A 230,686-nucleotide genomic window follows, 5' to 3' on the forward strand; every position below is an offset into this window, starting at 1 on the left:
TGACGACGTCGTATTACACGACAGCTCGCCGGTAGACACGGTCAATATCAATTTCCAGCTATCCGGCAACCTGGATACGACGTTCGAAGGGCTGGGGCGCGACCTGAATATGAGGCCGGGACGGCATAACCTCGTGTTTTCGCCGGAAGGAGGCGATACCAATCGCGTTGCTGCCGGGGACCGGCTCGAAATGTTCCATATCAGTCTCGACAAGGCTTATTTTTCACACATCCTCGGCTGTGACGACCGTTGGAGCGAACGTGTGCAGGAGAATTTGCTGTTTAACAGGCCATTTGCCGGAATGCCCGGTACCGGTCCCAACACGGCGCAAATGCAGGCGCTGATCCGGGAAGTGAAGCAATGCCAATTCACCGGATCGATGCGTAACCTGATCGTCCAGTCCAAAGTGCTGGAATTACTCGCCTTGCAGATCGGTCAGTTCAGGGGTGTGGAAGAGAAGGTAACGGCGGTTTCGACCGGCGATGCCGATAAGCTGCATCATTTGAAACATTTCCTCGACGCGCATTTCCTCGAAGAACATTCGCTCGCGGAGCTGTCGCGCATTTGTCTGCTGAATGAGTTTAAAGTTAAAAAAGGCTTCAAAGAGCTGTTCGGCACGACGGTGTTCGGCTACCTGCGCGGGTTGCGTATGCGTTATGCGGAGCAGCTTTTGCTCGATTCGTCGCGTTCGATCGAGGAAGTCTCCGAGCTGCTTGGCTATGAGCACGCGCAGCATTTCTCTATCGCATTCAAAAAGTTTCGAGGGGTCAACCCATCGTCAATCCGCGCATCCCGCATGTCGGCATAAGCATTAAAATGACAATGAGAAAGTATTTAACAATGATCAGTTTACTGATAATGAGTTCATTCTGTTTTGTGCTCATGATGGAGTGGCGCATTGCAGAAGGTTATCAAATCCGGTTCGACGGCAAATATGCTCATGGGACGTTTGGCAAAATGGAAGGCAAAATCCGCTTCGATCCAGCCTATCCCGAAGAATCACGCTTCGAGGTATCGGTAGATGTGGCATCGATCGATACGGGGATCGAACTCAAAAACAAGCACGCCAGAAGCGAGAAATGGTTCGACGCTGAAAAGTACCCCCATATTACCTTCTCATCGAAATCGGTGAACCGGGCGGACACCGGTTTTGTCGTACGAGGCGACCTGGCGCTGCATGGCATTGTGAAGGAAATCGCTATTCCATTCGCATTCCGCAAAGCGGACGGCAAGCACTCATTCTACGGCAAATTCAAGGTCAACCGCGGAGATTTCGGCATCGGGAAGGTGAATGGCAAGGAATCGGATTCCACCGCCGTAGAGGTGACAGTGCCGGTGCTCGGTTTGGAATAAAATCAATCTTTCTGCATTTGTTCCAGCTGCCGCAGCAGCTCGCGCAGGTCGTCCTCCGCCGTTCTGAGCGCCTGCATGTCGGCACTATCCACGACATTCCGCGCAGGGTCGTCGAAATTTTTCGTTTCTTCCATCACTTCCGGGTTCTCGCGGTTCTCCGGCGAGAAAGCGATCGTCTCTTCCAGGTTTGTCCTTTCAAACTCGATCTGCTGGCGTTTGGCCAGGATCTTATCTTCGAGTTGCTGTTTTCTTTCGTCGGTAGGCATGGGAATCAGATTTTTAAAATTACCTTACAATAACTGAGCCAGGTATTTTAATCATTTGGTAACCGGTAGCTTTTCCGGATTGACTACTTTGCTTTTCTTTGAAAAACTCAATTTTGAATAGAAAACTCAAATCAGGACTATGGATTATGTAAATGCTTCATCCGATTACCTGAGCGCAAACCCCAGCTGGCACATCGAAGACTCGCCGTGGAAGACGACTCAGGTGATTAAAATGCTGAAAAAGAATAACCTGCATCCCAAATCCATTGTCGAAATCGGCTGTGGTGCGGGTGAAATCCTGAATCAGTTGCACGAACGTTGGGAAGACAAAAACGTGCAGCTTTACGGCTATGACATTTCTCCGGATGCCTATGAGTTTTGCAAGCAGCGGGAAAAACCGCGCCTGCATTTTTTTAACGAGGACCTTTTGCAAACTAACGAGAAGTTCGACCTCATGCTCATGATTGACGTTTTTGAGCACGTGGAAGATTATTTCGGGTTTATCCGCGAGAGCGCGAAACATGCCGAATACAAGATTTACCACATTCCGCTCGACTTTTCCGCACTGGCCGCATTCACCGGGCATTTAATGAAACTGCGTCAGTCGGTAGGCCACATCCACCATTTCACCCGCGAAATGGCCATCAATACGTTAAAAGACTGCGGCCTGGAAGTGGTCGACTGGTTTTACACCCTTTCCGAACTCGAACTGAACTACGGAAGGCATAATTTCAATGGTAAAATGGTCAATTCGTTCCGGAAGGTGCTGTACACCGTCAATCCGGAGCTGGCCGTCAAAGCGGTAGGAGGGTTTTCGCTCCTTGTTCTGGCAAAATAATTTTGGAAGTATAGATGAATGCAAAAGCGCAATCCGCATCGGATTGCGCTTTTTTACTTATACAGGCGCGAAGCGCCGTTATTTCATATTGATTGCCCTTTTCAAAAATCCGCCGAGGAAACTCGCCGCGAAAGTGAGGACCATCGCGCCGTACAAGCTGAAATTTTCCAGCTCCTGCCGGGCGCCGTCTTCCGGTGGCGAAGTGAACAAAAAATAGCCCGCCAACATTAAAATACATTGCATAACGGCCAGCAGCCAGCCTTTGTACGGCTCCACGAAGCCGATTGAAATGGCGGCAACAACCGCCACAAGATACGGCAAATGAATGCTTTCCGCATTTTTGATCACGTACACGAGCAGCGCGCTCGTCATGATGATCATCCCCATATTGATTGCCAGCCTCTTATCGAAGAATGGCGTTTTCGCCGCCGAACGCGGTGAAGGATTGGCTTTCAAAAGCTCCCTAAGTACTTTTTCATGTTGCAGATCGCGCTGTGCTTCCGTTTCGCGGCCCAGTAGCGAGAGCGCTCTCGCCCGCCATTCGTAGGGCGCTGCGCTTTGCTCTTCCGAAATGCTCACCGCCCGGTCGAATGCGGCCAATGCGTTTTCCGTTTTGCCCTGCTCCATCATAATTTTGCCGAGTTCGAGATGAAGAGTATATACCTGATCGTCATAGCTGAGGCCGGTGCGGATATCGTGCAATGCGGCTTCGGCGTTACCCATGCTTTTTTGACATAGTCCGCGGTAGAGGTAAGCAATGCCTGATTTGGGTTTCAGCCGGATTCTGGCGTCGAAATATTCCAGGGCTTGCTGTATTTCCCCGCTATTGTACAATGCGATGCCGTCGGCGAGGGCGGCTGCTTCTTTTTCGCTGGGTGTGCGAAGGTCTGCGTAGTTGCGGAGGTAGAAAATATAGCCCGCCAGGGCGATTACGACAAGAAATTCCATATAGTTTGCAAAATGCGGCATTTTAATGATGCCAAAATTCGCTACCGCGGCTTGCAAATCAAAAGAGTAATGCGTGTTTGATCCAAAAACCTGTGTGAATGGTGGGAGCACCGTCACACCAGGACTACGATGTTCGGTTCCGTGCCGTTTTCGTTATTGGGTACGGAATAGGCCAGCGCAATGCGCTTACCCGTATTTTCCGCCAGTTCAAGCAGTTTGAAGATTTTTTCTTCCCCTTCGATCCGCAGCGCCTGGTACAGGACATTGCCGTAATTGAACTCATGCGAACCAAGTCCGTTTTTGAGCGCAGCCAGCTGGTACCGGTCGAATATTTCCTTTCCTGACATGAAGTGCAACATTTGGGTGAAGATATTGCAGGTGAATTTTGCCCGAAAGATGCTCAAACCGGTCCCAGGGTTGCACGCGGTTACCTCAAATGTTGCGGCAGCGCGATATTTCTGCTCGTTTCGTCGGCCAGAGGCTCCCCGCGCCGGGTTTGCAAAGGGATCAGTCCCGACCAGATCGGTAATTCGAGGTCTTCCGGCTCGTCTTTCGGCATGCCGTCACGCATTTTGGCGGAAGCCTCGTCGAACGAGAAGGCGAGGGCCGTGGTTTTACGCACTTCGCTGTCCGTCATCGGGCGCAGGTATTCCCAGCTGTTCGGGACAATTTTATTCGTAAGCCATTCAAATGCAGCTCTTTTCGTCTCCACATCTTCCACTTTCTCCGCTTTGGAAAAAATAATCACCGAGCGGTAATTGACCGAATGGCTGAACGCCGACTTCGCCACCACCAGCGAATCCGTCAGCATCACGGAAATACAAACCGGAATGCCCTTCTCGATTTCCCGGATAAAATGGCTTCCGACCGAGCCGTGAATGTAAATTTTGTCTTCATAGCGGACAAACGCCGTCGGAATGGAGAACGGGCGGTTGTCCACGGCATAGCTAATAGTGCAAAACAGTGCTTCGTCGAGGATCGAGCAGATCGTTTCGTGCTCATAATGTGTACGTTTGGCCAGACGGCTCGGGACCAGATAGGGTGGTGGTGTGTTCATGACGCTTTGTTTTTCTTCAAAATTATGACTTAATTGGCCTATCGCTTTAATCCAATGTTTTAAATAGTGGTAGTCCAATTATGATGAATGTCCTTTCCACCCTGATCACCCCCGAAAAGGGCGGGAAGCAGCCGGTATACATTCAAATTGCGAATCAGCTGATGTCGCTCATCAAGGACGGGACGCTGCAATCGGGTTACCGGCTACTGAGCACCCGGCAATTGGCGGCTATTCTGAAAGTACATCGCCGCACGGTGGTGCAGGCCTACGACGAATTGCTGGCCCAGGGATGGCTTGAAAGCCAGACGGGTAATGGCACTTTCGTAGCCAAACATCTGCCCGAAATACGGCCGCTGCCGTTACCGGTGAAAGAAACTTCGGATAAAGATCCGTTGAAAAAAGCAGGATTTCAGTTCGATAGGCCGCCTCACCTGGACAAACCCATATTGAAAGCGGGCTGGCGGCTGCACCTGGACGACGGTTTTCCCGATCCCAGGCTGGCACCGCTCGATGACCTCTCGCGTGCGTACCGGAGCCAGCTCCTGCACGGGAATGCGTACACGAGGCTCGGCTACGGTGAAACGAGCGGTACCAGCTGGCTCAGGCAGGAGCTGTCCGCGCATTTGAATGAAACACGCGGATTGAAAACTTCGCCGGCTAACATCCTCATTGTGAGAGGTGTGATTAATGGGATGTACCTCACTGTGACCAGCCTGGTGAAACCCGGCGATTACGTGGCAATCGACTCGCCCGGCTGGTTCGGGGCTGCGATGAACGTCACGCAAGCCGGCGCGCGCGTATGCGAAGTTCCTGTGGATGAGCATGGTATGGTGGTGGATGCATTGGAAGAAATCTGCGAAAAGCAGCCGATCCGGATGGTTTACGTCACATCGCATCACCAATATCCGACCGCCGTTGCGCTGCGCCCCGACCGGCGGATCAAGCTGCTTAAACTGGCTGAGCAATACGGTTTTGTGATTTTTGAGGATGATTACGACTACGATTTCCATTACCTGAGCAAGCCATTGCTGCCGCTTTTCGGCGCCGACCGTGCCGGAATGGTGCTGTATTGCGGCTCTTTCACGAAAACGATCTCGCCGGCATTCCGCATTGGCTACCTGGTCGGGCCTGAGGATGTGATCGCGCAGCTGGCCTCGCTACGTCGCATTATCGACCGGCAGGGCGATACCATGCTCGAAAATGCCATTGCCGAGCTGCTGCAAACGGGGGTAATTCAGCGGCATTTGCGGAAATCGGTGCGGGTGTACAAGCAGCGCCGCGACTTGTTCTGTGAATTATTGAAAAGTGAATTGCAGGACCACGTCCGGTTCGAAGTACCCGATGGCGGGATGGCTGTGTGGACCAGTTTCGACCCGGCGATCGACATCCCGAAACTGGCGGAAAGGGCCGCTCAGAAGGATTTGTACTTCTCCAATGGAAAAGTTGCCGGGTATCCGCCGCCGTTCAGGAACTATATACGCCTTGGTTTCGCTTCTTCTGATCCGGGGGAGCTCGAAGAGAGTGTCACGATTTTGAAAAATTTGTTATGATCAGGAAAGTTATTGGTGCTTACCGGACGTCGTTCAGCGGGCTGAGCCGGGAAACGTGGTTGCTGAGCGCGGTGATACTGGTGAACCGGTGCGGGTACATGGCCGTGCCTTTTATGAGTATGTACATTACGCAAAGCCTGCACCGCAGCATCGAGGACGCGGGACTGATCATCACCCTGTTCGGCGTGGGCTCTGTACTGGGTGCCATGGCCGGCGGCTACCTCACCGACAAGCTGGGTTTCCAGCCGGTGCAGATCGGCAGCCTGGTTTTGAGCGGCGGATTTTTTGTCCTTTTCGGCTTCGTGACCGACTTTGCGTTGCTTTGCGGGCTGATTGTCGTGCTCAGTTTCTTCGTAGAGGCTTTCAAACCCGCCAATCAGACGGCGATTGCCGCCTATTCGTCACAGGAAAACCTCATTCGTTCCTATGCGCTCAACCGCCTGGCTACCAATATCGGCTTTGGCTTCGGCACGGGAGTGGGAGGGCTGCTCGCGGCGATCAATTATCATCTGCTTTTCTGGGTTGACGGTATAGTATATGTGCTGGCCGGCCTGCTCATCATTATGTTACTTCCTAAAAGAAAACACATTACCCAACGCGACCTGACCGACACTTCCAACGCCAGCACCGGCTCGCCATGGCGCGATGCATTCTTTGTCCGGTTCCTGGTGATGGTTACATTATATATGTTGTGTTTCGTGGTCGTGTTCCGGCTTGTGCCGGTGTATTGGAAGGAGGAAATGGGCATCGGCGAGTCCACGATCGGGATTCTGCTGGGTATGAACGGGCTTATCATCGCCTTGTTTGAAATGCTGCTGGTCCAAAACCTCGCCAATCGCAAGCCCGACTACTTCTATATGGTGTCCGGACCGCTTTTCAGCGCGGTGGCCTTCCTGGCATTGGTGGTGCCGTATGCCCTGCCGGTGGTGCTGGCCATTGCGACGGTTGTCCTGTTCACGACGGGCGAAATGCTCGCATTTCCGTATTTGAGCACATTTGTCATGAACCGGGCCAGCGACCTGAACCGCGGAAAGTATTCGGCAGCCTACTCTGTGTCGCAGGCGGTGGCGCAGATTATCGGCCCGGTTATGGGCGCATATGTGGCCGGAAACTGGGGTTACAGTGCTTTGTGGGTCCTGCTGATTGTGATCAGCTGTGTTTGCGCACTGGGGTTCCGTTCGTTATTTCAGCGGAACCTGGCATTATGATTCGGCCGGGTCGCCTGGCTCTTCGGGTTTGCGGGCATCTTCCAGTTGTCCTCTGAGGGTATTGATGCGGTCGGCTTCCAATTCGAGCGCTTTGCGCTGGAGGTCGATCAGGTCGTCCTTCCTGATCATGATATATTGCTCTCTCGGTTCTTCGAGCATGGGCGCTTCGCCGACGAGTTGCGCTACCGAGGTTTCGAAGATTTCGGCCATCATGCGAAGCTCCGCCAACGAGGGGTCATTCCTGCCGGTTTCCCAGTTTGAGATCACTGCCTTGCCGGATTTTTTCAATGCCTTCGCCAGCTTATGCTGGTTCCAGCCCTTCAATTCGCGGTATTTTTTAATGCGTTCGCCAACAATTGACATTACTTAGTAGTTTTAATATAAAAAAACTTGACTTTGTAATAAGTAATCTGTACTTTTGAATATGCGTAATTGATGTACTTATCGTAAACCGCAAATTACAAATTTTTAACGGCACACTACATGATGAATATCGAACTACAAGCTCGCGTCGCCGAGTTTGGTGGACTTTCCATCAAAGAACGCCTGTTGATCAGGTTCATGAAATCCCGAAACATTGTGGGCAAAGGTTGGCGCGGCGTGCTCGCGAATGCCGATCCGTTTTTCAACACCAAGCTCGGCGGCGACTACTTAACGTCAGTCGCTCAGGCAGTTTCGGACAATAGCCGTGGCAATGTCGACCGCATCGAGCGCGTCACGGTCGCCCTGGAAAAGGTAGCTGGCATCACGCCGGTTTCAGTCGTTTAGAGAATTATTTACCGGTATGTTTCACTTATTCCCCGGAGCTTGAAAAAGGTTTCGGAATAGGTGAAGTGTGGGTAAATAATGATGTTGGGTTTCCATTTCGGTGCTCGTGCCGGAGTGGAAGTCTGATGAAAGTTGGTATTGGGGGTTCAGTTTTTCTGAACCCTTAATATGTTTTTGCTTTTTGAAAACGCTTTTTTGCTTTGCCGTGGGCTGCAAATATTGTAGGTTAAATTTTGCGTATAGGGTGATGCGTTAATATAGGCGTGGACACGCTGATCTGATGATCGCTGCGTGACCGCGAGCCCTGTCGTTATATCTGCTTTCCCTGAATCCGATACGCATTCAAAATCGCAAGGAGCGCCACGCCGACATCGGCAAAGACCGCTTCCCAGAGCGTAGCCATGCCGCCGGCGCCCAGGGCCATAACGGCTATTTTGACGCCCATTGCGAGCGAAATGTTTTGATACACGACGGATTTGGTGATCTTTCCAATCTTCACCGCCGAGGCAATGCGCGACGGCTGGTCGTTCTGGATCACGATGTCGGCCGTTTCGATGGTCGCGTCCGAGCCTAGTGCGCCCATGGCGATCCCCGCGTCCGCGAGCGCGATCACGGGTGCGTCGTTCACGCCGTCGCCCACGAACGCAATATGCTTGCCCTCGTCTTTCAGTTTTTGCACAATGGCGACCTTTTCTTCCGGCAGCAGGCCGCCGTAACTTTGCGCAATGCCCAGCTCCCGCGCGACTTTTTTTACCACGGCCTCCTTGTCGCCCGAAAGCATGATCGTCGTGATGCCTAGCTTATTCAATTCCGAAATAGCCGTTGCTGCGTCCTCTTTCACGGCGTCGGCGATCACAAAATGGCCGGCGTATGCCCCGTCGATGGCTACAACGACCATTGTTTCGACTATTTCTTTAAGTGCTTCCGGGTAAGTAACTGCATATTTATCAAGCAGTTTTGTGTTTCCGGCAAGTATTGCCCTGCCATTCACCGTGCCTTTCAACCCGTGCCCGGCGATTTCTTCGGCGTTTGCCGGTTTGTCCAGCGTCGAATTCCCCGCATATTCGACGACAGCCTTCGCGACGGGGTGGGTCGAGTAGCTTTCCAGCGAAGCCGCCAGTTGCACCAACTCGCGCTGATCGCCGACCGCTTCCACTTTTTGGACCTGAAAGACACCCTTCGTGAGCGTACCGGTTTTATCGGAAACCACGGTGTCGATTTTAGTGATAATGTCGAGAAAATTAGCTCCTTTCACCAGGATACCGTTTCGCGAAGCCAATCCGATGCCTCCGAAATAGCCGAGCGGGATCGAGATCGTGAGCGCGCAGGGGCAGGCGATCACGAGAAAAACCATGCCGCGGTAGAGCCACTGATCGAAATCGTAGGGGTTCACAAAAAGCGCCGGTACCAAAATGATCAGCAATGCCAGCAGGAAAACGGCCGGTGTGTAAATGCGTGCGAGGCGACTGATCAGCAATTGGGTAGGGGCTTTGCGGGCGCTCGCTTCCTGCACCATGTCCAGTATGCGCGACAGTTTCGAATCCCTGAAAAGCGCATTCACTTTCACTTCCACCGACTTTTCAATGGCGATCATCCCCGCTAGTACATTTTGTCCCTGCCCGATGACCTGCGGCTTTGGCTCGCCGGTGAGTGCGGCTGTATTGAAAATGCCTGATTCCGAATGCATTGTACCGTCGAGCGCCACCTTTTCTCCCGCTTTGACGAGGATCGTTTCGCCGATCTGCACAGTGTCGGGTGTTACCTGCTGCGGTTTGTCGTCTCGCAGGACCGTCACTGTGTCGGGCCGGATGTCGAGCAATGCTTTGATGGACCGTTTCGAGCGGCTTACGGCAATGTCCTGAAAAAGCTCCCCGATTTCGTAGAAAATCATCACCGCCACGCCCTCGCTGAATTCACCGATGTAGAATGCACCGAAAGTCGCGATCGTCATTAGGGTAAATTCATTGAAAAAATCGCCCCTCGCAGCCTTCCGGAATGCCAGCGCCACCGTTTTATTCCCGGCCAGGACATAGGCAGCGAGCATCATGACGATCTCGGCGGGACGTGGGATTTTGATGTTGAAAATATACGTAACAACGAGAAATACAGCCAGTATTGCGAGGCTGAGCCACATCATCCAGCGGCTTTTTAATATGCTTGCGTCGGCATTGCCGTGGCTGTGATCGCCGTGGTCGTGATCATGGTCATGGTCGTGATCATCGGTGTGTGCGTGCGGATGCCCGTTGTGCGCGTGGGGCTTGTCATGCGCGCAGCATTCATCGTGGTGTTGATGGGTGGAGGCTTTTTCGTCGGGTTTCATAATCCAATCATTCAGAATGCGTAATCATCGATTGCCGGGTACTTGTTCAGAACCACCGTTCAATCATTACAAAGGTAGGTTACAAAGCCATGCAACAGGGTTACAGGTGCTGAAAATCAGCTAATTGCAATATTGTTGCGTGTGGTTTTGATTAGGAGTCAGATGCTTAACTTGTGCGAACAAAGGTGATCGTGGCGCCGCTCACGTCGACATTCCGGAAATATCCCACGCGAATCAACTGCCACGTCGACGGCAAGGACGGTCAAATTGCCCTGGATCAGCTCAGAACGATCGATAAAGTGCGGTTGACGAGAAAAATCGGCCGGGTCGACGGCGCAACGGCCCAGGAGGTACTTAGCGTTCTCCGAAAACTCTTCGCCTGATTTACCGGATCATCCCGCCAATCAATTCTCCCAATTTCCTCAAACCCGCATCAATCAAGGCGTTGTACGGTGCCCCGAAGCTGATGCGGATGTAATTGGAGAAGCGGGCGTCGGTGCTGAAAATCTGGCCCGGTGCGATGCTGATGCTTTCCTGGATGGCCGTTTCGAAGAGTTCGAATGCATTGACGCCGGCGTTGAGCTCGATCCACAGGACATAACCGCCTTGCGGGCGTACCACGCGCGTGTCCGCAGGGAAGTAGTCGGATATCGCCTGCACGTAGCGAAGGCATTGTGTATGCAAAGATTTTCGTAAATGCCTCATATGCAGGTCGTAGCGGCCTGTTTCGAAGAAGTTGGCGACGGCGGCATGTGTGGGCGTAGCGGAGGAAACAGTATGGGTGATCTTCGTACTCAGCACTTTATCCTTGAATTTTCCCGGAAAGCACCAACCCACGCGGTAGCCTGGCGCGAGCGTTTTCGACACGGAGCCGCAGAGCATCACCAGGCCGTTTTTATCATAACTTTTACAGGTGCCCGGCCGGGTCTTGCCGAAATACATTTCCCCGTAAATATCGTCTTCGATCAGGGGGATTTGCCGCTCCGCCAGCATTTCGACGAGCTGCTTTTTACGGTAGTCAGGCATAAGGGCACCGGTAGGGTTCGAAAAGTTGGGCACAAAAAGAACAGCCCTCACCGGCACGGTTTCCAGGGCCTTTTCCAGGTATTCGAGGTCCGCGCCTTCGTCGGGATGGCAGGGGATTTCCAGGATTTTGAGGCCCAGGCTTTTCATAATATTGAAGATCCCGAAATAGATCGGGTTTTCGATCGCGACGGTATCGCCGGGCTCGGTGACGGCTTTCAGGCAGAAAATGAGCGCTTCCATGCAGCCCTGCGTCGTCACCACATCGTCCTCGCTCACATTCCCTTTCCAGTTGAAGGCATATTTCGCGATCTGTTGCCGCAATGCCCGGTTACCCTGCACTTCCTCGTATTGCGTGCAGCTGTGCGGACTTTTACGCAGCGCCTCGATCATCGCCTTGTTGAGTTTCGCTTCGGGAATGAGTTCGGAAGAAGGCGCCGCCACCGACAGCCGGACAATCCGCTCGTGCGTCATCGTTTTATACACCGTCCGGATCATGTCGTCGACATTCGCCTTCTGTATCAGCGGCCCCTGCGCGTGCGCGAGCAGCCTTTCCGGCGCATTTAGGGGAGAAAAACGCACAAAATAGCCCGATTTGGGCCGGGCTTCGATAATTCCCTTGTTTTCCAGCTCCACATAAGCCTTGAATGCCGTACTGAGACTAATGCCTTGTTCCTTGCTCAACGCGCGGAGCGAAATCAATTTATCACCTGCTTTCAATGTCCCCTTTTCGATCTGCGCCATCAGCCTGTCGGCGATTTGGGCATAAAGGAAATCTTCGCGGACGTGGTCTTCGGCTATCATTTTTATTATTTCAATCTGTTATGCTCAAAATTAACAAAACTGAATCTGTTTTATTAAATTAGAGGGAGAGAATTTTGTGGCGTTAAATGTAAAAGGCTATGAAAAGCAATCTGACGGCATACATCGCATTGATCCTCGTCTGTTTTTTTTGGGGAACGACATACCTCGCAGCGCGCATCGGCGTGGCGGGTTTTCCGGCGTTGTTCTTTATGGGGTTTCGCAATGTGGCCGCCGGGGCGCTGCTGCTGGCATTTCTGGCTTTGAAAAACCGGTCGTTTCCGTGGACATGGGCCGATATTCGCCTGCAACTCGTGCCCGGCTGGTGCATGATCACATTCGGGACGGGGCTTGTCGGTTGGTGTGTGCAGTACATTCCGAGCGGTCTGGCGGCGTTGCTGTACGCGACGGTTCCGTTATTTACCATTGTGGTTAACCTGCTGGCGCGGAAGGAGGAGCGTATTAACGGCCACATCGCGGGCGGTATGCTGCTCGGCCTGGCCGGGGTAATGCTCGTTTTTCGGGATAATATCAGTTACCTGGCCGATAGTAAGTCTTTGATGGGTATTTGCGTCACGCTTGCCTCGTGCGTGTCGTGGTGCCTGGGCGGGCTGTATACCAAAAGCTACCCGGGCAGAACAGATTCGTTTTTCAACGCGGCGATCCAGATGATGGCTGGTGGTGCGGGGCTTTTTGTGCTCAGCGCGCTCAACGACGACTGGACCGACCTGCCCGCTTTACAAATGCAGTCGCTGCTGGCGCTGCTTTACCTGATATTTTTTGGTTCTATTCTCGCTTATGCCTCGTATCTTTTCGCCATGTCCAGGTTACCCGCGGGGTTGGTGTCAATTTATGCGTACATCAATCCCCTGGTAGCGCTGGTGCTCGGTTTCCTTATATTAGATGAAAAAATTACCTGGCTGACCGTCCTGGCGTTCACCGTTACGATCAGCGGGGTTTTTCTCGTCAACCGCGGGTATCAGCTGCAAAAAAGAAAGCACGAATTAACATCGTAATACCATGATCAACAGCACATTTGTGACATTATATAGCCGCGACATCAAAAGGCTCCGGGGCGAAATTGAACAATACCCCTACGAGGAAGCATTGTGGCTGCCGCTTCCCGGTACGATCAATCCCGGCGGCAATCTGTGCCAGCACCTGATCGGCAACCTGCGCACGTATATATGCCTCACGCTCGGCGGGCACGCCTATTCCCGCGACCGCGACGCCGAATTTAGTCAGCGTACCCATTCCCGGGCGCAAATGCTCGCCGAGCTGGATACGCTCCGCGACATGGTGATCACGACGATCGAGTCGCTGGACGAGCAGAAGATGGCTGAGGAATACCCCCGGAACGTGCTGGATATGTTCCCGGAACAAACTGTACACCTGATACTTACCCATTTGCTGGCACATTTGTCGTGGCACCTCGGGCATATCAACTACCACCGTCGCTGGGTGACCGCATTACCCTCAGCAAAACCATAAATTAACATGCATTTAACGGAACAAACGGCGCGATCCTTTGCCGGCCAATGGATCGCTGCCTGGAACAGCCATGACCTCGCGGCTATTATGGAGCTTTATGCTGCTGACATTCAATTCTTTTCGCCCTACATTATCAAGTTGGGAATGAATGCGGAAGGCGTCATTTCCGACAAGCAGGAACTGGAAATCTATTTCAAAAAAGCGCTCGACACATATCAGGACCTGCATTTCGTACTGTTTGAGACGCTTGCGGGCGCGGGTTCGCTCATTTTATATTACCAAAGCGTCAACGACCGGATTGCCGCCGAGATGATGGAGCTGGACGAATCGGGACGGATCTGTTTGGTAAAAGCGCATTATAATCTTTAAGTTATGTTTGAATTGTTTGAAAATGAATTGAATAGCCTGGACGACATTCTAGACCAGGTTAAAAATGACAGCCTCGGTTTTCTTGAAAAGATCCATGAAAAACCGACGTCCATCGCGGACCAATCCGTAGCGCTGCCTGGTTTGAATGCGGTCGGCATAGGCGCGTTGGCCAGTCTGGATTATTTTAAACAGCATTATGAAAAATTGATGGTCGCCAGCGGCGGGCCGCGCTATTGGGGATTCGTCACCGGCGGTGCCACTCCGGCCGCGATTGCAGGCGACTGGCTCACAGCGGTTTACGACCAGAATACGCAAAGCGTGCAAGGCGAGGGCGATGTGTCCGCAATCCTCGAACAGCAGACGATCAGGCTTTTATGCGAGCTCCTGCATCTGCCGGAGGATTTCCAGGGTGGTTTCGTGACGGGAGCGACGATGTCGAACTTTACAGGATTGGCGGTAGCCAGGCAATGGGCCGGGGAGCAATCGGGCAGGGACATTTCGCGCGAAGGCGTGGGCGGGCAAATGGTAGTCATGGCCGCTACGCCGCATTCTTCGGTGGTGAAATCGTTGTCTATGCTCGGTATCGGCAGCAGCAATGTCATTCGCATAGCGGCATTGGAAGGCCGCGAAGCAATGGATCTTGCCGATTTCGAGCGGCAATTGAAAGCCTGTGCGGGCCGGCCGGTAATCGTAAATTGCAGCGCAGGGACGGTTAACACGGTTGATTTCGACGACATCAAGGCCATCGTCGCATTGAAAAAACGGTACAATTTCTGGCTGCATATCGACGCCGCATTTGGCGGTTTCGCGGCTTGTTCGCCTTCGTACCGGCATTTGCTGGAAGGCTGGGAGCAGGCCGACAGCATTACCATCGATTGCCATAAATGGATGAATGTACCCTACGACAGCGCTGTTTCGCTCGTTCGGAAATCGCATAGCCGGCTGCAAATCAGTACATTTCAAAACTCCAATGCGCCGTATCTCGGCGATCCGCTGGACAATTTCTCCTATCTCAATTTCCTTCCCGAAAATTCTCGTCGTTTCCGGGCATTGCCGGCGTGGTTCAGCCTGACGGCCTACGGGCGCAACGGTTTCGAATGGATCGTGCAGAATGGCATTGAGCGGGCGCAGGAATTTGGAGATTATATTGAAACAAGCGAACATTTCGAGCTGCTGGCGCCGGTGCGACTGAATGTCGTATGCTTCCGGCTGAAATCAGGCGTCGAAAGAATGCCGGAATTTTTGAAAAAAATGAATCGTCGCGGAAAAATTTTCATGACGCCAACTTTGCTATCGGGACACTCGGCAATGCGTGCTGCGTTTGTCAATTATCGAACGGGAAATCAGGATATTTTGGTCGCCATTCGTGAGATGGAGGAAGCGCTGCAAGGGTTGTGAAATTCGTTGATAAAGCTGTACATTGACCACCGTTACAGCCTTATCACCATTACACATGCTTCGTTTTTTTTTCCTGGCAGCCCTCTTGCTCACGTGCTTGTCGACGATGCAATGCAGTCCGGGCGTCACGGTGCTGAACATCCGTGAGCTACCCAACTACGACAGCCGTTCGGCCGATCATATCCTGTTCCTGAACTTCCGTATTACGGGTAAGGCAGGCGGTCGCGAGCGCGTGGAGCTGGCTGGCACGAACCTGGGTGTCGGCCGGATGAAGAACATTTATCATCCGGTCAATTTTCCGGTGCGGATCAAGGCCATACCGCGTTATGGAGACGTTGGCCTGGAAGAGGAAATGACCTTCGAGCACCCGCTTTACCGGTCTGCGGAGGTGAGCGACGAGTCGGGGCATATCGACCGGAAGGAGGTGGAGGCGAAAGAAGGATCGTTGCAGGTACGCATGCCAGTGCGTCCGGGACTCAACGCTTTGGAGCTTTTTAGTGTCACTCCGGAAAAGGGTACTGTGAAAATCTACACCCTTCATTTCGACCAACCATGAAAATACTCTTTACCACACTATTCGCCATTTGCCTGTCCGCAGCTGCATTCGCGCAAACCTACCAGGTGGATACCTTGTACAAAAACGGGCCGCTGGACAACCGCATCAATGTCGTGATCCTTGGCGACGGTTTTACCCAAATCGAACTTCCGAAATTTGCGGAGGAAGCCAGGAAGTTCGCCGATTTCTTCCTCGGGTACGAGCCTTATGTGCATTACCGCAATTATTTCAACTTCTTCGCCATCCGCACGCCGTCCGCCGAAAGCGGGGTGACAAATCCAGGCACGGCTCCGGACGCTTATAAGGATCAGCCTGTTAATTCGAAGAACACTTTTTTTGGTGCATCGTTTGGAACATCGATCCACCGGTTGGTAACGATTAGCAAGTACAGTGTGCTCAACAACTTAATGGCGAACCAATTTCCGATGTATGACCTGATTATTGTTCTCGTGAACACGCCATTTTACGGTGGTTCCGGCGGGCAGATTGCGGTACATACCTTGCACACGCAGGCGAATACCATTGGTGTGCACGAAATCGGGCATACTTTCTCCCATTTAAACGATGAATACTGGGCCGGATCAGGTTATGGCTGGGAGGCGGCAAACATGACTTTGGAAAAAAATCCCGCGCTCGTTCGTTGGAGAGGCTGGCTTAATGTGTTTGGCATAGGCATTTACCAGCATGGCAATACCGGCGAAGCCGCACTTTGGCACAAACCGGCCAATGGTACCTGCCTGATGGAATATCTCAATCAGCAATTTTGTGCTGTTTGCACCGAAGCGACGACTGAAACGCTTTTGAAACAAATCAATCCCGTGGAAAGCGTGCAACCGGCTGCCGGATCTGTCGTCACCGTCAATTCGGCGCAAACATTCAGGCTGGGCTTGCTGGCGCCGAATCCGAATACGTTGCAGGTGAAATGGACGATCAATGACGAGCCCGTCGCGGGGAAGGGAAGCGAGCTCACGCTCACGCCCGACCAGGCTCCCGACGGCGCATTACTTGTTGCCAGCGTTTTTGATTCGACACGACTGAGCCGTTACGATGACGCCCGAACCGAGCGGACGCGGCGCTTCGAATGGCAACTGAAATCCAGCACGCCGAATGTATTCCGGGCAAGCGCTTCGAAAGATACCATCTGCGCAGGTGAGGAAGTTACGTTGGCGGCCTTTGGCTGTCAGGGGGCATTGACGTGGTCGGCGGGCGGCAGCGGTAAGACCATTCAGGTCAAGCCCGGGCAATCGGCCACGTATTCGGCCACCTGTAAAGTGGAAGGTACCCCGGCACAGACCGTGGAATTGCCCATTCACGTATTTCCATTGCCGAACGCCACCGCGGCCAACGGGGGGCCTTACACCGTTGGCGGCACGATCGAACTGACTGCCACGGGCGGCACGAGCTATTCGTGGAGCGGCCCGCGGGCATTCGTGTCCACGCTCTCGCATGCATCCGTGCAAGACGCTGCACTGTCTAATGCGGGCGTCTACGAGGTGACGGTTACAGATGTAAACGGCTGTTCGAAAAAAGCGCAGACGGAAGTGAAAGTAGACCCCATTCTTTCCATTCCCGCTAATCCGGAGCAATGGGTAACCGTTTCGCCCAACCCGGCGCGTGATGTGATCAAAGTCCAAACTGCATTGACCGGCAGATCCGCATTCACATTGTTCAACCAGGCCGGGCGCAAAATGCTGTCAAAGACTTTTGAATCCCGAACGGATATTCCCGTGAAATTCCCTTCGGGCGTGTATGTGTACCGCTTCACGAATGGCTTGCGCGAGCGCACAGGGAAGGTGGTGGTGGAGTGAGGTCAACGCATCCATGGAATACGAAAAAAGGTCTCCTGCGGGAGACCTTTTCTTTATATCAGTGCCGATTTGGGCTTGCGGCCTACCTTCGTACGGTTGCGTATCTTATCGGGGCGGGGTCGGATTTCTTTATCCTGGAAATACAGCTTTAAGGATTCGATGATAATGTCTTTTTGCGTCAGGCCTTCCCAGTAACCGTAATCCTTCATATTTTCCATCAGCACAAAATCACAATCGAAGGTAACCTTGGTAGGGGCGCCGTCCACGACTTCGGCGGGTGCCGGGGTGATCTCCACTGCGGGCTCTTCCTGTACTTCGGGTAGTGGTAGTGGCGCAAAATCAAACTTTCTCTCCTTAGCCATACGTGTCAGTTATTTATTCGTTCCAGTATTTCTTTTGTTAACTTATAATAGTCTTCTGCTCCGTTGCTGGTGGGTGCGTAATCAAAGATCGTCGTTCCGTTGGCCTGCGCTTCCGATAATGCAATGTTATCGCGGATGTACGCTTCCATGAAAACTTCGCCCAGCTGCTCCCGGGTCGCCGTGATCAGTTCGTGGCTGATCTTCTTCCGGATCTTCGGATTGTACCGCGTCGCGAACACGCCACCGAGGTTGGTGCTGGGGCTGATCTTTTTGATCTCCGCAGAATACACCAGGAAGTTCCGCAAACCCTCGTAGCTTAAAAACTCTGCCTGCAACGGTACATAGTACTGGTGGCAGGAAACCAATGCCAGCCTCGTGTTTCCGTAAAGGGCAGGAGGGCAGTCGATGATCACGAAGTCGTAACGGTCCTTCACTTTTTCCAATGCAATTTTCAGGTTGAAAGGAAAAACGGGCGCCGACTTGATCGTATCTTCCCGGTGGATCATTTCGGCCGATCCGGGCAAAACATCAATGTCTCCAACACGCTTGACGATCTCATCAAATTCGTATTCGCCGGTGATGAACGAGCCGCTGTCTTTTTTCAGACCGGCATGCTGGATGCCGAAACTCTTGGTAAGACTCGCCTGCGCATCCAGATCAATAACCAACACTCGTGCATTGGCAAATTTGCTGAGACCGGCAGCAATACTCTGGGCAGATGTAGTCTTTCCCACACCACCTTTGTTGTTGACAATACTGATGATTTTCATTTAAAAGTATTATAAGTATAAAAAGTTAATAGTTTATTTCACGTCTGGTACGTAAATAAACGTAAAATATTTTTAACCCTAATCCTTATAAATAGAAAGTCGAAAAAGTTTTTGTCGTGGTAAATGTATCAATCATTTTAAATGAATAAAAAGTATTAAAAGAATTTTTTTATAAATATTTTACAATGCGTTGATATTGAGAATGCTGTAAAAATGACATCCCCCTGAGCCAAGGCGGAGAGCAATTGATCACGTGATTGGATTTGCCTTCCAGCTTTGCGCAGGGGGAGAACGGAAGCCTCTAAAAACCGTTAAACCGCCGGATTCGGCGCGCCGGCAGGGGATACTGCGGCCAGTTTTGCCGCTACATACTTATGAATGCGGTACATCAGGAGCGCCGTCACGATCACCGCGGCGACAACCACATCGCCGAGCAGCGGGTAGTTTTCGATGAACCCCGTGCTCGTTTCCGACACAATGAAGCCGGCCAGCAATGCAGCAAGTCCGCCCGCAATCTGCTGGATCGAGGAGTTGATCCCCATGTAAGCGCCGCGGTCGGGGGCGTCGGGAACGGCGGTCATCAGCGCCGAAGCGGAGATCATCCGGCCGGTGATACCGACGAAAAGCAGGACGTTCAAACCGATGATAATCCAGAGCGGCGTTACGCTGAGGTTGCAATAAATGAGGGTCATCACGCAGGTGATCGTGGACCCGAAAAGGAACACTTTGTACTTACCGATCTTGTCGCTCAGCTTGCCGATCATCGGGCTGAACACAAGCATCGAAATGCCCGTCACCATGTACAATGTCGGCAGCGAAGCTTCGGCGATGCCGAGGTTGTGTACCCCGAAAGCCGTACCGAACGGCATCAGCATAAAGCCGCCGGTAGCGAGCAATGCCGTCGCCGCAAAGCCTTGGAGATAGTCGGGGCGGGAGAGGGTTTTGCCCAGATGCTGGAATGCATTCCCGCGCTGCTGCATTTTCAAATGCGCATTGATCGGTTTCATTTTCGTCACGATCAGTAAACCGATAATCAGGCCCAGCCCGACGATCATCAGGAACGGCGCGTGCCAGTTGAACTTATTGGCCAGGTAAAGACCGATGGGAATGCCGAGCACCTGGCTGCTCGCGAATGCCATTTGAACGAAGCCCATCACCCGGCCGCGAACGTCGATCGCAAACAAATCGGTGATAATCGCAAAGCTGATCGATCCGATTACGCCCCCGAAAATGCCGGTGAAAATGCGTGCGGCGAGCAGCAAATGGTACGTCGGTGCGAGCCCGCAAAAGAGCGTGCCCAGCAGAAAGCCAACATAGAAGAAAAGCAGCAGTTTTTTTCGGTCGAATTTGTCGGCAAAACCGGCGGTAAGCAGGCCGGAAGCACCTGCGCTGAATGCGTAGGCGGATACGACGAGGCCGAACTGGCTGGTGGTGATCGAAAGCTTGTCGAGCAGGATGTAGCCCAATGGCGAAAGCACCATAAAATCGAGTACAACTGTAAACTGCAAGGTGGCAAGAAGTGCTATGATAAACTTTTCATAGCTGGTAAAAGTGGGTTTGGTTTCGGACATGGGGTTTGGATTTGTAAATTTTCAGTCTGTTAATTCTTCGCATGCATAGCCGGCGCGCCTGACCAGCTCGATCACGGGCCCGCAATGTGCGTGTGTGGCTTCAATCCGCAGCACTCTGTCGATATCCGCCAGGTCCACGTTCCATTTGAGGATTTCGGGACAGTGATCCAGCGTGACACCAATCGATTTGACTTGTCTAGGGGTGTTGATGTTGGTCTTGAAAACCAGCACAAACGCATCGGTGAGTTTATCGTCGTTCATGGCAAACAAATTTGGATGCGGACCGGTTTCAGCTTTTGCTAAGGTTTCAAGGCTTTCAACACCAATCCGAGTGTCAGGTTGATTTTCTCTTCGTCGAAAACAAACGGCGGGCGGCCAGGCATACTCTTGCCCGCGATGTGGAACTTGACGAGCTGATAAAGCGGCGCGAAGGCAATCGACCAGTATATTTCTACCGGCAATGGCATAATTTCCTTCCGGTCGATCGCATTATGGACAAACCGCTGCATGGCCTGCAAAAACCGCGTATCAACGTTCGAACGCTCCACCAGTGGCGAATGCTTCACCTGCTCCATGAATGTCATGCTGTACGGATTTTCGAGGCAATAGTTCATGCGATTGATCCACTGCCGTTTCAAGCCTTCATCAAAATGCGCGTCGGGATCGAAATTCCGCAATGTCGCCTCCGTCATTTTGCGTGATTCATCGGTAAAAACTTGCTGGATGAGGTCTTCCCGGTCCTTGAAATAAATGTAAATCGTGGCCACGGACACACCAGCCGCTTTTGCGAGTTTGTGCATGCTTAACCCGTCGAAACCGTGGTTTACAATCAGTTCAATGGCTTTTTCACGGATCAAGGCCTCCTTGTTAGCGTCTCTCAGTCTCAATGTAACAGTTCATTTATCATATTACAAATATAAATGAACGTTCGTTTATTTATATTTTTGAGTGTGTTAATTCTTGAAATTCACGGGTTAATAGTTCACGATTTGTCTCAAATGATGCTCCATATGTTCCACATAATCGTCGACGTACCATTTCAGCGTGTGTGGCTGGCCATCACGTCCCAGGCCGTTCCGGGTCAGGTTCTCCGGTGCGATCGCTTTGGCGATGGCGGCCAGGTGGAGGTTATAATGCTTCCACGTAGCTACCAGTTGTTCGGCAGGGATGTCGTTATGCCGGCTCAGCCCGACCCAGTCGTTTTGGTTATAGAAGATTACGGGCTCTTGTTCGGACTGTATCCTGATGAACCGCTGATGGTTGTTCGCCGCGCTGTCGATGAGGTGGCCAAGAATCTCTTTCTTGCTCCATTTTCCGGGCGCAGGCCTGCTTTCAAATTCCGAGGCCGGGATGGTTTCGATCAGCGCAGGAATGTGTTGGCACAGCCATGTTAATCGGTCGATTGCGGTAGTGATATCCATAATTCAGGAGTGATTGGAAATGATGAAATTCTCGATTACTTTTTTGTTATAACCTTTGTACCCGCCCTGGAAATCCCTGCCTGCAACGGCCACAAAATCGGCCATGCGCTGCGAATTGAGCTGTTCCAGAAGCATTTGATAGTCACCATCATATTTAATAAAATAACCTGAATAAACCGTTACGTCGGGGTTTTCGTACAAAATGAAGTTGGGCTCCCGGTTGATCGGCGAAAAGATGATCTTCCTGCCAAACGCATTGTCCAGTCCCTGCGCCCGCCCGAATGCGTACCAAGCCACTGCATTAGGCTTTCCGTTATCACGACGATCCAGTTCTGATTTTACTTTAAGCAGGTAGGAATATGTTTGCGGGAATTCTTTTTTCAGGGTTTCTTCGGGGATAATGCGCTGTTTGTCAGACTCGTCTTTTTGGTAGGGAAATAAGATATATTCAGTGACCGCATCACTGGCGTTTTTAAGTTTAGAGCCTTTGATGACGGGTTTCAGCAAATCTTTTTCGAGATGTGTGAAAAAGCCGTTTTTGTTCTTGGCATACACCACACCATTTTTCTCGCTGATGATACTGAACAGATAGCAGCCGTCGGCCAGCGTCGTCAAACCGACGGAGATTTTACAAATGTCACCCAGCCGCTGGCCTTCCTGCGCTGCGCGCGCTTGAATGGAGAGCTGCCACGGAATATCTTTTTGTAATTCCGAATGCGGAATATCGCGACCTTCGTATTCGAAACGGTTGTTCATGCATTGTTCGAAGCGGAAAACATCGGCGTGCTGCCCGCCGAATATCGTAATTGCAGGATACGTCGAAGCCGCGCCAAATACCGCTATGTCACGGTAATTGGTGATATGCTTTAAATTCTGATTCTTATAAAAATACTTTCGCAACGGCCCGCCGGACTCTGATACGAGATAGGAGTTAGGCGTAATCATCCCGCACAAGCCCCCGTCTGCGAGAAGTTTGGTCGTAAGTTGAAAAAATGCAATAAATGCATCGGTGGACCCTGTGCTGCAAAACGAGTAATGCTTCTGAATATATTTGCGCTGTGTTTCAGGCAAATGCTGAATGCGGATATAAGGCGGATTCCCCACGATCAGATCGAAGCGCTCGCGGGATCGCCATTGCTTCAATGCGTCGCATTTGCGTAAATTCCAGTTGACCGAAATACCGAGTGGGGCAACCAGCGCGTCGAGGTTTTCGCGGCATTGCTGCAATGCTTTTTGATCGATATCCCATCCATGCAATTGTTGCAATTTGTCGGCAATTTGGTCTGGGGGAGTATTTCGAATGATAAATTCCGCCATCGGAACGAGAAAGCGCCCGTCACCGCAAGCGGGGTCGAGGATACGTTTTTCATTTAAACCGGCCTCGTAAAAGCCGCAATGCCGTAGTATTTTCTCGACGATGTGAAGTGGTGTATAAACCTGGCCCAGCAATTTCTTGCGCGCATACGTGCGTGTTTGTGAAGCCATTGAATCAGAAATCGGTGCCTTTCGCTTGTTGAAGATGATGGTCAAAAATCGGAGGGCGAAGTTACGGTAATGTTACGAACAAAACATACTCATTTCAATTCGCACAAACGGAATCCCTTTATCCTGCGGAGCGAATTAGTTACTACCGGCGGGGCAATGTCGGAAAAAAGCACTTCATAGGTAGTTTCGTGGAATGTAAATGCGCTGCCGTCGGCCCTGGTGCGCCTGGTGCCGGCGCGGAAGAGCTGACCTAGTTCGCCGTTTTCCAATGCATGCTTGTCGATGAAGCCGATCAAGGAGGCAATGGTACCGTCGCTTTCGGATTGGTGAAAGGAAATGCAGAAGTAATGCGAGGTTTTCGAGCCGGGCTTGTGCAGCTGGGAAGAAGGGATGTTCAAAACGTAGTCGCGGGCGAGGATGCCCGAGCGGCGTTTCATGGATTTGATGTCGACGGCAAAGTCTTCGGTATCGGAACGGATGAGGAAGTCTTGCCCCCAGTCCTGACCATCGGTCGCGCCGAATGAGCGGGCGGGGCGGGGAAGGTGGTAGCAGTCGGCAAAGACGACCTCACCGAGCGAACCCGTGAAGCGCATCATGCGCGTCTGCACCAGGCGCTCTTCGTTTTTATCCCAAATGTTCGAAATGTGGTGATGCTTTATCGAATGGTCGACGAGTTGGCGGGCAAAAAGCTTCTGCTCGTCGCTGACGGAGATTTGAATGTACGTGCCGTTATTCAGAACAATTTGCTCCATGCAAACCTGATGGCTAGCAGAGTGAGTACAAAACCGATTAAAATGACCGAAAATGGAACGTAAGTGAATGCTACTAAGTGGATTCTATCGAAAAACCACATGACGCCGATGAGCGCGGCAATTAAGGTAAGAAATCCTGAAATTTTCCCAAAACCGGGAATCAATGAGAAAGGGATCTTGCTTTTGATCAACATCAGCGTCACAGCCATCGAGACGACGGGCAAATACTGCAAAACGATGTCGGCTTTCCAGATGCTCTGGCGTTCGAAGAGAAAGAGGTAAATGTTGAGGGTAACCGCGAAGATGCCCGGAATGCAAACCGCATAGACGAGGATCGCATAAATAACCGACCAGAATTTAATATCCCGGCTCCCGTCCGCCGCCATGCCCACCACCCAAGCCGTAAACGGCAATATCAAAAAGTAAACTACGGCCGGCCACGGATTGGCTGAAACGGAGTCGAAGAATTGTTGTAATGTCATTTCTAGTTAGGGAGAAAAAGGGAGGGAGGGGGATGGAGGAAGGAGGAAGGGGAGACGCATATCGTCGTCCCTTTCCTCCGTTCTTCCCCTCCAATTAAAGCCCAAGTAAAAACCCGATCGTAAAATTAGCGTCCCAGTCGAAGACGAACTGTTGGCAGCCGGTGGCGTCGGTTACTGCTTTATAAATGTTAACTCCGGCTTTGGACTTGGCATTGGTCAGTTTGGAGTAGGCCAGCGGCGCGCTCAATGTGGTGTAACGCTCCTTGCCTTTGCGCACTTCTTTCGCCATTTCGAAAGGTACGCCACCGATGATGAAGCAGGTGTTGCGGAGCTCGGCCGGCACTTGTTTGGCCTTGGCGCTCACTTCCTGGTATACTTTGCTATCGTCGGTGCCGTCCTGGAAATACTTCGCTCCATAAGATTCCAGGGCGGAGATTTTGCCGCCTTTGATCCATGAAATCTTCGTGTTGCCCGAGCCGATATCCACGACAAACGCTTTGTCGGTGTACTCGGTCGGTAGGACAGATTTCAATGCCAGCTGGCCTTCCTGCTCGGCGGTTACCTGGTTCACCACATATCCCAGCGACTTCAATACACGGGTAATTTTAGTTGTAACTTCCGCTTTCGCCGCGCCTGAGCTCACCACGAAATGGATGTCTTTGCTCCCCACGCCGTAATCCAGCATGGTACCGATATACTTTTTCAGGCCGATGCGCACGTCCTCGTCGGTCGCCATATTTTCCGTCACAAGGCTGTTGCCGAACTCCGATTTTTCAAGTTTCCAGCGTTTTTCCTGGTCTACGGTAATGATGAAGGAGTTGAAACCGCTGGCACCAAGCTCGACGACGCCTTTCAGCTTCCCGTCCACAGGCGCGGGTGACGTATAGGTGAATGCGCCCGCCCCCGCGGTGGTCGCTTCGCTGTCTGTCGACGTGCCCGGATCGGACGCCGTGCTTTCGGCTTCGCCGGTGGTGGCTTCTGTCTGCGGACTTTGTGCCTGGTCTTCGGCCATCTGGTTCAGGGCTTTTTGTCCGCCGAAGTATTTGTATCCAACGAATATAGCCCCTAAAATCAGCGCGGTGATGATCAACCGGCCGGCAACTGTTAGTCTTTTCATGTAGTTATGATGTGTAAAATGAAAAATAGTACGCGAATAAATGAAGAATTATCAATCGAGTAAGCCCTTGTAGCTCGAATCTTTCGGGGTATCGATCGGGCGGGTAGCGCTCTGCGGCGCATCAAGCTGGATGAGCTTGAACTGGCCCGAATTGTAGGCTTCGAGCATGGCCTGGCCTTTGTCGGAAAGCAGCCCGTTCTGTACGTCCACACCGTTGATAAAGTCCAGCGAAAGGTCCATCGCACGTTTCATTTCACCCAGTTTCTGGCTCATATCGTCCTGAATGTACTCCATTGACTCATCGAAATAGAACTTCTTGTCGGGGTTACCCTTGAAAATGCTGATCGCCGTGCGCAATGCATTGGAGCTTTCCTTTACAATTCTATATTCTGCCTCTTTGAGTTTAACTTTTATTTCGGTCTCTTTAATAATGTAATCCGCACTCTTGTTTACTTTTTCCATGAATTCCAGCACGGTTTTCATGTTGCGCTGCAAGGGCAGGAGTTTTTCGTTCATTTCCTGTAAACCGGCCCCTTCGATCGTCGCCAGAGAAGCGGTTTCCTTCATTCCCGGACGGTCGAGCATCGTACTTGCCTTGTTGGCTTCGGCGAATTTCTGCTTGATGCGCTCGTTGTTTTCGTTGATATTCTTGTTGAGCTTCACCAGCTGTCCTGCGAGCGTGTTGATCTGCCCCTGCATTTTCTCGCGCTTTTCTTTCAGGTCGTCGATGTAGATCTTCATGATCGCGATCGGATCGAGCTTGATGATGAGGCCGGTAATGCTCCGCATCAGCGATTTGAAAAGGAAGAACGCTGCGGTACGTACGTCTTTGCTCGTAAGCAGGAAGATGACCACGGCCAGCACGGCCATCAAAAAGCCGAGGTACAGGGTATTTTGCGTCACTTCTATCAGGAAAGCCGCGATTTTGTTCCAGAAATAGAGGACCACCGCTGCCGCGCCTCCCATGAAAAGGAGTGAGGTAATGCCTTCCGGTCGGCTCCAATAGGACCTTTTGGAGTTGTCCTCCTGCGGGCCGCCGATCTGGGTGAAATCTGGTGTTGCCATTTGTGATCTAGTTGTCAGGTTTATTGAAGATATTGATTGATTTTCGCAAGATCGGCTTTGATCTGATCCACGAAACTGAGGTACGTCACCTCGAAGCTATCCTTATTTGCATTGATTTTGGCCGTTTGCTCCGAAACTTCGCCGGAAATCTGCCCCAAACGGTTCTTGTTGTCGTCGATTTTCTTTTGTAAGTCGATGATTTGCTGCGCATAAGCCGCATTCGCATCTTCGAGTTTTTTGTGCTCGTCCTGCAAAGCGCCCACACGGTCTTTCACGGCTTTCTCGACGTCTTTCAGAAATGCGTCCCGGTCTTTACCCAATATTCCCAGGTATTGATCAGCAGAAGTTTTCAGAATGTCGGTATTCTTTGCCCCGCCCATGGCCTTGAAGCTCGCCCAGGCAGCCTGAAACTGCTTCTCTTCCCCCAGTCCAAGCCCGTCCATACTTTGGAGTGCCTGTTTGTATTCGAAATAATCGGGGCCGGGTAAATTGGCCTTTTCCAGCAGGTTGACAAAATGCTCCACGAATTTGCGGTCTACCTGGCCTGTTCCCGCCGCATTGGTGACGGTAGCAGGCATTGGCTGGGAAGGAGCGGGGGGGGCGGATGGCTTTGGGGCCGGTTGCGCAGTTCCCGTAGCCGTGGCCGCGTTACCCGGCTGTCCGGCTGCCGGTTCCTCGGCGTCCTTGATGAAGAAGCTGAGTATCTTTTTACCGATACCCGGTTCAGAGTCTGCCATAAGTGTATAAAGTGTTAAGGTTCATTGTGCTTGTCGGATCAATATTACTAAAAATCGAAGGATTTCATAGGGGGCGATAGTTACCAATGGTAGCCTGCATGGATGAAGCCGCCGAAATTTTGGATGGAATTTCGGGTTATCCTTGAAAGCCGGTCGTTTTTTGCGCATGTTTGCCAAAAAACTAGGTCCTTATGCTCAAATTAGGTTTTAATAGTGCAATCCTGGCCGATTTCAGCTTCGAACACGTCGTTCAATTTGCTGGAAATAACGGCTTTTCATGTGTGGAAATGATGTGCTGGCCAGCCGATAACGCCGACAGCCGCCGGTATGCGGGCGTGACCCACATCGATGTCAATAACCTGACCGACCCGAAGGTATCGGCCATCAGACATACCCTGAAAGAGGCGGGCGTTTTCATCTCCGCGCTGGGCTATTACCCCAACCCCCTCGATCCGGACCCGAACCGTTCCGAGTATTATATAGAACATATCAAACAAGTGATACGCGGCGCGGCGAAGCTGGATATTCCCGTTGTGACTACATTCATCGGCCGCGATCCGTCCAAAAGCATCAAGGATAACCTCGCCCGTTTCGCCGACGTGTGGCCGGCGATCGTGAAGGTAGCGGAGGAAAACAATGTGAAAATCGGTATCGAAAACTGCCCGATGTTCTTCACGGACGACGAATGGCCGGGCGGCAAGAACCTGGCCATTAGCCCGGCGGTATGGGACCGGATGTTCGAAATCATCCCTGATCCGCTCTTCGGCCTCAATTACGATCCGTCGCACATGATCTGGCAAATGATGGATGAAACCTTGCCGATTTATAATTATAAATCACGCTTGCACCATGTTCATTTGAAAGATGCGAAAGTTTACAAAAATAAACTTAACAATGTCGGCATTCTGGCTAACCCATTAGAGTACCATTCGCCTAAATTGCCCGGGCTGGGTGACGTCAATTGGCGCGGTTTCTTCGCCGCATTAACGGACGTGCGCTATCGCGGGCCCGTCGTGATAGAAGTGGAGGATAAGGCGTACGAGGCCAACATCACCGATGTAAAGAGCGCGATTCTTACAAGCAGAAATTACGTGAGCCAGTTCTTTGGGTAATTTATATTTGTAAACAGTATTTATTTTTCTAAAAACCGAAGCAAAGGTGCGATAAACCTCCCGAAGTCCTCGATGTGGGGCAGGTGGCCGATGTTGTCCAGCGCAACCAGCTCGCTGTTCGCGATCTTTGCTTTGGTTTGCTTACCGAGTTCGGGATAATTTCCGAGCGTTTTTCGCACATGCTCAGGCGCCAGGTTCTTGCCCACGGCACTGCGGTCGCGTTGGCCGATAATGAGCAGCGTAGGGGCCTTTATCTGCCCGAATTCGTAGCATACGGGTTGTGTGTAGATCATGTCGTACGTGAGCGCGCTGTTCCAGGCCACCCGCGGGTAATCCTTCCCGAGCGTCCAGCCGGCCAGCAGGTTGACCCATTTCGTATACTGATCTTTCCATTTGCCGTCGTAATAGCTGTTCAGCTGGTAGTTTTTGATGGAATTGAAATCGCTTTTCAGCTCGCTCATATACCATTTATCGACCGATTGGAAAGGCACTTTCACCTTGTAATCTTCGAGGCCGATCGGGTTTTCGAGAATAAATTTATCCACCGTCTCCGGGTACATCAATGCGAACCGCGTGGCCACCATTCCACCCATGGAATGCCCGAGGATCGCCGTTTTGGTAACCCCCAGCTTATCCAGCACCTTTTTGGTATTCGCCGCCAGGTCGTGGAAAGAATACTGATAATGCAGGGGCTTCGTGGATTTCCCGAACCCGACCTGGTCGGGGATGATGACGCGGAAACCCTTTTCCGAAAGCGCCCTGGCCGTTTCTTCCCAGTACGCGCCGTTGAAATTTTTGCCGTGCAGCAGCACAATGTTCTTCCCGTTCGCACGCGCGGGGCGCACGTCCATGTACGCCATGCGCAGCTTCTCTCCCTGCGATTCGAATTCGAGGTAGTCCACCGGAAAAGGGTAGGTGTACGCTTCCAGGTTCATATCCAGCGGCCGCAGCGAGTCGTTTTGCGCGTGTGAGGCGGTGAGCGAAAGCAGGAGCAGGCCAATGCCCAATGTCAGTTTTTTCATCGTTTTGGAGCTAGTAAAAAGAAAAGAGGATAACGTCGCCGCTATCCTCTCTTGCATTGAAAAATATGTACCAGCAGGTCCTAGTCGATCAGTCGGGCCTTGGTCGACAAATAGGCCGTCAACGTCGCCAGTACGCCCACGATCGCGAACGACCAGCGGAGGTTGGCAAACTGGGCCACGATACCGATCAACGGCGGGCCGATCAGGAAGCCGATGAAGCTGATGGAGGAAACCGCTGCCAGTGCCATTCCGGCCGACATGGTTTTGGAACGTCCCGTGGCGCTGTAAACGAGCGGAACTACCGAAGATACACCGAAGCCAACCAGCAGAAAACCAATTGTGGCAGTAATCAAATGCGGGAATGCGACCGCAATGGCAAGGCCTGTGCCCATTAATGTACCGCTTACCTGCAACATTTTACGACGTCCGAGGAGATTGGCGAGCCAGTCGCCGGCAAAGCGGCCGCCCGTCATGGTACCCATAAAGGCCACATAACCCAGCGTAGTCATCGATGCGGGCACGTGGACCGCTTCCTGGAAGTATACACCGCTCCAATCGAACATGGCGCCTTCACAGACCATGGCACAGAAGCCGATCAGGCCCAGGATCAGCAGGTCACGGTCGGGTTTAACGAACATCGGCTGCTCTTCACCCGCTTCTTTTTCGGTGTCGGGCATGGTGTGCTTGTAGGCCGTAAAGATGATCGCGAATGCGATCAGCGCGATCACGAGGAAGTGGATATGAGGAGGCACATGCACTGAAATGAACAGCGAGCCGATCATCGCACTTACGAAGCCCGCAAGGCTCCACAACCCGTGGAACGACGCCATAATGGATTTTCCATACACCTGCTCAACGGCCACCGCCTGCGTATTCACGGCGATGTTGGTGAGGTTACCCCACAGCCCGAATGCGAACAACGCGATTACCAATTGCTCGGTCCGGGTCACAAACCCGATGAATGTGAGTGTGATAGCATACAAAATAGCGCCTATCAGCACCATTTTCTTGCTGCCGTAATGCGTGACCATCCATCCGGAGATCGGGAGGCTGGCCATCAGGCCGAGCGGCAGTGCGAGCAGCACGGTGCCAAGACCACCCTCGGTGAGGTGCAGCATGTTTTTAATATCCGGGATACGGCTCGCCCACGCGGCGAAGCTGAGGCCCTGCACGAAGAAGAAGGCCGCAACGGCCCATCTTAAATATCGTCTGGAATCGGAAGGGGCGAAAATTGAATAATTCATGTGTGTCTGGTATTTCTTTTATATAATTTTTTTAATTTTTTCGAATAGATGGTAAGAGGAGTGAAAATTGCATTATGTGCAGTTTTAAACTTCTTGCACTGCAAAATTAACGCTTTGGAAGAGCATTTAATTCATATGAATTGTATTTTTTAAATTAAATTAAAAAGTATGTGTTGTACAAAACTAAGAAACGTTGCATTTTAATGATTTAATGGACGAATGGATGGCGGTAATTGGTGAAAAAGTAGGCAAAACGGTTACTGTTCTTTAAATTCACCGGATACCTTAACCAACCCGATCACAGCCTGATGCGCGTCGCTTTTACCTCACTCCTTTGTTTACTGACATTACTTTCACGGGCACAAAATGCCCCACAGCAACGCCTGGACAAGATCCGGGCTACTTTGCCCGTCATTGAAAAGCTCTATCGCGACTATGCGGAGAAGAACCATTTCCCTGGTCTGGCATTCGGGTTGGTAGTAGATGGGAAGCTGTTGCTTTCGGGCGGGCAGGGCTTCACTGAAATCGCTACTTCCACCAAAGCGACGCCGAAATCGCTGTTCCGCATTGCGTCCATGTCGAAGAGCGTGACGGCGATGGGTATCCTCGCCCTTCGAAAGGAAGGCAGGCTGAAACTCGACGACCCGGCTTACCTGTACATTCCCGAACTGAAAAACATGCCTTCGCTCACCAAAGATGCCCCGGCAATCACGGTGCGGCATTTGCTCACGCATATGGCCGGGTTTCCGGAGGATAATCCCTGGGGCGACCGCCAGCTCGATACGAAGGACGAGGACCTGATCGCATTGATTTCCAAGGGTATTTCCTTTTCCAATGTGCCCGGTGTGACCTACGAATACAGTAACCTTGGCTTTGCGATCCTCGGCAGGATCATAACGAATGTGTCGGGAAAACCGTACCAGCAGTACATTAATGAGGTTATTTTCAAACCGTTAGGCATGACCAGCACCATCTGGGAATATACCGAGGCGCCCAAAAACCTGCTCGCGCACGGATACCGCTACGAGGATGATATCTGGAAAGAAGAAGCGCTCGAACATGATGGTACTTACGGCGCGATGGGCGGCCTGATCACGTCCATCGACGATTTCAGCAAATATGTGGCATTCCATTTGTCGGCCTGGCCGCCTTCGTCGGGCGCTGACACAGGCCCGGTTACGCGCAGCGATGTGCGTGAAATGCAGATGCCCTGGAATTTTAATAACCTGAATACCTCATTTACCTACCCTGGCGGGCGTGTTTGCCCGATGGTATCGGCCTACGGCTATGGGCTTCGGTGGAGCAGGGATTGCGAGGCTCGAACGGGTATCGGGCATACCGGCGGTTTGCCGGGATTCGGCAGCCAGTGGCAAATCCTGCCGGAATACGGCATCGGCATCATCGCGCACGCTAACCGCACGTACGCGGGCATGGCGACGATCAACACGGCGGTGCTCGATACGGTGATCGCCCTGGCGGAGCTGAAACCGTTGCCTGTTACCGTTTCTAATGTGCTCAAACAGCGGAAAGATCAGCTCGTGAAGCTGCTGCCAACCTGGCAACATGCGGAGCAGAGCGGCATTTTCGCCGAGAATTTCTTCCCCGACCGCTCCGTATCGCATCGGAAGAAGGAACTGGATGTGCTGCTCGCAAAGGCCGGCAGCATGACCGGCGCTACCGAAATGGTGGCCGAGAACCAACTCCGGGGTACATTTAACCTGCAATGCCAGTCGGGGAGTATCCGCGTCTATTTTACCTTGTCGCCCGAAAACCCCGCATTGATCCAGCAGCTTGATTTTTCGCTGAACAAATAGTTTTTGGGGAAAAAATAATGACGGCATAGGGGGATCGTCGGGGCCGGTTGTCTCGGTAGAAACATCAGGACAATTATGAAAAAGACAATTCTATCCTTCGCTATTTTCATCGTTCTCGGCACTTTGACCAGCGTTTTTGCGCAGGAAAACGAGACTATTTTCCAAAATCGGGGCATTTGGCGGTCGGGCGGGTACGCCGGGATCTCCAATAAGTTTACGAAAATTGACGGGCGCTTTGCCAATATGCCGGAGATTTACGGCGGCTGGTTTATCAATCAACGCCTGCTGATCGGGATTGAAGGCGCCGCGACGACCAACTTCATCCGCGTGCCGGAACTGGAACAAAATTTCCGCGCACGCAAGATGACCTACATGTACGGCCAGTTCGGTTTAATGACCGAGTACGTGATCGCCTCGACCCGAAAGGTGCATCTCACCGCCAACCTCATGACCGGCAGCGGGTTTACATTGCAATACGACCGCCGGGACTTCGACGATTGGGAATGGGATGAATGGGACGATGACCACGACGAAAATGCCAGGTGTTTCTTCGTGATGGAGCCCGGCGTGCAGGTGGAGTTCAATCTCCTGAAATGGATGCGGTTCAGCCCGGGGATCTCTTACCGAAAAGCATTTAATGCGAAAGGCAATGGCCTTAGCGACAGCGACATCAGTAATATTTCATACAACGTGACCCTAAAATTCGGTCGGTTTTAAAAGGCAGCGAGGGATTAGCAGCCGTACGCTAACCGGTGTGGCGATTAATCCCCCTTTTTCCTGAACGGTCGTCATGCTAGCCGCGTTGATTTAAGTTAACAGCCTGATAATCTTCGTTCAAGGGCAATAGGAACGGAAATAATGGAGTTATAGATGAATTGCACACTAATGGGACACTTAAAACAACAGGAAGATGCGCGTTACGGGTATTGTAGTGGTCGGGTTATTCATGCTCGTTTTTTCGGTTGCCAAAGGCCAGAATGTCTACGATGTGATCGTAGCCGGCCGCACGATCGGCTCCCTGAAAGTATTCGATGAGAAAGGTGCGGACGGAGATACCGAAACGCACCGGATCGAGTCGGATTTCAAGGTAATGTTCTACAAAGGGTCCTATTCGACCCAAACCAATTATGTGCAGGGCAAGCTCGTTTCCGCCACCTGCGCACACCATGTCAATGGTGATTTGAAGGAAAAAACGCTGACAAAAAGCAGTACAAAGACATTGTATGAAGTGCTTTTTTCCGGCGAAGATGGAGAGGATAAGCCGAGTACCGTAGTGAACAAGCCTATCAGCAGCACCATTACCAGCCTTTATTATAAGGAACCTATCAATATCACGGAAGTGTATTCCGAACGCTACGGCAAGATGTGCCATATCCGCAAGCTGTCCGAGGGCAAATACGGCGTGACGTTGCCGGACGGTAAAGAAGGGGTATATTCCTACAAAAACGGTCTTTGCCGTGAGGTAAAGACCGATCTTGCTGGTTTCAAGCTGAGAATTGTATTGAGTGAAGGCAAAAATGCCTTGCGCTGACGCCTAAATTTCGGCCTGCTTCACGTTTTTCAGATCCGCATTGTCGCGGATTTCTTCATTGGCGACTTTCACGAGCACGTCGCCTTCTTTCACATCCCCGAAAATTTCAGTCTTGTCGGTACTGCTGCTGCCTGTTTTGACGGGCACCCAAACGGCCTTGTTATCCACGACCTTGATCACGAACGTTCCCTGGGTAGAATTGAGCACGGCCGACCGCGGTACGGCAAATGTGCCTGCATCACCCGACAATGGGATCGAAACTTCGGCGATCATACCAGGCAAAAGTTTTCTATCGGTGTTAACCACATCCATTTCCGTGCGTTGCGAGCGCAGGCGGGCGTCTAATGCACCCGCAAGACGGCTCACTTTGGCCGGGAAGCTCTGGTTCGGCAGCGACTTCACTTTGAATGTAACCTGGCTCTGGTTTTTGAGGTAGCTGGTATATTGCTCCGGCACACTCACGACGAGACGCAGCTTCCGCTGCTCCACGAGCGTGAAAAGCGGGAATTCGGAGCCTTTGCCCGACGGTCCCACGTAGGCGCCCGTACTTACATTACGCGCGGAGATAATACCGCTGAATGGTGCCCGGATTTCGAGGTAATTACGATTATCGGTGATTTCACGGCTGGTGGAGCGGGCGGCGTCTAGCTGGGCGAGATCGGAGCGCTGCTTGGCCAATGCTACGTCCAGGTCGTTCTGCGAGACGGTACCGGGCGTTTTGCTGGTTTCGAGCAAACGTTCGTAATTGGCTTTACTCGCCGCGTAAATGGCTTCAAAGGATTTCAACCGCGATTCGCTTGCTACCAGCTGGGAGGTCAGCTCCGGTGCTTCCATTGTAGCCAACAGTTGGCCTTCGCGCACTTCGCTGCCGACGTCTACATGCAGCTTTTTAACAAAACTGCTCACTTTGGCATAAATGTCCACCTGCTGGAAGGCGATGAGCTCGCCCGGAATCTGAATGTTGGACGCCAGCTGTTCCTTTTTCAGGGGAAAAGCGTCCACCACCGCAGCATTGGCAGTAGCTTCGGCTGCTGCTTTTTTCTTTTCTTCTTCTTCGGCATGCGAGGAGCCGCAGCCTTGCAGGACCGTCGCAGCGCCTGCAACGAGCACGGTCATGGCGATGTGATGAATATGTCTCATGGTCGGATAGGTTCGAAGTTTAAATTAACGGGTCATCGGAACATAGTACTTGCTTTCTTCATCCTCGGGGTCGAGCGAAACGCTTTGCGTCGTGGCTTTTTCCTGTCCCCACGCGAACACGAGCGGGAGGATGAACAATGCCGCGAAGGTGGAGGCGATCAGCCCGCCGATTACCGCACGGCCCAATGGCGACGACTGGTCGCCTGCTTCGCCGAGCCCGCTGGCCATCGGGATCATACCAACTACCATCGCCACGGCGGTCATCACGATAGGGCGGAGCCGCAGCCCGGCCGATTCCTTGGCCGCTTCGATCGCATTACCGCTGTGCTTGCGGAGCTGTTCCGCATTGGTTATCAAAAGTACCGCATTTGAAATAGATACCCCCACCGACATGATAATGCCCATGTACGATTGAAGGTTCAATGTGGAGCCCGTCACCATCAGCAATGCGAGAGAGCCGAGGATTACCGCCGGAACCGTAGCCAGTACGATGGCCGATACTTTAAACGACTGGAAGTTCGCGGCCAGCATGAGGAAGATTACGACGATGGCCACCACCAGCCCGTTTTGCAGGCTGTCGAGCGTGTCGGTCAATGTCTGGCTCAAACCGACCAATTCCACCGTCAGGCCGCGCGGTAGCTCGCCCAGGGATGCCAATGCTTCCCGCACGTCGGCCTGCGCTACGCCCAGGTCTTTGTTGTTGAGGTTGGCCGTGACCGACAGTACAGGCATGGCGCCGAGGTTGTCGTTTTCACCATAAGTGGTATCCGGGGTAATGGTCGCGATGTCGCCGAGCACAGGCCGGTTGGCATTCCTGAGCAATGGGATTTCCCCGATTTCCTGAATGCTGCTCATTTTGCTTTCCGGCACCTGTACCTGCACCGAGTAGCTGAAACCGCCTTTTTCGTCCACCCAGATGTTCTTATCGGTGTAGCGCGACGATGAGGTCGAGGCAATGAGGGATTTGGAAACATCGTTCATATCCACACCCAGCTGCGCGGCGCGCATCCGGTCTACCTCGATCTTGATCGCCGGGTATTTGTTGGATTGCCCCAACTGAATATCACGCAAATAGCTGATCTCCTTCAATTTAGCCATTACCTTCTGTGCATATTGCTCGTTCAGCGTCTTATCGCGGCCCGACATCCGTACTTCGATCGGCGTAGGGGACCCCTGGCTCAGGATCTTGTCGGTCAGTTCAATGGGTTCGAAAGACATTGCGAGGTCGGGAATCGCTTTTTTCACCTCCCTGCGGATCTTTTCTTTCAATTCATCCAGATTGGTATGAAACTCTTCATGCAAGCCTACCTGTAAAACCGCTTCCTGCGGACCGGCCATGAAGAGGTAGATCGGGTTTACGGAAAACAATGCGGGGTGCTGGCCTACATAGGCCGAGGTGACCGATACGTTTTCAGGACCGACGATTTTTTCGATGATATCGATCGTTTTCAGCGTTTTCTCTTCCGTGCGTTCCATACGTGTACCTTCGGGGGCACGCAGGCGCACCTGGAACTGGCTGCCGTTTACTTTGGGCAAAACATCCTTGCCAATATTGGAAAGCAGCAATGCGGCCAATGCCGTGGTAATGATCAGGTAAGCCGCCACAATGGGTTTGCGGAACGGCATCACGCGGTTAATGAAGCGCATAAACCGTCCGCGGATGCGTTCGAATGTGCTGATCTTGCCATTCTGGTCGGCGTCGGCGCGGTGCAGCATTGCCTCTTTCTGTGCGTCGGGATCTTTGCTCAGGCCCGATGCGGCGAACTCTTCGGCATCGGTCATTTTCGAGCCGTCGGGTTTGTGATGATGCTTCACTTTCATGATCCAGTTGGCCATCACCGGCACGAACGTCTGCGCGAGGAAGTACGAAACGATCATGCTGAAACCGATCGCCAATGCCAGCGGGAGGAACAGCGATCCCGGAATGCCGCCCATCGTGAATGCAGGGGCAAATACGGCCAGGATACAGAACAGGATCAGCAGCTTGGGAAATGCAATTTCCTTACAGGCATCCCAAATGGCCAGTGCCTTCGGTTTACCCATGTCAAAATGCTGGTGAATGTTCTCGATCGTCACCGTACTTTCATCCACCAGAATACCGATGGCGAGTGCTAACCCACTCAACGTCATGATATTGATCGTCTGCCCAAACAGGTTCAGGAACAATACGCCGGAGATAATGGATGTAGGGATGGTCAGGATCACGATCAATGCGCCCCGGGCGTCGCCCAGGAACAGGAGTACCATCAGGCCGGTCAATATCGCGCCGATGGCGCCTTCTGTGAGCAAACTCATCACCGAGTTCATGACGTAAGTCGACTGGTCGAACTCGTAGCTGATCTTCACATCTTCCGGCAATGTGCTTTGAATGCGTGGAATGGCCTTTTTTAGATTTTGCACCACTTCCCAGGTAGAGGCATCGGCGCTTTTGGCAATACTCAGGTACACCGAGCGCTTGCCATTCACCAGCCCGTAGCCCGAAGCGACATCTGCGCCATCTTCTACGGTAGCCACATCGCGCAGGTACAGGTTCTGCACGCCACCTTTAAAAAGTGGAATATCTTCAAACTCCTTGACGGTATGAATGGTCGTGTTGGTAGGGGTAATGTAGTTTTTATCACCAATGCGCACGTTACCCGAAGGGGCGGTCTGGTTGTTGACGCGCAATGCCTCTACAAGCTGATCGGGCGTCAGGTTGTGTGCGCGGAGCAGTTCCGGGTCGGCCTTGATGACCACCGTACGGATGTTACCGCCGAATGGGGGCGCGGAGACAAGGCCTGGAATGGAGGTAAATGTCGAGCGCACGTACACGTTCGCGAGGTCGAGGAGCTCGTTGTTGCTGCGTTTTTCGCTGCTGAGCACGAGCTGGCCTACGGGCAACGTCGACGCGTCGAAACGGATAATGAACGGCGGGTTGGAACCCGGCGGGAAAATGGCCTGGGCGCGGTTGGTGAATGCGCTGAGCTCCGCCGAAGCCTGCGCCATGTTGGTACCGGGGTAGAAGTTCACCTTCATCAGGGTAAGGCCCTGGATGTTCTTCGTTTCGATACTCTTGATACCGTTGACGTAGAGGAGGATATTGATGTATTGTTTGGCAAAAAAGGTCTCCATCTGCGTTGGCGTGTAGCCCCCGAACGGGTGGGCGATGTACATCACCGGCAGGTCCAGCTTAGGGAAAATATCGACCTTGATGTTCCGCACGGCATTGATACCGAAAAAGAATAAACCGGCCACCACCACCATGATGGTTATGGGTTTACGTAATGCAAAACGTATTAAATCCATGTTACGAAAATGTATGTTTAGTAACGAATGTGTGTGTGGTCAGGCGTGGTTATTGATTCAGAAACACGCCGATGTCGCCACTCGCGGCGGCTTTGAGCAGCACCGCCTGCCATACGTTGGTCACGGCGATGTCGCGGCTCGTTTCGGCGCGGTTGAGCACGTAGAGCGCCTGCGTCATATCCACGATGTTGCTCAGGCCGTTTTTGTACAAAACACTCTTTTGCAGGTAAGCATCGGAGGCGGATTGCACCTGTACCGGCGCCTCGCGGTAGTTGGTAATGGCATTGCCGATCTTCGTTTCCGACAAAATGAGCTGGTTTTTCAGCTGCTGGTCGGCCAGGTCGTACTCTTCTTTCAATGCATTGGACACAAACTTCTGCGACATCACCTGCTGCCGTGTGCGCAGCATGCTCGTCATATTCCAGGTGGCACCGATACCGAGCAGGTAATTGTACCGCACGGGCTTGATGCCTTCGAGGTAGTTATGGGTATAGGCCGTCTGGTCGGCAGCGTAGTTCGACGAAAATCCTGCCCCGCGGCCCTGGAACACGCCGAAGAGCGAGAAGGTAGGCATGGCCAGCGTATGGAAATATTTGGCCTGCTGCTCGCTGACGGCGATGCGATTGGAATAGAACCGCAGCAACGGATGGTTTTGCGGCTTCGCGGCACTGTCGGCGGCTACACGCGGCACCCGGCTCAGAAGCAGCGTATCGAGCTGAAAACGCTGATCGGTGATGCCCATCAGGCGGGCCAGGGTGTTGGCCTGTTCCTGCTCGAAGTCGCGGGCCTGCGTAATGCTGATCTTCGCATTGGACACTTCGGCATTGGCCAGCGACGAGTCTACACCCGGTATCAGGCCGTTTTTCGCGCGGGTTACTACGACGGTTTTCAATGCGTTGGCGCGTTCCAGGTTGTTTTCCCACGAACGGATCAGCCGCTGGGCGGCCAGCAGGTTCAGGTAAGCGGCGGCCGTGCGCACGCTGTGCTGGAACTGCTCTTGTTCCAGATCGGCCTGGTCACGGTTTACGACCGTCTGGGACACGTTAATGCGCTCACGGGCTCGGCCGAATGCGAAGAAATCCCAGTTGACGTTCGTCAGGTACAGCGCACCGAATGCGGAGTTCCAGTTCTGGTGCGCAAGCGGCAGCCCCGACGACGCCACCGACAGCCCCAGGCCGTACAGCGGGCCGTTCTGGCCGTTGACCGTCCCGTAATCCTGCTGGGCGGAGAGGTTGAGGTTGGGTAAATACTCCTTTTTGCTTTGCAGAACAGTGGCTTTGGAAGCGCTGAGGTAGTTGGTCTTGGCTTTGATGCTGCCGTAGTTGGCGACGGCCGTTTCCACGGCCTGTTGTAATGTAAGCGTTTGGGCACTCAGTTTTTCACCGGCGCCGACCAGCGAGAGGGTCAGCAGCAGGGAGGGGAAATACTTCTTTGATGTCATTTGCATTCAGAATTATATGGCAACTGAACCGGGGCGAGTGTGTGGACATCATATCTGGTCACCATTGTGGTGACCGCCAGGCCCGTCGAATTGCTTCGCAAAGGTAAATCCGGGCCGGGTGAGCTTGTTTATTACTTTCAAACAATAACTTATAATATTCAAACAAGGCTACCTTTCGTGGGTCCGGTAAGACTTGGGGGTAATGCCGATTTGCTTCTTGAAAAGATTGTTGAAATAGGCAGGGTACTCGAAACCCAGGCAGAAGGCGATCTCGGCGACGCTCCAGTTGGAATGCCGGAGCATCACTTTCGACTGGGCGAGCACGCGGTCGATAATGTGTTCGGTGGTAGTTTTCCCGGTGATCTCTTTCAGGGCCCGGTTGAGGTGATTCACGTGCACGCCGAGGCGTATCGCGTAATCCTTGGCGGTTTTCAGTTTGAGCTTATGCTCGGGGGATTCGATCGGGAACTGCCTTTCGAGCAGCTCGTGGAATTGGGACGACAGCTTCTGGGAGCCGTTGATATGCACGTCATTGGCGCCGGAAGGCTGCATTTTCATCGCCTCGTGCGCGAGCACATTCACGTAATTGCGCATGAGGTCGTACTTGTGCACGTAATTCGATTCGATGTCGGCCTGCATTTTGCCGAAAATGCTCAGCAGGTATTCTTCCTGTTCTTCATTGATGAAATAGACCGGGATGGCGTCGCTGCGCAGGATCGGGCAGTCGCTCACCGTGGCCGACCGGTTGATCGTGCTCAGGAACTGATCGGTAAACAGGCAGAAGTACCCCGATTGCTCTTCCGAAAGCGCCTGCCACGAATAGGGCACGTTGCGGTTGAAGAAAACCAGTGCATTGCGGTTGATTTCGATCTCCTGGTTGCCGTAGGTAATTTTCCCTTTTCCGAGGATCAGCGAGATCTTATAGAAGTCGCGGCGGGCATAGGAAGTGTATTTGTTGCAGAATACCCTGGAGAACACATTGAAGTGGCCTTCATCCCCGGTCGTTTTGTCCGGACCTTTTAGCCCTTTCGCAGCAGGGTGCGTCTGGTAAAAATGTGCTACGGTCTCATTCGGTATCATGAGCTGAAATTATGAAATTCAAATATTGGCTACAAAGCCAGGTGGTTAAAAATTAATTAAATAGGAGTATGCCTTGGTATCATCCAAAAATTTCCCGGTTAAACCCTTCTCGGGGCTACCAATGGGAAAAGCCGGTGTGAAAGACACCGGCTGGGTAATGGGTAGCATTTGTTATAATTACATCGTACCGCAAATCCATTCTTCTTGCTGAACGGGCTTGTTCGCGTGTACACCATTACCCGTTTTGTAGTTGCGGGCGGACAGCAGCGGATTGATCCCGTTCCGCTGCTTGCGCTGGCGCGTGAACACCACGAAACGGACTTCGCGTGGCGCATATTTCGGCGTCGGGTCGGTATCCGGGCGTCCGAGGTTCAAAGTAGCAAAGCGGGCGGCGAGCGCCGGGTTCGACGATTCGACAACCAGCCTGGCCTTCGGCGCCGCCGCTGCTTTGTTGGGATGCTTGTAATTGTGGGAAGAAATGCCCGGATCCGTGATGCGGACGGGCTGTGCCTGGGCCGCCTGGCCGAGCGTGGTCGCCAATGCCAGGAATGCTGCGAAAATGAGTGGCTTAGGATTCATGTCAGGTTAATTACAGAAAAGGTTGTTAGGATTTGTTTCCAAAATTACCTGTACACTTTTTTACAATTCATATCCATTTCAAACATTGAACTATAAAATTCAATCACTCATTAATTTATTTTTCAGCGCATTAGCATTCTGATCGGAAAGAATTAACTTTTTTGAAGAGGCGAAAACGTGTCGTTCAAAACAGACAAAAAAAGCCAAAAAAACTCCTAATCACCTTAATTTGAACTTTTTGATAAATAGTAGGATGCATTTTTGACGCGATCTCTATACGATAGCGAAATGTTGAAACCGATTTACAACTGCGCTCCACCGTTTTTTGAATTTTCAAATAACTATAAAATTCAAATGATTATTGATCCAGTTCAAATCGGGGACCAATTAAAACAAAAACGCCGGCCCCGAAAGGCCGGCGTTTGAATGCGCGGGAGACTATTAGTCGGGGACGCCTAGTCGGGGACGCCTAAGTCGGGGACGCCTAGTCGCGGGTTGGATAAACCTTATCCGGCGCGGTATAATAGTCGGCCATTTGCGCCGTATCCTTGTTTACGCTGATGGTCGGCGTTTTGTAGTTGCGCGGTGAGAGCAGCGGGTTGATCTCCACGCCTTCGGGCTTGTACTCGCGCGTCACCACGAGCGTGGCGGGCCGTGGCGCATACTTGGGCGTTGTGCTCACGTAGCCTTGCTGGTATTTACCGAAACGCTCCACGGTGCGGATGTTCGCCACGCGGACCGTCTTCTGGTCCTTACCGGCGGCTTTGGCCTGCGCAGCCTTGTTCGGATGTTTGTAGTTATAAACCGAAATCCCGGGGTCTACGATCGACTGCGCATTGGCAGTTATGGTGAACAACCCGATGATTAATATAGCGATCAAAAATGTGGCTTTTTTCATGTTATTACTCTTTAATTTTCACTGATTTAGCCCCTGTGTCAGGAGGGGTTAGATGAAAATTAACAACAGAAAATACCAATTTCAAATGCTCTAATAAGTAGCAAAATGGGTCATTCGGATGAAATCAGGTTCGATTTTCAGGATGATCGGGGGCTAAAAACCGGAGTTGAGTAAAATCAGGTTTCAGGTAAAACGCATTTTCTTCGAAAAAATGAAAACTGTCCGGAAACCTCCTGAAATGCGAGCCGGTAAAAATTCCGGAAAAAATTTACATTTTAATCAGTTTCTAATCATTCTCTAACTTCTCCGCGATTGCCCGGGCTATTTGAGCAGTGCGTGGGCGGATGTCTGAATGCCTTTGCAAATCCGTTCGATCGGTAAATCGTTGCTATCCTCGCCGAAAGGGTCCTCGATTTCCTCCGCGATGACCTCCAGACTTGCCAGAATATAGAACACGAACATCACGAACGGAATGACGAGGAAATGCAGGCTGAACACATAACCGATCGGCAGCGTAAGGCAGTAAATGAAGATGAATTTCTTAATGAAGGAGCTGTAAGAGAGTGGGATAGGGGTATTTTTGATCCGCTCGCAGGCACCGCAGATGTTGGTAAAACCTTCCAGCTCGTGGTTCAACAGCAAGGTGTGCTCGGGCAGTAATATGCCTTTGCGTTGCAGTTCGATCACTTTGGCGAATAGTGCCGCGGCAATCTGGTTAGGAATGTGGTCGGTAGTGATCAGCGACGATTTCCCGAATAATGCGCTGTCCTCAAAATCCTCGGAGATATAGCGGTTGCGCAAATGGTTTTTCAGGGAGAAGGCGTAATTCGGAATCATTTTCATGAAAAACTGCCGCTCGGCCGCATACTCAGGACCGATCAGCCCGGCGATTTTCAGTGCAAGGTTGCGGCTGCCGTTCATGAGCGAGCCCCATTGCTTGCGGCCTTCCCACCAGCGGTCGTAGGCAGTATTGGTGCGGAAAACGAGCAGCATCGAAATCACGAAGCCGAGCAGCGAGTGCATCAGCGAGATGTTTTTGAGGTCGTTGTTCTCGTTGATTCTGAAATGTACTATAATAAGGTAGGCGATCACGCTGGAATAGGCCGCCATGGTGAGGATCATGGGCGCGAGCTTGCGCACGGTGTCGGCCTTCTGGAAATAGAATATGTAGCGGAACCACTCCTTCGGATTATAATCGATCATACGAGTTTGACGTGGTCGATGAGCTTGAAAAATTCTTTAAAGCATTTGGCGGTAAGACGGGCGTCTTCCAAGGCATTGTGGGTCTCTTCTTCCCGCTCGAAGCCGAAATAGCTCGCCACGGAACCCAGGCTCAGGGACCGGGGCACCTGTTTGCCATTCTTTTCGAGAATCTGGAAAAACAGGTAGGAGACGGTATGGAGGTCGAGCTGCTTATTGGAGAAGCCCCATTTCATTTTCTCGTTGCGGTAGGCGAAGCGCAGGAAGTTGATGTCGTTGATCACGCTCTGGCCGCAAATGATCACGTTGGCCAGGCTTGGCTTGCCCGCATTGAGTTTTTTGATCCATTTTTCAAATTCCGGGAGCACGTCGTAGATCATCGGCGCGTCTTCGAGGTCGGCCAATGACAGGCCGTGCACTTCCTCGGATTTGACGGAAAACGCTTCCTCGTTCTCCGGATACACATTTTGCAGGTAGGTGCCGAGCGGGCGCCAATTGTCGTCAAAAAACTCCGCACCGATCTGGATGATCTCGTTCCAGCCCGGTTCGGGCCCGGTCATTTCGATATCTAAAACAAGGAAGGACATAAGGGCGCTGGTAGGGCTGTTGGAAAAATGGTCATGATTTGGAAACTCAAACTTATAGTTTTGTGTACAAAATTATGCAATCATTGCATGCAAGAAGATTCAATCAACACTCATTTATAGCAAATGCCCATCGATTTTAAAGAAATTCCGTCCCCGTGTTTCATTCTGGAAGAGGAATTGCTCCGCAAAAACCTCGAACTGATCGACTCGGTACAAAAGGCGGCGGGATGCAGGATTATCCTCGCGCTCAAAGGTTTTTCCATGTACAGCGCCTTCCCGATCGTGAAGGAATACCTCTCCGGCGCCACCGCCAGCTCGCTGAACGAGGTAAAGCTCATCAACGATTTCATGGGATACCAGTCGCATACCTATATGCCTGCCTACCTCGACAGTGAATTCGAGGAAATCATGCAGCGCAGCAGCCATATTACATTCAACTCCCTGAGCCAGTGGGAACGGTTCCAGAGCAGGGTAGAGGCCTATCAGTCAGCCAACCCCGACAAGACGCTTTCCTGCGGTATCCGCGTCAATCCGCAGTATTCGGAAGTGGCCACGGACATGTACAACCCGTGCGTGCCGGGCTCGCGCCTGGGCGTCACGCGCGACAAGCTGCCCGATGAGCTTCCCGCAGGGATCGACGGCATTCACTTCCATACGCTGTGCGAAAATGGCAGCGACACTTTGGAGCGGACGCTCGAAGCATTGGAGGCAAGGTTTGGTGATTTGCTGTACCAGGCAAAGTGGCTCAATATGGGCGGCGGTCACCTGATGACAAGGGATGGATACGACATTAGTAAGCTAATAAAATTAGTTAGTACCATCAAGGAAAAGTACAACCTGGAAGTAATCCTCGAACCCGGTTCGGCTATCGCCTGGCGCACCGGCATATTGTACACGACGGTACTCGACGTGCTCGACAGCCAGGGTATCGATGTGGCGATTCTGGACACCTCCTTCGCGGCCCATATGCCCGATACACTGGAGATGCCTTACAAGCCCGTTATCCGCGGCGCCTACCAGGAACCGGAGCCTGGTAAGCCGACCTACCGCATGGGTGGAATGACCTGCCTCGCAGGCGACTACATGGGCGACTACTCGTTCGATAAGCCGCTGGAAATTGGCGATAAAATCATATTTGAGGATATGATCCACTATACCATGGTGAAGACGACTACGTTTAACGGTGTTAATTTACCTTCCATCGGGATATGGAAAGCCAGTGGAGATTTTCAGCTTGTACGCTCCTACGGCTACGAGAGCTTCAAGGATAGGTTATCGTAGTAAGAGTAAATGAATTCGCGTGTATCGGTTACTTGTGCTTTGAAAGAGTTCCTGGAAAAGTACAAGTGATTTTAGGAGTCAGTGAGTTTATGAGTCGACAGTTTTCCGGGCAATAACGTCTACTCATAAACTCATGAACTCATAGACTTTCTACCTCGGCAGCATCGGGAACAGCCTCCTCACTTCCTCGGCGGAGGGCTGCTTGCCATATTCGGTGATCTCGAAAACTTCTACATATTTCACCTGCCCGGCCTTCTCTGTGCCGTACCATTTATCCAGGGATGCCTTGATTTCCGGGGTTACCGACGAGCGTCTTTCCATGGAAGTAAAGAGCCACTTTTTACGTTCGTTCACGTCTTTGGGAACATTAGCAAGATCGCCGTTTGTCCAGGGAAGCCACTCATAAAATTGGGAAACGTGCGCATCCAGGCCGTCCACTTTTTTAGCAAGATTTTCCGTGATATCGATCGCGATATCGGGGCGGAAGGGGTTCGGTCTTTGAAAACGGTCACGGAAATAGAGGAACACGGGGTTTTTTGTCAATGGCGGGACGCTGCTGAGAATATTGGGCACGATCACCAGATAGGCAGCATCCTGCACGACCACGCCCGTATTGCGATGATCGGGGTGGTAATCGTTCGTACGCGGCGCAATGACGACGTCGGCATTCCACTCGCGGATTTTGCGGATCACGGCCAGGCGGTTTTCGAGGGTAGGGAAAAGCTCGCCGTCATGGTTGTCGAGAATGTCGTATTGGATGCCCCAGCGGCGCGCGGCTTCCTGTGCTTCCTTGTAGCGGCGATTAGCCAGCTCCCCGCCGCCGATATCCTGATGGCCCTTGTCGCCATTGGTCAGCGACACGAACTTCACCTTATGCCCCATCGAGGAGTACATGGAGGCAATGCCGCCAGCGCCGAGGTCGCAGTCGTCGGGGTGGGCGCCGAAGACGATAATGTTGAGCGGCTGCTTCGGATCGGCGGTTTGCTGGGCCCAGGCGGTAGCGCCGCAAACGAGCAATGCGGGCAGTAAAAGTAGCTTTCTGATCATTTCTATTAAGGTTTTATAGGTTTGGAACAAGTGCAAAATAGAAATTTATATTTTGAAAAAATTATATTTGATAACCGGGCTTACTCCCAGCCTCTTACTGTCTTCCAGTCAAATATTTAAACAGGCCCCGCTTAGATTCTTCTAATAATCCTGTATCTTTGTATCCCGTAATCATAGAAAAACAGCAAAGTCTTATGGCTTCCAAAGCACGAAAGACCGCTAAGTACATTTTCGTTACGGGCGGTGTTACATCTTCACTTGGCAAGGGAATAATTGCCTCATCACTAGCTAAACTACTACAAGCCAGAGGTCTCTCAGTCACTATTCAAAAATTCGATCCGTATCTGAACATCGATCCGGGTACGATGAACCCCTACGAGCATGGCGAATGCTACGTAACGGACGACGGGGCTGAAACCGACCTGGATCTGGGCCATTACGAGCGTTTTCTCAACGTTCGCACCTCGCAGGCCAACAACGTCACTACGGGGCGTATCTACCACAACGTTATCACCGCCGAGCGTCGCGGCGACTTCCTTGGAAAAACCGTACAGGTGGTTCCGCACATCACCGACGAGCTAAAAAGAAACATGCTGTTGCTGGGCCAATCCGGCGATTACGATATTGTGATTACGGAAATCGGGGGCTGCGTAGGGGATATCGAGTCACTGCCGTTCCTGGAAGCGGTTCGTCAGGTGAAATTCGAAATGGAGGAGCAGGACACGCTGGTCATCCACCTTACATTGATCCCTTACCTGAACTCCGCAGGCGAGCTGAAAACCAAACCGACCCAGCACTCGGTAAGAATGTTGCAGGAATCGGGTATCCAGCCGGACATTCTCGTGTGCCGCACGGAGCACCCGTTGCCTTATGATATCCGCAAGAAAATCGCGCTGTTCTGTAACGTACAGGTCAACTCGGTGATCGAAGCGATGGATGCGGACACGATTTACGCCGTGCCTTTGCTGATGCTCAAAGAGCGCCTCGACCAGCGTGCATTGTATATGCTCGACATTTATAACGACAAGGACGTAGACCTCGATTCGTGGAAGACATTCCTTTCGAGACTGAAAAACCCCGTGGATTCGGTGCGTATCGGTCTGGTAGGTAAATATGTGGAGCTGCATGACGCCTACAAATCGATCGTGGAATCGTTTATCCACGCCGGTGCGGCCAATGAATGCAAGGTGAATATCGAATGGATACACTCGGAAAGCCTTACTGCCGAGAATGCGGTGGAGAAACTCGAAAACCTCGACGGCGTACTCGTGGCGCCCGGCTTCGGTGAGCGCGGGATCGAAGGAAAGATCGCGGCGATCCAGTATGTGCGTGAGAACAACATTCCATTCTTCGGGATCTGTCTCGGTATGCAAATGGCCGTGATCGAATACGCCCGTAACGTGATCGGGTGGGAGAATGCGCATTCCGTGGAAATGGATGCCTCTACCGATCATCCGGTAATCCATTTAATGAAAGACCAGAAGGACATTTCCAATAAAGGAGGTACCATGCGTTTGGGTGCTTACCAGTGCCGCATTAAAAAGGATACCCTTGCGCACAGGATCTACGGCAAAACCAATATCAGCGAACGTCACCGTCACCGCTACGAGTTCAACAACAAGTTCCTCAAAGAATTCGATGAAAAAGGGCTGATCGCAACCGGTATCAACCCGGACAACAACCTGGTGGAGATGGTCGAGCTGCCGACGCACCCGTTCTACATTGGTGTGCAGTTCCACCCCGAGCTGAAAAGCACGGTAATGAACCCGCACCCGATCTTCGTCAATTTCGTAGCGGCTGCATTGAGTTATTCGTTGCAAAAAAGGTCGGTAGAAACCCTGAACCCGGTTTCCCACTGATCACAATTTAAAGGTGACAAGAAAAATTTCTTGTTACCTTTGCCGACCCCTTGCGGTATACTATTTCCAACAATTTAAAGTAAATAATGGATAAAAATTTTGTAATCGGCCTGGTGTTGATCATGCTGATGCTCATAGGCTACCAGATACTGGTCCCGAAACCTGTGGAACCAACACCGGTAGCAGAAGTAAAGAAGGCGGCCCCCAAAGCTGCTTCGGTTGCTTCCACCGCCACCCCGGATTCCTCACAATCAGTTGATTCAGCTTCCATCATTCCGCAAAAAGACCTGGTGATCGAAACCCAGGACGCCCGCGTTGTATTCACCAACAAGGGCGGTGTGATGAAAGAGGTAATGTTGAAAAAATACAAAACCTACGATCAGAAACCCCTTTACCTGATCGCCGATAAGCACAACAACTTCCAGATCGACCTGCCTACGGCGACCGGCGATGTCCGGCTGACCGACCAGTTTTTCACCACCGACGCGCAGGACCGCACATTGGCGGAGAAGGACTCAGCGGTGGTTACTTACCGTACTACCTTGAAAAACAGCCTGGTAGTTGAACAAACCTACGTCGTGCGCGGCACGGGTTACGTCATCGATTACGGGATCAAGGCGAGCGGCGCGTTGCCGGCGAACAAATCGCTGGAATTCCATTGGGACAACGACCTGCTGCAACTGGAAAACGATATGAAGAAAAACCGTGAGGTGGTTACCGTTAACTACTACACGGACGAGCTGAAAAGTCTTCCTACCAGCCCTACTTCCAACGAGGAAGAGAAGACCGCCGACCCGGTGAAATGGTTTACCATCAAGCACAAATACTTCCTGGCAGGACTGATCGCCGAAAAACAGGCGTTCAATAACGTCGTGCTCCGCGCGAACGTCAATCCGGAGGATTCGGTGATCGTGAAAAACATGAACGTTTTCGCAGGCATCCCTACCGCGGCAGTCCAGAAAGGGGAGGCTAACTTCCAATATTACCTCGGCCCGAACGAATACCATATTGTAGATAAGGTAAAAGCCGAGAACTTCGACCAGAACGTGTACCTCGGGTACGCATTCCTGAAACCGATCAACAAATTCGTCCTCGTTCCGTTGTTCAACCTCATCGAAGGGTTCGTGAGCAACTACGGCTTGCTGATCATCCTCTTGGTATTGTTTGTGAAAACATTGCTGACGCCGCTGACTTACCGTTCATACATCAGCATGGCGAAAATGCGCTTGCTGGCACCCGAATTGGAGCAGATCCGCGAGCAGAACAAAGACGATATCGCGAAGCAGCAGCAGGAGCAAATGAAGCTCTACCAGCAGGTCGGCGTGAGTCCGCTGAGCGGATGTGTACCCGTACTCGCTACGATGCCGATCCTGTTCTCGCTCTTTTTCCTCTTTCCGAACCTGATCGAGCTGCGCCAGCAATCGTTCCTGTGGGCAAGCGACCTTTCGACTTACGATTCGTTCTTCAAGCTGCCGTTCAATGTGCCGTTCGGTATCGGTAACCACATCAGCTTGTTCACGATCATGATGACGGCTTCCAGCATTGGTTATGCCTACTATAACAACCAGAATACCCCTACACAGCCCGGACCGGTGAATATGAAGGCGCTGGGTTACGTGATGCCGTTGATGTTCATGTTCATCCTGAACTCGTTCCCCGCCGGTCTGACGTTCTATTATTTTGTTTCAAACATCGTGACCATCGCGCAGCAGCTGCTGATCAAGCGTTTCGTTAACGAGGATAAAATCAAAAATATCCTGGAAGAAAACCGCAAGAAAAACGCGACAGGCGAGAAGAAACAAAACAAATTCCAGAAGTATCTTGAAAAGTCGCTGCAAGCTGCGGAAGAGGCGAAAAAGAAACAGGCTGAATTAGAGAAAAAGACCAAAAAGAAATAAAAGGTTTTTTAGATCGTAATTAATAAAGGGCAATGTTCCGGTTGGGATATTGCCCGTTTTTTTCCATTTTGGGCTGATTTTTGCAGCCCACTACCCAGCACAATCTTGACCCCGGAATCCTGATGAGACTTATCTTTTTTTTGATTTTGACAGTCCAGATCGGTTTGTACCGAGCTTCGTACGCGCAGGGCAATGCGCAGGCGGAAAGCCGGTACCGGTCGGCCCTGGCAGATTATAAAACAGGTAAATACGCCGCAGCGATGGACAAGTTCTATCCCATGACGAGCGTGAATGCAAAAACGGCCTATTCGCCTTATGCGCATTACTACTATGCATTGAGCGCTTTCCAGCTGAAACGCTATAAGGATGCCCGTCCAATGCTGGTCCAGCTCCAGAGCCGCTACCCCGGCTGGAACAGGATCAACGATGTGTATTACCTGCTCGGATCGATCAGCTTCGCCAACGGGCAGATCGGCGATGGTCTCGACCAGCTGGCGAAGATCAAGGACTCGTCGTTCAACAAGGATATTCAGGCATTGAAGCAGCACCACCTCGGCGCGATCAGCGATTTCCTGAAATTGAAAGACCTCCAAAAACAATATCCTTCCGACCGAGACATTGCATTGATGGTGTACCAGTCGATCCAGTCAGCCCGCACGCCGGCGCAGGGCGACCTGGCCTATGCCGAGCAGCTCGACAAGCAGTTCAAGTTTAAAAAGAGCGAAAAAGTAGAAGAGGCGCCAAAACGCAGCGCACCTAAATCTGATACGCAATGGACGAAGGGTTACCTGGACGTGGCCGTGCTGCTGCCATTCCGCCTCGATGAATTTGCCAATTCCAAACGCCGTTCAAACCAGTTTGCCTACGACTACTACCTCGGTCTGATGATCGCAAAGGAGCAATTGCAAACGGAGGGTATCAGCGTGAACCTGTGGGCTTACGATGTGAGCAACGACCCGCGGGGCATGCAGGCCATCGCCGGTAACAAGAACTTCCAGCTGTCGGACATGGTGATCGGGCCGTTGTATGCGGGCACTTTCGATGTAGCGGCGGATTTTGTTTCGGGCAGCAATGCTATTATGCTCAATCCGCTGTCGACCGATGCAAACCTGCTGAAATCGGGCTCCAACATTTACCTCGGGCATCCTTCCATTGCCTATCAAACCCAGAAAGCGGCACAATGGATGCGGACGCTTTCGCCGGGGCTTAACACGGTCATTTATTACGGAAATACGGCCAAGGACTCGGCCATGGCCGCTTCTTACGCCACCGAATGGAAGGCAAAAGGAGGGAAGGTAATGGCCATGTCCAAAATCCAGCCGGACCGGGAGTGGATGGAAAGCAATGTGCCTTCGTTTGAAACCAACAAGCCGGCCCATATCGCGCTCTTTTCGTCGGACGGCGAATCGGGCGGGCATCTGATCGATCTGTTGAACAGCCGCAAGCTGAATGCATTGCCGGTAGTGGCTACCTCGACGAGCTTCAACAGCCAGCAATCCCGCCTCTCGCGTTACGGAGCACGCCTGTCGCTCATCGATGCCGATTATATCGATCGGGAGAAGGAGACGATCCGACAGTTTCAGAAGAACTATTACAACAAAACCAGCACATTCCCTTCGGTGTACTCCTACCAGGGCTACGACCAGCTCCTTTTCTTCGGGCGGATGCTTTCCAAGTACAAGGATAAGTTACCGTCCGGTCTGCAATCGCGGAAATACGGGAGCGAAGAGTATTTGCTCTCGGGCTTCGATTATACCAAGGCGAATGAAAACCAGATTACCCCTGTCCTCAAATTCAGCGGCTCCAAATGGGCGCCGGTGGACAGATGATACCAACCGATTAACCTTATGAATATCTCAACCAGTCAGCAACTTTTCGAAAAAGCGCAACAGTATATTCCCGGTGGGGTCAACTCGCCCGTACGTGCATTCCGCGCGGTAGGCGGCTCCCCGCTGTTTATCAAATCGGCCAAAGGGCCATACATTTACGACGAGGACGGCAACGAATACATCGAGCTGATCAACTCCTGGGGTCCGATGATCCTCGGTCACGGGCACGAGCTGATCCAGAAAGCCGTTTCGGACGCCATTCAGCATTCATTTTCTTTCGGCGCGCCCACGCGGAGGGAGGTTGAAATCGCGGAGCTGATCGTATCGATGGTGCCATCCATTGAAAAGGTACGGATGGTCAATTCCGGCACCGAGGCCACGATGTCGGCCATACGCGTCGCACGCGGGTACACGGGGCGCGACAAGATCATCAAATTCGAAGGCTGCTACCACGGCCACGGCGACAGCTTCCTGATCGCAGCCGGCAGCGGGGCCGTGACATTCGGCACCCCCGACAGCCCCGGCGTGACGAAAGGCGTCGCGAACGACACCTTAACCGCCCCTTACAACGATCTCGAAGCCGTGCAACAGCTCGTGGACGCGAACAAGGGCCAGATCGCCGCATTGATCCTCGAACCGGTGGTAGGCAATATGGGCTGCGTGCTCCCGAAAGAGGGCTTTCTGGAAGGATTGCGCCGCATTTGCGACGAAGAAGGCATTGTTCTGATCCTGGACGAGGTCATGACCGGTTTCCGTTTGTCAAAAGGCGGGGCGCAGGAAAGGTTCGGAATTACGCCGGATTTAACGACGTTAGGAAAAATAATAGGTGGCGGAATGCCGGTAGGTGCTTATGGCGGCAAGGCGGAGATCATGAATTACGTTTCGCCGGCAGGCCCTGTGTACCAGGCGGGAACGCTTTCGGGCAATCCTATCGCGATGGCCGCTGGCTACACCATGCTGACCTATTTGAACGAACATCCGGAAGTTTACACGCAACTGGAAAATTCGGGGAGCAAACTGGCGTCTGCTTTCAGAACTTCCTTGGAGAAGCTGGGTTTGAAATACACATTGAACCAGATCGGTTCCATGTATACGCTGTTCTTCACGCCGAATGCCGTGACGGATTTCCCGTCTGCGAAGTCGTCGGATTTGCCATTATTTGGCAAATACTTCCACGCGATGCTGAACCGCGGCATTTACATGGGGCCAAGTCAGTTTGAAGCGATGTTTCTCTCCACGGCGTTGACCGACGCGCATTTGGACAGGATTATCGCGGCGAATGAGGAGGCTCTTTTGGAGGTGACTCGTTAACTTGTTTTGTTAATTTGTGTTGCAAAATGTCACCCATTTCAAAATTGAGCTCACGCCGCTACTCGATCATCATCCCCGTTTACAACCGTCCCGACGAGTTGGAAGAGCTGCTGGCGTGTCTCGCCCAGCAGACTTACCAAAACTTTGAAGTAGTAATCGTAGAGGACGGCTCGAAAATCAAAGCCGACGATGTGGTGAAGTCTTTCGCCGGCAGGCTCGATATTCATTACCATTACAAGGAAAACGGCGGTCAGGGTTTTGCCCGTAACCACGGTTTTGAGCGCGCTGCGGGCGACTATTTCATCTTACTGGACTCGGACGCATTGATCGAACCGGACTACCTCTCAATCGTCGAAAACCGGTTGAATACCGATTATGTAGATTTGTACGGTGGCCCGGATACGGACCATCCTTCATTTACACCCATTCAGAAAGCCATCAGTTACTCCATGACCTCGGTATTTACGACCGGAGGCATCCGGGGCAAGAAGAACAATATGGGTGGCACGTTCCACCCGAGAAGCTTCAATATGGGGCTCTCGCGTAAGGTGTGGGAGCGCACAGGCGGGTTCCTGACAAGCCGCATGGGAGAGGATATCCTTTTCAGTATTGCGGCCTTGCGGCTCGGTTTCAAATCCGCATTGATCCCCGAAGCATTCATTTACCACAAGCGCCGCACGCAGTTCGGGGCGTTTTTCCGGCAGCTGAAATTTTTCGGCCGCGCACGCATCAACATTGCCCGCTACTATCCCGACGAGCTAAAACTCGTGCATACATTTCCGTTACTTTTTACACTCGGCGTTTGCAGCATTCCGGTGTGGTATTTCATTTTCGAACCGTTCTTTTACCTCGGGCTGTGGTTCCTCGGCATTTACGTCGCATTACTTTTCATTGACGCATTAAAAAAGACCAAAAGCGCAGAGGTGGCATTCCTGAGTATAGGGGCCGCATTTGTGCAGCTTTTCGGCTACGGGATCGGCTTCGTGCAGGAGGGGTGGAAGCGGCTTTGGGAGAACAAAGCGCATCGCGAAACCGGCGCGGCGATTGAATATCCTTCGTGAGGTGGTTGGAATCGGTCGGGAAATAGGCAGGAAGTAGTCAGGAAGTAGTCAGGAGTGGTCAGATGTCGTCAGGAAGTAATCAGGAAGTAGTCAGATGTCGTCAGGAAGTAGTCAGGAAGTAGTCAGGAGGTAGTCAGATGTCGTCAGGTATTGTGATTGGCCGATTTACTTGAAGGTTGGGCGTAGTCCCAGACTACGCCCAACTCGAGTTACACTTGACAACTTCCTGACTACTTCTGACAAAAATAAACAATCTCCTCCCCAGGCAGCGAGTACCTCGTTACTTCCGCCGGGCTGAGTTCGTCCATGACAAAACGGTCCTCGGTTACCCTGAAACCGCCTTTTTCGAGCTCGCGGCCGTAGTTGCGTCCGAAGAGGCGCAGGTGGTCGTTTTGAAGGAAATGGATTTCGCGTTCCTTCGGATCGGTAATGGTCGGGTCTTCGTAGGTTACTTCGTATTTCATGTCCTGCGGGGATTGGATCAATGCCCAGCCGCCGGGTTTGAGGACGCGGTGGAGCTCGCTCATGGCGAGAATATAGTCGTCTACGTGCTCCATCACGTGGTTACAGAAGGCGACGTCGAAGGTATTGTCCTCAAATGGGATCTGGTGGATGTCCATTTTTACCTTCGCCAGGGGAGATTCAATGTCGGCGGTAATATAGTCCAGGTTTTTCATCTGCTCAAAACGGTCGATGAAGCAGTACTCCGGGGCTACGTGCAGGACTTTAAGATTGGCGGTATAGAAATTGGTTTTGCGCTTCATGTACAGCGCCATCAGACGATGGCGTTCGAGCGAAAGGCAGCTGGGGCACAGCGCATTCTCGCGGCTCGACGTGTTGCGGCCGTAAGGTAGGAATTTGCGGTATTGGCTGCTGCACACCGGGCATTCCACTTTGTTGCCGATATAGAAGATGCTGAGTCCCCGCGCTGCCCAGTGTCCGACAAGCTGGAGGTAAGGACGCGGAATGTAGCGCAGAACTAAACTAATGATGGATTTCATTAAACCAATTAACTAAAAATTAATAATTTTAGGATCACAACACTGGATAACCTCAATAAATGATCCCTTCGATTGACCCGAAACCACCTGGAAAGCGACTGATCAAAAAAATGTCGACACGCACCAAATGGATGATATTAGCTCCATTAGGCCTGTTGCTTTTCAGTTTTGGTCTGACCGTGCTCAGCGAAGCCGCCCATCAGCGGCGGATCGGGGAGCCTACGCAGGTATGGGTCGTGCTGGGCCTTTACAGCCTTGCATTGATCAACGGCGGGCTGATCATGTTCGGCGAAGCCCTTCGGTTCCGTATTTTGCTCGATGTCCGTCGCGAAACGCGCCGCAGCATGCGTCAGTTGTTGCGGAAAGTCAATCTGAAAGCTTCCAACTCAAAAACCAAATCGGGTAAAAAAGCAAAAAGCCCTACCAAAACAGATTGACAGGACTAGTTGGATAGCATTCCGAAGAGGCTCGATTATTTTTTATTTGCTTCAAATTGAGCCTTGATAGCCTCAACGTCAACATTGCGCACTTCTGGTTTGCGTAGAAGGTTTTTGATTTTGGCAGTGCGGTTGTTTGCAACTGCTTTGTTTCTGCGACCTTTACGTTTTAATTCCGTAACTCCCATTGTAAAAGTTTGTTTTGTGAAAGAGCCGCAAAATTAAGCATTTTCGCGTAAATAATGCACGCCATAGTCATAAATATTGCATAACCTGCCCTAACTTTACGGTTTCATAGGCCATTCGGGGCCCATTCACAGCATTATAATAATGAGTAAACCATCTCTTGCCCGCGGAACCCGTGACTTTGGTCCGGAACAAATGGCAAAGCGTACTTTCATTTTCGACACCATTCGTCGCTCTTTCCAACGATACGGCTTCCTGCCCCTTGAAACCCCCGCATTTGAAAACCTGTCGGTACTGATGGGCAAATACGGCGAGGAGGGCGACCAGCTTTTGTTCAAAATATTAAATTCCGGGGATTTCAGCGGAAAGCTCACCGACGCCGACTGGCATGCAGGCTCGAAGCCATTAACCACCAAAATTTCCGAAAAAGGGCTTCGCTACGACCTTACCGTACCGTTCGCGCGGTATGTGGTGATGAACCGCGGCACATTGGCCATGCCGTTCAAGCGGTACCAGATCCAGCCCGTATGGCGTGCCGACCGCCCGCAGAAAGGCCGCTACCGCGAATTTTACCAATGCGACGCCGATGTGGTAGGTACCGACTCCCTGCTTTGCGAAGCGGAGATCGTGATGCTTTTGCATGATATCCTGCCGGCATTGGGCATCCAGGATTTCACGGTGAAGATCAATAACCGCAAAATCCTTACCGGCATTGCCGATATGATCGGCGCACACGGCATGGAAGGACCGCTTTGCGTGGCAATCGATAAATTGGATAAAATCGGGAAGGATAAGGTCGTCGAGGAACTACTCGAACGCGGTTTCGCTTCTGATAGCATCGATAAGCTGGAACCGATTTTCAGCCTTTCGGCGGACGAAGACCCGTTTACCGAACTGAAAAGCTGGCTGGCCGAATCGGAAGTCGCATTAAAGGGGATCCAGGAGCTGGAAGAGGTGTGGGCGATGGTGAAGATACTGGGTCTGGCCAATGCAAAAATCGAATTCGACGTGACGCTCGCACGCGGGCTCTCGTATTACACGGGCGCGATCTTTGAGGTAAAGGCGCATCATGTACAGATCGGCAGCATTTCGGGCGGCGGGCGCTACGATAACCTGACGGGCACCTTCGGCGTGCCGGGGATTTCCGGCGTGGGCATTTCGCTCGGCGTAGACCGTATTTATGATGTAATGGAAGAACTGAACCTCTTCCCGGAAAGCCAGAAGACGAGCACCAAAGTGATGATCTCGAATTTTGACGAAGAGGCATTTACTTATGGTTTGTCCATCCTGCCGAAGTTCCGCAATGCGGGCATTAACTCGGAGATTTACCCGGATTCGGTGAAGCTGAAAAAGCAGCTCGACTATGCCGACCGCAAGACGATCCCATTCGTGATTTTGATTGGTTCGGATGAAATCCAGTCGGGTTTGCTGACTTTGAAAAACATGAAAACCGGCGAACAGCAGAAACTGAAAACGGAAGATATCATAACTTTGCTCACCCGGGACGACCAATAACCCTATTAAATACCGACAAACGGCTGCGCGAGCAACCTATAACTTTATGAATGATAATATTTTAAGAATTGCCATCCAGAAATCGGGCAGGCTTAGTGAAGATTCTCTCAAACTGATCAAAGAATGCGGTATCCGCTTCGACAACGGTGCGGGTAAGCTCAAAACCGACGCGACCAACTTCCCTGCCGAGATCCTTTTTCTCCGCGACGACGATATTCCCGGCTATGTGGAAGACGGCGTGGCACATCTGGGGATCGTAGGCGAAAACGTTTCGGAAGAATCCTGCAAGGATGTGGATACCGTTCACAAGCTGGGCTTTTCGAAATGCCGCCTGTCGATCGGTGTTTTGCGCGAGGCGGTGTACCATGGTGTGCAGGATCTGCAAGGCAAAAGCATTGCGACGACTTATCCGCGTTTGCTGGAACAATATCTTAAATCTCATGATGTTACGGCTGATATCCATGAAATCAGCGGGTCGGTGGAAATCGCGCCGAGCATTGGCCTGGCCGATGCCGTTTGCGATATCGTCAGCTCCGGCAGCACCTTGCTGAGCAACGGTTTGAAAGAAGTGGAAACGATTTTCCGCTCCGAGGCCGTGATGATCGCCAGCAAGCACCTTTCGCCGGTGCAGCAGGATTTGCTGGACCAGCTTTTGTTCCGTATCAAATCGGTGCAGGTGGCGAAGAACAACAAGTATATTTTGCTCAACTGCCCGGTGGACGCGGTAGAGAATATCACCCAGTTCCTGCCCGGCATGCGTTCCCCTACGATCCTGCCGTTGGCGACGGAGGGCTGGTGCTCGCTGCATTCGGTGATCAACGAGAACGAGTTCTGGGAGAACATCGAAAAGATCCGTCAGGCCGGCGCAGAGGGAATCCTGGTGATCCCGATCGAGAAAATGATTGTTTAAAATGCCCCGGAACACCGGGTTTTTGATTCTGACATTATGAATATCATTCCATTTCCGGAAAGGAACCAATGGCCCGCATTGCTGGCCCGCCCCGTTCTGGAAGCCAAGGATATAGAAGCCAGGGTGGTGCCCATTCTGGAACAGGTTAAAAATGAAGGCGATGCCGGTATCAGGGCATTGGCACTGAAATTCGATAAAACGGAACTGACCCAACTCGCATTTGCCGAAGCCGACATCGCCAACGCAGGCGACAAGCTGGACGAAGCATTAAAAGCGGCGATCGGGCAGGCCTATGAGAATATTTACAAATTCCATCAAGGCCAGCTGCAAGCGCCCGAGAAGATCGAAACCATGCCCGGCGTTACCTGCTGGCGCAAAAGCGTGGGGATCGAGAAGGTTGGGATTTACATTCCCGGCGGATCGGCTCCTTTGTTTAGTACTGTATTAATGCTCGGTATCCCGGCGCAGATCGCGGGCTGTAAGGAGATCGTGCTCTGCACCCCTTCCGACCACCCGGCCATTCTGTACGCGGCGAAGCTGGTAGGCGTGACGAAAGCATTCCGCATCGGCGGGGCGCAGGCGATTGCCGCGATGGCCTACGGTACCGAAAGTGTTCCCAAAGTGTATAAAATATTCGGTCCTGGTAATCAATATGTTACCACGGCCAAAATGCTCGTCAGCAAAGAGGGCGTGGCGATCGACATGCCTGCGGGGCCTTCGGAAGTAGCGGTCTTTGCGGACGATACGGCGTTGCCGTGTTTCGTGGCTGCCGACCTGCTTTCCCAGGCCGAGCACGGGGCCGACAGCCAGGTGTTGTTGGTTTCGACCAGTAAAAAGCTGCTTGCCTCGGTGAATATCGCATTGGCGGAGCAGCTGGAAGCATTGCCGCGCAAGGACATTGCTGCGCAGGCGATGGCAAACAGCAAGGCAATCCTCGTCGAAACGGAGGAAGAAGCCGTTGAAATGCTCAACGAATACGCTGCCGAGCACCTTATCCTCAGCGTGGCCAATGCCGAAGCGGTGACGGAGAAAATTTACAATGCGGGATCGATCTTCCTGGGCAACTATACGCCCGAATCCTGCGGGGATTATGCTTCCGGTACCAACCATACCTTGCCGACCAATGGCTATGCGCGGGCTTACAGCGGCGTGTCGGTTGATAGTTTTGTCAAAAAAATCACCGTTCAGCACATCACCGAGCAGGGTATCCGCAACATCGGGCCTGTGGTGGAAGCGATGGCCGAGGCCGAATCGCTCGATGCCCACAAGAAGGCCGTGACGATCCGATTGAAAAGTCTTTTGTGAAAAAATTTTAGGTTCGGGAAATTTGTCCTAAATTAGAGGACAAATTTCAACGGCCTTAAAATACATGAAAGATGACAGCATACATGGTTAATGAACGTCTGGGAGGATATGGAATCCTCAAACATGCTGTGAAAAATGACTTCGACCTGGCATACCTGGCTGAAAACGGCATTCCGAAAGCTTCTATTCAGCATTTGGCTGATTCCATCGGAATGGATATCAAGGATGTGATAGCGCTGCTGCCGGTAACTTCCAGGAATTTGCAGCGGTACAATGATATTGATCTGCTCAGCAATGTAGTTTCTGATCACCTGATCGCCCTTGCGGACCTTTTCTCGGTAGGGAACAGGGCTTTGGGCAAAGAATACTTCCTCGATTGGCTCAACAACGAGGTACCAGCGCTGGGAAATGAGAAACCCATCGGCTTTTTACGGACCCATGCGGGTATAGAGCTGGTGAAGACCGAATTAGGGCGCATGGAACACGGTATTTTCGCTTAATGGAGCTATTCAGGATAACACGATCGGAATATCAGGAGGATTTGAGTGGGATAGGGGCATTTTACAACGGCGGGCGGTGGAACTCCCCCAGAAATGCCATGCTTTACACTTCTTCGCACCGCTCTCTGGCGATGCTCGAAATACTCGTTCACTGGCACAAAACCGTGACACCTCCCAATTACGTGATCGTTTCCCTGGAAATCCCCGACGACGTGGCGACCGTTACCCAGCCCGACCTCGTGCCCGAATGGTACGAAGACCAGCAATGGTCCAAGGAAATCGGCGATGCGTGGCTCAAAACAGGCGACAGCCTTTTGCTGCGGGTGCCCTCCGTGGTAGTGCAGGCCGAGCAGAATTACCTCGTGAACCCCATGCATGCGGGCATGCTTTCCCTCAAAATTACCGATATAGCGCCGCTCAGTTTCGATAGCAGGCTATTCAAAAAGATTTAGAATCCACACACGGCAGCCGCCGTAACCTTTCAGAGTATGAGTAATACCTTCGATTTAACCAAAATCCTTCGCCCGCACATTCTCACGCTGGCGCCGTATTCATCCGCCAGAGACGAATATACCGGCCATGTAGGCGTGTTCCTCGATGCCAACGAAAACCCTTACGGTTCGGTCACCGATGAGCACTATAACCGCTACCCGGACCCGTACCAGGCCGAGATCAAGCAGAAACTGAGCCCGATCAAACAGGTGAGCCCCGACCGTATTTTCCTCGGAAACGGCAGCGACGAGCCGATCGACCTCCTCACGCGTGCTACGTGCACGCCCGGCCACGACCGCGTGATCATTATGCCGCCTACCTACGGCATGTACGAGGTCAGCGCGTCGATCCACGACGTGAATCTTGATAAAGTGTCGCTTACCAATGATTACCACATTGATACACAAGCTGTTTTAAATGCGGTAACGCCGCAGACGAAAATCATCTGGATCTGCTCGCCCAACAACCCGACGGGCAATGTGATGCAGGCAGACGCCATTCAGGCCGTTCTTGAAAATTTCAGCGGACTGGTGGTCGTGGACGAAGCCTATATCGATTTTACCAATGAACCTTCCTGGGTGCAGCATCTGGATAAATATCCCAACCTGGTGGTATTGCAGACGTTCTCCAAAGCCTGGGGCCTGGCGGGGATCCGTGTGGGCATGTGCTTCGCTTCATCCGAACTGATCCGCATCCTCAACAAGATCAAACCGCCTTACAACATCAGTTTGCCCGCCCAGCAGGCGTTGCTCGAAGGTTTGAACGGTATTGAGAAAAAGGACAAAATGGTGGCCGACATCCTCGAACAGCGCGATGCATTGACCGGCATGCTGCAACAGCTGCCGATCGTAGTTAAAATCCACCCGACAGACGCCAACTTCCTGCTCGTGCAGTTCGAAGATGCGAAGGGCGTGATGGACTATCTGATCCGCGAAACGATCATCGTGCGCGACCGCTCGCGCGTACATCTGTGTGAAGGATGCCTGCGGATTACGGTTGGTACAAAAGAAGAAAACGAAGTTTTGATCGAATCATTAAAGAAATTCCAGCCTCAGAGCGTTATTGTGTAGCTGTGTTCAGCGTTCCAGGAACATTTTCCCCGATTTACTTAACTATGAAGAAATTAGCCTTAACATTTATTTTCGCACTTTGCTTCGGAATGGCGCATGCCCAATACGACAACTGGGCGGTCGGTTTCAAACTCGGTGAACCCACCGGTGTCAACATCCGGAAATACTTCAACAACATCCACGCTATCGATGTAACCATCGGTACTTATGGCGGCATCATCAGCAACGACCGCAAGTACCGCGGCAGCGACGGCAGGTACAAAAACACGGGCATTTCGCTCCAAGTACATTATTTGTGGCATACACCGCTGTTCAATTCCGAAGCCGTGCACGTGTATTACGGCTTAGGCGGGCAGCTCAACAACCGTCGTTCGTACCCGGACCGTTTGAATGGTCAGTATGAAAAAGCCCTTACGCTGGGCGGTTCCGTGCTGGGCGGTTTCGAATATTACATTCCCGACAACCGCATTTCGGTGTTCCTCGAAGGCGGTACTTATGTGGAGCTGCTGAGAAGGCCGTTTTACCTGAGCCCGAATATTTCGGCCGGTCTGCGCTTCAATCTCTGACAAATACTTCCACCGAAAGCATACGAAAAGCAGGTTTACGCCTGCTTTTTTTATTTAATTTGAATACGGTTTCGAACCGCTTCACCATCTGATCAGCACAAAGTGTTTAAAGTTTACAGTTCATCGGCAGGCTCGGGGAAAACTTACACCCTTACCAAAGAATACCTCAAACTGGCCCTGCATTCCAATTCGGAGTTGTATTTCAGGCATATTCTGGCCGTGACGTTCACCAACGCGGCTGCCAATGAAATGAAGGACCGCATCCTGCTTATGCTGCGCACATTCGCCGCCTACACGGAAGCGGATGCGGCACCGCACCCCATGATGCGCGACGTGGTGATTGAAATGTACCCTGATACCGCGAACGATGCAGCACATTTCGCAGGAGCCTGCCAGCTGATCGCTGCACGCGCGCAGATGGTTTTCGGACAGATCCTGCACCGCTACTCCGATTTTTCGGTGATGACGATCGACAAGTTTACGCAGCGGCTCATCAGCAGCTTCACCGACGAGCTGGGCATTCCGTTCGTATTCGAAACCCAGCTGGACGCCGACCTGCTCGACGACGCCGTGGACCGCCTGCTGGCGCGGATCGGGCAGGAAGGTGAGGAGGTGCTGACCGACATCGTCGAGAAATACTACCGCGAGAATGCCGAGGAAGGCAAAAACTGGGGTGCATTGCCGATGCAGATCCGCGATACCGCCGGTACGCTGCTGAGCGAGCAGAGTTATCTGCAGATGAAGCGTGTCGAAGACCTGAAAATGGAGGATTGGATAGCGGTACGCAAGCAAATGCGCGACTTCGTACGCGGGCGAGAGGAAATGATGACCAAAGACGCGAAGCATGCATTTGAACTCATTCAATCGACCTATTTAAGCGAAAAAGACTTCCACCAGAGCGGTAGGGGCATTTACGGCTACTACCGCGACCGTGCCGAGGGCAAGAAGCTCTGGATGGAACCCAACTCATACGTATATAAAACCATCGGTGAGGGCGTATGGTATGGTGCGAAAACCCCCGCGCCGATCCGCGACGAAATAGAACGCCTCCGCACCGACCTGGAAAACTACTTTCACCAGATTGAGAATATCCGCTCCGCCGAGACCGGAAAAATTACATTATACAACCAGCTTGACAGGCATATTTATAACCTGTCGCTGCTAGGGGAAATCCGAAAGGAGTTCGACGCATTGCTGAAACAGAATAACCAGGTCCATATTTCGGATTTCAACCGGAAGATCGTCGACATTGTGGCGCGGGAGCCAGTACCGTTCATTTTCGAAAGGTTAGGGGAAAAATACAATCACATCCTCGTCGACGAGTTCCAGGATACTTCCAAGCTGCAATTCGCGAACCTGCTGCCCCTGATGGAGAATGCATTATCCAGCGGGTATTTTAACCTCATCGTGGGCGACGCCAAGCAGTCGATTTACCGCTTCCGGGGTGGGGATATGGATTTGATACTGCATCTGGCGCAGAACCAGGTCATGCGGCTGGGCAGCATTCTGGGCAACAGCCCGTTCAACGACGAGCGGTTGTTTGCATTGGATAACTACTTGCATATCAATCACCTGAAAACCAACCGGCGCAGCTTCCGGGAGGTGACGGAGTTCAACAACCAATTTTTCAGCTTCATCGCCGACTCGTTGGGCGACGAATACCCGCTGATCCGCGAGGTGTACGACGAGCATTTCAGCCAGGAAATCCCGGACGGCGTGAGCGAGGGCGGGCATGTCGAAATCGAGTTCCTGGAAATGGGCGGCGAAGGCGACGACGCCGGGGAATCGTCGGCCGACCCGATTACCCGGCGTTCCATGGAACTGGTGGGTGAGCTGCGTGCGCAGGGTTACCACTGGCGGGACATGGCCATTTTGTGCCGGAAGAAAAAGGAAGCCACGGCATTGGCCAATGCCATGAAAGAAGCGGGTTTTCCGCTCATTTCCGACGATGCATTGTCGCTGGCTTACTCGCGGTCGGTGCATTTCATGATCTCGTTCATGAAAGTGCTGCACAGCTCGGACCACCGGCTGGCGCGGTACGAGGCGGCCTATTTGTTCCACCAGGTAATACGCCGGCAGAACCCCGCTCCGCACGAGTACGAGGAGATCCGCGTCCTATGCGAGGAACGGGGGCTGGATAGTTTCCTCGAATATTTCCGGAAATGGGACATCAGCATTACATCGTTTAAAATGCGGCAGGTTTCGGTTTTTGAGCTGACGGAACTGCTTATGCAGCAATTCGGCCTTTTTGAGAAACAGCTGGAAGTTGAATACCTTTTCCGATTCCTCGACGTGGTGCTGGAATTCGGTAACCGCAAGAGCAACCACCTCGGAGATTTTCTGAACTATTGGGAATCAGCGAGATATAAGTTCTCCATCACGGTGCCGGAAGGTACCGACGCTATCCGCATCACGACCATTCATAAATCCAAGGGATTGGAATACCCCGTGGTGATCATACCTTATGCGCACTGGAAAGTGACGCCGAACGCCCGCCTCGACCGGCTTTGGGTGGATATGGATGATATTGATTATGAGGAAATTAAATTAGCCGATAGACCGAACTATACCCGCGCCAAACTCCGGAGCTCGATGGTGTCGGTGGTGAAGGAGCTTGAAAATACGGTGGTAGGCGAACAGTACCGGGAGGAACAGATGCGGACGCTCATCGAAAACCTGAACCTGCTTTATGTCGCGTTCACGCGGCCTGTGCAGCGCCTGTACGTGCTCGCGAAACGCGAAAGACGGTGGGAATCGGGGCAGCAGATCAACCACTGGCTGCGCGATTACCTGGGGCAGGAGGGCTTTGTACCGGCCTGGGACGAAACCATTTCGAAATATGTGCTCTCGGAAGGATCGGGCGCGGCGCGGCACGCACACGTGAGCTCTGGTGCGAGCCCGTTTGTTTTGACAAATATATTGAGCAAGGACCGCACGGAATCGCTGCGCCTCCGCCGCATGGCCGACCGTATTTTCGACGTCCAGACTTTTGAGCCGCGCCACGACCGGCTGCAAAAAATGCGCTATCTGCTCACCCGCCTGAAAACCGTTTCCGGCCTTCCCGACGCATTGGAAAAACTGGTAGGAGAAGGCATTTTCACCCGAAAAGAGACCCGGGAAATTGAAAACCTCACGATCTCACTCTTGCAGGACCCGGCGCTGGAAGTGCTTTACCAGGACGAAAACCACATTCAAATCAACCGGGAGTTGCTCGTGCCAGGTGGTAAAATGCTCCATATAGACAGGGTCGTTCAGCGGCCGGGCGGCGAGTACATTTTCATGTCGTTCGTAGGCGGCAACAGTGCCGATGAACCAAGGCGTCATTTGAAGAAGCTGATCCGGACATTTTCGGAAAGCGGAAAACCTTCGCGCGGGGTATTGATAACGCTTGAAGATGAGTTGGTTGAATGGGTTGAACCGTAGAAGTATTTTATTGAACTACAATTATAATCGCGGTAAAAACTTGTACGGGGAGGTCGTAATGCGGCCAAAAAGCGTTATTTTTCCGGATAATCCTCCCAATCAGCATTTAGTACTACTTCTACGGGCTCAACGTTTATGCAACTTACTTTTCAGCGCCAGGTTCTGCTGGGTATCTCATTTTCAATCCTTTTGGTTCTTGTCGTAGGCTACGTGTCCTACAATGCCATCCTGATCCAGCAGGAAAACGCCGGCTGGGTGGACCATACCCGCGAGGTAATGCGGGTCTCAACGGCCGTTAAAAACCGCCTGCTTGCGGCCGAGGCCAATGTGCGTGGCTTCGCTATTACGGGTAACCGCTCTTTCGAAACGACGTATCTCCGAGCTTCCGACGACATCTGGAACGACGTGGAAGCGCTGCGGAAGCTGGTTCGTGACAATAAAACGCAGAGCGCACGCGTGGATTCGCTTTCCGGGCTGCTGGAAGCGCGCGTGGGCCTGATGAGCCGCCAATATGAGATACTGAAAGCCGGGAAGTACAGCATCGACACGATCCAGCATATTGTTTTGCAGGGAAAAGAGCTTTCGTCCAAAATCGAGTTTAACTTCCGCCGTATCGAAAACATGGAAGAGGGCTTGCTCACGGAGCGTGAACAGATCGCTTCGATCAGTTCTTCGAAAGCGAAACAGTATATCATGTTCGGGTCGTCGATATTTTTCCTGGTGATCCTGATGCTTTATTATTTTATCCGCAAAACTTACCTGGCGCAATTGGCCAGCGAGAAGGCTATACAATTGACGAACAGTCAGTTGGAAGATCTTGCGAGAGAAGATCAGGAGAAAAACTGGATATTGAATGCGGCCATGGACCTGTCGAGCGCCGTACGCGGAGAGCCGACACTGACGGAGCTTTCGGAGCGTTTTACGCAGAAGCTGGTGGAAATAAGCGGAGCGCAGGTAGCTGTCATGTACCTCATGGCCCGCTCGGGTGATATACTTGAACGTTCGGCGGTGTATGCCGGCCCGGCCTCGGCTAATGCCCCCGAGCGTATTCCGCTGGGCGAAGGCGTGGTGGGGCAATTCGCGGCAGACAAAGGGAAGTTGAAACGGCTTGACGTCGCGGCCGGGTATTTGCAGATCAAGACAGCCATCGGTCAGGCGGCACCGGGGCTTGTGTTGTTGAAAAACATCAAATTCGACGGTACCGTAGCCGGTGTGATCGAGATCGGCTATCTGAACGACCCGGGACAGAAGGTCGTGAAATTGCTCGAAATGGTTTCCGACAACGTGGCCGTTGCCATTACCGCCTCGCGGGCACGGGAAATCGCCAATGAATTACTGGAAAAAACGCAGTTGCAGGCCGAGGAGCTGGAAAGCCAGCAGGAAGAGCTTCGTGTGACCAACGAGGAGCTTACCCGGCAGACCTCGCTATTGCAGGTGTCGGAAGAAGAGCTCCGCGTGCAGCAGGAAGAGCTGAAACAGATCAATACCGAGCTGGAAGAGAAGGCTTTCATGCTCGAAGAGCAGAAGCGGACGATCGAGGAGGCACGCGACCAGATCCAGATCAAGGCCGACGAACTGGAGCGGAGCGGCCGTTTCAAAAGTGAGTTTTTGGCCAATATGAGCCATGAGCTCCGTACGCCGCTGAACAGTATCCTCATTTTGTCGCGGATTCTGGGAGAAAACAAAGGGGCAAGGCTGAGCGAGGAAGAGCAGCGCTACGCCTCGGTGATCTATAATTCCGGTAACGACCTGCTGACGCTGATCAACGACATTCTCGACCTGGCGAAAGTAGAGGCCGGGAAAATAGAGCTGGTACACGAAAACATCGGTACAGAAAGCATTTTGACGGAAATCAGGAGCACATTCCAGAAGATAGCGGAGAACAAGGGGCTGGAATTGGAGATCGGAAAAGCGGATTCGTGCCCTGCTGCCTTATTCACTGACCATACGAGGTTGCTCCAAATTTTGCGTAACCTCATTTCCAATGCCGTCAAATTCACCTCGGCACCCGGTAAAGTGTCGCTCATCGTTTCCAAACAGGACGATCAGCTGCATTTCGAGGTGGCCGACACGGGCATCGGTATCCCGCTCGAAAAGCAGGCGTCGATTTTCGAGGCATTCCAGCAGGCCGATGGTTCTACCAGCCGCAAATACGGCGGTACCGGGCTAGGGCTGTCGATCAGCCGCGAGCTGGCGAGTCTGTTCAGCGGGTCGATCTCGCTCAGAAGCACGCCGGGCGCAGGCTCCGTGTTTACCTTGAAAATCCCTTACCTGACGGAAACCGATGCGCAGACAGACCATATGCAGCCGGAACCAGTGGCCGAGGCGGTTCAAATCGAAACGCCGGTGAAAACGCCGGAAAATGGCCGTGCGGCACGCCTGCTGCTGATCGAGGACGACGAGATTTTCGCAGCCGACATGGCTGCCAAAGCGCAGTCCAGCGGTTTCGAGGTGCAGACAGCCGCCAGCGGGCGTGCGGCGCTGGAAATGGTAGGCGCATTTAACCCCACCGCCATTATCCTTGACATGCATTTGCCCGATATGGAAGGGGAGGCGGTGCTGAAAGAATTGAAAAGCGACACCCGCACGCGCCTGATCCCCGTGCATACGGTATCATCGGGCGACTATTTTGATGAGGAAATGCTGAAAAACGGGGCGATCGGCTTCATGCAGAAACCGGTAGACGAGCGCTCGGCACAGCAGATATTCAGCGCGTTGAGGCTGGAAGGGAAGAACCTCGACCAGCAGCGCATCCTGCTGATCGAGGACGATGCTTACCAAAGCAAGTACCTGGGCGATTTCCTGACGGGCAACAACATTTTCGTACTGTACGCTTATTCGGCCGCCGAAGCATTGAATATCCTCGAAACCGACCGCGTGGACGGCATCATCCTCGACGTACGCCTGGCTGATATGAACGGCCTCGACCTGCTGGATACCATCAAGAAGAACCCGCAGTGGAGTGCATTGCCTGTGGTAGTGAACACGGCCGAAGACCTTACCCAGGCCGATTTGAGCCGCGTGATGAAATATGCGCACCCCGTGGTGATCAAAACGAAGAAATCCAACGAGCGGCTGCTCGACGAGGTGAAGCTTTTCCTCAAAAAAATACAGCCGAAAGCGCCGGAGCCTGAGGCGCCGAAAGAGACATTCAGCAATGCGGTAGTGAATGCGGGACAAATGTTTTTAGGTAAAAAAATCCTCCTGGCCGACGACGATATGCGCAACATTTTTGCGCTCAGCGCCGTGCTGGAAGACGCCGGTTTCTCGATCGAAATCGCGACGAACGGTAAGGAGGCGATTGCGAAGCTGGAAGACAATCCCGAAGTGGAACTGATCCTGATGGACGTGATGATGCCCGAAATGGACGGCATCGAAGCCACGCGGCGGATCAGGGAGGTGCCGCGGTGGGTGAATATCCCCATTATCGCGGTGACGGCCAAGGCTATGCAGGGCGACCGCGAGCAATGCCTTGAAGCGGGTGCCAACGATTACATTTCAAAACCTGTGGACGTTGACAAGCTACTTTCGCTCATCAAGGTCTGGTTACACGCTGCGTAGGATATGGTACTCATGGAATATCCGGAACTGGAAGTACTGATCGCGCAGATCAGGGAAATATCGGGGTTCGATTTTTCGGGGTATGCACGGCCGTCGCTGTTGCGGCGGGCGAGCCGGTACCTTGCCAACCACAAAATGAACCACGAACAACTGCTTGTGCATATTGAGCCGGGCGGGCGGGTCGTGTATGACCTCATTCAGGAGCTGACCGTCAATTACTCGGAAATGTTCCGGGATGCGGACTTTTTCATGAAAGTGCGGACGGAAGTCTTCACTTACCTCGAATCGTATCCCACACTCCGCTTTTGGGTGGCGGGCTGCGCCACGGGCGAGGAGGCTTATTCGATGGCTATATTCTTGAAAGAAGCCGGCTTCCTGAACCGTTCGCTCATTTACGCGACGGACCTCAGCAACAAGGCGCTGACAGCGGCCAGGGAAGGTGTTTTTACATTGGGCAATGCACGCACGTATTCGGAAAACTACCTGGCGGCGGGCGGAAAGCATTCACTGTCGGACTATTACCACGTGGCTTATAACAAGGCCGTCATGGTCCCGGATCTGCGCAGGAACATTGTTTTTTCGATGCATGACCTGACGGGCGACGGCGTCTTTAACGAGTTTCAGTTTATCAGCTGCCGCAATGTGATGATCTATTTCACGCTGGAACTCCGCCGAAAAGTATTCCGGCTTTTGTATGACAGTCTCAGCATGTTAGGTTTTCTTTGCCTGGGGAAACGGGAAACGCTGCGCTATTCGGGATTGGAAGAGAATTTTAAGATCATCGATAGCACGTTGAACATTTATCAGAAGATCAGATGAACAAAGCAGGAGATAATGGTCCGCTCAGTCTCGTGCTCGTTGGCGGCTCGTCGGGGAGTTTTGTGATTTTCGAGGAAATGATCAGGCTGATCAGGCGCCCATTGTCTTTTGCATTGGTATTCGTGCTGCACCGGGGCAAATCCAGTACCGCCGTTTTACCCGAGTTATTTAAAAATAAAACCAATGTAGTGATGAGTGAGCCGTACCATCTGGACCCGATCAAGGTGAATTCGATTTACTTCGCTTACCCGGATTACCACCTGCTGATCGGCCCCGACGCCCGGTTTTACTATGATTGTTCAGAAAAGGACTTCTTTTCGCGGCCTTCCATCGATGCGACATTCATGTCGGCGGCGGTTTCAGGGATACCGGTTAAAGCGGCCATGCTGTTTTCCGGTTCGAGCGCAGATGGTGCCCAGGGCATGAAAACCCTGGCCGAAAAGGGCTATCCTACGTACGTGCAGGACCCCGCGGAGGCGGAGTCGCGGCGCATGCCCGAGGAAGCCATCGCCGCTTATGAAAAACATCATGTAATGGCCGATGGGAACCTCTTTTCAATAATCAACGATATACTTCAATAGCTACTCAACGATAACCCATGGAGAATACAAAGATCCTATTGCTTGACGACCGGGAAGAGAACCTGATCTCGCTCAAAGCGATCCTCAACCGCGACGACATCGAAATATACGCTACGACTTCGCCCAACGAGGCGTTGCGGATCGTGTGGGAGAGCGATATCGCGGTGGCGCTGGTAGACGTGCAAATGCCGGGAATGGACGGTTTCGAATTTGCCGAGACGCTTTTTTCCAATCCCAAAACCCGCGAAATCCTGATCGTTTTCGTGACGGCTATTTCCAAAGAAACTACGTACGCGGTGCGAGGCCTCAAAACCGGTGCTATCGATTACCTCTACAAACCGCTCGATCCTTATATTACCAATGCGAAAGTCGACTCGCTGATTAAACTCGCGCGCAGCCAGCGCGAGATCCGCGACAAGAACAAACTGCTGGAAAACTACGCGACGATCGTCCTGAATTCTCCGGATATTATTGCCACCGTGGAGCCCGATACCGGCTCTATATTGTCCATTAATCCATCGGTGGAAACGATTTTGGGCATTACCCCGGCTTCGCTGGTGAAGACATCCGTGCTGGACCTGCTGGTAGACCCGGCGAAATCGTCGCTGCGCGAGGTGCTGGTGAAACGCAGTTTTATCGGCGGAGAAACGATCGTCGTCGAGGACCAGTTTTATGGCCGGCTCCGGCAGCCTGTCTGGCTCGAACTCCGCATCATGTATAAAAACAGGCTCCTTTTTGTGAACCTGCACGATGTGGAAAAGCGCAAAGCGCACGAGCTGGCGCTGATAGATGCGCAGACGCAGGCGGAAAAGGCCCGCAAAACGAAGGAATCGTTCCTGGCCAATATGAGCCATGAGATCCGCACGCCGCTGAACGGCATTATCGGTTTGGGGAACCTGTTGTCGGCCACGGAGCTGAACGATGCACAAACGGAATTGGTGAGTATGCTCCGGCAGTCGTCGGGCTCGCTGCTGAACATTTTGAACGACATCCTCGACATTTCGAAAATCGACGACGGTAAGTTCTCCATTATCCCAACGTCTACCGACCTCCGGGTACTCGGCAAAGGCATTGTCGATTTAATGCAATTCAAGGCGGACGAAAAGCAGCTCGGACTGCGGCTCGAAATAGGTGACAATGTGCCCGAATGCGTCACCGTGGATGGCTTGCGTTTGAACCAGATCCTGCTGAATTTGGTAGGTAATGCATTGAAATTCACGGAAAATGGGAGCGTTGTCCTGAAAATGGAGCATATTTCCAAAGCGGCTACCGGGCATAGCATCCGCTTTACGGTGCAAGACTCCGGCATCGGTATGACGGCAGAACAGCTAGCCAATATTTTCTCCGAATACGGGCAGGCATCCGAGAATACATCGCACCAATACGGGGGTACCGGGCTTGGGCTCACCATTTCACAGAAACTCGTGCGGCTCATGGGCAGCGAACTGGAAGTAAACAGCCGTTTCAGGGAGGGTAGCCAGTTCTTTTTTACATTGCTCGTCCCGGATGCCAACGAGAAGGGCAGCGACGCCAAACCGGCTGTTCCGTTCCAGAACCTGCCGCCATTCGAAGGCAAAAAGGTGCTCGTGGCGGAAGACAACCCTGTGAATGCATTGCTTTTGCGCAAATACCTGAAAGCCTGGCAACTCAACGCCGTGGTGGTAGGCAATGGAAAAGGGGCGGTGGACCAGCTGCGCGAAGAAATGTTCGACCTGATCATCATGGATACCCGCATGCCCGAAATGGACGGCTTCCAGGCCGCGCGCTTCGCACGGGAGGAACTGCATGTGCGCACGCCCATCCTGTCGCTATCGGCCACCGTTTTGCCGGAAGAGGTCGCCCAGGCGCTGGAATCCGGCATGAACGATACGCTCTCCAAGCCGTTCGAGCCGGAGAAGCTGCACCAAAAGATAGGCCTGCTCCTTTCAACCTTTGCCACGCCGGCCGTGTCACAGTTTTGAGTTGCAACGATTTCAGCCCTGTTTTCGTAATGATTATTTGCAGGAATTCGTTGTAGAAAGAGTAGTTCTAATTGATAAAACAACAAATGAAAACAACCAGAAACAGTTGGTCATTGCTGCTGTTGATAGCCCTCGGCGCTTGTAGTTCGTCCAAAACGATGCCTTACGAATCGAAATGGAACGCGCCATTCTCTTATGTGGATGAAATCAAGCCCGACCAGCAAGACCAGCGCTCACGGCTGCGTTACGGGATCATCAACGACGATCAGTACGTGTACATTACGCTCAAAACGAAGGATCCCAACACGATCCAGAACATTCTGGGCAGCGGCCTGAAAATCGCGTTCAGCCCGGCAGGGCAGAAAAAAGAAGCCTACGCGCTCACATTCCCCGTGGTCATGAAGGAGGACCGAAAGGCATTGCGCCGCATCGAAACCGACCTTCCGAATAGCCTCGGCCTCGATCTGCTCCTCGATTCCTACAATAAGGAAGCGGTTTGGAAAGACCGCGAAGGCCAGCACCTGATCGACCTCGTGCGCCCGGACGGGAGCATTAAATCACATATCACGATGGACCGCAACGGCGAGCTCACCGAGCAGATAGCGATACCTTTCGCATTGATGAATGTAAACGCCCGCGAAACGGCGATGATGGGTATGAGCATCAAGGTCGACGGACAATCATCGTCTAACTCCGGTTTCAGCCCGCGTATCGGAATCGGCCTGGGCGGCGGCATCGGTATGGGAGGTGGAATGGGTGTAGGCATTGGTACCGGCGGCTACAATTCCCGTTACAACGGCAACGAACGGAATGTGGATATTCGCCTGGAAGTGCAGTTAGCAAGGGCTAATTAGATAGCCCTTACCCGGAATTTCGGCCCGCTGTGTCATGCAGCGGGCTTTTTTATTTACACACATGTATCTGATAAAGAAATAGTTGACCACTGTTAGGTATTTTAACATATCGATTTGGTGCCGGTAAGCCATGTCTGCCGGATTCAGGAATGCTATTTTTAGCAATTCATAAAAGCGAGTAGCCCGCCCCGTAACAGATCGATTGTGAATAGAAACAGCATCAAAAAATTCTATAATTTCTTAAAGTTCAGAAGAAGCTTTACGCGTTATGGCCTGGAAAAGGCCAGGAGTTACGAAATCGTCCTTTTCTGGCTCAAAAGCGTCCTAAATCGTAACCAGTTTCTGATTCTCTCCGGTATTCTGGTAGGTATCACCTGCGGGCTGGCGGGCGTCGTTCTCAAATCACTCGTGCATTATATCCACTACGTCATCACGGATAAGGTGCATTTCGAGCGGCAGATATTGTTCTATTTACTGTTCCCGTTTCTGGGCATTGTGTTGACCACGCTCGTCGTGCTATTCGTTTTCAGGGGGCAGGACCGGAAAGGTATTGCGGCAATTTTGTACGAGATCGCGCAAAATTCCAGCATCGTGTCGTCTGTGAAAATGTACTCGCAGATCGTGCAGAGCGCCATCACTGTCGGGCTCGGCGGCTCGGCGGGGTTGGAGAGCCCGATTGCCGTTACGGGTGCCGCGATCGGTTCCAATTTTGCTCAAACTTATAAGCTGGATTACCGCGAGCGGACGCTACTGCTTGCCGCAGGTGCCACGGCGGGTATCGCTTCCGCGTTCAATGCGCCCATTGCCGGAATGATGTTCGCATTTGAAATACTGCTGACCGGCGTCGTTTTTTCGGATTTCCTTCCATTGGTCGTGGCGGCGGTTTGCGGCAGCCTTGTTTCGAAGGTATTGCTCAAAGAGTCGGTTTTGTTCCAGTTCAGCAGCCGCGCAGCGTTTGATTACCATAACATTCCTTTCTATTTGCTGCTGGGCGTGCTCTGCGGGTTGTACGGGCGCTATTACGTGCTGATCGCAAAGTATGTCGATCAATGGTTTCACCACCTCAAATTCGGGCGTATCCAGAAGGCGGCCATCGGCGGGGCCATTCTTTCGGTGCTCTGCGTGCTGTACCCGCCGCTGTTCGGCGAAGGTTACGACACGATCAAAGCCATTACCAACGGGCAGATCCAGGAGGTAATCGCCAACAGTTTCTTCCGTTTTATCGGCTATCACGAATGGGTGGTGATCGTCTTCGTGGCGGTAATTTGTTTGCTCAAAGCATTCTCCGCTTCCATTACCATTTTCGCCGGCGGTAATGGCGGGAATTTTGCTCCGTCGCTCTTCGCGGGCGGGCTCGTCGGGTACGCGTTTGCGCTCGTGTGCGAGCAGCTGGGCGTGGCGCACGTGCCCGAAAGCAACCTTGTGATCGTGGGTATGGCAGGAGTGATGAGCGGCGTATTGTATGCCCCGCTGACCGCCATTTTTCTTATCGCCGAATCGACCTCGGGCTACGATCTTTTCATTCCGCTGATGATGGTTTCGGTGATCTCTTTTTCCATGGCCAAATGGTTTTCTTCCGTCTCGCCCGACCTGGAAAACCTCGCCCGGCAAGGTAAGATTTTCACCCGCGAGCACGACCGGAATCTGCTCTCGCTGCTGCACGTCCCCGACCTGATCGATAAGGATATTCAGGTGGTGGAAGCGAGCGCGTCACGGGAGGAACTGGCCGAGCTGCTCCGCACCGGGCGGCGGAATATGATCGCCGTCGTAGAGGAAAAAAAGATGATCGGGATCATTTCGATGGACGACGTGCGGCCGCTGCTTTTCAGTGACGCGGGGTACAGGCTGCTTGAAATTTCAAACCTCGCCAAGCCGCCGGCCGTGACGGTAAACGAGTTCGACAATGTGTTTACCATTGTCAAAAAATTCGACGAAACCGGTGCCTGGAACCTCCCGGTCGTGAAGACCGACGGCGAGTTCGTGGGTTTCATTTCCAAGTCGGGCGTACTCGATCGTTACCGGCAGTTGCTGCGCTCGCATTCGGGGTAACGCGGTTGCGTTTTTCGCTCGCATGGTTGTTACATCCCTGACGGTATTTTGCCACGTCTACGATCCACCCATTTTTCTACCAATGTCGCGTAGCGACGCAACTGTGCGGCCAGTGCCGGGAGTGCCGTCAGGCATGTGACATTGGCCGCATGTTGTACATTCTCTTAGCGCCGCGAGCACCGTGGGTGCACAGCTGCAATTTCCGAAAAACACAATCAATTATTTTTCAATCAGTTAAAAGTGTATTATATTTGTATAATACTTGACAACTCAAATATATATCAACTATAAATCAAATATATCTCAATCTTATGTCAACTATTTCTCAGGGACTTAAACTGTTTTTGAACCTTACCATGATCCAGACTTTGATGGCGAAACGCTTCGATGCGAAGCTGGGAAGTCATGGGATCAGCCTGAATGAATTCATGATTTTACATCACCTGGCGAATGCGCAGGACGAGAAATTAAGGCGCACGGATGTGGCCGAAAAAGTGGGGCTGACGGCCTCGGGCATTACCCGGATGCTGTCGCCCTTGGAGAAGCTGGGATACGTAAAGCGGGAGGCAAACAGCCGGGATGCGCGGGTATCCTACGTGAAGCTGGCGAATGCCGGAAAGAAGATTTACCTCGAAGCAATCACGACCGCCGAGGCAACTACGGAGCAGATAATGGCATCTGTAAAAACCAGGAAGCTGGACGACCTGCAACGGATGCTGATCGAGCTCGGCGCGACGATTGAATAGGCGGCGGCCCGGAAAAATATTTTTCTTACAGCCCAATAAAAAACGCCTCTGACAGGCGGGTCTGTCAGAGGCGTGGCCGTGGGCTCGGGGAGGCGTTACTTCGCCTTTCTCACGTAGATATTTCCGTTCATATTTTTCATCATGATCTCGCTGCCGCCACCGTTGACTTTGCCTTTCACCCAGTCCTCGATGCTGACCTTGTACATGCCTTCCTTGGCGCTGCGCGTGGCCTGCGGTGTCGTCTTGTCCACATCCACATCGAAGTCGCTGTAAATCTCACCACGGTCGGATTTCATCTTGAGGTCGAACTTCGCGGCGGGCGGCAGGGTGATGTCCACATTGCCGTTCAGCGTCGAGAATGCCATCGGCGATTTTGCGTCTACCGTTTTGAAATTCGCTTTCAGGAGGCCGTTCACGGTATTGGCTACGGCGGAGCCGGAGACGTTCGTCAGGCGGATATCGCCATTCACGTTCGTGATCTCCATTTCGCCGTCCACGTTTTCGATGGTAATGTCGCCGTCGTTCACCGTACCGACATTCAGTTTGAACTTCATCGGCACCTTGATGTTCAGCTCCATTTTGGTATTAAACAGCTTCGAGCTCACATTCACGACATTGTTTTCCTCGGTAGCCGAAATGTCGAGCGCGCCGTTTTTGGAAATGCGTTTCATCCCTTCCGAATTTTCCTTCGGTTTCTCCGGCTTATCCTGGCGACCGGGTGTTGTGGCATCGATCACCACCTGGTTGCCGTTGTAGCCCGTCACGCGGATGGAGCCCGTGACGAGGTGCACTTTCAACGAGCCGGGCTTGGCCGGATCGCTCAGGGGGACGGTCAGTTGTTCTTTCAGTTCGCCCTGCGCGAGCAGCGGGGCCGATAGTGTGCTCAATGCTGCCAGTGCTGCGAGGGCTATGATACGCGGGGTTTTCATTTTGTTACGATTGTTTTTTGAGATAGATATTGCCATTGAATGTTTCGAATTTGTAGGTAGGCCCGCCGCTTCCGATGCGGATATAGGTTTCGGCGCTGAGCTTGTAAACGGTCTTGTTTTCATGGTTTTCCGTGTTTTTGACAACCCTTACCGGCAGCATTTCCACATTCGGGAAGTCGGTGTAAAAGTTGCCGTTGAATGTTTTGAACCGGCAGTCAACGGCCAGCGCGGCCGGGTAGGTAATGCGGATGTCGCCGTTCAGCGTTTTGAAATCGGATTCGCCGGGAGGGACGGTCAGGTAGTTGACGTCCACATTGCCATTCACCGTTCTGATCACCGAGGTGCCTTTTGCATTCATCACCTTAATCGCCCCGTTCACATTGTGCACACCCAGCGAGCCCGTGACGTCGTTCACGTTGATATCGCCGCCGTTGACGGTCGAAACGTGCAGATTGAGCGAATAGGGGACTTTTACCGTGAAGTCCAGCTCGAAATTATACTGGATACGCGGCCCGTCCCAGTTCCGCCGGCCCCTGTTCGGGCGGGAGTCGAACGGATTGGCCACATAGGCGATAATGCTGTCGGCATTCTGTTCGATTTCGAGCTTGAACTCCTGTTTGCCCTGGTCGAGCACATCCTGTGTTTTGGCCGTGATCTTCTTTTCGACTTCCAGCACAACCTTGTCACCGTTGTAGCCTTCTACCTTGATGAACCCGTTGATGTTATAGATCGCCAGGACATTCTTTGCTGGCTGGCCGGCAACGGTAAATTCTTTGCTGACGTGCTCTTTGTGTTCCAGCTTCTGCGCCGGGGCCTGGGCACAGCACAGCACTGCTCCCGCCAGCAGGGGGATTGCAAAATACTTCATGGCTAATAGTTGATTTAGGTTTATGAAAGGTCTTTAATGGTCTGTTCGATTTTTACTTTGACGAGGTCGTTCAGGTCTTCTTTTTGCAGCAACGTCTTCAATGCCTTCACCGAACGTTTTTCCTGCAATTTCACCATCACATCGGCCAGGGCCACCTGCACCATCGGCGAATCCTGCAATGCGAGCGATTTCACCAGCTCCTCACGTACCGACGCATCGCCCGCATATTGCGTGAGCGCTTCCAGCGTGACGAGCCGCACATTTACATTAGGATCGTTGTTTAAGGTGGCAAAAAGCGCTTCCAGGACGCGATCGTCTGCCTGCGTGATCTCCGCAGTGTACCCCACCGCCCGAAGCCGCTCAGTGGCCGAAGGGTTTTCGAGCAGGGTAAGCATCATCGTGCTCTTCATGTCCTGCACCTGCGACGCGAGTGTTTCGATCTGCTGCTGGTAGGCGGAAGCATCCGGCTTGCCCCGGCCCATCCGGTTGCCGATCACCCATCCCAGGCCCACGAGGAGCAGGCTGAATGTCAGTTGCACGGTCCATTGCGGCACCGACCATTGGGGCAACGGGAACTCCCTGATCCGCTCCATCATGCTCTGGAAAGAGAACCGAGCGGCCGCTTTGTCGGCTTCCTTGAACTCGTCGAGCATGGCGTAAAAGTTGTGGCGCATCGCCTCGCCCGGCTCCGGTACCCGGATTTTCGCCATGCCGTCCCAGATCTGCCGGTCGGCGGCGAACTCTTCCTCGCAGCTCGCGCATTCGGCCAGGTGGCGGTTTATGGCTATCTGTTCGTTTTTTTCGAGGCTGTTGTTCAGCCAGTCGGTCAGTTTGCCTTGGGTATATTCGCAGCTCATTTGCTTATCGTCTTTCATTGGTAAAAAACCTCTTTTTCAATTCCCCCAGTGCGCGGTGCACCCTCACTTTCACTGTTCCTTCGTTGATATTCAGCACTTTGGCGATCTCGTCGTATTTCATTTCCTGAAAGCGGCTCAAAATCAGCACTTCGCGGTATTCGGGGCTCAGGGCACCGATGGCCTCGTGCAGGAAATCCTTGTCCTGCTGCCGTTCGAAACTTTCGTCGGCCGGGATACCGCCCCCGATGCGGTCGGCTACTTCGTTGACGTCGTAGAAATTGAACGACCTGTTCTGTTTCACCGAATCGTTGAGCACATTGCGGGCGAGGTGGTACATCCACGTGCGGAACTCGCCGTCGCCGGTGAAGGTGTGCCGGTATTTAAGCATTCTGTAAAACACATTCTGGACGAGGTCCTCGCTCAGGTCGGCCTTATGTGTCATGTGGTAAAAGAATCCGAACAGCGGCCGGTTGTACCGCTCAAAAAGCAATCCCATCTTATCCAGGTCCCCGGTTTTCACCCGGAGCATCAGCGAGTTGTCGGTTAGGGTATTCAAAAGATTGCGCTTTGTTTTCGTGATTTTGATGTGGTAACTCCGTCCACCGGGAAAGGTTACAGGAATTTAAGAAAAAAGTTGAGGGTATCCGGCAACTACCGCGTCATCTTCCGGTTCGAAGATGGTAATGTTTATGACGTCGATTATCTGGATTATCATTAAAACACAAGTTACATGGCGCTTTTCGATCCCGCACATCCTGGGGAACTGATCAGGGAAACGATTGAAGGACTGAGAGAAGAAACAGGAGAGAGGCCGACGATAGGGGAAGTGGCCGAAGGTTTGGGTGTTACCCGGAAGACACTGTCGGCAATTTTGAACGGAAAACAGAGCGGAACGCCTGAAATGGCCATCCGGCTGGCTACGGCGTTTGCCAACACTACCGCTGAGTTCTGGATGAATGCGCAGGAGAACTATGACCTCGCGAAGGCCAGGCAAACCGTTGATATCAGCAAAATACGTGTATTCTGGCACCCCGGTGCGGCATCTGCCTAGCGAGGCTACCCAATATCTCCACTACCGGGTCAACCACCTTCAATGCAATATGCTCACGGAGTTGTGGTAAATCTTGTATGTACAGCCGGGCGCCTGGTCGCGGATGACCTGTCGGCAGATGAATTCGATGATTTCGTCGCGGCGCGAAAGCGGTGTCCTGGTTTGGGCTTCCCAATATTTCACTTCGGGAATGTAAAAAATCACGACCGCGTTGCCCCCGCCAAATTCCCAGTCCAGCCCGAATCGGATATCGCCCTCCTGGTAATAAATGGTGCCGCCGCGGCCCTCCTGCGTATATTCCAGCGTCGGCAGGAAGCGGCTCATCAGGTCCCGCCTGAGCTTTTCCGTATCGAAGGCCGGTTCCATCTCAACGCCGTTGGAATCGAAAAGCCGGTATTCGTGGTCGTTTTGAACGATATGCATATTGCCGGCCGGCGATTCGTAGCCTTCATAGGGCTTGGGTTTGGGTGTGAAGGTTGGTTTTTCGTTCTTTTCCGGTTCCGGCAAAGGCAGCAGGTGTACTTCCTCGTTGCGGATGGCCCGGTAGATATTGGCCGGCGCATTTTCGTACGGCGCTTTGGGAAATCCTTCCGTGAATTTGATGAAACAAATGCGGTGCGTCCAGCCGTCGGGCCAATCCGCGTCGATCGTGTAACATCCGGGCGGGTAGGGCAGCGTGTTGATCAGGATCATCGTGCCGCCATTCAGCCGGTCGCGTACCCGTTTTTCTTCTAAAACCACCTCCGGGCAGGTGTTGGTAATGCGAAGGGTGCCGGCATCCCAGGCATATTGGGGCATGTGAAAAAACAGCTGCTGGCAATCATGATAGTGCACAATGCGTACATTTTCAGGTTTTACCACACCGACGGGGCCGGGAGCCTGGTTGTCAGCAGGATTCGGGTAAAAGTTCATCACCTTCGTCAGCACGCATTTGCCGTAATAGGCCTCCTCCGCCGGCGGTTGCCCGGTAATGGGCTCCGCGGCGCTTAGCGGGATGATTCCCGGCGTACCGTCGCCGGTGTCAGGTATAAAATAGCCGGATTCAGCCACTTCCGGCGATTTTTCAAGAATGCGCCGCCGCACCTCCACGATATTGCCGGGCTGGAACACGTGGGTATGGTGGGTAATTTTGCAGTAGATCGTCATTCCGAACGAAGGGATTGTACCGGGTTCATCAATGCGGCTTTGACCGATTGGTAGGAGATCGTCAGCAAGGCCACGAGCGTCGAAAGCAGGCCGGCTGTCGTAAATACCCACCAGCTGATGTTGATTTTATAGGCAAATTCCTGCAACCACTTGTCCATCAGCCACCATGCCGCCGGCGTGGCAATGAGCAATGCAATGACGACCAGTTTCAGAAAATCCTTCGATAGCAATGCGATAATACCCGCCACGGACGCGCCCAGCACCTTGCGAACGCCTATTTCCTTCGTACGCTGCTCGGCGGTGAACGTCGCCAGCCCGAACAGTCCCAGGCAGGCTACGAAAATAGTAAGCCCCGCGAATGTGCCGAGGATTTGTCCGGTTTTCTGCTCGGCTTTGTAGGTTTCGTTGAAACGCTCGTCGAGAAATGTGTAGCTGAACGGCATATCCGTGCGGAAGCCGTCCCAGTTGCGTTTCATCGATGCCAGAAGCCCGGAAACTTCGGTGCTCCGCGCTTTGACCATCATCCAGCCCCAGCCATTGCTCAACGTCATCACCAGCGGCCCGATTTGTTCGTGCATCGAACGGAAATGAAAGTCTTTCACGATGCCGATAACCTGATAGGTCGTCTTTTTACCGTCATTATCACTATGGGTAATGGTGCGGTTCAATGCATTGTCGGGTGTCCAGCCGAAGGTTTTCACAGCCGTTTCATTGATGATTATGCCCGTCGAATCGGTGCCGTAATCTTTGGAAAAATTACGTCCGCGCGCGATTTCCATGCCAAGGGTAGGCAGGTAATTGTAATCGACGTCGTAACGTAATGTCTTCACGTGCTGCGATGGATTGGCATCGGGGTTCACGGCGAAATTGTTATTGTCCGAGGGCCCGGCCGGTACATAGCCCGACAAGCTTACCTGTGCCACGCGCGAGTCGCGCAAGAGCTCCTGGCGGAATGCGTCCGTATTTTTACCCAGCGACCATGCAGGTACGACGATCACCTGGTCTTTGTTATAACCCAGTTTTTTATTGCGGATAAACTGCAATTGCTGAAAAACGACCGTCGTGCCGACGATCAGGATTATCGACATACAGAATTGGAATACCACGAGGCCGCTTCGCAGACTAATGCTTTTACCCGAAGAATTCAGCCTGATCACCGAAGCGCCGCCTTTGAGCACGGTAATCGGCTTGAACGACGACAGGAAAAATGCCGGATAGCTGCCCGCAAACACGCCCACAAACAGTCCGAAGCCGATGAATGCAGGGATAAGCCCGGGGACCGAATTCCATTCGAGCGATAGGTTTTTGCCCGAAAGCTGGTTGAACATCGGCATGCCGGCGAGGCATAACAAAGCGGCCAGCAGCATGGCGATGGCGGTTAGCAGGGTGGATTCGATGAGAAATTGCCACACGAGTTCCGCTTTTTCGGAGCCCATTACCTTGCGCACGCCCACCTCACGTGCCCGTTTGGACGAGCCCGCCGTGGAGAGGTTCATGAAATTGATACATGCGATAAGCAGCATCATCACGGCCACGGCACCGAAAATGTAGACGTAGGTAATGTCGCCGTTCACGTCGAGGTCGTATTGGAAATCCGAATGCAGGTGAATGTCCGTGAGCGGTTGCAGGCGGAGTTCGAGGTTATTGCCCTGCTTCCGGAATTCGGCCATGGTAACACCCATCGCCTGTTTCAATTGCGAGCTGATGTACTTGTCGATGGTCGCCGGGAGCTTCTTTTCCAGTCTTTGGTAGTCGTAGCCTTCGGGCAAAACGAGGTAGGTAAAGAACTCCGACTGCATCCAGGACGGCACCCTGGCCTCATCGAGCGACGCCATTGATCCCAGCAGATCGAACCGGATATGTGAATTGGACGGCATGTCGCGCATCACGCCGGTCACCCGGAAGGTCTGTTTCCGGTCCTTGAAAGCGATGGTCTGGCCGACCGCGTCCGCTTTTCCAAAGTATTTCTGCGCGGCGGATTCGGAGAGGACCATGGTATTAGGTTCGAGCAATGCCGTTTTGGCATTTCCCTGGATCAGCGGGAATGTAAACACCGATAGGAAATTCGAGTCCACGAAGGCCAGTTTGTCATCGTTGTAAATCTGGTTGTGCAACAGAATGAGCGGTTTGCCTCCCTGCCGCAGCCGCGTCGCTTCGAGCACTTCCGGGTAATCGGCTTTTAATGCGGCCGCCACGGGCGGCATCACGTGCGATTCGTTGATAATCCCGCCCTGCATGGTGCCTTTAAATGCCACGCGCACCATACGGCCGGCCTTTTCGTGGAAGCGGTCGAAACTAAGTTCGTCGATCACATACAGGCTGATGAGCATGCACGAAGCGAGCCCTATCGCCAAACCGGCGATGTTAATGGCGGAAAACACGCGGTTTCGGGCGAGGTTACGCCAGGCGATTTTGATATAATTCTTCAACATAGGAACAGGGCGGAATGGATTTGGGCACTTAAAAGGTAAATTTTCATGGCTAATAGACGGTACATTGTATTACATAGTACATTGTATAAAATACTATGCCAAAATTATAAAATTCTGTAATACAATCAGTTATAACAGTACAGCACGGATCAGCCGTTCGCATTCGGACACTTTTGTACGCTGGCGACCACGGACAGGCCCGGATCTTGCTTACATTTACACGCCATTACCGCGCCTTATGACAGACCTGGAACAGTACCTGCAAACCTATTTCGACTTCGACCAGACCGATCTGGTGACCGTCGCTTCGTTTTTCAAACCCGAAATACTGAAAAAAGGCGATTACTACCTCAAAACAGGGAAACTTTGCAATAAACTGAGCTTCATCCAGTCGGGTATGCTGCGGGTTTACGTCGACCTGGAAGACCGTGAGGTGACGCAGTGGATCTGTACCCAAGGCTATTTTGTGACCGACCTGTCCAGCCTGGTATTCGAAAAGCCGGCCCGCTGGAACATCCAGGCACTCGCCGACACGGCCATTTACACGATCGACAAGCATGACTATGACCGTCTGGGCGAATACCTTCCGAAATGGCCGGTTACCGAGAAGCTGTTCATCGCGCATTGCTTCACCACGCTCGAAGACCGCGTGTTTTCATTCCTCTCCATGACCGCCGAGCAGCGCTACAACCTCCTTTTCGACAGCCACCGGGACATTTTTACGCAGGTTCCGCTGCAATACATCGCGTCCATGCTCGGTATGACGCCCGAAACGGTCAGCCGTATCCGCCGGAAGCAGCTGAATTGATTTCTTGATCTAGGTCAAGTGCGTCGGGCAATGGCTCAGATACCTTTGCAGGGTCATTAATCAACTACTTGTCATATGTTTCTGGGTCATTATGGTTTAGCGTTCGGGGTGAAGAAAGTTGCCCCCAGGGTATCGTTGCTCACGCTGTTTGTCGCCGTCGAGTTCGTCGACATTCTCTGGCCGTTCCTGCTGTTGCTGGACGTCGAGCAGGTCAGGATTCGTCCAGGCTTTACGGAAGTCACGCCTTTTGAATTTGTACATTATCCCTACACGCATAGCCTCGTAATGGGCGTTGTATGGGGACTTATTTGCGGGGGTGTTTATTGGGTATTCCAAAAAGATCTCCGCAGCGCGGTGATCGTCGGTCTGGCGGTGCTCAGCCACTGGTTTCTCGACCTGGTCGTCCATATTCCAGACCTGCCGCTAACACCCTTCGGCGATACGAAAGTCGGACTGGGCATGTGGAATTCCTTGCCAATCACCGTTTTAACCGAAAGTGTCATCTTCGTGGCCGGCGTCTGGCTCTACGCTAAAAACACCCGCGCTGTGAATGCCAGGGGCAAATGGGGCCTCATCGCCCTGATCGCCTTCTTCGTCATCGCCGAAATCTTCAACATGTTCGGCCCTCCGCCGGAAGATTCCATTCCAGCCTTGCTCGGCTCGTTCGTCGTACTGCAAGCCATCGTGCTCGGGCTAGCCCATTTAACCGACCGTAACCGTTTGGAAATCGACCCCGGCGCCGCATGATAATCAGTATTTTATTTGGTTGGGCGTAGTTTTTTCATTCGCTAGCTTTATGTTTTTACACACACTTAAAGATGGCGAGAAAAACAAGGCGCGAGCCGAGTTTAATGCCTATTGCGCGGAAGCGATTAGGCTGCGAGAAATGTTAAGAATGATGTAGGACCTTAAATGAACACACATGAAACGAGAACTTAGGCGCAGGCTTAATGCATATCGGTCGCAAATTATTGCAGCGGACTCCTCCGAAGTCCCGGCGATAAGGTCGGAATTATACAAGTGGTATGATTTGATGTCTGATGCAGACAAAGCTTCGGCAAAACCTTTTTGGGACGGAATGAAAAACGAAATCGAGCGGGGTCTCGCCGAAGTCAGAGCGATGTTGGAAGAATTGAGAAAGCTGGATGAGGAGGAACTGGCCGAGGCAAAGAAATAACTGACAAAAAGCACCGGCGGCCGGACAAAAAAAATTATCTCTTTCGCCCGGCCGTCGGCGGTCCGCGTTCGGCGATCAATCACTACTTCCGCTGAAAACCCTTGTAGTGCGCCACAATGTCCCGTTCGTGGAATCGATGGTTCGGATCTTTCCGGCCGAGAAAATATACGCCGCTGGCAGTATCCACATTGAACGAATCCGGGACGAGATGGTCGAAAAGGCGGACCCATCCGAATGCCATCGCGATGATGATAGCCGCTTTTTTACTTCGCGTGAGGCCCCATGCCGCGTACCGCACGTTCCAGAGCAATACCGTGCCGATGCCGGTCAGGAAACCGGAATCCAGTAGTTTGAAATCTTTAAACAGTAACCGGTGGCCGCTTTCAGTGAAGCGGGTGAAATCGTACGGACCTTCGTGTACGTGCTGCTGGAATGGCGTTTCAGCATATACGACACCGCCCGCTTTAAGCACGCGGTGGATTTCAGCTACCACGCGGTGCGGATACATCACGTGTTCGAGTACCGCCTGGATCCAGATGCCGTCAATGCTGTCATTTGCGATCGGCAGCGAGTGGCCGTCGGCGATGAAATCGGTGTTGGAAGAGGCATAAATGTCGAAAGAAAGCACATCAATGTCCGTGGCATCGTACATGCCGCCGGCGCCATTGCCTACGGCACCGCCGCCGATAATGAGCACCGTCGATTTTCTACCGGGATGTTTGGGCACGCTTCCGAGGAATTGCGCGAGGTTTTTGCGGGTCTTGCCGTCGCCGCCCCAGAATATCTTTTTGATCGCATCATACTTATTGCCGCTGCGTGGAATGAGGCTCTCGCCGCCGGTCGCCAGCAGCGGCTCCTTGCTGAGTATGCTCTCTTCAAAATTGACCAGTATCGGTACCTTCTTCTGTATGAGCGGAATTTCCTCGGTCGAATGCGCACAGGCGGTATTGCTGCAATGCAGGCTTTCATCGACGATTTTCAAAGGGGACAAACACAGAGGACATACGAGTGTGCCGTTTTCAATGTGCTCGATAAGCAGGGGACTGAACGATTTCATCGAAGAATTGGAATGAAAATGTGTGGTGTGTGAATGTAATCTGAAACAATGCTTGTTCAAGAATCTAAATTTAGGTAAAAGAACCATTTTACAAAGCCGGTCTGCGCGATTTAATAGGGAGGTAAAATAGCGCCGCTTATCGCCGATGACGAACCGCCGCTGCTGGTTGCTGCATTTCTATTTGATTTTCGTAACTTAGCCCCATGGAAAAACCCGAAACACTCGAAGAATTCTACCAGCATAAGTTCAATTGGCTGCCCGACAACCTGCAACAGGACATCGGGCATTTCAATGTGTTCTCGATGGGTGAGAACTATGTGACCAACCCCGTTCAGGCCCGGTACAGCCGGAGGGATTACTATAAAATTGCCCTTGTCCGCGGCCGGGTCGTGTATCACTACGCCGACAAGAGTATCGAGCTGGACGGTACTTCGCTGATATTCTTCAATCCGCTGGTGCCTTACACCTGGGAGGCTGTGGGCGATTCCGTAACGGGCTATTTCTGCATTTTTAAAGAAGGTTTTTTCTCGGAAAAATTGCGGGGAAATGTGGCCGACCTGCCTATGTTTGCCATTGGCGGGAAGCCTTCCTACATGCTCAGCGACGGGCAGGATGCGCATGTGAGCCATATTTTCGATAAAATGCTGGACGAAATCGCGTCGGATTACCCCTTCAAATACGATTTGCTGCGCAACTACGTGACCGAGCTCATCCATTATGCCCTCAAAATGCAGCCCAGCGAGGCATTGTACCAGCATCCCAATGCCAATTCGCGTATTACCGCCGTTTTTACCGAGCTGCTCGAACGGCAGTTCCCGATCGAATCACCTTCCCAGCGCTTTGTACTACGGTCGGCCAACGATTTCGCGAGCCAGCTTTCCGTGCACGTCAACCACCTCAACCGCGCTATCCGCGAAACGACGGGCAAAACGACCACCACGCACATTGCCGAGCGCATCGCGTCCGAGGCGAAGGCGCTGCTGCGGCATACCAACTGGAACATTTCGGAGATCAGTTACTGCCTGGGTTTTGAGGAGCCGTCCCATTTCAACAATTTTTTCAAAAAGCACACGAGCCAGACGCCGTCCGCTTTTCGTATTGTTTGAATTTCGCAACTATCTGTTTGAACCGTACAATGCCTCGCGCTGAGCGGCATTCTACCTTTGTGGTGTTCTAAAAATCAATCCACAAAGCAAAATGGAAAATAGAAAAGTATGGTTCGTCACCGGCGCCTCGAAAGGCCTGGGACTGGCATTGGTTCAAAAGTTACTGGCAAATGGCTTCGCCGTGGCGGCAACGTCCCGCTCGGCAGCCGATTTGAAAAATGCGGTAGCGCATGAAGGCAGTCAGTTTTTACCGCTGGCCGTAAATCTCACCGACGAGCAGAGCGTATCTCAGGCCATTGCGGCCACAATTGAAAAGTTCGGACAGATCGACGTTATCGTGAACAATGCAGGATACGGCCTGGCTGGAAGTCTGGAAGAACTTTCGGACGCAGAATCCCGTGGGAATTTCGATGTAAACGTTTTCGGCACGCTGAACGTAGTACGCGCCGTGATGCCGCACCTGCGGGCGCAAGGCTCGGGGCACATTTTCAACATTTCATCGATTGGCGGTTTCGTTGGCGAATTTCCGGGCTTCGGTATCTATTGTGCTACCAAATTTGCCGTGTCCGGCCTTTCCGAGGCGCTGGCCGAGGAAGTAGCGCCGTTTGGCGTGAAGGTGACGGTGGTGGAGCCGGGTTATTTCCGTACGGAATTCCTGGCATCGGGCTCTTTTGTAACGCCTCAGACAGAAATTGAAGCATATAAAACTGTCCGCGAGTCACAAGCCATGCACCAGCAGCAGATTAACGGGCAGCAGCCGGGCGATCCTCAGAAAGCAGCCGATGCAATGATCCGCATTGCCGAAGCCGAAAACCCGCCGGTGCATCTAGTATTGGGAACAGATGCGTTCGGTTTGGCGAAAAACAAGATTGCGTCGCTGACAGCAGAAATGGGAGTGTGGGAGGAAGTGTCGAAATCCACTGATTATGACGTTTAACGACCTTAAAATATCCCTATCTTTCGGCATTGACATCATCACAAACCAATCAGACTATGGCCGTTGAAGGAAAAATCAGGGCGATCATTACCGGCACGACCGGCATGGTAGGGGAAGGCGTACTGCTCGAATGCCTCGAAAGCCCGGACGTGGAGTCGGTCCTCATCATCAACCGCAAGCCGCTGGGAATCAGTCACCCGAAGCTGAGAGAGATCATCCATACGGACTTTTACGACCTGTCGGCGATCGAGGGGCAGCTGGGAGGTTACAATGCCTGCTATTTCTGCCTGGGCGTGTCGTCGGTGGGCATGAAAGAGCCCGGGTACCGCCGCGTTACCTACGACCTGACGATGCATGTGGCCGGGACATTAAGCCGCCTGAATCCGGGTATGACGTTCTGTTACGTTTCCGGCGCCGGCACCGACAGCAGTGAAAAAGGCAGCGTGATGTGGGCGCGGGTGAAGGGTAAAACAGAAAATGATGTCGCCAAACTGCCTTTCGATCAGGCTTTTGCATTCCGGCCGGGATTTCTGAAAGCGACGGAGGGGCAAAAGAACCTGCTAAGCCTCTATAAATACCTGGGCTGGCTGTACCCGGTGCTGAAAGCGGTATATCCCAATGGCGGTTCGACGCTGAAACAGCTGGGCGCTGCAATGATCAATGTGACCAAATATGGTTACGACAAGCAGGTCATTGAAGTGAAAGACATTGTGCTCCTCGGCGACCGGCAATATGTCTGATTATTTCATTTTTTCATACGAGAAAGCGTCGCCTTTCAGCAGCGGATGTTCGCCGGTAAGCCCATTTTTGGCGGGTTTCAGGGCGATATTTTCCACGAAGATCTCGATAATCCACGGCTCGATCCGGAATTCGAAATAATTGTCGTCCGAATCCACCGGGAACGAAGTGTAACGCTCCGGCGCGAGGGTAAAAAACAGGTCGATGCCCGTTGTTTTCGTTTTGGGTATCTGGAATGCGCCTTCCTGGTTCATTTTACCATATTTTTCTCCGCCGGTCGTGCGTATGAGCGTTTCGAAAAACGGCAATATCTGCTGGTTGCTATCGACGATTTTGACGGTCGTGAACTCGTCCGGCGCCGGTTTGCTGGCTACCAGCGCAAAGTCGCGTTCGGGCCTGGGGCGGCTGTTGAGCAGGATTTTACCGTTTTGGTATTGCCATTTGCCATGCCCTTGCCGATCCATGGCGCCATACGAGAAGTAGAGTTCGAAAGTACTGTCGGGTTTCAGCAAAATGGCCGAGGCGGTTTCCATGACGCCCTGCAAATGATATTCCCCGGCGATAGCATCGGGCGATTGCGCCATTGAAATGCGGCTGGAAAGGAAAAGTAACGAGAGGAGGTAGAGTTTCTGCTTCATGGGCCGATAGTTTAAAGTGTATAGTTGAGTACGCCTCATTTCGCTTAGGACATAAGACTTAGGAAATTTAACTAAAAACGGCCATTTTATCCACTGGATAATTATTATAAGGTTTAAATACTGAACCACTTAAAACAACATCGCCGTGCCAATCAACTTGGCACGGCGATGTTTATCTAACGGCTGGAAAAAATCAGCAAACGGCGGAACGCTGCTCTACCCATTGGATGATTTCGTCGGCTCGTCTCAGGCCTGTTTGGGCCGTGGATACGTCCTGATTGCCATCGTAGCTCATAGACAAATGCAGCAATTCGTACGCACTCATAAAATTCGAAAGCAATTTTTTATCCGTTCTCGCCACTTGATCGCGATACCAATTAATATCCTTTCTGCCTTTGGATTTGATCCCAAACAGGCCATCGAGGGCCAAGAGCACACCAGTGTAGGCAGTATGACCGGCCATTTTAACATACTTCCTATCAGCGTACCGATCGTCCTCTTTGGCGGCTTTTTCTCTTAAAATAGTCCGGGCATTTTCGACATGGCGCCTGGCTTCTGCAATCGGATCTTCGTCTTTCATAGTCTGTGTATTTTGAATTAATAAGAATGATCTAACGGCTGGAAAAAATCAGCAAACGGCGGAACGCTGCTCTACCCATTGGATGATTTCGTCGGCTCTCTTCAAGCCGGCCTGGGCAACTGCGGCTTCGCGCGTCCCGTCGTAGCCCATGTATAAGTGTAGCAGTTCATATGCATTGACAAAGTTATTCAGAACCTTTTTGTCCAATGAAGCGAGCTGTTCTTTGTACCAGGTAACATCCTTCCGTTTCTTAGTTTTCACGCCTAAAAAGCCATCCAGCGCGACCAGCACGCCCGTGTAGGCCGCGTGGCCGGCTAATTTTACATATTTCCGATCAGTATACTGATCATCTTCCTTACGCGCTTTTTCCCTCAAAATGGCCCGCGCGTTCTCCACGTAGCGTTTTGCTTCGAGGACAGGGTTTTCGTTTGTCATAGTCTGTGTAATTATTTTGATTTCAGCTATCACAAAAATATCCTTTTCCAAATCCTATTCCAATTCCAGAACCTCTCTCGGCTTCTGCGGTTTTCTTTGTTTTTCCATCCACAAATACAACGGCGGAATCAGGATCGGGGCGAAGATCAGGGTGCTGGTGAGACCTCCGATGATTACCGTCGCCAGCGGCCGCTGTACATCCGAGCCGATGCCGGAGGAAATGGCCGCCGGTACCAGGCCGATAATGGCCACGACGAGGATGGACAGCATCGCGCGGAGCTGTTCCGAGGAAGCTTCGAGCACGTCATGCTCCAACGAATTTTCACGTGCCTGGGTCGTGCGGTTCAAAGCGGACACGAGCAGGACGCCCGCCATCACGGAAATCCCGAAAATGCTCACGAAACCGACCCCGGCAGAGACGTTGAAGTAGTACCCGCGCAGCAGCAGCGCTACAATGCCGCCACCCAGTGCGAACAGGATACAACTCATCGTTACCATCGTGTGCGGGAGGTTTTTGAACAGCATGAAGAGGAACAGGAATACCATCACAATCGTCAATGGAATGGTGAATGCGAGCTGTTTGCCGGCGCGTTCGAGGTTTTCGTACTGGCCGCCGTAGATGATGCTGTAACCCTTCGGTACGTGTACCTGCGCATTAATCTTTTTCTGCAATTCCTTCACGAAACCGCCCTGGTCGCGCCCGCGGATGTTGGTGCGCACGGTCACCATGCGTTTGCTGCCGTAGCGATAGATATTTGTCTGACCTTCAATGAAATGAATGTCGGCCAGTTGGCTCATGGGAATGAGCGCACCCGTGAGCGAGGGTACCTGCACGTTCTTGATCGCGTCGATAGAGTTGCGGTATTTAGGCAGAAAGCGGATGACAATGTCATAACGCTTCGTGCCGTCGTACAGCGTGGAAATGGTCTTGCCGCCGATCGCCGCTTCGATCATATTCTGAATATCAGCCACATTGATACCGAAGCGGGCTGCGGCCTGCCGGTTGATGTTGATCGCCAGCTGCTCCTGCGGGCCTTCCTGCTCGATGTTCACATTGTCCGCGCCGGGCGTGCCTTTCACGATTTTAGCAATGGCTTCTGCCTTCTTGCGCATCATATTCAGGTCGTCGCCCACCACGGATACGGCCAAATCGGCTGCGCTGCCGGTCACAATCTCCATGACCTGGTCGATAATGGGCTGGCCGGAAGAGAATGCCACGGCGGGCAGCTGCGCCTGCAAATCGTGACGGATCTTCTCGACGAGCTCTTTTTTGGTAATGGTTTTGCTCCAAAGGTCATAATCCTTCAAGCCAACGAGAATTTCGTTCCGGTTGGCCGGGAACGGGTCGGTACCATCGTCGTTGCGGCCCGTTTGGGTGATTACGAAAGAGATCTGCGGGTATTTGGCAATGATTTTACGGATTTTGGGCGCATAGCTGGCATTTTCCTGGATCGTGATGCCCGACGGGAAGTTGCCACGCAGGAATATCGAGCCCTCGTCGAGGGTTGGTAAAAACTCGGTTCCCAGTTTGATCCCGAACAGCACCAGCACCGTTACAACGGCAAAACCGATAAGCACAGTGGCTTTGTAATTCTTCAAAAAACCGCTCAATGCTTTGGAATACGACTTTGTAAGGAAGTCGAGCACGAAATTCCTATGCGCTTTCATCGGTTTCTCAGGGTCGGCCAGTGCTTTTTTGTAGGCAAATGAAATGAGCACGGGAATGAACGTGAGCGCCGCCAGCATGGAACCGATCACGGCGAATGCGAGCGTCAGCGCCATGGGGGAGAAGAGCTTGCCTTCTACGCGGGTCATCAGCAGGATAGGCATGTACGCGAGGATGATGATCGTTACCGAGAAGAAGATTTCGCGGCCGACTTCCTGCGCCGACAGCAGCGTAATTTTCACAATGCCCTGCTGCTTTTCTTCCGGGCTCGCCGTGCGGTATTTGCGGATCAAATGCTCGGCCATCACACACGCGCCGTCCACTATAATACCGAAGTCGATGGCGCCGAGGGAGAGCAAATTGGCCGGAATGCCCGTCAAACGCATTAATATAAACGCAAACAACAGCGAGAACGGGATCGTCAGCGCCACTACCAATGCGCTGCGGATGCTTCCGAGGAAGAAGATCAGCAGTATCACGACAATCGAAATCCCCTCGAACAGCGTGTGCGCCACGGTTTCGAGTGAATGGTCGATGAGGAAACTGCGGTCGTAGAGCGGTTTCAAATGGACGCCCTCGGGCAGTTCGCTGGATTCGAGGTCGGCAATGCGTTCGTTGAGTACTTTCAAAACCTCGCTGGGGTTTTCGTAGCGCCGGAGCAGGATAATGCCCTCCACGCCGCTGCTCACGTCCACTTTATCAGCCGTAATGGTGTAGCCCATGACCCCGCTTGGCGGCGGCGGCGTAATCTCCACCGTAGCCACATCCCGTACGAATACCGGCACGCCATTCTCCGATTTCAGCACGATGTTCTGGATATCCTGCTCGTCTTTGATGGCCCCCAGCCCCCTGATCGCGAAGCCCTGGCCGCCACGGGAGATCACGTTACCGCCCGTATTCTGGTTGTTTACATTAATGGCATCGATCACGGTCTGCATCGACAGGCCGTACTTCACCAGTTTTTCCGGCGAAGTAATGATATGATACTGTTTCAAAGGCCCGCCGAAAGTTGTAACGTCTGCAATGCCAGGTACTTGCAGCAATGCGGGTTTGATCACCCAATCCTGCAAATCACGAAGCTGAGTCGGGCTGTAACTGGACGGGGCTTCCACCACATAACGGAGGATTTCGCCCACGGCAGTAGACAATGGCGCGAGCTCCGGGGCGACGCCGTCCGGCAGCTCAGCCGAGGCTAGCCGTTCGGTAACTTGTTGACGGGCGAAATAATCGTCCGTGCCGTCTTTAAAGGTCAGCTGCACTACAGACAGTCCGAAAATGGTTCGGCTGCGTCTGTCGAGCACATTAGGGGTATTTTGGAGCGCTCTTTCGATGGGAACGGTAACCTGTTGCTCCACTTCCTCGGCGGCACGGCCGGGATATTGCGCCACCACGATCACGTTGGTATCGGCGATATCCGGATACGCCTCTATTTTGAGCTGGGTGAAGCACCAGTAGCCGACGCCCATCAGCACTACGCTCACAGCGATCACAACCCACCGGTTGCGAAGGCTGAAAAAAAGCAGGTTCTTGATCATTTTAAATCCACTTGTCTACATGGTTGGTGACTATAAACCCGCTTTTCACTTCCTTCCGAAGCAATGTCAATGCGGATTTAACTTTTTCTTCCTCGTCGATAAAGGAAATGACCATGGGCGTTTCGTCGAAACTGAACAGGTCGTTGGGGCGGTTGAGGTGCTTCCCGTCAAAGCCGAGACGGCCGCGGTACACCGTCGCTCCCTGCACTTTCTGTTTCACCAAAAACTGCATAATATATTCGAATAGCGGTAGTTCATCTTTCCAGTGATCGGAACTGATGAAGATCTGGGCTTGTAGCATATCCGGGAGGGTTTAATAGCCGAATGATAGTCCTTTGAGTTGCATCACGCCTTTGGTCACGACGTTTTCGCCGTCTTTCACGCCGCTGAATGTGACGATACGGTCGCCGATCTGGTCGCCGATATTCACCTCGCGACGTTCGAAGACGAGCGGCGCCGTTTTCAGGAACACATAATTGTGGCCCTGCACCGTTACCAGCGCATCTTTATTGATACTGAGTTTTTTACCTTCGCTCAATCCAAATGCGACGCTGCCGAACATACCGGCTTTCAACTTGTCGGTAGCGTGTGCAATGCTCACGCGGAGCTTGATCATGCGGGTGGCCTGGTCTACCAAATCGGCGATGGCGTCGATGGTACCCGTGAAATCCTCGTTCGGGAACGCGGTGAACTGAATGGTACATTTAGCGCCTTTTTTCACCTGGTTCAATTCACTTTCAGGAACGTCGCAGATGATGTATGCGGTGCCTGCGGGTGCGCTGCGGAGCTGTTTTGGCTCAAACCCGCCTGCTTTCAGCTTCGTTTCGTGCTCGATAATGGCCGCACGCTCGTTGATCAGGTTCGTTTCTTCCATCGATAAGGCCGTCTGCGATTCGAGCAGGTCCTTGCCGGTAGCCGCGCCGTGTTCCTGCAAATCTTTGATACGCGACAGTTCGGTTTTGCGCTGACGGATATTGATATTCTGGATCTGGTTGATCATCGTCAAATGCTGCAATAGCTGGGTATAATTGCCTGCCAGCTCTGGGTTATCGAATATTACGATGTTGCCCGACGCGCCTTCATCCGAGCGGATTACCGTGGCCGAAACCTTGGCCGGGGCCGTCACGTTCGCCATGAGTGAGCCGCTGGATACGCGCTCGGTCTGGAAGAAATTCGCGCTTTCAGCCAGCGGGAACGTGATTTTGGTGCCTGAGGCATTCACCACCGGCGTAGAATTGTCCTGTGCGACTTTGTTAGCGGCTTTGTTTTTGCAACCTGCCATCAATGTCATGGCCAGGCAGGTGCAAACGAGTATGTTCTTCATGATTATTGCGCGATTTGATTGATCAGTCCTGATGCGTAAAGGAGGTCGATGTAGCTCTGGCGGTATTGACCAAGGACATCGTAATACTGCTGCTGCGTATCGAGCCAGCTGCGCTGGGCTTCGAGGAAGTCGATGATCGTCGTACCGCCCCGTAGGTAAGAGTATTTGACACTGTTGAGAATGGTTTGGGATTGGGTGAGTAACTGGTTGAAATTCTGCAAGTTTTGCTTATGGGTAATGTAGCTTTTGTAGGCGGTCAGGATTTCGGTTTCGGCCTGGGTTTCCGTTGCGCGCAAATCCTGCTCAGCCTGTTGTTTCAATACCTGCGATTTTTTGATCTCGCCCTGGTTGCGGGAGAAAATCGGTATCTCAATCGTTCCGTACACGCCCATGTAATGTGCCTTGTTCTGCGGGTTGTAGATCAAACCGAGCTCCGGGGTCGGTAACGCACTTGATTTTTGGAGCTTGATATTGGCGTCGGCCACGTCCATTGTCGATTTGATGGCCTGGATATCCGTGCGGTTTTGCAAAGCCTGCTGCACGATGGCGTCCATCTGGTCGGGGAATGCAAATGCGAACTGGTCGGTCGTGTCGATGCTGATCGAGTCCTGCACGCCCATGAGGAATTTGAGGTTTGAGAGCTCGTTGCGGTAATCCTGGGCGGCCGATTTGAGCTGAATGTCGTACTGATGGGCCAGCAGCTCCGTGCGCGCCAGGTCAGTGGTCGTGATCACCTGGTTTTTCAGGCGCAGCCGGTTGATATTGGCCAGCGAGTCGATATTCGACTTGGCAGTACCCAATAAATCAAGTTGCTTGCGGGCCGCCCAAACATCCAGCCATTTTTGTGCAACTCCCTGAAAAAGATGCCGTTCCGTGTCGGCATATTGCCGTTGGGTCAGCCTGACGTTTTGCTGTGCGAAATTAATCTTGTTCTCTCTCTGTACAGGCAACTGAAAAGGCTTGGTCACCTGCCACCATATCTGCCGGTTGGCACCGTTGAACCAGCCTGTGTTCTCGGGGAACTTGGCGGGCTGCACCAGTTGCAGCGACTGGTTGTTGAGAATAGGATTGGGCCGAAGCTGCGCGGTCGTAATGTCCGCCTGCGACACATCGACGTTGAACTGCTCCCGTTTGAGGACCGGGTTATTGGATTTTGCCGTTTGCAGGGCCTGCTGCAAAGTGTAGGATGTCTGAGCCCTTACCGACACCGTTCCCATCAGCATTGCGACGAGAACCGGCTTCACAAGTGGATAACGCATGTTCGTTTAGTTTGAATTACCTGCGGGCAAAGGTTCTCAGTCGTGCTAAAAATGGTATTAAAACTGTTTTATAAAACCATTAAAATTGAGTTAGAAATAAATTAGAGGGAACAAAAACGGGCATTTCCGGCACTGAACTGAATTTTTAAGGGAAAATAAGTACTTTGCCAACTGTTAGGGAATAATAGTAAAATAGAACTACTATTACAAAATTTCTACATGCATTTCATCGTATTCTTCTTTTTGGTCCAGTATGCCTTCTCAGCCATGAAGGCGACGGACCGGTTGGCCCGCTGGGACAGCTTCTTCAAATACGCACGGTTTTACTCGTTCGGCCTTCTGGCGATCTATTACATCGCGCGCCAGCCCGACATGTATACCTGGGTCTGGAACCTCTCGTTGCTGGCCCTGCTATGGATTTTTTACAAGGAGGACGACTTCAGGGACATCCGCTCCACGGCGCAGTCGATCCTGCCGTTTGTAGGCATTTCCATGCTGAGTGACACGTTCGAGCTCATCTTCCCGAAATTCCATGCGAAGTATGACGAGATCTTCGGCATGACGATCCTCTTCGCCTGGATATTCTGTTTTGTGATCTGGTTTTACGCCCGCAAGCAGCAGAAAGTACTCATGCAGGAGCGCGAGGACAGGTTGCGCGAAGAGAAATTGGCCCAGGAACAAAAACTCTCCCTCGAATACCTCGTGGCGGAGCGCACCCAGGAATTGACCCAGCAAAAGGAAGAACTGCAAAAAGCCATCGAAGAGCTGAAAGCCACGCAAAACCAGCTGATACAGAGCGAGAAAATGGCTTCGCTCGGGGAACTCACCGCCGGCATCGCGCATGAGATCCAGAACCCGCTCAACTTCGTGAACAACTTCTCGGAAGTGTCGGTTGAGCTTTGCCAGGAGTTGGAGGAAGAGATCGACAAAGTGGATATTTCGGACGAGGATAAGGATTATATCAAAGGCATTATCGGCGACCTGAGCCAGAACCAGCAGAAGATCACGCACCACGGTAAACGTGCGGATTCCATCGTTAAGGGAATGCTGCAGCACTCGCGGGCGTCGTCGGGTGAGAAGGAGCCTGTGGACGTGAATGCGCTCGCGGACGAGTACATGCGCCTCGCGTACCACGGCCTGCGTGCGAAGGATAAGGAGTTCAATGCGGCATTAACAACCGATTTCGACGCTTCGATCGGCACGGTAAACGTGCTGCCGCAGGACCTTGGCCGTGTGTTCCTCAACCTGTTTACCAATGCCTTTTACGCCGTTGCGGAGAAGAAACGCAAACTGACGGAGGCCGGTCAGCTAGGCGATTACAAACCGGAAGTGAAAATCAGCACCAAAAAATTTGATAATAAGCTGTATATCAGGGTTTCGGACAATGGAATAGGCATGCCGGACCATGTGAAAGCCAAGATTTTCCAGCCTTTCTTCACAACCAAACCGACAGGCCAGGGAACAGGCCTGGGCCTTTCGATGAGCTACGACATTATCACCAACGGTCATGGCGGCGTGCTGGAAGTGGACACGATCGAAGGAGAAAAAACCGAGTTCCGGTTGACGATACCCATTAGTTGATTTTAACCCTCAAAAAGAATGAAAATACTGGTTGTAGACGACGAGGAAGACGTTAAATCGCTTTTCGAACAGAAATTCCGGCGTGAAATCCGGGGCGGTCAGTTCGAATTTTCGTTCGCATTTTCGGGCGAAGAGGCATTGGCATTCATGCAAAACCATCCTTCGGAGGTGGTCATGATCCTTTCGGACATCAATATGCCTGGCATGAGCGGCATCGAGCTGCTCAAACGCATCCGCGCAGATCATCCCGCGGCGCCTCCGCAGGTTATGATGATCACGGCCTACGGCGACAGCGCCAACCACGACCAGGCGATGCAGCTCGGCGCCGACGATTTCCTGACCAAACCCGTCAATTTTAACGAACTGAAAGAGAAACTGCTCAGCATCCTATGAAAGCCAAAATACTCGTAGTGGACGACGAGGCCGATTTGCAGCTCCTGATCAAACAGAAGTTCCGGCGGCAGATCCGCGAACAGCAATACGAATTCATTTTTGCTGAAAATGGCGTGAAAGCGCTCGAAATGCTCGAAGGGCATCCCGACGTGGACATGGTGCTCAGCGATATCAATATGCCCGAAATGGACGGTCTGACGCTGCTCGTGCGCCTCGGCGAGCTGAGCCCCATCCTGAAATCGGTGATCGTTTCGGCCTACGGCGATATGGACAATATCCGCACGGCCATGAACCGCGGCGCATTCGATTTTCTCACCAAGCCGATCGATTTCCGCGATCTGGAGGTGACGATGGAAAAGACCCTGCAATACGTAGCGCAGCTGAAAGATACCTTGAAAGCGGTGCGGGAAAACGATATTCTGAGGATGTACGTCGATGCATCGGTACTGCAATTCATGACGCAGGAAACCTTCGAAAAGTCGCTCATGACGAGCGAGAATATCGAAGGAACGGTCGTATTCATGGATATGTGCGGTTTTACGGCCATTTCCGAGAAGGAGCAGCCCGACCGCGTCGTGAAGCTCATCAACAAGTATTTCGATGTCATGGTGAAGGAAATCATCGCCCAGGGCGGGCACGTCGATAAATTCATGGGTGACGCCGTGATGGCCGTTTTCCGGGGAGAATACCACCTGGACCGCGCCGTGGAATGCTCGCTGGCGGTGCGTAACCATATCAACGGGTTCAAGGAGGAACTGTCGGACCAGTCGGGTTACTATCCCAAGGTCTCGATCGGCATTAATTCCGGCGAAATGGTATCCGGTAACATCGGTTCAGCGGCATTGAAAAGGCTGGATTATACGGTGATCGGCGACGTGGTGAACGTGGCGCAGCGCCTGCAATCCATTGCCAAACCGGGGCAGGTAGTGGTGCCGGAATCGGCTTATGAGCAATTGAAAGAGGCATTTCAATGCACGGTGGTGGGCGAAGTGAACCTCAAAAACAAATCTAACCCGGTACTGATCTACGAAGTGATCGAATAGCCATGCAAACCGAACAGGCCGAACAATATATTCTCGCCGAGCTGGAAAACCGGTTGGACCGCACGCTCTTTTACCACGGCATCCACCATACACGCGACGTCGTGCGGGCCGCCGCAGAGATCGCCGCGCTGGAAGGCATTGCCGACGAAGAATCGCTCGCATTGCTCCGTACAGCCGCATTTTACCATGACAGCGGCTTTATGGACACCTACCAGGGCCACGAGGAAGCAGGCTGTGCGGTCGCACGCGAGATGCTGCCAGGCTTCGGTTACAATGCGGCGCAGATTGAAAGCATATGCGGCATGATCATGGCGACGAAGATCCCGCAAAGCCCCAAAAACCACCTGGAAATGGTCCTTTGCGACGCGGACCTGGATTACCTGGGCCGCGACGATTTCGAGCCCGTGGCAGCCACATTATTTGAGGAATTGAAAGCGCGGGATATGGTGGAGGACATTCCAGCCTGGGACGCCGTGCAGGTGAAGTTCCTGGAAACGCATTCCTACTGGACAAGTTCCCAGCAACATCGCCGGGAAGCTGCCAAGCAGCGGCAGCTCCGTCACCTCAAAAACACGGCCCGCGCGCTATAAACGGCGCATTTTCTCGTTCTGCACCCGAATGCGCTGGCACAAAATGCGCAGTACGTTGCGCAGGATCTCGTCCCGTTCTTCCATCAGTTCAAAGAAATCTTCCTGGTCAATGCGGAACACGAGCGCGTCGGTCTCGGCCACGGTGGTCGCGGAGCGCGGTTCGGTGTCGAGCAATGCCAGTTCACCGAAAATTTCCCCCTTATCGAACAATGCGAGCTGTTTCGGGCCGTCATAAATGCCTATCTGTCCCGTGTAAATGATGTACATCGAATCGCCGAGGTCGCCTTTCGCAAATATCTCCTGCCCGTCGCTGTAAGTCACTTCCTTCATGATCGGGGCAATGGAGCTGAGGACGTTTTCCGGTGTCTGCGCGAAAAGCTGGGTGTTTTTGAGGACGATCACCCTTTCCATTTCGGAAATCTGCTGGGTAGGTTCGGCGTGTTTCATAGGGATTCGAAGCGAAAATTTAAGGTCGGTACGCCGGGCAAGCGCTGCATATTTTTCATGAACAGCCTCCCGGACCAGCCGGGAAGAATGGGACGCGAGTTTTTCGAGATACACCAGGTCGGCCTCCGCGATGTCGCATTTGCCGATAGCGAGCGCAATGGTCCAGGTCGTGAACGCGCGTTCTCCCTGGGAGAGAATGGCGGTCACGAGCGTTAGCCCCGGATCGACATTCCCCATGTATTGCCGCAGTGCGTCGCGCTTTCTTTGAATAGGGATATTTTCAAACAACGCGTGCAGCGATGGGTATAACATCCGCGGCAAAAAGCTCTCGATAAGTTCGAGCGAGTTGGCGCGTTTCTCCTTGCTTGCGTGGCGGATTCCCTTCCAGGCACTCTGTACAGCCTCCTTGTCGTACTGCATCATAAAGAGGTAGAAGAGCCTTTGCGCCGTCAGTTCCAGCTCATATTCCAACGCATTATTCCAGGTAATATCGGTTTCGGAGGCATCCATACCGTTCAGCAACTGGCCTGCATGAACGAGCTCTTTCTCTACAAATTCAGGGATAAGTGTTTTGTAATCAGTGATTAATGTATAGTGGCTAAGCGCTTTCAGGGCCGCTATATGGGTAAAATTATCGATATTTTCAATATGGATACCGCTTTCTTTACTTTTAATATTGTCGGTATTTTGAGTATGAATAGAAAGTTTATTATGGTAAATATTTTTAATAAGGTTAAAAAGTATTTGAAGTATAAATTCGTGCCGACCTTTTTCAGCTGTTTTAATGAAGGTCTTAATGCGCGCTCCGGTGGTATCCTGCTGCAACCATTCTTCAATAATGCGGATGCCGAAGTCCCCGGACTGGATCAGTGCGTGGATCGTCGAAGGGGTAAATGTGCCCGTGAGTACCAGGCGCAGGTCGCGCAGCAGGGCAGGGGAGCCCACCGTTGCGGCTACCTCGATGGCGTAGTTGCGCACGCGTTGCGAGCCGTTTCTGATGCAGCTTTTGAGCAGGTTTTCGTAGGAATTGATCCCGGTCACTTTGAGGCAATCCAGCGCCGCCAGCTGGTCGCTTTCTTGCTCCGAGCCGAAGAGCCGCTGCAAGGTGCCGTGGATCAGCGGCAGCGCTTTTCCGGCCTCCCAGCAGCCGATAATGGTACCCTTTACAATGTCGAGGTCGGTGTGGGCGAGGAACTGCGCCGTTTGCTCGTCCGACAGGCGGCGGTTGGCGCAGGCGAGGCGCACGGCCAGCACCTGGCAGGCTGCGTCGGGCTCGTTTTCGATGTATTGCACAAATGAGGCCGAAAGCTCCGGTTTTTCGAGCGTGGCAAGGGTTTGCAATGTTTTCAGCCTTACCTGCACGAACGGGCTCTGCAGCAGTTCGCCGGCGTGCTTGCGGAAAATCGCCACCTTGTTTTTCGCCAGCCAGTCGATCGCATTCAACACCTCTTCTTTGCGATCACTTTGCAGGTTTTCGGTGATGATCGGCAATGCTTCGGCCGGTGCGGCCATTTCGCCACTGCGGATAAACCGCTTGCTGATCGCCGATTTCAGTTCTTCCATATAATGCCGGTAGGTCTTGCGGAACACCACCAGCGCACCCAATGCAAACAGCAGCGACAAATCGAATGTGAGGCTGATATCGCTCCAATGCTGCGTGTAAATGACCCAGAGCATCGCGCCGGCGATGAGCATTCCCAGCGGTTCAAACAAGCCCTTGGCGAGCGTATGACCCTTTAAACGGGTTTTCGTAGACAGCGGCTGGAACAATACGAGGAACACCGGGTCGAAAATCGTTCGTCGCACGAGCTCGAAAAGTAGGTAGGCAATGCAGTAGTACACGAGCAGCGATGGCTCGTCCTTCCGGAAATACGACGAAACCAGCAGCCCCAGCGAGATCGCGATCGTCGTCAGCGGCAGCAGGTATAAGGTCAGTTTGATACCGAACCGCTCCACGGTTTTGCTCGAAAACAGCATTTTCACGAACGTGGAGATCACATAGGTAGCCGTCAGCAGCGAGCCGACGAAGAAAATGACGTCGTGCTGGCTGTGAAATTTGTATTTGACATTCACAAAAAAGTGGTACTCGATCCATGTGGCCGTGGCCGCAATGGCGACCATACCGATGCACAGCGAGGTGAGCAGCTTGTTGCCGCCGAAATATTTCTGGATGATCCGGGAGCCTGAATCCGTCGTCCGCGTACGTGCGTGGTGCGGGTTGGGGATGTCCGTGTGGCGGAAGGTGAGTATTTGCGTGTAGAATGCCAATGCAAAGAAAACCAGCGAGATAGCGAGCAATATGGCCAGTACCGAAGGCGAATGGATCAACACCGCGAGCACGGCGCCCAATGCTTTGGCCGGCATATCCCCCGAACCGATGACGCTGAACAGCCTTTTGCTCTGCCGCACATCGAACACCAATGCGGACAACCCCCAGAATTCCAGGTTAATGAGCAGGTAAATGATCCGGTAACCCACCATGACCGCGATGGCCGTGGCAACGCCATGCCCTACCAGCAGCAGGCCCATCACGATAACCACCATCAACAGCGACGACAGCATCGTGCCGAGGCTCAGCTTTTTGAGTAAAAGATGGTGTTCAAAATACTCATAAATCTTCCCGGCGGCCATCACGGCCAGTGCGGCGGCGATGTAGGCCAGCGGAAGCGAGTACTCGGGATGGTTTTCGAGCAGGAGCACATTGGCCGAAACGTAAACCAGCGTGGTGCCTACATTGGTAAAGAAGTTATGAAAGAAAAAAAGAATCGTTTGCTGATTAAAGGACTTCGTGAAGCGGTTTTGGCTTAGAAATGGGATCATAGAATTGGAATGCTAGCGTCGCTCCTGTAAAATAAACACTTATTATTCCTTTTAAAAACCCGTTTGGCCGACTTTCCGCCTTCGAAAAAGGCGGATCGTCTGACCGTCAGCCCCGTATGATCAGCACCGAAGGCGAATGCGAAAGCCACACGCTGTGCGATTCGACCGCTTTTTTCCAGCTGTCGAGGCTAATTACCATCAGGTCATTTTCCTGCAAAAATTCCTTTTCCAATGCATTTTCGTAAAGCATTGTCACATTTTCCCCCGATTTTTCCCGTAATGCGGCCAGTTCCCCGCTTACCTCGGGGTGCTGGCTGAGGCTTTGCGATGGATCCATGATCGTGATTTGCAGGCCGCCCACGGAAGCGAGGCGGTCGGCGAACCGGAGCAGTACCTTGTCCTCCGGCGAGAATAGCGGCATGAAAACGCGCCGCAACTTGTCGAGGTTTTTCTCGATAAGGATGCCGACCGGCACCTTCACGGATTTGATGATATGCGTCGTCCGTTCGTCGAACACGTCGGCGTGGAAGAACTTTTCCTTGCCGGTAATGGTGTCGAAAAGGCGCTCGCGGCTTGCGAAGCGGGACGTAAAGCCCAGTATTTTACCTAAAAACGTTCCCTCGAATACTGATCGTCCGATACCGATCAGCAGCATATCGAACTCCCCGTCGTTGGCGGTTTCGATGATGTCGTGCTCGATGCTTTGGGATGGTTTGAAGAGGGAAGTAAATGGCGTATCGAGCAAATGGGCCTCTTCGTTGATCGGGCGGAATGTTTCGAACTGATATTCCTCCGTATTTACCTGGCTGAGATAGCTGCTAGGCGAGAGGTGCAATGCGGTAATATGTTGCTCCTCTGCACTTTGCGCGATCAGCTTGTTGGCAACGCGGAACATTTTGCGGCCTCCCTGCGGACTGGCGAAGGCGATCAGGATGGAGAAGCGCGAAGGCTCGTGTTGGGGATGCAGGTCTTCCCATTTCGGCGAAGGGAAAAACTTGTCGATCAGGTCCAGCGCCGGGCCGGTCATGCAGGTGGTGGCGAGGGCCATGATCACCATCATCGCGAATATTTCAGGCGATAGCACGCCGATGTCGTACCCGATATTAAGTACGACGAGTTCCATCAGTCCCCGCGTATTCATGAGCGAGCCGATGATCAGGCTGTCGCGCCACGATTGCTTCACAAACCGCGCGGCGACCGTGCTGCCGATAAATTTGCCTGTCACGGCGGCGGCAATGATCAGCCCCGTTACCAGCCACAGGTGCGAGTCATTGAGCAGCCCGATTTGTGTTCTCAAACCGGTAAATACAAAGAACAGCGGCAACAGCAGTACCAGTGAAACGTCCTCTACCTTTTCAATAAAGATATTCCGAAACCGCTGATTGACAGGCATGACCACGCCCGCCATAAATGCCCCGAACAACGCGTGAATGCCGATGATTTCGGTACAATACGACGAGAGCAGGAGCATCAGGAAGAATACCGCGACGATCGGCTTGGTAAGCCCCTCGCGATAGGCGTAATGGTCGCCGATGCGTTTCAGCACCGGTTTTACGATTTGCATCATGACCAATACGTAACCGAGTGCAAGGAAAATCGTGTAAATGGCGCTCACAAACTCGCCCGCTTTCACGATCGCGATCACGGCGGCGAGGATACACCAGGCGGTAATGTCGTCGGTGGCGGCGCAGGTAATCACCATCATGCCCAGGCGCGTACGCGAGAGCCCGCGTTCCTGCACAATGCGTGCGAGGACAGGGAATGCCGTGATACTCAATGCAATACCTATAAAGAGCGAGAACGACAGAAAGCTGATGCCTTCCGGCGCGAAGTCGGAATACATATATAACGCCAGGCCGACGCCGAGTGCGAACGGCAGGATGATGCTCGCGTGGCTGATCACGATCGCTTCCTGGGCCTTGGTTTTCAGTACATTCAAATCCAGCTCCATGCCGATGATGAACATGAAGAGGATTAGGCCTACCTGGCTCAGAAACTGTAAGTTACCAAGGGAAGCGGCCGGAAATATCAATGCGGAAACCTCGGGGTAGAACATACCCAGCAGCGATGGGCCGAGAAAAATCCCCGCGGCGATCTCGCCGATCACCGTCGGCTGACCGATGGCCTTGCATATCCAGCCGAACACCCGGGCAACGATGATGATGGTGATGATTTGCAGCAGGAGCGTGGCGAGCGGGTGATGGATATTGTGCCCGAATGTGTCCGTGAATTGCTCCCAGGAAGACGTGTTTGGCTGTTTTTGGGCAATCTGGGCCGTATTTTCCAGCAATGTGCCCTGTCGGATAAAGAAGTAAAGCAGGGCCGAAAAAACGGCGATGGTAATGGTGTAAAAGAGTACGTTGCGTATGTTCTTCATCTGCGGGTAAGGGAGTGAAGTGCGCAAAATACTCAATTCAAGCGAAAGATGGTAGGACGGAATGCCCTACCATCTTGCAAAATACTAGCTCCAGAGCCGGTCGTGCGAACGCTTTTCGTTCCAGTCGGGCGTAGGGGCAAAGTAGGATTTGTCTTTCGGATGCAGGTGTTTTTTCACCTCCTCGTCCACCAGCTCGATACCGAGCCCCGGCGCTTCGAGCGGTACCGGTGCGTAGCCTTTGTCGATGAGCTTGCGGCCGTCGGTGGTTTTTACGAGCCCTTCCCACCACGGCACGTCCACGGAATGGTGTTCCAATGCAAGGAAGTTTTGTGTGGCCGCGGCACAATGCACGTTGGCCATGAAGCTCACAGGCGTACCCGCGAAGTGCATGGCCATCGCAATGCCATGATCCTCAGCATAGTCGCCGATACGCTTCGTTTCCAGCAACCCGCCGGAAGAGGCCAGGTCGGGGTGGACGATATCCACCGCGCGCTGCTCGATCAGTGCTTTGAAGCCTTCTTTGAGGTAAATATCCTCGCCGGTGAGGGTAGGCGTTTCCAGTGCGTCGGAAATGGTCTTCCATTGATCGGTGTATTCCCAGGGCACCATGTCCTCTAACCACGCGAGGCGGTATTTGTCCAGCGCCTTTCCGAGACGGATGCCGTTGTTGAGGTCAAAATGGCCGTAATGGTCGGAAGAAAGCGGTATTTCGTAGCCTACCACGCCGCGTACTTCTTCCACTACCTTCGCCATTTCATCCAGGCCTTTCGGCGTGATCTGGATCGCCGTGAAGGGGTGCTTGGTATTGGCATAGGAATGGTAGTCGCCGGCCCATTGCGAGAAGCCGCCGCCCCAGAACTTGTTGTTCACGACGCCACCTTCGCTGTTCCGCAGCATACCGATCGAAATATCCATTTTTAGCCAGGTGTAACCCTGGTCCTGCGTGCGGTATTTGATCTTTTGCTTAAACTCGTTGATGTCGTTCGACTCGGGTGTATCCGCGTACAGGCGAACTTTATCCCGGTAGCGGCCGCCGAGCAGCTGCCAGCACGGCACGCCGTAAGCTTTGCCGCAAAGGTCCCAGAGTGCCATTTCCACCCCGCACACGCCACCCGCCTGACGGCCGTGGTAACCAAACTGCTTGATGGATTTGAACAACTGCTCCACGTTGCAGGGGTTTTGGCCCAGCAAATGGCTTTTCAGGAACAATGCATACCGCTCGTCGGCACCGTCGCGCACCTCGCCCAGGCCGTAAATGCCCTGGTTGGTATCGATGCGGATAATGGGCGTGCGGCCTACATTCTGCACGATGCAATAGCGCAGGTCGGTGATCTTCAATTCGGAAGGCTTCGAAGCCCGGCTTACTTTGGAAGTAGCCTGTGCAATGGTATCCTCGGTCGACATCGACATGAAGCCGCCCAATGCAATACCGCCCACCGCCGTTTTACGCAGGAAGTTCCGCCGGCTGTCTTTCGTAGCCGGATTAGCAATTTCCGCCGCCGCCGCCGCTTTCTCGGCTGTTTCTACTTGTTTATTGGATTCAATGATTTGTTTGAGAATGTTTTTCATCGGGATTTGAGTTTAGTGGTTTTTGACCGCCGACGGACGGCCGTCAATAATTTCTTTCTTTCAAATAATCATCCAGCTCCTTTTTCGTCATCGGCAGCTTGCCCGGATAGTTGTTTACCCAGTTGAGGAAGTCCTTCTGGATCGCGTCCGACCATTTGGTATCGATTTCCCCGGGCGTGTATTTGCCCTCACGGAGGCGCAGGTGACCGAATTCGTCGCGCAGCGCCGTTACTTCCGATGTCAGCACGAGCTCTTCCACCAAATGGGCGGGAATAAAGATCGTACCGTATTTTTTAGCGAGCACAATATCTCCCGGCAGCACCACCGCGCGTCCGATGCGGATCGGCGTGTTGATGTTCGTCAGCATCATTTGCTGGATGTACGACGGGTCCTGGCCTTTGATCCACGCGTTGAAACCTTTGATCTCGCTCAGACCTTCCACATCGCGCACAGAGCCGTAAAAGATCACCCCACGCTTGGATTTGGCATAAATGGAGTTGCCCAGGTTGTCGCCTATGAGCGTCCCGTCCGCGATTTTACCATAGCCGTCGGCCACATACACGTCGCCTTCTTTGAGGACGTCGATGGGCCAGGAGTTGGTACCGCCGGTTTGCACGCGCCCTTCTTTTTTACCGGTTTCCTTCACCAGGTCCTGCAAATCGGGGCGGGCGGGCATGTACTGGGCGGTCACCACGCGGCCGGTCATGGAGCTGTCGGTGTGGATCAGCTGCCATTCGCCTTCAAACTGGTTGTGGTAGCCTTTGTTGCGCAGCACGCCCCAGGCTTCTTCCATCGAAATGTTTTTCAGGCGGGCCAGGATCGCGTCCGAAACGCGTGGACGGCCATCGGGCGAACGTTCTCCCTTCCAGCCGGCGGTGTAGGCTTTGATCTGATCAGGAGTGGGGGAGATCGCCTGTGCGTAGGAAGCGACGCTTCCCAGCACAAACGCCCCCGCAAGCAAGGTTTGTTTAAGCATAAAAGAGAAATTAAGGGTTGGTATTGATTGTTATTTATCCCAAAAAACGGGCGTTCCCAGCTCGTCCGGGCCCATTCTGGCAACTGCCTCCTTGTAGTTGGCTTCATTCACCGAGCGTTCCCTGACGGGGTACACCAATCTTTTGATAAAGTCCTTCACCGATGGATCTTTACCCGGGTAATTGTTGATCGGGAGCGTCGGGAAGCCACTTCTGCGGAAGTTCGCCCAGGCTTCGGAGCCATTCAGGAACGAGGAGATCCAGTACTGGTTGTTGATCTGTTCCAATGCTTTGGCTGGTACGAACGGGTTGGCCGTTATGTAAGCGTCCTGGCTGGCCGCGGGAATGGTGGCGAGGACATCGTACGTGGGCAGCTGGTTCATATGCGCTTTTACACCAGCTTCGTAAAGTTCTTTTACGTTACCCGTTGACCAGCCGCGCTGTACCGCTTCGGCTTGTAACAGCAGGGTTTGCGACCAGGTGATAAAAAACTCGGGCGCGTCAATTTTGCCGAGTGTACGACGGTTGATCTGCGAATATTTGAATGCGGAACCGATTTTTCCCGGGAAGCCAGGTGCATTGACGATGGTGGATTCGTTGTAGCCGTATGGCATCCCGTCCTGATCGGCAGGCGTCGTATTCTCGGCACCGGCGGTGGCCAGCGGGTTGCTTGGCGCCTCATATTTGATAGCGATTACCTTAAGGCGCGGATCATTCGAAGTTTTAAGGAAATCGATGAAGGCTTTGCCCATATAAACATTGCCACGCTCTGTTCCCTGGAAATAACCGGCCAACGGATGGTTGAAGGTGCTGTTGAATGCAATGTAGGCGTTATCGGCGTTGGAGCTTTGGACGCCGCCATTGGCGGGGTCAAGCGCGATGGCCACCACGGACTTCGCTGTGGAAGGGTCAATTTTAGAATACCGCATTCCCGCACGCAACAGCAGGGAATTCCCCAGTTTTTTCCATTGCGCAATATTGCCTTTGAAGAAAAGGTCTCCCGATTCGATGGGCTTACTCGCGTCCAGCGCTTTGGTACCTTCCTGCAATTCTTTAATAAGGTCCTGGTAAATCACTTTCTGGTCGTCATATTTAGGCAGATTAATGCCTTCCAGAAAGGCCTTACCAGCCTCAGAATAGGGCACATCACCGTAAGTATCTACCAAAACCATAAAAACATAGGCCTTCCAGATCCGCGACATATTGTAAAGGTTGCTCCGTGCCGGATCGTCCTTCGTTTTTGCGATGACCGTGGTAAGCAGGTTCACCGGGCCGTTTTGCAGATACAATGAGTTGAAGTTGGCATTCGAGTTCGGGTCGGAGAGCGCATTGTGGTTTCCTCCCTCTACAACCCCGGTGTAAGGCGTGTTGATCTGCTGCACGATCTGCATCTGGTAGTTCTGCGTGGCGATGGCCGACGAAAACTCCGCATTGGAAAACAAATAAATAGGGTCGATCTCTGTCGCAAGGACGGGGTTTTTGTTAACCTCCTCAAAACCGCTATCACACGAATTGGCGCCAACAAGCATTGCGAGTGCTGCGGCATATATGAATAATCGTCTCATATGTTAGTGACTAAATGATTGAATGATTGAATGTTTTTCGTTTCTCTCTTTCTTCCCTTTCCTCCATTCTCCTATAACTTAATGTTCAAATTAACCCCATAACTCCGCGTCGTAGGAAGTGTATGCGTCTCGATGCCTTGTAGGTTGTCGGAGGCCGATACCTGTGCTTCGGGATCGAGGTTGTCGATATACTTCTTGATCATCAGTACGTTGTTGCACATCGCAGAGAGCGTCAGGCCTTTGACGAAGGTCTTTTCCCGCAGGAAACGTGACAGGTCGTAACCGATTGAGAGCGTCCGCCAGCGTACGAATGCGCCATTATATACAAAAGGCGAGGCCAGGTTTGTGCTGCGGTATGCGGTGTAAAATTGCTCGGCTTCGACACGCGTGGTGTTTGCTTCACCGGTGGCCGTGACACTTTCCAGAAGTACGCCCCCTTCCCGACCCACCAGCGAGGATTTTGAGAGTCCTTCACGGAGGAAGTTCAGGTTGGAGTTCGAGAGGATCTTGTTGCCAGCCTTGAAATCGATTTGCGTTCCGATGCGGATGCCCTTTACATTGATGGTGTTCACCCACGCACCGACCCATTTCGGGATGGCACTGCCGAAAGACACAATGTTGCCTTGTTGCGGCAATCCAGCCGAGGTAATGATGCGGCCCTGTGCGTCACGCTTGTAATCGAAGCCGCGCAGCGACGCCAGCGGTTTGCCCACTTCGTGGGAAACAATCCCGAAAAATTCGCCGGTACCGACATCGAAACGCTGCTGCTTGTCGGCGAGCTCAATTACCTTGCTGATGTTGTAGCTGCCATTAAAGCTGGTTTCCCAGGTGAAGTTATCGTTGCGCACGGGTACGATAGTCAGCAAAAATTCCACACCCTGGTTCCGCAGCTTACCGACGTTTACTTTGGTCTGGCTGAAACCGGATGCATTGGAAATGTCGACGTTAAGAATCTCATCCACAGTGTTTTTACGGTAAAGCGAAAGATCCAGGTTCAGGCGGCTGTCGAAAGTTTTCATTTCAAGACCCAATTCGGTTTCCTTCACTTTCAGCGGCCGGAGGTTTGCATTCGGGCTGACGGTCGAGGGCAGGTTGCCTAATGCCGTACCATTGAAGGGGTTGGCATTGATCCCGTAGTAAAGGTTGTTTGAATAGGGATCCGTATCGCCTCCTACTTCGGCATATGCTGCGCGCAGCTTTCCATAAGTGAGCCAGTCAGGGGCATTCTCAAATGCCTGACTGAACACGAAGCTACCGCTCACAGAGGGGTAGAGATAGCTGTTCGAGCCGGGGTTAAGTGTCGAAAACCAGTCGTTGCGGCCGGTAATGTTGACGAACAGGAAGTTCTTGTAAGAAAGTTCTGCTGAACCGTAAATCGAATTCACTTTCTTTTTGCTGTATCCATAGTTCGGGGTTTTCACTTGCCCGTTGCCGATCGTGTACAGGTCACGCACGTAGAAATTGGTCACAGCCGTCGAAATATTGTCGTTCACCTGCAGCATTTGGTTGCCGCCGAGTGTGATGTCTATCCCAAAGTTGCCGAATGTCCGGTTGGCACCGATGAGGATGTCCATGTTTCGCTCGCGGAATGTCGACACATCCTGGTAATAGTAGCCATTGAATCCCGTTGTAACCGCGCTGATGGAGCGGGTACCGGTGGGGCGGTTGTAGTTGTACGGCCGCGTGTAGTAATCCTGCCCAATGCGGCCTTGCACGAACAACCAGTTGGTGAAATCGTAGCGCACCGAAGTATTCCCAAAAATCCGGTCGCGGCGCACGTTTTCGAAGCGGTCGTAAGCCACCCAGTAGGGGTTGTTTCGGTTGGTAAAACGCGCCAGGGGCATTTCGTTGCCGTTGGCATCCTTGCGGTTTTTGAGCCAGTCGGCGTCGATGCTGGTAGCCATGGTATAAATGGTGGTGTTCGCATTCATGTCCTGGATACCGATCTGTGGCGGGTTCTTGTTGTACTCGTTGGAATAGTTCGCGTTCAGTTGCGCGGAAAGCTTTTTGGTAAACTTGTAGTTCAACCCGAGGTTGAAGATTTTTTTATGATAAGCCGAATTCGGCATGATCGCATTGGCATCGGTATTGGCAAAAGAGAGGCGGAAATTTCCTTTTTCATTGCCGCCTGATAATGCAACTGAATTGGTAAAACTGGTCCCTGTGCGGTAAAATCGTTTGATCCGGTCCTTGTGGGCGATATAGGGCTGCGTGCTGCCGTCGAACTGCGGCGTCGGCTTGCCGTCGAGCTTTTCGCCGAATGCAAATACGCCCGAGCTTTGTGCCTCCGCCACGGTGGTTGGGCGTTTTCCGAATTCTCCCTGGCCGTATTCGTATTGGAAATCGGTGTAGTCCAGTGCTTCCTGCGCCTGGAAATTCGAGTTCAGCTCGACACCGATACCGGTCGTTTTGCTGCCGCTTTTGGTAGTGATGATAATGGCCCCGTCCTTGGCACGAAAACCGTACAATGCCGCCGCAGCGGCACCTTTCAGCACCGTCATCGATTCGATATCGTCCTGGTTAATGCTCTGCAAACCATCGCCGGCATCGGACGAACCGCCGGTGGGGTTACCCGTTCCGTTTCCATTCGAACCGCCCGCCGAAACGCTGCTGTTATTGATCGGAATGCCGTTCACGATAATGAGCGGGGAGTTGTTGCCCCCGAAAGACGACTGGCCGCGGATACGGATCTTGGTGGAACCACCCGGACCGCTCGCCGGAGGCGTCACGTTCAGACCGGCCACTTTTCCCTGCAAGCTGTTACCGAGGTTGGTCGTGCGGTTGGTCGTCAGCTCTTCGGTATTCACCGTGGCTGTCGAATAGCCCAGTTTCTTCGCATCACGCTTGATACCCAGCGCCGTAACGACCACCATTTCCAGGTTGCGCACATCCGGCGTCATGGAAATATCGTAGTTCGACTGGTTGCCGAGCGGAATTTCCTGCGGCGTGTAGCCGACATACGAGAACACGAGCGAGCCGCCCGCGTCGGGAACGCTCAGCTGGAATGCGCCTTCGGTGTCGGTGGCGGTACCGGCCTTGCTGCCCTTCACGACAATGCTCACGCCGGGTAGGGGAGCGCCCTTTTCGTCGGTCACCTTGCCGGTAATGTTCCGGTCGATGCTGCCCTGAGAGCGGATCGTTTCGGGTAATGCGCTGCCGGGCTCGGCGGTGTTTTTGATGAGAACTACCTGTTTACCGTCGATTTTGTAAGTAATGTTCGCCGGTTTGAACAGATCGTCCAGGATGTCGCCCAGCGGGCGGTCGATCGCATTCAGCGAGACCTTCCGTTGCGATTTGATCAACGAAGAGCTGTACGTGAAACGCAACTGCGTCAGCTTGTTGAGTTTGTTTAGTACCGTCTTCATTTCCAGGTTGTTGACCTGTATCGTGATCTTCTGATTCAGAATATCCTGTGCCCCCACGGTGCCTGCTGCGGATACAGTGGCAAAGATTAAGGCAATAAATAATTGGTAAAGTGATATTCTCATAGCCCTGTAAAGTAGCCGGGATAGATGTCGGTGTTTTTTCATACTTTTGAAAGTTTTGTTCTGTGCTGAAATGATGGGACAAAATGCTCCTGAACCGCCGCAGATGCCAGTCCGGGCGGGGGAGTTGCAGGGCCGGTGATGGCGCAATCATCACTGGCTCTTTATCATTCAATGGAAAAGCAGCGTCAATGGTATGTCATAGGCAGATCGAGGGATTAATGGTAGCTGATTTTAGTCCTGAAAGGGTTTAGCGTTTAATTACAACCTTTGGAACGGATCAAAACCCGACCGTTCTCCATATCATAACCGGCACCGATGGCCTGGCAGATGGCGTTCAGGCGTTGTTTCAGATTTTCTTCGCCAAACTGCGCGCTGATCATACAGTTGGCAAGCGTTTCGGCCTGGTAATCGATGCTGATGCCATAAACCTTTGCCAGCGCGTCGAAAGCTTCGGTGACCGGCTTATCGTCAAAAACCTGGTCTTTTTGCACCGCGGATTCCGCCAGCAGCCCCGGATTCGCCGTGACGGCCTTTTCCAGCTTGTTGTCCTTCCGGTTAAAAACGACCTGCTGATTGGGGTTCAGTATCACCCCGGCCAACCGTGCATTGCCGTGCCGGGTTTCGTATTCTTTTTTGGGATAAACCGATACGCGACCCGTCTTTACAGCCACCATTTCGGTATTGTCGCCTTCAAACGCTTTCACGCGGAAGCTGGTACCGAGCACTTTGGTCACTGTTTCATTGGCATACACAAGGAAAGGCTGATCCGGATTTTTAGCTACGTCGAAGAATGCCTCGCCTGTGAGGTACACGCGCCGCTCGTTAGCCGCAAACGTGCGCGGGTAGCGGATGCTGCTGCCTTTGGAAAGGGTCGCAACGCTGTTATCGCTTAGCAATACGGTCATTTCGAGTTCGGTGCGGTTGGTCTGGGCCAGCATTTCCACCTCAGCCTGCACGGCCCGGGCCTGCGGCGTGCCGGTCTGGCCGGGATGCGTCGTATAATACAACCAGCTGAGCCCGCCGGTCAGTAGCAGCACCGCCGCCGCCCGCCATACGGCGCGACGGTAGAATGGAATGCCGTTCTCCATTTTCCGTGCTTCCGCGAGCCGGGTAATCTCCTCGATCTCGTGGCGGAGCATATCCTGCGAAAGGTCGTCCTTGTACAACTCATGCACGGCCAGCACCAGCTCCCGTGCACGCGCCGCGACGCCCGCACGGTCGGGATTCCCGACGAGCCATTGTTGCCAGTAATGATCCAGTTCCGGTGTAGATGCCATGACCCAAAGCCGGAAAGACTCATCGGTGGCCAGTTCTTCTACTGTAAATGTTCGGTATAAACTCATGGGTTAAAATGAGACAGACTAACGGCGCCCTGCAGATGCTTTCAAAAGTGTATGTCACATTTCACCGCCGGGATAACCAAAAAAGTCAAAAAAAATTTTGAAAAATTATAAACGGAGGAAAGGGAAGAGGGAGTAAGGGGAGTAATGGGGTACTTTAAAGTATTATAAGTAATGAAAGAATTGTTCTTATTATATTTTTTAAAAAGTATTTAATGTATCTGACTATTTAAAAGTATAAAACATTCAGATATGGTCAATTCGTCATTTGGATCGGCCGCGGCGCGGCCTGCTGTTTCTAGAAAAAACATAGCCGCCAAACAAAAAATTGGCTCCGGAGGCGCCGCCTGGGGATTCAAGGAAACTTCTACGGAGTTGTTGAATCTTTGTTGCCTGCGATCGCTACAAACAGATTGCCCCTCCGGGGCGCAGGTAAGGCCGTCCCTACGAAATTAACAACCACATCAACCAAAAAAACTCCGCAGGCGCCCAGATCTCCTTAATCTCCTTCAATGTACGGTAAAGGAGGTTAGAGACACTTTGGCGGCCGAGGCCCATGATGCTGGCGATGTCTTCGTTGTCGAGGTTTTGGTAGAAGCGGAGGTAGATGATTTCCTGCTGGCGCTTCGAGAGCAGGGAGATAATGCGTTGGAGGTGGCCGTTCTGGAAGCGGATGTGCTCGGCTTCGATGATGTTGGTTTCGATGGATGGATCGGATGGATCGGTGTCGAAAATGGCCTGTTGGGGCTCATGGAAGCGTTTGAGGCGAATGCTTTCCTTGATGAGCTTGTGGCGGAGCGCTTTCAGCAGGTAGGATTTGACGAATGCGGTCTCCGAAAGGAAGGTGCGGCGCTCCCAGAGTTCGAGGTAGAGCTCCTGGATGGAGTCGCGGATGAAGTCGGGGTCGGACGAGAACTTGGTGGCATAGTTGTACAGTGCCCGGTAATGCGTTTGGGCGAGCTGCCCCAGCGCCTCCGAGTCGCCGGCCTTGAACCGTTGCCAGAGCTTGCTATTCAGCTCATTGGCATGCGATATGTTGTTGTCCTGATTCAAATCCTTAATGCAACGGCAATGTTTTATTAAATCAATGAATTATACCAATCAAAGCGGCCAATAGTGGCATTCTCCTTGTGAAACGGCTGCAATTATTCTTGTAGTGAAGTGTCAGGGGAAGATAAAACGGGGCGGTGAAACCCGCCCCGTCCGGATATTGCCCTGCGGCGACTGCAATGCGCCGCAGTGGGTTACTTAACCACTTTCAGTTTTCCCTGCATGAGTGTGTAATGACCGGGAAAAGTGCAAACGTACTGGTAGGTGCCCGGCTGTTTCGGTGCTACGAAATAGATCGATTCCGACTTCTCGGGCTCCACGATGTTGGTATGGAAAAGCACATCGTTCGTTCTGGGCACGTAGTTCAGTTCTGTTCCTTTCAAACCCAGGTTCAGGCCCGCTTCACCTACGGCGGTGACGGTTCCCGGTTTGGTAATGACGAGATTATGCAGCATGTCGTCGTTGTTGTTGAATACCACCTTGATCTTGCTTCCCGCCTTCACCTGGATTTCCGAAATATCAAATTTCAAACCCGGTACGGTGCCGATGGTAATGACCTGGTCCGGCCCATTCGTCCAGCTGGCGGGCATTTCCGTCACACGCTTGGCCGAAGCGGCGGTATTGGCCGCGGTTTCGCCTGTTGCAGGCATCGTGTGCGCGCTGTGGTCTGCGGCTGGGGCTTTCACGGTGGTTGTAAACTGCGATGCATTGGCCGCCTGTCCGCCCGCGATTTCGTTGAGGGTGTAGTAGGCCGTGGTGTGCAGCAGATTGTTGCCGTCCGGCGATTTTACGCCTTCCGTTTTGATTTCGTGGATATAACCCTTACGCAACGCAGCCGGATCAACCACCAAGCGAACGCGCAGACCATCTTCCGAAACGATGATGCCTTTTAGCGGCACTTCCTGCGTGTTGATGATCGGGCTGCCGTAGGTGCGGTGGTACCGGTACGTGAAGCTGTTCATTTTATACGAATCCTGGTCCGCAGCGGTCTTTTTGTCCACAGGGCTGGTAAAGGTGATTTCGAAGCCGTCCGGCGTCGAGCGCACGGTTTTCATTTCAAATGGCATTTTACCCGTCCACACCAGGCGCTGGATACCAAATTCTTCCTTGCCGGTAGCCGACCAGCCCCGGCTCGTCTGACCTACAAAAAGCGAGCCGTCGAGGCCCCATTCAAGGCGCAGGATACCCGACATGAACCCTTCGCGGAAAGGGAAAACCGTTCCCTGCCAAACGCCGTTCACTTTTTCGAGGTCTACGCGGGTGATGATACTATGTCCCTGGTCGCCCACGAACATTTGCCCCGTAAATGGCCCGAATGCACCATTGGTGACGTCTTCTTTGAAATCGGAGGTCGAAATACCGACCAAGGTATGCGGGAACCACACCGCTGGCGGTTTCAGGCCGGGTACTTTTTTAGCGACGTCGTACAGCGGCTCGCCGGTGCTCGGCACGTCCTCGGGCGTGAGCTTCACGGGAGACCCTTCTTCCTTGCTCCAACGCAAGCCGGCCGGGTTACCCGCGAAATCGCCTTTTTCCAGGTGCGTCATACGGCCGGAGCCTACCCAGTCGCCCTGGTTCTCGGTGTAAAAAATGTCGCCTTTATACGATCCGAAGCCGGAAGGGGAGCGCAAGCCGGTCGCCCAGGGCGTAAGCTTGCCGTCCTGGCCGAGTTTCAGCATCCACCCGCGCCATTTCGATTGGCTGGCGCCACGGCCCACCCAGTCGAGGTTGAGCGTGACGAGCATCTCGCCGTTCGGCATCGCCACGGGGCCGTAGGAATACTGGTGGTAGTTGCCCGAGAGCGGCCACCGGGTAAATGAATCGTACACATCGGCCACGCCGTCGTTATCGGTGTCTTCCAGGCGGGTTACCTCGCCACGCTGCGACACGAGGAAATCCTTGCCGCGGTAATAAAGGCCCAGCGGCTCGTGCAGACCCTGCGCGAAGCGGTGGAACGATGGCTTGCCGTCGCCTTTGAGGTAGGGGTTACCGATCAGCCAAACTTCGCCGCGGCGGGTGGATGTAGCCAGGCGCCCGTCCGGCAATACCTGCATACCACCCACTTCCATCTTGATATTCTCCGGGACCGGGATGGTGATAATGCGGTAATAATCGTCGATTTTATTGGGCTTCGACTGGGCGAACGCGCTCACACAGCCAGCGGAAATCAGGGTAGTTAAAAGAATATTTTTCATTGATAGCATTCAGATAATGAGGTTTTTACCAAAACAAAGAATAGCTGGTGGCATTCGAAACGGGGAGAATGAGCTCCTTCATTTCGCCAGCCGGGCGGACGATCGCCCTGGCCTTTTTATCGATCTGCACATAAAAGCGGTCGTCGATCTGGTAAAGTCCTTTTTCTATTTCGGTAATCTGCTTGCCGCTGGCCAGCAGCGAGTACAATGCGCCGGAAGGTGTGCCGGCCACGCGGAATGTGCGTGAAAGGCTGTTGCCGCCGGATACCAGCTCGTCGCTCACCGTGGCCGAGCCGATTGCGTAGCGGAATACCGGGTAACCCTTCTGGTCGATTTTATAACCCAGGAAATTGATGTTCGCAGAATCGGGCCAGGCTGCATTGGCATTGTCGAGCAATGCGATGCTGCTGCGCCCTGAAACGTGTACCTTCAAACCGGCAGGGAACAGCAGTTGGGGCTCGCCGCGCTCGTACCACATTTCGGTCACGTCGGCAAATTGTCCGCGCCACGCCTGCAACAATGCGCCGCGGTTCAGGTCCACGGTGTAGTTCCAGCCATCAGGGCTGCCTACCGAGATACAATGCGTGCGTTTGTATTTTTCACCCTCTATCTGAATGAACGACCGTACCATATCGGGACGCTGATCAGGCGTGACGCTGATGTACGGCTTTGGCTCCGGCTCTGGCAGGGACGAGAGCGAATGCAGGTCGTACGGACGAACGCCGGATTTCTCCACGCGCAAGCCCAGCGCCGGCTGGCGCCACGGGAAACGCGAGTAGTAGATTTTGAATTTGTGTTTGCCCTGCGTCAGGTTGACGGTGCCAGTATGGGTTTCCTGCGAGGTGCTTTCGCCGGAGGTTACCACGCTCTTACCGTCGATATCCACCGACAGCACCGGGCCGGAGTAAATGGTAGTGAAAATGTAATCACCTGCTTCGGTCACATCGATATCGCCTTCGTATACGAGGTGAAATTCACGCATGCCGTTGGTCACTTCCTGCGTTAGCACGGGCGACTGACCTTCATGATCGAGCTTGCTATATTCTTTGGCATCCCATTTGTCTGAAAATACTTTGTAGTTCAGGTTACTGATAGACAATGGTTTACGGTTAGCAAGCAATTGATAGCCGACATTGCGAAATGCGATATTGCCTTTGGTAACTTCCAATGCGATGGGTTGGCCGTCGCCTGCCGCCTTGGAATTGGGGAGGTAAACCGTTTCCAGCACCGTCACGCCATTGAGCGAAAGGGTATTCAGTTTCGCGGAGTTGGGAACGTTCTGAACGGATGCGTCATAGGAAAGTTCGAGCGTTTGCCACAGGCCGGCCGACTTGGCGGCATTCTGCGTCGGGAACTGGCCGATATAACCTGAAGTGGAAGCGTCGGCCACTTTTTGTTTGCTGCTGTCGGAAATCTTGACCTTCTGTCCGCCGGGAAGGATAATGTAGCCTTCGGCACCCGGCGAAACGTTGAATTCAAGGGAAAGCCGGAGATCGCTTGCTTTCAGTTTGGTGGTCAGCACAGTTCCGGGGCTTCCGATCAGTACGCCTTCGCCGGCCGATATTTTAGGCTTCGCAGTGCCGGAAGGAAGTATGCTGATGCCACCTTGTATCGACCAGTTGGGGGCCGCGCTTTCGAAGGCGCTGAGGTCTTTGAGGGAAAGAGAAGAATAGTTTCCCTTCGCTGTCTGGCCCATCACCGCTACCGGGCTGGCCAGTAGAAGGAGGGAGACTGTCTGGAACAATTGACGCATTGGAATCGATTAAGTGTATTGTTTACAATTAAAAAGCGAAGTTCGGCATTTTTTTTACTATTATATCCGGAAATAGTATGAAATTTTTGAACTGCGGAGATTGCTTGTCAAAAGTTTAACAAGGATGAATCCTATTTTGTAAATTTAAGCGAACACTATTTCCCGTGACCACCGGTAGCATTCAGATAGAAGTAGTTGTTCGTGCATGAGTTAGTGAGATTTTCAGCATTTATCAGTAATCGTTTACAGCCTGACGTGCCGCCGGTCCCGGCCGGATTTGTTTATATTATGTTAATAAATATTTAACATAATAGACTGTATTAAAGCGGATTTTTGCGTTTTGCCGGGCGGTTGTGCCCATACCATTCTTTTCTCACCTAAAAAACCTAAGTGCTCATGATCAAACAAGTTTACTTATGCTTCCGGCTGAGTATTTTCAGAAGCGGCGCGTGCGCAGGCATGGCGCTCACGGGCCTGATGTACTCGCATGCAGGCATCGCACAGTCGGTGGTTACCGGGCAGGTAATATCTGACGACGACAAGCTTCCGCTCGCGGGCGTGAGCGTGATCGAAAAAGGCAGCAACAACGGAACCGTCACCGATTCGAACGGCAAGTACCAGATCAGCGTCAAAGGCGCCAGCTCCGTACTCACATTTTCGTTCCTGGGGTATGTTACCCACGAAGTGACCGTAGGTGGCCGCGCCGTGGCCGATGTAGTACTTTTCGCAGACCAGAAACAATTGCAGGAAGTAGTCGTGACGGCGTTGGGTATCAAAAAGGATGTCCGCAAACTCGGGTACGCTGTGCAGGAGCTGAAAGGCGAAAGCATCGTGACGGCCCGTGAAACCAACATTGTCAACCAGTTGGCCGGTAAGGTTGCCGGTGTGACGGTTGTAGGAAGCCCGTCGGGGATCGGCGGTTCTGCGCGGGTGACGATCCGTGGGGAACGGTCGGTGGATTTGAACAAAAACCAGCCGCTGTACGTGATCGACGGGGTGCCTATCAGCAATTCTATCACGGGCGGTTCGGGCCAGAATAACCTCGAAGTCGATTTCGGGAATGGCGCAAGCTTCATCAACCCCGACGACGTGGAAACAATGAGCGTGCTGAAAGGACCTGCCGCTGCGGCCTTGTACGGTTCAAGAGCGGCCAACGGGGTGATCCTGATCACCACCAAGTCGGGGAAAGGCAACAAGGGCATCGGCGTAGAGGTGAACAGCAACACTACGTTCGAGCGCGCATTGAAACTGCCCGAATATCAGAACAAATACGGGCAGGGTAATGGTAACGGCGGCGATTTCGCATTCGTGAACGGCGCCGGCGGAGGCCTTACCGACGGTACCGACGAAGGCTGGGGGCCGGAATTCAAAGGCCAGAGCTACCCGCAGTACAATTCGCCGCGGACATTGAACGGCCAGGCCATTCCATTCCTCGGTGGCGACCTGAATGCGCCCGCCGGAAGCGTGATCACCGCAACGCCCTGGGTAGCAGACGTGGACGGTTTGAAAAACTTCCTCCGCACAGGCCGTACATTGACGAACAACATCGCGCTGATCGGCAACAACGACCAGGGTAATTTCCGGTTGTCGTACACCAACCTCGACCAGACGGGTATCGTGCCGAACACCGACCTGAAACGCCATACCACCTCGTTGAGTGCAGGTTACAACCTTACCAAGAAGCTATCTGCCAAAACATTCGTGAGCTATATCAAGAGTTCGAGCGGGAACCGCCCTTCGATCAGCTACGGTACGGAGAGTATTATGTACCTCTTCAACTGCTGGCTGCCGCGCTCGGTGAAGGTGTCGGATATGGAACGTTTATGGATGAACGGTCTGGAAGATCAGCGCCAGTTCAGCTGGAACTACAACTACCACGATAACCCTTACCTCACCGTTTACGAAAACACCAACGGCCAGGAAGTGAACCGCATTATCGGTAACGTGATCCTGAAATACGATTTCACCGACTGGCTCAGCCTGCAATTGCGTACGGCTACCGACTGGGGCAACGAGCGCCGCGAATACCGCCGTGCATTCAGCACGCAGCGCTTCCCGTTCGGCCAGTACCGCGAGGTGAAAGTGAATACCGAGGAGCGTAACAGCGATTTCCTGTTGTCTTTCAACAAGGATGTCAGCAAGGATATCAATGTATCTGCGACATTCGGTGGTAACCAGAACCGCCAGAGCTCGATCTACGACGAGGAAAATGCGGGCCAGCTCAACCTGCCGGGCATTTACAACCTCACCAACTCGCGCATTCAGCTGGTCGCATCGCAAAGCAAGGTCGGCAAGCGGATCAACAGCTTGTACGGTTCGGCATCGGTGTCGTTCCGCAATTACCTGTTCCTCGACGTCACGGCACGCAACGACTGGAGCAGCGCATTGACGCTCCCCACGGCGCTGAAAGCGTTCGGTACCGAGAACAACTCGTATTTTTATCCATCGGTTGCTCTGAGCGCTGTTTTGAGCGATATGACTAAGCTGCCGGAAGTGATTTCCTTTGCCAAACTCCGCGCCAGCTTCGCGCAGGTGGGTAACGATACCGACCCGTTCACATTCACCCAGGCATTCAACCCGAGTACGCCTTACGGCTCGTCGCAGATTTACGGTGAAACAGACCGTCTGGCGAACCTGAACCTGAAACCGGAGATCAGTACGGCTTACGAGCTCGGCGCGGACGTCCGTTTTTTCAAAAACCGCGTAGGACTGGATTTTACATTCTATCAAAGCAAAACCAAGAACCAGATCCTGCAAATCCCGCTTTCGCTTACTACGGGCTATAATGGCCGTTTTTTCAATGCGGGTGAGATCAAAAACTGGGGCTTTGAAACGATGCTGAATGTAACGCCGGTAGAGATCAATGATTTCAAATGGAATATCGGTATCAACTTCTCGGCCAACCGCAGCAAGGTACTCGAACTGTCGGACGGCATTACCAATTTCGTAATGGCGAGCAAAGGGGTGAGCATCGAGGCCCGGGTCGGCGAGCGCATGGGTGACATGTACGGGATCGCTTTCGCACGCGTGCAGAACACCAATTCATCGGCCCCTTACTACGACGCTACCGGCCAGAATGTGGGCCAGATCGTGTACAAGGACGGTCGCCCGGTGCCTACAACCAACGTGCAGAAAATGGGCAACTACAATCCCGACTGGCTCGCCGGTATTTCCAACCAGTTCAACTACAAGAGTTTGAAACTCAGCTTCCTGTTCGACGTACGCCACGGGGGCAAGTTGTATTCGCATACACAAACGGTTGGTCGCGAGGGTGGTATCATCAAGGAAACCCTCGAAGGACGTGCAGACGGCTACGACCTGAGCAAAGCCGGCAATGGCGTCATCGGCGACGGCGTGGTGCAGAATGCCGACGGTACTTTCAGCAAAAACGAAGTGAAGCTGGCGGCCCGCGCATGGCATACCGCCTACACCGGCGGCCGTAACATTGCCGAAGGCGTGATGTACGACGCGTCGTTCGTGAAGCTTCGCGAGGTGCAGCTGGGCTATTCGATCCCGAACCGCCTGCTGGGCCGCTCACCGATCAAAAACATCACCGTTTCGTTCGTGGGACGTAACCTGGCGCTGTGGTCGAAAGTACCGCATGTAGACCCTGAAACAATGGCTTACAACGGCGGTACCGCATTGCCGGGTATCGAGTATATGTCGATCCCTTCGAGCCGCAGCTATGGTTTCAACGTGAGTTTCAAACTGTAACATTTCAAGAGGAAAACAATGAAAAAGCTAATTCCGATATATATCATGGCCGCGCTGACACTCTCGGCGGGCTCGTGTACCAACGACTTTGAGGAAGTAAATACCAACGACAACGTGCCGAACAATGTCACGCCCGACCTGCTGCTGTCCGGCGTGATCCGGAATATGATCAACAGCCAGGTGAGCGACGCCTGGGGGATCGGCAACATCGTGGTGCAGCACCACGCGAAGATCCAGTTCGTGAACGAGGACCGCTACCTGTGGGGCCAGCAAAACGGGATCTGGGACAATGTGTATGGGAATATGCGTAATATCAAAAACATCATGGACCAGGTCGGTACCGATGACGCCAATGCGTACAAGGGCATCGCGCTGATCCTGAAATCGTGGATGTTTGCGCTTGCGACGGATGCATACGGCGATATTCCGTACACGGAGGCGACCAAAGGCAAAACCGACGGCGTGTATTTGCCCAAATACGACACCCAGGAAAGCGTTTATGCAGGTATCCTGGCCGATCTCAGCACGGCGAACAATATCCTCGCCACCAGCACCACGGCGGTTTCCGGCGACATCCTTTTCGGCGGCGGCTCCGGGTCGATCATCAAATGGAGAAAGTTAGCGAATTCACTGCGTCTGCGTTATTTAATGCGTATTTCAAAGCAAAAAGACGTGAAAGCCGAATTGCAGGCGATCGTGGGAGATCCTGCTAAAAACCCGATTTTCGAGGGCAATCAGGACAATGCGGAACTGAAATACCTCGCAGCGGCGCCTAATCAGTGGAGAATGTACGATTCGCGTGTGGGCTCGTTCGACGAATTCCGGGTGAGCAAGACGCTCAGCGACCGCCTTACGGCGTTGAAGGACCCGCGTCTGGCAGTATTCGGCCGTCCGTCGCAATCTTCCGTAACGGCCGGTAAGCCGGTGATCGAAGGTGTTCCGAACGGCTTGGGCGACGTGCCCGCATTGAACTATAATGGTGGGCCTCAGGGTGTTTCGCGTGTGGGGTACACGTTCGCGTGCCTCGTGTGCAACGATCCCGGCCAGGCGCCGCCGGACCCTTCCGCACCACGCGGGATCCTGATGAACTATTCCGAATTGCAGTTTATCCTGGCCGAAGCCCGCGAGAAAGGCTGGATTACGGCAGGAACGGCGGAAGGTTATTATACCAAAGGCATCCAGAGCAACTTCGAGTACTGGAAAAGCGTAGTGCCGGCTTCCTACGGCATTAATGTCACGCCGGACGCTTCGTACTATACGCAAGCCGCCGTCGCTTACACAGGTACAAGCGCGGAGAAATTCGCGAAAATCGCGTTGCAGAAATGGGTAGCATTCTATTTCAACGGCCTGGAAGCGTGGTTCGACTGGCGCCGCACGGGCATGCCGGAAATCAAACCCGGACCCGACAACCTCAACCAGAACCGCGTACCGGTACGCTTCATTTACCCGCTCTCGGAGCAATCGCTCAACGGCGCCAACCGCGAAGAGGCGGTCAAACGTCAGGGAACGGATGATCTGAATACCCGCACCTGGGTGGCAAAATAGGAGGGAGATGACAGGTTTAGTCAGATTTGGTCATGTGTGGTCAGGTTTTGTGTGATACCAAGCAATTACAATTACACAACACCTGACTACGCCTGACCACACTGACCAAATGTTCCCCATTTTTCCTCCCAAAAAATCAATGCGCTTCCAGCCAGTTAGCGCCGACGCCGATCCCTGTTTCCATTTTCACTGCCATCGGGATCGCATTGCGCATCAGTTCGTCCACTTTTTCTTTGAGGAGGTCGATTTCGCTATAATGCGCGTCGAAGACCAATTCGTCATGCACTTGCAGGATCATGCGTGATTTGAGCTTTTCCTGGGCCATGAAATCGTGGATATTGATCATCGCGACCTTGATCATATCGGCCGCCGAGCCTTGTATCGGGGCATTGATGGCGTTTCGTTCCGCATAGCCCCGGTTGGTCTGGTTGCGGGAGTTGATATCGGGCAGGTAGCGACGCCGGCCCAGGATCGTTTCCACATATTCCCGTTCCCGGGCGTTATTCACGACTTTGTCCATATAACCTTTCACGGCCGGAAATTCCTCGAAATAGGCGCGGATAATCTCGCTCGCCTCGCCGCGCGGAATGCCCAGGCGCTGTGCGAGGCCGAATGCCGAAATGCCATAAATGATCCCGAAATTGACCATTTTGGACTTTCTACGCATGTCGGAGGTTACTTCTTCCAATGGCACGGAAAACACTTTGCTCGCTGTCGTGGCGTGAATGTCGCGGCCCTGGTTGAATGCCTCGGTCATACTCGCGTCGCCGCTGAATGCCGCCATAATGCGGAGCTCGATCTGCGAGTAATCCGCCGAAAGGATCTGGAAATCGCCATTATCCGGCACGAATGCCTTACGGATCTCGCGGCCGCGCGGCGTGCGGATCGGGATGTTTTGCAGGTTCGGATTGGTGGAACTGAGGCGCCCCGTAGCCGCAACAGCCTGGTTATAAGAGGTGTGGATGCGGCCCGTGCGGCTGCTCACCATGGTCGGCAATGCATCCACGTACGTCGATTTGAGTTTCTGCAACTCGCGGTAATCCAATATTTTACGGGCAATGAGGTGGTTGGCTTCCAGGTCGGAAAGGATTTCTTCTCCTGTCGCATATTGCCCGGTTTTTGTCTTTTTCGGCTTTTCGATCAGCTTCATTTTCTCGAAAAGGATTTCCCCGAGCTGCTTGGGCGAGCTGATGTTGAACGACTGGCCCGCCGCCTCGTAAATCTCCGATTCGGTCTGGCGAAGATCGGATTCCAGCACGGCCGACATTTCCTTCAATGCATTGATATCCAGCCGCACACCGGTGTTTTCCATCGACGCGAGTACTTTGGTCAACGGCATTTCCACCTCGTGGAAGAGCTTCGCCGCATTCACCTTCGGCAGCTCGCGGCTGAAAATCGTATTCAGCTGAAATGTGATATCGGCGTCCTCACCTGCATATTGCGTAATCTCGGGAATGGCCACATCGCGCATATTGCCCTGTTTTCCACCCTTTTTACCGATCAGCGCCGTGATCGACACCGGTTCGTAGTTCAGGTAGGACGCGGCCAGGATGTCCATTCCGTGGCGTTTGTCGGGTTCGAGCAGGTAATGCGCGAGCATCGTGTCGCTCAGTTTCCCGTGGACCTCGATGCCGTAGTTTTTCAATATCAGCAGGTCATACTTGATATTCTGACCGATTTTTTCAATGTTTTCATTCTCAAAAACCGCGCGGAAATGCTCCACGATCTCCTGGGCTTTTTCCCGGTCGGGCGGGACGGGAATGTAAAATGCCTCGCCGGCGAGGTAGGAGAACGACAGCCCTACGAGTTCGGCTTCGGTCGTGTCGAGCGAGGTCGTTTCCGTGTCGAAACAAAATGCATCCTGCAACCCCAGGTAATGCGCGAGGCTCGTCATGAGCTCCGGCGTGTCCACGGTATGGTACCGGTGGAAAGTATTGTCGATCGTTCGTTTGGAAGTCGGGATGCGGAGCTCGCCGGTTTCCTCGGTCAATTCGCCGTCTGTAAGGTCGCCGCTGATCACCGCCGGTTGCTGGCCGATCTCTCCCGTAGGATTACCGAAAATATCCAGCTGTCCCTGGGCGCTTTTGCGCGGAGCGGCGGTCCCGTTGGACCGTGCGGCAGGTGCCGGGGTGCCGGTGGACCCGCCTGGCGAACCGCCCAGAATACGCGTTTTAAGCGTTTTGAATTCCAGTTCATCGAACAGCTCGGCGATCAGCTCGGCATTGGGGGCACAAATCGTGAGATCTTCGGCATCGAATGGTACCGGCACCTTGCAATCGATCGTTGCAAGTTGCTTGCTCAATATCGCCTTGTCGAAGTTCTCGCGCACTTTTTCACCGAGTTTGCCTTTGATTTCATCGGCGTGCGTGATCAGGTTTTCGATCGTATCATATTCCTGGATCAGTTTCTGGGCCGTTTTTTCGCCCACGCCGGGAATGCCGGGAATGTTATCGACGGCATCGCCCATCAGTCCGAGAATGTCGATAACCTGGTCGATACGCTGGATCTGCCAGCGATCGAGGATCTCCTGGACGCCCAGCACTTCAGCGCCCTTGCCGAGGAATGCAGGCTTGTATATATGCACATATTGTTCGACCAGCTGCCCGTAATCCTTGTCGGGGGTCATCATAAATACCTCAAAACCCTCCCGCGACGCTTCTTTGGCGATGGTACCGATGATGTCATCGGCTTCGTACCCGTCCAGCTCCAGAATGGGAATGCACATGCCCCTCAGCAGGCGTTTTACAAGTGGGATTGCAACGGTAATGTCCTCAGGCTGAGCTTCTCGTTGCGCCTTGTATGCCTCAAACTGCACGTGGCGGAATGTAGGCGCGGCGGTGTCGAATGCAACGCCGATATGGGTGGGTTTTTCTTTCTGGAGTACTTCGAGCAGTGTGTTGGTGAAGCCGAAAACGGCACTGGTATTCAGTCCTTTTGAAGTGATGCGTGGCGCCTTGATGAACGCGAAATGTGCCCTGTAAATCAAGGCCATAGCGTCCAGCAGGAACAGCTTGTGAACGGGTTTTTCCATGAGGTAAGTTTATGATCGAAACTCAAATATAATGCAAGTACCACGACGGAAAAGGATTGCCGGAGGTTTTTTGTAGATTTAAGAGAGATGTACCAGCCGGATAGTGCTTTTTATACTTATTAAATGTATTGTAAGTATAAAAAGTCTAATTCTTTTGATTGTAATATAATGTAAGAATAGTATTATCAGGTAGCCGCTTTTAATAAGCTTAAAATGAATCGATAAGTATTAAATGGCTAATACTTATGATACGCATAGAAAGTATTTAAAGAATGTTATGAATTTAACTTATTGTATTTTTTGAAATACCAGAAGTATTTACCTAATGAAAAGTAAAAATATATTAACTGCTTGAATATCAATTGTATTTAAACCTGCCTTCGCCTATGAGAATTATTTGCTTACTTTTAACTGTTGTCATTTTTTCGTGTAACCAAAATAAACCCGTGAAACAAGTATATCAATGGCCGGGCGCCACACCGCCCGTAGCAGAGCAGAAAAACCATGAAACCGGAATGCATGGCGACCACCGGAACGATGAATACTACTGGATGGCCGACTTCTTCCGGGAAGGTCCTGATAGCGATAAAGTGGTGGAGTACCTCAAAGCCGAAAACGCGTACACGGATACCATGATGGCCGGTACCGCGAAATTTCAGGAGTCGCTGTTCGCGGAAATGAAGGGACGCATCAAGGAAAAGGACGAGTCGGTGCCGGTGTTCAGCAATGGGTATTGGTATTACACCCGCAGCGAGGAAGGGGAACAGTATTTCAAATATTGCCGCAAAAAGGGGACGCTCGAAGCGAAAGAGGAGATCCTGCTCGACGTCGATAAAATGGCTGAGGGGCATTCGTATTATTCTGCGGCCGGTTTCAATGTTAGTCCGGATAACAAGCTGCTGGCTTACGGCGTGGACACGGTTTCGAGACGGCAGTATACATTGTATGTGAAGAACCTGGAAACCGGCGAGCATTATGCCGACAAAATTTACCCGACGAGCGGCGGTTCGGAATGGGGAAATGATAACAAAACGCTGTTTTACACGGCTACCAATCCGAAAACGCTCCTGAGCGAGAAGATCAAGCGCCATACGCTGGGCGCGGACGCGAAAAAGGACGTCGTGGTGTACAATGAGAAGGACAAGAGTAACTATATAGGCGTAGGCAAAACGAAGTCGGAAAAATACATTGTGATCGCTTCGTCGGCCACGATGTCGTCGGAGTACCTGATCCTCGATGCCGATAAGCCCGAAGGCAAGTTCGAGGTGTTTCAGCCCCGGATGAAGGACGTGCTGTACGATGTGGACCATCAGGGTGATAAGTTCCTGATTGTGACCAATAAAGACGCATTGAATTTCCGGTTGATGGAAACGCCGGTCAACAAAACGGGTGTCGAAAACTGGAAAGAAGTGATCCCGAACCGGGCCGACGTGCTGCTGGAAGGCATCGATGTTTTTAAGGACTATCTCGTCATTACCGAGCGAAAAAACGGACTTTTGCAGCTCAGAATCCGCAATATCAACAGTAATGCCGAACACTACGTCGATTTCGGGGAGCCAGCTTACACGGCTTACGCGGGTTCCAATCCCGAATACAACAGCGCCAACCTCCGCTACATTTACACGTCGCTGACGACGCCGAGCTCGGTGTATGATTATGACATGGACAGCCGGGCGAAGGAACTGAAAAAGCGCCAGGAAGTGGTGGGCGGCTACAATCCGGAAGAATATGTAACGGAACGTTTGTACGCGACCGTGCGCGACGGCGTGAAGGTGCCCATTTCGGTGGTTTATAAAAAGGGAACCCCCAAAAGCGCCGATACGCCGCTGCTGCTGTACGCTTACGGCTCGTACGGCAACAGCATGGACGCCGCATTCAGCAGCACACGCCTGAGCCTGCTCAACCGCGGGTTCATCTATGCGCTCGCACACATACGAGGCGGGCAGGAAATGGGCCGTCAGTGGTACGAGGACGGCAAGATGTTCAAAAAGAAGAACACGTTCAATGATTTTATCGACTGTGCGGAACACCTCATTAAGGAAAACTATACTTCCAAAGCGCATTTGTTCGCGGAAGGCGGTAGCGCCGGCGGCCTCCTCATGGGAGCTATCAGCAACCTGCGCCCCGATCTCTGGCGCGGCATTATCGCCGACGTGCCGTTCGTAGATGTGGTCACGACCATGCTTGACGAAAGCATCCCGTTGACTACCAACGAGTTCGACGAATGGGGTAACCCGAAAAACAAGGACTCGTACGACTATATGAAGTCCTACTCGCCGTACGATAACGTTGAGAAAAAAGCATATCCCAACATGCTCGTAACCACCGGATTGCACGACAGCCAGGTGCAATATTTCGAGCCCGCCAAATGGGTTGCGCGCCTCCGCACGCATAAAACCGATAACAATGTGCTGCTATTGAAAACAAACATGGAAGCCGGCCACGGCGGCGCCTCGGGACGGTTTGACTATCTCAAAGAGATTGCTTTGCAGTTCGCGTTCATGTTCGCGCTGGAAGGGATTAGCGAGTAGGAATGACGCTTTTCTGAATGAATGAATGGCCGAATGATTGACTGATTGAATAAAATATTCGGTCAGTCAATCATTCCCGTTCCACGGCGGGTCATTCAATATTAAACCTATCCGATCGCCTGCTCGATGTCCCCGATGATATCGTCAATGTGCTCGATACCGACGGAAATGCGCAGCTGCGTCGGCAGTACGCCGGCGGAAAGCTGCTCTTCGTCGGATAGCTGCGAGTGGGTGGTCGATGCCGGGTGGATGATCAGGGTTTTGGCGTCGCCTACGTTGGCGAGGTTGCTGATCAGTTTCAGGTTGTCGACCAGGTTCTCTGCGGTTTTCTTGTCGCCTTTCAATGAGAATGATAAAACACCTCCGAAACCGCGCGTAAGGTATTTTTTAGCGAGCTGGTGGTATTTGTTGCCTTCCAGACCGATGTAGTTCACGCTCTCTACTTTCGGATGTTTTTCGAGCCATTGGGCGAGCTTCAACGCATTTTCGGCAATGCGTTCTACGCGTAATGTCAGCGTTTCGAGTCCTTGCAGGAAGAGGAATGAGTTGAAAGGTGAAAGCGCAGGGCCCCAGTCGCGCAGGCCTTCCACACGGGCGCGGATGATGAACTGGATGTTGCCGAATGGCCCGCCAACGCCGAAAACGTCGTTCAGAACGAGGCCGTGGTAACTCGGCGAAGGCTCGGTAAACTGCGGGAATTTGCCGTTGCCCCAGTTGTAGGTACCCGCATCGACGATCACGCCGCCGATCGACGTGCCATGCCCGCCGATCCATTTCGTAGCCGATTGCACCACCACATGCGCGCCGTATTTGATCGGCTGAAAAATCGCCCCTGCCGCACCGAATGTGTTGTCGACGATCAACGGGAGGTCATATTTGTTCGCAAGCGCGGAGAATGCCTCAAAATCGGGCACGGAATAGCTTGGGTTACCGATTGTTTCGAGGTAAATGAATTTCGTCTTATCGTCGATCAGCTTTTCGAAGCTGCTCACATCGTCGCCATCGGCGAAACGGGCTTCTACGCCGATATTTCTGAAAGAATTTTTGAACTGGTTATGCGAACCGCCGTACAGGAACGAAGTGGTCACGAAATTGTCGCCCACGGTGGTGATGTTGTTGATTGCCAGGAACTGCGCCGAATGCCCGGAGCCCGTCGCCAGTGCCGCTACGCCGCCTTCCAATGCCGCCACGCGTTTCTCGAAAACGTCGTTGGTCGGGTTCATGATACGGGAATATATGTTGCCGAACTCCTTCAATGCGAACAGGTTAGCAGCGTGCTCGGCGTTATTGAAAACGTAGGAAGTGGTTTGGTACAAAGGCACAGCCCGCGAATTGGTCACTGGATCGGGCTGCTGGCCGGCGTGGAGCTGCAAGGTTTCAAATTTCATTTGGTTAGAACGTTTAAGGTGGATAAAGCCCAAATGTATCAAACTAAATGATTTTACTCTACAAAACTTATAGTCTTTTGCTTGCCGGATAATAAATTGGATTTTGTAGAGAAGCCGTTTAGCTCCCGATCAGGCCCAGCAGATTCGTGCATTGCGCCCTGAGCTCGTGGAGCGTATGTGCATCCGTGACGCGCCCATTCTCGATCTTTCCCTTGACATTCGGAATGGACAGGGCAGAGGCTTCGTTTTTTTGGGTACCCAGTGCCGTGAGGGTGAGCAGGAGGGACGCCAATGCATTGCTACCGCCGGAATTGAGCGGCGACGCACTGATAACCGACACGGGTTTGTCATTGAATTCTCCCGTGCCGACAGTCCAGTCGAGGGCATTTTTGAGGGTACCCGGCACGCCGAATGCATATTCCGGCGTGCATATCACCACGGCGTCAGCCTGTGCAATGGCAGTCTTGAAACGCGTGACGGCATCGGTGTCCGTGAGCCCGGGACTATCCAGTCGGGGACTATCCAATCCGGGACTATCCAGTCGGGGACTATCCAGTCCGGGACTAAAATGTGGGATTCCGTCCAGGCCTTCGAAAATTTCAAAGGTGATGTCGGGAGGCAACAGGCTTCCCAGGGTTTTTAGGATGATGGTATTGGTGGAGTCGGCACGGAGGCTGCCCGAGATCCCCAGAAGGTGCATGCGTTTCATACCAGACATTACAAAAACAGGGCCGGACAGGTTTCACCGGTTGCCAACTTATTTAGCCATGACATTGTAAAAGTTGTAATCGGTCATGGGTGCGTCGGTGAATCCGAGGTTGCGGCCCATCGTGATGATCTGCCCGCGATGGTAAGTCGTGTGGTTTACGACGTGCATAATATATTCGAAGTTCGGAAAGTTGCTTTGGAACCACTGGCTTTCGACGAGCGTCTCACGCTGGATTTGTTCGGTCGAAAGGCTTTCAATGTATTCCGCAAGCTCCTGAGATTGCGCCATAAGCGCATCAAAGGTCGCTTCAAGGTCTCCGTCGAAATCCTGGCCGGTATAATGGCTGGTCGGATCGATGACCGAGAGCCAGTAGCGCTGTGTTTCAAGTATGTGAATGAGTGTGAGACGAATCGTCGAAAAGCTCGATTTTAACTCAATTTCGAGGATTTCGGCCGGTTTGGTGCGAAGCCAGTTGATCAAAGTGCAGTTGGCCCAATGGTTGTAATCAGCGAAATTTTTCATCGCGTAAGCCAGACTTTTTTCTGCGGTCGGAATTTCAATTATCGTTGACATAGCTTCTTTGTTTAGGTACAATACAAAGAAAAGATAGGGTTGTGACAACCCTGTGTCAGCAGGAAAATCAAAGGCCTAAATTTTCGGTAATTTTTTCGGTGAGGCCCCTGACAATCGTTTTGAGCGCTTCCGGTTCCAGGATCCGGGCTTCCGGTGCCATCATCATATACCACCGCGCAAACCAGTCGAGCGAAGGGCTGAGGAATGTCATTTCAATGCAATCTTCTTTTTCGACCTCGGAAGCGAACCCGTAGTAGCTCCGCTGCTCGCGCATGTAGCGCGCCGCACGCTTGCTCACATGTATGCGCACGAGCCGCATGTTTTCATTCTCCCAGCTGTCGTGCATGAAATCTTTGAGCGACCCATGCTGGTGTACAAACGGCCGGTCGGTAATGTCGCATTGGAGGATGCGGTCGGAGCGAAAATTGCGGTAATCGTTTCGCAGATGGCAGAATGCGATGGTGTACCAATAGTTGTTTTCGTGGTAAACGCCCACCGGCTCGATCACCCTTTCTCCCGGCTGTTCGGCGCTCAGTGCTACGTAGAGGATTTTGGCTATTTTCCGTTCGGAAATGCTTTTAAGCAAAATATCGAGCGTATTGCTGTTGGGCTGGTGAAATGCCCCCGGACGGTGCCGTACCTCGATATGGTTTTCCAGGTTCTCCACCATCGATTTTTCCGTACTTCTCAATACCGCCTTGATCTTGTACATTGCCGATTGATAATGCGACTGTGTCGAAAGATCAGTGAATTTCTCCATTAGTTTTTCGGCGGTAATGAATGTACGCGCCTCTTCCTTCGTAAACATGACGGGAGGCAGGCGGTAGCCGTCCATAATGGAATAGCCCACGCCTGCCTCGCCGATAATGGGTACGCCTGCTTCCGCAAGTGAATTAATGTCGCGGTACACCGTCCTCAAACTGATCTCGAAACGTTCCGCCAGGTCCTGTGCCTTGACAATTTTGCGGGATTGAAGCTGGATCAGGATAGCTGTAATGCGGTCGAAACGGTTCATGGGTGTCGGTGAAGGAATGTCCGGCACAAATTAAGGTTAAAGAACCGGTTCTCTCAAATTAAATGCCCCGGAAATGAGTTCGAACGATTTGACACGGTTCCCGAAGGTGTCGGCCATGGTCGAGATCATCACCTCGTCGGCTTCGAATTCCGTCGCCAGGCGGGTCAGTTGCTCTTTCACCGAGTCCGGCGTACCCGAAACGATGCGCCCGCTGTTGTACCGGATGCGTTCCAGCTCGCCGGAATTGAACTGGTATTTCCGCACGGTTTCCGGGTCAGGAAACGGCCCGAATTTACCGCGCTCGAATTCTACGAGCACATAATCCATCATTTTGCGCATTAATGCCGCTTCTTCCTCGGTTTCGGCACATAGTGTGAATGCAGCAATGATCACCTTCGGCTTTTCCAGCTGGTCCGATGGACGGAAATGGCGTTTATATTCTTCCACCACATCCGGCTTCACAAAGCCGTTGATGAATTTCGCCACGGCCAGGCCCATGCCGAAGCGGGCGGCGATCTTGCTGCTGCCCCCGCTGGAACTCAGTATCCATTGCTCGGGGATCGTTTGCGATTGCGGCGTGGCATAAATAAAACCGCGCTCCGTGCCGGCCGTATCGCGGAAAAAATGCTGCAAATGTTCGAGCTGGCGGAGATAGCTGCTTTCACTGAAATCATTGGACGGGTTCAGCAGCGAAGAGGTAACGCGGTCGGTGCCGGGTGCGCGGCCCATGCCGAGGTCGATGCGGCCGGGATACAGCGTTTCGAGCATTCGGAAATTTTCAGCCACCTTCAATGCGCTGTGATTAGGTAGCATGATACCGCCTGAACCCACGCGGATATGGCTCGTTACACCGGCCAGTTTGACCATCAGGACTTCCGGCGCAGAGCCTGCGATAAACGTTGAATTATGATGTTCGGAAACCCAGAAACGGCTGTAACCGAGCTCTTCGGCGAGTTTTGCCGTGGTAATGGTTTCCTGAATGGCCTCCCGCACATCCGATCCGTGCCGGACGACGGATTGGTCGAGAATACCCAGTTTGAAATGCTTCATAAGATCAAGAGTGATTTGAAGCATAACACGGCATACCTGGTTTCTATTCACGCCAGGGCATCAAATGGCCTTTCCCGGGGGATAGTAACGTTCAGGCGACGGGTAGGGGAGGTCAGGGAACGCGGTCCCAGTAGGTACTCCGGCCTAACAGCGGGATGCCTACATAGCTGCGGACTTCCATCTTCTCCTTGCGAAGCCGGATCAGGCAATTGTACGTCTTCCCGCTCTTGGGGTCATACATTTTTCCATCGTCCCAGATATCTTCGCTAAAGACGAAGTTGTTTAGCAGGTTGGCGTGAAGAAGGTTGCGGCCCCGCAGCTTCTCGTTGGAGTTACGCGCGTCTTTGCGTGAGGTTTTTCCGTCAGCTTCGAAAAGGTCTTCGGCCCACACCAAGCGACCGAAATACTCCTCCCCGTTTTTGTAAATTTCGATGCGGGTGTCTTTCTCTTCATTCACCCACTCGCCGACGATCCTGTCCGCCACGATAATCTGCGATTCGGCGGGCAGGAAGTTTACGAAAAAAAATATAGTAAAAAGTATTTTTAACATTCTGATAACTGGCTTCGGGTTAGACTGTCAGATTTTGAAGCCCTTAAAAATGTGCAATTTAAATTTGTCTAAAACTTTACTCTGTTAACCATTGCAAATATCGAATCGCCAAATTTGGCTCTAATTCGCTTGTTTTTAACGACGGTCTTTTATCTAACAATGATAGATTTCGTATTTAACACTGTTAATCGCTCTCCCCGCTTGCCCATCACCAGTTAAAATCCTATCTTAATCGATTGTTGGTGTGACAATATACGACTGTTATTGAAATTACAAAAACAGAACTTTTCCAAGAACGCATATCGGAAAGGATTGCGCTGTCCCGCGGACGTTATCGCGGAACCTTTTGTGCGGTATTTTTATAGCAAAATGTGTTCCGGGCCCCTTCCATTACGGCGTAGTATTTAATGGGTTACATTTTTCTTTCTGTTCCGTGTAGAATTTGATCGGCTGGAATTGTTTTTTATAGAATTAGTTGTCTTTTTTAATCGTTTTTTTGAGCATTCCAGATAAATAGCTGCATCATGAGTATCATCAAAGCACCCGTTCCCGATAATGAAATGGAGCGTCTGCTGAGCCTTTCGGAACTGGATATTGATTATTCCGACCATCAGGTCACTTTTCAGGACCTCGCCAAGCTGGCCGCGAAGGTCACCGGGACAAGGATTTCCCTCGTTAACCTGATCGATTCGCTTACGCAATGGACGATTTCGAACTACGGGTTCGACATCGACCAGATGCTGCGCGAAGATTCCGTTTGCCAGTACACCATCATGGAAACGGACCATTTTGAAGTAGGCGACCTCAGCCTCGACGAACGTTTCAAGGATAAAGGGTACGTTAAAGGGGAACCCCGCGTGAAATATTACTATGGAATCCCACTCAAAACGAGCGATGGCCTGCAGATAGGTGCATTGTGCGTGCTTGATCAGGAATGTAAAACGCTGGAACCCGAGAAGATCGAACTACTGAAAATCATTGCGAACGAAATCGTCTCGCGATTGAAAACGCATAAAGTGCTCGAAAACCTGAAAAGAAAGCTGCTGGAAGCGCGCCAGACCCAGAAGAAGGTTGCGCATGACATACGCGGGCCGTTGGGCGGCATCGTTGGCCTCGCACAGATCATCCGTGATCAGGGAGAGGACAATCGCATGGACGAAGTGCTTGAATTCATCAACCTCATCCACAAAAGCGGCAATTCCATCCTCGATCTGGCTGAGGAGATCCTCGAATCACACAACGATTCTCCCAAAACCCCGGATTCGCAGAAGGTGTGGATCGCGCAGGGCTTCACACTGACCATTTTCAAGGATAAAATAGAGAAGCTTTACGGGCCTCAGGCGAAGCACAAGGACATTCGTTTCGAGGTGCATACCAGCCCATTGACCGAGAATATTCATTTTTCCAAAAGCAAACTCCTGCAAATCACAGGTAACCTCATTTCCAACGCCATGAAATTTACGCCGCCGGGAGGCGCGGTGACGGTGGACCTGCATTTGCTGATCGACCCGGCCCGGCCTGTGCTGCACATTTCGGTGCGGGATACCGGCATTGGCATTGGTGACGAGAGTATTCAGGCCATATTGCTGGGTAATGCCTCGTCCACGGACGGTACGGGCGGGGAGCAGGGCTTCGGGTTCGGGCTGGCGCTGGTGAAGCATCTGGTGGACAGCCTTGCCGGGCGGATCAACATCACTTCCGAGCCGGGCATCGGGACCAATTTCGAAGTGTACCTGCCGCAGAACATTTATTAGCGGATTTTGCATTGTTGCCGATCAGTCGCCAATTTTGTCCCGTGTTTTACCTGGAAAAAAAGTTTTGAAACTATATAAAGGACTCGTTGCGGCCACGGCTGAGGCATTGCAGGATATTTTTGTCAAAAACCGTCAGGCCGACCGCGTGGTGGAGCAGCTCCTCAAATCCAATAAAAAGTGGGGCGCGCGCGACCGTGCGTTCATCGCGGAAAACGTGTATGAGCTCGTGCGCTGGTGGCGGCTGGTGAAATATGCCGCCCAGGTAGAAAAAGCCTCGGAAACAGCGGATTTCTGGCGGCTGGCGGGTGTGTGGCAACTGATCAAGCCTGTGCATCTGGCTGGTGCCGAAGTATTGGAAACGCTCCCCGAATGGGCGGAATTTGAAGGCATCGATCCCCATACCGTAGAAGCGCGTTACCGGGAAGGCCTGCAAACCCGCAAACTAGCGCAATCTGTCCCCGACTGGATCGACGAGGCCGGTGTGCGGGAACTTGGCGGCAAATGGGACGCCGAAATGGCGGCGCTCAACCGGACCGCGCCTTTGGTAGTGCGTGTCAATACATTGAAAGCCCATGTACAAGCGCTGCGGGAACAGCTTAGTGCGGACCTGACGGAAACGGTTCCCGGTGTGCCGGATGCGCTGATCGTCAAGAAGCGGATCAATGTGGCAGGGCTGGATAGCTTTAAAAACGGCCTTTTCGAGGTGCAGGATGCGGGCTCACAGTTGATAGCGCCATTTCTGGACGTTCAGCCAGGCATGTCGGTGATCGACGCGTGTGCCGGTGCGGGCGGAAAAAGCCTGCATTTGGCTGCATTGCTGCAAAATACCGGCTCGATCCTGTCGATGGACATCGAACACCACAAGTTGCAGGAGCTGGAACGGCGGGCAGCGCGGAACGGCGTTAAGAACTTGACTACCATGCTGATCAGTTCGGACAAGATCATCGAAAACCTCGCGGAAACGACCGACCGCCTGCTGCTCGACGTCCCCTGCTCGGGCCTGGGCGTGCTGCGAAGAAACCCGGATAGCAAATGGAAGCTCAAACCCGAATTTCTCGATAAGATCCGCAAAGTACAGGCGCACATCCTTGAAAACTATTCGAAAATGGTTAAGAAGGGCGGAAAAATGGTGTACGCCACGTGCAGTGTGCTGCCGTCCGAATCCGAAGACCAGGTGCAAGCATTTGCCAGGCGTCACAAAGCCGATTGGAAACTCGTTTCCGAACATCGCACGTCACCCGCGCGCGACGGTTTCGACGGCTTCTACATGGCGCTCCTCGAACGGAAATAGCATTACTGCGCCTCCACGAGCCTCTTGATTTCGATCAGGATGGGGTTCCAGCCTTCGCCATTGTTATACGAATCCTGGTACCGGCGTTCGCCGTCGGCCACGGTACTGTAATCGCCTTGTGTGACTTTTAACAATGTTTGATCGCCTTGCGGAATAAGGTCGTACGTCACTTGAAGATAGTTTTCCGACACGTCGTCGATGTTGGAGTGCGGATCGATCGTCGTGTAGCGCAGGAGTTTCCCCGGCTCTATTTCCACTACTTCGCCTTTAACCCAGATAATATCCTTCCCTTCGTGCTGCCCTTTCCATAGCAGCTCGCTACCCACATTCCAGTCGGATACAGTTTCACAGCCAAACATATACTGTTTCGTCAATTCAGGTTTTACAAGCGCATCCCACACACGGGTGGCGGGAGCGTCAATGGTGATTTCGTTTTGGATGATTAGTGACATTTGGTTTGCTGGTTTGGTGGACGATGTTCTTTGACGGCAGTCGGCGGTCAGCGCGCACGACAATATTACACCCTCCTCCGCCGTCCCCGATTGCGTTTTACGGATTATTTCTAATGGAAAAAGGAGTGACACCGAATTTCTTTTTGAATGCATTGTTGAAATGCTGGGGCGTGGCGTAGCCTAACTGCGTCGATATTTCGGCGGCAGTTTGCTGTGTATCAAGTAGGTATTGTTTCGCGACGTGGAGGCGCTGGTCGGTGAGATAGCCGAAAATGGTATTGTTAAATGTCTCTTTAAAACCTTTTTTCAGCTTGAACTCGTTCATCCCCACATGATGCGCGATCTCCGACAGGTTGGGCGGGCAATGCACGCGTTCGTTGATCAGGTCTCGGACGGCGATGATCTTCTCCTTATCGGTTTTGGTTTTGATGAACGGGTCGGTTTTCCGCTCCGAAGCCTCGCAGGCGTCCGCGCACAACACGAGGAGCTCGATGCTTTTGGAGAGCAGAAAGAGCTTTTTGAGGCTGTCGGCGTATTTACAATGGATAATTTGCTGGATTACCTGCTGAATGGGCGAGTTGATCGTGCCCCAGCTGTCGGTGAGCATGCAACTTTTGCCGAGGATAATGGCCTCCGAAAAGCGTTTCAGCCGGTCGCTGGCAGTTTGGGTAAATTGAATGAAAACATCTTTTGGAAACTGAATGCCAAATGTCTCGATTTCCAGGGTTTTGGCCTGTACCGTCATTTCAAACTCGCTGGAATACATGATGTTATGATGGCCGCCCACGAGATCGAACGTCTTTCCGAGCTGGTTATAGGTGAACATATAGTCGCCTTTCAACCCGAAATGCATGCGTACCACATCCTTATTAGCGCTTTTGGAATGGAAACCCGACAATTCGGTAAAGCGTGATACGGCATGCCCAAGTAAAATGCCGTCGCATTGCCAGGTAATGCCGGCCATGTGACCCTGATCGAATTGCCGGGTTTGCCTTTCTTCCATATGCGGTTATTTTTTGCGCTCGGCGAGCCAGAGGATCGCATTCACCAGGAATCGGTTCTGCGCCTCGTTGTCAAAGGTAAAAGATAATTCCTTGTTCGTTTTGCCTTCGTAATCGATATCGTTATGGCCCATGTTCATATACAGCATTTTGTACTTTTTGTTCGTCCACGCTACCGGATAATAGCCGCTATGCCATATTTCGTGCTGTTTTGGCCCTGTGCCGAGCGGGAAGCTCGACGGATCGATCGATAGTAATATCTGAATATCGGGATTTTGGGTCAAATCCTTTTCCCATCGGTACCATTCGTTCGGGGAGGCTTTGAAGGTGCTTCCCAAACCTTTGAGCGCCGGGCTTTTCGGTGCTTCCACCTTCAAAACGGCAGAAGTAGGGCGCCAGGTGTTGCTTTTATACTGGCCCGAACCGAGGAACTGGTCGTGGTACCAATCCCAGTTTTGCGGGTATGCGGAGGGCGTCAATGCGAATGCCGCGAAATGAAAGCCGATCCAGCCGCCACCGTTCTCCATATACTTTTGAAATGCGGCCCGCTGCCCGGGCTTTTCCGGGCGCGTGTCGAGGAAGAGCACGACCTGGTATTTCGATAGGAATTCCGCATTGAGATTGTCCCAATTACTCGTCGAATCATAGGTAAAACCGTTTTTCTCGCCTAATTCGGGCAAGCGTTTATGTGCTTCACCTACGAAACTGATGTGGGCGCGGTCGTTTTTGCCTGTAAAAAAGGCCACGACTTTGAACCTGGGTTTTTGCTGGGCCAGGGCAGTATTGACAAAAAACAACATGCCCGAAAGCAACGCCGCGAACATCGCGGACCGTCCGAAAAAGTACTTCATTTTGATAAGGGGTTAGGTATGAGGTTAAATAAACGGCCAAATATAAACGGTAAATGGCTTCGGGATAATTTTAGTTTTTAAAACTGGGAATATCCGTTTTATTTGCCGCTTCCAATGTCGTTAGCAAGTATGAATTACACCCTTATCGCCCAGCAGGCCGGCGTTAGCGAGAAGCAGGCCAGAAATACCATCGCACTGTTTGAGGAAGGTGCCACGGTTCCTTTTATTTCCCGCTACCGCAAGGAAGCGACCGGCGGTCTCGACGAGGTCCAGATCGGCAGCGTCAAGGAAGCCTGGCAGAAACAGCAGGAGGTGGAAAAGCGCCGCGAGGCCATTTTGAAAAGCATTGAAGAGCAGGGAAAACTGACGCCGGAGCTGAAAAAGAAGATCGAAAGCGTGTTTTCTATGACTGAGCTGGAAGACCTTTATCTTCCCTATAAACAGAAAAGAAAAACCCGCGCGACCATCGCCATTGAAAAAGGGCTGGAACCGCTTGCAAAGCTGATTTTCGAGGGAAAAGAGCGCGATCCGGAAGGCAAAGCGGCAGGTTTCCTGAACGATCAGGTCGCCAGTGCCGGCGATGCGCTGCAAGGTGCCCGGGACATTATCGCCGAATGGATCAACGAAAACCAGGAGGCGCGGACCAAAGTCCGCTATACTTTCCAGAAGGGCGCCATTATCACGTCAAAGGTGAAGAAGAAAAAAGAGGAAGAAGGCGCCAAATACCGCGATTACTTCGAGTTTTCGGAGCCTTTGGCCAAGATTCCCTCGCACAGGCTGCTCGCATTACGGCGCGGGGAGGAAGAAGGCATTCTGAGCGTCGATATTTCGCCCGACGAGGACACGGCACTGGAAGCGTTGGACCGGCTGTTTATGTTCGGTACCGAGGCTTGCAAGGACCAGCTCGAAATCGCCATTGCCGACAGCTACAAAAGGCTGCTGAAACCTTCCATTGAAACCGAATTTTCAAATTTATCCAAAGAAAAGGCCGACGTCGCCGCTATCCAGGTTTTTACCGAAAACCTTCGCCAGCTGCTGCTCGCTTCGCCGCTGGGGCAGAAGACTGTGCTGGCGATAGATCCGGGGTATCGAACGGGGTGTAAAGTGGTGGTGCTCGATGTGCAGGGCAACCTCGTAGCCGACCACGTCATTTATCCATTCGACAAGCCCGCAGACGCCGGTGCACGGGTGAACGAGCTCATCCGCAAATTCAAAATCGAGGCGATCGCCGTCGGTAACGGTACGGCCGGGCGCGAGACGGAGGATTTCGTGAAGAAGCTGCTCGACGCTTCCGGGCAGGCGGCGGAGATCGGTTTATTCATGGTGAGCGAGCAGGGCGCTTCCATTTACTCGGCGTCGGAAGTCGCCCGCGAAGAATTCCCCGACAAGGATGTAACCGTCCGCGGTTCGGTATCGATCGGCCGGCGGCTGATGGACCCGCTGGCCGAGCTGGTAAAAATTGATCCTAAATCAATCGGCGTGGGGCAGTACCAGCACGACGTGGACCAGAATTCATTGCGAAATGCTTTGGATGTAGTCGTGGAAAGCTGCGTGAATTCCGTAGGCGTAAATCTCAACACGTCCAGCAAGCATTTATTACGCTATGTTTCGGGGCTTGGACCGGCATTGGCGCAGAATATCGTGGATTTTCGTGCTAAAAACGGAAACTTTAAATCACGGCAGCAATTATTGAAAGTTCCACGCCTCGGAGCGAAGGCATTCGAGCAGGCAGCGGGGTTTTTACGCATTGAAAATGGTGCTAATCCATTGGATAACAGCGCAGTACATCCTGAAAGGTACGATCTTGTAGAGAAGATGGCGAAAGATACTGGCACTACCGTCAAGGATTTAATGCAAAAATCGGAACTGCGTCGTCAGATCAAGATCGAGCGCTATGTGTCGGAAGCGGTGGGGCTGCCCACTTTGCGAGACATTTTGGCAGAGCTCGAAAAACCGTCGCGCGACCCGCGTGCGGAAATCAAAAAGTTCGAGTTCGATAGTTCGGTGCGCAAGCCGGAAGATTTAAAGGTAGGCATGATCCTGCCGGGTATCGTTACCAACATTACGGCGTTCGGCGCGTTCGTGGATGTCGGTGTAAAGCAGGACGGCCTGGTGCACGTCTCGCAGATGGCCGACAAGTTTATCAAGGATCCGAACGAAGTTGTGAAGCTCCAACAGCACGTGACGGTGAAAGTTACCGAGGTAGACCTCGCCCGGAAGCGGATTGCATTGTCGATGAAGTTGTAGATTTTATAACTCCCTAAAAAAACAGCCCCCGCCGGTGCCATACCGGCGGGGGCTGTTTCTGGCAATGCAATCAAAGCACGTGCAGCCGTTCTTCCTCCACAACCTTTTTCAGTTCGTGCAGCACGTTCATCCAGTTTCCTTCCGCCTTCACGACGGCTTCGTCGTCTTCGAGGTTGTCCTGCGTCACCACGAGCGTGGTATGCTCATGGTAATCCGACAAATGGAATGTCACATGCGTATAATTATCCTCAAAATCCTCGGTACCGGACAACGGGCTCCAGAATGAGTAGCTGAGCTCGCGCTCGGGCGTAATGCGCAGGATCTCGCCCTTATCTACATAATGCTGGCCCTGCCATTCACCTTCGAACGTAATTGGGCTGCCGATCGTGAAATCCGAGCGCATTTCCGTACCGTGGAAGTATTTTTTGACGAGTTCAGGTTCTACCAATGCCTTCCACACCGCAGAAGGGCTTGCATGGATAGAAATGGTTGTGGTTGCAAGCTGTTTTCTGTTCATGTTATTCGGAGTTAAGTACTGTGATGAATGCTGAGAAAACTGTGCCAGCGCAGGTTAAAAGGCCTGGCGTCGGTTCAGGCGCGGATTTTGATCGGCACTATTAAATTTAACGTATATTCCGCAAACTGAAACTCATGCGAGAGCTATATTTTACCCAATGGATGCCCATCAGTCTCGACGAAGCCTGGGCGTTTTTCTCCGATCCGTCGAATCTGAAAGACATCACACCCGCTCATATGGGTTTTGTGGTCACGTCGGCACACCACGGCAGGCAAATGTACGCCGGCCAGATTATCCGGTATATCGTGAAGCCGATTTTGGGTATTCCGCTCAAATGGTGCACGGAAATCACGCATGTGGCTGATAAGCAGTACTTTGTAGACGAGCAGCGCTTCGGGCCTTACGCATTCTGGCACCATCAGCACCGCTTCACCGAAAAGGACGGCGGTGTGCTGATGGAGGATATCCTGCATTATAAGGTGCCTTTCGGGCTGCTCGGGAAGGTCGTGGACCGGATAATCGTGAACCGGGAAGTGAATACGATTTTTGCCTACCGCAAAAAAGTGCTCTCCGAGCGGTTCGGAAGCTAGAAGTTATACTGGACGCGTGCCGTGAAAACGTCGTCTGAAATATCGTTTTCGTACCCCGCCAGGGCCGATTTCTCGTTGCGGACAAACTCGTAATAGAACACGAATTTCAGCGATTCGTTAGCCATGTAAATGTAGCCCATACCCAACGTATTGTAGCGGAGATCGGCCTTACCGAAGCCGTTGGCGGCGGAAATCTGCTTGCCTGAGATCTTCGTATTCGGGTCGTACCAGTCGTATTTCATCACAAACTGGTGTTCCAGGCTACCCAGGTGTTGCAGGAAGTAGAAATAGGCGCCGTCGAAGCTGCGGCTGTACAGCGGGTCTTTCAAACCATTGGTCACCGGGTAAGTGCCGGGCGTCTCGCTCGTGGCGAAGGTGGCCGTTTGCTGTCCTTTAATGTATTCGGCGCGGAACTCGGTTTCGCCCTTGCGGTTGGGAAATGCGAGCTGGAAGTCGGCGCCGGCATAATTGCGTGGCCGTAGCTTGTGAAGGTTGGCGGCGGAGGAATCGCGTACGGCCTGGTATTCGCCGCCGCGGCGTTCGGTTTTATACAATACATTTCCCTGGCTCACGATCCCGCCCGCGTAACCCGACACCGCGGCCGACAACGTGGCGTTGCCTAATGCACGAATTTGCGTCGGTTTCATGCTGAGCCGGCTGATCACGTCTTTATGGCTGTCGTAGTCCATCGGGCCCGACATGCCCTGGCCGTTGAATACGCCCAGGTCGAATTTTAGTTTCTGGTGCCATTCCTGCGTTTTGCGGCTTGTGACGGTGAGCATTACGCCAATGTCCCGCTCGGTACGCATCAATATCTGCGACATTCTGCCGCGCTCCGGGGTTTCCCGGTTAGCCGACGACAGATTTACCTCGTGCCCGAACGGCCGCGCGAACATCCCGGTCGTCAATGCGAAAATCCGGAATTTGTTCTCATAAAACCGGCCCCAGAAGTCGCGGATGGCCACGCCGCGTTCGGTACCGTCAAACTGGAATACGAAATAGGAAGTCGGGTCGTCGTTTTTGTTCAGGTGCGCGTAATCGACGCGCAAGCGCCCGCGGCGGAGCATGAAGCGGTTGTTGGAGAGGCCTGAGAAATTTCCGCCGGCATATGTTTCTGCCCCTTCTTTGGAAATAACCTGGAACTGGGGTTGGATATAACCGCTGATTCTCACGCGGTTATATCGTTCGTAAATGGAAAGCATACCTTTGCCCATCTGGTTGGTCGTATCCACCAGGTCCATAAGGAAGCGCTGGGCAAAAAGGTCTGAATGGCTTAAAAGTATAAAAAGTAATAATAGGCCGGCAACACGGAACGTCATTTTTATAGAATTGGTGGCTGTAAAATCGGGCTACAAAGAACCTGATTTTCCCTTAATTATTTCAGCCAGTTGGGATAGTTTTTCTTCCCAATACTTTTTCATCGCAGCACGGTCGGCGGCCCTGGGAAGCTGCTCATGGTGAAAACTGATCACGCTTTTGTTAGAGCTTTTAGCTTTGCTGCCGATCACGCGCACTTGCAGCGTCGAGCTGTTGCGCCAGTTGGCCGGTTTCCAGGCCATCCGAAAATGCGAATTCGCTTCGAGTACATTGACGGTACCCGAAATGCCGTGCTTCGTTTTGAACGATACCCCCTGGCTGATCCTTCCTTTCGTCAGATCTCCGAGCCAGATCGAAAGCCCTTCTTCTGAGCTCATTACTTCCCATGCCTTCCTGAGCGGGATCGGGAAAGTCTTCGTCACGCCGATTTCATAGCCGGAACCGACCTCGCCCGGTTCGCGCAAGCCCTTCACCTCCCGGTAGCCCAATGCGATTTTCTGCCGGTACCAAGCGCTTTCGACATCGTCCGCCAGCGACGCGACGATCTCCTTGTGCGTACTTTCTTCGCTCTCCCGCATGTCGAGCCATAGGATCCACTCGTCCCAGTCTTTGCCGGTTTTGTCTCTTAGCGTCTTCGCCGAAAGCTTCGCAAGCTCTTCGATTTGAAATAGTGTGTCTCTTTTTGCCATGTGTAAATAGTGTTTAGATCGGCCAAATTTAATTAAAAATAGTACCAAGCCAGCGGCCACCGGACTAGTAGGCAGTCGGCATTATTCTGCGGTTACTTTTTAGGTGGTTTTGTGAATGTACTGATTTTTAGCGGCTTGTAGCATCTATTACTTTTATAACTTTTAATACTTATAATATTTTTAATAAAATAAAAAATATTAAATGAAAAGAAAGTAAAGTAAGTTGGTAAATATAGAATGTGATAAAAGTGTAGTGATAACGGCACTTGCAATCTGGCTATAAAATATTAAAAGGCCGATAAGTGCTGACATTATGCACCGTATCGGCCTTTCAATATTACCGGTCATATTTAAAGTATTTAGCTAACTATATTTCAAATATGTTTAATATGTATCGTACTTTTCAAAAGCTGTAATTGTATAGTAAGGCTTTGACTTACTGAATGTACTATTAATATGCGGCGGTAAAACGCTTCCTGATAAAGTTGCCCTGCTCGATTTCATCCGCAATGGCGATGGCCGTATCTTCGACCGAAAGCTTGCTGCGGTGGTGCTCGTCGAATACGGGCGTGTCCAGCGATGTGCGGTATTTGCCCGTGCGCGCTCCCGGGTGTGCGGGCGACATTTCGATGGCAGGGCTCAGGAATGTCCAGTCGAGTTCGGTTTCGGTTCTCAGGATGTTCAGGTAATCGCGGGCTGCGGTAGCGCCTGGTTTGTATTCGGCAGGGAAATTGGGTGTATCAACGAGCTGCAAACCGGGTTGGATTTCAAGGCTTCCCGCACCGCCGACGGTCAGGAAGCGCTTCACACCACCCTTTTTCACGCCTGCCTGAATGGCTTTCGCACCGGCAATGAAGTCGTCGTAAATGTTAGGGTTTGCCCAACCCGGATTGAATGTGCTGATCACGGCGTCGTGGCCTGCTACGGCAGCCGCAACGGCGTCGGCATCCGTGACGTCCACGGATTTCGCGGTGACGAGCTCGCTGCCCGTGTCGATTTTATCGGTATTCCGTGCGATGGCCGTTACCTGATGGCCACGGGAAACGAGTTCGGTCAATACGTGGGTGCCAACAAATCCCGTGGCGCCAATCAATGCAATTTTCATAAGTGATTCTATTTTAATGGATTACTATTCTGATATTAAAATTGTTACAGTTTTATTGAAAAAAAGTCAGTCAAACTTCCGGCAGAATTCTGCCAACGAAACTTTACCGAGGCTAGTCAGCAGGGTCTTTTCCGCTTCGTCGTAAAGGCTGTCGAGGTGGTCGTTAATTTTACGGCCAACGGGGCAGTCCGGGTTAGGGGAGTTGATGCCCTTTCCGAGCAAGTCCTTCTGTTTCACGGCCTCGTACACCTCCGACATGAAGATTTTCTCAGCATTTCGCGCAAGCTTGCTTCCACCGGATTTACCCTCTTTGCTGCTCACCAGCCCACGTTCGCGTAGGTTACTGAGCTCCTTTCGCACAAGCACCGGGTTAATGTTAATGCTCCCGGCCAGGTATTCCGACGACGTCCATTCTTCCTCCGAAAAGGTTAATAGCGTCAAAATATGCACCGAAATAGCGAAGCGCCCGCTGTTCATAACTGTAATTATTTTTGTTACAGTACAAAGGTGGCGGATTGCGTTGGCATATGCAAGTTTTTAGCGGCGTTTTTTGAAAGGGAGGAAAGGGGGAAAGGAAAATTCATCCTCCCTTTCCTCCATCCTCCCTCTCCTCCCTTTTCTTACAACCCTTGCCCGAATGCCGGGTTATTTTTGTCAAACCAGAGCCGCTGGCTGTTCAGCGTTGCGGCGTTGCGGTCGTTGGGCGTAAATCCTTGCTCTGTCTGGGCTTTTTGCCAGTTGGCGTTGTTGGTGCCCAGGGGCGGCTCGTCGACCCAGTAGCGGCGCGGAATGACTTCGTTAAAGGCATCTCTGGGATAGTATGCGGACGTATTTTTGGGATAACCGGTCCTGCGCACGAATGTGAACGCTTCCGTGGGCAGGCGCATGAAATTCAGGTATTGCTGGATGTAAATGCGTTCCAGGTCGTTGGTGCCATTCAGTTTTACGGCCGGTTGCGCGAGGTAAGCGGCGATTTCCGCATCGGCGTTCGACGTCAATCCGGTCGTAGACAATGCGGCTACCGCAATGGAATTCATGGTACGCAACGACGACGTGATGCCTTTTTTGTACCAATCCTCCGCCTTGCCCGTGATCTTCGTGCCCGTTCCATAGCCTTTCTGGATCATTTCCGCAATGTAAAAACAGGTTTCCGCGCTGGTGAGCATGTAGTCGTGGAATGTGCCTTTGCCGCCGTTGCGCGTAGGCGCGAAGAACACCCTGTTGATCGTCGACATCACCACATACTTGTTGCTGCCTGCGTTGAGCGGGTTCTTGTAGTACTGCGCCACAGTGGGATTCGTCGTCCAGTCGGCAGGCCCGCCCTGGAAGCGGATCTGCGGATCTGCACGGTCGATGAATGCCGGCAGGGCCTGGTTATACTTTTTGAGCGAATCCAATGCGCTGGTTGTGAGATCATTCGGGCTGAAATAAATAGCCAGCCTCGGATCTTTGGTCTGTTTCAGGAAGGTCATGATGGACTTCGTGGCAAAGCGCGTGCTCCGGTAATCCACATCGCCGCCAACCGGCCCCCAGTCGGGATCGAGGTAGGCAAACTGGTCGGCGTCTTCCACGATCGGGCCGACGGCATTATCGGCGACTTCCTTGTAGATCTGCTGGGTTTTTGCCTTATCCTGCCCCTCGTAGCGCAATGCGATGCGCAATTTGAGCGTATTGGCCGCTTTCACCCATTTGATCCAGTCGCCGTGGTAGATAATATCCGCGTTGCCATAGTTTTCCTGGTCGGGCAGGTCGGCAGCGAGCGTGGTAATGGCCTCGTTCAATTCGGCCAGCCAGGTGTCGTAAAGCGCTTTCTGGGTGTCGTATTCAGGCGTGAAATTCTGCTTGTCGCGCCCCTGGATGGCTTGTGAATAGGGTAGGGAGCCGTTCATATCGGTTACGCGCAGGCCGTGGAGCACCCCCACGACGAACGTCGCCGCCCGCATTTTCTGAAAGCGTTCCTTATTGGTTTTCAAGTCGATCTGCTTCCGTATCTCCACCAGGTTGGGCAGAATATTGGCATAATAGGCCGAATACCGCGAATTGATATTGGTCGACAGCTCGTAGGGATCGGTAGTAAGGTGCTGCGAAAAGCGCAGGAGCTGTTCGAGGTTTTCCCAGATCCATTCCGTGCCCTGGTAAGATTCAAGGCTGTTGAGCGAATAGGTGAAAAGGAATTTTGGATCGGGCGTAATGACCACGCTCGGGTCGGTGTTGATGTCCCCGAAGTCGTTTTCACAGGACGTTGCCCACAGCAGGCCGGTGACAAGAACGGTACCGGCAGCGCATTTGACAAATATATTTTTCATTGGAAATATCTTTTTAAAATACGGAATAATAGCCTGTTATATCAGAATGCAGCCCGAAGCGTCACGCCTAGCGCGCGGGTCATCGGCGGAATGAACCCTACTTCTTTCTGGACGGCGGTACTGTTTGAGAAATTCGACGCCGGGTTGAAATTCAGCGGTAATGTGTTGTACAGGTAAAGTAAATCGCGGCCTACGAGGTTGATCGATAGTGCATTGAGTTTGATTTTTTCGCAAATCGACTGCGGGAACTGATAGCTCAATGAAACCTGCCGAAGGGAAATCCATGAGTTCTCGGAAATCCAGTAATCGCCCACGGCGGTTGAGAAAGAACCGTAGCGATAGTTGTATTGCGGTAAATGTGTCGGCTCGACGAGGCCTTTGTCATAAGCTTCCCGGAAAGTCATTCCACCCACGTTTACATTGCTGCCGTCGGGTTGGGTAATGGTTTGCCCGGCTGCGAAAACGCCTTCCGGCAGAATGCCGTCGTCATAAGTTTTGCCATCGAATTTGCTCGTGAAGACAATACCGCCATGATCGGCGTCACGGCCTTGCAGCGAGTTTTTGAAGACGCCCGTGTGCGTGCCGTAGCGTAGCGACGTGATGATCATATCGCCGCCGATCTTCGCATCGAACAACACATTCAGCGATATGCGCTTGTAGCTGAATGTGTTATCCCATCCGCCGCGGAATTTTGCGTTGATGTCGCCGACATCTTTCCACTCGTTGCTGCGGGCCGGAAATGCCGCGCGTGCGTCGCCTCGCCACGAGAGAATGGGCATGCCATTGCGCGGGTCGCCCGCATCGGTGCCCTGGAAACGGGCAGCAGCGATTTTCGTGCGGATCACACCGTACGTGCCGCCGACTTTGGCGTAGGGAATGAGGTCGTTACCGCCGCCCAATTCGTCGGCCAGGGCGTAATACTCGCGATCCCCGTATAACTCGATGATTTTGTTACGGTTACGGGAGAAGGTAACAGTGCTGTTCCAGGTAAATGCACCTGCTTTGACCGGCGTCGCGTCGAGTGCGATCTCGATGCCTGTGTTCTGAATGTTGCCTGCATTGATCAGAATGCTGTTCACACCCGTTTCGACGGCGGCGGAAATTGGAATAGGCTGGTTGCGTGAATTATCGCGGTAAACCGATAAGTCCAGGCCCAGGCGGTTGTTCAGCACCTTCACTTCGAGTCCGATTTCCTTGGCTATTTTCCGCAGCGGCTTGATGTTCGTCTGCAATGTCGATTGGGCGCTGAAAGTAGACAATGCCTGGTCGCCGAAGCCGCCGGCATTGGTATAACCGCCGAATTTGAAGCCCGGATTGAGCAGGAACGGTTCGATATCGCCGCCCAACGCCGCGAGGTTTCCCCTCAACTTTCCATAAGTGAGCCAGTTGGGGAGGGATGAATGGAAAGTTTGGGTAAAAATCCAGGACAAGCTTGCCGACGGATAGTTGTAAAAATTATTACCCGTGCCATCGGAGTACGTCAGCGCCGAGGACCAGTCACCGCGCCAGGTGGTTTGCAGGAACAGCTGCTCGCGCCATGCAAAGTCCGCGCTGGCGTAAAGCGACTTGTACGAGCGGCGCGTTTTAATACCGCCGGTCGAAATCTGGGATTGCACAGAGTTGGCCAGGAAGAAATTGCCGGGATAGGAAAGTCCGCCCTGCGTTTCCGCATTGTTGAACGACAGACTGTACTGCTGCGATTCGCCGCCGACGTAGCCGTTGAAATCGAGGTCTTTCGTAACCGGTTTGTTAAAAATTGCGAGCCATTTCATGAAATTCGTTTGCTTGGTCGAATGCCCGAGCGCATAGCGACCGCCCGTGAAATTCACGCCCTGGCCGAGTTCTTTGATCTCGGTTTTGGTGTAAAGGTTGTTGAAATTACCCTCTATTTGTAATTTGAGCCAATCGGTGACAGTGGCGGTAAGCGCCAGGCGCCCACGCACCATCTGCTCGCGCTGCGAGTAATCATTTTCGAAGATATTGAACCAGTAATCGGCGCCTGGCACGCGGTTGGGCTCGTTGACGTCGCTCACATTGCGGAGGCCGCCATTATAACCCAGGTAGTTAGCGCGCTGCATCCAGTAATTGGTATCGTAGTTACGCGGGAAAATCCAGATGTAGTTGTTCAGCGAAAGCGACGGCGGATTAGTACCCTCGGTGGTGGTATAGTCCGCGGTGACGTCGGCGACGAGGAATTTGTTCAGGTTTTGCGTCGCGCGCAGGTTGAATGCATTCTTGCCCAGGTTGTTCTTGAAGTTAATCCCCCGGCTGTCGACGCGGTTGTAAGAAAAGCGGAATGTCGAACGCTCATTGCCACCATCGATCGCTACGTTGGTAAGGCTGCCTTTGCCGGTCTGGAATGCATCGAGGTAGTTGTTCGGGTAGGCCTGATAGGTGGTCATTTTGCCATCATAGTCAACCACTTGCTGGCCGGCGAACCTCGGTCCCCAGTTTTCGAGTTCGCGGTTCTGCTGACGGTCGATGTAGGGCTGGCCTTGTGCATTGGTCGGGAACACTTTGGTGGTCCAGCTTTCGTCCGGTTTGTAGTTGGGGTCGCGGGTATCGGTGAAGAATGCGCCCACCGTGCCGCCGCCGTATTCATTCTGGAAATCGGGGCCGCGGTAGGGTTTCTGCATATTGAAAGTCTGCGAAACGCTCACACCCAGCCCTTTGCGCTGTGTGCCTTTTTTGGTGGTGATCAGGATCACGCCGTTGATCGCCCGTGTGCCGTACAATGCGGCCGCGGCGGAACCTTTCAATACCGAAACACTTTCAAAATCCTCCATATTGAGGTTTTTGAGAGAATTTCCAAAGTCGCGGGTACCGCTGCTGCCGTCGTAGACATCGTTGTCGAGAATGACGCCGTCGACGACGAAGATGGGCTGGTTGTTTACGCCGAGCGTCGAGTTACCGCGGATCAGGATTTTGGTATTACCCATCAACCCGCCCGCGCCCTGGTCGATCTGCACGCCCGGAATGCGGCCCTGTAATGCGCTGATGGGGCTTAGCTCATTGGTCGCGGCCATTTTCGCACCCGAAATTTCAGAAACCGTGTAGCCAAGCTGCTTTTTCTCGCGCTTCACGCCCAGCGCTGTCACTACCACCTCGTTGAGCTGCTGATTGTCTTCTTTCAGCACGATATTGATCACGCTCTGGTTATTGACCGGCACTTCCTGTTTCTCAAAACCGACAAACGAGAATACCAGCGTTCCGCCCGTCGGCGCGGTGATGGCATATTCGCCGGTGGCGTTGGATGTCGTGCCGTTGTTGGTGCCTTTCACGAGCACGGAAATCCCGACAAGCGCCGCATTGTCGGACGCGGATGTGACCGTCCCCGTCACGCGCACATTCTGCGCACGAAGCGAAAAACAACATCCGAGCAGGCACAGCAGGGGCAACCAGTGCGAGCTGTGCAGAAGGTACATTTTCTTCATACAAACAAGGTTTAGAGGTACGAGCAGTAAATGAAATCGGGCAGAAAAAAGTCAGGCGGGTAAGCGGAACTACTGCGGTGAATCAGTCTTTAATTTAATAAGAATTTTTATTAATATAAGACTAATTATTTATCTTTTTAAAAGACGTGAAAAGTAAGGGGGTGTTGCACGATAGCACTACAACGGAGCTGTGTATGCAGTTGAAGAATATTATTAGTATTAAATGTTAAGTAATATACATACTAATTTATAGTATAAAACTTTTTAAAAGTATCTTATGAACTACCTATTTATCATTTTTATTCATTTAATACATATTAAATATATTATAAGTATTAAAAGTATGTTACAAAATACACTTTTAATACTTATGAAAATATGTTAAGTATATTACTTTAAATACAATAACCCGTAACATTCATATTGAATGTTACGGGTTATTGTGTTGTAAATGAGTTATTTAAGAACTGTCAGGCCGCCTTTGTAGGAGCGCTTGGTATACTGGACGACGAAATAATAGTAGCCGCCGGAGATTTTGTCGGGGCACCAGTCGTTGGGCCTTAATTCGGAATAATACACTTGCTTGCCCCAGCGATTGAAAATCGTGATGTCCTTAAAGCGGTCTTCGCAGTTGTCGGCGGGGAGCCCCTGGAACTCGAAGCAGTCATTTTTGCCGTCGCCGTTCGGCGTGATCACGTTGGGAAATTCGGGGAATGGAGCGGAGCCATTGTCTTTGATCGTGACCTTTACGGTAGTGGTGTCGGTTGCAGCGGCGCAGCTCTTGTCCTGTGTTACGAAATCGATAAGGAAGGTTTGCTCGGGCTGGCCTTCCAGCAAGGCACATTCGGGGTTCCAGGCGTAGGGCGAGGTGACGGATTTGACGCCCGATTTCGCTTCGAAAATCATCCCGGCGCCCTTCATATCAAAGCCCCGCCCGGCGGCTGTGAGAACGATCGTATTTGTGTCGGGATCGCTCGCGAGCACATCGAAGACAATACCGGAAGCGCTGCCGATCTGGTAAGTGATCTCGGGAATGGGCAGCGAAGTTTTGACGGCCGGCGGGTTGTTGGGGGATTCGTCGACGATGAAGTAAACCGGCCTGGCGACGGGCATCGGATTACCTTCGCACCGCATGTCCTCGACCTTGAAGTCGACGGCCAGCGTATCGCCTTTTTTGGCGTTACAAGGCGGCACCCATGTGAACTTTTGCTCGACATTGGCAGTCCCGGTCACCGCTTTGAAATCCATGCCCACATCCGTCATATTGAAATCCTGCCCGCGGCCCGACAATGCCAGGTTATCCTTGTCGGGATCTTTGCCATACACGGTGAACGTTACGGGCGCACCCGCGGATACGTGCACGTAATCGCTTCCGAGTGAGGTGCTTACAGCGGGCGGATTGTTCCCGCTGTTTTCCCGGCGAATGTAGATATTCAGCGTGTCGTAAAGCGGAAACGGGCAGCTGCCGTCCTGCGCTACGAGTTCGATCTTGATCGGGCGGTTATCGTAGGTCACGAAGCATTCTTCCAGGCATATCTGGAATTTCAGCGTGTCGTTCGGGACTTTGGTCGTGAACTGCGCCGGCAATACGGTGAAATAGTTCTTTGAATTGTTCACCGCCCGGCCATCTACGGCCACGATCTGGTTCACCGTCGGGTCGGTAACCATAACCTCAAAGCAGTTAGGGTCCCCTTTTTTGACCGTAATGATTTGATTTTCATTATAATATGTACTGCTTCCCTTGGGTTTGAAAAGCAGCTTCGGCGGGTCCATTTTGGGGCAATCCACTACTTTCAGCTGAAAATCGCGGGTCAGCGAACCGATTTTGACGCCCTTCCGGTATTCGTCGACCTGTACGGCAAAAACGTACAAACCCACTGCGCCGGGCGTTACCGACAGCATTCCCGTGGAGCGGTTCACTTTCAGCGGGTCGGGGCCGGGGATCATATTATCGACGGTAATGCCATTAATCCACGTCAGGCGCGGGTAGTTGGATGAGCCGCGGCCCGGCGCGCTCGGGTTGGACTTGTCGGAATAGCCTTGCATAGGCGTGATGAGCGAGTAGACGAGGCTGTCGCCGTCCGCATCGGTACCGCCGAAATTGAAGAGGAACGGCGAATTGACGCATGCATAATCACCTTTGATTTCGGGAAAAACGGGAGAGGAGTTTTTGAAATTGGCGTTGTTTTTAAAAAGCGGGGGGAATTCGAGGTAAAAAAGGCTTCCGGCGTCACCGGGAGCTTGAATGTTCGTGATTGTGCCGTTCCGGCAGCAGCGGTCCCACACCATATAATAGCCCTGCGGGTCGTCAAAATCGGTCGGTGTGAGGTGCAATGCGGTGCTGTAAGTGATCTGCCAGGTCTGCAATGTCGAGATTCCACAGAGCGGGTTTGCGTAGTTGACCGATTTTCGTTCTATTTTTGGGGCTTCAAGCCAGCCAATAGCCATATTGTCGCGCTTCCTGAAAACATAAATCGTGACGACCTGATCTTCTGCGCCGGGATTACCATTGAGGGCATCGAAATACATCGTGAGGCCCATGTTGTAGTTGTAGTAACTGTCCTGGTTTTGCGTGATGAAGAGCTGGCCGCCGACGATGTGGGTCGCACGGGCATCGCAAAGGGCAAACAGCATCAGAATAAATAAGATGAACCGTTTTTTCATGGAAATTTGCGGCAGTAAAATTGATCCGATAGGATATTGGGATTAGAAATTAAAACAGGAAATAATGTCTAAGAGTAACAAGTACGAGTACGTTGAAATTACCGATTTTGCGGCAGAAGGCAAATGTATATTTAAATCGGAAGACGGCGTAATCTTTGTAGAAGGTAATGTGGCCCCCGGTGACATCGTCGACCTTCAGGTCGTACGCACCAAGAAAAAATTGAAGGAGGCCATTGTTACCAAAATCCATTCGCAATCGGCTTTACGTACGGAACCCTATTGCGAACATTTCACGGTTTGCGGCGGGTGTAAGTGGCAGCATATCGGCTACGAGCACCAGCTCAAATTCAAAAGGCAGCAGGTTGTGGATCATTTTGAAAGGATAGGAAAGATCAGGAATGTTGAGATTAACGAAATCATCGCTGCCCCTAAGACGGAATACTACCGCAATAAGTTGGAATTCACTTTCTCGAACTGGCGCTGGCTTACGAAGGAACAGCTCGATTCGGGACTGCCGTTTACGAGAACTGCCCTGGGTTTTCACGTGCCCAAACGTTTCGACAAGATCTTTACCGTAGACCATTGCCACCTGCAACCCGACCCGTCGAACGCGATCCGTAACTCGCTGCACCGTTTTGGGGAGGAAAAAGGGTATCCTTATTACGACGTACGTTTTAATGTAGGCGTGCTCCGTAACCTGATCATCCGTACAGCCAATTCTGGCGACGTGATGGTGATTGTCCAATTCGGGGAGCAGAACGACGAAATCATCGCGGAAGTGATGGAATTCCTGGCGCAAAACCATCCGGAGATCACTTCGCTGAACTATATCGTGAACCTGAAAGGCAATGACTCCTACCAGGACCAGGAGGTGATCCATTATGCGGGCGACAAGGTGGTGCGCGAAACGATGGAAGATTTGACATTCCTCGTCGGCCCGAAATCGTTTTACCAGACAAATTCGGAGCAGGCTTACCAGCTTTTCAGCGTTGCCAGAGAATACGCCCAACTGACCGGCAACGAATCCGTTTACGATCTTTATACAGGAACAGGCACCATTGCCAATTTTGTGGCGCGCAGCGCAAAGAAAGTCGTGGGGGTGGAATATGTAGAGGCCGCCGTGCAGGACGCCCGCAGAAACTCCGAATTGAACGGCATTACCAATACTTCGTTCTTCGCGGGCGACATGCGCGCGATCATGAACGAGAGCTTCCTGCAAACCCACGGCCGCCCGGACGTGATCATCACCGACCCGCCGCGCGCCGGCATGGACGTGCCTGTGATCGAAACGATCCTCAAAGCCGCCCCGGACCGCGTCGTATATGTGAGTTGCAACACCGCCACGCAGGCGCGCGACCTGGCATTGATGGCCGAGGATTATGAGGTAACCCGCGTGCAGCCGGTGGATATGTTCCCGAACACGCACCATGTGGAGAATGTGGCGCTATTGGTTCGCAAGCAGGGGTAAGCCCCTGCCTGCGAATGCGTTATTGAGGATTTTTATACTTGTAATAAGTCCAGATGGAATCGGCGGCGGGGTTATACTCGCCGTCCATTACTTCGCTGGTGATAAGTCTGGGTTTATTCTCTTCCAGATCTTCTATGGTGATGCGGATGCTGATGATGTTCCATTTGGGATCACGACCTTGGTATACCCTATGTGGAGATTCTTCTTCTCCCGTCCCCGGTAGCCTTTTCGTGACCTTTTTGAACATCACAGCGGTAACTTTGCCGTCGTCTTCCACTGTCAGCGAGTCAAGCCCAGTAAATATGAGCTTGCGGGTATTCAAACTGTTGTAGTACTCGTTGTAGTTCGATTTTCGATGAAATCGTCGCTCTGCTTCATAGGTGGTTCTTTGAGTCATGGAGCTAATGACCCGCCCGTATTTGTAATCACATCCTGACATTGAGATGCATACGAGACATGCGAGGTATTTGATTTCAACCTTCATGATCATTTACGCATTCCGTAAGTTACATTCAAATATGTATCATAGTTATGGCCGTCTCCTACGAAGTTTCCCAAGGCGTACCAGTTATCATCGTCATCTCCCCAGCCCCAGTTGAGATAATACATGTTATAGGTCCAGGCCATGCAGGTAGGGTACCCATTCAATTCGACGACGCCATGAAGTACCGTTTCCTGGATACCAGCTATCACCCAAATATGCCAGTTTTGAAATCCAAGAAATTGATTGGTACCGTCCATAATCACCGGATGGCCGGTCATTAGTTCGCCTTTGACATTATCCATCACGCTGCTAAATGCAGCCCTTTTCCCCGGATTAGAATAACCTGCGGCTTGAAATGCGGTTTTGATATTCTCCCGCCAGGTAAATGTGTTACAGCCAGCAATGTTGTAGTTCGATCCCGCGTACATTCCCGCCACACGGATCATATTTGCGATCTGTTGATCGGCCGGGAGGTTCGATGTGCACGCATTGGTTGAGATCGTATTGTTTAATGGAAAATTGTAGTTGGTAACCGGGCCGGGTGCTATCGAATATGTTGCTGGTTTTTGATTGCATGGGGCGTTCCAAACTTGTGCTATGGCGACCGCGCCGCAACCGGCATTGGCGGTAGAGCAACCGTCGCAGGATTTCGATGGGCAATACATACTATATGCCTCCGTAGACCTCCAATGCGAAGTAATCAGCATCCCGCTGCTGTAATACGTATCCTGCGGGCAGTCAGTCGGATCGATCGGCTCCTGGTCGGTCGTTCGGCCGCCCGTCAGCGGGGTTCCTTCGGCTAGTTTGCGCCACATGAGTTCCACTCCCTTTTCCGGCGTGGCTACTTCTTTTTTGCCGGCTTCTACTTCTAGTTTTACGTGTTCGATCCAGATGCGTGGACCGGGGTTTTCGCCGTCGGGGTTGAATGTGCCGCTGTCGCCTTTTGCGAGAATGGGGATCACGCGCCGGTCGCCGGCGATGATCACGAAGCCTGCGTCCGGATGCGTATCCGACTCGAAATGAATGATATGCATGAGCGGGTTGCCTTCATCGTCATCCAAAGTGCGGATGCTTTTGATCCTTTTCGTCGGGCCGGTGGCTGTCGCGGAAGTTCTGGACGCGGCGTTTTCTGTGGTGGACAGGTCGCCGGACGCCAGTTTCTGTGCTTCTTTTGCTGTGACTACTAATGCGTTGGCTTGCGCTTCGGGCGCGGGTGAACTTGTTTCCTGCCGACATTGAAAGAGCGCGCAGGCGGCCAGGATGGCCAGGAGTATTTTGTTGATGTGTTTCATTTAGATAGCCTGTTTAAATGGAAGACTATCCAAATGAATATGGTACAAAAGGGTGCTGCCTAATCCGATTATCAGGCGGCTTCGGGCAAATGTACAAACGGTTACTTTACACTTTTTACATTAGAAAGGCGGCTCGCTGTCAGGACCTTTGTAATCGAAATTGCTCAGGTCGTTGGCGCGGCTGCGGAGCGTTCCGCCCATCGGTGGGGCGGTCGGCTTAGCCTGGCTTTCGAACGAGGAGATCGGGTTCGAGGTCTGGATCGGCCGGTCGATCGAGAATGGGGCTGGTGTGAAGCCTGAATCGAGGTCGGCGAATTTCGTGTATTTACCGATAAACCGCAGCTGAATGGTATCCAGCGAACCGGCCCGGTTTTTAGCCAGGATCACTTCACCCACACCCGCTACCGAATTACCCGCTTCATCTTCCGTAATGCCATAGTATTCAGGTCGGTACAGAAATATTACCATATCCGCATCCTGCTCGATCGACCCGGATTCCCTCAAATCGGAGAGCTGCGGACGCTTTTCTCCCCCCCGCGTTTCCACGGCCCGGCTCAGCTGCGACAGCGCGATTACCGGCACATCGAGTTCCTTGGCGAGGTTTTTCAACGACCGTGAGATCATCGCAATCTCCTGTTCACGGTTACCGGGGCTTTTGCCACCCGTATCGCCGGTCATCAGCTGCAAGTAGTCGATTACGATCATCTGAATGTCGTGCTGGGCTTTCAAGCGGCGGCATTTGGCGCGTAGTTCGAGTACCGAAAGGGCAGGGGTGTCGTCGATGTAGATCGGCGCATTGGTCAGGCGGTGAATGCGGTGGTGGAGCTGCTCCCATTCGTGCGGGGCGAGGCTTCCTTTCCGTATTTTTTCACTATCTATCTCTGCCTCAGCGGAAATCAAACGATTCACCAGCTGTACCGACGACATCTCCAAAGAGAAGATCGCTACGGGAATGTTAAAATCCACCGCGGCATTCCGAAGGGAGGATACGACGAATGCCGTTTTACCCATACCGGGACGTGCCGCGAGGATCATCAATTCCGTTTTCTGCCAGCCCGAAGTAAGCCTGTCGAGCGCGCTGAAACCGGATGGTACGCCGGTAAGGCCGTCCTTATTGTTCTTTTTTTGGTCGAGTTCGGCCAGCGCCTGGCGCATGAGCGCACCCATGTCGGCGTAGTTTTTCTTGATATTGGATTCCGAAATCTCGAAAAGCGATTGTTCCGTTTTGTCGAGCAGGCGGAAAACGTCGGTTGTATCTTCAAAAGCGTCGCGCTGGATTTCGGAAGCTACCTTAATGAGCTCTCGCTTAATGTAGGCCTGCGAAATGATGCGTGCATGGAATTCGATGTTGGCGGCGGAGTTGACCTTGCTGGTCAGCTCCATAATGTAGGAAGCGCCGCCCACCAGTTCGAGCTCGCCGGTACTTCGCAGTTTGGATGTAACCGTAAGCATATCGATCGGTTCCGAATCGGCGAAAAGCGTCACGATCGCCGTATAGATGCGGACGTGTGACTCCTTGTAAAAACTATCCGGACGGAGGATGTCCGCCACCGCCGTAAGCGCGTCCTTTTCGATCATCAATGCGCCTAAAACCGCCTCTTCCAGATCGATGGCCTGAGGGGGTAACTTGCTGAAATTCTGATCGTTGGATGGCGTACGGGGAGCGAATGCGCGCTTGGTTCCGTTGCCGGTTTTGGAGCCGCTCCGGGGGTAGTTGTTGGGTGCCTTTTCGTTTTCCATGTTAAGACAAAGTTAATCATTGGAGGCCTTCGACGAAAGCGGCGGGGGAGAGTTTGGCGTATTAATTTTTTTTCTGCCGCACGACATTTTTGTGCGTGTCTGATAATGAAAGACTTGGTCGGAAAAGAGTTATTTTTTGGCTTCGGGTGAGGTCGAATAATTGTTTTTTCGACGATTATGTTTTACAAATGTTGGTTATTATTACTAAATTTTACAAACAATAGACAAACACTAAACACTGATTCATTTGCTGGAAAAAATCATCACGCTCGAAGACGTATCCATGGTCGATTTTCTCGGGATCCACAACTCGAACATCAAGGAAGTCGCCGCCGCTTTCCCCGAAAGTAAAATCATTTCACGCGGAAACGAGATCCGCATCCAGGGGACTGCCCCCGAAATTATCCGAATCACTGATGTAATCGACTCGCTTCTGGCGCATTACCAGAAGTATGGAAAAATAACAAACGACAACGTGAAGGGCTACCTGAACGGCATCGCCAAAATGCCCGTCGCAAGCGGCGAGGATGACGACGATGTGATCCTTTACGGCAGCAAGGGCCTCGTTGTCAAAGCCAAAACCCCCAACCAGAAGCTGCTCGTCGAGCAGGCTGCGAAATTCGACCTCGTGTTTGCGATCGGTCCGGCCGGTACCGGTAAAACCTACACCGCCGTTGCGATCGCGGTAAAGGCACTGAAAAACAAGGAGGTACGAAAAATTATCATTACCCGGCCGGCCGTGGAAGCCGGGGAGAACCTGGGTTTTTTGCCGGGCGACCTGAAAGAAAAGATCGACCCGTACCTGCGCCCGATCTATGATGCGCTCGACGATATGATCGCGCCGGAAAAACTGAAACTGTACCTGGAAAGCCGGGTGATCGAAATTGCACCGCTCGCGTACATGCGGGGGCGTACGCTGAACAACGCATTCATCCTGCTGGACGAGGCGCAAAACACAACGCCGATGCAAATGAAGATGTTCCTCACCCGGATGGGCCCGAGCTCGAAGGCGATCATCACCGGTGATAAGTCGCAGATTGACCTCCCTAAGAACCTGAAATCGGGCCTGATCGACTCGCTGACGGTTTTGAAAGGCATTAAAGGGATCAGTTTTGTGGAACTCGACGGATCGGACGTTGTGCGGCACCGCCTCGTGAAGGACATTCTTGCTGCCTATGAAAAATCGGAGAAATAGCCTGCTGCTGGCCGGCCTTTTGCTGGTTTCCGCGCTCGGTCAGGCGCAGGACGCGTTCGTCACGCGCTGTGCGAGCACGGAGCGTGACTCGGTGCGGCTGCTGAAAAACCCGTCGCTGCGAAACCTCAGAATGCAGTCGGAAGCTGCGATTCAGAACTACCTGCGCCAGCGTTCCGGCGCCCGTACGAATGCGGGCGAGGTGATCACGATCCCGGTCGTGGTGCATGTCGTGCACAGCCGTACCGATAATGTGATCGGCGGGGTCAGCAATGGCAACATTTCCGAGGCGCAGATCCAGAGCCAGATCGACGTGCTGAACGAAGATTACGGCAATACTTCCGGCTACAAAGGCTTTTACACCGATTCATTGGCGGTGGACACGGGCATTCGTTTCAAACTGGTGTCGGTCGTGCGGACTTACAATGCCACCACGCAGTTCAGCCCCATTACCGATGCCGACGAACTTGCTGAGATTTCACCGGCTTGGTTTACAAATCGTTACCTGAATATATGGGTGACCCGGCTGAACGACCGCTACCTGGGCACGTCACAATTCCCTGTCGTGACGGAGATCAACAGCCGCACGCAGGGTCTGGCGACCAGCGAGAATGAAGAAACAGACGCCCCGACGGATGGGGTGATCATTGACTTCCGCTATTTCGGGCGCAATTCCGACGCCATCACCAGCCGCATTTACAACCTGGGCCGCACCACCACCCACGAAATAGGGCATTGGCTGGGCCTGATCCACATTTGGGGAGATGCCACCTGCGGTACCGATTATTGCGACGATACCCCCACGGCAAACACGAAAAACGAGACGACCGACATTACATGTTCGCCCGTATATTCGCAATGCCGCGGCAGTGTGACGACGCGCAACATGATCGAGAACTACATGGATTATTCACCGGATGTTTGCATGAGCATTTTCACCAACGACCAAAAGGAACGGATGCACGCCGTGCTGGCATTGAGCCCGCGCCGCGCCAAACTGGTGGAATATTCTAAGATATCGTCCGACCAGCTGCTCGTGGAGATCTATCCGAACCCGGTACGTGAGACGCTGACAACCAATGTTTTCGCCCCGGATTTTGAAAATTATACCGTGTCCGTCTTCAACCAGAAGGGACAAAAAGTGACGGAAGATGCCGTCAACCGTACTTATCTCAACGTTCGAAACTTTCCAAGCGGTTTGTACTATTACAAGGTTACAACTGCAAATCAGACAGTTACCAAGCGTTTTGTTGTACGATAAACACACATGCTATCACGCGCTCCGTTTGTCAGCGTAGTCATATTCCTCGCGACCGGCATTTTGGCGGGCGACGCATTGCGTCATGCCGCCGATGTGCCGGTCGTTTGGCTTTTAGTGCCGCTACTGTCAGCAGGTGCCGCTTGTTTGCTGTTTTATTTTTGGCATTTCAAAACCGCATTCGCGGTAAGTCTTTGCCTGTGGATGGCCGTTTTGGGCGCCACGATCAAGATCGGAGTAGAGCAGGAGAAGGACCGCCAATTACATGCTGTCGGCCGTTTGAAATACCATTCCTACACTGCAGAAGTGTCCACGCTGCCGGAGAAGCGCAGCAAATCTATCCGTTTTGAAGTGAAAACCGGGGCGTTTTATGATGGGCGCAAATGGATAGATAACTGCGTTCGTGCATTGCTTTACTTGCCGGATAGCCTGGCGGTGCTGCCCAAACCGGGCGACCGGCTAATAATTTACGGTCACCTGCAAATACCCGATCCGCCCCACAATCCCGCGCAATTCGATTACGCGCATTATCTGCGAAACAAAGGCATACTTTTCACGGCGTTTGTGAAAAGCGGCTCTTACGCATTGATTTCGGATGGTGCCAAGGCCGGCGATACGCATATCAGCCCCGCTTACTGGCCGGAAGCCGTCTCCCAATGGGCCGATGATCGCTTCCGCGAACACATTACCGGGCAAACCGGTGCCGATTCCGCGGCATACGGGCTGGTAAAGGCCATGTTGCTGGGCCGTCGCGACGATCTGCGTGACGAGCAGGTGAGTGACTACGTCGGTTCCGGCGCTGTGCATATTTTATCCGTTTCCGGTATGCACGTTGCCATTATCTTTCTGGCGATCAGTGCCGCATTCGGGTGGCTAAGGCGCTGGAACGCGGGTAAATGGCTCTATTTGCTTCTAATGGCCGCTTTGTTGGGGTTTTACGGACTCGTCACCGGCCTGCCGCCGTCCGTACAGCGGGCAGCGCTCATGTGTATGGTGCTCGTATGCGCGGAAGTGGCTGGCCGCAAGCAGCATTCCATGAATACGCTCGCATTCTCTGCCCTGATCATTCTGCTGCTCGACCCGTGCGCATTATACGACGTGGGTTTCCAGCTGTCGTATCTGGCAATGGCGGGGATATTTCTGCTGTATGATCCTGTTTATCAGCTATTTTCTTCCGCCAATCGTGTGGTAAGGTTTATTTGGCAAGTTACTGTGCTGGCATTGGCGGCGCAAATGGCCACGTTTCCATTGAGTATTTACTATTTCCATCAGTTTCCGGTTTATTTCTGGCTGGTGAACCCTCTGGTCGTGATTTTTACCAACGTGCTCCTGCCGGCGGCTTTGATTTTATTACTGGTAAGTGCTGCGGGCATTTCGGGGCTCGCGTGGCTTGCAGGAAAGGTAGTGGCCGTTTCAGCATGGCTGACGGACTGGTCGGCGTCGATACCGGGCATGCTACCGGGGCATTTGCTTGAAAACCTGCATCTGAATGCTTTGGAAACAGGTATGCTTTATGTGCTGATCTTTGTCGGCTGGTGTGTCTGGCATACGCGCGCCATCCGCGTTTTCAAGGCTTGGGCGGTGCTGGTGGTTTTATTTTCAACTTTTTCTATTTCAGTGAGTTGTAATACGTATTTTACAACGGAATGCGTCGCATTTCAAATGCCGAAGCATCACGTAGTTTGCTTTAAATCAGGGAACAGGCTTTATCTGGTCAGCGACCAGGCATTCGTCCAGGATACCCGAGCATTTGATTTTTATGTGAAGAATTACGCAGTCGAAAGGGAAGTCGCAAAAATTCTCCGCTACTGGACGGAATAGAGCGCTTCAATCTGCTGAGCGACTTTCCGGTCCCAGGCGGCCTGCGCACCCGCATTGAGGCCGTGGCCGGTTTCGCCGTCGTATTGCTCCTGGTCGCGGTTCATTTCGCGGAATGCTTCCAGGAACTGGTATTGAATTTCACTGTCAAAATCTTCGATCGTCAGTTCCGCTTTGCGCAGGCGGTCCTTGAATTTCTCCACCACGAGCCGGGTAATGTCGAAATGGATCTGTTCGTGGCGCAATGTGCCCGCATTCCGCGACTCCGGTCGGCCCCACGACATGCTTTTGACCATAAATATCTTCAAACCGATCTCCACTACCAGATCGTCGTCTTTCGGGTAGGAGCGGCCTTCGTAGCCAAAACTAGTGAACACCGCCGCGGCGTACCGGCTGCCCGGTTTCGCGCTTCTCACCTTGAAATCGTCCCAGATCAGCGGGCGTTTGGGCGAGTAGAATACCGTGTCTTCAGAGGCCGCATTATTGATTTCTTTGAAAGCAAGCACCAGATTACGGGCCAGTGCCGGGTTTTTGCCGGCGTTGTTAACCATCCATTTGTGAAAATGCGTTAATGCCTGGTCAACGAGCTGTTTGATCAGCTTGTCGTGCGTAAAAGACGTTTCAGGACGGGTGTAATTGGCGGCCGTCTGATAGCCGGTCAGCTCTACGGGCTGCATTTCGCGGTACCAGCGGAAGCGGACGCTGAGCCGTACCTCGCCCGTCACTTTGTTCGGCCCGACGCGTTTTTCATTCACAGACAGCTCTTTCACCGAGATATAAAGCGGCAAATAGGCCTGCTCCCGTTTAGGTGCGAGGAACGACCAGTAATCGAACAATTCGGTTTCAGCCTTGCTGGCTAGCACGGCGGGTATTTCCTTTCCGAATGCGATCACCTTGCCCAATGCCGCACCGGGCTGCGGACGCTGGTCTTCGACGCTCTGTATGAAGAATTTATAGGATTTGAAAAGCCCCGCCGGATCTTTCGCGAACGTCACGACGAATCTGTCCTGCTGCGCGAAAAGCGGGGTAATGGCAATACTTAGTAGCAAGGCAAGCAAAATGCTTTTGGTCATACTTTTCAAACTGCGTTGAATCCAGCCGCCATTTCCCTAAGTTTGTACCCTGAATTTTGGATTGAACAGAGAATGACATTACCTACAACGAATTTGCGGCCGGAATTTGATGACATTTTCATGGAGCTGGCAAAAAATCTTGCCAAGCGCTCGCATTGTATCAAAGCGCAGGTCGGCGCGGTGCTAACCAAGGATACGCGGATTATTTCGATCGGCTACAACGGCCCTCCCGCGGGCACGCACAACTGCGATGAGGAATTTCCGGGAGTAGGCTGTCCGAGGGATGCAAAGGGAAGCTGCTCGCTGGCATTGCACGCCGAGCAGAATGCGATTCTTTTCGCCGTCAAAAATGGCTCTAATATCGAAGGATCAACGCTTTTCGTCACGCTGGCGCCTTGCATCGCCTGCGCCCGTGTGATCTATACGATGAAGATTAAAAAAGTAATTTTCCTCCATTCCTATGCCGCTTACAAGGGCATCGCCATTGAAGAAGGCGTCGAATTTTTAAGGAGATTTGGTGTGGATGTGGAGCAGTATCGCGGGGACGTTACGCAACGGCAGGAAATGTAGGCAGGTATGCGGGGACGTTACGCACCGGCAGGAAATGTAGGCAGGTATTGTCAGGAATAGTCAGGAATAGTCAGGAATAGTCAGGCGTTGTCACTTTGGTGAATATTCAACTACCGTATGACTACACCTGACTATCAATGACCATCAATGATGATGCACCCCACCTGTACCATGCACGTGGCCGTGATCCAGCTCCTCGCGCGTTGCCGCTCTTACCGAGAGGATTTTACCTGCAAAATGCATTTCCTTGCCTGCCAGAGGGTGGTTGAAGTTCATGATCACGACATCATCCTGGATTTCGACGATCTGGCCGTGAAGGCGCTCTCCGTCTTCGTTGGTCATCGGGATGATATTTCCTACCTGAAGAAGCTCGTTCTGGTCTACCTCGCTGTTTTGGAAAACCGATTTCGGCAGGTCTACGACCGCTTCTTCGTCATATTCCCCATAACCTTCCTCTGGCGCGACGGTGAAATCGAACTCGTCGCCTGCGGATAGTCCTTCGATCTGGTTTTCGAAGCCTTCCGGCAGGCCGCTGATGCCGTGGATGAAGTACATCGGATCGTTTTCGGTCACTACTTCCACGATATCCGTCTCGCCCTCCGAGTCTGGGATGCTGAGGCTATATGTTAACGCTACGACGTTATTTTTTTCAACTTTCATTTGCTAGTTTGATTAAAATAATGGTTGTTGTAAAAGAATTGTTCCCCGCAAGAGTACGGGAACAAACGTACGGCAATTTTGTCAAAATGTCATTTAGATGAATTTTTTAGCGCATATTTTGCTGTCTGGGGAGAATGAGGGGGTGATGATGGGAAATTATGTCGGGGACTTCATCAAAGGACGTTTGACCGAAGAAAAAACCGCTCTCTGGAACCCCGATTATGTCGTGGGCCTTAAACTTCATCGTTTCATCGATTCGTTCACGGACAGCCATCCCGAAGTGCTCGAAGCCAAGGATGTAGCGGCCGTTACACAGGGTAGGCTGGCGGGGATCGTCATGGACATCTATTTCGATTATTTCCTTGCGAAAAACTTCATCGATTACCAACGCGAACCGCTGCTGGTATATGCCCACCGGATGTATTCGATTATCGAACGGAACGAACACCTTATTCCCGAAACGATGATCCCGATGGTGCGGTCGATGATCCGGCAGGACTGGCTCACGACCTACGCGACGCTCGACGGCATCGATACCACTTTTCGCAGGCTTTCCCGGCGGGCGGAGTTCCTGGCGCCTATCTCCACGGCCGTCAGCGATTTGCGGGCCAACGAGGATTTTTATTACACCAGATTCCTTTCCTTTTTTCCGGAACTGCGCCGGCAGGCGGGTCAATTTATCGCTGAAAACGCGGCGTAAATCGGTGCGGAAACGGTAAATTTGATGCCCGGACCACATCCGGTCCCAATCTGCAAACTAATGGCACAAACACCTGACGTCGTTCTCAAAGAGATCAAATCCAAAAAGTACCGGCCGCTGTATTTCCTGCACGGCGACGAGCCTTACTACATCGATTCCATTGCGGAAGAGCTTGAAAACAAGGTCGTTCCGGAATCGGAGCGGGGATTTAACCAATTTGTGATTTACGGAAAAGATACCGATGTGGCGGGTGTGCTGAGTTATGCGCGGCGCTTCCCGTTCATGGCCGAACGGCAGCTGGTGATGGTCAAAGAGGCGCACCGGCTGAATGGTATCGAACAAAAGGAGCAGCAGCAGCGCCTGGAAGACTATGCCTTGAACCCGGTACCAAGCACAGTGCTCGTGTTCTGCTATCATGCCAATGCGGACGAGCGAAAATCGTACCTGAAAGCGGTGAATGCAAACGGTGTGGTAGTGCAGTCCAAAAAGATGTACGACAACAAGCTGCCCGACTGGGTGGCGGGGTTCTGCCAGCATGAAGGCGTGAAAATCAGCCCGAAAGCAGTACAAATGCTCGTAGATAATATCGGCAACGACCTGAAACGCCTCTCGAACGAAATCCGTAAGATCATGGTGAACCTGCGGGTGGATGAGGGGATCGACGCCACGGCAATCGAACGGTTCGTAGGCATCAGCAAGGAGTATAATGTATTTGAATTCCAAAAAGCATTAATGCACCGTGACGTGCTGAAAGCGAATCAGATAGCTGCATTTTTTGCTTCCAATTCCAAGGACAATCCGCTGGCGCCGGTGCTCATCATCCTGTTCGGGTTCTTCTCGAAACTGCTCCTGACACACGCCGCACGCGACAAATCGGAGAAAGGCCTGGCGGCCGAGCTCGGGGTAAACCCGTACTTCGTGAAGGATTATTTGCTGGCAGCGCGTAATTATCCAATGGGTAAGGTCGCTAATATCATTCACTATCTCCGCGAATGCGACGGCCGTTTGAAAGGGCTTGATGGTACCAGCATACCAGAAGGAGAGTTGCTGCGGGAGCTGGTTTTTAAAATCGTGCATTAATGCGCAAGATTCAGGTTTGGAGGTCGATTTCCCCACGTTACTTTCATTTATGGATTCACAACAAACGATTCTCGTTCCGGTCCCACCCATTTTCAGCTTCCGGGAATGCCTGTGGTTTCTGAACCGGAACTACGACGATTGCCTGCATTGGGTCACGGAAACGGCTGTTTTCAAAGCGATTGCGACGCCGTACGGCGATGTGCTTTTCCGGGTCAGCGAGCAGGGCAACTTTCTGAAAATCGATGTGCTGGAAGGAGTTGCGGGCCGGGAAAGCCGTGACTATTTGACGGCTTACGTCAGCGACTGGTTCGATCTGGACCGGGATTTGCTGCCATTCTATGCGCAGCTGAAACAGGATGGCCGCCTTGGTTATATGGCGGATAGCTTCTTCGGTTTGCGGCTGATGGGCATCAGCGATGTGTTCGAAGCGCTGTGCTGGTCCATTATCGGGCAGCAGATCAATCTCAAATTTGCCTACAAAATGAAACGCCGCATGGTAGAGCGCTACGGCCGGCATATCGAATGGAATAACCAGGTATTTCATATTTTCCCCGGGCCGGAAGTATTGGCCAACGCCGACGTGGAAGTGCTGCGGGAAATGCAGTTTTCGCAGAAGAAGGCGGAATACGTGATCGGCGCTGCGCGTGCGTTTGTGGAAGGTACCATCAGCCGTTCGATTATCGAGGCATTGCCGGATTTCGAAGCGAGGCAAAAGGCGCTGGTGGCCCACAAGGGTATCGGCGTTTGGACGGCGAATTACGTGCTCATGAAGTCATTTCGTGCGCCCGAGGGCATCCCGCACGGGGATGTGGGCCTGCTGAATGCGCTGGTCGGGCATGGCGTCATTGCGGAGCGGAGCGAGAAGGCCAAGATCGAGGCGTTTTTCAAAGATTACCCCGGTTGGGAAACATATGTTACCTTCTATCTGTGGCGAAGCCTGGCCGTGAAGCCATTAACCTGATTTCCATTTCAGATATGCTTCGCGCATGCAGTGCCCGCAGGGGCGGTACCCATGTGCGAGCGCGTCGCGTTCGTTCGCGAAGAATACCCGATTACCACGTTTCATGCGCTTCCCTGAGCCGCAGGCTAACTGTCCGTAAATTTTCAGGTTGCGGTTGCCGGCCAGCGTAATTGCGCCGGTATCGATCAATCGTTTCAATTTCCGGCTCGTTGCAAGGCTTTCGGGGCCGATTTCGTCGTGGGCGGTCATCGCTATGTAGTTAGGTTGAGTGGATGGCATTGATAGTCGGCCTGTATAATGGCTGCCGTCAGATTGCGAATCATGTCAATGCATCATGAAAAATAACACCCAGCGTATACCGCTGCCCGTCATGTACTTCGCTTACGCCGTGCCGCATATTGACGCGGTAGTAGCCCTTGCTGCCTTTCACGGGCCTGAAATTCGTTGTGAAAAGCAACGCGTCGCCCTTTTGCCGCTTTACTACAATGGCTTTCGATTGCGCGCGGGGGATTTGTTCGGTCATCACGAATTCGCCGCCGGTGTAATCCTGTTCGGGTTGGTTAAGAAACAATACCATTTGAATCGGGAAGAAAAGATCGCCGTACAAATCCCGGTGCAGCGTATTGTGCCCGCCCTGGCCGTATTTGAGAATGAGTACCGTCGGTTTGGTCTGGCCGTACGTGCGGCAGAGCGCCTGAAATTCAGCAAAATGAGCAGGGTAGGGCTGTCCTTGGCTCAAAACGTGCATCCATTGGTTGGCTACCGGCGCGAGTTTCGGATAAATGCTTTCCCGGAGCCGTTGAATAATTGGTGGTAGCGGATATGAGAAGTATTTGTACTCGCCGAGCCCGAAGCGGTAGCGTTCCATGACGATCGTCTTGCGGTAATGCACCGGATTGTCATATTCGGCGATGAGCTGGTCGCATTCTTCGGCATTCAGTAGCTGATGAAGTTGCGCGTAGCCGCGCTGGTGAAGGTTTTCCCGGACGGAAGCCCAGTCGGGGTTTTCGATGTTGGCCATACAGGTGGTGTTTTGATTTGTTTAACCAAAACTAGCTGGCGGGAAGCAACGCTGAAACCCGTTTCTTGCTGCTGTGGCACGAAGCTGCGGGACCGGATATTCGCAGGCCTCCGGTTGACCGGAACTGCAAAGGCGTTCTGCGTTTCCGACCGGCCGGAGGCCTGCGAATAATAAGCACGAAGCAAAGCTTCGCGCCATTTTGTTACGAAACCTGCACCATTTCGTCTTTTCTTTCCCCGATCTGCTGCCGCCACATGGCATAATACAGCCCTTTTTCTTCGAGCAACGCATGATGGCTGCCGGTTTCGACGACGCGCCCTTTTTCCAGTACATAAATACGGTCGGCGTACATAATCGTGGAAAGCCGGTGGGCGATCATGACGGTAATGTGCTGGCGTTGGTCGGTAATGTCGCGGATGGTGTTGGAAATCTCTTCTTCGGTGAGCGAATCCAATGCGGAAGTGGCTTCGTCGAAGATGATCAGGTGCGGGTTACGCAGGAGCGCGCGGGCAATGGACAGGCGCTGGCGCTCGCCGCCTGATAATTTCAGACCGCCTTCGCCAATTACCGTATCGATGCCGTTTTCGGCCCGGGCGAGCAGGTTGTAGCAGGCCGCTTTCAGGAGTACGTCGTTGATCATTTCGTCGGTCGCCTCGGGGTTGACGAACAGCAGGTTTTCCTTGATCGTACCCGAAAAAAGCTGCGTATCCTGCGTTACAAACCCGATTTTGTGCCGTATCTCGTCGAAGTCGATTTCCTTGCCATTGACCCCATTGTAGGACACTTTGCCTTCGATGGGCTGGTAGAGCCCCACGAGCAGCTTCACCAGGGTCGTTTTTCCAGAGCCCGACGGCCCGACGAATGCAATGGTTTCTCCCCGTTTGACATCGAAAGAAATGTCCTCCAATGCCGGCCGTTTGGCGGTCTGGTGCTGGAACTTTACGTGTTCGAATTGCAGCTCCTTGATATCGGTAATCACCTCCGGGTTAGCGGGTTTGTGTTCGATCGGGCGTGCGAGCAGTTCCTGCAAGTTGTTCAGGGAAGCTTCGGCTTCGCGGTAGGAGAGGATCACATTGCCCAGTTCCTGCAAAGGCCCGAAAATGAAGAATGAATAGAACTGCATCATCATCATTTGACCCACCGTAATCTTATCGCGGAACACAAAAAAGAGCAATGCGAACATCACGCATTGTTGCAGGAAGTTGACGAACGTGCCCTGGATGAAACTGACCGAGCGAATGCTTTTGACTTTTTTCAGTTCCAGTTTCAGGATTTTAAAAGTAGTCGTGTTCAGCCGCCCGATTTCCTGCTGGGTAAGGCCGAGACTTTTCACGAGCTCGATATTCCGGAGCGATTCCGTGGTGGAGCCGGCCAATGCCGTAGTCTCCTTCACGATATTCTTCTGGATTGTCTTGATTTTCCTACTCAGTACGCTCGTCAGGAAGGCCAGTATCACCGAGCCTACGAGGTAGATCAGCGGCAGCATCGGGCTCAGGCGAAATGCGACAATTACTACGAAAATGATCCCTACCGATGTGAAAAAGAGCACGTTGACAAAGTTGAGGATGAACTTCTCGCAATCGGCCCGGACTTTCAGGAGCACCGAAAGGGTTTCGCCGGAACGCTGGTCTTCGAAATCCTGGAATGGAAGCCGTAATGCATGGCGCAGGCCGTCCGTATAGAGGCTGGCGCCGAATTTCTGGATCACGACATTTACGAGGTAGTCCTGGAACGCTTTGGCAATACGCGACACCATCGCTACCCCGATGATCATGAGCAGCCCCATGAGCACGCCGCGGAAAAACTCGTCGCTGAGGCCGTTATTTCTGAATTCGGCCGCTTTGTTGGCGTAGGGGTCGATGAGGAAGTTACCGAGGATGTAGGGATTGAGGAGTGAAAAAACCTGGTTGATGGCGGCCATGACGAGGGCCAGGAAAATGAGCCCCTTGTACCTGGTCAGGTATTGGAATAATAATTTCATACAGTTGTGAGGTGATTCGGTGGTGTTACCAATTACTGTAAACCGAAACGCGCCGAATTTAATTCTCGGAGATCGCGCAAAAAATGGGTGGAAACAAAAAAGACATCCGGGAGGGATGTCTTCACATTGTAGCGGGGAGCAGGATCGAACTGCCGACCTTAGGGTTATGAATCCTACGCTCTAACCATCTGAGCTACCCCGCCGTCGTATTGTGGTGCAAAAGTATGTTAAAGAATGTTACGATGCAACCCATTTGCCGGTTTTTACGGTAAATTTCGCATATTTTTGACACAACAAATTTAAATTTACACGCTTTTATTCTCGATTTATGTTATATTACAACTTTTAAATCAGCACATAAGGCGAGCGATAACGAGGCCGCTCCTTTAATTTCAGCACATATGGAAAAATATAAATTTGTTAAAGAATTTGAATTGAGATCCTCCCCGAAAGTTCTATTTCCATATATTTCCACACCCTCGGGCCTTGAACAATGGTTTGCCGAGAAGGTCACTGTGCTGCCCGACCACCGCTTCGATTTCCAATGGGATGGCGACAGCCACATTGCCCGCCAGACAGGCCTTCGGATCAATAAGGCCGTGCGTTTCGATTTTGAGGATACCAGTGATGATAATCTCGATAACAACCATCTGGAACTAAAATTAGAAGTTAGCGAGTTAACCCAGACAACCTTTTTGCGCATTATCGACTATTCGTCCAACCGCGACAAAGACGAGCTACATTCGCTCTGGGAGGGTTTTATTGATAATTTAAGAGAAATAGTAGGTAGTTGATGAAAAAGCTGGATAAGCTTATTTTAACGTCCTTTTGGGGACCTTTTGTAATTACAATGTCGGTCGTGGTGTTCGTCTTCCTGATGCGGATCATGATCTTTTATATCGACGATTTCGTGTCCAAGGACCTGAACGTCATAGACTATGCACAGCTATTCTTCTTTTTCAGCCTCATCACCGTGCCCACGGCGCTGCCGCTGGCAATGCTGCTTTCTTCCCTGATGGCTTTCGGTAACCTCGGAGAGTTTTTTGAACTCACGGCGATCAAAAGCGCCGGTATTTCCGTCGTAAGGGCAATGGCGCCGATGTTCGTCGTGGCCGTCTGTATCAGCATTTTTTCTTTTTATTTCAATGACCGCGTCTCTCCTTGGGCGAACCTGAAAGGGTACAGCCTGCTCTATGATATCAAGACCACCAAGGCCACATTGAAGATCAAGGAAGGGATTTTCTATAACGATTTGCCCGGATACAGCATTAAGGTCGACGAGAAGCTGGATAATGGCAAGATGATCGGCATGGTGATTTACAAGCACAACAGCCGGTCCTATGAGCTGGGCAATACCGAAATTATCCTCGCCGATTCCGGCCGGATGTATTCCATTAATGAGAACCGTTACCTGGTGATCGAGCTCTATAATGGTACGCGTTACACCGACGAGCAGGGTTCCGGTAGCTCGCGGCCGGTCTATATCTCGACGCCCACCGGTACGCCGACGCCCTTTTCGAATTTCAACCGTCAGTCATTCCGGCATTACCGCCTTACCGAAAGCCTGGCGTCGTTCGGGATGAAGCGGACGGACGAGGGGCAGTTTAAATACCACGAATTCATGAAGAATATCAGCGACCTGACCCATACGGCCGACTCGCTGCGTACTTCTTACCAGGAAACACAGAAAAACCTCGTTGCCGGCAGCCAGCAGTATTATTCCTACAATTACCGCGAAGGCACGGACAAAACGATCAAATCGGGCAAGTGGATCGACTCGCTGCTGGTGAAACCGGTTTCCGACAGTTTGAAAAAGGAAATACTCGCGAACACGAAATCTGCATCGAACAGCATGCTGGGTTATATTAATCAGCAGCAGGATTATTTGCAGCTGAAATTGAAGGACGCCAGCAAGTACGAGCTCGAAAAGCACCACAAATACACCCAGGCGCTTTCCTGCCTCATCATGTTCCTGATCGGCGCGCCGTTGGGGGCCATTATCAAGAAGGGCGGGTTCGGGGTGCCGGTGCTGGTTTCGATCCTGTTTTTCATCCTGTTATATGTACTCACTAACCAGGGCGATAAATGGGTGAAAGAAGGCCTCGTTGCCGTGCCGGTGGGCGCTTGGCTGGCCAATACCCTTCTCTTTTTGACGGGAATGTATTTCATCGACCGCGCGCGGAGCGATTCGCGGTTGTTCGAGAAGGATGTTTACCAGATGTTTTTCAGGAGAATTAAGTCAAAATGGGCAAGTAGATTTGGAAAAACGGAACTTATCACTCATAATTAAATTAAAATATTTTAAAATCGGTTGAAAAACCTTACTTTTGCAACTTTGTTTGCGGCAAGGTGCCGTAATTACTACATATTTACTTTAATCTGTTGTTACAATCATGTATTTAACCGCGGAAAAGAAGAGCGAGATCTTCGAATCGAAAGGTTTTAAAAAGGAGGGCACCGACACGGGCTCTGCCGAATCACAAATTGCTTTATTTACGTACCGTATCAATTATCTGAACGAGCACCTCAAAACGCACAAAAAAGATAATGATACACGTCTGGGCCTCCTGAAAATGGTAGGAAAGCGCAGAAGATTGTTGGATTATCTTTACAAAAAAGACATCAATCGCTACCGTGCGATCATCGCCGAATTAGGCATACGTAAGTAATTTGAAATCAGGGAACTTTACATATGTGAAAGTTCCCTGATTTTTTGCGGAAAAAACAGGAAATTACCGGGACGTCAGGACGGCGTTTCACAGCTACAAAAATCAAATATCTATGCTCTTTAATATAGTTACCAAGACTATAACCTTACCGGACGGCAGGGAAATCACAATTGAAACAGGAAAATTAGCGAAACAGGCCGACGGATCGGTGGTAGTAAGGCTGGGTAACACCATGTTGCTCGCTACGGTGGTTGCTAACAAGGATATTAAGGAAGGTTTGGACTTCCTTCCATTGTCTGTTGACTATCAGGAAAAATTCGCTTCTGCGGGACGTATACCGGGTAGCTTCCAGCGCCGCGAGGGCAAGCTTTCGGACCATGAAGTTTTGACCAGCCGTTTGGTTGACCGCGTATTGCGCCCATTGTTCCCGGACGATTACCATGCGGAAGTACAAGTAAATATCCTCCTGATCTCTGCGGATGCGGAAGCATTGCCTGATGCACTCGCTGCATTGGCGGCATCGGCGGCATTGGCGGCGTCGGACATTCCTTTCGGCGGACCGGTATCCGAAGTGCGCGTTGCGAAAATCGACGGAGAGTACGTGATCAACCCCGGAACGACGGCATTGGCAAACGCAACCCTCGACCTGATGGTAGGTGCTACCTACAACGACATCGCGATGGTGGAAGGTGAAATGAGCGAGGTTTCGGAAGAAGAAGTGATCGAGGCGCTGAAAATTGCACACGAAGTTATTAAAACCCAATGCCTTGCTTTGAAAGAATTCGAAGCGGCTGTTGGCAAAACTGAAAAAAGAGAATACGTAGGCGATCCTGCGGACGAGGCGCTTGAAGCACGTCTGCGCGAATTTGCCTATGGCAAAATATACGCGGTTACGCAATTGGGTTCTACCAATAAAACAGTTAGAAAAGATGGTTTCAAAGCTGTTTGGGAAGAATTTAAAACTACAATCACCGAAGAAGAAGCAGCTGAATTCAACGAAGGATTGGCGAAACGCTATTTCAACGACCTCGTTTGGGAAGCTTCACGCCGCCTCGTACTGGACGAAAGAATCCGCCTCGACGGCCGCCAGCTCGACCAGGTGAGACCGATCGCTTCGGAAGTGGATTACCTGCCGAATGCGCACGGTTCAGCATTGTTTACCCGCGGTGAGACGCAATCGCTGACCACCGTTACATTGGGTACCAAGCAGGACGAGCAGATCGTTGACACGCCATTGAGATATGGTTACAGCAAATTCATGCTGCACTATAACTTCCCCGGCTTCTCGACCGGCGAAGTGAAGCCTAACCGCGGCCCTGGCCGTCGTGAGGTAGGTCACGGTAACCTTGCATTGCGCGCACTCAAAAAAGTATTGCCTCCGGTAGAGGATAATCCATACACCATCCGTATCGTTTCCGATATCCTCGAATCAAACGGTTCGTCTTCGATGGCGACGGTTTGCGCAGGATCGCTTGCATTGATGGACTCAGGTCTGAAAATCAAAGCACCGGTATCGGGTATCGCAATGGGCCTTATTTCTGATGAGGCGACCGGCAAATACGCGGTACTTTCGGACATCCTCGGCGATGAAGATCACCTGGGCGACATGGACTTCAAAGTAACCGGAACGGCCGAAGGTATCACAGCCTGCCAGATGGATATGAAGGTGAACGGCCTTTCATTCGAAGTGTTGACGGAAGCCCTTATGCAAGCCAAAGCGGGCCGTTTGCACATTCTCGGTGAAATGAACAAAACCATCACCGAAAGCCGTCCTGACCTGAAACCACACACGCCGCGTGCGATCGTGATCAAAATCGATCGTGAGATGATCGGTGCGGTAATCGGACCGGGCGGAAAAGTGGTTCAGGATATTCAGAAAGAGTCAGGCGCAACGATCTCTATCGAAGAGAAAGATGGCGCAGGCTTCGTAAGTATATTCTCTGCCGACAAGTCTTCCATGGATAAAGCAGTTGCACGGGTTAAAGGCATCATTCTGGTCCCTGAAATCGGTGAGCTTTATACCGGTAAGGTGAAGTCGATCATGCCGTTCGGAGCGTTTGTGGAATTCCTTCCGGGCAAAGACGGTTTGTTGCACATTTCCGAGATCAAGTGGGAGCGCCTCGAAAAGATGGACGGCGTTCTGGAAGTAGGAGAAGAGGTGCAGGTGAAGCTGGTCGAAATCGATAAGAAAACTGGAAAATACCGCCTTTCACGGAAAGTATTGTTACCAAAGCCTGAGAACAAAAAAGAGTAATTTGATGTTCTTGTAGGCAGGAACGGTAAAAACGTCGTTATATAACATACTTAATAAAGACATAGATGAGACAGCTAAAGATCAGTAAGCAAATTACCAACCGTGAAAGTCAGTCGTTAGATAAATATTTGCAGGAGATCGGTAAGGTGGATTTGCTAACGCCGGATGAGGAGGTGACGTTAGCTCAGAAAATCAGGGACGGGGACCAGCTGGCTTTGGAACGTTTGACCAAGGCAAACCTGCGTTTCGTCGTGTCCGTAGCAAAGCAATATCAGAATCAAGGCTTGTCGCTGGGTGACCTGATCAACGAGGGAAACCTCGGTCTGATCAAGGCAGCACAGCGTTTTGACGAAACGAGAGGTTTTAAATTCATTTCTTACGCGGTTTGGTGGATTCGTCAGTCTATCCTGCAAGCGTTGGCGGAACAGTCACGTATCGTGCGTTTACCCCTCAACCGTGTAGGTTCTTTGAATAAAATTTCCAAAACTTTCTCTGAGCTCGAACAGCGTTTCGAACGTGAGCCTTCACCCGAAGAATTGGCGGAAGTATTGGAAATCTCTTCTTCCGAAGTAGTGGATACGATGAAGATCTCCGGTCGCCACGTTTCAATGGATGCTCCATTCGTACAAGGCGAGGAAAACAGCCTTCTGGATGTTCTCGAAAACGACCTGGAAGACAAACCGGATTCGGGTCTGGTGAACGAGTCGCTCCGCAAGGAGGTACAGCGCGCGTTGTGCACGCTTACGCAACGCGAGGCGGACGTGATCGCCCTGTATTTCGGCCTGAATGGCGAGCATGCGATGACTTTGGAAGAGATCGGGGAGAAGTTCAACCTTACCCGCGAGCGCGTGCGCCAGATCAAGGAAAAAGCGATCCGCAGATTGCGCCACGTTTCGAGAAGCAAAGCTTTGAAAACCTATTTGGGTTAATGCATATTCAAATGCAAACCTTCTAATTACTTTAATAGCCTCTTTCGGGAGGCTATTTTCATTTTCAGACCAGGCGTTTTTTCCATGGCTATTTTACAACCATTAATCGACATGGCCGAGATCTGCTACCGGCAGGGCGTGCGGCATGTCGTAATATCACCAGGCTCGCGCAGCGCGGCGCTGACGCTCGCATTCGTGCGTCACGGGGGCTTCCAGGCGCACGTATGCATAGACGAGCGCTCGGCGGGCTTTATCGCCCTCGGAATGGCCCAGCAAATCGATTCTCCCGTGGTTTTGATATGCACGTCGGGCAGTGCAGCCTACAACTTCGCTCCGGCCGTTTCTGAGGCGTTTTTCCAGCAAATACCGTTGCTTGTGCTCACGGCCGACCGGCCCAGGGAATGGCAGCATCAGTATGATGGCCAAACGATTTATCAGACAGGCATTTTCGGGCCGCATGCGAAGCGTTCCTTCGAAGTTTCACCCGATTACGGGCACCCGGACGTGCAGTGGGCGATCAACCGGATCACCAATGAGGCCATTAACCTCGCGAATACCGCGCCGAACGGGCCCGTACACATCAATGTACCGATCCGTGAGCCATTTTATCCGGCTGTCGGTGAGGATTTTACGCCTTCGCAGCAGGTAAGGATCATCCGGCAGGAGTTATCCGAAACAGTTTTGCCGCAAAATACCTGGGAAGAACTGCTGGACGAATGGGAGAGCGCCCCGAAAATTCTCATCGCAGGCGGCCAGGGCAGGCCGGATGCCGCTTTGAATGCGACGCTGGCCCGCATTGCCGACGAATGGCACGTGCCGGTGCTGGGCGATTGTATTGCCAATCTGTCGGGTAGCGGCGAATTCATCCTGCACCATGACCTGTTCCTGGGCAGACAGGAGGCGGAAAATCTCCGGCCCGACCTGCTGGTTACTTTCGGAATGTCATTTCTTTCAAAGGACTTCAAGCAATTTATCCGCAAAAATCCGCCGAAATATCATTGGCACATTGGCGAAGATGCATTTCTGGCCGATCCGTTTCAGTCTGTCACACGGAACATTGTCGGAAAACCCGCTGCCTTTTTTGATAAATTGTTCGAAAGGATTGATTATCAGTCTTTTGTTGAAAATTCGGAGCCCGATAACGATCCTGCGTTTCAATCGCTTTGGGTAACAAACGAACGAAATGCGCGGACAAAGAAGCACGAATACATGCAAAATCTATCAACGTTCAGTGACTTAACTTTGTTAGATATAATATTTAAGGATATTAAAAATGAATATCAGTTACATATTGCCAATAGTATGTCGGTGCGTTACGCCAATGTGCTGGCAACGGAAAATGAATGGTCGGGCGTGCACGCGAACAGGGGAACGAGCGGGATCGACGGCTGTGTAAGCACCGCCATCGGTGCGGCGCGGGTGAATGGAAAGCCGACCTTGCTTATCGTAGGCGACGTGGCATTCCTGTACGACCGAAACGGTTTGTTGGTCGATAACCTGCCGCAGAACCTGAAAATCGTCGTGCTGAATAATGCGGGGGGAAATATCTTCCGGATGATCGACGGGCCGGGAAGTTTGCCCGAGCTGGAAACGTATTTCGAAACACGGCATGCCTTCTCGGCGCGGCGCACCTGCGAAGATTCGGGGATTGCATATTTCGGGGTTTCGTCGACTGGCGATTCGGAGGCGACCGTGAAGGAATTTTTGGATTTCGACGGGATCGCCTTACTGGAAGGGTTTACCGATCCCGCCGAAAATACGAGCGCGTGGAAGGGGCTCAAACGCGCGGCGCATTAGCGGCAGTTTCGCGCCGCTTCCACCGTCGCCAGGGAGTCTTTCAGTACGACTCCCTGCCTCCATATTCTGCACGCCTCTGCGGCTTTTTTTTGTGCCCAGTATGCCTGCCCGGCCAGTCCGTAGAGCAATTCCACAGGTTCCGCTATTTCGATCGCCTTATTGAATGCATTCAGCGCTTCCGCGGGATCGCCTTTCTGCTGGTAGTAAATGCCCAGGTTACGCAGGGCATACCCGTTCTCAGGCAGCTTTTCGAGCGACTTTTCAATGAGCGCGCGGGCTTCTTCCGCCTTACCTGTTTCCAATAATGCATATCCTTTGTTGTTGAGCGAATACGGCTCGGCGGGGTTCAGGCTAAGTACCTGGTCGAAATAGGCGATGGCTTTGGGCCAATCTTTCTGCTTCGTCGCGATCAGGCCCAGATTGTTCAATGCCTGCGGCTGCGCAGGGTCCAGTGCTGCGGCCGTCTCGAAATCCAGCTTGGCGGGCGCGTACGAGCCCATACGGTAGTAGACTGCACCGCGGTTTACGTATGCTTCTACATTTGTTTTGCTGAGCTGTATCGCAAGGTCATATTCCGGAACGGCGAGTGCGGAGTTGCCCTGGGCGTCGAGCAGGTTACCCTTGACGAGGTGGAAGCGGGTAGAGTCTTTGTATTGCTTTTCGATTTGTGCCAGGTCCTGCTTTGCGTCGTTCAGCCGGCCCAGATCGAGTGCCGCTTCCGACCGGACGAGATTTGCCTGTACCAGGGTTGGGTCAATCGCGATCGCTTCTGTCAAAATCTCGTAAGCATCTTTCATGCGCCCCAATTTCAACAAAGTTATCCCCTTGTTGAGATAGGCGTCTGAAAAATCTGCATTTTTGGCAATTGCTTCGTCGTATAGCCTGAGCGCCTCGGCATAGTTCTTTTGACTGAGCGCCTGATTCCCTTTCAGGAAAAAGTCGGCAGCGTCCTTCTTACTTTGACTCGTACAGTTTAGTAAAATGAATACTAAAAAAAGTAGCTGAATTAAGATATTGAATTTGAATAACATATAATTAGTAATAGTAAGAAACACCAGTTATGAGGTACATCAAGGACATCCCTAACCCTCGGTACAAAATCGGCCTTTACCAATGGAACAGCAAGTACATCATTAAAATCGAGTCGGGTATGTATGAGCAAACTTACAAAATCGACGATTACGAAGTAGCCTCCCCCGAAGAGCTGGAAGCTTGTATGGACGAGGATTTCACGAAGGCGATAGCAGACCGTTTCGATGCGATGCATGCCGATTTCAATGGTACGCTGATACGGCATAATGTGCTTTTTTAGGCCTGACAGCCTATTTCTGAACATTGTACGTATACGGTTTTGATGCACATTTCGTTAGATAGCAAACTATTTTAAGCGGTAAGTGCGGACCAAAATATTTATCTAAAACTCCACCAACTCAGTATCTATGGTTTTTAAACGCAGCGCCTCCACTGTCGGAATGCTTGTATGTGTAGGCGCGTCTTCCGTAGTGGCCCAGAATACGCTCAGTATCACGGAGCCGGAAGCACACTTTCGCAACGGCCTCGAATATTACGAAAAGTCTAACTACGTGGCCGCCAGGCAGGAATTCGGCGAGTTTCTCAATTCGCAGGACAAGTTGCTCAGCACGAGCGACTATAATAAGGTAACGGCCGAGTATTATGTGGCTGTGACCGGATTGTACCTCAATTACCCCGAAGCGGAAGTGCAGGTCGACCGCTTTGTAAAAAACCACGCGGAACATCCTAAGGCTCAGCTCATTTACAGCGATCTGGGTAAGTATTACTATGAAAGCGGTAACTACGAAAAGGCCATTGTATACCTGGAAAAGGCCGTGAATGGGACAGGAGGGGGGAAGCTGGAAAGTGCTTACCGTCTCGGGATGTCTTACTACAATACCAAACAGCCCGACCTGGCGCTGCCATTGTTCAACCAGGTGAAAAACGAGGCCGGATTTGAGAATGCAGCCGATGCTTCGTTTTATGCGGGGGTTATTAATTACCAGAAAAATAACTTCGAGGAGGCCTACCAGGACTTCAAGCGGATCGAGGACCACCCTTATTATAAGAACGAGGCCCCTAACTGGATCATTTCTTCACTTTACCAGCTTAAAAAGTTTGATGAACTGCTCGCGTACGGGGAACGCATCTTGGGCGCACAACGCGGGAATACCAAGCTTGACGATGTGGCATTGTATGTGGCGGAAGTTTATTATGAGAAGGGAGATTATGCTAATGCCGTAAAAGCTTACGAGCGTTACAAGCGTATGAAGCCTGGCGCGGTACCTCCGACCGTAGCATTGCATTACGGGCATGCGCAGTTTCGCAATAACAATTTCGAGGGTGCAATTACCTCCTTGAAGCCGATTGGAAACGGCAAAGATTCTGTTTCGCAATACGCTTCATATATACTGGGAATCAGCAACTTAAAGACAAGTAATTTAAGTAATGCTTTAACGTCATTCGGTAATGCAGCGGCATTAGACTTCAATAAGGTCGTCAAGGAAGAAGCGGCTTATAACCATGCAAAAGTGCAGTTGGAGCTTGGTAACAACCAGGATGCCGTGAAAGAGCTCAACAATTATATGAGCAAGTATCCCGATAGCAAGCATACCGAAGAAGCGACCGAATTGATAGCCGAAGGATACGCCAGCGCAAGCAACAGCACGCAAGCCATTAAGTACATTGAGGAGCTCAAAACGCGCAATACTAAAATCAATAGTACCTATCAGCGCCTGACTTACAACCAGGGTGTCGTCGATTTCAATGCGGGACGTTACGAACAGGCGATCGTCATGTTCGATAAGTCGGTGAAATACCCGATCGATGTGGAGCTGTACAATGGAGCGACGTTTTATAAAGCCGAGTCGGTGTATGGGTTGAAGCGTGTGGACGAAGCCGCTGCATTGTATAACCAGATCACCAAGAATTCCAAAGCGGGCATTTACGCCAAAAAGAGCCTCTACGCTTTGGGATACATTTATTACAACCAGAAGAAATACAGCCAGGCGCTGCCCTACTTCCGCGATTTCACCAATAACATCGAGGGAATGGACGCGGATATGATCGAGGACGCGCATGCGAGGCTGGCGGATTGCTACCTGGCTGCCAAAAACTACAACGAGGCGATCCGCACGTATGAGCAGGTAGCCGCGAAAGGGAAGGTGGATAAGGATTACGCATTGTTCCAGAAAGCCCGCGCATACGTGTACATGAACCGCGAGGCGGAAGCGAAGCGGCAATTTGAACTGTTGATCAGCCAGTACCCGCAGTCCAAGCACTTGGATAATGCCTATTTCCAGCTGGCCGATATCGATTTCCAGAACCAGAGCTATTCTGCCGCTGTGAAGGGCTTTACACGGATGATCAACGAGAAGCCGAAGAGCCCGATGATCCCGGCCGCATTGCTTCGTCGCGCGCAGTCGTACTATAACTTGCAGGTATACGAACAGGCGATCGTCGATTTCCGCAAGATCCTCACCGAATACCCGGATTCTCCGTCTGCCGAAAGTGCATTGGAAGGTATCCAGGAAAGCTACTCGGCGGTGGGCCGTCCGGAAGAGTTCAACCAGGTGCTGGGCGTGGTCCGGAAAAGCAATCCAGGTAACGAAAAGCTGGAAGGTGTCGAATTCGACAATGTGCGTAACCTGTATTATGCGGAGAAATACGATAATGCGATTTCCGCATTGCAGGGCTTCCTCCAAAGCTACCCGGCGAGCAAGCATCAGTATGACGCTACCTACTTCATCGCGTCGTCGTATGATAAAACCAACCGCGTGAATGAAGCGCTTCAATATTACAGTAAAGTGGTGCAGCAAAACCGTTCGCAATTTGTGGGTGCTGCGGCGCAGCGCTCGGCGGAGCTGGAAATAGGCCGCGGTAACTTTAACAACGCGGTGACCAACTTCCGGGTGCTTTCGCGCAATGCGGAGAATAAAAAAGACCAGGCGGCAGCATGGCAGGGTTTGATGGACACCTATTTCACCCTGAAAAGCTACGACTCGACCCTGTATTACGCGAAAGAGATCATTAATATGGGCAATGTACTGCCCGGCGCGATTGGCAAGGCCCAGCTTTACCAGGGTAAGGTTCCTTACGAGAAGGGAGATTTGAAGAAAGCCGGCGAGGAGTTTAAGCGGATCTCGACCTCTTCCAAGGACGAATACGGGGCGGAAGCGGCTTACTGGTCGGCGATGGTGCTTTATAAAGAGAAGAAATACAAGGAGGCGGAAACGGCCATTATCGATATGGGCAAGAACTTCGAGGGCTACGACTACTGGCGCGCTCGATCGTTCATCCTGCTGGCGGACGTGTATGTCGGCATGAACGAAAAAGTGCAGGCCAAGGCGACGCTCAACTCGATCATCGAGAATTCGGATGACAAGGAGGCAGTGGAACTGGCCAAGGAGAAGTTGAACAAAATCGAAAAATAACCGTGCAAAACGGCTGTTTCATTAAACAGAAAAACTCATTATCATGACGCATTCCAAGCTATTACGTTCTTCGCTGTTTTTGCTCACCCTGGGCTTCTCATCCCAGTTTGCGATGGCCCAGCGCGGGGAGATCGAAAGCCAGACTTACGAAATCATTAAAGACAAGAGTATAGAATTTGCCCCGGCCAACCGGGTTTTCGATAAAGTACAGCCTGTTAAAGGCGACGATTCGAAGAAAAAAGTGTCGTACCAGATCGTGGACCCGGAGCTCGACATCGCCTCGCCGAAACTGACGCCGGCGGTGGGCGTGTCGTCCGACGAGCAAGGCCGGAAGGACGAGCCCGACGTGCTCAACAATTACGTGAAGGCGGGCGGCGGCAACTACGGCCGTTTTCTGGGGGAAATATTCGTTGGCGGCAGGCCGAAGGAAGACCTCGCATTCACGACGCAGCTCAAACACCTCTCCGCAGCGAACGGGCCGGTAGACGGCAAGAATTCCGCCAATGCGGCCACGAGCTTCAAGATCGGCGGCAAGTACATCCGCTCGAAGTACAAAGTGGATGCCGGGTTTAATTTTGACCGTAAAAACTACTATTTCTACGGCTACAAACCGCAGCCCGAAGGCGTGGTGGTGGACCGCGACACGATCCGGCAGACGATCAACCAGTTCGGCTTTAACCTGGGCTTCGAGAATACCGACGCGTCGGTACTGGTCGATTATTCGGTTAAGACGAGCCTGAACACGCTGAAAGACCGCTATAATGCCTCGGAAATCGATTGGGGAACAAACCTGACGGCTTCCGTTCCTATTTCGGAAACGTTCTTTGCGATGCTGGAAGCGGATGCGTTCGTGTCGCAGCGCGTGGATTACTTTACCTACAACCGCAACCTGTTCCGCGTTAAACCGACGTTCAAGTACGTGAACGACCTGTTCTCGGTTTCGGCGGGTATTAATGCGGTGAATGAGACGGACAGCCAGCTTGACATTAACCGCACCAAAGCATTCCCGGCGGTAAACCTGGACGTTACACCGTTCTCCGGCCTGCATATCTTTGCCGGCTGGAATGGCGACATTGTCCGGAATACATTAAAGAGCATGTTGAGCGAAAATCAATGGCTAGGCCCTAACGTGTTGGTTATGAACACGGAAAAGACTTCCGACATCAGCGCAGGCGTGAAAGGTGAGACGGGAACCGGTTTGAATTACGAGGGGAAAGTCGCTTACACTTCTTATCGCAACTTTTATTCGTACAACAATTCCCTGAGCGATACCTCGCGGTTCTCGGCCATTTTCGATCCGGGTAAAACGAAAGTGCTGACGATCTCGGCGCAGGCGGGTTACAATTTCAATGATTTATTTAAAACATCGTTAAAAGCCAATTTTTTCGATTACGCCGTCGAAATGGTAGAAGAACCCTGGCACCGCCCGGATTTGACTTTGAACTGGTTCAATGCCCTTACGATCAGCAAAAAGCTGTTTGTAACGGCTGACTTTTATATGTTGAGAGGGTTGAAAGCGAAAAATTTTCAAACCGGGGAGGTGACCAAATTGCCGGTGATCGCAGACCTCAATCTTAAAATCGACTACCTGTTAACCAGGAACTTCTCTGCATTTGTCAACCTGAACAACGTGCTGGGCAAGCAGTACCAGCGTTACCAGTATTACCCGCAGCAGGGCCTGAACTTTATTGCCGGATTGTCTTTTTCTTTTTAACTTCGCTGAGTTAACACCAAACATCGCTTCATGATAGCAGTCGAAACAGTCATCCGGAAACTCATTGGAGAATACGAATTCGTGATCATTCCCGGATTCGGAGCCTTGCTTTCGCACCAGGTTCCTGCGGTATATGACGGGAATTCGGGCATTTTTGCGCCGCCTGTGAAGAGATTGGCATTCAATGAGTATCTCAAACTGGACGACGGGCTGCTGGCGAACTACATTTCGCGCCATGAAAAAGTGACACACACCGATGCTTTGGATTATATCAAAGGCTACACCGATCGCCTCCGTTCGGGTCTGGACCTGAATGGTGAAGTGAGCATTGCGGGCATTGGGGAGTTCAAGCAGAATGTTGAAGGAAAGCTTGTTTTCGAGCCTAACACCGGTAAATACTTCAAAGACGAGTGGTATGGCTTCGAAAAAATCAAAGCCGTGGTGCAGCAGGCACGTCCGGCGGCCGCATTAAACTCCACGCAATATGTGAACGACGAGGTGGAGGTGCTTGAACTGGAAACCGAAGCGAAACCACGTTTCCGGTGGACAGGTTGGGCAGCTGCCGCGATGATTGCCGGGTTGCTGTGTGGATTGAGCTTTTTCCTGGTGAATACCGAAAACGAATACATCAAAAGCACGCTGAACCCGTTTGCAGAAATGTTCAGCCGCAAGCCTGCTACGGAAGCAACTGTTGAACCAAAGACTACCACACCGGAACCGGCCCCGATGGCCGAAACGGTTGTAGTTGCGCCTGATTCTACACCGGCCAATTCTTCGGTAAGTACGGCTGCAGTGGTTGAAACGGCGCCGGCTCCCGTGCCCACACCCGTGGCACCAGCAGCGAAGCCTGCCGATGTGGCCTCTGCAAAGTTTTATGTGATCGCAGGTGCATTCAAAGGCACAAAACAGGCAAATGTTTTGCTCGCCGAGCTGAACAAAAAGGGTTTCACCAAAGCGTTGATCATTCCCGGCGATGAGAGGAGCAAAAAAGTGAAGGTAGCCGTGGATGGCTTTGACAATGAAACGGATGCATACCGTGCCTCGGCCCAGCTCAAAACAGTGATTGGTGAAGCGGGATGGGTTTTTAAGAAGAAATAAAGATTTTAGATCAGATAAGCAGAAAGGAGGTCGGATGGCCTCCTTTTTTTGTTGCATACGTTTTTTACTACTTTTACGTTTTCCGAAAGAAAACCCAGATTTCGAATAAATGATCACATTACAGGCAGAAGACCGGCAGCGAATCGCAATTTCATGGGCGTGGTCCTTTGGGATTACCATTGCCATGTTGGGCTTATTCTTTTTCATCCGTCTCAGCTCGTCCCTCCCCAGAGTGGAACCGATGGAGCTGTTCGTGGAAGTGAACTACGGAACCAGCAAAGTAGGTAAAGGCGACGTGCAGACATTCAACAAGCCAAACGACAGCAAGGTGGCCGAAAACATGAAAGCGGATGCCGAAGAGGTTAAAAAGGTGAAATCGGTGGCCACGCCCAAACCGACTCCGCCTACACCTCCTAAAATAGAGTCTCCTAAGCCCACAAAAACGGTCGCTGAGAAGCCTGCGATCACGTCGAAGGTAGAGAGCCCGGTAGAAGCGCCGGAGAAGACGGACGTTAAAAAATCGACGGGCAGCGAGAATGCTTCGGCACCGGTGGCCAAGCCAGCGCCCGAAAAGGCCGTTAACAAGGATGCATTGTTCTCGAAATCGTCCGGTGCGAAATCGGGCAGCAACGGCACAAATGGGACGAAAACCGGCGTTGGCGGCAATAACAACGGCGACGATGCGGAAGGCGTGGGCGACAAGGGATCGAAAACCGGTAGCCTTTTTGCCAAAACATACAAGGGAGAAGGCGGAGGCGGCGGTACCAATGTCGGCCTGAACCTCTCGGGTTGGAGCTGGTCGAGAAGGCCTGTTGTGGACGATAATTCCGATGCTACCGGCGATATTACCTTTAAAATTACGGTAGATAAGAATGGTCGTGTTAAAAGCATCATCACCCAAAGCACCACGGTGACCGATTACGCAGTCGTCAACAAGTACAAAAGCGCCGTGCGGGACCTTACATTCGTGCCGAAATCAGCCAATGTACCCGACGAATCGATCGGTACAATTACCTTTAAAATACGTTCACGATAATATTTAAATGACTTACCAGGAAACGATCGGATATCTGTATGACAGGTTGCCGGTTTTTCAGCATATCGGGGCCCGTGCTTTCAAGCCGGGCCTTCATACTACCAGGGAATTGTGCAAGGCGCTGGGCGACCCGCAGGACAAATATCCCACCATCCATATAGCGGGTACCAACGGTAAGGGAAGCACTTCGCACCTGCTTGCTGCCATTCTCCAGGAATCCGGATACAATGTCGGGCTCTACACATCGCCTCATTTAAAGGATTTCAGGGAAAGAATCCGCGTCAATGGCCAGCCTGTACCCGAAAATTTCATCGTAGAATTTGTCGATGATCAAAAATCTAACATCGATAGATTATTTCCTTCATTCTTTGAAGTGACTGTGGCGATGGCATTTTCCTATTTTGAAAAGGCAAATGTGGATGTGGCCGTTATCGAAGTGGGTATGGGTGGCCGCCTGGACTCGACGAACGTGATCACGCCGGAACTTTCCGTGATTACCAATATCAGTTTCGATCATATGCAGTTTCTGGGCGATACGCTGGGAAAAATCGCGTCGGAGAAAGCCGGGATTATCAAAAATGGCATTCCGGTCGTTGTCAGCGAAGAACAGAATGCTGAAATTACCGATGTGATGACGGCTGCCGCTAAGGCTGCCAATGCGCCATTAACCTTCGCCTCACGCGCATACGAGGTCGGTTACAATGGAATGGTGGAAGGGAAAATGCAAATCAGCATTAAAAACAGAATTTCCGGTGAACTGGTAGCAGGGGATCTGCTTTCGGACCTAAGCGGTTCCTACCAATTAAAAAACATCGCCGGCGTGTGGGCAGCGAAAGAGGTTCTTATCTCGAAAGGCTGGAAAATTACCGACGTCGCCCTGGCCAATGCATTGAAGGCGGCCAGCGCCATTACCGGTCTCAAAGGCCGCTGGCAGCAGCTGCGTCAAAACCCGGACGTTTACTGTGATACGGCACACAATACTGCCGGATTAACCCTCACACTGGCTCAGTTCGACAGCGTTTGCAAAGGCACCAAGCGGTTCGTGATCGGATTTGTGGCGGATAAGGATATTTCAACCATGCTGTCGCTATTTCCGGCAGATGCAGCATATTACTTTTGCGAACCGTCGAATATGCGTGCGCTGAAGGCGCCGGAATTGCAGTCCAGGGCCCTCGAATATGGCTTGGCAGGTCATGTGTTCGATAACGTGAACGAAGCGCTCACAGCGGCGATAAATGAATCCCGACCGACGGATGCCATCTACGTCGGCGGCAGTACTTTTGTGGTGGCAGATATTGAAAGTTTATAGCGTGAATCAAGTATAATGGCAAGAAGAAAGTTAGAACATTACCGGTTTAGTGAGCAGGCAAATAATGTAGTTCAACGTGGAAAACCGCTTTATTCCGAGATCAAAGGCAATTGGAACAAACTTTACTTTAACAACGACGGCCCGATCGTAGCCGAGCTGGCGTGCGGAAAAGGCGAATACACGGTAGGCCTCGGCCAGAAGTTTCCGGAGAAGAATTTTATCGGTGTCGACATTAAAGGAGACCGCATCGCACGCGGGAGCGCGCTCGCGACGGAGTTCAGTTTGTCGAACGTCGCCTTCCTGCGGGCAGGCATTCAATATTCGGAGGAATTTTTCGGCGAAGGCGAGCTAAGCGAGATCTGGCTCATTCATCCGGACCCGCAAGTACGGGATCGTAACGAGAAGTACCGGCTTACAAATCCAACTTTTTTAGCCAAATATGCGGCTTTTTTGAAGGAGGGAGGCATGTTTTTCCTGAAAACCGACAGCACTTTCCTCTACGACTACACTTTGCAGACCATCGCCGACTCGCCGGATTTCCGCATTCTGGAGCATACCGACGACCTCTACGAGTCGCACCTGCTAGACGAGCACCATGGCGTGCGTACGCATTACGAGGGCATCTTCACGGCCAAAGGCTACACAATCAAATACATCAAGGCCCAGCTGGTCTGACAAAGAAAAAGCCCGTTCCGGCAAATGCTGAAACGGGCTTTTTGATGATTGAAATATCCGATTACTTCTTGATCAGGCTTGCGAAGTAGTAAACAGTTCTTACGAGCTGTGACACGTATGACATTTCGTTGTCGTACCATGAAACAGTTCTAACAAGCTGAACGTCACCTACTTTCTGAACGCGGGTCTGCGTAGCGTCGAACAATGAACCGTAGCTGATACCGATGATATCGCTGCTCACGATTTCGTCTTCGGTGTAGCCATAGCTTTCGTTCGATGCGGCCTTCATCGCTGCATTGATCTCTTCAACGGTAGTTTCGCGGCCGAGAACGGCGGTCAACTCTGTCAATGAACCTGTCAATGTAGGAACGCGTTGTGCAGAACCGTCCAATTTACCTTTCAATGAAGGCAGTACGAGACCGATCGCTTTTGCAGCACCGGTGCTGTTAGGAACGATGTTCTGAGCAGCAGCTCTCGCTCTTCTCAAATCACCTTTCGGGTGCGGTGCATCCTGTGTATTCTGGTCGTTGGTGTAAGCGTGGATGGTAGTCATCAGACCGTTTACGATGCCGAATTGCTCTTCCAATACCTGTGCCATCGGGGCAAGACAGTTGGTTGTACAAGATGCACCGCTGATGATCGTTTCAGAACCGTCCAGGATGTTGTGGTTTACATTGAAAACGATGGTTTTCAGGTCGCCGGTAGCAGGAGCGGAGATCACTACTTTTTTAGCACCTGCTTTGATGTGGGCACTTGCCGACTCAGCGCTGGTGAAAAATCCTGTACACTCCAGCACTACGTCTACATCGTGTTGCGCCCAGGGAATTTGTGATGGGTCACGTTGTGCGTAAATCACGATATTTTCGCCGTTTACAACGATAGAGTTGTCGGTCGGCTTAACATCTGCATCGAAACGTCCCTGTGCAGTATCGTATTTAAGGAGATGTGCTAATACTTTTGGACTGGTCAAATCATTGATGGCTACGATGTCGATGCCTTCCATGTTATAGATTTGACGGTAAACAAGGCGGCCGATGCGGCCAAATCCGTTGATTGCGACTTTTACTTTTGACATATCGAGGTAGATTGGTTATTTCAGCCGCAATATTAATAAAAATGTCCGCGGATGAAAAGTGTTGACAGAAATATAACCGCATAGGCATAAAAATAGTTTAAGCTAGTACAGTTAGCAAATAGCAAACAAATTACTATTCAATTTACTATCTTATTTAGTATTCTTCACTTTGTGTTTGCTAATTAGACTGGCTTATGCGTAGGTTCGCTTTTTGCGTGATTCTATATGAACGTACTTTGCTTTGATTAGACGTATTTATCCCGTATAATTGCGCTGGCGTTTATTTGTGTTATTCAGTTTTTTGGTACTCAGAATACTGTTTTACAAATTAGCGTAACTCTCTGCAAAACAACGAGTTAGATAGTCTTAATTAATTCAATGCTTTAACATGAATTTTACTGAACAAATTGAGAATTACTGGACGAACCGGGAATTATTAAAAGAAGAGTCCGCAAAGAATTTCATTCGGGACATTATCGAAGAAGTAGACAAGGGGAGGCTTCGTGTAGCAGAACCTGATGCTAATGGCGGATGGATCGTAAACGAAGCGCTAAAAAAAGCGATCATCCTTTACTTCCCCATCCAGCAAATGCAGGTTAGCGAAGTGGGTATTTTCGAATACCACGATAAGATGAAACTAAAAACAGGTTACGAGCAATTGGGCGTACGCGTGGTGCCGCCAGCCGTGGCCAGATATGGTGCCTACATTTCGAAGGGAGTTGTGCTCATGCCTTCCTATGTCAACATCGGTGCCTATATTGACGAAGGAACGATGGTGGATACCTGGGCAACCGTAGGCAGCTGCGCGCAGATTGGCAAGAACGTTCACCTCAGCGGCGGCGTAGGAATAGGAGGGGTGCTCGAACCTGTTCAGGCAGCACCGGTTATCATCGAAGATGGCGCATTTATCGGTTCACGTTGTATCGTTGTGGAAGGGGCACGCGTAGGTAAAAGAGCCGTTTTAGGCGCAGGCGTGACCATTACAGGCAGCTCGAAAATCATCGACGTGACCGGCAGCGAACCTGTTGAGTACAAAGGATATGTGCCTGAGGACTCGGTAGTGATTCCTGGTACGTTACCCAAAGAATTCGCCGCTGGAACTTACCACGTTCCGTGCGCATTGATTATCGGCAAGCGCAAGGCTAGCACAGATCTCAAAACTTCCCTCAACGATGCCCTGCGCGACAATAGCGTAGCGGTGTAGTCGTCCGGATATTCTTCCGAATAACGCATTCTGAGTGCGGCATGAACGAGTCTTCATGCCGCACTCTTTTTGTTTACAATTCTAACACATATAGAAATATAAACAATACAGCCAAGCCAATTCACATAATACAATTGTAAATTATAGCATCCGATAAAATTTATATATTTAAATTGTTGATGTGGTAAATGCGGTTTACATTTGTATATATAAATATAAACTACCCAATGGACCTGACGGAGAAGATTAAACAGATACTGATTGACAAAAATACAACGCCCTCACTGTTTGCAGATGAGATCGGTATTCAACGATCGAGTATGTCGCATATACTTGCAGGCAGAAATAAACCAAGCCTGGATATGGTGCAGAAAATTGTAAAGCGTTACCCGGAGCTCGGGATCAACTGGATTCTGGACGACGAACCGCTTCCCGCGGCCACGCAAACCGCTTCGCAACCCGCCTTAGAATCGCGTAAAAAGTCGATCGCTGCGCCACAGCCCGTACAAGCAGATGTCGTCAAAGAAAAGCGGCCTGTTTTACCGGAGAAAAAGATTGAAAAAGTGCTTATTTTCTACTCTGACGGCACTTTTCAGGAATATAAACAAGGGTGACAAACCGGGGCTGTCAGATTCAATTTTACTTTAAAAGCATGATTGTTCCCGAAATATCACGCCCCGCCGCGCGGATCACGTATGGATAGCTGCCCGGAGGTACCGGCGAGTCCTTATAAGTACCATTCCACGGCTGGTCGTAACCCTTCGAATGAAAAATGAGCACGCCCCAGCGATTGTAGATCCGCATCTGGTCAATTTGCCCATCGGCATTGAATATTTCAAACGTATCATTATGACCGTCACCATTAGGCGTGAATGACGTCGGGATGTACATGCGTTTCACCAGATACACGAGAATGCTGTCCTCGGCCATGCACCCATTCACCGAAGTTACCAGCAAGCGGTAAACCTGTTCTGGCTGGACGGGTGAGATTTCGGCTGTCGCCTGATCGGTGCCAGAAAGGATACCTTCCGGCGGTGACCATTGAAAAGTGTAAGTTGCCAAGTCGGGAGAAAGTAACGGTGTCACCGAATCTTTGCCCCCCTCGGGAATGCCTTTGCTCTCTGGAAGCGATACCGTAAATTCATCCCGGCCAATCTCCACCGTGTCCATGCCGGCACAGCCAGGTGTCGCGTCATCCACTTCCAATATATAGGTACCCGGCTCCTTTACCGTAATCCCAGGCGCGCCGGATTCGAGCGGCATATTTCCATTTCGCCAGATCAGTTTCTGACCCGTATCAATCACACCGCCGTTGGCCAGCAACACCACAGAGTCGGCAGGACAGAGCGTCACCTTGTTCGCAGATATGACCGCCGGCTCAGGCTCCGTGTAGGTCGCATGCACAACAGACGACGTGGTATCGCGCGAGCACTTTTGGGTATAACTTTTAATCACCGTATAATTCCCCGAATCCTTCACCATCACACTGGCGCCTGTCGCCCCCGGAATATTCAGCCCATTTAATTGCCATTGGTATGCCCATTCAGGCGAGCTTTCCGTTGAGAGTTCGATCGGTGCTTCGGGACAAAAGCTAACTTCTTTGAGCAACTGGCCGTTCTGAGTGATTACCGGCGGCTCGGGCTGATCGTCGTTACAATCGATCACCAGAAGCTGGAAGTCGCGGCGCACGACGCCGATCCGTTTGCCATTCCGGTATTCTTCGCATTGAACGGTCAATACGTAGAGTCCCAGCGCGTTGGCATCGACGGTTAATTCGCCGGCTGCGTTAACCGCCAGCGGGCTGGACCCTGGAATCACATTGGCCAGACTAATGCCGTTCGCCCAGCTTACCAGTGGATATGACTTCTTCGGCGCCTGCGTTCCGGTGGACTGCGTCGCGCTTGTCGTGCCGCGCATGGGCGTCACGAGCGAATAACGGAGCTCGTCACCATCCGCATCGGTAGCGCTCATGTTCATCGCAAAAGGCCGGTTGCTGCAAATGTACTGGCCATTCGGGGCCACAAATTCGGGTGACGAATTGGGCACCGACAGGGGAGGGAATTCCAGGTAAAATACCATTCCGTTGTCGCCCGGATCGACGATGTTATTGATATCGTCATTCCGGCAACAGCGTTCCCAGACAATGAAGTAGCCGCCCGGATCGGTGTACAGCGCCGGATCGAGGTAAATGCTTCCTTTGTAGTATCCTACGGAAGTTTTCAATGACCGGCTGCTCGCGCAAGCGCGGTTTTGATAGGTTATCTGTTCTGTATTAAGGTATTTGAGCGTGACGGAGGATTTGTAGGAATTGTCGCTCTTCTGGTAAATGTACAACTTTGCTTCGTTGTCGCGATTGCCCTGGGAGTTCTGGGTGGGGATAATGAGGTTGTTTTGGTCCCAGAACTGTATTAGCGTGATCTCGAATTGGCCTGCGAGCCCGGCCGGTTTCATTTGCAACTCGCCACCAACAATGTGGTTGGCATAAGTTAACGGCGTAAACCAGCCTAACAGCGAGAACAGGAGCAATCGGAACCGTATATCTTTCCACATAGCGTGCCGGATTTAGGTTATACCGATTCCCTAAAATAGGTAATAAGAAGCGAACGTCCAGATTAAGAACACATTAAATTTTCACATAAGACCTACCGTTAAATTAATTATTGTCAACGTACAATTTTCCCGATTTACCGGACAGCACAGGATAGTATGAAAATCAAATACCGATACTATTGTAAAATAATATAATTCAAATCATTAATTGTACATATCAAACATACAGTCCGATATGTCATTCACGCCCAGCCATTTTGTCTCCCGGCAATATGTTTGAATTCTATTATCCGTTTCCGGGCGCCTCTGCCCACATGTTTCACCAAAATTCCCGCGTATGAAGAAAGCCCAGGTATGAACACTCACCCATTCAATCATTAACTATTCCAATCCTAGACGTATGAATCAACCTCGACAATTAAGATTCGATACCGGGCTGCGTTCCTTTCGCAAGGTAATGCTTGGCTCGGTATTGCTGGGTGTAATGCTGTCCGGCGCACACGAAGCGCGGGCAGCCGTTATGCCATTGAAGCAACCGGTTTCGGTAACCGCCGACCGCACCCTTGCAGGAAAAGTATCCGATGAAAACGGCACCGGTCTGCCCGGCGTCAGCATCGTCGTGAAAGGGTCCAGCACCGGTACAGTCAGCGACACCGAAGGCCGTTACACCATTAATGTGCCTGAAACAGGCAGCCCCGTTTTAGTTTTTTCTTTTGTCGGGTACGTACCAAAAGAAATTACAGTGGGAAATCAGACGTCGCTGGACGTTCAATTAGCCGTGGACAACAAAGCATTGGAAGAAGTGGTCGTCGTGGGTTACGGTACCCAGCGCAAGCGCGACATCACGTCTGCGGTATCCAACATCAGCATGGAGGATATCGGTGAAGTTCCCAAATCCAACGTCACCCGGATGATCCAGGGCCAGGCCCCCGGTGTGATTATCAAACAAAAAAGCGGTACGCCCGGCCAGCAATTCGAAGTGAAAGTGCGGGGTATCAGCTCGCTCGGTGCCGGCAGCGACCCGTTGTACGTAATCGACGGCTTCCCGGTGGGTATTTCGGTAGGTCAAAACCTGAACCCGAACGATATCGAGACGATTACCGTACTGAAAGATGCTGCTTCGACAGCGATCTACGGCGCGCGCGGCTCGAACGGGGTAGTGCTGATCACGACCAAATCCGCGAAGGACGGCAAAACAAACCTGAACATTTCCGTCGACCATGGTATCCAGAATGTGCCCGACAGCCGGAAAACCAAAGTACTGAACGGCCAGGATTTTGCCCAGTTCAAGAAAGAAGTGTTTATCGGCCGGTATGTATTGGCTAACAAACGACAGCCCACCAATGAGGAGATCCCCATTGACTTCCGTAACCCGGCCGATACCAAGTATTCGACCAACTGGTTTGACCTCATCCTGAACAACAATGCTCCCTACACCGACGTAAACGTCTCATTGTCATCCGGTAAAGGCCCGATCAAGTCGATGGTTTCCATTGGTTATTACAAAGAGGAAGGCGCATTGAAATACACCGACTACGACCGTGCTTCGGTGCGGACCAACCTCGCCGGTGATGTCAACAAGTTCATTTCGATGGGCGTGAACATTGCCGGTAGCTACTCGCGGTCGAGCCTCGCGGCTACGGACGGCCGCAGCGCATTGGTGGGCCTGACGCTCATCAGCGACCCGCGTTACCCGGCGTACGACGAGAAGGGCGACCTGATCCCATACTACAATGGCGTGGGCGACATTTTCGGTTTTCCCAACCCGCTTTACCTGCTCAAAGCCATTAGCCGCGACCGTAACATCGCCGATGTGCTGGCCAACGGCTATATTGATTTCAACATTGCCAAAGGCCTGAAATTCAGGACTTCGGTCAATGCCAAGATCAATTACAACAAATACAAGGAGTATGTGCCTTCGACCATCGGTCTCGCGATCGCGACGGGCACGAACGGGGCGCCTCCGCGCATTGCTGCCGAGCGCGACGACATGGAGGAACTGCGTAACTATACGGCCGATCAGCTCCTGACTTACAATGTAAATTTCGGCGAAAACCACCATTTGGATGCGATGCTAGGCTACACGGCCCAGCAGGAGATCGTAAGGGGCTTGTATGGCTCGGGTAACACCTTCCCGGACGACCTTGCGCCATTCCTCGGCAACGCTACCATCCGCTCGTCGAACTCGATGGAGCGCAAATGGACGATGCTTGCATACCTCGCCCGTTTGAACTACTCATTCAAAGACCGTTATCTTTTCTCGGCATCGTTCCGCCGCGAAGGCAGCTCCCGTTTCAGCGAAGGCCACCAGTTCGGTAATTTCCCTGCGGTATCCGTAGGCTGGCGCCTGTCGGAAGAGCCGTTTATGCCCAAAGCGGCCTGGCTTTCCGACCTGAAATTCCGCGGCAGCTGGGGTATGACGGGTAACAACACCTATCAGGTGAGTGCCAACAATAACTTCGGTACCGGCCAGAATGCGGGCGACGATGGTAACTACGCCAGCCTTGCGTTTTTGGGTTTGAACAACTACGTGTTCAACAACACACTGTCGCCGGGTAAAACGGTGACACGTTTCGCCAACTCCGAGCTGAGCTGGGAAAAATCCAATCAGCTGAACATCGGTATGGACATGTCGACATTTAACAACCGCCTCGTGTTTACGGTAGAGTATTACAAAAAAATTACCGACGACATGTTGCTGGGTTACAACATTCCAGCGGTATCCGGTTTTACTTCCACTTTGAAAAACCTCGGAAAGGTGCAGAACCAGGGCGTCGAGATTGCGGCAAACTACCGGATGAAAATCGGTCAGGTGAATTTCCGCACGAATGCGAACATCACGTTCAACCGGAACAAGATCCTCGCAATCCGCGGGCAGAACGATTTTATCCTGCAAGGAAGCCAGTACGGCGGGTATAACATCCAGCAGGTAGGCCGGCCAATCGGGATGATATTCGGCTACAAAAAACTGGGCATTTTCAACACCCAGGCCGAGATCGACGCAGCTCCATTGCAGGAAGGCGCGGTGCCGGGTGCGATGAAGTTTGCCGATTTGCACGGCGCGGCTGACGGCGGCCCGGACGGCATCGTTTCGTACGATACCAAGGATATGACCGAAATCGGCAACCCGAACCCGAAATTCAACTGGGGATGGACCGTGGGTGCGGATTACAAACGCTTCGACGTGAGCGTGTTGCTGATGGGTGCGCACAAATTCGACATTTACCGCAACATCGAAGCTTCGACGATGAACATGGACGGCGTTTTTAACGTGCTGGAAAAAGCGAAAGACCGCTGGCGATCACCTGAAAACCCCGGCTCGAACCCGAATGCGAAAAACTCGCAGGGCGGTACGGACTATTTCAAATGGTCACGCGAGAGCAGCGAGCGCTATGTGTACGACGGAAGCCATACCTGGATCAAGAACGTGACGATCGGCTATACGCTGCCGAAAGTGGACGGTATCCTGTCCGATGCGCGCATCTTCATCAATGCCGCCAACCTGCTGCTCATCACCAAATACCCGGGCAACAACCCTGACGCCGGTGTGCGGGCCGGGACCGAGCTTAACAACGACGATGAGTCGTATCCGGTGCCAAGAACGTTCTCCGCGGGTATTAAAGTTAACTTCTAAAATTGACGAAGATGAAAAAAGTAACGATACTGGGAATTGCATTGGCTTTGTGTCTGTCGTCATGCAGCGAAGATTTCCTCAACCAGACCGACCCGACGAAAGTAGGTGTGGATGTATTTTATAAAAACGAAGAGCAGGTAAAGCAGGCGTTGAGCGGGGTTTACAGCCAGGTCCAGAGCCTTACCAATACGGGCTATCTGTTCGGCGAGTTTCAGACGGACAATACCACGCTCGACCTGAACCCGTCCGACCGTGGCGGCGCCGGCGGCTGGGAAGCATTTGAATTCGGGACGGTCAACTCCGGAAACGGCGAGGTCGCCAACCTCTGGAACGGCTACTATGCAGCGATGTACAACTGCAACCTGACATTGGAAAAAATGGTAGCCGCTACCATGAGCGACAACGGCCGGAAAGAGGTGGAAGGGCAGCTCAAATTCCTTCGCGCCTATATGTATTTCAACCTCGTGCAGTACTTCGGGGACGTCATTATCGTCACATCCACGCTCGCCACGCCCGACCCCGCGTTCGACCTCGTGCGCGCGCCTCAGGCGGAAGTGTGGGCGCAGATCGAGAAGGACCTGAAAGAGGCCGCAGCCGCATTGCCCGACAAGTACGCAGCCGCTGCCGACAAAGGCCGTGCAACCAAAGGCGCTGCCCTGAGCTTGCTGGGCAAATCCTATTTGACCCAGAAAAAATACGCCGACGCGGTGACCACCCTGAAACAGGTGACCACGCTGGGCTACACGCTGAATGCCAATTACGCCGACAACTTCGACCCGGCGCCGGCCAAGAAGAATGGCCCGGAATCGATTTTCGAAATCCAGTACCAGGGCGATAACGACCTGGGCGAATGGAGCAATTTCGAATATGTATTTGCTCCGCGGGTATCGAAGGGCGCGGTGACCGGCTATGCGGCAGGCACCAATGGCGGCCGCAATGTGCCGACCAACGACATCATGGCCGCCTATGAAAAAGGTGATCTTCGAAAGGATATTTCGTTGAAACCCAGCTTCACGCTCGACGGTAAAGTGTACCCCGTGCCCTATGTGGCCAAATACAACTACCCGCATACCATCGTGAACCGGACTAATACAAACTGGCCCGTACTGCGCTACGCCGACGTGCTGCTCATGCTGGCCGAGTCGATCAACGAACAATCGGGTGCGAATGCGGAAGCGCTGGGCTATCTCAACCAGGTCCGTAAACGTGCCGGCCTGGCGGACGTTGCCATTGCTGACAAGGTAGCATTCCGCACGGCTGTTTTGAAGGAAAGAAGGCTGGAACTGGCATTTGAAAACCACCGTTGGTTCGACCTGAAACGTACCAAAACAGCGGCCGAGTGGGCCGCATTCATGAATGCGCACGGTGCACAGGAGCGCGCGAAGCCGACCGTCGACCGCGGTAATGTGCCGTTCAACTCGACAGACTATGTCTACACCGAGAACGAATACGTGCTGCCATTGCCGGCGCAGCAAATTCTGATCAATCCTAAATTGACCCAGAATGCCGGGTATTGATGTACTGACCGCGTAAAATAAGCAGGAGAGACATGGTCGATATGTCTCTCCTGTTAAATTTTATAACTAATCCATGAAAAGAAACGTTATAAACCTAATAGACAATCCGATAAGCCAGGACATTGTTATATAACACTTTTAAGAAAATGATGAATATTAATTATTTGTAGCAAGACAGAACAGGATACTATTCCTGCGAATGCATTTTAGTATTGTATGAATTGCGGAATATCCCCGCCGGTATTCCTGAAACCACTAACCCCTTGAACTGTGTTACTCCAAGCAACCGAAACTTTTTGGCTTTGGCAATTTTTAGGACGATTGCACCCCTTACTGGTCCATTTCCCCATTGGGCTGCTGGCTATTGCATTACTCTTTGAACTCATCGACTGGAAGCACAAGTCCACGGTGCTGCGCGACGGAACGCGCATTATCACGTGGATCAGCGCCGGAAGCGCCGTGGTGGCCGTTATTTTCGGCTTGCTGCTCGCCAGCTCCGAAGATTCCAGCGGTACCAACCTCGAAATCCACCGCTGGGCGGGGATTGCCACGATGGTGCTGTCCCTGGCTACCGCATTTACATTGCGGGCCGGTAACCGGGCCTTGTTCCGCGGGCTATTGCTGACGACCGTCCTGGGCGTGTCGTTTGCCGGTCATTACGGCGCCATGCTCACACATGGCGAAGATTACCTCACGAGCGTGCTGCCCGGCAATGAAACCGTCGAGCCCAAAGGCGAAACCGAGGCCGACTTCGTGCTCACCAACAACGGCGCATTGACGCCCGAGCAAATCCAGAACCTGAATGTGGAAGTGCGCACCATCCTCGCTCACAACTGTTACAGCTGCCACAGCGAAACCAAAATGAAAGGCGACCTCCGGCTGGATAGCAAAGAGGCTATCATGAAAGGCGGCGAGAACGGCGTAGTGGTAGTACCCAATCATCCCGACAAAAGCGAGCTGATACGCCGCATTTCGCTACCCAAAGGCGACAAGGAAGCCATGCCTACCAAAGGCAAGCGCTTGACGGAGAAAGAGATTAAACTGCTCGAATTCTGGATTGAAAAAGGCGCTCCCTGGCCGGACGGCAAGGAAAAGAGCATTTACCGCGTGGCCGAACTCGCACCGCGCACGCCACAGGTACCTGCGGCCACGGGCGAGCTCAAACAACCTATCGATTTGTTTGTGAATGCGTATTTTCAAAAGAACAAAATCGAATGGAAGCCTGTCGTAGACGATCACGTGTATATTCGCCGCGTTTATCTCGACATTATCGGCCTGCTGCCCCCGCCTGAAAAAGTGGAAGCATTCGTAGCTGACAAGCGCCCCGACAAGCGCGAAGTGCTCGCCCGCGAGCTGCTTGCGCAAAACGATAATTACGCACAACATTGGATGACATTCTGGAATGATGCGCTCCGCAACGATTACGACGGTACAGGCTACATTACCGGCGGCCGCTTCGGCATTTCGAAATGGCTCTACGCCAGTTTGCAGAACAACAAGCCCTACAACTGGTTCGTGAAAGAGCTCATCAGCCCCGACAAGGAATCGGAAGGCTTTATCAAAGGGATTAAATGGCGCGGTAACATCAATTCCAGCCAGCGGACCGAAATGCAGGCAGCCCAGAATGTGGCGCAGGTGTTTTTAGGTTTGAACTTAAAATGCGCATCCTGCCACGACAGCTTCATCAGCGACTGGAAGCTGGCCGACGCATACGCATTCGCCAACATCTTCGCCGATACGTTGCTGGAAATAAACCGCTGCGATAAGCCAACGGGCAAAATCGCCGGTACCCGGATACTGTATCCCGAACTGGGGGAAATCGAAATCAATGCGAGCACGGAGAAACGCCTCCGCCAGCTGGCCGATTTCCTCGTCCAGCCGAAAGATGGGCGCTTGTACCGGACGCTCGTGAACCGCGTATGGGCGCAGCTCATGGGCCGGGGCATTGTGGAACCGGTGGACGCAATGGATAACCTGCCGTGGAGCCAGGACCTGCTCGACTGGATGTCGTCCGACTTCGTGACCAATGGCTATGATGTGAAGAAACTCATTTACGCGATCGTCACCTCGAAGACTTACCAGCTACCCTCGTCGTCGGTGAAGGAAGCAGGCGACATCATGGCGACGGATTACAAATTCACCGGAATGGTACGCCGGAGACTGACCGCCGAGCAGTTCGCCGATGCGATCAGTACAGCTTTCACGCCAATGTACGCGGACACCGCGCTGGCTGTCAAAAGGCTGCCCGAGGACATTCAGCAGCGCCTGCCATTCCCGCGCGCGGCGTTTGTGAAAAACGATCCGTTCCTGACGTCTCTCGGCCGCCCGAACCGCGAAACCGTCAGTACCAGCCGGACGTCGCAGGCCAACCTGCTACAAGCATTGGAGCTCACCAACGGCTCGAAATTTACCCAGACGCTGAAGGCGGGTTCGAAGCGATGGAAGTCGCAATACCCGACGTCCGACTCGCTCGTGACGGCGCTTTACCGAAATGCATTAGGCCGCGCGCCGGTGCCGAAGGAGCTCGCCGCCGCGAAGAAAATCCTCGGTCCGAAGCCCAGCGAAGAAGGCATCCAGGACCTGGTCTGGGCCATTGCGCTGGTACCGGAGTTCCAGCTGATCTATTAGATGATTGATACATTCAAATAGTATCAGCAATATCAAATGGGTAAGACTTTAAATACAGTTTTAATATTTAGTAAGAATGAAACTTTAAGTAATAATTATAAATATTAAAAGTATTTAAAGTATAAAATGACAAAATTCATAACTATTTGGAATACAATAAAATAAACAGATATTCAAATGAGCGTTCAATGGAATAGGAGGGAGTTTTTGCAACGGGCCAGCGCAGCTACTATGGCAGCACTCGCCGCGGGAGCTCCCATATCGAGCCTGCTTTCCTCGTGCCGGGGCAAGGCAGGAGCCAATTCTACCGCCGATACGGTAATACTTTTATGGATGGCAGGAGGGATGGCGCATACCGAAACCTTCGACCCGAAAGCCTACACGCCTTTCGAAAAGGACATGGAAGGCAACCGCGTTTTGAGTACATTCAAGTCGCTCCCGACCAAGCTCGACGGCATTCACTTTTCCGACGGGTTGCAGTCGATCGGTCAGGTGATGGACAAGGGTACGCTCATCCGTTCCTACGTGGCTGCGGACATGGGGCATATCCTGCATTCGCGGCATCAGTATCATTGGCATACTTGCTATGAGCCGCCTCAGACGGTCGCCGCACCGCATCTCGGCTCGTGGATCGCGAAGGAACTGGGGCCTAAAAATCCCGTCATTCCGGCATTCATCGACATTGGCCAGCGTTTCACGGTAGGAGAGGCCGAAGAGCTGAAAGCCTTCCACACGGCAGGCTTCCTCGGCAATGAATTCGGGCCGTTCTTTATCCCCGATCCCAGCCAGGGCCTCGACAGCGTGCGCCCGCCCGTGGGGATGGACGCGAAACGTTTTGAGCGCAGGAACCAGCTTTATAATGAACTGATCAATAACAGTCCGGTGGGCGAGTTTGGCAGCGATTACCAGCGCGAGTCGCTGAAACGGTCGATGGAGCAGGCATATGCATTGCTCAATTCCCCGGAATCGAAGGCTTTCGACCTGAGTACCGAGCCGAAAAAGAGCTACGACATTTATAATACCGGCCGTTTCGGGCTGGGTTGCCTGCTGGCACGCCGCCTGACCGAGCAAGGCGCACGGTTCATCAGCGTGACTACGGAATACGAGCCTTTCAAAGGCTGGGATACCCACGAAAACGGGCATACACGCTTGCAGGATATGAAAAAGCAGATCGACGGCCCCATTGCCCAGCTCATTAAGGACCTGGACGAAAAAGGTCTTTTGGACCGTACGATGATTGTCCTCGCCAGCGAATTCAGCCGCGATATGATGGTAGAAGGCCGCCCGGATGCCAAAGTGAAAGAGCAGGTGGCCCAGCCGGACATTCTTTCGGACCTCAAATTCTACGGCATGCACCGCCACTTCACCGACGGCTGCTCGATGCTGATGTTTGGGGGCGGGATCAAAAAAGGTTTTGTGTATGGAAAGACCGCCGACGAACGCCCGTGCAAGACGATCGAGAACCCGGTCAAGGTCGATGGCATTCACCAGACCATTTACCATGCATTGGGCATTCCGCCGGATACCCAGTACGAAATCGAGAAGCGGCCGTTCTACACTACGCCTGATGGAAAGGGTGTGGCTGTAAAGGACTTACTCGCCTGACATACCATTCTCCCGGCCGGCAGGCATTGCACCTGCCGGCTATATTCCCTTCTTACTACCTCACCTCATACCTGCCGCATAAGCCCGCTTCCGTACCAGGCAGCAAGGGCATTTTTAGTGATTATATATCAAATATATCCTAAAAAGTCAGGCTAAATAAATATTAATCAAAACCAGACAGAGCAGGACAGTCTGTTCTGTCATTCGTTCTAGTATTGCATAAATGTTACTTTAAGCATGAATAATTGTCTTTTATACGTCAACAAGACATTTATTTCTTAAAGTATTCCAAATCCTCATCAACGCTAAATCTTCCGGCCTCCCGATGCATATAGAGGGATAGCCATGCCGGTTTCGCTATCAGACGACAACGATAATTTCGAATCATTCAGCACCGCTGATCTTTCCCAATCCCGATCAATTTTTCACTTAAACCGATGACTATGAGAATAAAGAGCTTAACCGATTAACCTCAATACCTCGGGCATTTCACAAGATGTTCGGGGCCTCTGCTAATTACTAAATCTAAAAATGAAGCTTATGAATCAATTTCGACAATTTCCTTATTGTGCACGATTGAATTCAATCCTGAAACTTTCCGTGGGCCAGGCGCTCATTGGAGTCGCTTGCGGATTCAATGCGATGGCCGATAATAATTTTAACCCTAATCCGCTGACAGGCAGCCACATCACTGCCGACCGGACGATCAAAGGAAAAGTCACCGACGACACCGGCGAAAAGTTGCCGGGTGTGAGCGTGGTGCTGAAAGGCACGACGATCGGTACCGTGTCCGATGCGGAAGGTATTTACACCATTAATGTCCCCGATAAGGGCGGCATTCTCACATTTTCTTCCGTAGGCTTCCTCACGCAGGACATACCGGTAGGCTCCGCCTCGACACTCGACGTGAAGCTGGCAGCGGATGCCAAAGCACTCACCGAGGTAGTGGTGGTGGGCTACGGTAGCCAGTTGAAAAAAGAAATTACCGGGGCGGTGCAGACCGTGAAGAGTGAAGAACTAAAAGACATTCCGGTATCGCAGGTGACCCAGAAGTTGCAGGGGCGTCTCGCCGGAGTACAGATCAACCAGACGACCGGTAAGCCGGGGCAGGGGATGTCTGTACGTATCCGCGGCCAGGTATCGGTTACCGCCGGTAGCGACCCGTTGTACGTTATCGACGGCTTCCCAATCACCGGTACCATCGGCCAGATGAACCCCGATGAAATCGAGGACATTACCATTCTGAAAGATGCTGCCTCGACGTCATTGTACGGTTCGCGTGCGGCTAACGGCGTAGTGCTGATTACGACGAAGCGCGGTACTCCGGGCAAAACGAGCGTGAGCCTCAATGCATTCGCAGGTATTCAGAAGGTCCCGATGAGAGGCCGTGTTAAAATGCTGAATGCACAGGAATTCGCCCAGTTCAAAAAAGAAATGTATGAGGATGAATTGAAACCTGTTCCCGAACCATTCCAGAATCCCGAGAAATACGCCAATTCCAACAATGACTGGTACGACGCTTTGCTGCGCACGGCGCCCATTCAGAGTTATAACCTGACCATCAGCTCGAACAAGGAAAACCTCCGGACTTCACTGGTAGCGGGTGTTTTCAACCAGAAAGGCGTGGTGCTGAATAACAATTACAAACGCTATTCACTGCGTATGAATACCGAGTACGACATTTCAAGCAAAGTCAAAATCGGTTTCAACCTCGCACCTCAGTTTGTGTATGACAACACACCGAGAACCGACGGCGACCGCGGTACCGGGGTGCTTTTCAATGCATTGCACACCTGGCCGGTAATGCCTATTTACGACGCAAACGGCCAGCTGACGAAATACAATAACTTCCCGCAAGGAACCGGCAACATCTTCGATTATCCCAACTGGGTACGTGCCGCAAACGAGCTGACGAACGAAACGAAGATCAACAAGCTGCTCGGTAATGCTTATATTCAGTATAACCCGATTAAAGGGCTGACGCTGAAATCGACCATTAACGTAGAGCAGGAGTCTAACAAATTCTTCTTCTTCAACCCGTCGACGGCTACGAGCGCAATCAACACGCCGGTTCCGACGACAGCCGTTTCGATCCGCCAGAACTACCAGAACTTCTCATGGCTGAACGAAAACCTTGCTACTTACAACCGCACCTTCAATGGCAACCACAACTTCGAGTTGCTGGCCGGTTTTACACAACAGCGCTTCCGTCAGGAGTTTGACCGTATCACTGCGAACACCTACACCGACGACCGCCTTCCGACAATTCAGGGTGCGATCAACATCGACCGTGGCGGCGCATTTAACGTGAATGGTATCTCAGGCTCGAACACATTTAATGGTGCAAACGAATGGGCGCTCATGTCGTACATCTCGCGTTTGACCTATAATTACAAAGGCAAATACCTTTTCACTGCTGCGGTACGGGCGGATGGTTCTTCCCGATTCGGCTCCAACAACCGCTGGGGTACCTTCCCGTCTGCGTCGGTGGGCTGGGTAATCTCGGATGAAAACTTTATGCAGTCGATGCCGAAAGTTTCATTTGCGAAAGCACGTGCGAGCTACGGGGTGATCGGTAACAACAACATCGGTAACTACACGCAATATGCATTGGTTAACAACACCACCAATTCCGTTTTCGGAAGCACCGTGGCTACCGGTGCGCAGGTAACGTCGCTGTCTAACAGCAACCTGGGCTGGGAAACTACGAAGCAATTTGACGCTGGTTTGGACGTAGGCTTGTTCAACGACCGCATCCAGCTGATCTACGACTTCTACACCAAACGGACAACCAACCTGCTTTACGCCGTGCAGATTCCGCAGGAAGCGGGTTTTGGTAACTTCAACGACAATATCGGTGAAATCAAATTCTGGGGCCACGAAATAGCCCTGACTACCCGTAACCTGGTAGGCAAGCTGAAATGGACGACCAATGCGAACATTTCATTCAACCGTAACAAGGTCATGGAACTGGCGCCGGGCATCGATCGCGTGTATGGTTCGTTCCACATTACCCAGGTAGGGCAGCCGTTCGGCCAGTTCTACGGACTGGTGAAACAAGGATTCTATATGAGCAAGGAAGAACTCGCTTCTACGCCGATCATCCCGGGACGTTCTGCAATCGGTACCATCAAGTTCAAGGACGTGAATGGCGATGGTGTGATCACCAACGGCGGCGACGCAGATGACCGCACGATTATCGGTAGCCCGTTCCCGAAATTCACTTACGGCTTGACCAACAATTTCAGCTATGGCAGCTGGGATCTTTCGATCGTCGGCTCAGGCTCGCAGGGTAACCAGCTTTGGGTACGCCACCTTTACAGCACGGCCAACCTCGACGGTGTATTCAACATGGTGGCCGGTGCGAAAGACCGTTTCCGTGTAAGAAATGCCGTGAACCCGGTTACGGGTGTTGCCGAAGCGACGACGGTGATTACCCCTGGAAAAGGCATGTACGGTGCAACCAACAATGGTGGTAACTACACCGGGGTGGAACGTGACTGGAACAGCTCCCACTTCCTGGCCAATGCTTCCTATTTCACGATCAAGAACATTACACTGGGCTATAACCTGGGCGGTATCAACAAGTTCTTCAAGTCGGCGCGCCTGTATGCCAGCGTGCAGCAAGTTTACGTATTTACCAAATACTGGGGCGGACCTAACCCTGAAACCAGCGCACAGGGCGACGGACAGGGCGACGGTGGCAACCTGAGCCAGGGGGTCGATCTTTCGAACTACCCTGTACCACGTACCTGGACATTGGGTGTGAACCTGAACTTCTAACCTGACTTGTAAAACAGTTCATTTAAATTCCGACAGAAATGAAAACAAAATATATAGCGGTGTGGGTCCTGGCAGCAGGTTTGATGGCAGGATGCGGGGACAAGTTTCTCACGGTGAACCCTGAAACCGCATTGAGTTCCAATAACTTCTTCGTGTCTGAAAGCGATTTCAAGCAGGCGGTTAATGCTTCCTACGAGCCATTCCGCCAGATGTACAACGAGCGTGCATGGGTTTTGGAAGAAATGCATTCCGACAATACCTATTATGCCCGTAACATATTGTACGGTGCGGTGGACCCGACGGAAAACGTCGCGGACTTCGCGGTACCGACTGCCAATGGCGTCACGGCCAATGACAACGTGCTCGTGCAATACCGGCTGAATTACCGCATTATCGCGAGAACCAATCAGATCCTGGCGCTGATCGACGGGGTGAATTTCGATGCGGCCTCGAAGGGTAACCTCAAAGGCCAGGCATTGTACCTGCGTGCATTCGCCTATTTCGACCTTGTGCGCCTGTTCGGTAAAGTGCCGCTTCACCTCGTACCGGTAACCGGCCGCGACGATGCTGCATTGCCATTGTCATCCACCGAAGAAATTTACGCGCAAATAGAGAAGGATGCGAAAGAAGCCATCACGGGCCTGTTCGACAAAACCAAACAGGAAGCGGGCCGCGTGACGTCGGGTACGGCGAAAATGCTTTTGGCCAACCTTTACATTACCCAAAAGAAATGGGCGCTGGCTGAACCGTTGCTGAAAGAAATTGTCACCAGCGGCCATTACGCATTGATGCCCGACTATAACGACGCATTCTCATTCACGGCTACGAACAAAAACAATAAGGAGTCGCTGTTCGAAATCCAGTATATGGAGGGATCGTCGGGATACAACGGCAACCAGATATACCGGTTCATTCCGTCTCCGATCACTGCTGCCGAGATCGCGCCGATCACCGGTACTTCCAATCCACAGCAAACCTCCCAGGAAAGCAACAATATCCCGACGCCAGACCTGATCGCCGCCTACGAGGACGGAGATAAGAGAAAGGACATTTCGATCGGATATGTAACGCTGAGCGGATCGGCCGTGGAGAACAAGCGCTATCCGTATATTAAGAAATACGCGCGGCCGCATTCGATCCACCAGAACACAGGCCAGAACTGGCCGGTTTACCGTTATGCAGAAGTGCTGCTGTTTCTCGCCGAAGCATTGAACGAACAGGGAAAACCAGCGGACGCGGCCACTTACCTGAACCAGGTTCGTACACGTGCGGGACTGGCTGCCAGCAAGGCTGCCTCGCAGGCGGATATGCGTGAGGCAATCTTCAAGGAGAGAAGGGTGGAACTCGCATTTGAAAACAAACGCTGGTTCGACCTCACACGCACCGGCCGCGTGAAAGAGATCATCGGAGCTTACGGTGCGAAAGTGAAAGCCAATCCGGCTGCCTACTACTTCCCGAAAGGAGCCGTGCCGCCGCCGAATGCATTCACGGTTCTGGACGACTATTATGGTCTGCCAGCCGTCGAAGCCGCATTGACGCCACATTTCTGATGGATGTAAAAGAATAAAAAAGTGCAGCAGGCGCGAGCTCGCTGCACTTTTTTCATTAGAAACCTACTTATCCGCCGGATACCCCACAGAACAGGATAGTCCCGTCGATGTTTCGATCTAATATTGCAATTATCAGATTATTTGAAGTTTTAGTTTGCTTTATTTAAGAAGGTTATACGCCCGGCTATGCCGGCATCCCTGTGCTTCATCCATGTATCTAATCATATTTACTTAAACTCTGAGCTGTAAAATGTACACAAAAAAACAATGGTTAAAACTTCCGATGACGCTCGCGGTGCTGCTCGCCGTAGGGGTCTTCTGTGGAGTGATGCTAAGTAACCGAACCGCCAAACACCGTCCTCCCGGCTCGAAGGCTGACAAACTGAAACTTCCCGACGGCTTCAAGGCTGACCATTTATACAGTGTTTCGGAAGAAAAGAACGGCTCGTGGGTATCCATGACGTTCGACAACAAGGGTAGGATGATCACCTCCGATCAGTATGGAGGACTCTATCGCCTTGTGCTGCCAGCCATCGGTTCCACCGACAAACCGCAGGTGGAAACGCTTAAAATAGAGGGAGATACGGCAAAGGTGGCAATGGGTTACGCGCACGGTTTGCTGTATGCATTCAACAGCTTGTACGTCATGATCAACAACCGCTCGAACGCGCGGTTCCCGAAAGGCAGCGGCTTGTATCGTTTGCAGGATACGGACAATAACGATCAGTACGACAAGATCACGCTCATCAAGCCGCTGACAGGCGAGGGAGAGCACGGGCCGCACAGTATCGTAATGGCACCGGACCAGAAATCGCTGTTTGTAGTGGCCGGTAACTTTACCGACCTGCCTAAAATGGACATTTACCGGCTGATGCCGAACTGGAAAAACGACAACCTTTTCCCATTCATCAAAGACCCGCGCGGCCACGCCACCGATCGCAATGCGCCTGGCGGGTGGATCGCCCATACCGACCCGGAAGGAAAAGAATGGGAATTGTACACGGCTGGTTTCCGTAACCCGTACGACATCGCATTCAACGAAGCCGGCGACCTGTTTGCCTACGATTCGGATATGGAATGGGATTTCGGAACGCCCTGGTACCGCCCGACGCGCGTTTGCCACGCGGTAAGCGGCGGCGAGTTCGGATGGAGAACCGGCTCGGCGAATACTTCGCCTGCATTCGCCGACTTCCTTTCACCGGTGATGAACATCGGTCAGGGATCGCCGACCAACCTGATTTACCTCAAAGACGCACGCTTCCCTGCGAAATACAAAAACACATTGCTCGCATTCGACTGGTCGTTTGGTATCGTTCACGGTCTGCACCTGAAACCGAGCGGCTCGACCTACACTGCCGACCACGAGGAATTCCTCTCAGGCGCGCCGCTTCCATTGACCGACGGTGCTATCGGCCCGGATGGTGCATTGTACTTCCTGACAGGCGGCCGTCGCCTCGAATCGGATCTGTACCGCGTGTATTATGTTGATTATAAGAACATTGCACCAGGCTCTAACGTAGCGACTCCGGTCATTACCAACGAACACAAGCAACGCACGGCGATCGAGGAATACCATGTAAAGAAAGATCCGAAAGCGATCGAGCAGGCATGGCCATTGCTGAAAAGCCCGGACCGTTTCCTTCGCTATGCAGGCAGACTGGCGATTGAACACCAGCCTGTTAGCCAATGGGAGAGTAAAGTTTACGCTGAAAAAGATCCGCAAAGCATTATCTATGCCGCCATCGCATTGGGTCGCCAGGGTGATTCAAGCAAAGTAGGAGGGCCCCTGTTGAAAAAACTGACCACGATCGATTACGCGAAACTGGACGACTTGAACAAGCAAGCGCTTTTGCGTGCCGTAGAAGTGATCCTGTACCGCACAGGTCAGCCCGACGCGGCTACAAAGGCTGCATTAGTAGCCTACCTCAATCCAAAGTATCCGTCCGCTAATGCATTGCAAAACAGATTTTTAGCCAAAATCCTGATCACGATCGAGGCGCCGAAAGCGGTTGAAAAAACCCTTGCATTGATTGCGAAAAACGAGAAGTTCGACGACAAGGATAACGAAATGGTAACTGCCTCGGCGGACCTTATCCTGCGTAACCCGCAGTATGGTCTCGACCTGGCAGGCCTGCTCGAAAAAATGCCGCCGCAGCAGCAGACTTTCTACGCGATCATGCTGAGCAGCGCGAAAACAGGCTGGACACCGGCTGCACGTGAGGAGTATTTCAAATGGTTCCACAAGGCGTTCAGTTTCCAGGGCGGCCGCAGCTACATCGGCTTTATCGATAAGGCACGTCAGCTTGCACTGAAAAACGTACCTGGCGATAAAGTCGCATACTACAACAAACTATCTGGTTCAGAACTACTTACAGGGACAGGTAACGACCTCGTGAAGCTCTACACTCCGAAAGGCCCAGGCCGTGCGTGGAAGGTAGACCAGGCGGTAGAACTGGTCAAGGACAGCCTGAGCAACCGCGATTTCGAACGTGGTAAGCAAATATTCTCTGCCGTTCTTTGCAGCCGCTGCCACACGATCCAGGGCGAAGGTGCCGACGTCGGTCCGGAATTGACGCAGCTGGGAACCCGCTTCTCGGTAAAAGATATGCTCGAAGCGATCATCGTTCCCGACCAGGCGGTGTCCGACCAATACGCGTCGATCTCGTTCGAAATGAAAGACGGGCAGTCGATCGTTGGCCGCGAGGTGAACCAGGATGCCAATTTCTATTATGTTTCTCAAAACCCGTTCGATCCGAAAACGATCCGCAAGGTGGCCAAGAAAGATGTGGTATCCAGCAAAATCTCGCCGGTATCCATGATGCTTCCAGGCCTGATCAACGGATTGAACCCGAATGAGTTGAGAGACCTGGTCGCTTACCTGATGGCCGGCGGCAACAAAAACAACCCGATTTATACCGAATCTTCCGCCCCGAAAAGCGGAAAATAGATCGCCCGATTTTTTGAGTAGATTATAATTTATTAGGCTTAAGATAGTGGTGTCGCGTGTTGACCAGCAGCCTCCAAAGGCGATCCGGTCCGGCGGCATCACTACTTTTTTATGGCTGGCCGGACATCGTATATAGCATTCCGGTTTAAATGCGCTGAATATCATTTAATCTCCATTACACCAGATAGTTACACAATAAATGACTCAAATTTCATCCCGCCGGAAGGCCCTGAAAAACCTGGCTGCCACCGCAGGAATATCTGCATTTTCCTCGTCGCTGGCCAGCGCGTTTGCCGCTTCTGAAAAAGCATTGGGGCCGCAGCTGAATGGCAAGATCAACCATTCGGTTTGCAAATGGTGTTACAGCAAAATCCCGCTCGAAACCTTCGCGCAGGAATGCAAGAAGATCGGGCTCACTTCCATTGAATTGCTCGGACCGGAAGAATGGCCGGTGATCAAAAAATACGGATTGACCTGCGCATTGCCCTGGGGCGAAGGCCTTACCCGCAGCATCGACAAGGGTTTCAACGATCCCAAAAATCATGAAGAGCTGATCAAAGGCTTCGAAGATGTGATCCCGAAGGTTCGCGCCGCCGGTTATGATAAAATCATCTGCTTTTCGGGTAACCGCCGCGGCATGTCTGACTACGACGGCATACGCAACTGCGCCGAAGGCATCCGCAAGCTCATTCCGACCTGCGAGAAGCATAATGTAACCCTCGTGATGGAACTGCTGAACAGCAAGGTTAACCATAAGGATTACATGTGCGACCGGACAGAGTGGGGGGCCGCCCTCTGCGAAGCCATTGGTTCAGAGAAGTTTAAGTTACTCTACGATATTTACCACATGCAGATCCAGGAAGGTGACGTGATCGCGACGATCAAGAAGTACCATAAATACATCGCGCATTACCACACGGGCGGCGTACCGGGCCGCCACGAGATCGACGAGACACAGGAGCTGTACTACCCGGCGATCATGCAGGCCATCGTTGAAACCGGTTACAAAGGATTCGTGGGGCAGGAGTTCGTTCCCAGCCGGGGCGATGATCTGGCATCGCTGAAACAGGGCGTTACCATTTGCGACATTGCCTGAAACGGCTTGACCAAACACTGATATTCAAGATTTTATATTATGCCAACAAGAAGAAACGCATTAAAAAATATCGTCGCCGGAACAGCGGCAGGAGCGGCCGGCGCCATGTCGATCTCGGAAGTTTTTGCAAAAAACGAATCGGTTTTGGGTGCTAAACTCAATGGGAAGATCAACCATTCGGTATGCAAGTGGTGCTATGGGAAAATCCCGCTCGACACGTTCGCGCAGGAATGCAAGAAGATCGGGATCACGTCCATCGAGCTGCTCGGCCCGGAAGATTGGCCGACGTTGAAAAAGTACGGGCTCACTTGCGCCTTGCCGAACGGCGCCGGCATGGGAATCGAGAAAGGTTTCAACGACCCGGCTTTGCACGACGAACTCGTCAAAAGCTACGAAGAGATTTTCCCAAAACTGAAAGAAGCAGGTTACAGAACCGTCATCTGCTTTTCGGGCAACCGCCGTGGCATGTCGGACTACGACGGCATGCGGAACTGTGCCATCGGGCTGCGCCGCCTGATGCCGTCCGCTGAAAAATACGGGATCACGATGATCATGGAATTGCTCAACAGCAAAGTCAACCACCGCGACTACATGTGCGACCACACATCCTGGGGCGCCGGACTATGCGAAATGGTCGGTTCCGAAAATTTCAAACTCCTTTACGACATTTACCACATGTCCATCATGGAGGGCGACGTGATCGCGACCATCAAGCAGTATCACAAGTACATTGGCCACTATCACACCGGCGGCGTCCCCGGCCGCGCGGAAATCGACGAGACCCAGGAACTATATTATCCGGCGATCATGAAAGCCATTGTCGAAACCGGTTACACAGGATTTGTCGCACAGGAATTCATTCCCAAGCGCGAGCCGCTGGCTTCTTTGAAGCAGTGTGTCGGGATTTGTGATGTGGCGTAGATGTCATTTGCGTTAAATTAGACCAAAAAACGGCGCTATTGGGATGAATAGCGCCGTTTTTTGATAAAAATGAATTTTGTTGAAACAAACTCGATCCACTAAAAATGCAGGCAAACTTGCTGGTTTCAAGCATGATATATTTAAAATTTGGAGACCAACACCGCCTGACATTTGAATAAAACACATCGCCCTGATCGAAGGTACGTGTAAAAGAAACTCAGCGGCACTGGTGCGTATCAGGAGGTTTTGAGCGTAATTCTTTGGCAGGCAAATGCCTAGGTATTTGTTGTATAATTTATATTATGTTAAATAGATATTTTAAAACAAAGAGAGCACCGATTGCCCGGTGCTCTCTTCTTCTATCGCCGGCCGGAGGCCTTTGACTATTGTTCGCAAAGCTAGCGCTTTGCGTCTTTCTTATTCTTCAATACAAGCAACGCCTTTGGCAGCGAACTGTTCCAACACGCCGTTCAGGTTTGTCAGGTTGTCTTTTGCTTCGGCTTCGTCCTTAGCCTGGATGGCTTTTTCGAAGTATGGTTTTGCTTTTTTGAACTTACCGCACACACGGCCTTCAACTTCCTTGCCGCGCTGCTGGTATTCCGTCATGTTCATGTTATCCACTTCGCCTTTCAGCTGAACCGCTTCGTTGAAGTAGAAAACGCCAAGGTTGTAAAGCGCATCATAGTTGGTCGCGTCGATTTCGAGTGCCTTCTTGTAGTTCTCGATCGCTTTGTCGCTTGCTTCTTTTTGTTTCGCTTTTGCCTCAGCAAGTTCTTTCTGCGCGCCTGCTACGTCCTGACCTTTGGATGCTTCCTGCGCAGCTTTCACTTCACCTTCCAGTTTCGCGATCGCTTCGGTGCTTTCCTTTTTCTTAGCAGTAACATCTGCCAACTGACGTTTCAGATCGGCATTCTTTGGCTGCTTTTTGATCAACGCTGAAATACGTTTCACCTCTCCGTCGTATACCGCGATCTTGTCTTTTTCTGCTGCAAGGTTCTTTTCTGCCGCTCCGGCTGCATTGGCGCCTGCACCTGCTTTCGCGCTCAGTTGCTTCACCTTATCGGTAGCTGTTCTGTACATGTTATCGTACAAAATAGCCAGGTTTACCACATTCTGCGTGTTTTTAGGATCAGCAGCTGCCAGTGCTTCCAACTCCTTGATAGCCTGGTCTTCTTTACCAGATGCGAGCAGGATGTTTACAACTTCGGCTTTAAGGTCCTTATTTCCCGGTGATTGCACCAAACCTTTATTCAAAGTTTCGATCGCTTTGTCGAAATTGTTTTCCGAGCGGTACAGCTGAGCCAATCCGTAGAAAACGCTGGGGTCCTTACCGCCGTTAGCCGTGTATTTCTCGAAAGAAGACTTCGCAACGTCCTTTTTATCAAGCTGTTGCGCAGCGATACCCCCGTAAAGGGAAGCCAGTGTATCTTTCTGGTTGATGCCCTGAGCCGCTTCGAACATTTCGAGTGCTCCCGCGAGGTTTTTGGCCTGGTACTTCTCAGCACCCTGCTTTACGAATGCATTGAAAAGCTGTGTTCCTTCGCCGCCGGCCAGTACATTGCTGGCTTCCTTCGACGATTTTCCAGGTTCCCCTTTTTTCGTAACATCCAGCTCAACCACTTTCTTGTAAGCCTCCAATGCTGTCTTTGCTGCACTGGAATCTACTTCCGACCCTTGAAGAGCTATGTTTTCATACAATTTTGCGCGTTCCAACCAAAAGGCTGCTTTTGCACTTGCTTTCGGGTCAGTGGCATCTTTATCGCTTTTCTCTTTGTCTTTACGAAATCCATCTACCAGAGCCTTGTTCACAGCAGCGTCCTGCGCGAACGCAGCACAGCCGAACAGGCTAAGTGCAGAAACAAAAAACAGTTTTTTCATAAATATTAACTTTGGTTGTGATTGATTGTTCGAGTTCTAAATATAAATCAATTAATATAATTTTTACAAAAATCATGCCTCTGCGTCGTCGGAAGGCTCTTCGTCGTCCTCTTCCTCGTCGTCAGCTACATCTTCTTCCTCGTCCAACTCATCATCCGTAACAATGATATCTTCCTCCGAAGCGCCGTCAACCTGCGCTACCGGTTTGGCTACTACGTTGCCGTCTTCGTCCAGTTCTTCTTCGGCTTTTTCGTCCGGATCTTTCAGAATGCGGGTCACGGAAGTAATCTCGTCGGTATTGCTCAGTCGGATCAGCTTCACGCCCTGCGTGTTACGTCCGGCCTGACGGATGTCGAGCACGCTCATGCGGATCGCGATGCCGTTGCGGGTGATGATCATCAGATCGTCCTCCTCCGTCACCTCGCGAATCGCTACCAGCTTCCCTACCTTATCCGTTGCGTTCATCGTCGAAACACCCTTGCCACCCCGATTAGTAACGCGGTAACTATCTATCGCCGAGCGCTTTCCAAAGCCATGTTCGGATACTACGAGCAGCTGCGCGTCCTCACGGCTGATACACACCATACCGATCACCTTGTTGTCGGGATCGTTCAGGTTGATACCGCGTACACCGGCAGCGGTACGGCCCATGGGTCGAACGCCTTTTTCGTTGAATCGCACCGCACGACCGGCAGCCGACGCGATCACGATGTCGTTATCTCCGTTGGTCAGCGCTACGTTGAGCAGTCGGTCGCCCTCGTTGATCGAGATCGCGATGATACCATTCGTACGCGGACGGGAATATGCTTCGAGCAATGTCTTTTTGATTGTGCCCTGCTCGGTACACATAATGAGGTAATTATTGTTGATATAATCCTCATCCGAAAGTGTCTTCACGTTGATCACCGAACGGATCGAATCGCCGCTTTCGAGGCTGATCAGGTTCTGAATCGGGCGGCCTTTCGAAGTTTTGCTTCCTTCCGGCACCTCATACACCTTCATCCAGAACAGTTTACCATATTCGGTGAAGATGAGCAGGTAATTGAGCATCGTCGCTGAGAACAAATGCTCGGTGAAGTCGGTATCCTTGGTTTTCACACCGCGGGAACCTGTCCCTCCCCTCGTTTGCGTACGGTATTCTGAAAGCGGCGTCCGTTTGATATAACCCTCCTTGGAAATGGTAATGAGCATTTCTTCGTCGGCGATCATATCCTCGTCGCTGAATTCTTCTGCCGAGAACTCAATTTTGGTTCTGCGCGCATCACCGTAGCGGTCCTTGATGTCGTTCAGCTCGGTCTTGATGATTTCGTACTTGCGGAACTCGTTTGCCAGAATGTCTTTCAAGTCGGCGATCAGGAGCATGATCTCTTCATATTCCTTCACAATCTTCTCTCTTTCGAGACCTGTCAAACGCTGCAAGCGCATATCGAGGATCGCCCTGGCCTGGATTTCCGACAGCTCGAATTGTTCCATCAAGCCGGTCTTCGCCGTTTCAGGATCGCGGGCTGCGCGGATCAATGCAATCACCGCATCGAGGTTATCGAGGGCGATAAGCAAGCCCTGAAGAATGTGCGCACGTTTTTCCGCTTCGCGTAGTTCGTATTCCGTCCGGCGGGTAATCACCACGATCCGGTGGTCTACGTAATGCTTGATCAAATCTTTCAGGTTCAGCAACACCGGGCGGCCTTTTACGAGCGCCACGTTGTTCACCCCGAAAGAGGTTTGCAGCGGTGTGTATTTGAACAGGTGGTTCAATACAATGTTAGGTATAGCGTCCTTTTTCAGGTCGAAAACAATGCGCATACCGTCGCGGTCCGACTCGTCGCGGATATCGGAAATGCCGTCGAGTTTCTTCTCATTGATCAACGACGCGATCCGTTCGATCATCGCCGCCTTATTGATCATATAAGGAATTTCGGTTACGATGATTTGCTCGCGGCCGGTTTTCGATACCTCGAACTGGGCCTTCGAACGCATGATAATGCTGCCGCGGCCGGTTTCGTACGCGGAGCGCACGCCATTGTAACCGTAAATGATACCGCCCGTCGGGAAGTCAGGAGCCTTCACGTGCTCCATCAGCTCGGGGATGGTGATGTCGTTGTTGTCGATGTAAGCGAGCACGCCGTCCACCACCTCATTGAGGTTGTGGGGTGCCATGTTGGTGGCCATACCTACGGCGATACCGGACGATCCGTTTACGAGCAGGTTTGGGAATTTGGCCGGAAGTACCGAAGGTTCGCTCAGCGAGTCGTCGAAGTTAGGCTGAAAATCAACCGTGTCCTTGTTGAGATCGGCGAGGAGCTCATCGGCGATTCTTTTCAGCCTGGCCTCGGTGTAACGCATCGCCGCGGGATTATCACCGTCGACCGACCCGAAGTTACCCTGACCGTCGACCAGCGGGTAGCGCAGCGACCACGGCTGGGCCATACGCACCATCGTATTGTACACGGAGGAGTCACCATGCGGGTGGTACTTACCCAAAACCTCACCAACGATACGAGCGGATTTCTTATGGGCCCGGTTGTAGCTTACGCCCAGATCGTCCATCCCATAAAGGACCCGCCGGTGAACGGGTTTCAGACCATCGCGAACGTCGGGCAAAGCGCGGGAGATGATAACGGACATCGAATAGTCGATGTAGGCTCCACGCATTTCATCCTCGATATTAATCGGGATAATGTTTTCACCAGAAGATTCTGCCATAAAGAATTAGAAAAGAATCAAAATTTTAAAGCGGACGAATCGATAATATTCAACTGCCCAGCGGATTAATACAATCTTGTTGGTACTAAAAAGTCAAATTTCGCTATTTTAAAGCATTCTAACAAACTATCTTTTGTGCTATTTTGACCCTTGGGGCGTATATGCGTGACTATCCGTCCATTACCTCCCGGAAATTCCAGGGGAAAACTAAATTGGCATCTATCATTAAAAATCCCGTTCTTCCAGCTTATTAGCAAAAGCTTAATTTTTGACAATTTTCACCTATGCCTTTACTATTAACCTTTATCGCAATCCTCGCCCTTATACTTCTCATTGCCTGGCTTAAAATCGACACATTCATTTCCTTCCTGCTGGTATCCATCGCCCTCGGGCTTGCGAGCGGGCTGGACGTGGACACGGTGAGCAAAGCCATTCAGAAAGGTGTGGGAGGGACCCTGGGCGATCTCGTGCTCATCGTGGGTTTCGGGGCGATGCTAGGGAAGATGGTAGCGGACAGCGGCGCGGCCCAGCGCATTACCGACGCGCTGATCAGCCTCTTCGGCCGGAAATATATTCAGTGGGGTATGGCGCTCGCGGGGTTTGTGATAGGGATACCGCTGTTCTATAATGCAGGGTTTGTAATCGTAATTCCCCTGATTTTCATGATCAGTGCAACGGCGCGTTTACCATTATTATATATAGGTATTCCAATGTTATCCGCATTATCGGTAGCACACGGGTACCTCCCACCCCACCCTTCCCCGGCGGCGATCGCGAGCCAGCTCCATGCCGACCTGGGCAAGACCCTCTTCTACGGGATGATTGTTTCGCTGCCGGCCATCGCCGTGGCCGGTCCTATTTTTGGTAAAACATTGAAACGCTTCCAGCCAAAACCCGACGAAGACCTTTTCGACGTGAAGCCCCGCCCCGCTTCCGAACTTCCGGGATTAGGCATCAGCGTCGTCACGGCGTTACTTCCCGTGTTCCTGCTCACGACCATGTCGGGCGTCAAACGCATTTACCCGGATAACAAACTGATCGCATTGCTCGCCGAACCTTATTTCGGTATGCTCGTATCCGTCCTTTTTGCGGCGTACGTATTAGGTGTAAAACGCGGAATGTCCATGAAAAAAGTGGGCAAATCAATGGAAGAAGCATTCAAAGGCGTTTCCACGATTCTGCTGATCATCGCCGGAGCGGGCGTTTTTAAAGAAATCATGACGGCCAGCGGCGTAAGCACCTACATTGCCGAAAGCCTCAAAGGAATGGATATCTCCCCGCTCCTGCTTAGCTGGGCCATTGCGGCCGTAATCCGCGTTTGCGTCGGCTCGGCAACGGTTGCCGGGCTTACTACTGTGGGGATTCTCGCGCCCCTGCTCGCCAATGCGGGCGTACCCGCCGAACTCCTCGTACTCGCCATTGGATCAGGCAGTTTGATGTTCTCCCACCTCAACGACGGCGGGTTCTGGCTCTTCAAGGAATACTTCAACCTGAGCATTAAAGACACGATCCTTACCTGGTCGGTGATGGAAACAATTGTGTCTATAATGGGTTTACTGGGGGTTTTAGTGCTAAATTTGTTTGTCTAGAACTAATTTTGATTGGATGAATAATCGAATGCTTCATTAATCATTCAATCATTCATTCATTCAATCATTCACTCATTTCCTAAAAATGGACAATACCCCAGAATCAAATTTCGCAGCCCTTGGCCTGAATCTCCCGCCTGCACCGAAACCGGTGGGCGTTTATAAACCATTATTGATCGTCGATAAGCGTTGGGTTTACGTTTCCGGCCACGGTACCGTGCAGGACGATGGCACGCTGATCAAAGGCCGCATCGGCAAAGACCTCGACGCCGAGCAGGGCAAACTGGCCGCGCGCCAGGTGGGCCTTGCCATTCTTTCGACCCTGAAAGCCAATCTCGGCAGCCTGAACCGCGTCAAAAGAGTGATCAAAGTCCTCGGTATGGTGAACTGCACCGACGAATTTGAAAAACACCCCTTCATCATCAACGGATGCAGCGAGCTCTTTGCGAAAGTTTGGGGCGAGGAAAACGGCATCGGCGTAAGAAGCGCCGTCGGAATGGGCACATTGCCTGATAACATTCCGGTGGAGATCGAAGCAATGTTTGAATTGGAAGAGAAATAGTTCTGATATGTCCTGGTACCAGCTAACCAACCCCGGAGAAGTAATCTCCCCGTCGCTCCTGTTCTATAAAGACCGCATTGAAAGCAATGTCCGGAGTATGGTGAACATTGCTGCGTCACCTGAGCGGCTGGTGCCGCATGTAAAGACGCACAAATGCCCGGAAGTAGTTGAAATACAGCTATCTGCGGGCATTTCAAAATTTAAATGCGCCACCATTGCCGAAGCCGAAATGGTGGCTGGCGCCGGCGCACCGTGGGTACTGATCGCCTACCAGCTCGTTGGGCCGAATATCGGCCGGCTTTTTGCATTGCGTGAGCGATTTCCGGGTACGACATTCGCTTCACTCGTCGATAACGAGGCCACGGCCGCGCTCCTGCACGAGGCCTCGCTGGCCCGCGGAGTACGCGCGACGGTGTTTCTCGATGTCAACAACGGTATGAACCGCACCGGCCACGCTACCGACGAATCGCTGCTTTCGCTATACCGGTATGTCAGCAGCCTGGAAGGCCTCTCGTTCGGCGGGGTGCATATTTACGACGGCCACATCCGCAATCCAGAGTTTTCTGAACGCAAAGCGGCGGCCGACGAAGCATATGAACGCGTGCTGCCGTTGCTCGACCGTATTGAAACCGAATGCGGCTACGAACCGATGATCATCGTCGGCGGGTCACCTTCGTTCACCGTCCACACGCTCCGGCCCGATGTGTACCTGAGCCCCGGCACCAACGTGCTTTGGGACTGGGGTTACGGCGACCGTTTCGACGGCCAGCCGTTCGAACATGCCGCGCTGGTCATCACCCGCGTCGTTTCCAAGCCGACGACCGGAATTGTCACGATCGATCTCGGCCACAAGGCCATCGCCGCCGAGAATCCCATCGAAAACCGTCTGCGCCTGCTGAATCTCCCGGAGTACACGCTGCTAAGCCAAAGCGAGGAACACGGCGTGGTCCAGGTCGGTGCCGATGTGTGGGAAAGTATCCAGGTAGGCGACGTCTTCTACGCCCTACCCTACCACATCTGCCCGACGGTGGCCCTGCACGATTTCGCGACGGTCATCGAAGATGGCAACGTGGCCGGAGAATGGAAAATCACGGCGAGAAGCAGACGCATTACAATTTAATTTAACCCAACATGTTCCTATTCGACGCCCACCTTGACCTTTCCATGAATGCCGTGGAATGGAACCGGGACCTTACCCAAGACTTATACGCAATCCGCGAACGCGAAAAGAACCTGACCGATAAGCCCGACCGCGGCAAAGGCGTAGTCAGTTTTCCTGAAATGCGGAAAGGTAATATCGGCATTTGCGTGGCGACGCAGATCGGCCGCTATATTAAGCCCGACAGCAAAATCCCTGGCTGGCACTCGCAGGCGCAGGCCTGGGCGATCACGCAGGCGCAGGTAGCCTGGTACAAAGCGATGGAGGACGCCGGCGAAATGGTGCAGATCACCGGTCTTGCCGGGCTGCGCAACCACCTCGAAATGTGGCAGAATGCCGAATCAACCGAGGGCCTGCCCATCGGGTACATCCTCAGCCTGGAAGGCGCCGATTCGTTCGTAAGCCTCAAAAACCTCGAAACCGCCTATGGTTACGGCCTGCGCGCCATCGGGCCCGCGCACTACGGACCGGGCGTATACGCATACGGGACGGATTCGGACGCGCCCCTGAGCGAGAAAGGCAAAGACCTGCTGCGTGAAATGGACCAGCTCGACATGATCCTCGACGCCACGCATTTGTGCGACACGGCGTTTTGGGAAGCGATGGACCTTTACCGTGGCCCCGTGTGGGCGAGCCATAACCTCGTGCGGGCCATTACCCCGCACAACCGCCAGTTTTCCGACGAAATGATCAAAGTGCTGCTCGAACGCGGCGCCGTGATCGGGATGGCATTCGATGCGTGGATGATGATCCCAGGCTGGGTCCGCGGGAAGTCGACGCCGGAAAGTACCGGCCTCAAAATCGAGCATGTGGTGCAGCATATCGACCATATCTGCCAGATTGCCGGCAATGCATTGCACGTGGGCATCGGCTCCGACCTCGATGGCGCCTACGGCAAAGAGCAGTCGCCGGGCGATATGGATTCGATCGCCGACCTGCAAACCATCCCCGCCCTACTCCGCCAGCGCGGCTATCCGGAGGCGGACATCGAGCGCATTATGTGGCGCAACTGGGTCGGTTTCCTGGAAAGGAACTGGGCCTGACGGCATTAGCCTACTATTTTAGAAGAATTTATAAAATCTAATAAATTCTTAATATAGCACTAAAAGGAGTTCTCAGAAAAGCTTCGCAACTTGGTATCATGGTTGCGGGGCTTTTTTATTTTTTAGTAAAATATAAGCCATACTTATTTGTAATCATTATAAATAAGGTGTATTTTTGAGGTATTAGGTCAACGAATTGAAACAAGTCGGTAACATCCGGCAGCTAAATTTTACGTAAACAACAATGGGCAATACATATAAGATTTTCTTTCGAACACACATTCAGGCCAACAAGTCGCTGCAAAAACTGCACGACTGCCTCAAACACCTGAATGTAAAACACTGGGCCTACGATTTTCAGGAGTTTCTGCTGACCCTGACCTCCGAACTATCCGATTTCACGCGCATCCAGCTTGCATTGCGCTCGGCGGGATACGTTTGTCACTTTATCAAACTAGAAAACATGAACGAGGCGAATGGCGTTTCAATGGCATAGCAGCAATTGCTGAACGTTTATCGGCTATCCAAATCCACCTTGCACGAGCAGTACCCGTCATCGGGGCTGCTCTTTTTTGTACATAAAAAAGCCGGCACAGAAACTCCGCGCCAGCCAGTCTTGCTATTTTCAGGCTAATAAATGCATTGTGGGATCAGGTTCCGCTTTGCCTGCTGCATGTGGCGCTCGTCATGCGCGATGATGAACCGGAGCACGTCACCGATTTTCATGCGGATCAGCGGCAGGATCGAGACAGGAATACGCACAGCGTCCAGGTCCCTGTCCAGCCCGGCACGCAGCAGGTACAGCAGCTCCTCTTGCTGGCGGATAAATTCACGCACGACCGCCGCAGAATCGAGCTCCGAAGGCGGAATATGCCCTTTGAATGCCTTGAACTTCCGCTTCCCGGTTTCCGGGTCCATCATTTTGGTGAAATAATCGCCGAGCCATGTGCTGGTAAAACCCTGCTTTTGAACCAATTGTGCAGTAGCAAGTTGTTTGCGCATTCTCGGCAGGTAATAATGCCCGTAACTGTTCAGGTGATCGAGGCATTGGGCAATGCTCCATCCGCCGGTAGCCGACGACCGGTTCAGGAACGCATCGTCCCGGTTTTGAAACAATGCGATCGCATCCGCTATATGCGCCTCTACCTGGTCTTCAAGGCTTTGCAGCAGCTCCTTTTTATTGACAGTTTTCATGGTGTTCGATGTTTGACAATACAAAAGTGCGCACCACGGATTTCCAAATGTTTGGTAAAAACCAACATTTTCAAATCCGCACCTTGTTAACGAGTTTACTGAAATTCGTCGGGTCGATGCCCAGGTAGTTGGCGAGATATTTATGCGGCACGAGTTGGAGGATATGCGGGCTCCGTTTGAGCAAATTCCTGAATTTATCCTCCGAAGAAAAGCACTGTACTTCCACAAGCCGTTCCAGAATGCCCGAAAGCGTCTGCGTAATGCCCGCGCGGATCATCCGCTCCACGGCGGGGCGCTCGTTCGCCACCGCTTTGAACTCGGCATAGGGCGCGCGGATGAACTCCGAGGGCGTCAGCGTCTCGTAATAGTAGCGGGAAGGCACTTCCAGCAGTACCGAATCGATTATGCCGCCGAACGACGGCCGGTAAGTGAATGCCAGCGTCGCCTCGCGGTTCTGATCGTCCAGATAGTAAATGCGCTGGACGCCATCGGTAACAAAATAAAGGAAGCGCTCCGTCTCGCCCGGCACGGAAATGATCTCCTTGCGCCTGGCCGAATACGGTTTCCAGATCCGCGACAATGCGTCCCAGTCCCCGGCGTCGAGTGGATGAATGGCCTGCACGACCGTGTGAAGCAATTTTAGCGGTTCCTCCATAGAACCGCTAAAATACGAAAGCGGGGGCTACTCGCCTACCGACGAAACCATAAAATGCAGGAAGTGAAAAACTTCGTCCTGGCTGCGGATATGGTTCCGTGCGGCCGACAGATCATCCCCGATTTTAATGGTAAAAGAAGTGTCGGGCAATGCCTCGAACATGTCCTCGTCCGTAGTATCGTCGCCGATGGCGAGAATGAAGTCGAAATCTCCCTCCTCGACAAACATGCGCGTGGCGGTACCTTTGTTGAATGCGGTTTTCTTCACTTCCACCACCTTGTTGCCGTCGATGACCTGCAAGTTCAGTTCGGGTTGAATGTAGTTTTTTAGTTGCCAAAGCAGCTCCTGTGCGCGGCGGCTGGCATATTCCTTGTCATCCGCCGTGCGGTAATGCCACGCCAGCGCCGTCTCCTTTTCCTCGACAAATGCGCCGGGACAGCGTTTGGCATAAATCTGCATCATCGGGCGGATGCCCTCCTTCCAGTTTTCTTCATAACCTTCATTGAGCTGCCATTCGTCCGAATCTTTTGCCTTGATCAATGCGCCGTGCTCGGCGATCATATGTACGGGAAGGTCGCTGAATAGTTTTTCCAGAAAATAGCGGTCGCGGCCGCTCACGATTACGACGGTATCGCGCTTGGCAATGTCCTGCAACAGCTTCCTCACATCTTCCGTCATGATAGCCTGCGCGGGATCGGGCACGATCGGGGCGAGCGTGCCGTCGTAATCAAAAAACAAAATCCGGTTATTCGTAGATTGGTAAGCCGACCGGATCGCGTCGATGCCCTTGTTGTTCAGGAAAACCTGGCGCAGGCGGTCATGTTCTAATTCTAGCATTGTCATTTGGGTAAAAAAGTCATTGGTCCATGCGAAAACATCATAGTCACGAATCCTTTCGCGCATGGCCTCCATTCGTTTATTCTGCTCATTGTCAGGCATTTCGAAAGCGATTTTAATCGCATCGGCAATGTCCTGGCGGTCGAGCGGGTTGATAATCAGCGCCTCCCCCAACTCGGCGGCGGCACCGGCCATTTCACTTAGTATGAGCACGCCCTGGCCATCTTTGCGGCTCGCTACATATTCTTTACATACTAAATTCATCCCGTCGCGCACCGGCGTAATGAGCGCGACGTCGCTTGCGGTGTACATGCCTACAAGCTCGTGGTAAGGCATCGACCGGTACTGGTAGATGATCGGCTGCCAGCTGATACTGCCGAAATCCGCATTGATTTTCCCAACCGTCTGGTCGATATCCGACTTCATCTGCTGGTACTGCTCGATGGTATCGCGCGAGGGCACGACCGTCATCACAAACGACACCTTTTCGTGCCATGCGGCATTCTGTTCCAAGAAGCGCTGGTAGCCGTGCAGGCGGTGGATAATGCCCTTCGAATAATCGAGACGGTCCACTGAAAAAATGATCTTCTCTTTCAGCGACTGCCGGGCGTCGGAACGCGCGGCTGTAACATCGGGATCGTCGAAGGCATCGTTGAACTTATCGAAATCGATACTGATCGGGAACGAATCGACCTTCACGATGCGGTTACCAAGGTTGATATAATGCAATTTATTCCCCAGTTCGGAGACAAGTCTCGCCGCTTTCAGGAAATACTCCACATAATCATTGGTATGAAAACCGACGACATCGGCGCCGAGAATGCCGTCCACAATGGCCTTCCGCCAGGTCACCGGAAGCATGCGGAATATCTCGAACGAAGGAAAAGGAATGTGAAAGAAGAAGCCGATTTTGTTCTCCGGAAAAGCCTCGCGGATCATTTGCGGGAGCAGCATCAGCTGGTAGTCCTGCACCCAGACGACATCGCCCGGCCGGATCACCTCCCTTACCTTTTCGAAGAACAGCCGGTTCGCTTCCTGGTAGGCATCGAAATACACATCGTGGAAGCGCGCGAGCGACGGGAAGTAATGGCACAGCGGCCATATCAGGTTGTTACAGAAGCCTTCGTAATAATTTTCATTGAGCTCCTCGGGGATAAAAACCGGGTGGGCGTGGAAACTTTCATTTTCCATCGACTGTCCTTCGAGCTCTTCCGGGGTATTCTCCGAAAAACCGATCCACTGGATTTTCTGATGGGCGTCGAAAGCCTGGTTTTGCTGGTCTTTCACCAGCGACAGCACCGCCGAAACGAGGCCGCCGGAATTTTGAAACAAGCGGGAAGCGTCACCATCGCGAACGATCTTGAATGGTAACCGGTATGCGACTATGATGAGCCTTCCCGCGTTAGATGACTGAGATAAACTTTCCATAATATACCTCAGAAGCCTCAAAAGCCATGCCAAAACGGCCTGCTGGCAGCAATTCCCCCTGACGGTCCAATAAGTACGGCAGATATTGCCATTTGGCAGTTTCAGCTGACTCTATCAAAAAATGAGTAGGCCTATCAATTTGATAAGCTTTGGCCGGAACGATCAAATGTATTACTTTCGCAGCGCAACCTCTTTTATCACATTACAGGAACCGCAGTCTGTTATACGGGCGCCCGGCGCCGTGGCGCGTAAGCGTACAAATCCACGGCAAGCAAGTCAAAATTGCTGTTTTCCATGAGTTAATGTGATAACTGACCACAAATACGGGCTGAAAAGCCCAAGATTAGTCAAGGACTACAAATCTCGTAATCGCAGATTAATAGCTGTGCCACGCTTTGTTGTGGGTTGCAGGCGGCCGATAAAGGCCGCCATTTTTTTTGCCCTTTGTAAATCTGCACGGCATTCCGTTTATTTGTCTACCAAGCTGGTAGAATATTCTAAACCGCTGCTCCCACGCCGGGATGCCCGTGCATATGCTCCGAACTTATCCTAACCTGACTTACACGCTGCTGATGCTCCTGCTGGCCACGTCGGCCATGCTGGTTTTTCGTAAAAAAGGCTTCGCCGATGGTACCGTTCGCCATCCCAATGTCATTTACATTCTCGCCGACGACCTGGGCTACGGGGACCTCTCCTGTCTCAATCCGCAGTCGCAGATCAAAACGCCGAACCTCGACCGGCTCGCGGGCCAGGGCATGGTCTTCACGGACGCGCATTCGGGTTCAGCCGTGTGCACACCCACGCGTTACGGGATACTGACGGGCCGGTATGCATTCCGGTCAAGGTTGAAAAAAGGCGTCCTGGGCGGCTACTCGCCCATGCTCATCGAACGCGAGCGCTTCACCGTGGCCGATTTGATGAAAAAAGCCGGCTACCGCACCGGTGTGATCGGCAAATGGCACCTCGGCCTCGACTGGGTGAAAACCGACCCGACGAAAACCACCGATCCGACCGTATACGACGACTGGACTTCGACCGAAAACCTTTCCATTGCCAAAGGCACGACCGGCGGCCCCAACGACCTCGGTTTCGATTATAGCTATGTGATCCCGGCGTCCCTGGACATCGCGCCTTACATTTA

Annotated in this window: 186 protein-coding genes and 1 tRNA gene (2 of these 187 cut by a window edge); 96 read left to right on the forward strand and 91 right to left on the reverse strand. The window is 52.2% G+C overall.

Annotated features, from left to right (window positions below; translation table 11 throughout):
- Together H144_RS0117135 and H144_RS0117140 are read left to right on the forward strand one after the other, a co-directional pair.
- Positions 1-808, forward strand: partial view of a helix-turn-helix domain-containing protein gene (locus H144_RS0117135; protein ID WP_019943321.1) — the 3' portion only. 197 nt of this gene lie to the left of the window's left edge; only the last 808 of its 1,005 coding nucleotides appear in the window; the start codon falls outside the window, past its left edge; it ends in the stop codon at positions 806-808.
- A gap of 50 nt (positions 809-858) precedes the next feature.
- Positions 859-1,353 (forward strand): YceI family protein, encoded by a 495-nt coding sequence (locus tag H144_RS0117140; protein WP_019943322.1) that lies wholly within the window; start codon positions 859-861, stop codon positions 1,351-1,353.
- A gap of 2 nt (positions 1,354-1,355) precedes the next feature.
- Here the strand turns inward: H144_RS0117140 and H144_RS0117145 are convergent, their stop codons facing one another.
- Positions 1,356-1,619 (reverse strand): hypothetical protein, encoded by a 264-nt coding sequence (locus tag H144_RS0117145; protein ID WP_019943323.1) that lies wholly within the window; start codon positions 1,617-1,619, stop codon positions 1,356-1,358.
- Between the two features lie 139 nt (positions 1,620-1,758).
- Here H144_RS0117145 and H144_RS0117150 point away from each other — a divergent pair, with 139 nt between their 5' ends.
- Positions 1,759-2,457, forward strand: a complete 699-nt coding sequence (locus H144_RS0117150; protein WP_019943324.1) for a class I SAM-dependent methyltransferase — start codon at positions 1,759-1,761, stop codon at positions 2,455-2,457.
- Between the two features lie 78 nt (positions 2,458-2,535).
- On the opposite strand, the gene H144_RS0117155 is transcribed toward H144_RS0117150, so the two are convergent.
- The 3 genes from H144_RS0117155 to H144_RS0117165 form a co-directional block, all read right to left on the reverse strand.
- Positions 2,536-3,405: a tetratricopeptide repeat protein gene (locus H144_RS0117155; RefSeq protein WP_026350767.1), complete on the reverse strand. Its 870-nt coding sequence runs from the start codon at positions 3,403-3,405 to the stop codon at positions 2,536-2,538.
- 113 nt (positions 3,406-3,518) lie between these two features.
- Complete coding sequence (locus tag H144_RS0117160; protein WP_229207922.1) at positions 3,519-3,752, reverse strand: hypothetical protein; 234 nt, start codon at positions 3,750-3,752, stop codon at positions 3,519-3,521.
- 80 nt (positions 3,753-3,832) lie between these two features.
- Entirely contained in the window at positions 3,833-4,462 is a 630-nt protein-coding gene (locus H144_RS0117165; RefSeq protein WP_019943327.1) for a pyridoxamine 5'-phosphate oxidase family protein, read from the reverse strand.
- A gap of 80 nt (positions 4,463-4,542) precedes the next feature.
- On the opposite strand from H144_RS0117165, the gene pdxR reads away from it, so the two are divergent.
- Positions 4,543-6,012: a MocR-like pyridoxine biosynthesis transcription factor PdxR gene (pdxR, locus tag H144_RS0117170; protein WP_019943328.1), complete on the forward strand. Its 1,470-nt coding sequence runs from the start codon at positions 4,543-4,545 to the stop codon at positions 6,010-6,012.
- Complete coding sequence (locus H144_RS0117175) at positions 6,009-7,220, forward strand: MFS transporter (protein WP_019943329.1); 1,212 nt, start codon at positions 6,009-6,011, stop codon at positions 7,218-7,220. Before pdxR ends, H144_RS0117175 begins: the two co-directional genes overlap by 4 nt.
- On the opposite strand, the gene H144_RS0117180 is transcribed toward H144_RS0117175, so the two are convergent.
- Entirely contained in the window at positions 7,215-7,583 is a 369-nt protein-coding gene (locus H144_RS0117180; RefSeq protein ID WP_019943330.1) for a helix-turn-helix domain-containing protein, read from the reverse strand. The two genes, H144_RS0117175 and H144_RS0117180, sit on opposite strands and share 6 nt — an antisense overlap.
- Before the next feature lie 120 nt (positions 7,584-7,703).
- On the opposite strand from H144_RS0117180, the gene H144_RS0117185 reads away from it, so the two are divergent.
- A complete protein-coding gene (locus tag H144_RS0117185) occupies positions 7,704-7,988 on the forward strand; it encodes a hypothetical protein (protein ID WP_019943331.1) in 285 nt (94 codons plus the stop codon).
- A 310-nt stretch (positions 7,989-8,298) separates the two neighbouring features.
- On the opposite strand, the gene H144_RS0117190 is transcribed toward H144_RS0117185, so the two are convergent.
- The gene (locus H144_RS0117190; RefSeq protein ID WP_026350769.1) at positions 8,299-10,308 is read right to left on the reverse strand and encodes a heavy metal translocating P-type ATPase; all 2,010 of its coding nucleotides are present in this window, start codon (positions 10,306-10,308) and stop codon (positions 8,299-8,301) included.
- 173 nt (positions 10,309-10,481) lie between these two features.
- Here H144_RS0117190 and H144_RS32075 point away from each other — a divergent pair, with 173 nt between their 5' ends.
- Positions 10,482-10,691: a type II toxin-antitoxin system PemK/MazF family toxin gene (locus H144_RS32075; RefSeq protein WP_157504798.1), complete on the forward strand. Its 210-nt coding sequence runs from the start codon at positions 10,482-10,484 to the stop codon at positions 10,689-10,691.
- A gap of 1 nt (position 10,692) precedes the next feature.
- Here H144_RS32075 and H144_RS0117200 read toward each other — a convergent pair whose 3' ends face one another.
- A complete protein-coding gene (locus H144_RS0117200; protein ID WP_019943335.1) occupies positions 10,693-12,135 on the reverse strand; it encodes an aminotransferase-like domain-containing protein in 1,443 nt (480 codons plus the stop codon).
- 98 nt (positions 12,136-12,233) lie between these two features.
- Between H144_RS0117200 and H144_RS0117205 the strand changes: the two genes are divergently transcribed.
- From H144_RS0117205 to H144_RS0117230, 6 genes are read left to right on the forward strand one after another with little or no spacing between them, the layout of a single operon-like run.
- Positions 12,234-13,148 carry a DMT family transporter gene (locus H144_RS0117205; RefSeq protein WP_019943336.1) on the forward strand — a complete coding sequence of 305 codons (915 nt, stop codon included), beginning with the start codon at positions 12,234-12,236 and terminating at the stop codon, positions 13,146-13,148.
- Between the two features lie 4 nt (positions 13,149-13,152).
- On the forward strand, positions 13,153-13,623 hold the full coding sequence (locus H144_RS0117210; protein ID WP_019943337.1) for a DUF1572 family protein: 471 nt from the start codon (positions 13,153-13,155) through the stop codon (positions 13,621-13,623).
- A gap of 6 nt (positions 13,624-13,629) precedes the next feature.
- Positions 13,630-13,992, forward strand: a complete 363-nt coding sequence (locus H144_RS0117215) for a nuclear transport factor 2 family protein (protein WP_019943338.1) — start codon at positions 13,630-13,632, stop codon at positions 13,990-13,992.
- Positions 13,993-13,995: 3 nt separating this feature from the next.
- The gene (locus H144_RS0117220) at positions 13,996-15,390 is read left to right on the forward strand and encodes a pyridoxal phosphate-dependent decarboxylase family protein (RefSeq protein ID WP_019943339.1); all 1,395 of its coding nucleotides are present in this window, start codon (positions 13,996-13,998) and stop codon (positions 15,388-15,390) included.
- Positions 15,391-15,445: 55 nt separating this feature from the next.
- A complete protein-coding gene (locus H144_RS0117225; RefSeq protein ID WP_019943340.1) occupies positions 15,446-15,946 on the forward strand; it encodes a hypothetical protein in 501 nt (166 codons plus the stop codon).
- A complete protein-coding gene (locus H144_RS0117230; protein ID WP_019943341.1) occupies positions 15,943-17,754 on the forward strand; it encodes a M64 family metallopeptidase in 1,812 nt (603 codons plus the stop codon). The genes H144_RS0117225 and H144_RS0117230 overlap by 4 nt, the downstream gene beginning before the upstream one ends.
- Before the next feature lie 53 nt (positions 17,755-17,807).
- On the opposite strand, the gene H144_RS34350 is transcribed toward H144_RS0117230, so the two are convergent.
- The 12 genes from H144_RS34350 to H144_RS0117290 form a co-directional block, all read right to left on the reverse strand.
- Positions 17,808-18,116 (reverse strand): hypothetical protein, encoded by a 309-nt coding sequence (locus H144_RS34350; protein WP_157504801.1) that lies wholly within the window; start codon positions 18,114-18,116, stop codon positions 17,808-17,810.
- A gap of 5 nt (positions 18,117-18,121) precedes the next feature.
- Positions 18,122-18,886 (reverse strand): ParA family protein, encoded by a 765-nt coding sequence (locus H144_RS0117240; RefSeq protein ID WP_019943343.1) that lies wholly within the window; start codon positions 18,884-18,886, stop codon positions 18,122-18,124.
- A 311-nt stretch (positions 18,887-19,197) separates the two neighbouring features.
- The gene (locus H144_RS0117245) at positions 19,198-20,457 is read right to left on the reverse strand and encodes an MFS transporter (protein ID WP_019943344.1); all 1,260 of its coding nucleotides are present in this window, start codon (positions 20,455-20,457) and stop codon (positions 19,198-19,200) included.
- Positions 20,458-20,478: 21 nt separating this feature from the next.
- A complete protein-coding gene (locus H144_RS0117250; protein WP_019943345.1) occupies positions 20,479-20,718 on the reverse strand; it encodes a hypothetical protein in 240 nt (79 codons plus the stop codon).
- Between the two features lie 38 nt (positions 20,719-20,756).
- Positions 20,757-21,344: a TetR/AcrR family transcriptional regulator gene (locus H144_RS0117255; RefSeq protein WP_026350770.1), complete on the reverse strand. Its 588-nt coding sequence runs from the start codon at positions 21,342-21,344 to the stop codon at positions 20,757-20,759.
- 87 nt (positions 21,345-21,431) lie between these two features.
- Positions 21,432-21,878 (reverse strand): DinB family protein, encoded by a 447-nt coding sequence (locus H144_RS0117260; RefSeq protein ID WP_019943347.1) that lies wholly within the window; start codon positions 21,876-21,878, stop codon positions 21,432-21,434.
- 3 nt (positions 21,879-21,881) lie between these two features.
- Entirely contained in the window at positions 21,882-23,363 is a 1,482-nt protein-coding gene (locus tag H144_RS0117265) for an HsdM family class I SAM-dependent methyltransferase (RefSeq protein WP_019943348.1), read from the reverse strand.
- Between the two features lie 89 nt (positions 23,364-23,452).
- Positions 23,453-24,115 carry a hypothetical protein gene (locus H144_RS0117270; protein ID WP_019943349.1) on the reverse strand — a complete coding sequence of 221 codons (663 nt, stop codon included), beginning with the start codon at positions 24,113-24,115 and terminating at the stop codon, positions 23,453-23,455.
- Positions 24,097-24,597, reverse strand: a complete 501-nt coding sequence (locus H144_RS0117275) for a hypothetical protein (protein WP_019943350.1) — start codon at positions 24,595-24,597, stop codon at positions 24,097-24,099. The genes H144_RS0117270 and H144_RS0117275 overlap by 19 nt, the downstream gene beginning before the upstream one ends.
- A 94-nt stretch (positions 24,598-24,691) precedes the next feature.
- Positions 24,692-25,714 (reverse strand): Ppx/GppA phosphatase family protein, encoded by a 1,023-nt coding sequence (locus tag H144_RS0117280; RefSeq protein WP_019943351.1) that lies wholly within the window; start codon positions 25,712-25,714, stop codon positions 24,692-24,694.
- A gap of 51 nt (positions 25,715-25,765) precedes the next feature.
- On the reverse strand, positions 25,766-26,779 hold the full coding sequence (locus H144_RS0117285) for a hypothetical protein (RefSeq protein ID WP_019943352.1): 1,014 nt from the start codon (positions 26,777-26,779) through the stop codon (positions 25,766-25,768).
- Between the two features lie 20 nt (positions 26,780-26,799).
- On the reverse strand, positions 26,800-27,516 hold the full coding sequence (locus H144_RS0117290; protein ID WP_019943353.1) for a hypothetical protein: 717 nt from the start codon (positions 27,514-27,516) through the stop codon (positions 26,800-26,802).
- A 191-nt stretch (positions 27,517-27,707) separates the two neighbouring features.
- Here H144_RS0117290 and H144_RS0117295 point away from each other — a divergent pair, with 191 nt between their 5' ends.
- Positions 27,708-28,628 (forward strand): sugar phosphate isomerase/epimerase family protein, encoded by a 921-nt coding sequence (locus H144_RS0117295; protein ID WP_019943354.1) that lies wholly within the window; start codon positions 27,708-27,710, stop codon positions 28,626-28,628.
- Positions 28,629-28,648: 20 nt separating this feature from the next.
- Here the strand turns inward: H144_RS0117295 and H144_RS0117300 are convergent, their stop codons facing one another.
- Both H144_RS0117300 and H144_RS0117305 read right to left on the reverse strand, forming a co-directional pair.
- On the reverse strand, positions 28,649-29,650 hold the full coding sequence (locus H144_RS0117300; RefSeq protein WP_019943355.1) for an alpha/beta fold hydrolase: 1,002 nt from the start codon (positions 29,648-29,650) through the stop codon (positions 28,649-28,651).
- An 80-nt stretch (positions 29,651-29,730) separates the two neighbouring features.
- Positions 29,731-30,894 (reverse strand): MFS transporter, encoded by a 1,164-nt coding sequence (locus H144_RS0117305; protein WP_026350772.1) that lies wholly within the window; start codon positions 30,892-30,894, stop codon positions 29,731-29,733.
- A 308-nt stretch (positions 30,895-31,202) separates the two neighbouring features.
- Here H144_RS0117305 and H144_RS0117310 point away from each other — a divergent pair, with 308 nt between their 5' ends.
- The 3 genes from H144_RS0117310 (at position 31,203) to H144_RS0117320 (ending at position 34,239) form a co-directional block, all read left to right on the forward strand.
- Positions 31,203-32,708 carry a serine hydrolase domain-containing protein gene (locus H144_RS0117310; RefSeq protein WP_019943357.1) on the forward strand — a complete coding sequence of 502 codons (1,506 nt, stop codon included), beginning with the start codon at positions 31,203-31,205 and terminating at the stop codon, positions 32,706-32,708.
- A gap of 75 nt (positions 32,709-32,783) precedes the next feature.
- Positions 32,784-33,425: a hypothetical protein gene (locus H144_RS0117315; RefSeq protein WP_019943358.1), complete on the forward strand. Its 642-nt coding sequence runs from the start codon at positions 32,784-32,786 to the stop codon at positions 33,423-33,425.
- Positions 33,426-33,618: 193 nt separating this feature from the next.
- Positions 33,619-34,239 carry a DUF6134 family protein gene (locus H144_RS0117320; protein ID WP_019943359.1) on the forward strand — a complete coding sequence of 207 codons (621 nt, stop codon included), beginning with the start codon at positions 33,619-33,621 and terminating at the stop codon, positions 34,237-34,239.
- A gap of 3 nt (positions 34,240-34,242) precedes the next feature.
- On the opposite strand, the gene H144_RS0117325 is transcribed toward H144_RS0117320, so the two are convergent.
- The 8 genes from H144_RS0117325 to H144_RS0117365 form a co-directional block, all read right to left on the reverse strand.
- Positions 34,243-35,379: an efflux RND transporter periplasmic adaptor subunit gene (locus H144_RS0117325; RefSeq protein WP_019943360.1), complete on the reverse strand. Its 1,137-nt coding sequence runs from the start codon at positions 35,377-35,379 to the stop codon at positions 34,243-34,245.
- A gap of 24 nt (positions 35,380-35,403) precedes the next feature.
- Positions 35,404-38,664, reverse strand: a complete 3,261-nt coding sequence (locus H144_RS0117330) for an efflux RND transporter permease subunit (protein ID WP_026350773.1) — start codon at positions 38,662-38,664, stop codon at positions 35,404-35,406.
- Between the two features lie 49 nt (positions 38,665-38,713).
- The gene (locus H144_RS0117335; protein ID WP_229207923.1) at positions 38,714-40,105 is read right to left on the reverse strand and encodes a TolC family protein; all 1,392 of its coding nucleotides are present in this window, start codon (positions 40,103-40,105) and stop codon (positions 38,714-38,716) included.
- 168 nt (positions 40,106-40,273) lie between these two features.
- Positions 40,274-41,185, reverse strand: a complete 912-nt coding sequence (locus H144_RS0117340) for a helix-turn-helix domain-containing protein (protein ID WP_019943363.1) — start codon at positions 41,183-41,185, stop codon at positions 40,274-40,276.
- 177 nt (positions 41,186-41,362) lie between these two features.
- Positions 41,363-41,764, reverse strand: a complete 402-nt coding sequence (locus H144_RS0117345) for a hypothetical protein (RefSeq protein WP_019943364.1) — start codon at positions 41,762-41,764, stop codon at positions 41,363-41,365.
- Positions 41,765-42,248: 484 nt separating this feature from the next.
- On the reverse strand, positions 42,249-42,662 hold the full coding sequence (locus H144_RS0117355; RefSeq protein ID WP_019943366.1) for a hypothetical protein: 414 nt from the start codon (positions 42,660-42,662) through the stop codon (positions 42,249-42,251).
- Positions 42,663-42,983: 321 nt separating this feature from the next.
- Complete coding sequence (locus H144_RS0117360; protein WP_019943367.1) at positions 42,984-43,865, reverse strand: bestrophin family protein; 882 nt, start codon at positions 43,863-43,865, stop codon at positions 42,984-42,986.
- Entirely contained in the window at positions 43,862-44,449 is a 588-nt protein-coding gene (locus H144_RS0117365) for a 3'-5' exonuclease (RefSeq protein ID WP_019943368.1), read from the reverse strand. The genes H144_RS0117360 and H144_RS0117365 overlap by 4 nt, the downstream gene beginning before the upstream one ends.
- A gap of 123 nt (positions 44,450-44,572) precedes the next feature.
- On the opposite strand from H144_RS0117365, the gene nspC reads away from it, so the two are divergent.
- Complete coding sequence (gene nspC / locus H144_RS0117370) at positions 44,573-45,730, forward strand: carboxynorspermidine decarboxylase (RefSeq protein WP_019943369.1); 1,158 nt, start codon at positions 44,573-44,575, stop codon at positions 45,728-45,730.
- A gap of 150 nt (positions 45,731-45,880) precedes the next feature.
- Here nspC and H144_RS0117375 read toward each other — a convergent pair whose 3' ends face one another.
- Positions 45,881-46,777 (reverse strand): PIG-L deacetylase family protein, encoded by an 897-nt coding sequence (locus H144_RS0117375; protein ID WP_019943370.1) that lies wholly within the window; start codon positions 46,775-46,777, stop codon positions 45,881-45,883.
- Between the two features lie 194 nt (positions 46,778-46,971).
- Between H144_RS0117375 and pyrG the strand changes: the two genes are divergently transcribed.
- The 5 genes from pyrG to H144_RS0117400 all read left to right on the forward strand — a co-directional run bounded on the left by pyrG (position 46,972) and on the right by H144_RS0117400 (position 54,735).
- On the forward strand, positions 46,972-48,636 hold the full coding sequence (pyrG, locus tag H144_RS0117380; protein ID WP_026350775.1) for a CTP synthase: 1,665 nt from the start codon (positions 46,972-46,974) through the stop codon (positions 48,634-48,636).
- 86 nt (positions 48,637-48,722) lie between these two features.
- Positions 48,723-50,534, forward strand: coding sequence for a membrane protein insertase YidC (gene yidC / locus H144_RS0117385; RefSeq protein WP_019943372.1), 1,812 nt, complete (start codon positions 48,723-48,725; stop codon positions 50,532-50,534).
- 122 nt (positions 50,535-50,656) lie between these two features.
- Positions 50,657-52,363: an ABC transporter substrate-binding protein gene (locus H144_RS0117390; protein WP_051100141.1), complete on the forward strand. Its 1,707-nt coding sequence runs from the start codon at positions 50,657-50,659 to the stop codon at positions 52,361-52,363.
- A gap of 18 nt (positions 52,364-52,381) precedes the next feature.
- The gene (gene hemL, locus H144_RS0117395) at positions 52,382-53,674 is read left to right on the forward strand and encodes a glutamate-1-semialdehyde 2,1-aminomutase (RefSeq protein ID WP_019943374.1); all 1,293 of its coding nucleotides are present in this window, start codon (positions 52,382-52,384) and stop codon (positions 53,672-53,674) included.
- Between the two features lie 26 nt (positions 53,675-53,700).
- Positions 53,701-54,735, forward strand: coding sequence for a glycosyltransferase family 2 protein (locus H144_RS0117400; RefSeq protein WP_019943375.1), 1,035 nt, complete (start codon positions 53,701-53,703; stop codon positions 54,733-54,735).
- A 230-nt stretch (positions 54,736-54,965) separates the two neighbouring features.
- On the opposite strand, the gene H144_RS0117405 is transcribed toward H144_RS0117400, so the two are convergent.
- Positions 54,966-55,736, reverse strand: a complete 771-nt coding sequence (locus H144_RS0117405) for a class I SAM-dependent methyltransferase (protein WP_019943376.1) — start codon at positions 55,734-55,736, stop codon at positions 54,966-54,968.
- 59 nt (positions 55,737-55,795) lie between these two features.
- On the opposite strand from H144_RS0117405, the gene H144_RS0117410 reads away from it, so the two are divergent.
- A complete protein-coding gene (locus H144_RS0117410) occupies positions 55,796-56,173 on the forward strand; it encodes a hypothetical protein (RefSeq protein WP_019943377.1) in 378 nt (125 codons plus the stop codon).
- Positions 56,174-56,208: 35 nt separating this feature from the next.
- Here H144_RS0117410 and H144_RS34610 read toward each other — a convergent pair whose 3' ends face one another.
- Positions 56,209-56,361: a hypothetical protein gene (locus tag H144_RS34610; RefSeq protein WP_015810647.1), complete on the reverse strand. Its 153-nt coding sequence runs from the start codon at positions 56,359-56,361 to the stop codon at positions 56,209-56,211.
- Positions 56,362-56,503: 142 nt separating this feature from the next.
- Here H144_RS34610 and hisS point away from each other — a divergent pair, with 142 nt between their 5' ends.
- The 15 genes from hisS (at position 56,504) to H144_RS0117495 (ending at position 76,711) form a co-directional block, all read left to right on the forward strand.
- The gene (gene hisS / locus H144_RS0117420; RefSeq protein ID WP_026350776.1) at positions 56,504-57,874 is read left to right on the forward strand and encodes a histidine--tRNA ligase; all 1,371 of its coding nucleotides are present in this window, start codon (positions 56,504-56,506) and stop codon (positions 57,872-57,874) included.
- A 46-nt stretch (positions 57,875-57,920) separates the two neighbouring features.
- A complete protein-coding gene (gene hisG / locus H144_RS0117425; protein ID WP_019943379.1) occupies positions 57,921-58,784 on the forward strand; it encodes an ATP phosphoribosyltransferase in 864 nt (287 codons plus the stop codon).
- Between the two features lie 36 nt (positions 58,785-58,820).
- Positions 58,821-60,089 carry a histidinol dehydrogenase gene (hisD, locus tag H144_RS0117430; RefSeq protein ID WP_019943380.1) on the forward strand — a complete coding sequence of 423 codons (1,269 nt, stop codon included), beginning with the start codon at positions 58,821-58,823 and terminating at the stop codon, positions 60,087-60,089.
- A gap of 71 nt (positions 60,090-60,160) precedes the next feature.
- The gene (locus H144_RS0117435; RefSeq protein ID WP_019943381.1) at positions 60,161-60,589 is read left to right on the forward strand and encodes an Xre family toxin-antitoxin system antitoxin; all 429 of its coding nucleotides are present in this window, start codon (positions 60,161-60,163) and stop codon (positions 60,587-60,589) included.
- Positions 60,589-61,041, forward strand: a complete 453-nt coding sequence (locus H144_RS0117440) for an RES family NAD+ phosphorylase (RefSeq protein ID WP_026350777.1) — start codon at positions 60,589-60,591, stop codon at positions 61,039-61,041. The genes H144_RS0117435 and H144_RS0117440 overlap by 1 nt, the downstream gene beginning before the upstream one ends.
- A 36-nt stretch (positions 61,042-61,077) precedes the next feature.
- Positions 61,078-62,151: a histidinol-phosphate transaminase gene (gene hisC / locus H144_RS0117445; RefSeq protein WP_019943383.1), complete on the forward strand. Its 1,074-nt coding sequence runs from the start codon at positions 61,078-61,080 to the stop codon at positions 62,149-62,151.
- Between the two features lie 44 nt (positions 62,152-62,195).
- A complete protein-coding gene (locus H144_RS0117450) occupies positions 62,196-62,717 on the forward strand; it encodes a hypothetical protein (RefSeq protein ID WP_019943384.1) in 522 nt (173 codons plus the stop codon).
- A 102-nt stretch (positions 62,718-62,819) separates the two neighbouring features.
- Positions 62,820-66,140 carry a UvrD-helicase domain-containing protein gene (locus tag H144_RS0117460; protein ID WP_019943386.1) on the forward strand — a complete coding sequence of 1,107 codons (3,321 nt, stop codon included), beginning with the start codon at positions 62,820-62,822 and terminating at the stop codon, positions 66,138-66,140.
- A gap of 135 nt (positions 66,141-66,275) precedes the next feature.
- Positions 66,276-69,701 (forward strand): response regulator, encoded by a 3,426-nt coding sequence (locus tag H144_RS0117465; RefSeq protein WP_019943387.1) that lies wholly within the window; start codon positions 66,276-66,278, stop codon positions 69,699-69,701.
- Between the two features lie 3 nt (positions 69,702-69,704).
- Positions 69,705-70,520 carry a CheR family methyltransferase gene (locus H144_RS0117470; protein WP_019943388.1) on the forward strand — a complete coding sequence of 272 codons (816 nt, stop codon included), beginning with the start codon at positions 69,705-69,707 and terminating at the stop codon, positions 70,518-70,520.
- The gene (locus tag H144_RS32080; protein WP_019943389.1) at positions 70,517-71,101 is read left to right on the forward strand and encodes a chemotaxis protein CheB; all 585 of its coding nucleotides are present in this window, start codon (positions 70,517-70,519) and stop codon (positions 71,099-71,101) included. The genes H144_RS0117470 and H144_RS32080 overlap by 4 nt, the downstream gene beginning before the upstream one ends.
- Positions 71,102-71,118: 17 nt before the next feature.
- Positions 71,119-73,062 carry a response regulator gene (locus H144_RS0117480; protein WP_019943390.1) on the forward strand — a complete coding sequence of 648 codons (1,944 nt, stop codon included), beginning with the start codon at positions 71,119-71,121 and terminating at the stop codon, positions 73,060-73,062.
- A gap of 86 nt (positions 73,063-73,148) precedes the next feature.
- The gene (locus H144_RS0117485) at positions 73,149-73,916 is read left to right on the forward strand and encodes a hypothetical protein (RefSeq protein ID WP_019943391.1); all 768 of its coding nucleotides are present in this window, start codon (positions 73,149-73,151) and stop codon (positions 73,914-73,916) included.
- A 204-nt stretch (positions 73,917-74,120) separates the two neighbouring features.
- Positions 74,121-75,965 (forward strand): chloride channel protein, encoded by a 1,845-nt coding sequence (locus H144_RS0117490; protein WP_019943392.1) that lies wholly within the window; start codon positions 74,121-74,123, stop codon positions 75,963-75,965.
- Positions 75,966-76,276: 311 nt separating this feature from the next.
- The gene (locus H144_RS0117495; RefSeq protein WP_026350778.1) at positions 76,277-76,711 is read left to right on the forward strand and encodes a MarR family winged helix-turn-helix transcriptional regulator; all 435 of its coding nucleotides are present in this window, start codon (positions 76,277-76,279) and stop codon (positions 76,709-76,711) included.
- 95 nt (positions 76,712-76,806) lie between these two features.
- Here the strand turns inward: H144_RS0117495 and H144_RS0117500 are convergent, their stop codons facing one another.
- From H144_RS0117500 to H144_RS0117515, 4 genes are read right to left on the reverse strand one after another with little or no spacing between them, the layout of a single operon-like run.
- The gene (locus H144_RS0117500; RefSeq protein ID WP_019943394.1) at positions 76,807-77,640 is read right to left on the reverse strand and encodes a DUF4097 family beta strand repeat-containing protein; all 834 of its coding nucleotides are present in this window, start codon (positions 77,638-77,640) and stop codon (positions 76,807-76,809) included.
- Between the two features lie 4 nt (positions 77,641-77,644).
- Complete coding sequence (locus H144_RS0117505) at positions 77,645-78,508, reverse strand: DUF4097 family beta strand repeat-containing protein (RefSeq protein ID WP_019943395.1); 864 nt, start codon at positions 78,506-78,508, stop codon at positions 77,645-77,647.
- A gap of 20 nt (positions 78,509-78,528) precedes the next feature.
- Positions 78,529-79,383, reverse strand: coding sequence for a HEAT repeat domain-containing protein (locus H144_RS0117510; protein ID WP_019943396.1), 855 nt, complete (start codon positions 79,381-79,383; stop codon positions 78,529-78,531).
- Complete coding sequence (locus H144_RS0117515; RefSeq protein WP_019943397.1) at positions 79,370-79,894, reverse strand: RNA polymerase sigma factor; 525 nt, start codon at positions 79,892-79,894, stop codon at positions 79,370-79,372. Before H144_RS0117515 ends, H144_RS0117510 begins: the two co-directional genes overlap by 14 nt.
- A 57-nt stretch (positions 79,895-79,951) precedes the next feature.
- Between H144_RS0117515 and H144_RS35120 the strand changes: the two genes are divergently transcribed.
- Together H144_RS35120 and H144_RS0117520 are read left to right on the forward strand one after the other, a co-directional pair.
- Positions 79,952-80,083 carry a type II toxin-antitoxin system RelE/ParE family toxin gene (locus tag H144_RS35120; protein WP_374754590.1) on the forward strand — a complete coding sequence of 44 codons (132 nt, stop codon included), beginning with the start codon at positions 79,952-79,954 and terminating at the stop codon, positions 80,081-80,083.
- A gap of 12 nt (positions 80,084-80,095) precedes the next feature.
- The gene (locus H144_RS0117520) at positions 80,096-80,416 is read left to right on the forward strand and encodes a HigA family addiction module antitoxin (RefSeq protein ID WP_019943398.1); all 321 of its coding nucleotides are present in this window, start codon (positions 80,096-80,098) and stop codon (positions 80,414-80,416) included.
- A 39-nt stretch (positions 80,417-80,455) separates the two neighbouring features.
- Here the strand turns inward: H144_RS0117520 and H144_RS0117525 are convergent, their stop codons facing one another.
- Positions 80,456-81,562 (reverse strand): hypothetical protein, encoded by a 1,107-nt coding sequence (locus tag H144_RS0117525; protein ID WP_019943399.1) that lies wholly within the window; start codon positions 81,560-81,562, stop codon positions 80,456-80,458.
- Positions 81,559-83,994: an ABC transporter permease gene (locus tag H144_RS0117530; RefSeq protein ID WP_019943400.1), complete on the reverse strand. Its 2,436-nt coding sequence runs from the start codon at positions 83,992-83,994 to the stop codon at positions 81,559-81,561. Before H144_RS0117530 ends, H144_RS0117525 begins: the two co-directional genes overlap by 4 nt.
- Positions 83,995-84,232: 238 nt before the next feature.
- Here H144_RS0117530 and H144_RS0117535 point away from each other — a divergent pair, with 238 nt between their 5' ends.
- From H144_RS0117535 to H144_RS0117550, 3 genes are all read left to right on the forward strand, one after another.
- Positions 84,233-84,802: a Crp/Fnr family transcriptional regulator gene (locus H144_RS0117535; RefSeq protein WP_019943401.1), complete on the forward strand. Its 570-nt coding sequence runs from the start codon at positions 84,233-84,235 to the stop codon at positions 84,800-84,802.
- 75 nt (positions 84,803-84,877) lie between these two features.
- Positions 84,878-85,549 (forward strand): metal-dependent hydrolase, encoded by a 672-nt coding sequence (locus H144_RS0117540; RefSeq protein WP_019943402.1) that lies wholly within the window; start codon positions 84,878-84,880, stop codon positions 85,547-85,549.
- A 175-nt stretch (positions 85,550-85,724) separates the two neighbouring features.
- Positions 85,725-85,979 (forward strand): hypothetical protein, encoded by a 255-nt coding sequence (locus H144_RS0117550; RefSeq protein ID WP_019943404.1) that lies wholly within the window; start codon positions 85,725-85,727, stop codon positions 85,977-85,979.
- A gap of 82 nt (positions 85,980-86,061) precedes the next feature.
- Here the strand turns inward: H144_RS0117550 and H144_RS0117555 are convergent, their stop codons facing one another.
- A complete protein-coding gene (locus H144_RS0117555) occupies positions 86,062-87,036 on the reverse strand; it encodes a class I SAM-dependent methyltransferase (protein ID WP_019943405.1) in 975 nt (324 codons plus the stop codon).
- Positions 87,037-87,239: 203 nt separating this feature from the next.
- On the opposite strand from H144_RS0117555, the gene H144_RS0117560 reads away from it, so the two are divergent.
- From H144_RS0117560 to H144_RS0117570, 3 genes are all read left to right on the forward strand, one after another.
- Positions 87,240-88,142, forward strand: coding sequence for a helix-turn-helix domain-containing protein (locus tag H144_RS0117560; protein WP_019943406.1), 903 nt, complete (start codon positions 87,240-87,242; stop codon positions 88,140-88,142).
- A gap of 91 nt (positions 88,143-88,233) precedes the next feature.
- Positions 88,234-89,079, forward strand: a complete 846-nt coding sequence (locus H144_RS0117565) for an oxidoreductase (protein WP_019943407.1) — start codon at positions 88,234-88,236, stop codon at positions 89,077-89,079.
- Positions 89,080-89,135: 56 nt separating this feature from the next.
- Positions 89,136-89,819, forward strand: coding sequence for a Rossmann-fold NAD(P)-binding domain-containing protein (locus H144_RS0117570; RefSeq protein ID WP_019943408.1), 684 nt, complete (start codon positions 89,136-89,138; stop codon positions 89,817-89,819).
- Here the strand turns inward: H144_RS0117570 and H144_RS0117575 are convergent, their stop codons facing one another.
- The 7 genes from H144_RS0117575 to H144_RS0117605 all read right to left on the reverse strand — a co-directional run bounded on the left by H144_RS0117575 (position 89,820) and on the right by H144_RS0117605 (position 97,254).
- A complete protein-coding gene (locus H144_RS0117575) occupies positions 89,820-90,455 on the reverse strand; it encodes a hypothetical protein (protein WP_019943409.1) in 636 nt (211 codons plus the stop codon).
- Positions 90,456-90,648: 193 nt separating this feature from the next.
- Positions 90,649-91,035, reverse strand: a complete 387-nt coding sequence (locus tag H144_RS0117580; RefSeq protein ID WP_019943410.1) for a DUF5618 family protein — start codon at positions 91,033-91,035, stop codon at positions 90,649-90,651.
- Positions 91,036-91,083: 48 nt separating this feature from the next.
- Positions 91,084-91,470 carry a DUF5618 family protein gene (locus H144_RS0117585; protein ID WP_019943411.1) on the reverse strand — a complete coding sequence of 129 codons (387 nt, stop codon included), beginning with the start codon at positions 91,468-91,470 and terminating at the stop codon, positions 91,084-91,086.
- A 54-nt stretch (positions 91,471-91,524) separates the two neighbouring features.
- Positions 91,525-94,671, reverse strand: coding sequence for an efflux RND transporter permease subunit (locus tag H144_RS0117590; protein ID WP_019943412.1), 3,147 nt, complete (start codon positions 94,669-94,671; stop codon positions 91,525-91,527).
- A gap of 1 nt (position 94,672) precedes the next feature.
- The gene (locus H144_RS0117595) at positions 94,673-94,972 is read right to left on the reverse strand and encodes a DUF190 domain-containing protein (protein WP_019943413.1); all 300 of its coding nucleotides are present in this window, start codon (positions 94,970-94,972) and stop codon (positions 94,673-94,675) included.
- A gap of 12 nt (positions 94,973-94,984) precedes the next feature.
- Positions 94,985-95,995, reverse strand: a complete 1,011-nt coding sequence (locus tag H144_RS0117600; protein WP_026350779.1) for an efflux RND transporter periplasmic adaptor subunit — start codon at positions 95,993-95,995, stop codon at positions 94,985-94,987.
- Between the two features lie 2 nt (positions 95,996-95,997).
- Complete coding sequence (locus tag H144_RS0117605; protein ID WP_019943415.1) at positions 95,998-97,254, reverse strand: TolC family protein; 1,257 nt, start codon at positions 97,252-97,254, stop codon at positions 95,998-96,000.
- A 219-nt stretch (positions 97,255-97,473) separates the two neighbouring features.
- On the opposite strand from H144_RS0117605, the gene H144_RS0117610 reads away from it, so the two are divergent.
- From H144_RS0117610 to H144_RS0117625, 4 genes are read left to right on the forward strand one after another with little or no spacing between them, the layout of a single operon-like run.
- Complete coding sequence (locus H144_RS0117610) at positions 97,474-98,835, forward strand: sensor histidine kinase (protein WP_019943416.1); 1,362 nt, start codon at positions 97,474-97,476, stop codon at positions 98,833-98,835.
- An 18-nt stretch (positions 98,836-98,853) separates the two neighbouring features.
- On the forward strand, positions 98,854-99,228 hold the full coding sequence (locus H144_RS0117615) for a response regulator (RefSeq protein WP_019943417.1): 375 nt from the start codon (positions 98,854-98,856) through the stop codon (positions 99,226-99,228).
- Positions 99,225-100,271, forward strand: a complete 1,047-nt coding sequence (locus H144_RS0117620) for an adenylate/guanylate cyclase domain-containing protein (protein ID WP_019943418.1) — start codon at positions 99,225-99,227, stop codon at positions 100,269-100,271. The genes H144_RS0117615 and H144_RS0117620 overlap by 4 nt, the downstream gene beginning before the upstream one ends.
- Positions 100,272-100,273: 2 nt before the next feature.
- The gene (locus tag H144_RS0117625; RefSeq protein WP_019943419.1) at positions 100,274-100,861 is read left to right on the forward strand and encodes an HD domain-containing protein; all 588 of its coding nucleotides are present in this window, start codon (positions 100,274-100,276) and stop codon (positions 100,859-100,861) included.
- On the opposite strand, the gene H144_RS33920 is transcribed toward H144_RS0117625, so the two are convergent.
- The 10 genes from H144_RS33920 to H144_RS0117675 form a co-directional block, all read right to left on the reverse strand.
- The gene (locus H144_RS33920) at positions 100,856-104,128 is read right to left on the reverse strand and encodes a cyclic nucleotide-binding domain-containing protein (RefSeq protein ID WP_019943420.1); all 3,273 of its coding nucleotides are present in this window, start codon (positions 104,126-104,128) and stop codon (positions 100,856-100,858) included. The two genes, H144_RS0117625 and H144_RS33920, sit on opposite strands and share 6 nt — an antisense overlap.
- Positions 104,129-104,234: 106 nt before the next feature.
- Complete coding sequence (locus H144_RS0117635; protein WP_019943421.1) at positions 104,235-106,505, reverse strand: cation:proton antiporter; 2,271 nt, start codon at positions 106,503-106,505, stop codon at positions 104,235-104,237.
- A gap of 84 nt (positions 106,506-106,589) precedes the next feature.
- Positions 106,590-108,074, reverse strand: a complete 1,485-nt coding sequence (locus tag H144_RS0117640) for a mandelate racemase/muconate lactonizing enzyme family protein (RefSeq protein WP_019943422.1) — start codon at positions 108,072-108,074, stop codon at positions 106,590-106,592.
- A 43-nt stretch (positions 108,075-108,117) separates the two neighbouring features.
- On the reverse strand, positions 108,118-109,050 hold the full coding sequence (locus H144_RS0117645) for an RraA family protein (RefSeq protein ID WP_019943423.1): 933 nt from the start codon (positions 109,048-109,050) through the stop codon (positions 108,118-108,120).
- Positions 109,051-109,080: 30 nt separating this feature from the next.
- Positions 109,081-110,613 (reverse strand): SusD/RagB family nutrient-binding outer membrane lipoprotein, encoded by a 1,533-nt coding sequence (locus tag H144_RS0117650; RefSeq protein WP_026350781.1) that lies wholly within the window; start codon positions 110,611-110,613, stop codon positions 109,081-109,083.
- A 71-nt stretch (positions 110,614-110,684) separates the two neighbouring features.
- Complete coding sequence (locus H144_RS0117655) at positions 110,685-114,101, reverse strand: SusC/RagA family TonB-linked outer membrane protein (protein WP_084599975.1); 3,417 nt, start codon at positions 114,099-114,101, stop codon at positions 110,685-110,687.
- Between the two features lie 254 nt (positions 114,102-114,355).
- A complete protein-coding gene (locus H144_RS0117660) occupies positions 114,356-115,444 on the reverse strand; it encodes a FecR family protein (protein ID WP_019943426.1) in 1,089 nt (362 codons plus the stop codon).
- 441 nt (positions 115,445-115,885) lie between these two features.
- Positions 115,886-116,494: an RNA polymerase sigma factor gene (locus H144_RS0117665; protein WP_019943427.1), complete on the reverse strand. Its 609-nt coding sequence runs from the start codon at positions 116,492-116,494 to the stop codon at positions 115,886-115,888.
- Positions 116,495-116,685: 191 nt separating this feature from the next.
- On the reverse strand, positions 116,686-118,686 hold the full coding sequence (locus tag H144_RS0117670; protein ID WP_019943428.1) for a plastocyanin/azurin family copper-binding protein: 2,001 nt from the start codon (positions 118,684-118,686) through the stop codon (positions 116,686-116,688).
- A 25-nt stretch (positions 118,687-118,711) separates the two neighbouring features.
- Positions 118,712-120,439 (reverse strand): 3-keto-alpha-glucoside-1,2-lyase-like domain-containing protein, encoded by a 1,728-nt coding sequence (locus H144_RS0117675; RefSeq protein WP_033402732.1) that lies wholly within the window; start codon positions 120,437-120,439, stop codon positions 118,712-118,714.
- A 396-nt stretch (positions 120,440-120,835) separates the two neighbouring features.
- Between H144_RS0117675 and H144_RS0117680 the strand changes: the two genes are divergently transcribed.
- Together H144_RS0117680 and H144_RS0117685 are read left to right on the forward strand one after the other, a co-directional pair.
- On the forward strand, positions 120,836-124,153 hold the full coding sequence (locus tag H144_RS0117680; RefSeq protein ID WP_019943430.1) for a SusC/RagA family TonB-linked outer membrane protein: 3,318 nt from the start codon (positions 120,836-120,838) through the stop codon (positions 124,151-124,153).
- Positions 124,154-124,171: 18 nt separating this feature from the next.
- Positions 124,172-125,698 carry a SusD/RagB family nutrient-binding outer membrane lipoprotein gene (locus tag H144_RS0117685; protein ID WP_019943431.1) on the forward strand — a complete coding sequence of 509 codons (1,527 nt, stop codon included), beginning with the start codon at positions 124,172-124,174 and terminating at the stop codon, positions 125,696-125,698.
- 136 nt (positions 125,699-125,834) lie between these two features.
- Here the strand turns inward: H144_RS0117685 and polA are convergent, their stop codons facing one another.
- A complete protein-coding gene (gene polA, locus H144_RS0117690; protein ID WP_019943432.1) occupies positions 125,835-128,729 on the reverse strand; it encodes a DNA polymerase I in 2,895 nt (964 codons plus the stop codon).
- 386 nt (positions 128,730-129,115) lie between these two features.
- Here polA and H144_RS0117695 point away from each other — a divergent pair, with 386 nt between their 5' ends.
- Positions 129,116-131,260, forward strand: coding sequence for a S9 family peptidase (locus H144_RS0117695; protein ID WP_051100123.1), 2,145 nt, complete (start codon positions 129,116-129,118; stop codon positions 131,258-131,260).
- Positions 131,261-131,367: 107 nt separating this feature from the next.
- On the opposite strand, the gene H144_RS0117700 is transcribed toward H144_RS0117695, so the two are convergent.
- The 6 genes from H144_RS0117700 to H144_RS0117725 all read right to left on the reverse strand — a co-directional run bounded on the left by H144_RS0117700 (position 131,368) and on the right by H144_RS0117725 (position 136,545).
- Positions 131,368-132,648 carry an O-acetylhomoserine aminocarboxypropyltransferase/cysteine synthase family protein gene (locus tag H144_RS0117700; RefSeq protein WP_019943434.1) on the reverse strand — a complete coding sequence of 427 codons (1,281 nt, stop codon included), beginning with the start codon at positions 132,646-132,648 and terminating at the stop codon, positions 131,368-131,370.
- 118 nt (positions 132,649-132,766) lie between these two features.
- Entirely contained in the window at positions 132,767-133,357 is a 591-nt protein-coding gene (locus H144_RS0117705; protein ID WP_019943435.1) for an NADPH-dependent FMN reductase, read from the reverse strand.
- Positions 133,358-133,405: 48 nt separating this feature from the next.
- Complete coding sequence (locus tag H144_RS0117710) at positions 133,406-133,930, reverse strand: DinB family protein (RefSeq protein WP_019943436.1); 525 nt, start codon at positions 133,928-133,930, stop codon at positions 133,406-133,408.
- Positions 133,931-133,997: 67 nt separating this feature from the next.
- Positions 133,998-134,945, reverse strand: a complete 948-nt coding sequence (locus H144_RS0117715; RefSeq protein ID WP_019943437.1) for a helix-turn-helix transcriptional regulator — start codon at positions 134,943-134,945, stop codon at positions 133,998-134,000.
- 36 nt (positions 134,946-134,981) lie between these two features.
- Entirely contained in the window at positions 134,982-135,995 is a 1,014-nt protein-coding gene (locus tag H144_RS0117720) for an LLM class flavin-dependent oxidoreductase (RefSeq protein ID WP_019943438.1), read from the reverse strand.
- Between the two features lie 112 nt (positions 135,996-136,107).
- Complete coding sequence (locus H144_RS0117725; protein ID WP_019943439.1) at positions 136,108-136,545, reverse strand: DUF2147 domain-containing protein; 438 nt, start codon at positions 136,543-136,545, stop codon at positions 136,108-136,110.
- Positions 136,546-137,069: 524 nt separating this feature from the next.
- Between H144_RS0117725 and H144_RS0117730 the strand changes: the two genes are divergently transcribed.
- A complete protein-coding gene (locus H144_RS0117730; RefSeq protein WP_019943440.1) occupies positions 137,070-138,299 on the forward strand; it encodes a GAF domain-containing sensor histidine kinase in 1,230 nt (409 codons plus the stop codon).
- A gap of 64 nt (positions 138,300-138,363) precedes the next feature.
- The gene (locus H144_RS0117735; protein ID WP_019943441.1) at positions 138,364-139,590 is read left to right on the forward strand and encodes an RsmB/NOP family class I SAM-dependent RNA methyltransferase; all 1,227 of its coding nucleotides are present in this window, start codon (positions 138,364-138,366) and stop codon (positions 139,588-139,590) included.
- 2 nt (positions 139,591-139,592) lie between these two features.
- On the opposite strand, the gene H144_RS0117740 is transcribed toward H144_RS0117735, so the two are convergent.
- The 3 genes from H144_RS0117740 to H144_RS0117750 all read right to left on the reverse strand — a co-directional run bounded on the left by H144_RS0117740 (position 139,593) and on the right by H144_RS0117750 (position 141,894).
- Complete coding sequence (locus tag H144_RS0117740) at positions 139,593-140,042, reverse strand: SRPBCC domain-containing protein (protein WP_019943442.1); 450 nt, start codon at positions 140,040-140,042, stop codon at positions 139,593-139,595.
- Positions 140,043-140,139: 97 nt separating this feature from the next.
- Positions 140,140-141,045, reverse strand: coding sequence for a helix-turn-helix transcriptional regulator (locus H144_RS33360; protein ID WP_084599976.1), 906 nt, complete (start codon positions 141,043-141,045; stop codon positions 140,140-140,142).
- A gap of 6 nt (positions 141,046-141,051) precedes the next feature.
- The gene (locus H144_RS0117750; RefSeq protein WP_019943444.1) at positions 141,052-141,894 is read right to left on the reverse strand and encodes a ThuA domain-containing protein; all 843 of its coding nucleotides are present in this window, start codon (positions 141,892-141,894) and stop codon (positions 141,052-141,054) included.
- Positions 141,895-142,023: 129 nt separating this feature from the next.
- Here H144_RS0117750 and H144_RS0117755 point away from each other — a divergent pair, with 129 nt between their 5' ends.
- On the forward strand, positions 142,024-144,141 hold the full coding sequence (locus H144_RS0117755; protein ID WP_019943445.1) for a Tex family protein: 2,118 nt from the start codon (positions 142,024-142,026) through the stop codon (positions 144,139-144,141).
- A gap of 70 nt (positions 144,142-144,211) precedes the next feature.
- Here the strand turns inward: H144_RS0117755 and H144_RS0117760 are convergent, their stop codons facing one another.
- Positions 144,212-144,658: an SRPBCC domain-containing protein gene (locus tag H144_RS0117760; protein ID WP_019943446.1), complete on the reverse strand. Its 447-nt coding sequence runs from the start codon at positions 144,656-144,658 to the stop codon at positions 144,212-144,214.
- Between the two features lie 134 nt (positions 144,659-144,792).
- Here H144_RS0117760 and H144_RS0117770 point away from each other — a divergent pair, with 134 nt between their 5' ends.
- Positions 144,793-145,248, forward strand: a complete 456-nt coding sequence (locus H144_RS0117770; protein WP_033402734.1) for an SRPBCC family protein — start codon at positions 144,793-144,795, stop codon at positions 145,246-145,248.
- Here H144_RS0117770 and H144_RS0117775 read toward each other — a convergent pair.
- The 7 genes from H144_RS0117775 to H144_RS0117805 form a co-directional block, all read right to left on the reverse strand.
- A complete protein-coding gene (locus H144_RS0117775) occupies positions 145,245-146,567 on the reverse strand; it encodes a putative porin (protein WP_229207924.1) in 1,323 nt (440 codons plus the stop codon). The genes H144_RS0117770 and H144_RS0117775 overlap by 4 nt on opposite strands.
- A 30-nt stretch (positions 146,568-146,597) precedes the next feature.
- Positions 146,598-147,254 (reverse strand): SRPBCC domain-containing protein, encoded by a 657-nt coding sequence (locus H144_RS0117780; protein WP_019943449.1) that lies wholly within the window; start codon positions 147,252-147,254, stop codon positions 146,598-146,600.
- A gap of 451 nt (positions 147,255-147,705) precedes the next feature.
- Entirely contained in the window at positions 147,706-148,359 is a 654-nt protein-coding gene (locus tag H144_RS0117785; RefSeq protein WP_019943450.1) for an NAD(P)-dependent oxidoreductase, read from the reverse strand.
- A gap of 66 nt (positions 148,360-148,425) precedes the next feature.
- Positions 148,426-148,836, reverse strand: a complete 411-nt coding sequence (locus H144_RS0117790; RefSeq protein ID WP_019943451.1) for an Rrf2 family transcriptional regulator — start codon at positions 148,834-148,836, stop codon at positions 148,426-148,428.
- Between the two features lie 143 nt (positions 148,837-148,979).
- The gene (locus H144_RS0117795; RefSeq protein ID WP_019943452.1) at positions 148,980-150,665 is read right to left on the reverse strand and encodes a SusD/RagB family nutrient-binding outer membrane lipoprotein; all 1,686 of its coding nucleotides are present in this window, start codon (positions 150,663-150,665) and stop codon (positions 148,980-148,982) included.
- Positions 150,666-150,706: 41 nt separating this feature from the next.
- Entirely contained in the window at positions 150,707-154,099 is a 3,393-nt protein-coding gene (locus H144_RS0117800) for a SusC/RagA family TonB-linked outer membrane protein (protein ID WP_019943453.1), read from the reverse strand.
- A 456-nt stretch (positions 154,100-154,555) separates the two neighbouring features.
- Positions 154,556-156,763 (reverse strand): T9SS type B sorting domain-containing protein, encoded by a 2,208-nt coding sequence (locus H144_RS0117805; protein ID WP_019943454.1) that lies wholly within the window; start codon positions 156,761-156,763, stop codon positions 154,556-154,558.
- 64 nt (positions 156,764-156,827) lie between these two features.
- Here H144_RS0117805 and rlmD point away from each other — a divergent pair, with 64 nt between their 5' ends.
- The gene (rlmD, locus tag H144_RS0117810; protein ID WP_019943455.1) at positions 156,828-158,231 is read left to right on the forward strand and encodes a 23S rRNA (uracil(1939)-C(5))-methyltransferase RlmD; all 1,404 of its coding nucleotides are present in this window, start codon (positions 156,828-156,830) and stop codon (positions 158,229-158,231) included.
- A gap of 19 nt (positions 158,232-158,250) precedes the next feature.
- On the opposite strand, the gene H144_RS0117815 is transcribed toward rlmD, so the two are convergent.
- The 3 genes from H144_RS0117815 to dnaB form a co-directional block, all read right to left on the reverse strand.
- Entirely contained in the window at positions 158,251-158,715 is a 465-nt protein-coding gene (locus tag H144_RS0117815; RefSeq protein ID WP_229207925.1) for a hypothetical protein, read from the reverse strand.
- 2 nt (positions 158,716-158,717) lie between these two features.
- Positions 158,718-160,007 (reverse strand): Spi family protease inhibitor, encoded by a 1,290-nt coding sequence (locus H144_RS0117820; RefSeq protein ID WP_019943457.1) that lies wholly within the window; start codon positions 160,005-160,007, stop codon positions 158,718-158,720.
- 120 nt (positions 160,008-160,127) lie between these two features.
- Complete coding sequence (gene dnaB / locus H144_RS0117825; RefSeq protein WP_019943458.1) at positions 160,128-161,747, reverse strand: replicative DNA helicase; 1,620 nt, start codon at positions 161,745-161,747, stop codon at positions 160,128-160,130.
- A gap of 247 nt (positions 161,748-161,994) precedes the next feature.
- Between dnaB and H144_RS0117830 the strand changes: the two genes are divergently transcribed.
- Genes H144_RS0117830 through H144_RS0117840 form a run of 3 tightly spaced genes read left to right on the forward strand, consistent with a single transcriptional unit; the run spans position 161,995 to position 166,018 of the window.
- The gene (locus H144_RS0117830; RefSeq protein WP_019943459.1) at positions 161,995-162,942 is read left to right on the forward strand and encodes a PhoH family protein; all 948 of its coding nucleotides are present in this window, start codon (positions 161,995-161,997) and stop codon (positions 162,940-162,942) included.
- Positions 162,923-164,200 (forward strand): T9SS type A sorting domain-containing protein, encoded by a 1,278-nt coding sequence (locus H144_RS0117835; RefSeq protein WP_019943460.1) that lies wholly within the window; start codon positions 162,923-162,925, stop codon positions 164,198-164,200. Before H144_RS0117830 ends, H144_RS0117835 begins: the two co-directional genes overlap by 20 nt.
- A gap of 6 nt (positions 164,201-164,206) precedes the next feature.
- Complete coding sequence (locus tag H144_RS0117840) at positions 164,207-166,018, forward strand: ComEC/Rec2 family competence protein (protein WP_019943461.1); 1,812 nt, start codon at positions 164,207-164,209, stop codon at positions 166,016-166,018.
- Here the strand turns inward: H144_RS0117840 and H144_RS0117845 are convergent.
- Positions 166,003-167,088: a DUF922 domain-containing protein gene (locus H144_RS0117845; RefSeq protein ID WP_019943462.1), complete on the reverse strand. Its 1,086-nt coding sequence runs from the start codon at positions 167,086-167,088 to the stop codon at positions 166,003-166,005. The genes H144_RS0117840 and H144_RS0117845 overlap by 16 nt on opposite strands.
- Before the next feature lie 72 nt (positions 167,089-167,160).
- On the opposite strand from H144_RS0117845, the gene H144_RS0117850 reads away from it, so the two are divergent.
- Positions 167,161-167,658 carry a deoxycytidylate deaminase gene (locus tag H144_RS0117850; protein WP_019943463.1) on the forward strand — a complete coding sequence of 166 codons (498 nt, stop codon included), beginning with the start codon at positions 167,161-167,163 and terminating at the stop codon, positions 167,656-167,658.
- A gap of 144 nt (positions 167,659-167,802) precedes the next feature.
- Here the strand turns inward: H144_RS0117850 and H144_RS0117855 are convergent, their stop codons facing one another.
- Positions 167,803-168,318: an FKBP-type peptidyl-prolyl cis-trans isomerase gene (locus H144_RS0117855; protein WP_019943464.1), complete on the reverse strand. Its 516-nt coding sequence runs from the start codon at positions 168,316-168,318 to the stop codon at positions 167,803-167,805.
- A 97-nt stretch (positions 168,319-168,415) separates the two neighbouring features.
- Here H144_RS0117855 and H144_RS0117860 point away from each other — a divergent pair, with 97 nt between their 5' ends.
- The 3 genes from H144_RS0117860 to H144_RS0117870 are packed head-to-tail and all read left to right on the forward strand — an operon-like array spanning position 168,416 to position 171,059.
- Entirely contained in the window at positions 168,416-169,018 is a 603-nt protein-coding gene (locus H144_RS0117860) for an acyl carrier protein phosphodiesterase (protein ID WP_019943465.1), read from the forward strand.
- A gap of 60 nt (positions 169,019-169,078) precedes the next feature.
- Positions 169,079-170,098: a DNA polymerase III subunit delta gene (holA, locus tag H144_RS0117865; protein ID WP_019943466.1), complete on the forward strand. Its 1,020-nt coding sequence runs from the start codon at positions 169,079-169,081 to the stop codon at positions 170,096-170,098.
- 49 nt (positions 170,099-170,147) lie between these two features.
- Positions 170,148-171,059, forward strand: coding sequence for a DNA-3-methyladenine glycosylase family protein (locus H144_RS0117870; RefSeq protein ID WP_019943467.1), 912 nt, complete (start codon positions 170,148-170,150; stop codon positions 171,057-171,059).
- Here the strand turns inward: H144_RS0117870 and H144_RS0117875 are convergent.
- The 4 genes from H144_RS0117875 to H144_RS0117890 form a co-directional block, all read right to left on the reverse strand.
- A complete protein-coding gene (locus H144_RS0117875) occupies positions 171,051-171,338 on the reverse strand; it encodes an Ada metal-binding domain-containing protein (protein WP_229207926.1) in 288 nt (95 codons plus the stop codon). The two genes, H144_RS0117870 and H144_RS0117875, sit on opposite strands and share 9 nt — an antisense overlap.
- 40 nt (positions 171,339-171,378) lie before the next feature.
- Positions 171,379-172,080: a 2OG-Fe(II) oxygenase gene (locus H144_RS0117880; protein ID WP_019943469.1), complete on the reverse strand. Its 702-nt coding sequence runs from the start codon at positions 172,078-172,080 to the stop codon at positions 171,379-171,381.
- A 202-nt stretch (positions 172,081-172,282) separates the two neighbouring features.
- Positions 172,283-174,061 (reverse strand): ABC transporter ATP-binding protein, encoded by a 1,779-nt coding sequence (locus tag H144_RS0117885; protein WP_019943470.1) that lies wholly within the window; start codon positions 174,059-174,061, stop codon positions 172,283-172,285.
- A 129-nt stretch (positions 174,062-174,190) separates the two neighbouring features.
- Positions 174,191-174,264, reverse strand: a tRNA-Met gene (locus tag H144_RS0117890).
- Between the two features lie 198 nt (positions 174,265-174,462).
- On the opposite strand from H144_RS0117890, the gene H144_RS0117895 reads away from it, so the two are divergent.
- The 6 genes from H144_RS0117895 (at position 174,463) to menD (ending at position 181,710) form a co-directional block, all read left to right on the forward strand.
- Positions 174,463-174,855 carry an START-like domain-containing protein gene (locus tag H144_RS0117895; protein ID WP_019943471.1) on the forward strand — a complete coding sequence of 131 codons (393 nt, stop codon included), beginning with the start codon at positions 174,463-174,465 and terminating at the stop codon, positions 174,853-174,855.
- Positions 174,855-176,351 (forward strand): LptF/LptG family permease, encoded by a 1,497-nt coding sequence (locus H144_RS0117900; RefSeq protein WP_019943472.1) that lies wholly within the window; start codon positions 174,855-174,857, stop codon positions 176,349-176,351. Before H144_RS0117895 ends, H144_RS0117900 begins: the two co-directional genes overlap by 1 nt.
- Positions 176,352-176,454: 103 nt before the next feature.
- Entirely contained in the window at positions 176,455-176,730 is a 276-nt protein-coding gene (gene rpsO, locus H144_RS0117905) for a 30S ribosomal protein S15 (protein ID WP_019943473.1), read from the forward strand.
- A gap of 112 nt (positions 176,731-176,842) precedes the next feature.
- Entirely contained in the window at positions 176,843-178,984 is a 2,142-nt protein-coding gene (pnp, locus tag H144_RS0117910; RefSeq protein WP_019943474.1) for a polyribonucleotide nucleotidyltransferase, read from the forward strand.
- Between the two features lie 65 nt (positions 178,985-179,049).
- Positions 179,050-179,913, forward strand: a complete 864-nt coding sequence (locus tag H144_RS0117915) for a sigma-70 family RNA polymerase sigma factor (protein WP_015810559.1) — start codon at positions 179,050-179,052, stop codon at positions 179,911-179,913.
- Between the two features lie 84 nt (positions 179,914-179,997).
- The gene (gene menD, locus H144_RS0117920) at positions 179,998-181,710 is read left to right on the forward strand and encodes a 2-succinyl-5-enolpyruvyl-6-hydroxy-3-cyclohexene-1-carboxylic-acid synthase (RefSeq protein ID WP_026350787.1); all 1,713 of its coding nucleotides are present in this window, start codon (positions 179,998-180,000) and stop codon (positions 181,708-181,710) included.
- Here menD and H144_RS0117925 read toward each other — a convergent pair.
- A complete protein-coding gene (locus H144_RS0117925) occupies positions 181,707-182,741 on the reverse strand; it encodes a tetratricopeptide repeat protein (protein WP_019943476.1) in 1,035 nt (344 codons plus the stop codon). The genes menD and H144_RS0117925 overlap by 4 nt on opposite strands.
- 29 nt (positions 182,742-182,770) lie before the next feature.
- Here H144_RS0117925 and H144_RS0117930 point away from each other — a divergent pair, with 29 nt between their 5' ends.
- The 7 genes from H144_RS0117930 to trmB all read left to right on the forward strand — a co-directional run bounded on the left by H144_RS0117930 (position 182,771) and on the right by trmB (position 191,987).
- Complete coding sequence (locus H144_RS0117930; RefSeq protein WP_019943477.1) at positions 182,771-183,022, forward strand: hypothetical protein; 252 nt, start codon at positions 182,771-182,773, stop codon at positions 183,020-183,022.
- 127 nt (positions 183,023-183,149) lie between these two features.
- The gene (locus tag H144_RS0117935) at positions 183,150-186,155 is read left to right on the forward strand and encodes a tetratricopeptide repeat protein (RefSeq protein WP_019943478.1); all 3,006 of its coding nucleotides are present in this window, start codon (positions 183,150-183,152) and stop codon (positions 186,153-186,155) included.
- Between the two features lie 43 nt (positions 186,156-186,198).
- Positions 186,199-187,869 (forward strand): TonB-dependent receptor, encoded by a 1,671-nt coding sequence (locus H144_RS0117940; protein ID WP_019943479.1) that lies wholly within the window; start codon positions 186,199-186,201, stop codon positions 187,867-187,869.
- A gap of 30 nt (positions 187,870-187,899) precedes the next feature.
- Positions 187,900-188,967: an HU domain-containing protein gene (locus H144_RS0117945; RefSeq protein ID WP_019943480.1), complete on the forward strand. Its 1,068-nt coding sequence runs from the start codon at positions 187,900-187,902 to the stop codon at positions 188,965-188,967.
- A gap of 109 nt (positions 188,968-189,076) precedes the next feature.
- On the forward strand, positions 189,077-190,003 hold the full coding sequence (locus tag H144_RS0117950; protein WP_019943481.1) for a hypothetical protein: 927 nt from the start codon (positions 189,077-189,079) through the stop codon (positions 190,001-190,003).
- 7 nt (positions 190,004-190,010) lie between these two features.
- Positions 190,011-191,312, forward strand: coding sequence for a bifunctional folylpolyglutamate synthase/dihydrofolate synthase (locus tag H144_RS0117955; protein WP_019943482.1), 1,302 nt, complete (start codon positions 190,011-190,013; stop codon positions 191,310-191,312).
- Positions 191,313-191,327: 15 nt separating this feature from the next.
- Complete coding sequence (gene trmB, locus H144_RS0117960) at positions 191,328-191,987, forward strand: tRNA (guanosine(46)-N7)-methyltransferase TrmB (protein WP_019943483.1); 660 nt, start codon at positions 191,328-191,330, stop codon at positions 191,985-191,987.
- Positions 191,988-192,048: 61 nt separating this feature from the next.
- On the opposite strand, the gene gap is transcribed toward trmB, so the two are convergent.
- Positions 192,049-193,062, reverse strand: coding sequence for a type I glyceraldehyde-3-phosphate dehydrogenase (gap, locus tag H144_RS0117965; protein ID WP_019943484.1), 1,014 nt, complete (start codon positions 193,060-193,062; stop codon positions 192,049-192,051).
- Positions 193,063-193,450: 388 nt separating this feature from the next.
- On the opposite strand from gap, the gene H144_RS0117970 reads away from it, so the two are divergent.
- Positions 193,451-194,266: a 2,3,4,5-tetrahydropyridine-2,6-dicarboxylate N-succinyltransferase gene (locus H144_RS0117970; RefSeq protein WP_019943485.1), complete on the forward strand. Its 816-nt coding sequence runs from the start codon at positions 193,451-193,453 to the stop codon at positions 194,264-194,266.
- 227 nt (positions 194,267-194,493) lie between these two features.
- Positions 194,494-194,880 (forward strand): helix-turn-helix transcriptional regulator, encoded by a 387-nt coding sequence (locus tag H144_RS0117975; RefSeq protein ID WP_019943486.1) that lies wholly within the window; start codon positions 194,494-194,496, stop codon positions 194,878-194,880.
- 25 nt (positions 194,881-194,905) lie between these two features.
- Here H144_RS0117975 and H144_RS0117980 read toward each other — a convergent pair whose 3' ends face one another.
- The gene (locus H144_RS0117980) at positions 194,906-196,816 is read right to left on the reverse strand and encodes a T9SS type B sorting domain-containing protein (RefSeq protein WP_019943487.1); all 1,911 of its coding nucleotides are present in this window, start codon (positions 196,814-196,816) and stop codon (positions 194,906-194,908) included.
- 457 nt (positions 196,817-197,273) lie between these two features.
- Between H144_RS0117980 and H144_RS0117985 the strand changes: the two genes are divergently transcribed.
- From H144_RS0117985 to H144_RS0118025, 9 genes are all read left to right on the forward strand, one after another.
- A complete protein-coding gene (locus H144_RS0117985; protein WP_019943488.1) occupies positions 197,274-200,450 on the forward strand; it encodes a SusC/RagA family TonB-linked outer membrane protein in 3,177 nt (1,058 codons plus the stop codon).
- Positions 200,451-200,461: 11 nt separating this feature from the next.
- On the forward strand, positions 200,462-201,967 hold the full coding sequence (locus H144_RS0117990) for a RagB/SusD family nutrient uptake outer membrane protein (RefSeq protein ID WP_019943489.1): 1,506 nt from the start codon (positions 200,462-200,464) through the stop codon (positions 201,965-201,967).
- Positions 201,968-202,288: 321 nt separating this feature from the next.
- Positions 202,289-204,595 carry a DUF1549 domain-containing protein gene (locus H144_RS0117995; RefSeq protein ID WP_019943490.1) on the forward strand — a complete coding sequence of 769 codons (2,307 nt, stop codon included), beginning with the start codon at positions 202,289-202,291 and terminating at the stop codon, positions 204,593-204,595.
- A 177-nt stretch (positions 204,596-204,772) separates the two neighbouring features.
- Positions 204,773-206,200 carry a DUF1501 domain-containing protein gene (locus H144_RS0118000; protein ID WP_026350789.1) on the forward strand — a complete coding sequence of 476 codons (1,428 nt, stop codon included), beginning with the start codon at positions 204,773-204,775 and terminating at the stop codon, positions 206,198-206,200.
- A 642-nt stretch (positions 206,201-206,842) separates the two neighbouring features.
- Positions 206,843-209,983, forward strand: coding sequence for a SusC/RagA family TonB-linked outer membrane protein (locus tag H144_RS0118005; RefSeq protein ID WP_229207937.1), 3,141 nt, complete (start codon positions 206,843-206,845; stop codon positions 209,981-209,983).
- 38 nt (positions 209,984-210,021) lie between these two features.
- A complete protein-coding gene (locus H144_RS0118010) occupies positions 210,022-211,533 on the forward strand; it encodes a RagB/SusD family nutrient uptake outer membrane protein (RefSeq protein WP_019943493.1) in 1,512 nt (503 codons plus the stop codon).
- A 250-nt stretch (positions 211,534-211,783) separates the two neighbouring features.
- Positions 211,784-214,480, forward strand: coding sequence for a c-type cytochrome (locus H144_RS0118015; protein ID WP_019943494.1), 2,697 nt, complete (start codon positions 211,784-211,786; stop codon positions 214,478-214,480).
- 199 nt (positions 214,481-214,679) lie between these two features.
- On the forward strand, positions 214,680-215,576 hold the full coding sequence (locus H144_RS0118020) for a hydroxypyruvate isomerase family protein (protein WP_019943495.1): 897 nt from the start codon (positions 214,680-214,682) through the stop codon (positions 215,574-215,576).
- A 39-nt stretch (positions 215,577-215,615) separates the two neighbouring features.
- Positions 215,616-216,497, forward strand: coding sequence for a hydroxypyruvate isomerase family protein (locus H144_RS0118025; RefSeq protein WP_019943496.1), 882 nt, complete (start codon positions 215,616-215,618; stop codon positions 216,495-216,497).
- A 417-nt stretch (positions 216,498-216,914) separates the two neighbouring features.
- Here the strand turns inward: H144_RS0118025 and H144_RS0118030 are convergent, their stop codons facing one another.
- Together H144_RS0118030 and gyrA are read right to left on the reverse strand one after the other, a co-directional pair.
- The gene (locus H144_RS0118030; protein ID WP_019943497.1) at positions 216,915-218,375 is read right to left on the reverse strand and encodes a tetratricopeptide repeat protein; all 1,461 of its coding nucleotides are present in this window, start codon (positions 218,373-218,375) and stop codon (positions 216,915-216,917) included.
- A gap of 72 nt (positions 218,376-218,447) precedes the next feature.
- Positions 218,448-221,078, reverse strand: a complete 2,631-nt coding sequence (gene gyrA, locus H144_RS0118035) for a DNA gyrase subunit A (protein WP_019943498.1) — start codon at positions 221,076-221,078, stop codon at positions 218,448-218,450.
- Between the two features lie 284 nt (positions 221,079-221,362).
- On the opposite strand from gyrA, the gene H144_RS0118040 reads away from it, so the two are divergent.
- The 5 genes from H144_RS0118040 to H144_RS0118060 all read left to right on the forward strand — a co-directional run bounded on the left by H144_RS0118040 (position 221,363) and on the right by H144_RS0118060 (position 225,927).
- Positions 221,363-222,667: a gluconate:H+ symporter gene (locus tag H144_RS0118040; RefSeq protein ID WP_019943499.1), complete on the forward strand. Its 1,305-nt coding sequence runs from the start codon at positions 221,363-221,365 to the stop codon at positions 222,665-222,667.
- A gap of 85 nt (positions 222,668-222,752) precedes the next feature.
- Positions 222,753-223,229, forward strand: coding sequence for a RidA family protein (locus tag H144_RS0118045; RefSeq protein WP_019943500.1), 477 nt, complete (start codon positions 222,753-222,755; stop codon positions 223,227-223,229).
- 7 nt (positions 223,230-223,236) lie between these two features.
- Positions 223,237-224,349: a D-TA family PLP-dependent enzyme gene (locus H144_RS0118050; protein WP_019943501.1), complete on the forward strand. Its 1,113-nt coding sequence runs from the start codon at positions 223,237-223,239 to the stop codon at positions 224,347-224,349.
- Between the two features lie 11 nt (positions 224,350-224,360).
- Positions 224,361-225,431, forward strand: coding sequence for a dipeptidase (locus H144_RS0118055; protein ID WP_019943502.1), 1,071 nt, complete (start codon positions 224,361-224,363; stop codon positions 225,429-225,431).
- Between the two features lie 244 nt (positions 225,432-225,675).
- Positions 225,676-225,927: a hypothetical protein gene (locus tag H144_RS0118060; RefSeq protein WP_019943503.1), complete on the forward strand. Its 252-nt coding sequence runs from the start codon at positions 225,676-225,678 to the stop codon at positions 225,925-225,927.
- Between the two features lie 134 nt (positions 225,928-226,061).
- On the opposite strand, the gene H144_RS0118065 is transcribed toward H144_RS0118060, so the two are convergent.
- From H144_RS0118065 to H144_RS0118075, 3 genes are all read right to left on the reverse strand, one after another.
- On the reverse strand, positions 226,062-226,625 hold the full coding sequence (locus H144_RS0118065) for a DinB family protein (RefSeq protein ID WP_019943504.1): 564 nt from the start codon (positions 226,623-226,625) through the stop codon (positions 226,062-226,064).
- Between the two features lie 70 nt (positions 226,626-226,695).
- Positions 226,696-227,280, reverse strand: coding sequence for a Crp/Fnr family transcriptional regulator (locus tag H144_RS0118070; RefSeq protein WP_019943505.1), 585 nt, complete (start codon positions 227,278-227,280; stop codon positions 226,696-226,698).
- 27 nt (positions 227,281-227,307) lie between these two features.
- Positions 227,308-229,545: a bifunctional alpha,alpha-trehalose-phosphate synthase (UDP-forming)/trehalose-phosphatase gene (locus H144_RS0118075; protein ID WP_026350790.1), complete on the reverse strand. Its 2,238-nt coding sequence runs from the start codon at positions 229,543-229,545 to the stop codon at positions 227,308-227,310.
- Positions 229,546-230,078: 533 nt separating this feature from the next.
- Between H144_RS0118075 and H144_RS0118080 the strand changes: the two genes are divergently transcribed.
- Positions 230,079-230,686 carry the start of a sulfatase family protein gene (locus H144_RS0118080; RefSeq protein WP_026350791.1) on the forward strand. It continues 919 nt past the right edge of the window, so the window shows 608 of its 1,527 coding nt (coding positions 1-608); it begins with the start codon at positions 230,079-230,081; its stop codon lies off the right edge, out of view.

The organism is Dyadobacter beijingensis DSM 21582, assembly GCF_000382205.1.
GTDB classification, from domain to species: domain Bacteria; phylum Bacteroidota; class Bacteroidia; order Cytophagales; family Spirosomataceae; genus Dyadobacter; species Dyadobacter beijingensis.

Excerpts from the sequence above, each read along its gene's own strand:
- H144_RS0117210 (WP_019943337.1), top strand. The coding sequence starts at position 13,153 with ATGATCAACAGCACATTTGTGACATTATATAGCCGCGACATCAAAAGG.
- H144_RS0117935 (WP_019943478.1), top strand. The coding sequence starts at position 183,150 with ATGGTTTTTAAACGCAGCGCCTCCACTGTCGGAATGCTTGTATGTGTA.
- H144_RS0117220 (WP_019943339.1), top strand. The coding sequence starts at position 13,996 with ATGTTTGAATTGTTTGAAAATGAATTGAATAGCCTGGACGACATTCTA.
- gyrA (WP_019943498.1), bottom strand. The coding sequence starts at position 221,078 with ATGGCAGAATCTTCTGGTGAAAACATTATCCCGATTAATATCGAGGAT.
- H144_RS0117510 (WP_019943396.1), bottom strand. The coding sequence starts at position 79,383 with ATGAAAGACGATAAGCAAATGAGCTGCGAATATACCCAAGGCAAACTG.
- H144_RS0117480 (WP_019943390.1), top strand. The coding sequence starts at position 71,119 with ATGGAGAATACAAAGATCCTATTGCTTGACGACCGGGAAGAGAACCTG.
- H144_RS0117930 (WP_019943477.1), top strand. The coding sequence starts at position 182,771 with ATGAGGTACATCAAGGACATCCCTAACCCTCGGTACAAAATCGGCCTT.
- H144_RS0117500 (WP_019943394.1), bottom strand. The coding sequence starts at position 77,640 with ATGAAAACCCCGCGTATCATAGCCCTCGCAGCACTGGCAGCATTGAGC.
- hisG (WP_019943379.1), top strand. The coding sequence starts at position 57,921 with ATGAATGATAATATTTTAAGAATTGCCATCCAGAAATCGGGCAGGCTT.
- H144_RS0117410 (WP_019943377.1), top strand. The coding sequence starts at position 55,796 with ATGATCCCTTCGATTGACCCGAAACCACCTGGAAAGCGACTGATCAAA.
- H144_RS0117815 (WP_229207925.1), bottom strand. The coding sequence starts at position 158,715 with ATGAAGGTTGAAATCAAATACCTCGCATGTCTCGTATGCATCTCAATG.
- H144_RS0117710 (WP_019943436.1), bottom strand. The coding sequence starts at position 133,930 with ATGTCAACGATAATTGAAATTCCGACCGCAGAAAAAAGTCTGGCTTAC.
- nspC (WP_019943369.1), top strand. The coding sequence starts at position 44,573 with ATGCCCATCGATTTTAAAGAAATTCCGTCCCCGTGTTTCATTCTGGAA.
- H144_RS0117870 (WP_019943467.1), top strand. The coding sequence starts at position 170,148 with ATGGATTCACAACAAACGATTCTCGTTCCGGTCCCACCCATTTTCAGC.
- H144_RS0117885 (WP_019943470.1), bottom strand. The coding sequence starts at position 174,061 with ATGAAATTATTATTCCAATACCTGACCAGGTACAAGGGGCTCATTTTC.
- H144_RS0117570 (WP_019943408.1), top strand. The coding sequence starts at position 89,136 with ATGGCCGTTGAAGGAAAAATCAGGGCGATCATTACCGGCACGACCGGC.
- H144_RS0117895 (WP_019943471.1), top strand. The coding sequence starts at position 174,463 with ATGGAAAAATATAAATTTGTTAAAGAATTTGAATTGAGATCCTCCCCG.
- H144_RS0118070 (WP_019943505.1), bottom strand. The coding sequence starts at position 227,280 with ATGGAGGAACCGCTAAAATTGCTTCACACGGTCGTGCAGGCCATTCAT.
- H144_RS0117310 (WP_019943357.1), top strand. The coding sequence starts at position 31,203 with ATGCGCGTCGCTTTTACCTCACTCCTTTGTTTACTGACATTACTTTCA.
- H144_RS0117165 (WP_019943327.1), bottom strand. The coding sequence starts at position 4,462 with ATGAACACACCACCACCCTATCTGGTCCCGAGCCGTCTGGCCAAACGT.
- H144_RS0117290 (WP_019943353.1), bottom strand. The coding sequence starts at position 27,516 with ATGGCAGACTCTGAACCGGGTATCGGTAAAAAGATACTCAGCTTCTTC.
- H144_RS0117150 (WP_019943324.1), top strand. The coding sequence starts at position 1,759 with ATGGATTATGTAAATGCTTCATCCGATTACCTGAGCGCAAACCCCAGC.
- H144_RS0117525 (WP_019943399.1), bottom strand. The coding sequence starts at position 81,562 with ATGACGATCTACTGCAAAATTACCCACCATACCCACGTGTTCCAGCCC.
- H144_RS0117205 (WP_019943336.1), top strand. The coding sequence starts at position 12,234 with ATGAAAAGCAATCTGACGGCATACATCGCATTGATCCTCGTCTGTTTT.
- H144_RS0117775 (WP_229207924.1), bottom strand. The coding sequence starts at position 146,567 with ATGACGTTCCGTGTTGCCGGCCTATTATTACTTTTTATACTTTTAAGC.
- H144_RS0117610 (WP_019943416.1), top strand. The coding sequence starts at position 97,474 with ATGCATTTCATCGTATTCTTCTTTTTGGTCCAGTATGCCTTCTCAGCC.
- holA (WP_019943466.1), top strand. The coding sequence starts at position 169,079 with ATGGCACAAACACCTGACGTCGTTCTCAAAGAGATCAAATCCAAAAAG.
- H144_RS0117755 (WP_019943445.1), top strand. The coding sequence starts at position 142,024 with ATGAATTACACCCTTATCGCCCAGCAGGCCGGCGTTAGCGAGAAGCAG.
- H144_RS0117375 (WP_019943370.1), bottom strand. The coding sequence starts at position 46,777 with ATGATCAGAAAGCTACTTTTACTGCCCGCATTGCTCGTTTGCGGCGCT.
- rpsO (WP_019943473.1), top strand. The coding sequence starts at position 176,455 with ATGTATTTAACCGCGGAAAAGAAGAGCGAGATCTTCGAATCGAAAGGT.
- H144_RS0118065 (WP_019943504.1), bottom strand. The coding sequence starts at position 226,625 with ATGAAAACTGTCAATAAAAAGGAGCTGCTGCAAAGCCTTGAAGACCAG.
- hisS (WP_026350776.1), top strand. The coding sequence starts at position 56,504 with ATGAGTAAACCATCTCTTGCCCGCGGAACCCGTGACTTTGGTCCGGAA.
- H144_RS0117915 (WP_015810559.1), top strand. The coding sequence starts at position 179,050 with ATGAGACAGCTAAAGATCAGTAAGCAAATTACCAACCGTGAAAGTCAG.
- H144_RS0117850 (WP_019943463.1), top strand. The coding sequence starts at position 167,161 with ATGACATTACCTACAACGAATTTGCGGCCGGAATTTGATGACATTTTC.
- H144_RS0117925 (WP_019943476.1), bottom strand. The coding sequence starts at position 182,741 with ATGTTATTCAAATTCAATATCTTAATTCAGCTACTTTTTTTAGTATTC.
- H144_RS0117715 (WP_019943437.1), bottom strand. The coding sequence starts at position 134,945 with ATGAACCGTTTCGACCGCATTACAGCTATCCTGATCCAGCTTCAATCC.
- H144_RS0117505 (WP_019943395.1), bottom strand. The coding sequence starts at position 78,508 with ATGAAGTATTTTGCAATCCCCCTGCTGGCGGGAGCAGTGCTGTGCTGT.
- trmB (WP_019943483.1), top strand. The coding sequence starts at position 191,328 with ATGGCAAGAAGAAAGTTAGAACATTACCGGTTTAGTGAGCAGGCAAAT.
- H144_RS0117740 (WP_019943442.1), bottom strand. The coding sequence starts at position 140,042 with ATGTCACTAATCATCCAAAACGAAATCACCATTGACGCTCCCGCCACC.
- H144_RS0117705 (WP_019943435.1), bottom strand. The coding sequence starts at position 133,357 with ATGAAACGCATGCACCTTCTGGGGATCTCGGGCAGCCTCCGTGCCGAC.
- H144_RS0117785 (WP_019943450.1), bottom strand. The coding sequence starts at position 148,359 with ATGAAAATTGCATTGATTGGCGCCACGGGATTTGTTGGCACCCACGTA.
- H144_RS0117185 (WP_019943331.1), top strand. The coding sequence starts at position 7,704 with ATGATGAATATCGAACTACAAGCTCGCGTCGCCGAGTTTGGTGGACTT.
- H144_RS0117260 (WP_019943347.1), bottom strand. The coding sequence starts at position 21,878 with ATGGATATCACTACCGCAATCGACCGATTAACATGGCTGTGCCAACAC.
- H144_RS0117355 (WP_019943366.1), bottom strand. The coding sequence starts at position 42,662 with ATGAAAAAAGCCACATTTTTGATCGCTATATTAATCATCGGGTTGTTC.
- H144_RS0117685 (WP_019943431.1), top strand. The coding sequence starts at position 124,172 with ATGAAAAAGCTAATTCCGATATATATCATGGCCGCGCTGACACTCTCG.
- H144_RS0117800 (WP_019943453.1), bottom strand. The coding sequence starts at position 154,099 with ATGAAGAAAATGTACCTTCTGCACAGCTCGCACTGGTTGCCCCTGCTG.
- H144_RS0117650 (WP_026350781.1), bottom strand. The coding sequence starts at position 110,613 with ATGAGACGATTATTCATATATGCCGCAGCACTCGCAATGCTTGTTGGC.
- H144_RS0117625 (WP_019943419.1), top strand. The coding sequence starts at position 100,274 with ATGCAAACCGAACAGGCCGAACAATATATTCTCGCCGAGCTGGAAAAC.
- H144_RS0117640 (WP_019943422.1), bottom strand. The coding sequence starts at position 108,074 with ATGAAAAACATTCTCAAACAAATCATTGAATCCAATAAACAAGTAGAA.
- H144_RS0117365 (WP_019943368.1), bottom strand. The coding sequence starts at position 44,449 with ATGTCCTTCCTTGTTTTAGATATCGAAATGACCGGGCCCGAACCGGGC.
- H144_RS0117950 (WP_019943481.1), top strand. The coding sequence starts at position 189,077 with ATGATCACATTACAGGCAGAAGACCGGCAGCGAATCGCAATTTCATGG.
- H144_RS0117190 (WP_026350769.1), bottom strand. The coding sequence starts at position 10,308 with ATGAAACCCGACGAAAAAGCCTCCACCCATCAACACCACGATGAATGC.
- pnp (WP_019943474.1), top strand. The coding sequence starts at position 176,843 with ATGCTCTTTAATATAGTTACCAAGACTATAACCTTACCGGACGGCAGG.
- H144_RS0117200 (WP_019943335.1), bottom strand. The coding sequence starts at position 12,135 with ATGATAGCCGAAGACCACGTCCGCGAAGATTTCCTTTATGCCCAAATC.
- H144_RS0117240 (WP_019943343.1), bottom strand. The coding sequence starts at position 18,886 with ATGAAAATCATCAGTATTGTCAACAACAAAGGTGGTGTGGGAAAGACT.
- H144_RS0117225 (WP_019943340.1), top strand. The coding sequence starts at position 15,446 with ATGCTTCGTTTTTTTTTCCTGGCAGCCCTCTTGCTCACGTGCTTGTCG.
- H144_RS0118020 (WP_019943495.1), top strand. The coding sequence starts at position 214,680 with ATGACTCAAATTTCATCCCGCCGGAAGGCCCTGAAAAACCTGGCTGCC.
- H144_RS0117160 (WP_229207922.1), bottom strand. The coding sequence starts at position 3,752 with ATGTCAGGAAAGGAAATATTCGACCGGTACCAGCTGGCTGCGCTCAAA.
- H144_RS0117680 (WP_019943430.1), top strand. The coding sequence starts at position 120,836 with ATGATCAAACAAGTTTACTTATGCTTCCGGCTGAGTATTTTCAGAAGC.
- H144_RS0117335 (WP_229207923.1), bottom strand. The coding sequence starts at position 40,105 with ATGACATCAAAGAAGTATTTCCCCTCCCTGCTGCTGACCCTCTCGCTG.
- H144_RS0117635 (WP_019943421.1), bottom strand. The coding sequence starts at position 106,505 with ATGAAGAACATACGCAACGTACTCTTTTACACCATTACCATCGCCGTT.
- H144_RS33360 (WP_084599976.1), bottom strand. The coding sequence starts at position 141,045 with ATGGAAGAAAGGCAAACCCGGCAATTCGATCAGGGTCACATGGCCGGC.
- H144_RS0117795 (WP_019943452.1), bottom strand. The coding sequence starts at position 150,665 with ATGAAAAATATATTTGTCAAATGCGCTGCCGGTACCGTTCTTGTCACC.
- H144_RS0117140 (WP_019943322.1), top strand. The coding sequence starts at position 859 with ATGAGTTCATTCTGTTTTGTGCTCATGATGGAGTGGCGCATTGCAGAA.
- H144_RS0118050 (WP_019943501.1), top strand. The coding sequence starts at position 223,237 with ATGTCCTGGTACCAGCTAACCAACCCCGGAGAAGTAATCTCCCCGTCG.
- gap (WP_019943484.1), bottom strand. The coding sequence starts at position 193,062 with ATGTCAAAAGTAAAAGTCGCAATCAACGGATTTGGCCGCATCGGCCGC.
- H144_RS0117175 (WP_019943329.1), top strand. The coding sequence starts at position 6,009 with ATGATCAGGAAAGTTATTGGTGCTTACCGGACGTCGTTCAGCGGGCTG.
- H144_RS0117300 (WP_019943355.1), bottom strand. The coding sequence starts at position 29,650 with ATGAAAAAACTGACATTGGGCATTGGCCTGCTCCTGCTTTCGCTCACC.
- H144_RS0117595 (WP_019943413.1), bottom strand. The coding sequence starts at position 94,972 with ATGCTACAAGCCCAGATCTTCATCAGTTCCGATCACTGGAAAGATGAA.
- H144_RS0117990 (WP_019943489.1), top strand. The coding sequence starts at position 200,462 with ATGAAAAAAGTAACGATACTGGGAATTGCATTGGCTTTGTGTCTGTCG.
- H144_RS0117435 (WP_019943381.1), top strand. The coding sequence starts at position 60,161 with ATGACAGCATACATGGTTAATGAACGTCTGGGAGGATATGGAATCCTC.
- H144_RS0117620 (WP_019943418.1), top strand. The coding sequence starts at position 99,225 with ATGAAAGCCAAAATACTCGTAGTGGACGACGAGGCCGATTTGCAGCTC.
- H144_RS33920 (WP_019943420.1), bottom strand. The coding sequence starts at position 104,128 with ATGATCCCATTTCTAAGCCAAAACCGCTTCACGAAGTCCTTTAATCAG.
- H144_RS0117760 (WP_019943446.1), bottom strand. The coding sequence starts at position 144,658 with ATGAACAGAAAACAGCTTGCAACCACAACCATTTCTATCCATGCAAGC.
- H144_RS0117615 (WP_019943417.1), top strand. The coding sequence starts at position 98,854 with ATGAAAATACTGGTTGTAGACGACGAGGAAGACGTTAAATCGCTTTTC.
- H144_RS0117980 (WP_019943487.1), bottom strand. The coding sequence starts at position 196,816 with ATGTGGAAAGATATACGGTTCCGATTGCTCCTGTTCTCGCTGTTAGGC.
- H144_RS0117315 (WP_019943358.1), top strand. The coding sequence starts at position 32,784 with ATGAAAAAGACAATTCTATCCTTCGCTATTTTCATCGTTCTCGGCACT.
- H144_RS0117585 (WP_019943411.1), bottom strand. The coding sequence starts at position 91,470 with ATGACAAACGAAAACCCTGTCCTCGAAGCAAAACGCTACGTGGAGAAC.
- H144_RS0117855 (WP_019943464.1), bottom strand. The coding sequence starts at position 168,318 with ATGAAAGTTGAAAAAAATAACGTCGTAGCGTTAACATATAGCCTCAGC.
- H144_RS0117215 (WP_019943338.1), top strand. The coding sequence starts at position 13,630 with ATGCATTTAACGGAACAAACGGCGCGATCCTTTGCCGGCCAATGGATC.
- H144_RS0117770 (WP_033402734.1), top strand. The coding sequence starts at position 144,793 with ATGCGAGAGCTATATTTTACCCAATGGATGCCCATCAGTCTCGACGAA.
- H144_RS0117345 (WP_019943364.1), bottom strand. The coding sequence starts at position 41,764 with ATGAATCCTAAGCCACTCATTTTCGCAGCATTCCTGGCATTGGCGACC.
- H144_RS0117390 (WP_051100141.1), top strand. The coding sequence starts at position 50,657 with ATGAGACTTATCTTTTTTTTGATTTTGACAGTCCAGATCGGTTTGTAC.
- H144_RS0117470 (WP_019943388.1), top strand. The coding sequence starts at position 69,705 with ATGGTACTCATGGAATATCCGGAACTGGAAGTACTGATCGCGCAGATC.
- H144_RS0117955 (WP_019943482.1), top strand. The coding sequence starts at position 190,011 with ATGACTTACCAGGAAACGATCGGATATCTGTATGACAGGTTGCCGGTT.
- H144_RS0117340 (WP_019943363.1), bottom strand. The coding sequence starts at position 41,185 with ATGATACCGAATGAGACCGTAGCACATTTTTACCAGACGCACCCTGCT.
- H144_RS0117805 (WP_019943454.1), bottom strand. The coding sequence starts at position 156,763 with ATGAAAAAACGGTTCATCTTATTTATTCTGATGCTGTTTGCCCTTTGC.
- H144_RS0118045 (WP_019943500.1), top strand. The coding sequence starts at position 222,753 with ATGGACAATACCCCAGAATCAAATTTCGCAGCCCTTGGCCTGAATCTC.
- H144_RS0117145 (WP_019943323.1), bottom strand. The coding sequence starts at position 1,619 with ATGCCTACCGACGAAAGAAAACAGCAACTCGAAGATAAGATCCTGGCC.
- H144_RS0117305 (WP_026350772.1), bottom strand. The coding sequence starts at position 30,894 with ATGAATTATTCAATTTTCGCCCCTTCCGATTCCAGACGATATTTAAGA.
- H144_RS0117985 (WP_019943488.1), top strand. The coding sequence starts at position 197,274 with ATGCTTGGCTCGGTATTGCTGGGTGTAATGCTGTCCGGCGCACACGAA.
- polA (WP_019943432.1), bottom strand. The coding sequence starts at position 128,729 with ATGGAAAAACCCGTTCACAAGCTGTTCCTGCTGGACGCTATGGCCTTG.
- H144_RS34350 (WP_157504801.1), bottom strand. The coding sequence starts at position 18,116 with ATGGCTAAGGAGAGAAAGTTTGATTTTGCGCCACTACCACTACCCGAA.
- H144_RS0117450 (WP_019943384.1), top strand. The coding sequence starts at position 62,196 with ATGAAGAAATTAGCCTTAACATTTATTTTCGCACTTTGCTTCGGAATG.
- H144_RS0117750 (WP_019943444.1), bottom strand. The coding sequence starts at position 141,894 with ATGAAGTACTTTTTCGGACGGTCCGCGATGTTCGCGGCGTTGCTTTCG.
- H144_RS32080 (WP_019943389.1), top strand. The coding sequence starts at position 70,517 with ATGAACAAAGCAGGAGATAATGGTCCGCTCAGTCTCGTGCTCGTTGGC.
- H144_RS0118015 (WP_019943494.1), top strand. The coding sequence starts at position 211,784 with ATGTACACAAAAAAACAATGGTTAAAACTTCCGATGACGCTCGCGGTG.
- H144_RS0117360 (WP_019943367.1), bottom strand. The coding sequence starts at position 43,865 with ATGATCGATTATAATCCGAAGGAGTGGTTCCGCTACATATTCTATTTC.
- H144_RS0117250 (WP_019943345.1), bottom strand. The coding sequence starts at position 20,718 with ATGAACGACGATAAACTCACCGATGCGTTTGTGCTGGTTTTCAAGACC.
- dnaB (WP_019943458.1), bottom strand. The coding sequence starts at position 161,747 with ATGGAAAACGAAAAGGCACCCAACAACTACCCCCGGAGCGGCTCCAAA.
- H144_RS0117605 (WP_019943415.1), bottom strand. The coding sequence starts at position 97,254 with ATGCGTTATCCACTTGTGAAGCCGGTTCTCGTCGCAATGCTGATGGGA.
- H144_RS0117575 (WP_019943409.1), bottom strand. The coding sequence starts at position 90,455 with ATGAAGCAGAAACTCTACCTCCTCTCGTTACTTTTCCTTTCCAGCCGC.
- H144_RS0117440 (WP_026350777.1), top strand. The coding sequence starts at position 60,589 with ATGGAGCTATTCAGGATAACACGATCGGAATATCAGGAGGATTTGAGT.
- H144_RS0117835 (WP_019943460.1), top strand. The coding sequence starts at position 162,923 with ATGAAAAATCGGAGAAATAGCCTGCTGCTGGCCGGCCTTTTGCTGGTT.
- H144_RS0117725 (WP_019943439.1), bottom strand. The coding sequence starts at position 136,545 with ATGTTAAAAATACTTTTTACTATATTTTTTTTCGTAAACTTCCTGCCC.
- hisD (WP_019943380.1), top strand. The coding sequence starts at position 58,821 with ATGAATATCATTCCATTTCCGGAAAGGAACCAATGGCCCGCATTGCTG.
- H144_RS0117600 (WP_026350779.1), bottom strand. The coding sequence starts at position 95,995 with ATGAAGAACATACTCGTTTGCACCTGCCTGGCCATGACATTGATGGCA.
- H144_RS0117720 (WP_019943438.1), bottom strand. The coding sequence starts at position 135,995 with ATGAAGCATTTCAAACTGGGTATTCTCGACCAATCCGTCGTCCGGCAC.
- menD (WP_026350787.1), top strand. The coding sequence starts at position 179,998 with ATGGCTATTTTACAACCATTAATCGACATGGCCGAGATCTGCTACCGG.
- hemL (WP_019943374.1), top strand. The coding sequence starts at position 52,382 with ATGAATATCTCAACCAGTCAGCAACTTTTCGAAAAAGCGCAACAGTAT.
- H144_RS0117840 (WP_019943461.1), top strand. The coding sequence starts at position 164,207 with ATGCTATCACGCGCTCCGTTTGTCAGCGTAGTCATATTCCTCGCGACC.
- H144_RS0117945 (WP_019943480.1), top strand. The coding sequence starts at position 187,900 with ATGATAGCAGTCGAAACAGTCATCCGGAAACTCATTGGAGAATACGAA.
- H144_RS0117245 (WP_019943344.1), bottom strand. The coding sequence starts at position 20,457 with ATGTCCGAAACCAAACCCACTTTTACCAGCTATGAAAAGTTTATCATA.
- H144_RS0117670 (WP_019943428.1), bottom strand. The coding sequence starts at position 118,686 with ATGAAAAATATTCTTTTAACTACCCTGATTTCCGCTGGCTGTGTGAGC.
- H144_RS0117325 (WP_019943360.1), bottom strand. The coding sequence starts at position 35,379 with ATGAGACATATTCATCACATCGCCATGACCGTGCTCGTTGCAGGCGCT.
- H144_RS0118060 (WP_019943503.1), top strand. The coding sequence starts at position 225,676 with ATGGGCAATACATATAAGATTTTCTTTCGAACACACATTCAGGCCAAC.
- H144_RS0117550 (WP_019943404.1), top strand. The coding sequence starts at position 85,725 with ATGAAACGAGAACTTAGGCGCAGGCTTAATGCATATCGGTCGCAAATT.
- H144_RS0117320 (WP_019943359.1), top strand. The coding sequence starts at position 33,619 with ATGCGCGTTACGGGTATTGTAGTGGTCGGGTTATTCATGCTCGTTTTT.
- H144_RS0117560 (WP_019943406.1), top strand. The coding sequence starts at position 87,240 with ATGGAAAAACCCGAAACACTCGAAGAATTCTACCAGCATAAGTTCAAT.
- H144_RS0117515 (WP_019943397.1), bottom strand. The coding sequence starts at position 79,894 with ATGCTCCGGGTGAAAACCGGGGACCTGGATAAGATGGGATTGCTTTTT.
- H144_RS0117590 (WP_019943412.1), bottom strand. The coding sequence starts at position 94,671 with ATGATCAAGAACCTGCTTTTTTTCAGCCTTCGCAACCGGTGGGTTGTG.
- H144_RS0117695 (WP_051100123.1), top strand. The coding sequence starts at position 129,116 with ATGAGAATTATTTGCTTACTTTTAACTGTTGTCATTTTTTCGTGTAAC.
- H144_RS0117540 (WP_019943402.1), top strand. The coding sequence starts at position 84,878 with ATGTTTCTGGGTCATTATGGTTTAGCGTTCGGGGTGAAGAAAGTTGCC.
- pyrG (WP_026350775.1), top strand. The coding sequence starts at position 46,972 with ATGGCTTCCAAAGCACGAAAGACCGCTAAGTACATTTTCGTTACGGGC.
- H144_RS0117230 (WP_019943341.1), top strand. The coding sequence starts at position 15,943 with ATGAAAATACTCTTTACCACACTATTCGCCATTTGCCTGTCCGCAGCT.
- H144_RS0117180 (WP_019943330.1), bottom strand. The coding sequence starts at position 7,583 with ATGTCAATTGTTGGCGAACGCATTAAAAAATACCGCGAATTGAAGGGC.
- H144_RS0117820 (WP_019943457.1), bottom strand. The coding sequence starts at position 160,007 with ATGAAACACATCAACAAAATACTCCTGGCCATCCTGGCCGCCTGCGCG.
- H144_RS0118000 (WP_026350789.1), top strand. The coding sequence starts at position 204,773 with ATGAGCGTTCAATGGAATAGGAGGGAGTTTTTGCAACGGGCCAGCGCA.
- H144_RS0117645 (WP_019943423.1), bottom strand. The coding sequence starts at position 109,050 with ATGCTTAAACAAACCTTGCTTGCGGGGGCGTTTGTGCTGGGAAGCGTC.
- H144_RS0118075 (WP_026350790.1), bottom strand. The coding sequence starts at position 229,545 with ATGGAAAGTTTATCTCAGTCATCTAACGCGGGAAGGCTCATCATAGTC.
- H144_RS0117880 (WP_019943469.1), bottom strand. The coding sequence starts at position 172,080 with ATGGCCAACATCGAAAACCCCGACTGGGCTTCCGTCCGGGAAAACCTT.
- H144_RS0117975 (WP_019943486.1), top strand. The coding sequence starts at position 194,494 with ATGGACCTGACGGAGAAGATTAAACAGATACTGATTGACAAAAATACA.
- H144_RS0117265 (WP_019943348.1), bottom strand. The coding sequence starts at position 23,363 with ATGGCTTCACAAACACGCACGTATGCGCGCAAGAAATTGCTGGGCCAG.
- H144_RS0117730 (WP_019943440.1), top strand. The coding sequence starts at position 137,070 with ATGAGTATCATCAAAGCACCCGTTCCCGATAATGAAATGGAGCGTCTG.
- H144_RS0117860 (WP_019943465.1), top strand. The coding sequence starts at position 168,416 with ATGAATTTTTTAGCGCATATTTTGCTGTCTGGGGAGAATGAGGGGGTG.
- H144_RS0117280 (WP_019943351.1), bottom strand. The coding sequence starts at position 25,714 with ATGAAAAGACTAACAGTTGCCGGCCGGTTGATCATCACCGCGCTGATT.
- H144_RS0118030 (WP_019943497.1), bottom strand. The coding sequence starts at position 218,375 with ATGAAAAAACTGTTTTTTGTTTCTGCACTTAGCCTGTTCGGCTGTGCT.
- H144_RS0118025 (WP_019943496.1), top strand. The coding sequence starts at position 215,616 with ATGCCAACAAGAAGAAACGCATTAAAAAATATCGTCGCCGGAACAGCG.
- H144_RS0117485 (WP_019943391.1), top strand. The coding sequence starts at position 73,149 with ATGAAAACAACCAGAAACAGTTGGTCATTGCTGCTGTTGATAGCCCTC.
- H144_RS0117520 (WP_019943398.1), top strand. The coding sequence starts at position 80,096 with ATGGCGCTTTTCGATCCCGCACATCCTGGGGAACTGATCAGGGAAACG.
- H144_RS0118055 (WP_019943502.1), top strand. The coding sequence starts at position 224,361 with ATGTTCCTATTCGACGCCCACCTTGACCTTTCCATGAATGCCGTGGAA.
- H144_RS0118005 (WP_229207937.1), top strand. The coding sequence starts at position 206,843 with ATGGCCGATAATAATTTTAACCCTAATCCGCTGACAGGCAGCCACATC.
- H144_RS0117655 (WP_084599975.1), bottom strand. The coding sequence starts at position 114,101 with ATGAGAATATCACTTTACCAATTATTTATTGCCTTAATCTTTGCCACT.
- H144_RS0117580 (WP_019943410.1), bottom strand. The coding sequence starts at position 91,035 with ATGAAAGACGAAGATCCGATTGCAGAAGCCAGGCGCCATGTCGAAAAT.
- H144_RS0117675 (WP_033402732.1), bottom strand. The coding sequence starts at position 120,439 with ATGCGTCAATTGTTCCAGACAGTCTCCCTCCTTCTACTGGCCAGCCCG.
- H144_RS0117845 (WP_019943462.1), bottom strand. The coding sequence starts at position 167,088 with ATGACCAAAAGCATTTTGCTTGCCTTGCTACTAAGTATTGCCATTACC.
- H144_RS0117285 (WP_019943352.1), bottom strand. The coding sequence starts at position 26,779 with ATGGCAACACCAGATTTCACCCAGATCGGCGGCCCGCAGGAGGACAAC.
- H144_RS0117295 (WP_019943354.1), top strand. The coding sequence starts at position 27,708 with ATGCTCAAATTAGGTTTTAATAGTGCAATCCTGGCCGATTTCAGCTTC.
- H144_RS0117700 (WP_019943434.1), bottom strand. The coding sequence starts at position 132,648 with ATGAAATTTGAAACCTTGCAGCTCCACGCCGGCCAGCAGCCCGATCCA.
- H144_RS0118010 (WP_019943493.1), top strand. The coding sequence starts at position 210,022 with ATGAAAACAAAATATATAGCGGTGTGGGTCCTGGCAGCAGGTTTGATG.
- H144_RS0117660 (WP_019943426.1), bottom strand. The coding sequence starts at position 115,444 with ATGAGTTTATACCGAACATTTACAGTAGAAGAACTGGCCACCGATGAG.
- H144_RS0117970 (WP_019943485.1), top strand. The coding sequence starts at position 193,451 with ATGAATTTTACTGAACAAATTGAGAATTACTGGACGAACCGGGAATTA.
- pdxR (WP_019943328.1), top strand. The coding sequence starts at position 4,543 with ATGATGAATGTCCTTTCCACCCTGATCACCCCCGAAAAGGGCGGGAAG.
- H144_RS0117495 (WP_026350778.1), top strand. The coding sequence starts at position 76,277 with ATGTCAACTATTTCTCAGGGACTTAAACTGTTTTTGAACCTTACCATG.
- H144_RS34610 (WP_015810647.1), bottom strand. The coding sequence starts at position 56,361 with ATGGGAGTTACGGAATTAAAACGTAAAGGTCGCAGAAACAAAGCAGTT.
- rlmD (WP_019943455.1), top strand. The coding sequence starts at position 156,828 with ATGTCTAAGAGTAACAAGTACGAGTACGTTGAAATTACCGATTTTGCG.
- H144_RS0117530 (WP_019943400.1), bottom strand. The coding sequence starts at position 83,994 with ATGTTGAAGAATTATATCAAAATCGCCTGGCGTAACCTCGCCCGAAAC.
- H144_RS0117400 (WP_019943375.1), top strand. The coding sequence starts at position 53,701 with ATGTCACCCATTTCAAAATTGAGCTCACGCCGCTACTCGATCATCATC.
- H144_RS0117405 (WP_019943376.1), bottom strand. The coding sequence starts at position 55,736 with ATGAAATCCATCATTAGTTTAGTTCTGCGCTACATTCCGCGTCCTTAC.
- H144_RS0117155 (WP_026350767.1), bottom strand. The coding sequence starts at position 3,405 with ATGGAATTTCTTGTCGTAATCGCCCTGGCGGGCTATATTTTCTACCTC.
- H144_RS0117940 (WP_019943479.1), top strand. The coding sequence starts at position 186,199 with ATGACGCATTCCAAGCTATTACGTTCTTCGCTGTTTTTGCTCACCCTG.
- H144_RS0117875 (WP_229207926.1), bottom strand. The coding sequence starts at position 171,338 with ATGCCATCCACTCAACCTAACTACATAGCGATGACCGCCCACGACGAA.
- H144_RS0117330 (WP_026350773.1), bottom strand. The coding sequence starts at position 38,664 with ATGGATTTAATACGTTTTGCATTACGTAAACCCATAACCATCATGGTG.
- H144_RS0117275 (WP_019943350.1), bottom strand. The coding sequence starts at position 24,597 with ATGACATTACAACAATTCTTCGACTCCGTTTCAGCCAATCCGTGGCCG.
- H144_RS0117270 (WP_019943349.1), bottom strand. The coding sequence starts at position 24,115 with ATGGAGCAAATTGTTCTGAATAACGGCACGTACATTCAAATCTCCGTC.
- H144_RS0117555 (WP_019943405.1), bottom strand. The coding sequence starts at position 87,036 with ATGAAATCGTTCAGTCCCCTGCTTATCGAGCACATTGAAAACGGCACA.
- H144_RS0118040 (WP_019943499.1), top strand. The coding sequence starts at position 221,363 with ATGCCTTTACTATTAACCTTTATCGCAATCCTCGCCCTTATACTTCTC.
- H144_RS0117790 (WP_019943451.1), bottom strand. The coding sequence starts at position 148,836 with ATGAACAGCGGGCGCTTCGCTATTTCGGTGCATATTTTGACGCTATTA.
- hisC (WP_019943383.1), top strand. The coding sequence starts at position 61,078 with ATGAGTAATACCTTCGATTTAACCAAAATCCTTCGCCCGCACATTCTC.
- H144_RS0117565 (WP_019943407.1), top strand. The coding sequence starts at position 88,234 with ATGGAAAATAGAAAAGTATGGTTCGTCACCGGCGCCTCGAAAGGCCTG.
- H144_RS0117465 (WP_019943387.1), top strand. The coding sequence starts at position 66,276 with ATGCAACTTACTTTTCAGCGCCAGGTTCTGCTGGGTATCTCATTTTCA.
- H144_RS0117535 (WP_019943401.1), top strand. The coding sequence starts at position 84,233 with ATGACAGACCTGGAACAGTACCTGCAAACCTATTTCGACTTCGACCAG.
- H144_RS0117780 (WP_019943449.1), bottom strand. The coding sequence starts at position 147,254 with ATGGCAAAAAGAGACACACTATTTCAAATCGAAGAGCTTGCGAAGCTT.
- yidC (WP_019943372.1), top strand. The coding sequence starts at position 48,723 with ATGGATAAAAATTTTGTAATCGGCCTGGTGTTGATCATGCTGATGCTC.
- H144_RS0117900 (WP_019943472.1), top strand. The coding sequence starts at position 174,855 with ATGAAAAAGCTGGATAAGCTTATTTTAACGTCCTTTTGGGGACCTTTT.